We start from the raw sequence: 226397 nt of genomic DNA, 5'->3' as shown, positions 1-226397 counted from the left end.
ATCGCCACTGGCGCGACCAATTATGTGCATCCCTCTGGAGACGGAAATATGCACGTTCCCGCGACCGGCACGACGAACAGTGCCAAGGTTTTGAAGGCGGGGTCAACGGCGGGGAGTGCGGCATGGGGGAACGTTGCCTTCTCGGAGTTGACGAGCAAGCCGACGACGTTGGCCGGCTATGGCATTACGGATGCGATTCGTACGCGGGTAAATAACGGGGCGCTTGAATTTTGGGACGGAACGGGGTGGCAGGCAGTGGGCGGATTGCTATACAGAGCAAGCAGCACGGTACAAAGAACGGACGCGACCGAACGATTATCGACCGGCTCGGGACAACTCAAGCTAGTTTCTATTTTCTTCGCGGCCCATCCGGGTGAAATTCGAGTCGCCTTCGACATGAAACCAGTCGCGTCCGGGTCGTCTCCTACGACGAGCCTTTACGTTATCGCGGATTCGGGACAAATGTTGAAAGGCGGGTCGAGCACATTGGGCTATGCCGCGCCGAGCGTCAACACGTCCATTTCAAAGAATGGCTCAGGTAGCGTAATCCTGCCGTTGGACACTTTGACGCCTATCGGAACGGAAATGCCGGACAGCAACGTCATTGCGGATGGACTAGGGAATCAGAGCGACGGCGACATGGCAACGAATAATTACTCGGTATCGCAAGTCAATTTGGTCCAAACGGCAGGCAACGGGTATTCTTCCTATTCGTTCATCATGCGAGTGCTCAAGCCTGGGCCAATATATCTGGCGCTTCGAGCTCGGGCGAATGGTACGAACGGAAACGGCGTTGGGGTCGGTGCAGGAATTAAGAATATCTCATATCAATATGACATTGTAGGGGGCGGTTAATATGTTTGCGATTCTGATTGATAACGGTACGGTGGTGGGCGTCCTTCCTGATTACACAGAGGATATCGAGATTCTCAAAGAGTTCGTCGTCGTCGAGGAGCTACCGGCCGCTGTAATCGACCTGCCGAGCGGCTACGGCGTATTGTACGACGGAACGGATTTCTACCGGTTCGAATATCCGAAGCCGTCGAAGACGCCAGAGCAGATTCAAATCGAGCAGCTACAGGCAGATAATGCAGATTTGACCTCCCGGCTTTCAGACGTTGAGCTCGCGCTTGCCGACATCTTCGCGGGAGGAGGTGAGTAACCCATGGCGAAACCAATGTACCAGATCCGCATCATCGCGAATGCATGCATTACACGATTCACTGCGAGTGAAGGCGACATCGATTCGATCGTCAGCAGCTACAACTTGGCGGAAGCTGATCGCGAACTTGTTCTTGCAGAAGTCTACACGAAACGGCCGGACATCGCTCCGGCAGCTGAGGGCTCCGCGTAAGCGGGGCTTTTTTATTTGACCAAAGAAAGGATGATTGTCAGGATGATCAAAGAAACAGGATCGACGATCTTTACAGCAGCAATCGGAGCAACCGGAAAAGAAACGGCGCTCGGGACGACCGCAGCAGCTGTCGGATTGGTTTTGTCTCAGTGGCTTGGCGGCTGGGATATGGCGCTCAAAGTGCTGCTGGCCCTCATGCTCGCCGATTACGCAACGGGCGTCCTCGGAGCGGTAAAGACGAAAACGCTGAACAGCGATATCATGTTCTGGGGTGGAATCCGGAAGATCACCGTCCTCTTCGTCGTGGGCTTGGCTGCCATGCTGGACGACTGGATGCAGACCGGTGCGCCTATCTTCCGCACGGCGGCGATTTACTTTTACGGCGGACGCGAAGGTTTGTCCGTTGTCGAGAACCTGGGGACACTTGGCGTTCCGTTGCCGAGTCAAATCAAGAGCTTTTTGCAGCAACTCGCTGAAAAAGGCGACGGGAAGGATGTGACCGACAATGCAGGCAAAGGGTCCGACAAATCTTAAGGTCATCGACGTCTCGCATTACCAGAACGACCGCGGTAAGATCGATTGGCCCGCGGTCAAGGCTGACGGCGTCGCAGGGGCGTTTATCAAGGCGACGGAGGGAAAGACGGGCATTGACCTGAAATTCGCCGATAACGCGACAGGCGCCCCCGCCGCGGGCCTCGCGATGGGCTTCTACCACTACGCTCATCCGGAACTGAACAGCGCCTTGGCGGAGGCGGCGCACTTCGCCAAAACGGTCAAAGGTTTCGACGCCGACTTCCCGCATGCGTTGGACGTGGAGGGGCAGGCATCGAAGATTGGCGCGGAGGCGCTGACGACATGGTGCGTCGCGTGGCTGCAGGAGGTCGAGCGGCTTACGGGGCATCCGGCGATGATCTATTCCGGCGGTAGTTTCGCGCGCTCCTACCTGGGCAAGGCGCTCGGTAAATGGTCGCTCTGGATCGCGCATTACGGGGCGACGACGCCGATGGCGAATAGCACATGGTCGCAGTGGGCTGCGTTCCAGTATACATCGAGCGGGGCTATTGACGGCATCGTCGGGAATGTCGACGTCAATGCAATGGAGAAAGCCTTCTTCGACAAGTATGCCGGGGTGCCGGGGATCCCGCAGCCGACGGCCGAGGACACGATCAAGATCGTGGTCAACGATAAGTTGGTCGCGTATGGCCGGATGATTGACGGCCATGTCTATCTCCCGCTGCGGCAATTGGGCGACGCGCTCGGCGTCTCGGTCGAGTGGCGAGCAGCAGAGGCGACGCCATACGTCGACGGCAAGGTAGTTACGGCCTTCAAATTGATCGACGGCCGCACTTACGTCGGCATCCGGTCGGCGGCGGAGCTGCTGGGGGGCTTGGTTTCGTGGGATGGCCTCACGCAGAAGGTATACCTATACAAGTAAAACGAAACCCCGCGGGCGCTTTGTGCCTGGCGGGGTTTTTGTCGTTCTATGTGCTTATGCTTTCTTCTCCATATCAACACGGATTTTCTGCAGAACCAGCAATATTTCACCGAGTCCAAGTACGATCAAGCTGAAGAACACCGAGGGGTAAAGAGAGCGGTCGAAGAAGAAGGTCAGTAGAAGGCAGAGGATAAAGCTACAAAATCCAGCAATCGTTAAAAACTTTCCAGTGGGATGGGACATTGCAATTTCACGCCGCAATTCCAGATCTTCACGATCGTATTGTTCCTTCTTCGTTTCGGTATTCGTAACAGATTCCAATGACATATTACCCCTCCTACAAATGTCCTAATTTTCTCCAGTGTATCACGATCATACCTTACCGGGAATTGAAATTTCCAGTTTGACGTTTTTGTTTCCTGTATATTACAATTGGACCATCTTTATTACAGGGGGAGTAGGTTGGATGCCGAATATACAGGAAGAAGAAATTCCCGAAAAATATCGGGGGCGGGGCAAACTATTGGAAGACATTAACCCCAGAGTGTGCTACCACTGTCACGGTGTTAGATATGAAGAAATTGTGTTAGACGGCAAGTATTATTTCCATGCTTCTTGTTTAGAACAGATCTCAATTGATCCATTAAAGAAAGAGATTCTTTTTAAAGTCTTAGATGAACACTTTGATAATTGGGGCTGGACAGACAACATTTTCAAATATGTGAGTCAATGTATCGGCGATGCCCCGGTTCTGAAATACAAAGTAACAACACCTAAAGGGTGGCTATATATTTACACTCTCTTCTCGACGAGCGTAAAAATTATTAAGTTGCCTTATGAGGCTGACGACGACTATGAAATCGAGGTTATAAGTTTGAAATCGCTCGACGAAATCAATTCATTTTTGATGTCTGAGGATGTAAGTCGCGGGGGTTAACCCGCGACTTTTGTTTTGATACGGTACATAAGCGTCCGCACAACCTTCCGAAAGCTCCGCTTCTTCTCCTGCCGGAAGACCACTTCCACCTTCGTCGGCTTGCTGATCACGTACGGCTGCCCATTTTTCATACCGATCACAACTCGCTTCATGCTATCACCTCAGCGGTTTATTGCGGGGCTTCCCGCGACGAACGCACTCCCCGTGCGATCGTTTCTGCCAGTAGCTAGCTGGCTTCATCGGGCGGATTTTCTGAGATTTATCTTGGGAACACATTCCGCAAATATGATTATGCTTTTCGGCCGAATTATAGTTCTTATGGCAAATAACACAAGTCCTTTCATATAGCCACGGTTTGAGTGGCGGGTTGAACTTTAGCTTCATGGTTTTCCTCCGTTCGATACGGGACGCGGCAGCCGGGTAATGAACCGCGCATAGCCGTCCTTGTTCTTAATCAGGTTCAGACTGTGGTACCGCGGCAGCTTCAGCAGATCCTCTTCCTGATACGGATAAAGCTCGCTCTTGAGCTCGTCAAAATTCTTCTTGTCGCACCCGGCGATCAGCATATAGCTCGCATTAGCCGAACGCAGCTCGTCGCGGATGTGCTTGATCTGGTTCAGGTAATGCGCGGAGATGATCGGCTTGAGCCCGAACTTCGCGTACTGGCTCAGCTTGCTGCGCATGAACTGCTCCGTATGCTGGACCTGATAAAGCTCGTCGACGACCAGATTGACCTTGACGTATTTGGAGCGGTCGCCGGCCAGCCGCTTGCTGCGCATCTGGAGCGCGAGCCATATCTTTGTGCTCCAGTAGGTCGTATAGACGTCGCGCTCCCCATCGGTCCCGAACATGTCGGAAGGCATCCGGATACAGATCAACTGATTTTTCTGCATCTCTTTGACGAGGTCCACGTTGCCCGCGGTGCCCTTATCAAGCATGCGCTCCATATACGCGTTCTGCTCGAGCTGGTTGAGCCGATCGATGATCCCGACGACGTACGTGTCCTTGGTACCGACGATGGCGCCTGTTTTGTTGTCGCGTTCGTTGATCTCCCCGAGCCAGCGGATGTATTTCCGCAGGTTGTCAGCCTGCGGCCGCGGGACGGCGCTAATCAGGCGCGCGCGGACCTCATGGTCCTGCAGGCAGTCGAACACGTCCCGCACGCTGCCGCCGCTGATGAAGGCGACCAATGAGGCGCTGACAAGGTACCGCTGCATCTTGGCCGACAGCTTCGTTTCCTCCGCGTTAATCGAATTGACCAGCGTTAGCAGCTGCGTCGTCTGCTTTTTGGCATTGTCGTAGGCTTCGAACGGATCCGCGCTGACGCCAACCTCGTTATACCCGATCCCCTGAATCTTCCGGATATCGCCGCACTCAATAATCAGCGTCTGCTCCGGCGGGATCGCCGCGGCCACCTCGCGGCTCAACTCGCATTGTCCGACGAAATCGAAGATAATCACGCACTCGCCGGCGCCGATCCCATCGCGGCTCAGGTTGCCGATCAGCGTCGACTTGCCCGCCCGCGTTGGGCCGATCAGGACGGTCGTTAGGTTGCGGAACTCCCGGTCGTCGGATAGATATGCCATTTGTCCATTCCCCCTGTAAATATTTTCTCCGATGCACATGACGCCTTCCTTGAGATCGTCCGGCACTTCCGTCTCCTGCGTCTCGACCCGGTCCATGAAGCTGTACCGCTCGAGCAGATCCCGGCCTGCGAGCGCAATGAAGTTTTGCGCCTCCTGATCGCCGACCTTGTTCCGGCTCGCGCGGATGTCGCGGTCCGTGAATAGGAACTGCCGGCGGAAGGGGCGGTACTGCAGCTGATTGTCGTCGCTGATCGTATCGAACGACTGTGCCAGGCTGCGCGCCGCGTTCCGCTGCCGGAGTACGTCGGAGCTCTCGGCCATGACGACGATCTGCGTGTCGATGATGGTTGCCCGGGCCTTCTTGGCCGTGTTCTCGCTGACCCGGCTGGCGCCGTGCAGACGGTCGATTAATCCCTCGAGCACGTCGCTGCCGCCGGCGGCCGACTTCCGGCCGTTGCTGAGAGATTCGGCGATCTCGCGGAAGATGGCGTTCCCAGCGGCCAGCAGATACTTGGCGGCGTAGGCGAGGCCCATCTTGTTCCGCTCGACCGGCAGCCGGCGGTTCACCTTGTCGATCGTCGCCTTGTAGAGATGCCGCCAGCTGATCTGGCTGCCGGGGATGAAGTTATAGAAGATCCCCAGCCGGTCGCCTTCCTCCAGCAACTCGACAGCGTTTAGATTGCTGTTCAGCAGATCGTTGCTCCGCCGGTCGACGGCCAAGCTGAGCGGATCTTCTTTCTCATAAAGCAGCTCATAGCGCGCGGCCCGCGGCCCGAACTGCGGCAACTCCTGCACTTCCTCGATCGTCACCGCGCCCCATACATCCGACATCTTCTCCCGCAGAAAGCCGAGGTGCTGCCGCGGCACGATGAAATAGAATTCGACCTTGCGCTGCTCCATGTAGACGTAATAGGCGACCTTGGCCGGCAGCGTGTAGCGGTATCGGGTCCCGAGAATGAATTCCCGGCCGAATGCCCGGATCAGTTTGTGCTCCTCGATCTTGACGTTCGCGAGCGCCGTCTTGTAGAGCGCGGCAATCGCGCGGGCGATTTTGTCGGTTCCCTGGTTCCGGACGGCGTTGTTCGGCTTGATCCGAAGGAAAGCATATTCCGGCTGCGTCACCTGCAGCACTTTGGTCAATGGAATGCCTTTCATGATGCGCCGCCTCCCAGCAGCCGTATGAGCGAGTACACGCCGAACACAAGTCCAGACCAGCGGTACCCGCTGCGCAGCCCTAGCACGCCGAGAATGATAAGCACGCTGCAGCTGATCAGCCCGATGCCATAGCTCAGGTCGAGCAGGATCATGCCGGCATCGTGAAGCCAGTGGAGGACGTGATTCGTCATGCTGTGGGCGATGTACTTCGTGATCGGTCCGGCGGCCGTGTGCTGGAGGAACATCGTGGCCGGACCCTTGACGCCGAGAATAGAGGGGCCGGCGATCTCCCCGGAGAAATGCTGGACGGCATCGACTAGGGATGCCGGATCCGCGGCGTGGCCGTTGTGAATCAGTCCGAAGTGAAGGTGCGGGCCGGTACTATGCCCCGTGTTCCCGCTGAAGCCGAGCAGGTCGCCGGCCGCTACGTGGTCGCCCTGGTGGACGCTGACACTGTTCAGGTGACCGTATACATGGACATCACCATCAGCTGTCCGGACGTAGACGCCATTGCCAAGCCCGCCAGAGTGATGGACGACGCGTTCAATGGTGCCGCCTGCGATGCTATGCAGCTCCGTGCCGTTCGGCATCGCCAGGTCAACGCCGGTGTGCATCCGGCCGTCGCGGACCTCCTCGAATACGCCGTATTGTGATGAGATACGAAATTTCATCGGCATATTGATGCACTCCTCTCCGCGCCGCCTGTCATGTTGGCGACCCCATCTCCCGGAACAGTTTTTCGATTTCGCTAAATGCCCACGGAAGCCCCAGCAGAATGGCATACACAAGCATATAAGCAAGACCAGACTTCCGCGCAGCAACGAAGTCGCCTTGCACAGTGGAGCTGATCGTATCGAACGCGCCTTTTATGATGATGATCCATTTCCCGATGCCGATGACACGTTGGTATAGTTTTTGCGCGCTGGCATCAATCCCGCTCGTGGCGTGGACGGTTTCGAGACCAATTCCGCCGAGCAAGACGGTCAAGGTGATCGCGCCGATCCGGTAAATTAGCTTGTGCCGCTCGATATGCTCAACGACCACGATAGCGCCAGCTCGCAACCGGTCAATAATAGCCCGGCGAGTAGCTTCCGGAATAACGGCGGCAGCCGGCGCACGAAAGTTGACTCGGTATCCGGTTGGCATGACAGATAACGTCGCCAAAAATAAAACCTCCCCAATCCTGATGTACTTGCATTTTCCGGGGGGCGCCCGGCATAAGCTGAGGGTAAACCGCCTCTCAGCGTCCTAGGCCGACTATGCCTATCAGCAGAACAACCAGTCCTGTGACCATCCGGACAGCCGTTAATATGACTTCAAAATAGTGCTCCTCACGCCGCGCCATGGCTGCAACGTCTTTCCCGTTTACCGTTACCTTCATATAAATCCCTCCGCATTGAAGTCTTCAGTCGATGATTCCTGCCTGACTGGTGCCGCCGCTGCCATTGATCTGCTCAAGCCCGCGCCGTCCATATCCCTTTGAATCAGCCGTTTCAGGTACCCTGAACGGTTTTTTCTGCTGCCCACCCACTCGAACATCCGGACTTGATCCGGGTCGAGAATATTGAAACAGACCGGGACCTTCTTAATTTGCTTCATACAATTTCCTCGCGATCAGATAGAATGCCCGGACGTTTGCAAAAACAGGATCGCCGTCGATGGCACGAGCGCTGGGGAAGTAGGACCGCAGCGGCTCAAGCAGCGGTTCACAGCCGCCGCCGCAGACGTAGACAGCGTCTTGCCCCTTCCAGCCGCCCGCGAGCGCCTTGAGCGCAATCTGACGGGCAAATGCCGCCGGATCGACCGCGCGCAGCGTCTCAAGCCCACCCGCAAGCGTGAAGCTGCCACGATCATTGAACCGGCGATCAATCAGCGTTCCGAAGTTGACCGTGCCGCTGCCGATGTCAATGACGCGGACCGTGCCACTGCCGGTAACCAGTAGGCCGGCGGTGACCCCCTCGGCCGCCACCTCGCAACGTGTAATCCATACTGCCTTTTTGACTCCGTTGACCGTCAGCTCATGCCGGCCGTCGCCTCCTAAGAACATTTCCTTGATCAGCGCTTTTTCTTCCGGCTTATGCATGCCGATCGGCTGCCCGACGACGATCTTATGCTGAACACCGTCGGCGAATTGGTGAAGCGCAATGAGCGCGCGGAGTAGTGCGTCAGGGTGCGCCTTGCTTTCGCCTTTCCGCGCTTCCGGGCATTCACTCTCATAAAGCGCCAACGTGCCTGCAAAGCCGCGCTGCCCCCGGTATTCCCAATCGAAATCGAATGCGCCTTGTTGCTGCTGCAGGTTTCGCTCACGCCAATCGTATCCAAGAACGGATGGGAACCGTGTAAACCGCTGCCCGTCATAGATTTTGGTCTCATGACCACCGGCGTCGATTGCAATAATGCCCATAGAGTAAATCGCCTCCTGACGTCACTCGTGACGTCACTGGACCTTAGCAGATGCTGTCGTGACGTCACTGGTTATGTCACTAGCCTATGGGTACGGCTCGGTCATGTTTCCGAAATTTCTGCCAGAGCTAGTATAAATATTCATAGTCTTGGCCACTCTTGGACTAAAGGGGGCTGAGAGAGATATGTTCGGTGTAGGCAAGCAAAGGACGAGATTCGGGGCGTACTTAGACAAAAAGAAAATTCATCAAGAAAGAGTCCGCGAGGAAACTGGATTGAATAAGGACACCATCACAAGGGCATGCAACGATCAGGAATACATTCCTAAGCGCGGCGTAATGAAGTTGCTTTTAGATGCGGTCAATAAATTGGCCGGTGAGAGCTTTAACAAGGATGATTTTTGGGCATGAAAAAGCCAGTTGCACCTATGATGCAACTGGCTTTATATTTGCTATTTACGTCCCACTTGAGACGTGCTATTATGAATTCATAAGGTCACAAGTGAGACGTATTGCAGGAGGAGGGAGAGTTATTGAACCCCTTGGATGAAGTTTTAACTGCAGGAGAAGCCGCCGATCATCTCATGGTTTCAAGAAAACAAATATCAAGATTGTGCAAGCTAGGAAAACTCGAACATCGAGAAGCTTCAGGCGGTTATCTGTTAATTCTAAAAGCAAGCGTGCTTGATTATGAAGGGCATAGAAAGAGAAGAAAAAAACCAGTAACCTAAATATAATGGCAGAGGTGCGGGTCATGGAATTTATCCCATTTATGATTTTCTCAGGTTTCGAATCGCTTGCATTAATCGTTGTGGTATTGACATTGTACCGCTTCAAACTGTCAGACTGCTTCTGGCCGGCAATGTTTGTCATGGTAGCTATGGACCTGCAGAGCTTTGTCTTAAGAGAAGAGCTTTATCTTGCAAATCTCGTCCCATTTATTAATGCAGTTCTGGTTGCCCTGCTACTCACGTTATTCTTAGAGGTTCCTTTCCAATGGGCGTTATTCGCTGCATTAGGTGGGTATGGCTTATGTATTTTACTCCAGGCAGGAATCGTCGAAGTTTCATTTGGAGCATTCTCGGTATCGGAAATTCAGAACGATCCAATTAGGGGTTACATTTTTCAAAGTGTCTTTTCGGTAGTCGCTTTTGGGGTATGCAAGTTTCTGTATTCTCGAGGAATAGGATTTTCATTCGACTTTAACAAAAGACGTTTGAAGCACGAACGTTTAATTGTTAATTTGACGATTGCATTCAGTTTAGTTGGCTTCGGGATCGTGCTATACAAACAAGAAGTAATATTGGATATCCTCATACTTTCAATAGCTCTGCTATTCTTTTTGTACATCTCATTTAAGAAGGAGCGAAAACGATGATCGACGCCCTTTCCAGCAGCTTAGCACGCAAGATAAAAAAGGCTGTACCCAATCACCCTGCCTCAGAGAGTGTTCTGAAATTCTCCTTAGCTGCTATCCTCAATGGCGTATTCATCGTGTCGTTCTCACTGATCATCTCGATCTTCCTGGGCGAGACAATAAATGCATTAATCGTCCTGGTTGCTTTCGCGGTTCTTCGTCAGATGTCCGGTGGAATTCATCTGAAATCCGGGACTGCCTGTGTTATAGTCTCTACGACTGGAGTAACAATTTTGTCGTTAGTCGAAATGAACACTCAAGCCGTTTTCTTGTTAAATCTTTGCAATATGTTGTTAACAATAACGTTTGCGCCTTCAGGCATAGAAAAACAAACAAGAATTAAGCCCAAATACTTCCCCTTGCTAAAGATTTCATCTACAATCTTGGTAGGTACAAACTTCCTATTCGGATCACCGATACTAGCAGCAACTTTTTTTGTCCAATGCCTAACATTAATTAAAAATCCGGTTAGGGGAAGGAGGTAGTTACACAATGGCCAAAAAGATCCTCTACCGCTTTGCCACATTCTTGGCATTAGTAGCAGTAGTCCTCGTTTCGACGGCGAGCATCTGGTATGTTCACCAAGGCGAAACCCCCGAAGAATTATTGGGTTAAGGGCGGTGGCGAGATAAATGAAGCCGCGCACTCTCTCAGTATCGACGGATCATACGGGTACAAGCATTTTTGAATTTGTGCTTGAAGACCTCATTTTCCTTAAGAAGGATGCCTCAACGAAGGGTGTTTTTTTCCACACTCTCGAGACTGCAGGATACATGCCTGGATCTTTGGAGTATTGGCTGAGCTTCTTAGAGGCATCTGGCTTGAAGATGGGGAAGTATGATCGGCCAATGGCTATGAATCTTTCGAAGGTGGAATTGCTGGACAAGAAAATGAACACAGCCTTTTTTGATCCAGTTAACCGAAAAAAAGAGAAAGGCTGCTCCATTGCTTTTTCTAACTTCGATGATGTAGTTGAAGCCTTAACAGCCCTGAACCGATCCTTCAAAATTATCTAAAAAGACGCTATCCAGAAACCAAACTGGAAACGCGTCTTTTTTTTGGTTGTTTATAATAACACATCTAAAATGAAAAGTGTGTCAATATTTGTCGACGACCGCCTTGATTTCAAAATCCTCAATTTGGGGTCTGATGGGATTTACAAATAGTGCTGAATAACTAATAATAACTATACAAGCTATTTATAGCAACGCAATAACAATTCTACCAATAGAAATATTGTTGACAGTATCTAGTGAGTTGTGCTACTGAGAATGGAATCGAATTTCGGGGAATGTAATGAGGAAAATGAATTTATTTTTGGATTTTTCGGAACAAAATGTTCCGACATCCGGAGGAGGCGGCGGAAATGATCCGCTGCTTAAGCTATTCGTCTTCCAGCCATTCATAAAGCCATTCCATAGGTACATTGAGAATTCTTGATGCAACGTACATGGCTTCCGGGCTCATTCTTCGCTCATCGGTACAGTAGTACGACACAACTCGTTCCGACAATTTCGACTTCCGAGCAAAATCTGCTTGGGACATCGCGCGCTTATCGAGCCAATACTGGAGACGGCACCTCCCCCGGGAGATGTCCATCAACACATTCACCTTTGTCATTAGTATAGGGGGCCACACTCGTCATGGATACAACATCAAACGAAGAAAAAATCGATTTCAATAAGGTGTTGTTCAACTTGTGCAAAACGAAAGAGCGCGAAGCTCTTTTGGATCAGCTGCGCGCTATTGTTTTTCGTTCTCCTTATCCTGGGCTTGCTGAAGAGCACGAACAAAAGTAATTGCTGCGATGCTCTGTTCTCTGGTGAGTGTCTTGCCATCAAGAGTAAAGTTGTGTCCTTTTAACAATTCATCGAGGGGAATATCTAAACTGTTTAAGAACCTGTCTTCTACAGTTAGTGGCAAAGGATTGTTTGTTTTACCAAGTAGGTAGTCAGCAGATGTTTTTAATATGTCTGCCATTTTAGATAGAACATCACTAGGGGGAATGGTACGATCACCTTCGTAATTCGCGAAGTTGGGACGTTTCATTCCAAGTTGAAACGCAATATTTTCTTGCGTCAGATTCCTTTTTTCACGCAATAATTTAATGCGTTGCCCAAGCGTTTCCATTAATTTGACCTACCTTCTCAGAAAAATAAGCATAAAAGTTATTAAAAAAAACGTATTGCGTTGTTTAAAACAACGTGGTATATTCTTCACACAGACCCGAAAGGAGGTAACAATGCTAAGAAAAGCCAAAGCCGAACGTACCAGATTAAAGCAACTTCGAAAGGAGCGTGGTACGCAAGAAAACGTTGCTGAGCAATTAGGAGTATCTGCTGTTTACCTTAGGCATTTAGAGAATGGCTATGTTGATCCTAGTGCAAAATTCATGTTTAAACTTGGAAGTTTCTTTAAAGAAAGTGTGTACAATCTATTCCCTGATTTAGTGGATCAGGATATAGATACAAGTAGTACAAATCTACTACCAAAATTATAAAACGTTATTTATAATAACACAAGGGAATGCATGTTCGTAGGCGTTCATTTTTTATGCCTCAAAGGTTATTTTAAATAACCATTACCTGAATATATGTTACTCAAACCAACCTTAAAATATACCTGAGGAGTGTGATTATGAATGAAATCTACTGGTATCATCCGGCAAGTGGATCAGCTGGGCCGCTTTTCAGTTCCTGCAGAATTGCGACGGTCGCTGAACATTGAAGATAAAGATCACCTTGAAATATTCACGGACGTCGGCGGAAAAATCGTTTTGAAGAAGTATCAGCCCGGATGTACATTTTGTGACAGCTCGGATGTTGCTCGTGTCGTTCACGGCAAAAACGTCTGTAAAGCCTGCCTGAAAGAGATGCAGTAATGACCATCACCCACACCCTCGCCGCCCGCATGCAGGTGCTGCGCTTAAAAGCTGGCTTTACCCAGGATGACGAAGCTGGCCGCCTTGGAATCCGCCGCGCCGCGCTCTCGCATTATGAAGCTGGCCGCCGGCAGCCGGATTGCGAAACGCTTGTCGCCTTCGCCGACCTTCACAACGTCTCACTCGATTATTTGTTTGGAAGGAGCAATGACGAGATGCCTAAAAAGCAGACAAGCCCGGAACAGGTCAGCGAATGCTTCAACGACGATTGCGTAACGCCGATCTACGCGGGCCAGTCGATCTATAAGGTCGCCGGGGAAGATTGCTGCAGCCTCAGCTGCGCGGAGAAGGTCCGGAAGGAAATCAAGATCGAACGCTTCATCATTTAATCGGGAGGGAAACCCCATGGATAAGAAAACGCTGGATTGGATGAACGAGCGCGTGAAGAAGGGACTGGCGCTCGCAAAAGAGATTAGCCGACTTACCGACGCCTCAGATGATTTGGTTCGAAAGGAAGTCGAAAGAGTGGTGGTCATTAGAAGCGGATCCTCAATCTTCGCTTCTGAGAACAATCCTCGACTTCGTAAAGCTATTGTTTCCTCAGTCGTTGAGATCATTGCTCAGGAAGTTGCCCGGCTCGAAGCTGAGCTCGCGGAACTGTAAACCGAATTCATTCCTTGGGAGGGAATCCACATGTTCAAAGATAAGAAACAAGCGCTCAACTGCGCACGCCAAGCGGCTGTTGCCCGCGAATTCGCACAATTCAAGTCGCGCCGCCAGTTCCGCCGTCAAGCTTCTGAGAAGAAACCGTACAAGCCCGGCACGATCGGCGTTTCCGCGGTGTCGGCCGAGATCAAGGCGGTGTTCGGGGAGATTGTCTCTCGTCGAGAGCGTCGCTCAGGCGTTAGAACAGGCAAGGCGTTCGTCGCCTTCACCGCGGGGAGGTAGGCGGCCGCGATGAACAAAATAGCTGTGCTCCAACTCACCCTTCGATATTTCAAAGGAGTTCGCGGCTTCGCACTAGACACCGCCGGCGGCGCCGACGTCGACATCTACGGCGATAATGCTGCAGGCAAGACAACGATCTTCGACGCGTTTACCTGGTCCCTCTTCGATAAGGACAGCCAGAACAAGAAGGACTTCGACATCAAGACGCTGGACGCGGCAGGTAAAGTTCTCGAGAGCGGTATCGATCATGAAGTCGAAGTTGTGCTTCTAATCGACGGCAAACCTCGGAGAATCCGCAAGGTGTATGCGGAGAAGTGGACCAAGAAGCGCGGATCCGCGACAGCAGAATTCACCGGGCACACGACGGAGTATTTCATTGATACGGTCCCCGTTAAAAAGGCCGAATTCGATTCTTTCGTCTCGAGTATTGTCAAGGAAGACGTCTTTAAACTCCTGACCAACCCGGCCTATTTCAACGAGCAGCTCGATTGGAAGAAGCGCAGGCAGATCCTGCTAGAAGTGTGCGGGGATGTATCGGATGAAGAAGTCGTAAGCGGGAACGAAGGGCTCCATGACCTGCCAGCAATCCTGGGTGACAGATCGATCGATGATCATCGGAAAGTCCTGGCCGCCCGGCGGGCTGACATCAACAAGGAGCTCGAGAAGCTTCCGGTGCGCATTGATGAAGCCAAGCGCGGCATGCCGGACATCACAGCTTCGAGTGAGGAAATGCTTGCCGAGCAGATCGGTGCCTTGAAGGGCCGGATCAGCGGGAAGGAAGCGGAGCTGACGCGAATCCAGTCCGGCGGCGAGATCGCGGAGAAGACGGCGGCACTGCGGGCGATCGAAGGCGAGCTGCTTGACCTCAAAAATAATGCCCAGGCGGATTCAATGAAGGTGTTAGACGCCAAACGCAAAGAGGCATCTGCCCTTAAGCAGCGCGCCATCGACATCGGATATGAAATCGGAAACGTTGAGCGGCAGATCGAAACGAACAAGTCGATAATCGCTGACAAAATCAAAGAGGCGGATCGGCTGCGGGATCAATGGAAAGCCGTCAATGCTGAGGCTTTCGCCGACCATAACCATGCGGCCGATTGCCCGACGTGCGGACAGGCACTGCCTGAAGAGCAGATCGAGGCTGCCCATGCCAAGGCCCTGAACGCTTTTAACCTGAGCAAGTCGGAGCGAGCGGAGTCGATTCAAGTGAAAGGCAAGGCGGCGAAGGCAGAGAAAGAGCGGCTCGAAGCCCTGAACGCGGATCTTACAATTAAGGAATATCAGCTTCGACAGCAACAATACGAGGCAATGGAGATATCCAAAGCAGCCGCTGCCGAATTAGCAAGTCTGGAAGCCGGTCTCAAAGAATCCACGGCCAATCCGCTCTATGATTCGAAGCTGCAGGAGAAGGCTGCCGTCGAGCAGGCAATTACAGAACTCCGGTCCTCGTCCCTCAGCAGCGTGGAAGCCTGCCGGAAAGAGCTTTCCAATATGCGGCTGCAGGTCGATGTTCTTGAACGAGACAAAGCGAAATTCGACCAAGTAAGAGCGGCGCAGCAGCGGATCGAGCAGCTCAAAAGCCAAGAGAAGACGTTGGCTTCCGAATACGAGCGGCTCGAGCGCGAGGCGTTTCTGACGGAAGAATTCATCCGAACGAAGGTCCTGCTTCTTGAATCGAAGATCAATTCGAAATTCCGCTACGCCCGATTCAAACTGTTCGAGCCGCAGATCAATGGCGGCCTGACTGAGACGTGCGAAACAACATTCGGCGGCGTGCCGTATGGCAGCGGACTGAACCGGGCAGCGCAGACGAACGTCGGCCTCGATATCATTAACACCCTTTCCGAGCATTATGGCTTCGTGGCACCGATCTTCATTGACAACGCGGAGGCCGTCACGGAGCTGGCAGAAACGGGCGGGCAGCAGATCAGGCTGATCGTAAGCAAGCCGGACAAGCAACTGCGCGTAGAAATTGCAAATAAACAGGAGGCGTTGACATTTGAGTAAACAGGATCAGCAAGTTGCCCAGAGAGAACTGACACAATCGGAACGTTTCATGAACAAGGTCGTTTCCGAATTCAGCACTGGCGTGAGTGATGTAGCATTGACTACTTTCCAGAAACGCCTGGCGCAGAATTACTTCGTCGCGATCGACAGCGCCTTGAGAATGGCTGAAGAAAAGCGCCTGAAGAAGCGCCAGAACCAAGACCAACTCGCCGTTGTCTGGGGTAACGTCAACATGGAAAAACTCTCGCGGGACGTTGTAGCGATGGCGCGGATTGGTTTCGATCCCGCACAGAAGAATCACATCAATATGGTGCCGTTTAAAAACAACGCTCTCGGCAAATACGACATCACGTTCGTCGAAGGATACCGCGGCATGGAGCTGAAGGCTACAAAATACGGACTTGAAGTGCCCGATCACGTCACGATCGAGGTCGTATATTCCACGGACAAGTTCAAGTCATTCAAGAAGGACCGCAACAATAAGTACGAAGGCTATGAATTCGAAATCACGAATGAATTCGATCGCGGCCATGTCGTCGGCGGCTTCTATTACCACTACTACAGCAATGCCCCTGAGAAAAATAAGCTCGTCGTAATGAGCCTGAAGGACATCGAAAAGCGCAAGCCGCAGTATGCGAGCGCGGAGTTCTGGGGCGGAGAAAAGGATGTGTGGAAGGACGGGAAAAAGGTTGGTACCGAGCAGATCGAAGGCTGGTACGACAAAATGGTCTGGAAAACGATTTGCCGCGCTGCCTATGGCGACATCACGATCGATAGCCAGAAAATCGACGACGATTACATGCGGCTGAAAGAAATCGAATCGAATCGACTTGAAGCCGAGGCTACTCAAGAGATTCGCGATAATGCGAACGGCGACGTCATCGATGTCGAATATACCGTCGAGGACGAAGAGCGGCCGGCGGAGACGGAAGCCGAAGGCGGGCAAGCGGGGCCACCGGCAGACGGTCCGGGCTTCTGATGATCGAGATAAAGGCGCTCGGATCAAGCAGCGCGGGCAACGCCTACCATGTCACGGACGGGACGACGCCGCTGCTTCTGGAATGTGGCATCCGCTTTCGCGATATCCAACGCGGCGTCAGCTTCCGCACATCTGAGATAGCGGGCTGCCTATTGACCCACGAGCACGGGGACCATCGAAAGTCGGCGGCGGACGTAATGAAGGCGGGAATCGACATCTACGCATCCGCCGGCACGATCAAGGCGGCCAGCCTGGACGGGCACCGCGCCATCCCGATCGAAGCCCGTAAGCAATTCAGCATAGGCAGCTGGACGGTCCTGCCGTTCGAAGTCGAGCACGACGTCGAGGAGCCGCTTGGATTCCTTCTTGCGAATCAGGCCGGTGAGAAGCTCCTGTTCGCGACCGACACCTATTACATCCGCTACCGATTCTCCGGCATCACCCACATGATGATTGAATGCAATTACTCCCTTTCCATCTTAGAGGCCAACATCGCAGACGGCCGCATGCCGGTCAGCATGAAGAGGCGGTTGCTCCGCTCGCACTTCAGCCTGGAAAACGTCAAGGAGTTCTTCCGCGTCAACGACCTCAGCCGCCTCCAGGAGATATGGCTGCTTCATCTCAGCGATACAAATAGCGACGAGGCTTTGTTTAAACGATCAATTCAAGAAATTACGGGCGCCGCGGTATACGTGGCCCAACGATGAGGAGGAAGCGGTTTGTTGAACGACGTTACAGTTTTTGATTTTGAAACAAGCGGCCTGGAAGCAGAGCAAGAACGAGTTATCGAGATGGCCGCGGTTCGTGTGGTCGACGGGGAGATCGTCGGAGAATTCAGCACGCTGGTTCGTTTGGATCGCCAGCTTGAGCCAAAGATCACCGAACTCACCGGTATCCGTGCCGAGATGCTCGTCGGCGCAATGGAAGAGCAAACGGCCTTCAGGATCCTGCGGGCGATCATGGGAAGCAGCGTCCTGGTTGCACACAACGCCGCATTCGATCTTCAATTCCTTCATCATGCACTGCAGCGGCTGGCGGGAAAAACCTTCTCCAACAACTTCATCGATACCATGACCATCGCCCGCGATCGGCATCCATTCCCACATCGCCTCGAGCCGATGTGCGAGCGGTACGGAATCACGCTTGACGGTGCGCACCGCGCGCTGAATGACGTAATGGGCACCTGGAATCTGCTGAAGGCAATGCACGAGGAGCAGCCGGTCGATCCATGGTTAAATCGGCTCGGGTACCTAAGCAAATACGGCCCACCTAAATGGACGCCAGCCCATGCGGAAGTCTTTGGAACGTCGAATCGTTATGAATCAAAGAGAGGAGTGGGCTGAAAATGAAGAAGATGACCCCGGAGGTCCGGGAAGCCATGATCGTTTCGGTCAGCATGTCTTCTGTCCAGTCTTACGGACGCGACAAGGCAATCATGATGATGGACCATATCGCTGCGGTGGAATGGGAGAACGAATGTCTCGTAAAAGTGGCCAAACAGATTGAACGGGAACGTCGAGCACTCGCCGTGCGCCTGAGCGAGGGCGAAGAACTTGTCCGGCAAGGCGTTGAGATTGTCGAGGGACTTCATGTGGAGCGTGATAGCCGGAAGGTGCCGGTGCCGCGGGAAGTAGCCGAGGCGTTTGAAGCCATGATGTACAAGGGCGGCCGCGAAGAACTTGGTTGGGCAGCCCGTAATATCTTTGCAGCCCCTGCATCCAATCTTATCGAACCAGCGCGAATCATTAAGAAACACTTCAGCGCAAATCCCTTCGGTCTCATGGAATTCTTCGTCAACGGCTACGTCGTTGAGCAGACGCCGGACGATTACGTTTTTGAGCAGTACCTGGACTTTCTCGGTAATGGGCAGGACGCTGCTGCAGATGCAATTGAAATGGTGCTGGAGAGGCTTGGAGGGAAAACCGAACTGCTTCAAAAAATGCGTGCAGTCGAACGACCATTGCCGTTTTGAAACGAAGGTGAGGTGGGATGGCGAATCCGCAACCAGATCAGCACACCAGGATAGCCAACGAGCTGCTGGATCAACTCCCATTCTTCAAATTCAATGGCTCCCAGCTCAGGATCATCATGGTGGTCTGGCGCAATACCTACGGATGGAACCGGAAGGATCATGAATTTTCATTGACTTTCCTTCACAGCAATACGGGAATTCCGGAAGATGCAATCAAGAAGGTAGTTAACGCGTTGATACAATCTCGAGTGCTAATCGTGATCAAAGAGGCAACAAAAACGACGGCGCGCAGGTTATCTTTCAACAAAAACTATGAGGAATGGGACATTCCGAAAAGCGGTGAGACGATGAATGGTAAACCAGTCAATGAGGGGTCAAATTTTACCCCTCCCACCCAACAGGATGAGGGGTCATTTTTTACCCCTGATGAGGGGTCAAAATTTACCCCTCAAGTAACGATTCAGAGGGGTAAAAATTTACCCCCAGAGAAAGAAATAAGATCTTTAAAGAAATCTTTTAAATACAATGTTGATGCATTCGAATTCTTCTGGTCTGTATACCCAAGAAGAGTGTCCAAACAAGCAGCATTGAAAGCATGGACCAAACTTTGCAAAGAGCCGGACTTCGATGCTGATGTTGTGATCCTTCTGACGGATAATTTTGCAAAGACCCAAACGTTGCTGAAGACAGGGGTAAAGCACATCCCGCATGCGTCAACCTATTTGAACCAGAAGCGGTATGTGGATTACACCGTCGTGGATCCGGAAGGAATTGCAATAGAGCAGCAATCGAAGTTCGATTCAAACCTTGACTTCCTGCGAGATCAGATCGGCGGTGACGGCTATGGATCGGAGCCAAGTAGCATTGCTCCTGGGGAAGGCATCGGCAGCTTACCCGAACAAAGCTCCCAATTTGAAGAATAACCCTCAGATTTTTGAGGAATGGGCGGCGGCACTGGCGCCAGTTCAATGGGAACTTGCCTTTGAGAACTATCAGCGTCATGTAGCGTCGAGCAATTGGTTCCCAGACATCGCAGATATTGCCCGGCCGGAGCCAACGGACGTCAATCTTCCCCACGAGCAACTGCGGCTCCAGACGGAAGAACGATTCCTCTTGATGGACAAGTGGGGAAGCGCGACCGAGCCACCACCCGACGATTATTGGGAAAAGGTCCGCTCAAGGATCATGAACGGAGGCGCCGGCGAATGAATCAAAAGCTACTTGAAGCCGTTGGATTAGACGAGTTGCCCTCCGATCAGCTGGCCGAGCAAGCGGTTCTCGGCTCCATACTGAAGGACAACTCCGAATATGAAATCGTCAACGAACGGCTGCGCGTCGGGGAATTCAAGAATGACGGCCATAAACGGATTTATCGAGCAATGACGAAGCTTCATAACGCGGGGACGCCGATCGATTTCGTGTCACTAAGCTCCGCATTGGAAGACTCCGAGGAACTAAGCGACGTCGGCGGTGTTTCCTACCTAGTGAGTTTGGCGGGCGGGGTCCCGTCTTCGTCCAGCGCAGGCAATTACGCCGATCGCATTCATGAAATGTTCTTGCGCCGCCAGGCGATAGAAACTGCGGTGGAAATGCTGAAGCACGCTGCCGATGGGTCCGATGTTCAAAGCTTCGTCTCCGCAGCGGAGCAGGGTATTTCCCGTTTGGTCGATCAAGCGACACCGGCGAAGGAGTTTGCCATCCTAAAAGAGGTGCTCCTGGATGTTTGGGAGGAAACGGAGCAGAAGTACAACGCTAAGGACGTACAGCGCGGCGTTACAGGATTACCGACGGGGATGGACGATGTGGATCGGATGACGGCAGGCCTGCAGAAATCGGACTTGATCATTGTCGCGGCCCGACCATCGGTAGGGAAAACGGCATTTGCACTGAACATCGCCCAGAACATCGGAGTGAAGCTGAATGAAACGGTCGCGATTTTCTCTCTTGAAATGTCGGCGAAACAGCTTGTCTCCCGGATGATTTCCGCCGAAGGGCACATTTCAGCCAACAAAATGAAAACTGGTTATTTTGAGGGCGAAGATTGGGAGAAGATGAGCCACGCCGTCGGCGCGCTGGCCGGTGCGAATATCTTCATCGACGATACGCCGGGCATCTCCGTCTCGGAAATCAGATCGAAATGCCATCGCTTAAAGAAAGAGCGCGGGCTCGGCCTGATTGTCATTGATTACCTGCAGCTGATTCAAGGCCGCGGCAAACTTGGCGAAAACCGGCAGCAGGAAGTATCCGAAATTTCCCGTACGCTGAAGCAGATCGCTCGCGAACTGGAAGTGCCGGTCGTTGCGCTATCTCAGCTGAGTCGGGGAGTGGAACAGCGGAAGGACAAGCGGCCGATGATGTCCGATCTACGGGAGTCCGGTTCGATCGAGCAAGATGCAGACATTGTCGCGTTCCTTTACCGGGATGACTACTACGATAAGGAATCCGAGAAAAAGAACATCATCGAAGTGATTTTCGCAAAGCAGCGGAATGGCCCGGTGGGCGCGGTGGAGCTCGCGTTCATCAAGGAGTACGGCAGGTACGCGAACCTCGATCGGCAACAGGAACTGCACGAAGACGGCTATGTCGCATAAGCGAGGAGCTGATATCGATGAGGGAAGAGCTGATCGATCCGCCATTCGATCCGTTTTGCGAAATCCCTTGGGAGATCATCTACGATGAAAGCGGCCGGGCGATTGGGGAAATATTTCTGTTGACGTTCCCGCCGCCGGCCAAGAGGAGGAAAGCTGGTTGCAAGAAGAAGTGAAACTCAAACGCTTGTCATCTCGACAGGCTGATGCGCTCGCATTTATTAAATCATTCATCGAGAAGAACGGCTATGCTCCGTCGGTAAGAGAACTGGCAAATGGCATTGGCCTGAAAAGCTCGTCAACAGCACTTGGATTTTTTGAAAGGCTCGAGAAACACGGCTACATTGAGCGGGACTCTAAATCCCCTCGGGCGATGAAAGTCGTTGGCAAGGATGAGGTCCAGAAGCTCCGCGAAGAGAATGATCAGCTGCGCGCGGAGAATGCACGGTTGAAACGTCTCTTGGAAGAGGAGGCATCCGATGCGGTTCCTGGGGATTGATCCGGCGACCCGGACGGGGTTTGTGGCACTGGACGAGAACGGCAATGTCCTTGTTGAGCACGAGCTGAAGGGCGCCGGCAAGGCCGAGAAGGGCGGTATCTCAATTGAGCAGCTGGTCGATCTGGAGAACCAGTTTTACAAACTGCTGAAGCCGGGAGACATAATCTGCATCGAGGATACGCCTTTCGGAACGATGAATGCTATTACTACCGGGATGATACATGGCGGATTGCGGACGATGATGTTCCGTAAAAAGCTCGATTACGATGTGGTCAATCCAATGTGGACGAAGAAGTACGTTGATGTGAAGGTCGAAAAGGGGCAAACCGAAAAGAAGAAAAAGGATGCAATCGGAGCTGCTGTTCTTGCGCAATTCGGTTACACCCACAAGAGCCACAACGTCGTCGATGCCTACATCATCGCTCGGATCGCACTGAATCTTCATCGGATGCGGAATTATGAACCATTGCTCGACCAGCTACGATTACATCAAGAAGTGGTCATGAGCATCATGCAGAAAGCAGAATAGCCGCGCGCGCTCGGCAGAGGGCTTACCGCTGCCATCAAACCGAACATATGATCTGATTGGAGGATGGGAAATGGGTTTAACCTGGCCAGAAGCAGTTTTGTCATCGGTACTGGTAATCAGCTTCGCTCTCGTGGTGATTCGAGTTATTGCTGCAAATGAAAGGGTGAGAAAGGATGCCCTTCGAGCCGCGATGGAGAAACGCTACACAAAGTGAGCTTTACACGGTCGCCTATTACGACGACACGGCAACAACCCGGGAACGGATCGCGGCGGCCGATGAGTTGAAGCGCCGGAACCGACGGCAGCTGCGGAACGAGTTGCAATGCAAAGAGAAAGCGAGGTACCCGCGATGAATGAACATCTTGGCCGCGGCCCTCGCCGCCCCATCCCGCGGCCGGTGCGCGACGAGGAGCCGGCGAACAGCAAGTGTACCACCCGGCAAATGACGGCGGAAGAACGGCTGCTCTACGGCCCGGCGGTCCCGCGCGGCCAATCCCCTGCGGAGATCATTCACTTCGTTCCCAAGAGAGGAGTGCGAAAGACATGAAGCTGACGGCAAGAGGCGAAACGCGCCGTACTGAACCAGACGAAGATGATTTGAAGGACGGTATTTCATTCGACAAGCTTGGCCGTATGCAGTATCACCCTGATTTTCATCCTCATCATCGTAAGCCCATGACGATGGATGAACTCATATACATCGTCAGGTATTACAACATCGACGGGCCGCGTTCCATCGGTTTCGCACTCGGCCGGACTGAACATACGATCATGAACACGGTATGCAAGCTTCGTAAAGAAGGAGATTGGGAATTGTTGGCGTCGTTATCTGATGAAGAATGGGAGCGTCTGAGCGCAAGGCAGGTGGCGGCGGGATGACGGATGACGAGAGATTTAAGCGATTCTTCCAGAGGCTAAAATCCCTGCCGACCCAGCGAGCGAGAGATTCGCTGAACATTCTGCATACCCGAGCATACGCCAAAGCTCAAGAGCATTACGGCCAGGCTATGGATATTCTTCTGACTCCAAAGCAGAAGGCAGCCGTCGAGGCGAAAGCGGAGGAGATACGGACGCTTTGGGACGGCATGCATACCATCACGATCGAGGATACGGAGAATGCAGAATTCTTCCCGGGAGGTGGCCGCGATCGGAACGCCGATTCCCAGCAGTAAGAAGGAGTCCGCTTCGCGCGGGGCCAGCGATGTCAAGGAGTACAGGCTCGCCCCCGAAGAACTCGAGCGATACAGGTCCGAAACAGCCAAGCCACGCAACTCCGACGGCAAGGAGAGAAAGGCCCCGTCGACCGCTTATAGAAAAACGGAAAGTGAGGAACCGAATATGGGCAACCAGCCTTCGAAGCATGAATATCTCAAATTGCGAGCCGCAGGCAAAACGCATGCCGAAATCGAAAGCGTGCTGCAGCTAGGCAAAGGGAGTCTGCCTTACTGGTTAGGTAAGTGGAATCTGAAAGGCATAACGCAGGAGAAGGCCATGGAGATGATCGAGGAGCGCGAGGCGCCGCCGGCCGAACCGACGCCCCCAGCACCAGCAGCCATTCCGGAGACAGTTAGGAAGGACGATGTTCACCGCGAGCTCGCGGAAGCACGCGAGGCCATTGTCGCACTTGCTGGTGAGACTTCGTTGCTCCGGGCAGAGATCGACGAGCTCCGGAACGAAAGAGACGAGTGGCAGCGGACGGCGGCTCTTGAAGGTATGCGAAGCGATGTATTTATCCGCCAGCTCGAGACCGAACAAGCGTCGCCGCCTGCCGGCTTCATCACTCTTCGCTTCCCACTCGTGAACACTGGTGAGGCAGGTATCGCCGGAAGACTCAAATCACTCGAGATCATCGGGGACGTCCAAGGGAAGCCGCTCGATATTACCGGCATCGATTTCCCTCGCCTGGCTCGCGATGGTCTTGATCTTATGCAGGTCATTGCCGGCGTGGTTCACGCGGTCACCGTTGATCTTGTTGAGCCGGCAGAAGTTGAGCGCACTATGCAGCTGTTTTTTGAACGCCACAACGAGTGCCATGTCCGGAACATACAAGCGCTCGCCGCGACTCATGGCTGGGAAGTGGTTGGGGTATGAACGAAATCATCGTGGACAACTTCGCTGGCGGAGGCGGGGCGAGCACCGGAATTGAAATCGCCGTCGGCCGCAGCGTGGACGTCGCCATTAATCACGACCCGGATGCGATAGCCATGCACGAAGCTAATCATCCGGAAACGAAGCATTACTGCGAATCTGTTTGGGAAGTGGATCCGCGCGAGGTCGCCGCGGGGCGGCCGGTCGGATTGGTATGGCTCTCTCCGGACTGTAAACACTTCTCGAAGGCAAAGGGCGGCAAGCCGGTTGAGAAAAGCATTCGCGGCCTCGCGTGGGTGGCGGTCCGATGGGCGGCGACGGTGCAGCCCCGGGTCATCATGCTGGAGAACGTCGAGGAGTTCAAGACCTGGGGGCCAATAATCCCGAAACGCGATCCTGAGACTGGAAGACTGCTTAAACGAATTAGTGCAACAAAGGACGAAGACGATGACGAGGTAGTCGTTGCTGAACCCGGCGAGCATGTTCCCCACGAACAACGCTTGCATATCCCGGATCCGAAGCGCAAAGGAATTACCTTTCATTCCTTTGTGAATGCTCTCCGCCGGCTTGGGTACAAGGTCGAATGGCGGGAGCTGCGGGCCTGCGATTACGGCGCGCCAACGATCCGCAAGCGGCTGTTCCTGGTCGCTCGGCGGGATGGCCGCCAGATTGAATGGCCGGAGCCGACGCATGGAGACCCCGCGAGCGAGGGGGTCCGCGCCGGCAGACTGAAACCGTGGAGAACGGCTGCCGAGATCATCGACTGGTCGATCCCTTGCCCGAGCATCTTCGAGCGAGCGCGGCCGCTAGCTGAGAACACAATGCGGCGGATCGCCCGAGGGATTCAACGGTTTGTGCTGGAGAATCCCGAGCCATTCGTAATCAAGGTGAATCATCATGGCGAGGCATTCCGCGGGCAGGATCTTCGCGAGCCGCTGCAGACCGTCACAGCAAAAAATGGATGGGGAATTGTCACACCGGTTCTGGCAGTCAACACGACAGGCCACCCCGGAAGCTCGCCGGAGGAACCGCTCAGGACAATAACGACCGGCGGCCATCACATGGTCGTCAGCCCAACCTTAATCGAAATCGGATACGGCGAAGGGCCGGGACAGAACCCCCGAGCTCCAGGACTCGGTAAGCCCCTCGGCACAGTCGTTGCCGGCGGTCGGAAGCATGCCCTCGTTGCAGCTTTCATTGCCAAGCACTACGGCGGCATGACGGGCGTCGAGGCGGACACACCATTCCCGACGATCACGATGCGCGGGACGCAGAACCAAGTGGTCACAGCCCACATCGCTAGGCACTTCGGAGAATCAACCGGCAGCAGCGCGGAAGATCCGATCGGAACGGTAACGGCCGGAGGCGGCGGAAAGTCGGCGCTGGTCACGAGCCACATGATCAAGTTTCGCGGGCAGAATTACGGCAGCGCGACGGATGATCCAATTCCAACAATCACCGCCGGCGGGACGCATATCGGCGAGGTCCGGGCCTTCCTCCTGAAATATTATGGGACGGCCGACAACGGCCAGACGCTCGACGGCCCCCTGCACACGGTTACGACCAAGGATCGTTTCGGACTCGTCACGCTGCAAGGAGAGGAATATAAGATCGTCGACATCGGCATGCGGATGCTTGAGCCGCACGAGCTGTTCGCGGCGCAGGGCTTCCCGCCGGAATACATCATCGATCGGTACGCCGACGGCAAGCCGGTACCGAAGTCGGCGCAGGTCGCGCGCTGCGGAAACTCCGTATGCCCGCCGCTGGCGACAGCTCTGGTTCGGTCGAATCTCCCGGAGATGTGCGCTGGATCGGGCAATGCACTTACGTTCGAAAGGTATGCTAATCAAACGGGGCAACTCCAATTATCGGTGTGAGGTGAAGGCGTAATGCGAAAACAAGTTGATAGAAACCAGCTTCATCGATTGTTCACACGCGGATTGACGATATCTGCCATAGCAAATGAACTTGGTATTCCTGAGCAATCTTGTCAGACAATTATTTCACAAGAGCGGAAAAAAGATCCATACTTATGGCCACTTCGACGGGAGGTAAAAGATTCTCAAGTTGAATCCAAAGTACCTCCATTGATGATGCATCTTTATGAGTGTACCGATTGCTTTGTTCAATTTTCAGTTGAGGATTACGAGGCTATCGATCAATCTGCAGTGGCTTGCCCAATTTGCAAACTAGATGACTACTTGGAGGATGTTGGATACGGCTGCTTTGCAGTAACGATCAAAGCAGAACGCGCCGCGGAGGTGCCGGCCGATGTCGCAGCAGCTCAAGGATGATTTGAAGGTCATCATGCTCGAGCGACGCGCGGCATGCGCAGTCTGCGGGATCCGGATGCACGTCAAGCTGCTGAGGAAGTGGAACGGGAAGGACGTCTGCGGGAAGTGCATCCGCGAAGTGAACGAGGAGGCAGAGCGCTGCTCGGCGGAAGTATCTGAATGAATATTGAGGAACGTGAGGTGGTTGAAATGAGTGATGTGTCGAGAGTTAAGTACGAATATGAAACGCAACGTCTTAGCAAATTGTTGGCCGATAAGCAGATTGACCTCGATTACCATATACGCGAAAGCGCAGCGCTCCGGCAGGAGACCGACCAATTAAAGAAATCGCAAAAAGAATTCGCCAGAATTATCGCTCGAAATTTGGTCGCCTGGGACACATCGAAGGATAAGCGAGAAGGGCTGCTTCCGGAAGTGTATCTGACCAACAAGGTGCTTTATAAGCAATTGACTGGTGAGGAGTACTTCATGCTGAAAGCGATGGAGAAATTCCAAATCGGCGACGATTATTCGTGAATATTGAGAAACTTGGAGGGGTTAAGGTGCCTGAAACGAGAAACCTGACTGTATCTCGGCTGCCCGATTCCGTGCTGGACGAATTGGAGAATCAAGTCGCTCAGCATCTCGATTCGGATCAAATGCACGTTTTTAGAAAATTGCTGCTCGGATACGGAGCCGTGTGGAATGTCGTTGAAAAGTTGGATCAGGATGCGAGCAGAAATCAATCAACGGGCTGGTGGTAACCCCCGGTCGTCTCCGGCGCCCGGCGGCCAACTGCTGCCATAAAACCGAACATATGTGCTATTCGAGAGGATGAAAACGATGCGCAAAATTCTATTTCGCGGGAAGACGCTGAAAGAACAAGGCATGTTGCCGGCCGGAAGCTGGATTACTGGCGGCTATTATGTGGACTACTGCTACGGCGGTTGTCCGGAGGGTAAGCATTACATCATCGTTTGGAACAGCATGGGACCTGGCGGCTTCACGGATCTTGTACCTGTTGATCCGAAGACGGTCGGGCAGTTAACCGGCATTACCTCCTCCAATGGATCACCAATTTTCGAGGGGGATTTGGTGAAATCGGTAGTTTCCGAAGACATTTATATGGACGCCGTGGTTTGGAGTCCTGCAGACGCAGCATGGAGCTTTGAGAGCGTGACTGGCCTTTGTTCTGTGCTTGCTAACGATATTGATCTCAGACAAAGCGAGGTTGTCGGTAACATCCACGACAACCCGGAGCTGCTGGAGAGAGATCGATGAACGTCCGCGCCGAGCAGATCAAATCCGCGCTCGCGAAGAAGCACAATGATGACTTCTTCCTCACTGAGGTCAAGACCGGCCGAACATGGGACAACAAGGAGTTGCTGAAGTTCGACGCCTTCGCCATGAAGCGCAGCTGGGCAAATCCGTGCCTCTATGGTTACGAGGTCAAGGTCAGTCGGGGGGACTTTCTGAAGGACCAGAAATGGCCGGGCTATATGGCGTATTGTCACCGTTTCGCCTTTGTTTGCCCGAAGGGGCTGATCGCCGCTGATGAGCTGCCGGACGAAGTCGGTCTCATCTGGCTCTATCCGAGCGGCACACTGGTCAGCAAGCGGCCGGCAAAGCATCGAATCGTCGACATCCCGCCGGACTTGTACATGTACATCCTTATGTCACGAATTGAATCCGATCGTCACCCTTTCTTCAGCAGCCGGCGGGAGTATTTCGAAGCGTGGATTGCTGACAAGGCAAATCGTCGGGATCTCGGTTACCAGGTCGGCGAAAAGCTTGGCAAGGAAATTCGCGAGCTTCAGAAAGCTGCTGAACAGGTCGGCCGGGAAACGGATCGGTGGCGCGCCGACTCGGAGCTCCTGCAAAAGCTCAGATCGGTTCTTGCAGATCGAGGAGTGACGATCAATGGATGGAGCGACCGTTGGCAAGACGAGTTGCGCGCGGCGCTCGCCGGTGGACTGAACCCAGGCGCATTACGCGAACTGAACAAAATCACTTCCGGCGCGGCTGAGCTGCAGCGGATGCTAGAAACCCAAATTCGAGAGGAGCAATCATAAATGAAAACCAACGTAACGACCAAAATCAAGGATCTGAAATTCGGTGTCAAGGAAGACCAAATCACTCTCACGATCGACGGCAACATCACCGACGAGCAAGTCTCCATCCTGCGGAAGATCAAAAAGCAAGGCGTCGCATTCGTCAGCTTCAGCAGCTCGCAATTGGACATGGAAGACGTCGAGCCGGAAGCTCCGCGCGAAGGCATCCGCGGAATAATCCATCAAGACGGGACGGCTGACGTAGAGGGCAAGCAGTTGTCGCTCGAGGATGTTCCGCCAGCGGACGAGGTCGATGAAGACGATAAACTGCCCGGTCTGGAAGACGATGATGACGACGCGGATCCGGCTGATGACGCCGGCGAGGATGAAGCAGAGGCCGACGAGGCAGACAGCGATCCGGAAGACGCGGACGCGGATGAACCGGAGCAGGCCGAAGAGGCCGACACCGATAATGACGAATTGCCGGGCTTTTGATCATGCGCCGCTGGAACTGGGGAATGATCGTCGCGCTTGCCTTTTGCGCAGCCTGCTGGTACGGACTGACTGATCTGATTGTTCGGCTGTTCTTTTAGAATAACGGCCCCGGTTCGCTCCGGGGCACTCCAATGACGACAAGGGGCGGGACGCGTGAGCCGGGAGAAGAAAGCAAAGAAACCGAAGCTGCCGGAGTTGGATGATCGCGGGTTTATGGTCGATTTGCATGACCTCAAGCGCAAGTATCGCGAAACCTATTGGGATCTGCGGAGAGCCCTGAAGAAGGCCGAATCGGTGAGGGTAGACCAATACGGAAATCCGGCTGAACATGCCGATTTGAAGTTCTTGAAGGAAGCGATATCCGATGTAAACATGACCATCATGTGGATTCACACCGGACGGCAGCCAGGAGGAAGCAAGCGCGGGATAGAGCGGCGATCTGCGTACCAGCGTCACAGGTACAAAGATCCGCTAATCATGCAGGCATACTCGAACCAGTATAATTCGCGAAGCAGCTCAACACTTACACCGGGCCAGACATTTCAACTCGAAGAGGCGCTGCGGAGGTTGAGCAAGCGTGAACGAGAGTGCTACGAGCTCCAGCACGGCCAAGGGTTTTCGAGCTCCTACATTGCAAACATGCTCGGGATCGGCCAAGAGTCGGTCAAGGAATACGTCGAACGCGCGCAGCGGAAAGTCAGCGAGGACCTGGGGAATAACTTGTTCCTTACTGACTATTGGGAAGTGACTGACGAACATAAAGTACAAGCGGAAACGAATAGATCAATATCAAATGAAAATAAGGGAGGGTAAGGGGGATGACAAAAGCAACGATCCCGAAAAACAAAGAAGAACTTCCGCTTGTCCTCAATGCAGAACACATCATGGTGCTGCTTGATATGGGTAGGCGACAGACATACGAATTTCTAAAAGATCCACCATTTCACGTTGAACGAATGGGCGGCCGCGGTATCATCAAAGTGTCCAAAGATACATTTTTCGAGTGGCTCGAAGGAAGAAAGCAGGGATGAAAATCCTTGCTTTTTTTATTTTGCAGTGGTACTATTTCAATCAATATAATGGCAACGAACGCTTTGAGGTCCTGGTAGGTTGCGTGGTAGGATTTTGGTAGGGAATCATAAGAAACTTGCGGTACACCAAGGGAAACCACGGATAACGCATAAATCGAGAAACCCCAGTAAAATCGGCTCCAACGGGTACAATAAAGCCACTAGCGGTTATTATGGGTAACAAACATTTTAAATTATTTTCCTTCGGGGTAGGGTGAAATTCCCAACCGGCGGTGATCAGAGGCATGCTGTCCGCTTGAGCGTTATGCGGCGGCGATCCTTTGTCAGTCCGTGACCCGGCTCGCAATCGCGCGAATCCCACCAGGGACCGCTCGGCTGCTTGACGGTGGACCTGGTGCAAATCCGGGACCGACAGTACAGTCTGGATGGGAGAAGGAAAAGGCACGTGAATTCCATTTTTTCATGTCTCGCCAACCTTGTTCTTTTTTTCACAAGGAAGCCGAGTTTGTTTGAATGTGTCTTCGAACGCGACCTTTTAACCTGTTCATTCCGATCACCCCGTTGGCGATACGAGCCGAGGGGTGATTTTTGTTATGTCAACGGTTGATGTTTTGAACGACGAAACGTATATGCGCCTGGCGCTCGATATGGCTTCCAAGGCAAAGGGGCAGACCGATATCAACCCCGTGGTCGGCTGCGTCGTCGTCCGGGATGGCCGCATCGTCGGGCTAGGCGCGCATCTGCGCCGCGGCGAAGGCCATGCGGAGGTTCACGCGCTGAGGATGGCCGGCGACGAGGCGGAAGGAGCGACGGCATACGTCACGCTCGAGCCTTGCAGCCATCACGGGCGAACGCCGCCGTGCTGCGAGCGGCTGATCGAAGCGAAGGTCGCGCGCGTCGTGGTGGCCTGCACGGATCCGAATCCGCAGGTCGCCGGCCGCGGCATCGAACGTCTTCGCGAGGCGGGCATCGAAGTCGCTGTCGGCTTGCTGGAGCACGAATCGTTGCTTATGAACGAAATGTTCAACAAGTTCATCGTCACGCGGCTGCCGTTCGTCACGATGAAGTCGGCGATGACGCTGGACGGCAAGCTGGCCGCGAAGACGGGCGACAGCCGTTACGTCAGCGGGCCGCAGGCCAGAGAGATGGTGCACACGCTTCGGCACCGGCATATGGGCATCATGATCGGCGCCGAGACGGCGTTGATCGACGACCCGGAACTGACGACGCGCTTGTCCGTTCCGGCCGTTCATCCCGTGCGCATCGTCGTGGATTCGAGGCTTCGCCTGCCGCTCGAAGCGCGCATGCTGCAGGATCTCTCGGTGCCCGTCATCGTACTGACGGTGGAGGGCGCCGATCCCGGCAAGCGTGCCGCCTTGCAAGCCGCCGGCGCGGAAGTCGTCGATTGCGGCGACGGAAGCCGCGTGGATCTGGCGATCGCCATGCGCAAGCTCGGCGAGCGGGAGATCGGATCGATCCTGCTCGAAGGAGGCGGCAAGCTGAACGGCGCCATGCTGGAGCTCGGCCTGATCGACAAGCTGCTGCTGTTCGTTGCCCCCAAAGTCATCGGCGGCCAAGCCGCTCCCGGCGTATTCCAGTTCGAGGGCTTCGAGAAGATGGCGCATGCCATTCCGTTCCGGGACGTTCAAGTGGAACGGATCGGCGGCGATATCTTCCTGAGCGCTTACCCCGAGTACGGGGCAGGCGACCGCACAAGCGGAGCATAAAGGGGATGGCGGCAAGCCATTCATTCGGGAGGAGAGGAGGACCTACTCATGTTTACCGGTCTTATCGAAGAAATCGGAACGTTGAAGCGGTCGTTTAAACAAGGCGAAGCAATGCTGCTCGTCATCGGGGCCGATCGCGTCTTGAAGGACGTCGCCATCGGCGACAGCATTTCCGTGAACGGCGTTTGCTTGACCGTGACCGAATACGACAGCCGCTCGTTTACGGTCGACGTGATGCCGCAGACGTACCGTCATTCCACCCTGAAGGACGTTCGCGCCGGCGAACCGCTCAATCTGGAGCGGGCGATGCAGGCGGGCGGGCGCTTCGGCGGTCATATCGTGCAGGGGCATGTCGACGGCACCGCCGACATCGTCTCGCGCGGCAGCGACGCCAACGCCGTCGTCTTCACGATCCGGCCGCATGACGAGAAGCTGATGCGTTACGTCATCCCGCAAGGCTCCGTCACGCTGGACGGCATCAGCCTCACCGTGGCGTTGGCCGACCGGAACAGCTTCACCGTCTCCATCATCCCGCACACGTTGAAGGAGACGGCGCTGCAGCACAAAGGCGCGGGCGCGGTCATCAACGTGGAGTGCGACGTGCTCGGCAAATACGTCGATCACCTGCTCCATTTCAAAGGCGGCGGGGACGAAGGCGGCCGAACGGGCAAACCGGACGGCAGCAGCAAGATCACTGCGGCGTTTCTGGCGGACAACGGATTTTTCTGATGTTCGGGCAACGAGCAGGGTTCGCCTTGCCGCATGTTCGGCTATTACCGGATCCAAGCGCGGCTCGCTGCCGAAAAGCGGGGTAGCCTTGGCTTCGGAGATATAAAAGGCAGTCAAGCACGCCTACAAAAGGAGCGAAAAAGCGATGAGCAACCAACTTGGTGCCAGGAACTTGCAGGATGAACGGCCGGTATTCAATACCATCGAAGAAGCCATATACGATCTGATTCTCGGAAAGCCCATCATCGTCGTCGACGATGAAGACCGCGAGAACGAAGGCGACCTGATCGCGCTCGCGAGCAAGGCGACGCCGGAAGTCATCAATTTCATGATCACGCAAGCGCGCGGCCTCGTGTGCGTGCCGATTACGCAGGAGCGCGCGGAGGAGCTCGATCTCCCGCCGATGGTGCAGCGCAACACCGATTACCACGGCACCGCGTTCACCGTGTCGGTCGACCATGCATCGACCTCGACGGGCATCTCGGCTTACGAACGTTCGCTCAGCGTCAAGGCGCTGATCGATCCGAATACGAAGGCGGACGATTTCCGCCGGCCGGGCCATATTTTCCCGCTCATCGCGAAGAAGGGCGGCGTCCTTCGCCGGGCCGGCCATACGGAAGCGGCGATCGATCTCGCCCGCATGTGCGGCTCCGAACCCGCGGGCGTTATTTGCGAAATCATCAAGGAAGACGGCTCCATGGCACGCCTGCCGGATCTGATCGAGTTCAAGGCCAAGCATGATTTGAAGCTGATTTCCATCGAGGCGCTTATTCATTACCGCAACGAGAAAGAAAATCTGGTGGAGCGGGTCGTCGAAGTGAAGCTTCCGACTGACTTCGGCGTCTTCCGGGCGGTGGCCTACACGAACGAAGTCGACAACAAGGAACATGTGGCGCTCGTGAAGGGCGAGATCGATCCGGCGAAACCGACGCTCGTGCGCGTGCATTCCGAATGCTTGACCGGCGACGTGTTCCACTCCCACCGCTGCGATTGCGGTCCTCAGCTCGAAGCGGCGCTTCGCCAGATCGACGAGGCCGGCGGCGGCGTGCTGCTGTACATGCGCCAGGAAGGCCGGGGTATCGGTCTAATCAACAAATTGAAGGCTTATCAGCTGCAGGAGCAGGGTTTGGACACCGTGGACGCGAATATTAAACTTGGCTTTGCCCCGGATCTTCGCGATTACGGTATCGGCGCTCAGATCCTCAAAGACCTCGGCATCCGCCAAATGCGGCTGTTGACGAACAATCCCCGCAAAATCCGCGGATTGGAAGGCTACGGCCTCGAAGTGGTGGAGCGGGTGCCGATTCAAATGGACGCGAACGCAGACAACGACCTGTACCTGCACACGAAGAAAGACAAATTGGGCCATATGCTCAAATTTGACGATATCCAAAACAACATTTAACATTTTACTATCCCAGCATAGAGCGGGTTAAATCAGAGAGGATGACTGAACATGCCGAACGTATTCGAAGGACATTTAATTTCCGAAGGGTTTAAATACGGTGTCGTGGTAGGACGTTTCAACGAATTCATTTCCAGCAAACTGCTCGGAGGCGCGCTTGACGCCTTCAAGCGCCATGGCGCGGAAGACAACGAAGTGGACATCGCCTGGGTACCGGGCGCGTTCGAAATTCCGCTGATCGCGCAGAAAATGGCCGAGAGCGGCAAATACGACGCCGTGATCACGCTTGGCGCCGTTATCCGGGGATCCACGCCGCATTTCGACTACGTATGCAACGAGGCGGCCAAAGGCGTGGCGTCCGTCGGATTGAAAACCGGCGTGCCGACCGTGTTCGGCGTGCTGACGGTGGATTCGATCGAGCAGGCGATCGAGCGCGCGGGCACGAAAGCCGGCAACAAAGGCTGGGAAGCGGCCGTTACCGCCATCGAGATGGCCAACCTGACGAAAGTGCTGCAAGGCTAAACGAACGTAGGCAATTTCAATCACCTGTGTAGGAGTGGGCGTGCACCATGGCGGTGACCTATAAACTGGAATCGTTCGAAGGACCGCTCGATCTGCTGCTCCATCTCATCGACAAGGCCGAAATCGACATCCATGAAATATCCGTCAGCGAGATTACGGATCAATACATGGACTACTTGAATGCGATGCAGGAGCTGGAGCTGGACGTCACGAGCGAATTTCTCGTCATGGCGGCAACGCTGCTGGCGATGAAGAGCAAGCAATTGCTCCCGAAACCGCCGGTTATCGAGGACGATTACGAGGAATGGCCGGATGACGGCCTTGACCCGCGGGACGAGCTGATCGCGAAGCTCGTGGAATACCGCAAGTACAAGCAAATCGCGGAACAGCTGCGGGAGCAGGAATTCGAGCGCAGCCTCGTGTTCTCGAAGGAGCCGGAGGATATGACGCCGTACATGAAGGTCGTGCCGGCCAATCCCGTCAAGGGACTCGGCGTCGGCGACCTCATCGCGGCTTTCCAGAAGGCGCTCCGGAGAGCGACGCGGCGCAACGTGATCGCGACCATTCACCGGGACGAGATCTCCGTGAAGGACCGGATCCGCGACATCGTGGACGTGCTGCGGGAATTCGAAACCGTCCGCTTCTCGAAGCTCATCCGGGACGATATGAGCCGGCATGAAATCGTTGTGACGTTCCTGGCGCTGCTTGAACTTATGAAGATGAAGCATATTCGCTGTTTCCAGCACAGCCTATTTGATGATATCGTGGTGCATTGGAGGGGAGAAACGGCTGATGGCGGATTATTCGAAGTTGAAGTCGATTATTGAGGGACTGCTTTTCATGGCGGGGGACGAAGGGCTGACGGCGAAGCAGCTGTCGGACATTCTCCAGCTGGACGCGGCGGCGGCGGCGGATCTGGCCAAAGATTTGATGAAGGATTTGAAAAGCAAGAAGCGCGGCATCCAGATGTCGCTGATCGCGGGAGCCTACCGGTTGACGACGAATCCGGACCACGCGGCGTATTTCGAACGGATGGCGTACTCGCCGACCCGTTCCAGCTTGTCGCAGGCGGCGCTGGAAACCTTGTCGATCGTGGCGTACCGGCAGCCGATCACGCGCGTCGAGATCGAGGAGATCCGCGGCGTCAAGTGCGACCGGGCGCTTCAATCGCTGGTCAGCAAGGACCTGATCGAAGAAGTCGGCCGCGCGGAACAGATCGGGCGCCCGATTCTATACGGCACGACCAAATCGTTTCTCGATTACTTCGGCTTGTCCGGGCTCGACGCGCTCCCGGAGCCTTCGGCGATGACGAACGAGGATTTGGAAGACCAGACGCAGCTGCTCTTCGAACGGCTGGAAGGACGCCAAATGACGATCGAGGATATGTCGCTTGCCGACCTCGATAACGAGCTTGGCGAAGAGCCGATCGGCGCCCTGGAGCCGGAAACGGTCTCCGAGAATTAACTTGCACGAGCAATTGCCGAATGAGATTTGTCCGCAAGGTCATACTATATCCGACCAAAGTAGGGAAATGGGGGAAAACGCCATGCTCGGCTACCCGTTCGGATGGATGATCGCGGCAGGTCTCTTTTTTTTGCTGCTGCTCGTCATTGCGTGTTCTCCGGTCGTTATTCGCGGCCATATCAAGCGGGTCGGCGACGATGACGATGCCGAGCTGCGCATCCGGGCGCTTCTCGGCATCGTGAACTATCGCTGGAAGCTGCCCGAGATGAAAATGAAGGGCATCGGCATGGAGCTGAAGCGGGAGCTGACGGCAGAGAACATCGGCGGAAGCGAGTCGAAGGTCAACACGTCGAACGTGAACGCGAAAAGCATCATGCAATCGATCGAGTGGTCCCATGCGCTGCTGCGGCATGCGGACGATCTGCTTGGCTGGGTCCGCCGCACGCTCGGCCATATCCGCATCACGGAATGGAAATGGACGAGCGCGATCGGCACGGACGATGCGATGTGGACGGCCATGCTGACGGGAATGGCTTGGTCGGTGAAAACGACGGCGGTCGGCGTGCTGTCCCAGCTGATCCGGTTGGAGACGGATCCTGCCATGGCGGTACAGCCGGTTTATCAGGCGCCGCATTTCTCGACGGAAGGCAAATTCACCGCCAAGATCAATTTCGCGTATGCCATCTATGCCGGCTTCCGCATTTCGGTCAAGCTCAAGCGCGCGGCGAAAGGAATGGAGCGCGGCGTTGTCGGCTGGCAGCGCATATTGCTGCGCGGATGATTACATAATGCGCTTTGGGCGGGGGAACGCTAGAAACGGCAAGAGCAGTTTCTGATTTTGATCCGAGGAGGACTTTATTTGATGACAGACCATCCGATTCAAGGGTTAATGCAAACGGCAATGGAGAATATTAAGGAAATGGTGGATGTTAATACCATAGTTGGAGATCCTGTCCAAACCCCGGACGGCAGCGTCATTATGCCGATCTCCAAAGTCGGCTTCGGCTTCGTGGCCGGCGGCAGCGATATCCGCATGGGCGAGCATGGCAAGACCGGTGCCGACATGCATAACGCCGATGTCCAGATGCCCTTCGGCGGCGGCAGCGGCGGCGGCGTCTCCATTACGCCGATCGCGTTTCTCGTCGTCGGCACGCACGGCGTTCGTATCGTGCCGCTGGATAACCAAACGCATCTGATGGAGCGCGTGATCGATTCCGCGCCGCAGGTGTTCGACAAAATTCAAAACATGTTCAAAAAAGACCACGCTGATATGGGCGCCGAAGTCGATTCCGTGCTCATCGACAGCATGGACGTACGTTAGCGCCGACGGTGGGCTTCGGCTTCACCGACTGACCGTCCACTCCGGGGCGGTTCTTTTTTTTAGGACGGGTTGGGATATATCCCGAACCGCTTCATATACTTGTACAAGACGAGTACCGACATCAAGGAGGACAGGACATCTATGAGGCTCGCTTGCATCACGAACAGACTGATCGTTATTGCCGCTGCCGCGCTGATTCTGCTTCCGGGGTTGCCCGGAACGGCGGACGCGGCGCCGGGAACCATAAGGACGGGAGCCAGGGGCGCCGCGCTGATCGACGTGGAGTCCGGCCGGATTTTGTACAGCCACAACGGGGACAAGCCGATGCTGATCGCAAGCTTGACGAAGATCATGACGGCCATCGTCGCCATCGAGCACGGAAAACTTTCCGATATGGTCGAGACGAGCGTCCGTGCGGCCGGGAAAGAAGGATCGTCGATTTATTTGCGGCGCGGGGAGAAGATGAGCCTGCATAACATGCTCTACGGGCTCATGCTGAGATCCGGCAATGACGCGGCAACCGCGATCGCCGAGCATGTCGGCGGCTCCGAGGAAGGGTTCGTCCATCTCATGAACGACAAGGCCGAGATGCTGGGACTCGCGAATTCGCAGTTCATGAATCCGAGCGGATTGGACGCCGAAGGGCATTACGCGTCCGCGAACGATTTGGCCAAGCTGACCGCTTACGCGCTCAAGAACCCGGTGTTCAAGGAAATCGTCAAGACAAAGAGCAAGTCGGCTCCGAACCCCAACGACAATTGGAATTACCTATGGAAAAATAAAAACAAATTGCTGGCGATGTACGAAGGCGCGGACGGCGTGAAAACCGGTTACACCAAGAAATCGCTGCGCTGCCTGGTCAGCTCGGCCACTCGCGGGGGCCAGCAGCTTGTTGCCGTTACCCTGAACGACAGCGATGACTGGAACGACCATCAGCGGCTGCTGAGCTACGGCTTCGACCATTATCCGCTCAGCGAGGTGACGCATAAAGGGCAGCCTGTCAGCGGTTATCCGCTGGCGGTCGGACGCACGCTTCGCTATCCGTTCGCCGAAGGCGAAAAGGCGCAGCTCCGCAACAAACTGACGTTGGTGGACGCGCGTTCCTCCGCGTACCTGCTCGGCGAACGCGGAACGATGGAATGGTTCGTCGGCGACGAACGAATCGGCGCGACGCCGGTTTACGACCCGAATGGCACGCGGATCGGGCTGCCGGACAAACCGGCGTGGACGACGGGCGAGCGCGGGCGGCTGCCGCGGGAATGAGCCTTCGGGGTTCGTTCCGGTAAGCAGCGGGGACCCGCAGCACGCATCTTTTAGGAAGGAGGCAGCGGAATGGTGAATTTCATTTGGCTCTTCTTCATCGCGGTCAGCTTCGTTGCCGCTATATTGAACGGCCGCATGGACGCGCTCACGGAAGCCGCGTTCGAAGGCGCCAAAAGCGGCGTGACCGTCAGCTTCGGTTTGATCAGCGTCATGGTGTTCTGGCTGGGCTTGATGCGCATCGGCGAGGATGCGGGACTGCTCCGCAAAATCGCCATTCTTCTGCAGCCCGCCGTAAGGTTCCTTTTTCCCGACGTACCCAAGGGACATCCCGCGCTCGGCTACATCATGAGCAACATGAGCGCGAATATATTGGGACTCGGAAACGCGGCGACGCCGATGGGCATCAAGGCGATGCAGGAACTGCAGAAGCTGAACCCGCATAAAGAAACGGCGTCCGCGGCGATGTGCACGCTGCTTGCGCTGAATACGTCGAGCATTACGCTCGTGCCGACGACGTTGATCGCGATCCGAATGACGTACGGCTCGGTGAATCCGGCCGAGATCGTCGGCACGACGCTGGCTGCGACGCTGGTCGCGACCGCGGCCGCCATCGCGGCGGACCGCTGGTACCGGCACCGGTATAACCGCAAGCCGCCGAGAGATATAGGCCGGGACGGGCCGATAGGGGCAGAGCATGACCGCGAGCTGCCCGGCGCGCCGCCGGGAGCGGCGTCCGGCGGCTTCGACCAGGGAAAGGGTGAGGCCATTGTATGAGTGGGTAACGATGATATCCGCTTGGCTCATTCCGCTCATGATCGTGTTTATCCCGCTCTATGCCGCCTTCAAGCGCGTCCCCGTCTACGAGACGTTCATCGACGGCGCGAAGGACGGGTTCGGAACGGCGATCAACATCATTCCGCATCTCGTCGGCATGATGGTGGCCATCAGCATGTTCCGGGCCTCCGGGGCGATGGACATGCTTGCGAGCCTGATCCGCCCCTTGTTCGACGGACTCGGCATCCCGAGCGAGGTGCTGCCGTTAGGGCTGCTTCGGCCGCTCACGGGCGCCGGTTCGCTCGCGTTCACGACGGAGCTAATTAAGACGTACGGACCGGATTCGTTGATCGGCCGCATTTCTTCCACCATTCAAGGCAGCACCGATACGACGCTGTACGTGCTTACGGTATACTTCGGCGCGGTCGGCATCCGCAAGAGCAAGTATGCGCTGAAGGTCGGCCTCTTTTCCGACTTGGTCGGGTTTTTCGCGGCAATCATCATTTGTTTATTCGTTTTCGGCGAGTAGCTTACATATTCCCGAAGCCCTATCGGGCGCGATGCCTTGCCGGCGGATGCGCGCAGTAGGGCTTTTTGCGTATTCGACGAAACGGCAAGCCCGATGCCGGACTTTCTTTCGCATGTCGATTTAGGGTATGATGGGGGGTGAGGTGAAAACATTGGAACGTTTACAAAAGATTTTAGCGCAGGCCGGCGTTGCATCGCGCCGCAAATGCGAGGAGCTTATTCTGTCCGGGAAGGTCCAGGTCAACGAAGAGACCGTGACGACCTTGGGCGTCAAAGCCGATCCCGCCGTGGACGTCATTACCGTGAACGGGCGCAGAATCCGAAGCGAAAGCAAGCTTTACTTGATGTTGCATAAACCGAAGGGCGTCATTACGAGCGCGAGCGACCCGCAAGGGCGCAAGATCGTCTCCGACTACTTGCCCGGCATCAAAGAACGGGTATACCCCGTCGGCCGGTTGGATTATGATACCGAAGGACTGCTGCTCCTGACGAACGACGGGGAGTTCGCCAATCTGCTCACGCATCCCAGCCATCACGTGCCGAAGACCTATTGGGCAACCGTGAAAGGCGTCCCGCACGGCTCGGCGCTGGAGCGGCTGCAGCAGGGCATTTTGCTCGAGGACGGCATGACGGCTCCCGCCGAAGTGGAGTATCACGACGTCGACACGGAGAAGAATCAGGCCACGATCACGATCACGATTTACGAGGGCCGCAACCGGCAAGTTCGACGAATGTTCGACGCCATCAATCATCCCGTTATTCTGCTCCGAAGAATTCGCTTCGGCGAGCTGGGCCTTCACGGGCTGGCCCGCGGCAAGTTCCGCCATTTGACGCCGAAAGAGATTCAAGAGCTTCGCGCCGCGGCCGTCAAGACACATAAAATTCAAAAATAACGAGCGGCGGCAATCTCTATTGCCGTCCGATTTTCGTTATAATGGAAATACGCAAAACAGCAGCAATGCAGCTCACGAACAGGCGGTGAACCAGCATGAAATCAAACCGCAGACTCATTCAAGTGCTGATCTTCCTCGGCGTTCTCATACTGGGCGGATATGCCATCGGCCACTCGCTGTTTGCGAGCGGCGGCGGACTGCCGGGCAAAGGCAAGACGCCGCCTTCTTTCGCGCTTCTCGACATGGACGGCAAGACGCACCGGCTCGAGGACTATAAGGGAAAAGCGCTCGTCATCAATTTTTGGGGCACGTTCTGCCCGGGCTGCGTGACGGAGACGCCGGATTTGGAAGAACAGTACAAGAAGCACGGGGACAAGCCGTTTGAGATCGTCGGAATTAACCTGAGCGAGGATAATTTGGCGATTAGCAATTTTATTAAGCAGTACGGCGTCAGTTACACGATGCTGCAGGACAACAATCGGCAAGTCGAACGCGCATATGGGCTTAAGTCGTATCCCACCACCTTCTTCGTGAAGCCAGACGGGACGATAATGGACGTCTTTATCGGAGCGATGGGGAAACAAGACATGGACGAGCGCATCACGAAACTACTGGCGTCCTAGTCGGAGGAGGTTATTTGCATTGTCAGCTTTTGAAAATACGAAATGCAGATGCGGCCACCAGAATCCTACCGGTACCGTATTATGCGAAAGCTGCGGTTACCCGCTCGATCCGGAGGAAGAGAGCAGCGGCGCTCCGCTCGAGATGCGGTACGATGGCATCGCCCGGCGCTCGCAGAAGAGCAATCCGTCCCCGATCGACCGGGTTTGGAACTTCTTCTCCTCGGTGAAGGTCGCGGTACGCTTGATCGTGATCACGCTGATCGCGGCGATGATCGGCACGATCTTCACGCAGGAAAACGCTTTTATCTCGTTCGATCCGTCCACTTATTATGAAGGCAAGTACGGGTGGATCGGCAAATGGTATTATAAGCTGGGATTTTCCAACACGTATGAATCCTGGTGGTTCATCGGTCTGCTCGTCATGATCGGCACATCCCTCGTCATCTGCAGCCTGGACCGGGTTCTCCCGCTGTACCGGGCGCTGAACAAGCAGCAGATCCGCAAGCACGAGCAATTCCTGACCCGCCAGAGAACGGTGTATACCGGCTCGGCCGAAGGACCGGAGGACGCATGGACGGAACGGTTGGCTGCTCAATTGAAGCGAAAGCGCTACAAGGTTCACATGGAGAACGGCGCGCTGCTGGCGGAGAAAAACCGGTTCAGCCGCTGGGGACCTTACGTCAATCACATCGGACTCATCATCTTCCTGCTCGCCGTCCTGCTCCGTACGCTGCCCGGGTGGTCGATCGACAACTACGTGACCGTTCCGGAAGGGCAGACGGTGAAGGTTCCGGAGACGAAGTATTACATCAAGAACGAGAAGTTCACGATCGATTACTACACCGACGCCGAGCTTCCGACGGAATTGAAGGGCACCGCCCGCGCGAAGCTGTACGAGACGCAAGCCATTCTGTACTCCTGCTCCGCCGATTGCGACGACCCCTCGAAGACGCCGAAGCTGACGGAAGCCACGCGTCATAATATCATCGTGAACGACCCGTTGTCGTACGACGGTATCAAAGCCTATCAATTCGGATTCGACGACACGCCGAAATTGAAAGCGGTCAATCCGGTTCTGATCGACAAGGAAACGGGTAAAACGTATGGACCGTTCAAGCTGGACATGCGCAATCCGCAGCTCGATTACGCGCTCGGCCCGTATACGTTGGAGCTCCGTCAATCGTACATGGATTTCGCGCTCAATTCGGACGGCCAGCCGACGACCAAGTCGCGCGAACCGAACGCGCCCGCGTTCGTCTTCGTTTTGAAGGGACCCGGCTTGGACGAGAAGGGCGAACCCTACATGTACTTTCCGAAGCAAACGGACAAGGAGCGCTTCAGCCAGGACGTTATTAACGGAAAACTGGCCGAACGTTTCGATTTGAAGGTGCCTTCGATGGGCGGCGTCGAATTCGCGCCGGTGGAGACTTCGCTCAACATCCGTTACGACCGCGCCATGCCTTACATATGGGTAGGAGCAGGCATCTCCATGTTCGGCCTTCTGCTCGGTTCCTACTGGCAGCACCGCCGGATTTGGCTGCGACTCGATAACGGCCGCGTGACGCTCGGCGCCCATACGAACAAGAACAATTACGGCATGCGTGCCGAGGTCGCGTCCGCCCTGCGCGGAATAGGCATCGTCGTAGAGCCGAAGTCGCTCGATAACGGGAGGAACAAATCGTGAGTTTGCTTGATTTCAGCAGCGACGCGTTTATCGTCGCATTCTTTCTTTACTGCTTCGGGTTTTTATTTTACGGGGTGGCCGCGCTCGGCAAGAAATGGAGCAAACGCAGTCCCGAGGAGCATACCAAACGCTGGGGCCGCATCGCTTATTTCGTGGCTTTGCTCGGGTTTATCGCGCACCTGACGTTCTTCTTCACCCGGTGGGCGGGCGGCGGCCACATTCCGACGAGCAACATGTACGAGTTCATGTCGTTCCTTGCGATGGCGATCATGGCGGCGTTCATCATCGTCGACGCGATCTACCGCAAGCCGCTGCTCGGACTGTTCACGCTTCCGCTCGTGGTCATCATCGTCGCGTACGCGGCGGTGTTTCCGCAGGAAGTGCAGCCGCTCATTCCGGCGCTGCAGTCCTACTGGCTGAAGATTCACGTTACGACCGCCGCATCGGGAGAGGCGTTCTTCGCGGTCGGTTTCGCCGCCGGGCTCATGTACTTGCTGCGGACGGTCGATTTCACGAAGAAGGACGATAAGTCCAGACGCGAGCAGCGTTGGGTGGAATTCACGCTCTATGTTATCATTGTCATCATCGCGTTCATCAGCTCCGTGTTCGCTTTCCGCGGCGCGGGCTATGAAGCGAACTTCAAGCAGGAGACGGTGACGATCGACGATAGCGGCGTCGAAAATTCGACGGTCAATACGGTGGAATACACGTTGCCGCCGATCTTCAAACCTTATAACAGCCAAGTCGTGTCGATCGATTCGTTCCTCGGCATCGACAAGCCGCTGTTCGAGACGCCGCACTGGATGCATGGCGTCGATGCGGCGCGCAAGCTCAACACGATCACGTGGTCGATCATCAACGGTTCGATTCTTTACGGTCTGCTGCGTTTGATCCTGCGCAGACGGATCGGCGCGGCCATCCATCCGCTGATGGACGGCATCGACGAAGACGATATCGACGAGATCAGCTATCGGGCCATCGCGATCGGCTATCCGATCTTCATGCTCGGCGCTTTGATTTTCGCCATGATCTGGGCGTACATCGCCTGGTCGCGTTTCTGGGGCTGGGATCCGAAGGAAGTCTGGGCGCTCATCACCTGGCTGTATTACACGGCTTACCTGCATCTTCGCTTGTCCCGCGGCTGGCACGGTTCCAAGTCCGCATGGCTCGCAGTCATCGGTTTCGTGGTGGTTATGTTCACGCTGATCGGGGTCAATCTCGTACTCGTCGGCTTGCACTCGTACGCGGGTGTCTAAATTGCACGCTTAAACAGGCGCGCGTCTCTCGGGGCGCGCGCCTGCGGCACGGTTAGGGAAGTGGAAGTCCAATCCGATTGAGAGGAGACATGACGCATGTCCGAAGAACGTCATCGCATTCTCGTCGTCGACGACGAAGAACGAATCCGCAGGCTGCTCAAAATGTACCTGGAGAAGGAAGGCTATGTGATCGAGGAAGCGGAGGATGGCGAATCCGCGCTGCGCATGGCGACGATCGGCGAGTTCGATCTCATCCTGCTCGACGTGATGCTGCCCGGCATGGACGGTATCGAGGTGTGTACGCGCCTGCGTCAAGTGAAGGCGACGCCGGTGATCATGCTCACCGCCAAAGGCGAGGAAATGAACCGCGTGCAGGGCTTCGAGGTCGGCGCGGACGATTATGTCGTGAAGCCGTTCAGCCCGCGCGAAGTCATCTATCGCGTCAAGGCGATTCTCCGCCGTTCGTCCGCCACGGCATTCTTGACGAAGGAAGCGCTGACGAGCAACAATATCGTATTCCCGCATCTCATTATCGAGCATGACGCGCACCGCGTCATGGCCGGCGGACAGGAAGTCAGCCTCACGCCGAAGGAGTACGAACTGCTGCATTACCTCGCGATCTCGCCGGACAAAGTATTTTCCCGCGAAGAGCTGCTCAAGGACGTATGGAACTATGAATTTTTCGGCGACCTGCGCACCGTCGATACGCATGTCAAACGGCTGCGCGAGAAACTGAACAAGGTTTCGCCGGAAGCGGCGATGATGATCACGACGGTGTGGGGCGTTGGCTACAAGCTCGAGGTATCCAAATAAGTGGTGATCTGGCGCAGCGTAGTCGGCAAACTTTGGCTAACCATCATTGCACTCGTGGCGGCGGTGCTGTTGATCCTCGGCATGTTCCTGCTGCAGTATATCGATATCGCGTTCAATAATTCGCATGCCGTCAAGGTGCTCTTCGTCTATACGGCGGTTATCGGGTTCTTGCTTTCCACGTTTTTCGCGTTTTTCCTGTCCACGAAGATTACGCAGCCGCTGCTCCAGATGAAGAAGGCGGCCGATCTTATTTCGCAGGGCGAATACCGGACAAGGGTGCCGATCCGTTCCACGGACGAGATCGGCGATCTGGCGAATACGTTCAACAATATGGCATCCGAGCTCGACACGCTGATCCGCGACTTGAACCATGAGAAGGAGCACTTGGCGAGCGTTCACCGCAGCATGGCGGACGCCGTTGTCACCTTCGACGCGGCGGGTCAAGTCATTCTGGCGAATCCGCACGGACAGCGGCTGATCGACAGTTGGAACGAGCTGGAGTGGACGGAAGAGTCGAGGATCCGTTCGCAGGTGCCGGAGCCGTTATTCGATCTCTACCGCAAAGTGCTGCGGGAAGGGCGCGATTTGACGGACAAGGTGCATGTGCAGAGCGGCGTCTGGTCCGTCGTCATGGCGCCGCTCAAGTCAAACGATACGGTTCGCGGAGCGGTGGCCGTCATGCGCAACGTAACGGAAGAAACGAAGCTCGAGAAGCTGCGCCGCGACTTCGTCGCGAATGTCTCGCACGAGCTCCGCACGCCGTTATCGATGCTGCAGGGCTACAGCGAAGCGCTGCTCGACGACATCGCGGCTTCGCCGGAAGAGCGGAAAGAGCTCGCCCATGTCATCTACGAAGAATCGCTTCGAATGGGTCGCTTGGTGAAGGATCTTCTGGATCTGGCAAGAATGGAAGCGGGCCATATGGAGATGAAACTCGAGACGACGGATTTGACCGTGCTGCTGAAGCGCGTGCACCGAAAATTCCAAGGGCTGGCGAAGGAACAGAACATTCAGCTGGACATCGAGTTGCCCTCGGAGCCGCTCGTGATCGCGGAAGCGGACGAGGACCGGTTGGAACAGGTGCTGACCAATCTGCTCAGCAATGCGATCCGGCATACGCCGCAGGAAGCGCATATTGCCGTGAGCGCGCGGCAAGCCGTCGTCGATCGCAAGCTTTTCGTTGAAATCAAGGTAAGAGACGAGGGCGAAGGGATACCGAACGAGGACCTGCCCTTCATTTTCGAACGTTTCTACAAGGCCGATAAGGCGCGCACGCGCGGCGCGTCCAGCGGCGGTACGGGCCTAGGCCTGGCTATTGTGAAAAACATCATCGAATCGCATCAAGGGCGGATTCGCGCGGAAAGCACGGTCGGCGTCGGCACGACATTCACGTTGCTGCTTCCCGTCGATCCATCGCGATGAATGCCATCGGATCGGTGAAGGGCGTTCCGCAGAGCGGAGCGCCTTTTTGCATGCCAAACGTGGTCATGGCTACCAGGTCTAAGACGAGAATTAAAGTCGCATCTTGTTGAAGGAAGTAGACTAATCTTGTTGGTCGTGAAACATTTTCTTTGCGTAAACGCCGAAAAGAGATAAAAAAAGCGCTGCCCCCTGGAGGACAGCGCTTTTTGATCGTATTGGCCGGACTGCAAGCCTTGATTCTAGTACAGGTTGATCTCTTTGGCTTTGTTCAGATCCGGAAGCTCGACCAGCTTTGCAACGACGTCTTTGGAGGCGCCTTTGTCGACGGTGAGCACCATGATGGCCGCGCCGCCTTGCAATTCCCGCCCTACCTGCATTGCCGCGATATTCACGCCGTTATTGCCGAGCAGCGTACCGACGCTTCCGATAATGCCCGGTTTGTCGTTGTGCGAGATCAGGATCAGGTTGCCTTCCGGCGCGACGTCCACCGTGAAGCGGTCGATCTGAACGATCCGCGGTCCGTATCCGGTCAGCATCGTGCCCGTCACGAGACGCGTCGCAACTTTGGAGCGCAGCTGAACCGTAATCGAATTGGTGAAGTCGCGTGCCGTATGCGACTTGTTCACGACGATGTTGACATGGCGTTCTTTCGCCAGGTGCATCGAGTTGACGACATTGACTTGATCCGCGCCCAAGTGATGGGAAAGCACGCCGCGGACGATATAACGGGTCAGCGGCTGCGTATCGACTTCAGCCAGCTCGCCGGCATAGCTGACCGTGATTTCTTCCACGGCGCCTTCCGTAAGCTGCGAGACGAAGCTGCCCAGCTTCTCGCCGAGGTTGAAGTACGGCTGCAGTTTATTCAGCACATCGGCTGGAATAGGAGGCATGTTCACGGCGTTCAAGAACGGCTTGTCGCGCAAAATGTTCAGTACTTGCTCGGAAACGTCGATCGCGACGTTCTCCTGCGCTTCCACGGTAGAGGCACCGAGATGCGGCGTCACGATGATCTTCGGATGCTTCAGGAACGGGTGATCCGCTTCGGGAGGCTCGACCTCGAAGACGTCGAACGCGGCTCCGGCGACGATGCCTTGATCTGCTGCTTCCACGAGAGCCAGTTCGTCGATGATACCGCCGCGCGCGCAATTGACGATCCGCATGCCCTTCTTCATGATTTCGAATTGCGGACGGGAAATCATGTGGCGCGTTTCAGGCGTAAGCGGCGTATGAACCGTCATGAAGTCCGCATTGCGCACGATATCGTCCACGCTCGACAACCGAATGCCGAGTTTCTCCGCGCGCTCTTCCGTCAAGAACGGGTCGTAGCCCCAGATGACCATGCCGAACGCTTTGGCGCGTTTGGCAACTTCGCTTCCGATCCGTCCCATGCCGAGCACGCCCAAGATTTTGCCGCGGAGCTCGACGCCGAGGAACGACTTGCGGTCCCATTCGCCGCCGACCGTTTTCAGGTAGGCTTGCGGGATATGGCGGGCAACCGCCATCATCATGGCGAAGGTATGCTCGCAAGTCGTAATGGTATTGCCGTCCGGCGCATTAATAACGATAATGCCGCGTCCCGTAGCTGCTTCCAAATCAATGTTGTCGACGCCGACGCCCGCGCGTCCGACGACTTTAAGCGATTTCCCGGCGTCCATGATGCGGGCGGTCACGCGGGTTTGGCTGCGCACGAGCAGGGCATCGTATTCGCCGATGATGGCCACGAGCTCGTCTTCGCTAAGTCCCGGCTTCTTGTCGACCGTGACATCCTCCGCATCCGCGAGCTTCTGAATGCCTAAATCGCTGATTGGATCTGAGACCAATACTTTAAACATGTTGGATTGCCTCCTGAGCGTTTGTATGATGGGTTGTATAGTATAGAAGTGAAAGACCCTCGTCCATCCCGCCGCACAGCGCGGCGCCGAAGGCGAGAGTCCGTTCACACGATCACACATCGAGCTATGATTGAATCCTGTGGAACCAGCAATTTAGGGCTTCGTTAATGTTTCTCCTATTATAGCAAGATGAACTATAAATGCAATGCTTAAAACTTGCTCAAATGTGAAAATTTCGTTATGATCGACCGTAAACGGGAGGCGAAAACAATGGAATCATGGAGTCAAATACAACCGGACGCTTTCTGGCGATTAGTGCAGGAAGGCAAGCTTGCGCCGGAGCAAATCATAGATGTGCGGGAACAGGAAGAATGGGACTATTACCATTTGGAAAGCAGCACGCTGATGCCCTTATCGTCCTTCCAAGAAACATGGGATCGGATTCCGGCGGATAAACCGGTGTACATCATCTGCGCGCACGGCGTGCGCAGTCAAGCGGCATGCCGCTACCTGAACGAAAAAGGATACGGCAGCCTCGCCAACGTGGTCGGCGGAATGGCTGCCGTATCCCGGCATGACGGATTCCAGTATGATTAATCGGTGCCCGGTTATTCCTTTTCCGGGAAGAAGAAGGGGAGCTGCGGGAGCAGTTCCTTCGGATAAAGCTGGGCTTTGCTGGTTCCGAAGTCGCCGGCGCGGACGGCTTCGGTCTTGACGAGCAGATCGATGACGGAATCGACGGTGCGCATTTTCATGGAGCCGGCCTGGCCGGAACGGATGAATTCGTCGACGCGGGAAGTCAGATCCTGCGGATAGAACGGCGCGAGTGATTTGCGCGCGTTCAGCTGATCGGCCGCGACCTTGTTTTTGACGGTGAGCGGGAGCGTCTTCCATTGCGCGATATTCAATCCGGCGGATGCCTCGTATTCGCCCGGGATATCGGGATTTACGGATGCGCTCCATTTCAGCATGGCCCCGTAATAGTCCTGCTGTCCGCCGAGCGCGTATTTTACGCCGTCCGTGTAATAGGCGTCTTTCATGAGCGCCTTGATCAGATCGGCTTCGGCCATCTCTTTCGCGGAGCCGGCGGCTCGCTGCGCGGCTTCCGACAACATGCGCAGGCTCTTGAGCAGTTGGAGCTGCGCGGATTCCAAGAGAGGCGAGCTCGCCGGGACCGATGCGTGTTCGGCTTCATTATAAGTTTGGTTCGCGGAACCCGATAGTCCCTTCAACGCCGAGCCGGCATCGTTCAGCTGGCCGGACGACAATTTGCGGATCGTGTCGAACCATTCGTTTTGAAATTCACGGTAAGGCAAAAATACGGTATGATAGAATGATACAAGATCTTGCTGCTGGTAAGCGCTTGGGCTGCCTTTGCCGCTGCTGCTGAGGTGCTTGGCGTTTTCCACCAGCTTCGCTTCTGTCTTCTCGGAACCAATTTTGACGCCATAGAAAAACGCGCCGACCGCGAAAACGAGCATGAAAAGGAATCCAAGACTAAAGAGCATTTCAGTACGTGTTAGTCGTTTCTCCATGTTAATCCCCTTCGTACTATTTTTCGACAAATTTTTCCCGATTGTCCTCCTAGTATAGGATAAAACCTATGAAAAGGAAATATAAACCTACCATGGCAGGAGCAGGACATGAAAAAATTCGACATCCGCAAAATCAGGCTGAAAACGATGGACATCGACCAAATCGATGACCGGATGCTGCTCATCAATTTGTACGCCACGCAGGCGATTACCTTCATTATCGGCTTCGTCTGGCTATTATTTCAGCGTCGGAATCCATTTCGTTTGTTCGAACCCGGGATCGATTGGAATTTTGTTTATTGGGGGATCGGGCTGGCCGCCGCGGTCATCGCCCTCGACATGCTCGCGGCCCGCTTCGTGCCCGATGAAGCCAGCGACGACGGAGGCGTCAACGATCGGATTTTTCGCCACCGCCCGATCTGGCATATCGCGGTTTTGTCGCTCGTCGTGGCCGTCTGCGAGGAGACGTTGTTCCGCGGAGCCGTCCAATATCATATCGGTCCCTACTGGACGAGTATTATATTCGCGACCATCCATGTCCGATATTTAAAGCATTGGATTCCGACCGGACTCGTGTTCGCGATCAGCTACGCGCTCGGTTGGATTTACATCAAGACCGGTACCTTGCTCGCGCCTATTATCGCGCACTTCGTCATTGATTTGGTTATGGGGTTGGTCATTCGTTTTCGGAGGGAAGCATGAGCAGAGTTCAAAAATTCGGCAAAAGGAAAGGGGCGCCGTCCGAGGATTTCATGGACGAAACCGCGGCGGCACTGGAAGCGGAATGGGGCTTGGAGACGAATGGACAGGAGAAACTGCCGCTGCCGCCGAGAAGGCAGTCCCATCCTTCAAGCAAACAGCAGCTGACGCGCTGGTTTTACCGGCTGCTGATCGTTTTGTTTCTTCTGCTGCTGGCAGGCATGCTGTGGTGGGGGAGGCAGTTCGATTAAGACAGGCGAAATTACGCGACGAACCGGGAGGTGCGAAACGAATAAATGGCAGTCATGTGGATCGTTATCGCCATTGCGGCATTTGGTGTTCTCGCGCTGGCCTATATGGTGCGCCTTTCCTATCAATATCGACTGGATCAACAAGTCGCGGCGTTCGATAGGCTGCCGCAAGCATTCGACGGAACGGCGCTGTTGTTCATCAGCGATATACATAGGCGGGCCATCCCGCTCGATTTGATCGATGCTTTCATAGCTGCAGGCGGCGCTGACTTGGTATTAATCGGAGGGGATTTGCGCGAAAAGTCGGTTCCGGCCGCGCGCATCCGCGAGAATATCAAGCGCCTTTCGCGGATCGCGCCGATCTATATGGTACACGGGAACCATGATTACGATGAAGAAATGCGTCCGTACGAAGTGCTGCTGGCCGAAGAACGGGTGCGGTTGCTCGTGAACGAGTCCGTCATCCTGGAGAAGAAAGACGGGACCCGAATCCGCCTCGCGGGCGTGGACGATCCGCGTACCGATCATGAAGATCCGGAACTCGCGCTTGCCGATATGGAAGACGGGCGCGGCAAATTGTTTACGATTCTGTTGGCGCATGATCCCATTATCGCGAAGCGGTTGAAAGGCGATGAATGCATCGACCTTATCTTGTCCGGCCATACGCACGGCGGGCAGGTCGCGCTGCCGATCGCGGGACCGTTATGGCGGGGGAGCGACGACTCCGGTTATTGGCGGGGCTGGTTTGATTTGCCGGTGCGAGGCAAAGGGATTCCGAAGACGAGAATGTTCGTCAGCTGCGGCTTCGGAACCTCGAGGCTGCCGATCCGCTTGATGACGGAACCGCAGCTGCACCGTATTATTTTGCGGACTTCGACGGCGGCTCCAGACCAAGCTCGATCGTAGACGGATCGATGAAGCCGTAACCTTTCGCTTCGAGCTTCGTCAGCAGCGAATCCAGCGCCTCCGTTGTCCAAGGCAGCTCGTGCATGAGGATATTGACGCCTGGATGAAGCTGATCCAAGACGTTGGCGATGACTTTATCCGGCTTGTTCTTAGTGCTGCTGTCCCAGTCCAGCGAACCATTGGACCACGTCATGTACAGCATGCCGTCGGCGCGTACGATTCCCTTCACCGCATCATTGCCCGATCCGAAAGGGGGGCGGAAAAATTGCGGATACTTGCCGGTGATCTTCTTGACGGCAGCTTGGACATCCCCGATTTGCTTCTTCACGGTTGCTTCCTTTTCTTTCTTCAGATCGATATGGTCCCAGGAATGATTGCCGATCGTTTGACCGCGGTCGGCTATTTTTTTGAGCAGCTCCGGATGGGATTTCACGCGGTAGCCGTTGACGAAGAAGATCGCCTTCGCATGGTGCTTATCGAGCGTATCGAGAAGGGAGCCGAGCGTTTTATCGGCTTTCGGGCCGTCGTCGAACGTCAGCAGCACGACCTTGCCGGTCGTTGCTTCCTTATTAATAGGAACGAAACTGTAGACGCTGTTCATGCGGTACAATTTCTTCGGCACGACTTGAACGGAGGCCGCCGGCGCGTTCGTTTGTTTGTCGTCTTCGTTCGCGTCGCTCGGAGCGGCAGTTTCCGCATTCGGCTTAGGTGCGGTCGATTCGTTCATTCGGGGAGAATTCGGCACGTTCGGAATTGCCGAAGATTGCGCCTGGTTAGCCGTTTGATCCGGTTCGGCCGAGTCCGGTGAAGCGGAGTTGCCGCCGGATGCGCATCCGGACGCGATCGTCAAGCTCGCGATGACCGTGAATGTCGTTAGATAGGCTTGAAGCAGTTTCATGTCAATCCACCTCCAGTAATCGCGGCAACCGCGCGGCGCTAAGAACGCCCTCATTGTATCATATTATAAACAACCGGCCGAACTTTCCCCTTTCCTTAATTTGTGCTGGGATGACCTCGCCCCGGCCAGGCAAAACTATATTCGAATCCGAGTGCATCCGCATTTTTGAGGAGGGCTTTACCGATGAAATGGTCTGTATTTCTGCTTGGGGGTCTGGCCGGCGCCGCGACGGCGGCTTACGTGGCCAAGAAAAGACCCGGGATGTTTGCTTGGGCGACCAGCGCGGCGGGCCAAGCCATGACAGGAGTTTCGAGAAAAGCGATGGGAGCGGTGGTGAGCCGCAAGTTCGGCGGCGAGATGGTGCATTCGTCCCCAAAGCATTCCGGCGTTTCCGCTAGAGATTCCGCAGGCGCTTGGGGACAAATCGAAATGATGCTGAACAACGATCCCGGCGTCAAGGAACAGGTCGACGAAATAAAAGCCGATGCGAAAACGCACTAATAAGGACAAAAAAAGAATCGTTTCGCCCCCTCCTGCGTATATACAGTTGCGGGGCGCAACCGATTCTTTTTTTTGTGCATCTAGTGCATTCCGATCCCAGACATGCTAACATAGCAATAAGAACATTTTATTCACCAAACCACAGCAGTTACATACGCTGTGTATAACAAATGTTACCCGCGTTCAACGCGCTTTCGAAGACGGTTTTTGCTTTGATTCACGAAGCAGATGCTTTTCGAGAAGGAGGATCCTATCATGAAAATCGAACGGCTCAATCAAGACAAAATCCGAATCTTCCTGACGTTCGACGACTTGCTGGAGCGTGGGATCCAGAAGGAAGACATGTGGCGCGAAATTCCGAAGGTGCACGAGCTATTCAGTGAAATGATGGATCAAGCCTACAGCGAGCTGGGTTTCGATGCCAGCGGTCCGCTGGCCGTAGAAGTGTTCGCGCTTCCCGCCCAGGGCATGGTCGTCATCGTCACGCGTGGCAAAGTAAACGGCAAATCGGACGAACAGCTGCACGAAGAAGAGAATGATGAAGACGTCTACGAGATGGAAGTCACGTTGGAACAAAGCGATATCGTGCTTTATGCGTTCCGCGACATCGAGGATGTCATTTCCGTCTGCAAACAGCTTAAGGCAGTGGATTTGATTGAAGACGGACGTCTATACGCCTACAACGGCAAATATATGCTAGCCTTCGAACCGGTCGGCATCGAGTTGCCCCGTTACCATGCCATCATCGCCCTGCTGGCAGAATACGGCGAAGCAACCTCCATTACGACGGCCGTTCTCGAAGAATACGGCAAAGTGGTCATGCCTGCGAACGCAGTGCTTGAAATTTGCACTCATTTCTAAGAACGAACTGTTTCTGAAAGCATCAGCAGCGGAATTCCGCGCGCCTGGTGCTTTTTGTTTATTTTCTGAATCCGCCGATACGAACCGATCGCATAGTTGGCGTTTCACCCGTTCATACTGATAGAAAAGGCGGTGAACATTCCTTTGACTGGAATGGAAGACAACAATGTATTGACTTCGACGCAAATCGTCATCGAGGAAGCGCTCCGGAAATTAGGCTACGGCGATGATATGGTCGAATTTCTGAAAGAGCCCATGAGATTGCTGACCGTGCGTATTCCGGTGCGCATGGATGACGGTAAAACCCGCGTGTTCATCGGATTCCGCGCCCAGCATAACGATGCCGTCGGGCCGACGAAGGGCGGCGTCCGGTTTCACCCGGACGTGAACGAGATCGAAGTAAAAGCGTTGTCGATCTGGATGAGCTTGAAATGCGGCATCGCCAATCTGCCATACGGCGGAGGGAAGGGCGGAATCATCTGCGATCCGCGTAAAATGTCGTTCCGCGAGCTGGAACGATTGAGCCGCGGCTACGTCAGGGCTATATCGCAAATCGTCGGACCGACCAAAGACATCCCGGCGCCGGACGTCATGACGAACGCGCAGATCATGGCCTGGATGATGGACGAATACAGCCGTATTCGGGAATTCGATTCCCCCGGCTTCATAACGGGGAAACCGCTCGTGCTCGGCGGGTCGATGGGTCGCGAAAGCGCAACCGCGAAAGGCGTCGCCATCATGATCGACGAAGCGATGGCGAAAAAAAACATCTCCGTGAACGGCGCGCGCGTCGTCATCCAAGGCTTCGGAAACGCCGGGAGCTTCCTGGCCAAATTCATGCATGACGCCGGGGCGCGCGTAATCGCTATTTCCGATGTGAACGGCGCATTGTATAATGAACAAGGACTGGATATCGAAGATTTGATGGACCGGCGCGATTCGTTCGGCACGGTAACCAATTTATTCAAAGATACGATCTCCAACGACGAGCTGCTCTCGCTGGAATGCGACGTGCTCGTGCCGGCCGCGATCGAGAACCAAATAACGGCAAGCAACGCGGACCGGATTCGTGCTAAAATCATTGTGGAGGCCGCTAACGGCCCGACGACGCTGGAAGCGACGCGCATCGTAACGGACCGCGGCATTTTGCTTATTCCGGACGTGCTTGCGAGCGCGGGCGGCGTCATCGTCTCGTATTTTGAGTGGGTGCAGAATAATCAAGGCTATTATTGGTCGGAAGCCGAAGTGGATCTCAAGCTGCGGGAAATGATGGTCCGCGGGTTTAACAGCGTGTATGAGCTGCATGCGATGAAGAAAGTCGACATGCGCCTTGCCGCTTATATGGTTGGCGTTCGCAAAATGGCGGAGGCGGTACGATTGCGGGGGTGGATATAAAGGAAACGCCATGTTTCCTTTCGCGCGTACCTGCCTTCTCTCTGGAAGGTGACTCTAAACGATGCTGCTTTTTTCGATTTTGACGGCTGCGGTTGCTCCGGGCATCGCGCTGTTGACTTACTTTTATTTGAAGGACCGTTACGAAGCGGAGCCGATCTCGATGGTGCTTCGGGTATTTCTGATGGGCGTGTTGATCGTGCTGCCCATCATGGTGATCCAGCGAGGACTGGAGCTCGGCATCGGAAACGGGCCGGTCGTCTTCTCGTTCGCCGTTTCGGCGGGCGTCGAGGAACTGATGAAATGGTTCGTGCTCTACCATATCATTTTCAAGCATAAGGAATTCGACGAGCCTTATGACGGCATCGTGTACGCGGTGGCGATATCGCTCGGCTTTGCGACCGTCGAGAACGTGCTGTACGCCATTTACCAGCCGATGACGGTGGGTTCGCTGCTGATCCGGGCATTGCTTCCGGTTTCCGGTCATGCTTTGTTCGGCGTTACGATGGGATATTATCTGGGCAAAGCCAAATTCGCTTCCGACCGGAGACCGAAATGGCGGTTCTTGGTTCTGGCGGCTGCCGTTCCGTTGCTGGAACACGGCTTGTACGATTACATCATGGGGTCGGGCTCGACGTATTGGGCGTGGTTCATCGTGCCGCTGATGGTGTTTTTGTGGATTAGAGGCGTTCGGCGGATCAACCGGGCGAATGCGCGATCGCCGTTCAGGCTGCTTGGCCGCGAAGAAGAGATTAAGCTGTGACATTTTCGTCCATAATAGGTAGAAAACGCCGAGCGTATGCCTTCCGAAGCGGATCGCTTCGCGCGCCGCGAATGTCGGCGCCGGCTTCGCTCGCAACCATTATAGGAGGAAACGATGGAAACGGCGCGTATTAAAGTGGCCATCCGCTGCAATCGCTGCGGAGAGAAGTTCGTGCTGCGCGGACGCAGGGAGAAGGACCGGATCGATACCGGCTTCAAGCAGTGCCTGTGCAATAACATCCAAGATTTCGATATCGAAGAACTGGCGCTCTGACAAACGGCGGCGGTAGCAAATCTTACCCAAACATGCATAAAGCTCCTTTCGGCAAACCAAACTAACACCAGGTTTTGCATACGAAAGGAGCTTTTGCTATATGTATCGTCGCCTAAGCGCCGTGCTTTTTCCGGTCATGACATTGTTCTTCATCGGCTCCATTTACTGGGGCTATCAGGAGCATCAAGAAAAAAATTCGATTCTGATCAAGGCGGAGAACCAGTACCAGCGCGCCTTTCACGATTTATCGTACCATGTCGACCAGCTGCATCATCAGCTTGGCAACACGCTGGCCGTCAATAGCGCGTCGCAAGGCTTCCAGCGCAAGGGGCTGGTCAATACCTGGCGCTTGACGAGCGAAGCGCAGAATGAAATCAATCAACTGCCGCTTACCCTGCTGCCGTTCAGCAAGACGGAAGAGTTTCTCTCGAAGATCGCCAATTTTTCGTACAAGACCTCGGTCCGCGATTTGACCAAGCAGCCGCTCAGTCCGGACGAGTTCAAGACGTTAAAAACGCTGTACGCGGATTCGGCCGACATTTCCAAATCGCTGACCGGCGTGCAGGAAAAAGTCCTATCCAACAATTTGCGCTGGATGGACGTCGAAACCGCGCTGGCGACCGAGAAGTCGACGCTCGACAATACGATCATCGACGGCTTCAAGACGGTCGACAAGAAAGTAAGCGAGTATCCCGAGATCAACTGGGGGCCGTCGGTCGCGAGCATGTATCAAAAACGGACAATCAAGATGCTCGGCGGCCATATGAGCACGCCGGACGAAGTGAGGAGCCTGGCCGCGAAATTCATGGGGCTGGACGCCGCGCAGGCCAAGAACATTCGGGTCGTGGAGAACGGGAAAGGCACCGAGTATTCATCGTTCTCGGCAACCTACAAGGCGAATAAATCCGACAATCAGGTCCAGCTTGATTACACGCAAAAAGGAGCTCAGCTCATTTGGTACGACAATTCGCGGGATATCGGCAAGCCGACCGTCAGCATCCGCGATGCGAAGCGAAAAGCGGGAGATTTCCTGGCTCATCACGGTTATGCGGGCATGAAACCCGTCGCGTACGATGACGGCAGCCGCGCGGCAGTGTTCACGTTTGTCGCAAGCCAGAACGGGGTGCTGATCTATCCCGCCAAATTGACGGTCAAGATCGCGCTGGATAATGGCGACGCCGTCGCGATTCAAGCCGCAGACTACGTCTACGAGCACCGTAAACGGAAGCTGCCGAAGGCGAAGCTGACGAGCGCCGAGGCCAGAAAAGTGCTGAATCCCGACTTCAAAGTGAACCGGGAGCAGATGGCGCTGATCGACAACGATGCGGACCAAGAAGTGCTGTGCTACGAATTCGTCGGGAAAATTAACAGCTCGACGTACAAAATTTATGTAAACGCGGAGAACGGCGCCGAGGAATCCATCGAGCAGCTGCCGGAATAACCGCCTTGACGTGCGCCTTTGGGCGCACGTTTTTTTGTGCCCATTTCCCTCTCTCCCCATATTTCGACATGCTGTGCTATAATCGAAAAATGGGAGGGAAACCGATGCTGCCAATGATAAACCAAGTGTTGTTCTTGCAAGTTGCTTCATCCGACGAAGAAGAGGCCGCGTTGGAATATAAGGCCAGGATCGCGGACAGCACCGATGACGAGCTGCTCATCGAAATTCCGATTTTAGAAGGGGCCGGCCGATACAAACGCCTGTTTCTGGGCGATGAACTCTCCGCGTATTTCATTACGCAAGAGGGCGTCAAGCATTATTTCAATACGCATGTAATCGGGTTCAAAGAAGACACGCTGAAGCTGATTCGCGTCCGCAAACCCGATATCGAATCCATCACCAAAATCCAGCGCCGCCATTTCCTGCGAGTCGCCGCCGAGCTTGAAATCGCCATCACCTTCTCGGGTAACGTCCGATTTATCGGGGTGACCGACGACGTGGGAGGCGGAGGCATTTCCTTCGTGGCCGACGCCAAATGGCCGATCAAGCAAGGAACGGAATTGGAATGCTGGCTGCTCGTCCCCTACCGGAACGGTTCCGTCGACCACTCCCAATTCGTTGCCGAGGTCGTCAGGGTCAAGACGCTCGAGAACGGCAAGCATCAGGTAATGGCGAAATTCGCGAAAATCTCGGACGGCGAACGCCAGCGCATCATTCGATTCTGCTTCGAAAGGCAGCTCGATTTCCGAAAACGATAAATCCGGCCATGGCATGAATAAGGATTCCATTCGTGGAAAAACTAGCCTTATCCGAGATTCCCTCGGCGGGCGGCCGATTGCCGAAAAAGAGCCGACGGTTCGGATAAGGAGGTCATCGCCTTGCTACATAAGTCGCAAAAAGAATACTTAGCGCTTGCCGACAACGTGACGAAAGCATTGAAAATCATCGTCATTGCGTTGCTTGTCGCAATCGCGGCCAGTCAACTGGCGCTGCAAATCCCGCAGGTCCGGATGTGGGTGACGGGCGTGGACCGTTTGGAAGGAACGCCTTTTTAGACCGATAAGCTAATGCGATCGCGCCGCGCATTCGGCTGTTTTCCCGAAGCCGGGAGCAGCTTCGCGGCCCGGCGGGACGGCGCCGGCTGTTTCTTCTTGCGCGTCTTGCGTTCTTTGCACTTCCCGAGCGGCTGTGGTATAATTTTTACTATCGCAGGCAAAGCCTGCTTTTTTAATGACGATTAGAGCATGGTGGCAGCCGCTGCCCGACTTTCAAGGAGGTCAAACACCGCTTGGGCATGAATGGGGGAAGCATCAGCGGCCGAATAAATGTGGCAATCGACGGCCCGGCAGGCGCCGGGAAAAGTACCGTCGCCCGAAAAGTCGCTGAACAACTTGGTTACATTTACATTGATACAGGTGCGATGTACAGGGCCGTTGCTTATGCGGCAATCGGTGCAGGCATCACCCCTGACGATTCGGACAGGCTGGGTCAGCTCGTTCAAACGTTGAATATCACGCTGGAGCCCGGCGGTGCAGGACAGACGGTTTGGCTGAACGGGGAGAACATCACCTCGGCCATTCGCACGCGCGAAGTGACGCTGATCGTTTCGCAAATCGCTTCCCACGAAGCCATTCGGCTGAGATTGGTCGAATTGCAAAGAGGGCTGGCGGAATCCAAAGGAATCGTCATGGACGGACGCGACATCGGCACGCATGTGCTGCCGGACGCGGAAGTAAAGGTTTTCCTCATGGCCAGCGTTCACGTGCGCGCGCTGAGACGGTTTCAGGAACTCAGCGGCAATGAGGCCGTACCGCTTCAACAACTGGAACAGGAGATCGCGGAACGCGACCGGAGCGATGAGCGCAGGGAAATTTCGCCATTGATTTGTGCGAAAGACGCGGAAGTAATCGACAGCACGGAGCTGACGATCGACCAAGTCGTCGCACTTATTCTAGACTTATGCCGAACCAAAACGGTGGAGGCGAAGTAAACTATGCTATATAGCGTTTGCCGCAGCCTGTTGCGCATCATTTATGCCGTCTTATTCCGGTTCGAAGCAAGCGGTTTGGAGAATATTCCTACTTCGGGTCCCGTCGTGCTCTGCTGCAACCATATCAGCAATTTGGATCCGACGACCGTCGGCACGAAAGTTAACCGTACCGTCCATTACATGGCGAAAGCGGAGCTGTTCAAAGTTCCGCTGCTCGGCCCCTTGATCCGTTCCCTTGGCGCTTTTCCGGTCAAACGCGGAGGCGTGAGCAAGGAAGCCATCCGCACGGCGATCGGCTTGCTGAAGGAAGGCAAGGTGATGGGCATCTTCCCGGAAGGTTCCAGATCCGCCGGAGACAGCGCGGGCAAGAAGGGCGCCGCCATGATTGCACTGCGAAGCGGAGCGACGGTCATTCCCGTCGCGATCATCGGAAAGTACAAAGTTTTCCGTAAAATGCGCATCAAGTATGGCAAGCCCATCGATATGTCGGACTTCATTCAAGATTCTTCTTCCGATGTGCTGGAGCGAGTGACGGAAGCCATCATGCTTAATATTCGCAGGATGGTGAAGGAAGGGTAATTATTTCACGTTATTCATGTTTTAAACGGTGGGCCAGTTGCGTTTCAAACTGCGGCTTCACGTTTAAATAAAGTTGGGGTATGAATTGAGGAGGTTATTTCAAATGTCAGAAGAAACAAAAGTTCAAGAAGAGTCCGCAGCCGCGGAAGCAATCAACCAGGATGCTGCAGAAGCAATCAGCCAGGATGCTTTGGATAATTTCGTGTCCTTGAAAAAAGGGGACATCGTGAACGGTACGATCGTCAAAATCGAAGATAACCAAGTGACTGTTAGCCTTGGATATAAATATGACGGCGTTATTCCACTTCGTGAACTTTCCTCCGTTCAGCTCGACAGCGCGGCGGATGCCGTGCAAGTGGGTCAAGAAGTGCAATTGAAAGTCGTTAGCATCGATGACGAGAAAGAAAAGCTCGTTCTTTCGAAAAAAGCGATCGACAGCGAAAAGGCTTGGGATGTACTGCAAGCGCAATTCGATGCGGGCGAAGTACTCGAAGTCACGATCGCGGACGTCGTCAAAGGCGGTTTGGTCGTGGACATCGGCGTTCGCGGTTTCATTCCGGCATCGATGGTCGAGCGTCATTTCGTTGAAGATTTCAGCGATTACAAAGGCCGCAAGATCCGCGTAAAAGTGAAAGAAATCGACCGCGAGAACAACAAAGTGATCCTCTCCGCGAAAGAAGTGCTGGATCAAGAGTTCGAGCAAAACAAAGTAACGATCATGAACGGACTGCAAGTCGGTCAAGAAATCGACGGCACGGTTCAACGCCTGACGCCATTCGGCGCATTCGTGGACATCGGCGGTATCGACGGACTGGTTCACGTATCCGAATTGTCCTGGCAGCACGTAGCGCATCCGAAGGATGTCGTAGCCGAAGGCCAATCCGTTCGCGTAAAAGTACTTAAAGTCGATCCGGCTGCAGGCAAAATCAGCCTTAGCATCAAAGCGGCTCAACCAGGTCCTTGGGAATCCGCGAACGGCCAATTCAACATCGGCGACATCGTGACGGGTACGGTTCGCCGCATCGTAAGCTTCGGCGTATTCGTTGAAATCGCGCCGGGCGTCGAAGGCCTTGTGCATATCTCCCAACTCGCGCATCGCCACGTGGCTACGCCGAACGAAGTCGTACAAGAAGGCCAAGAAGTGAAAGCCAAAATCCTGGACTTCAACCCTTCGGAGAAACGCGTCAGCCTCAGCATCAAAGAAACGGAAGAAGCGCCTGAACAACCGGCACGTCCGGAGAGAGAGCGCGGAGAGCGTCACGATCGCGGAGATCGCGGTTCGCGCGGTCCTAAAGTCGAGCTGAACAATCCGAACGTCAGCCTCAGCAACGAAAGCATGAGCTTCACGCTGGCTGAGCGTTTCGGCGACAAGCTGAGCAAATTGAAATAATCGGTTCCGATTAAATTCGAACCCTTACTTGGAAGCCGTTTATTCCGCTGCGTCATTGCGGAATGAACGGCTTTTTTGCGTTGGCGGATAAAGGGATAAGAGGAACGGACGGAAGCGCATAATAAGGGAATACAGGAGGGATGGCGCGTGAATGATGGCTTTATCGTGTTTTGGCTCTTATCGATGGCGGCGATCCTTTATTTTACCGGCTGGGAAGAGCAGGTAGCGGACGGCATTCCCCTTCGGTCGATCGGCGCTTTCATCGGCGCTTCGTGCGTACTCCATCTGATGTCGATCAACATTCGCGGCGAAGCCGTCGTGACGGGCAGCGCCGTCCTGGCGATCGTTACGGCCGTCACGCTGCTGTTCACGATCCGCAGGCTGGGCACCATGCTGTTCGTCTTGTTTTCGTCGCTGCTCACCGGCTTCATGTGGACGTGGATGCGCTATATTTACAGCATGGATCCCGTATTCGTCATAATCCATCCGCATTGGGACGGCCCCGTGCTTGCGGGACTGTTCGCGGGACTGTTGGCCGACCGGTTCAAATCGCATTTCACGATCGTCGTCTTGAGCGGGGTACTCGCGCTTGGGTATCATTTCATAGGTACCGCCGCGCATGATTTGCCGCTGGAGATCGGATCGTTGGCTTGGTGGGACGGCCTTGCGATCGCGTTGACAGCCGCTAGAGTCGTCGGCAGCTTAAAAGCATGGATCAAGGAGTTAACGTTAAGCATGCTCGACAACCAATCCGGCGAAAGAGGGGGAAATTCGTAACGATGTGGGAACATCTATGGACGCATTTGAAGTCCGGACAGCCTCACCATGTGGTGTATGGCATCATGCTCGGCGTAGCTTTCGGAGTAGGTTCCCGATTGCTTATGCTTCGAACGGACTACCGTCAATATCCGACATACCCCCATGGACGCATCATCCACATTTCGTTGGGGGTTATCGCCGCCGCGCTTGGGGCGGTTGCGGTCCCGGCGTTGTATAAGAAGGATTTCACCGCGATCACGTTCCTGACGCTGGCGGCGCAGCAATTTCGCGACGTGCGCAACATGGAACGCCAGACGTTGTCCAAGATCGACAGCATGGAGTTGGTATCGCGAGGTTCGACCTACATCGAGGGCATTGCGATGGTGTTCGAAGGGCGCAATTACCTGGTCATTCTATCGTCGCTGCTGACGAGTCTCGCATCGCTCTCGCTTGGCTTGCCGTTCGGCCTGATCATGGGCGTGCTGACGCTGTTTTTCGTCAATGCCCTAAAGTCGGGCAAATCCATTTCGCATATCGCGAAAGCGGAGGTCGCGGAGGTGGTCATCAACGGTCCGGATCTGTACGTCGGCGATATTTATATCATGAATGTGGGATTGTCAGCGAATCAGAAGATTATCGCGGAGCGCGGTCTCGGTATTATTCTTTCGCCTTATAATCCGAACGGGAAAGCCACGCTCAGCAATTTGGGACAGCGGCAGGCAATCCTGTTCGATCTGTCCACGATCCTCGGCGTATATCGGGACGACGGCGAGCCCGCGCTCGTTCCGATGGCCAAGCTGGACATCAAGGACGGCAGGCTGGCGATTTTCCTGCTTCCTCAGGAGAAAGATGCCGAGAAGGCGCGGGTCGTCGTGCAGAAGGTGCCGATCCTGGAATCCGCGGTGCGCATGCCGACCGAAGCCAGCGTCAATCAAGGGGAGGGCAAGCAGCATGGCTAAAATCGTCGCGATCGTGACGGCGGATCAAGACCGGGTAGGCGGCGGCGCGCCGATTTTCGTCGAACCCGACAAGGAGAAACGGGAATCGACAGCATTCCTCCTGGAAAAAATTTTGGATGCCATCGCGCATGACATGAAGGACGGGAACTTTATTTTGGTGGATCACCGAACGGAATGAAATGTTAGCCAATCCCGTAGTTTTTTGCTATGATGGTAGGCGTGAGTGTGGAGAAAGCCCCTTCATGGACTCATGGAAGCTTCATAGGGATTGACGGAGTCCCGCTCATTACAACGGTGTGAAACCGTTTCTATATTAAGGAGTGAAACTATGTCTAAACCCATTATCGCCATAGTTGGGCGGCCTAACGTGGGTAAGTCTACGATATTCAACCGCGTCATCGGTGACCGGTTGGCGATCGTAGAAGACAAGCCTGGAGTGACGAGGGACCGCCTGTATGGTTCCGGCGAATGGAACGGCCGAGCGTTCAGCATCGTGGATACCGGAGGCATCGAGATCGACGGCGAGGACGAGATCATGAAGTCCGTCCGTATGCAGGCGGAGCTGGCCGTCGAAGAGGCGGATGTCATTATCTTCATGGTGGATGCCAAGGCCGGTCTGACCCATGCGGACGACGAAGTGGCGCAAATGCTGCTGCGCTCCCGCAAACCGATCGTCGTCGCCGTAAACAAGGTGGACAACCTGAATCGAAGAGACGATATCTACGAATTCTATAATCTCGGCTTTGGAGATCCGATCGCGATCTCCGGTTCGCACGGCATGGGTATCGGCGATTTGCTCGATGCGGCCGTCGAAAAGCTGCCCGAGATCGAAGAGGAGCATTACGACGACGACGTGATTCGCGTCGCGCTTATCGGGCGGCCGAACGTCGGCAAGTCGTCTCTCGTCAACGCGCTGCTCGGAGAAGAGCGCGTCATCGTCAGCAACGTGGCCGGAACGACTCGCGACGCCATCGATACGCCTTTTGAACGGGACGGTCAGAAGTACGTGCTAATCGATACCGCCGGCATGCGCAAGCGCGGCAAAGTGTACGAAACGACGGAGAAATACAGCGTCATGCGCGCGCTGAAGGCGATCGAGCGCGCGGATGTCGTGCTCGTGCTCATCAATGGCGAGGAAGGCATCATCGAGCAGGACAAGCACATTGCCGGCTACGCGCACGAAGCGGGCAAAGCGGCGATCTTCGTCGTCAACAAATGGGATATCGTCGAGAAGGACGACAAGACGATGAATCAGTTCGAGCAGAAGATCAGGGATCATTTCCTGTTCATGACGTACGCGCCGATCATTTTCCTCTCGGCGCTGACGAAGCAGCGGCTTCATAAGCTGCTGCCTGTCGTCGTGCATGTGTCCGAACAGCACGCGCTCCGGATTCCGACGCATCTGCTGAACGACGTCGTAGCCGACGCCATCGCCATTAACCCGCCGCCGTCGGACAAAGGCAAGCGCCTCCGCATCAATTACGCGACGCAGGTTGCGGTCAAACCGCCGACGATCGTCCTGTTCGCCAACGACCCGGAGATGATGCATTTCTCGTACGAACGGTACCTGGAAAACAAAATCAGGGCCGCGTTCCACTTTGAAGGAACGCCCGTACGCATCTTTTCCCGTAAAAAATCAGACGAAGATTGAGTCCGCCGCGCTCCGCGCGAAAGGCAGGATGCTTCGACAAAAACGCTGGTGCCCTTGTCTTGAGGGCACCAGTTTCCCTGTCATAACCTGCGGACAGGCCGCCGTCTCCCAAAGGCAGGTCGCCCAGGACATCTTTGAAAGAGGCGTGATAAATCGTGGTCACCGTAATTACAGTTCTCATCAGTTATTTATTAGGCTCGGTATCCTTCAGCATTTTGATCGCCAAATGGGTAAAAGGCATCGACATCCGCAATTTCGGCAGCGGCAACGCCGGCGCGACGAATACGCTGCGGGTGCTGGGCAAAGGCCCGGGCATCGCGGTATTCCTGCTCGATATCGCCAAGGGCGTCGTTGCCGTCATCATCGGCCTCAACGTCGCAGGCGGCGACTGGGGCCCGGTACTGTGCGGCCTTGCGGCGATCGCCGGCCATAATTGGCCGGTCTGGTTCGGCTTCAAGGGCGGGAAAGGCATCGCGACGACGGTAGGCGTCATGGCTACCCTTGCCATCGTGCCGGCGCTCATCGCCGGAGCGGTTGCGATCATTTGCATCGCCATCACCCGTTTCGTCTCGTTGGGGTCCCTCGTGTTCGCGCTGCTGATGCCCATTTTCATCTGGAACATCGGGGATAAGCCCCATACGTACGTATGGGCAAGCCTTGTCGTCTGCCTGCTGGCCTTCGTGCGCCATCGCACGAATATCGTAAAGCTGGTGCAAGGCAAGGAAAACAAGCTGGGCGCTAGAAAAGGCTAAGGAGGCACGCTTATGAAGAGCCGCAAAGCGGCTGTGCTCGTGGCCGGCAGCTGGGGAACCGCCCTTGCCGCCGTGCTTGCGGACAACGGCTTCGACGTTGCCCTATGGTCGCGGAACGAGGCGCAAGTCGTTGAAATCAATGCGCACCACCGGAACAGCCGGTATTTGAAGGATGCGGAGCTGCCCGAGCAGATCGTCGCGACCGCGGATATGGAGCAGGCGGTGAGCGGAGCGGAGCTGGTGCTGTTCGTCGCGCCGTCTGCGGCTATGCGCGACGTGGCGAAGCAGGCCGCGCCTTTCATCCGTGCGGATGCGCTTATCGTCCATGCCACCAAAGGGTTTGAATCGGGCACTTATAAACGGATGACGACGGTATTGGCGGAGGAGCTGGCCGTCGATGCGGAACGGCTCGTCGTCTTGTCGGGTCCGAGCCATGCCGAGGAGGTCGTCCGCAGGCTTCCGACGACCGTCGTCGTGGCTTCGTCCAGCCTTGAGGCTGCCGAGCAGGTTCAGGATGCGTTCATTACGCAGCATTTTCGCGTCTACACCAACAAGGATGTCGTCGGGGTGGAAGTCGCCGGCGCGATCAAGAACATCATTGCGCTCGGAGCCGGACTGTCCGACGGACTGGGCTTCGGCGACAATGCCAAAGCTGCGCTGTTGACGCGCGGCTTGGCGGAAATCAGCCGTCTCGGCACGGCCATGGGCGCCAATCCGCTGACATTCGCCGGCTTGGCGGGGGTCGGGGATCTCGTGGTGACCTGCACGAGCCAACTGAGCCGGAACTGGCGCGCGGGTTCCATGCTGGCGGAAGGATTGTCGCTCGACGAAGTGCTGAGCCGGATGGGCATGGTCGTCGAAGGCGTGCGGACGACGAACGCGGCGCGGGAAATTTCCCGGCAATACGGCGTGGAGATGCCGATCACCGATCAGCTCTATCAGGTGCTGTTCCGGCAGAAGACGCCGCGCAGCGCGGTCGAATCGCTGATGGGCAGAGGCCGCACGCACGAGACGGAAGAAACAGCGGGCATATAGGCTGGTCGTATACAGGTGCGGGTGCTTTTTTGCATCGAAAGTACTGCTCGCCCATGCATCATAGCCTGCACCAACATTGGCCCTCCTTCATAAGATGCTAGCAGCCCCCCGAAGCGCGGGTGGCTGACCTAGATTTCTTGCGCTTTATAAGCGTGGAGGAGGGAAACGATGACCGGCAAGAAGGATTTATCCAAGGACGTACTGAGCGCCGTGAACAAAAAAACCGGCAAGCCGGTAACCGAGAACGCGGTTAAGAAGCTTGCGAGCGGCGTGAATGAAAATACGATGCAGGACGAAGACGAGCTGCGCAAATTGATCTTGTCCGTCTCCGCGATGGCGAAGGTCCCCGTATCGGAGAAGACGATCAGCGACATCGTAGGCGCCGTCAAAAAAAGCGGCATGAGCTCCACCAACATGGAAATGTTGCTGCGGCTGATGTTGAAGAAGTAACCGTTCCGACTTCCGCATATCGCGTCCGGCCTGCAGCTTCGGAGCCGCTGCCGCGCCTTGGCGGGGGTCTTTTCTTGTTATCCGCCGTTCGTACGTTCCAGAAGTAGCCCATTAATCGACACTAGTGTATAATGAAACGAATATCGGATGTACAAGGTGGTAGAAGTTGGCATGGATCCAATGATGAAAATGTGGGTGTCCTTCGTGGGCATCGGGTTGATGGCGCTGGCGGCCGTCATGATCTCGCTGGCACGGTTCAAGACCAAAGGCTTCTTGCGGATGGCATTGTCGCTGACCGCGTTTCTGTTTCTGGTAATCGGCGGATTTCTTGGACTTATCTCCATTGCATGACGCAGCTTGAACGGAACGATGGAGAAATGAAAGGATGATCTGCCGATGCTGGAATTGAAAAGCCGTACGAAAAGCATAACGGTCGAGGCGGAAGCGGGGTTATCCCTGCTCGATGCGGCCATCAAGCATAATTTGGACTGGGCCTTCTCCTGCACGCGCGGAACCTGCGCCAGATGCCGCTGCCTGATCGAAGAAGGCGCGGAGTTTCTGGAGGAGGCGACGGACGAGGAGTGGGACCGTTTGGAGCCCCATGAATTTGAAGAAGGCTACCGTTTGGGCTGCCAAGCTGTCGTCAAATCCGGGGCAGGCTTCATCAAAGCGGCGAACCGGCCGTATTTCTGATGAAGGGGCTTGCAGCGACAGGCATCGGCGAACCGCTCGGCCGAGCGCTCGAGGTCATCGCCGGCGCGGTTCCGCGAGCGGAAGCGAAATGGTTGATCGGCGGCAGTACGGGACTGCTCCTGCGCGGGCTGGCGTTGCCTTCGCCGCCCAGGGACCTGGATCTGTATGCGGACGACGAAGCCGCCAGGACCCTTCACGCAGCCCTGCGTCCTTTCTCCGTCGACGAGCAGCAGCTGAGCGTGAGCCCGATATATCGTTCGGTACTCAGCCATTATGACATTCACGGCGTACAAGTCGAGCTTGTCGGGGGCTTTGTCGTCGCCGCCGGACGGGACCGTTATACCGTTGAAGTAGAAGAAGTGCTGGAGCCGTTGCGGCTGCCGGTCGCGATCGGCCCTTTCGAGGCCGGCGTCGTGCCGCTTGCGCACGAGCTTTGGTTTAACATGCTTCGGGCAAGGGAAGACCGGGTGAGTTTGATCACCACGCACATGCGGAAGGAACCAGGCCTTCATCAGGAAGCCCTCTGGCTGATCGCTGCCCGGAACGACTTGTCCGCGGCTTTACAGGAACAAGTTGCGCAGCTATTGCGTATCGACTAGAAGTATGAGGGAAGCAGGGGATCCCGATGAATGTGGAAATTACGTTCCTTCCTTCCGGACGCAGCGTCATCGTGCGGGCCGGAACGACCGTGCTCGACGCCGCGCGAAAAGCCGGCGTGCCGATCCGAACGCGCTGCGACGGCAAGGCGGCATGTCTCATGTGCAAGGTGACGATGCCTCATAGCTCTTCGGGGCTGACGCCGCTGAACGATAACGAGCGCCGCAAGCTGGCCGGGCTTGACCGGTCGGGGACAAGGCTCGCTTGTCAGGCGAGAGTGTTCGGCCGCGCCGTCGTCGAGGTGCCGGAAGATCCGTTTCGCGCGGCTGTTCGCAAACAGATGATGCGCCAAGCGGAAGACGATGAATTATGGTAGGCTGGTCGTTCCGCTGACGCGGAACTGCTCGCCTATGCAACCTAGGAGGATAATCGGATCATGAAAGGCTTTAGAAACGCGGCGGCAGCCCTCGTGCTCGCATGCATGACTGCCTTGTTGTCCGGATGTCTGTATCCGAAGGATCAGATGGGACAATTCCAGAAGCCGCCGAAAGACGCGATTCTGAACGTACAAACGGTCGTCGACCAATACCAGAAGGATACCGGTCTGCTTCCGATCGAGAACAGCGACGAGAATACGCCGGTTTACGAGAAATTCAAGCTCGATTTTGCCAAACTGCAGCGGACGAATTACCTGTCCTCCATACCGGAATCGGCCTACGAGAAGGGCGGAAGCTACTATTATCTCGTAATCGACGAAGAGAAGGATCCTACAGTCAAGCTGATGAATCTCGTTCTCTATCAGAAGGTCAACGATCTTGAATCAGCCGTAAAAGCTTATTCCGATTCCCATGGAGGCAAATTGCCGGCCGCGCAGCAGCTGTACCCGTCGTTCGCGGCCATTGATTTCGATGCGCTGGACGCGAAGGAACCGGAGCTGCGAAGCGTTTTCACCGGCAGCGTGCTGACGACGATGATGGACCCTTCCGGCCATGTTTACCTGGACTACGGTCCCGACGTCATGCAGCAGCTTTCCAAGCTCGGCGAAGGCTCGAAGCCTGCCGCGGACGCGGATCTCCGGACGCTGCTGGTCGACGGCTCGGACTTCGTTCCGGTCAAATCGACGATATACCGACTCGTAAACGGCGATCCGCAGGCTGTTCTGAAATAGCCCAAGCAATCGCTTCGCCGCTACTTTCTCCCGCCCCTTATGGCGGGAGTTTTTTTGTCGTTCAGGCATAGCGGGCGCTTTTCTCTCATATATCTCAATCTTGGAAGGTCAATCCGAACGAAGCTCGTGGAAATCGAAAGATTTCATCCGCCCGGTCGTCATAAACATGAGACATTCGCAATAAGCTATTACTAGTCCAAAATCATGTACGAGTTGCGTCGCTTGCATTGCTCTCTCGGCAGGCGGGTAGCGGCGAACCCTGACGACAAACAGCAGGAGGAAAGCAGCAGTTACGGTACGTCCATGTACAGGCGAAATACGATTGGGAGGGGATATTCAGTGGAGAAAGTGGACATTTTCAAGGACATTGCCGAACGAACCGGCGGGGATATTTACCTCGGCGTCGTTGGTGCGGTCCGCACAGGCAAATCAACCTTCATCAAGCGGTTCATGGAGACGGTTGTGCTGCCGAACATCACGAACGATGCCGATCGGGTGAGAGCTATCGACGAGCTGCCGCAAAGCGCGGCGGGCAAAACCATCATGACGACAGAACCGAAATTCGTGCCGAATCAAGCGGTCCAGCTTCGCGTGGCCGAAGGGCTTGACGTCAATATCCGGCTGGTCGATTGCGTCGGCTACGCCGTCGTCGGGGCGAAGGGCTACGAGGACGAGAACGGCCCCCGCATGATCACGACGCCGTGGTTCGAGGAACCGATTCCGTTCCAGGAAGCGGCCGAGATCGGCACGCGCAAAGTCATACAAGAGCATTCCACGCTCGGCGTCGTCGTTACGACGGACGGCACGATCGCTGAAATACCGCGCAGCTCGTATATCGAAGCCGAAGAGCGCGTCGTGAACGAGCTGAAAGAAGTCGGCAAGCCGTTCGTGCTGATCGTCAACTCGACGCGTCCGAAGAGCGATGAGGCGCTTCAGCTGCGCAGCGAGCTGCAGGCCAAATACGATATTCCCGTCATCACGCTCAGCGTGGCCTCCATGGGCGAAGAGGAAGTCATGTCCGTGCTGCGCGAGGTGCTCTACGAGTTCCCGGTGCACGAAGTGAACGTCAATCTTCCGAGCTGGGTCATGGTGCTGAACGACAACCACTGGCTGCGCAGCAACTACGAGAACTCCGTGCGCGACACGGTCAAGGACATCCGCCGCCTCCGCGACGTAGACCGGGTCGTCTCGCAGTTCATGGAATACGAGTTCATCGCAAGGGCAGGCCTCAGCGGCATGAACATGGGGCAAGGCGTCGCGGAGATCGATCTCTATGCGCCGGATGAACTGTACGACCAAATTTTAATGGAAGTAGTCGGCGTCGAGATCCGCGGCAAGGATCATCTCCTCCAGCTGATGCAGGACTTCTCCCACGCGAAACGGGAATACGACCGGTTCGCGGAAGCGCTCGAGATGGTCAAGACGACCGGTTACGGCATCGCGGCTCCGACGCTGGCGGAGATGGCGCTTGACGAACCCGAACTCATCCGTCAAGGCTCGCGCTTCGGCGTCCGCTTGAAGGCGACGGCGCCGTCCATTCACATGATCCGCGTCGACGTGGAATCCGAGTTCGCGCCGATCATCGGCACGGAGAAGCAGAGCGAGGAACTCGTCCGCTACCTCATGCAGGACTTCGAGAACGACCCGATCAAGATCTGGGAGTCCGATATTTTCGGCCGTTCGCTCCATTCCATCGTGAGAGAAGGCATCCAAGGCAAGATCGCCATGATGCCGGACAACGCCCGCTACAAGCTGCAAGAGACGCTGGGCAGGATCATTAACGAGGGCTCCGGCGGCTTGATTGCCATCATTCTATAGCTGCTGCTCAGAGGCGCGCCGCCGGCGCGCCTTTTTGCGTTGGCTTGCGGAATGGAGGGAGAGGCTCCCAATCTCTGTATATCGGTGGAAGAAACGCGTCGGAAAATCAAAAAAGAGCGCGAAATCGGCGAATCTTAGCCGGAAATCGCATCGTGCCTCTTGAAATCGTATAGGCAACTGTATTACTATAAATCTGTTCTAGGTTCAGTATGCAGGAATTGCACATACCGGAATTTCTTCTCACCGGAGCCGGCAGGTATAAATTCCGGGGTTTCGGTAACACAGAATGATAATGATGTGCCTTTTAACTGCCGTCAGGGGAGGTGAAAGAAATGAACAAAACGGAACTGATTGCGAAAGTAGCCGAATTGACTGACCTTTCCAAGAAAGATGCTTCCAAAGCGGTTGATGCCGTATTCGATGCCATCTCCGACTCGCTGCAAGGCGGCGATAAAGTACAATTGGTGGGCTTCGGCAACTTCGAGGTGAAAAGCCGCGAAGCGCGTAAAGGCCGCAACCCGCAAACGGGTGAAGAGATCGATATCCCGGCCAGCAAGATCCCGTCTTTCAAAGCAGGCAAATCTCTTAAAGATCTGGTTTCCAAATAAGAAGCGGCCCTGCCGTTCGAGACGCCCGGATGCATCGCGCATTCGGGCGTTTTGCGTCTTGCCGGGAGAACCGATACCGGGATTTACCGTCTATTGACAAGTACAAGCAATTCCAGTAGACTGTTGTTTGCGGTTCTTGGGTCTTCGGAGTCGCACATCGCATGGCGGGTGTTAGCTCAGCTTGGTAGAGCGCTACCTTGGGGTGGTAGAGGTCGCCAGTTCAAATCCGGTACACCCGACCAGTTCTCTCATAATCAATGCAACGGCTGCTATCTCGATGAGGACGTTCGGGGGCAGTTTTTTAAATATCGGGGCGCATGGATGATAGGTGGTCCTGATCGGATACGCAACAGCTTACTAGGAGGTCAGCGCAAATGACGGAACGGAATGACGAATACATCGTGGTGAAAGCAAAGGCGCAGGGCGTGCAGGTCATCGGCCTGACGCGCGGGCAGGATACGAAATTTCACCACACCGAGAAGCTGGACAAGGGCGAAGTGCTCATTTGCCAATTCACGGACCATACGTCGGCCATTAAAATCCGGGGCAAAGCGACCGTGATGACCAAATACGGCACCATCGATACGGACGTTGAGTGAAAAGCAGGCATAGCCTGCTTTTTTAGTTTGTACACTAAGAGAAGCAGGATATTCTTGGCGCGAAGGACGGATGCTTCATGCCGCATTGGAAAGGGCTTCTCATTGCATGTGCCGCGACGCTTGCCGTTACGTTGGCGTTGTCCGTGCTGCCGATGGCCGGCAGCCGGATGAAGGATGGGGCGGGGTACGTGTCCGTATTTCGGCCGGTGCCCGTCAAACGCCTCAGCTCCGACACCATCGTCGATACCATGCTCGGTTTGAATTTGTCGCTGAAGGTGAAGAAGGTAGCATGGAACGGTTCGGTGCTGTCCGTGGATTTATCGAACGAGGAATATGGGAATGATGTGGACAGATGGATGGACGATCTGCGGCGGCTGCTCGAATTGGCTTTCAACCGCACGGAGAACGTCAGCCGGGTGCTCGTTCGCTTCGTGGCGCCGCTTGGGCCAGAGGCTGACGGGGGACGGAGCGACTTGAGGCTGCTGGCTGCCGTGGACGTGAGGAGAACGGACGCATGGTTGTCCACAGAACTGTCAAACTTAAGCGCCGCCAAGCCGTTTCAGGATGAAATCTGGCGTCAGCGCTTGCGTTTGTCCGCGTCGCAGTTGTAGCGAAACGGCAAACATAGTGCTATAATTATTTAGATTATAAAGCAGCTAACCTTGTGCTGTTTGTCCGGAGGCTAGGCCATGAAACCATACAAAATTCCCGAGATCGCCAAAAAGTACGTCGAATACGATATGATTCAGGCCCACACGGAGCTGCCGGCGTTTCCCGATTCGCGGGCCAGGCTGCTCTTTGCGTTTCTTTCGAATCAGCGTACGCCGCTGCTGCACAGCGAGCTCTACACCTTGGTCGCATCGCTCGTGCAGCTCGGCATGGATACCCATGACATGATCGACGAATCGGGACGCGTCGCGGAGAAGGAAATGCGCTCGCGGCAGTTGAAGGTGCTCGCGGGCGACTATTACAGCAGCCGCTTCTATCAACTGCTCGCGCAAGCCGGACAAGTCGGCATGATTCGCCGGATCAGCGACGGCGTGTGCGAAGTGAATAAGCTCAAGGTCAATTTTTACATGAAGATGAAGCAGCTGAAGCTGAGCGCCGAAGAATACCTGAATCAATGCGTGCAGCTGAAAACGGAACTTTTTTCGGTTTTCACGGAAATACTGGACGAGAAGATGGCACGGGTCTGGACGGAGCTGCTTCAAGGGCTGGGCCGCTGCGAGGTCGTCCTGGACGAGTGGAACCGCAGCGATAAGCCGGATCGCTTCAGCGGCAGCTGGGGGTACTGGCATATCCTGAACGTCGGAACGGAAGAAGAGAAGCGCAAGCTGGCCGACAAGCATGACGAGCCGTCGTTTATCTCCTCGCTGCTCGCGACGTACGAGATTCGCGGACAATTGGCCGAGAAGCTGAAACAGTCCGTGGCTCAGGTGCAAGCGATCGTAGGGCGCTTGGATTCCGACAAGCTCATGCGCGAACTTCAACAGATCGGAGAGACGTTCCTGCGTCCTCTCCTTCCGGCGGCTTCCGCCCTCAACGAGAGAAGGTAAGGTGACAGAGACAGTGCAATCCAAATCGAAGGAACAACACGTGCATGCCGTGTTTGAAAGCATTGCGCCGAAGTACGATTTGATGAACGACCTGCTAAGCTTCCGCAGGCATAAGGCTTGGCGCGCGTTCACGATGCGCAAGATGAACGTGCAACCGGGACAGTCGGCCGTCGATCTGTGCTGCGGGACATGCGACTGGACCATCGCGCTCGCCCGCGCGAGCGGCAGCGGCGACATCGCGGGGCTGGACTTCAGCCATAATATGCTGGAGGTAGGCAAGCAAAAGGTACGCCGGGAGGGGCTTGACCATCAGATTTCCCTTCATCAGGGCAATGCGATGGAACTGCCGTTCGAGGACAACCGTTTCGATTTCGCCACCATCGGCTTCGGGCTTCGGAACGTGCCGGACCTGGAACAGGTGCTCCGCGAAATGATGCGCGTCGTCAAACCGGGCGGGCAAGTCGTATGCCTGGAGTTATCCAAGCCGCTCTGGCAACCATTCAAATCGATCTATTATTTTTATTTCGAGCGTATTTTGCCGGCGCTTGGCAAGCTGTTCGCCAAACGGTACGAGCAGTACAAATGGCTTCCGGAGTCGCTCAAGGCATTCCCGGATTCCAATCAGCTGGCGGATAAATTCCGTGACATCGGTCTCCGAAACGTGCATGCTTATCCGCTGACGGGCGGCATCGCGGCTTTACACACGGGGACGAAGGGAACGGACAAAGGATGATACGCAAAACTCGCATCATATTGGAAATGATCAAGGTTGAACATACGGTTTTCGCGCTGCCGTTCGCTTTTATGGGCGCGCTGATCGGCGCGGTCATGATGGAACATCGGCTGCCGAGCTGGCCGGAGATCGGCTGGATCCTGCTGGCGATGATCGGAGCCCGCAGCGCGGCGATGGGCCTCAACCGGGTCGTCGACCGCGTCATGGACGCCAAAAATCCTCGCACCGCGAAACGGGCGATACCGGCAGGGCTGCTGAAAGCCGGCGAGGTCGTCGTGTTCATCGCGGTGTCCTTTGTCGTGCTGTTTATTGCGGCTTCGCAGCTGGATCCCGTCTGCGTCATGCTGATGCCGATCGCCGTCTTTTTTCTCGTCTTGTATTCCTACACCAAACGCTTTACATGGCTCTGCCACGTCGTGCTCGGCATTACGATCGGTCTCGCGCCGCTGGGCGGCTGGATTGCGGTTACGGGTCATGTGAACCCCGCGGCCTGGGTGCTGTACGGTTCGGTCGTCTGCTGGCTGGCCGGCTTCGATACCATCTACGCGTGCCAGGATATTGAATTCGACCGCCGCGAAGGCGTCTATTCCATCCCGGCGCGTTTCGGCCTTGCCGGCGGACTCCGCATTGCCCGCGGCTTTCATTTTCTGACCGCGGCCGGATTCATCTCTTTATATTGGTTAACGGATTTAGGCTGGATTTATTTGATCGGGGCGATCGCTTCGGTCGGTTTTCTCTGGTACGAGCATATGCTTGTGAAACCGAACGATATCAGCCGGGTGCAAACCGCGTTCTTCACGATGAACGGCGCGCTCAGCATCACCTTGTTCGCGTTTACGCTGCTTGATTTGGTGGTGCTGCATCCATGGTAGAAACGAATGGCGGTACCGCGCGCAAACGGTGGGTCGTCGGAATAACGGGCGCAAGCGGATCCGTTTATGGCATTCGGTTGATCCGCTCCCTGCTGGACGGCGGGGTCGACGTGCATCTCGTCGTCACGGAAGCGGGTTGGCGGGTATTGAAGGAAGAGCAGCGATGGGATACGACCAAACGCCCGGCTGCGCTGGCGGCGCATTTCCCCGAAGCGATCGAGGAAGGCCGGCTGACGCTCCACCCAAACGCCGATATCGGGGCATCCATCGCAAGCGGTTCCTATCGGGTGGAAGGCATGATCATTATGCCGTGTTCCATGGGCACGTTGGCGTCAATATCCCACGGCATCTCCGACGATTTGATGACGCGCGCCGCGGATGTTATGCTGAAGGAAGGACGCAAGCTGCTGATCGTTCCGCGCGAGACGCCGCTGCATGCCATACATTTGGAGAACATGCTGACGCTGGCCAGGCTGGGCGTCAAAATCGTTCCGGCGATGCCGGCCTTCTATTACGGACCGCAGAGCATGGGCGATATGGTCGATTTCATGGTCGGGAAAGTGCTTGATCAGCTTCCGCTCGAGCATGCGTTGTACAGAAGATGGGGAGATGATCAGCATGGGAGCTAATCGCCCGATTACGGTCGGCCGCATAGACTATGCGAATGTGTGGCCGATTTTTCATTATGCGGAGCAGCAGCTGCCGTTGGAGCGTTTCCGTATCGAGAAGCGGGTTCCGGCTGCGCTGAACCGGGCGCTTAAGCTGGGCGAGATCGATATCACGTCGATGTCCTCCTTCGCGTATGCCGAGAACGCCGACAATTATTTGCTGCTTCCGGACTTGTCCGTGAGCGCGAAGGGCCGCGTAAACTCCATCCTGTTGTTTCTGAAGAAACCGCTTGAGGACGTGCTGCAAGGCCGGATCGCGATGACGGCGACCTCCGCTACCTCGGTGAATTTGCTGAAGATCTTGATGAAGCTTTATTATCATGCCGAGCCTTCCTTCGTAACGATGGAGCCTTCGCTGGACGATATGCTTGCCGAAGCGGATGCCGCGCTGTTGATCGGCGATACGGCCATTCAGGCTTCTTGGGCCAACAAGGACAGAGGTCTTGCCGTGATCGACTTGGGAGAGCTGTGGCGCAGCTGGACCGGATACGGGATGACGTTCGCCCTAGTCGCCGTCCGCAAGGAAATCGCCGAGCGCGAACCTGGCGCGGTAGCCGATGTGCTGCATGCCTTGACGACGAGCAAAGAACGAAGCCTGCGCAACCTGAAGCCGCTGGTGGATAAAGCCTGCGCGCAGTTGGGCGGGGAATCGGCCTATTGGAATCGTTATTTTCACGAGCTACACTACAATTTCGGATCGGACGAGCAGGCGGGCTTGAAGCTCTACTTCGAATACGCGCATCGGCTGGGTTTGCTGCCGCACGAGGTACGGATGCGATTTTTCGAGGACCATGCCGCTCTTAAGGTGAAGAACGAATGAAACTACTTGATATTTACGCCAAAATGAAAGGCGATTTGGATGCGATCGAAGGAAAATTGGCGCGCAGCGTTACGTCGGACCATGTGCTGCTAAGCGATACCTCCACGCATCTGCTTAAAGCGGGCGGGAAGCGCATCCGTCCCGTGTTCGTGCTGCTTTCCGGCAAGTTCGGCAGCTACGAGCTGAACGTGCTCGAGAGAGTAGCGGTGCCGCTCGAGCTCATCCATATGGCCTCGCTCGTGCACGACGACGTCATCGACAACGCCGAGACAAGGCGCGGACAGCTGACCGTCAAGTCCAAGTGGGACAACCGGATCGCGATGTACACGGGAGATTACATATACGGCAAAGCCCTTGCCATCGTCACGGAGCTCGAGAATCCGCAGATCCATCAAATCTTGTCCAAGGCCATGGTGCAGATGTGCATCGGGGAAATGGAGCAGATCCGCGATTTCTTCAATACGAAGCAATCCATCCGCAACTACCTGCTTCGCATCCGCCGCAAGACCGCGCTCTTGATCGCGATCAGCTGCCAGCTCGGCGCGATCGCTTCGGGAGCGGACCGGCGAACGGCGAACAGTCTGTATCGTTTCGGCTATAACGTCGGCATGGCATTCCAGATTCGCGACGATCTGTTGGATCTGCTCGGCACCGAGAAGCAGATCGGCAAACCGCCGGGATCGGATATCCGCCAAGGGAATATCACGCTGCCCATTCTGCTCGCGATGCAGGAGCCCGCGAAGGCGGGCGAGCTGCAGGACGAAATTAACAAAATCCAAGCATCGAACGGAGCAGGGGAAACGAAGCGTGCGTTGAACATAATACGTAAGAGCGCCGGCATCGGCATCGCGGAGGAAATGGCCACGCGCTATATGAACAAAGCGATCGATGCCCTGAGCGGTCTGCCGAACATCACGGCGAAGAAGAACTTAACCGATATCGCGTATTTCGTAGCGAAACGAAACTACTAAACGCGCCTAGGAGGGATCTCGAATGGAACAAACTTTTCTAATGGTCAAGCCAGACGGCGTGCAGCGCGGCTTAATCGGCGAAATCGTTTCGCGCTTCGAACGTAAAGGACTAAAACTCGTCGCCGCGAAATTCATGCGCATTACGCCTGAAATCGCCGAACGCCACTATGCGGAACATGTCGGGAAGCCCTTTTATCCGCCGCTCGTAGCCTTTGTCACGTCCAGTCCGGTGTTTGCCATGGTGTGGCAGGGAGATAACGTAATCGGTCTGACGCGCGCGATGATCGGCAAGACGAATGCCCTGGAGGCAGCGCCGGGAACGATTCGATCCGATTATGCCGTCCATACGAATTTCAATCTGATTCACGGCTCCGATTCGGCGGAAAGCGCGGCAAGGGAAATCGGCATTTTCTTCGCGCCGCACGAGCTGCTGTCATACACGCAGACGATGGGGCAATGGATATAAACTAATTCGCGGCCTTAAGTCTGCTGCAGCGGGGGAAAACAGCTTGGAGGACAAGGATTTTTCGTTCTTTATCGAGCGGATCAAGCACAAGACGGCGATCGACTTGTCGCAGTACAAGGAAGCGCAGATGAAGCGCCGGCTGACGACGCTCAGGCAGAAATACGGCTATGAGACGTTCGAAGCCTATTATCGCGATCTGGATCGGGATAGTAAGCTGATGACCGAATTTCTTGACCGGATGACGATCAACGTGTCCGAGTTTTGGCGCAATCCGGGCCGTTGGGAGGCCATGGAGAAGAAGTTTCTTCCGGATTTGCTGAAGAACGGCGGACGGGTGAAGATTTGGAGCGCCGCTTGCTCCACCGGCGAAGAGCCGTATACGCTCTCCATGATCGTGCATGCGCTGGGCGCCCAGGACCGGGTATCGATCCTGGCAACGGATTTGGACGAGCTGGTGCTGCAGAAAGCGATTCAAGGCGTCTACCAGGATCGTTCCATCCGCGACGTGCCTCGCGATTATATGACCGATTATTTCGTGCAGCATGGCCGCGACGAGGTCGCCGTGACGGATTCGTTGAAGAAAATCATTACGTTCAAGCAGCAAAATCTGCTTCACGATACATTCGAGAGCGGATTCGATATCATCGTCTGCCGCAACGTCATGATTTATTTCACCGAAGACGCGAAGCATATGCTGTACCATAAGTTTTCCAATGCGCTCAAACCCGGCGGGCTGCTGTTCGTCGGCAGCACGGAGCAGATCTTCTCGCCGAGCCAGTACGATTTCGAATCGGCCGAGACGTTCTTCTACCGGCGACGGGCATAGCGGAGGCAGGTATAGGAATTTCGGGCTTCACCGATACTAGGCGTATGGAAACTTTTACGCATAGGAGGTGCAGCATGGACAAACGAAAAGTGATCGCGGCATATAAACGCGGGTTTATCAGCGTCCAAGAATGCGCCCAAATTCTTGGCATCGATACCGGTCAAATGAAAGGGTTAATGAACGACCCCCATTTGAACGCCGACCCGCAAACATTACGAGGACAACAATCCGTCAACGGATAAGGGGTTCTTCACCGGCTGCCCGAAACGCCTTCGCACAAGGCGTTTCGGGCAGTTTTTTCGTTGGGCTGCGGCGATTCGACAGGTTTGCATTTTCTTGTCAAAGCGTTGACGCTGTACTATAATGAGCAAAGATATTTGAGGCCGACATGCCTAGCCGAAATCATACTTCGCGTTGTTCGGAAATGAAGGAGGAGCTTTACTGTGAGTTTACGCTATTTGACGGCAGGAGAGACGCACGGTCCGCAGTTGACGGCGATTATCGAAGGATTGCCGAGCAACCTGCAGCTTGATTTCGAGGAATTGAATTTCCAACTGCATCGCAGGCAGAAGGGGCATGGCCGCGGCCGACGGATGCAGATCGAGAAGGACACGGCGAATATCGTCGGCGGCGTCCGTCATGGCAAGACGACGGGAGCGCCGGTCGCGCTCGTCGTGGCGAATAACGACTGGAAGCATTGGACGAGCGTCATGAATATCGAACCGATCGAGGGCGGCGACGAAGAGAAACGGCGCGTCAATCGGCCGCGTCCCGGTCATGCCGACTTAAACGGCGGGTTGAAATACAACTTGAAGGATCTTCGCAACGTACTGGAGCGGTCGAGCGCGCGAGAGACGGCGGCGCGCGTCGCCGTCGGCGCGGTGGCCCGCCAATTTCTTGCGGCGTTCGGCATCAAGGTCGGCGGACAAGTCATTCGCATCGGCGAGATCGAAGCCCCGGCCAACGATCTCCCGCTCGACGAGTTGATCGCGTTGACGGAAGAATCGCCGGTACGCGTCGTGGATAAGGACACGGAAGCGAAAATGACCGCCTATATCGATCAGATCAAGGCAGAGGGCGATTCCATCGGCGGCATCGTGGAATGCATCGTGGAAGGCGTGCCGATCGGACTTGGCAGCCACGTGCAGTACGACCGTAAACTGGATGGCCGCATCGCGCAGGCCGTCGTGTCGATCAATGCGTTCAAAGGCGTCGAGATCGGCATCGGCTTCGAAGCGGGCACGATTCGCGGCTCGCAGGTTCACGACGAGATTCTATACGACGAAGAACGCGGTTACCACCGCCGCACGAACCGCTTGGGCGGGTTCGAAGGCGGCATGACCAACGGCGAGCAAATCGTCGTTCGCGGCGTCATGAAACCGATCCCTACGCTGTATAAGCCGCTCCAAAGCGTGGACATCGACACGAAGGAGCCGTTTACGGCGCAGGTCGAACGTTCGGACAGCTGCGCGGTTCCCGCGGCAAGCGTCGTGATGGAGCATGTCGTGGCTTGGGAAGTCGCCAAGGCGTTCCTGGAGAAGTTCGGCGGCGATTCCATGGAAGAAATCCGCGCGAACTACGACAATTACCTTGCGCAAGTGAGGAGCTACTAATGAGCGGCGTTCGCGAGTTGACCGTCGATCTCGGCGACCGTTCGTATCCGATCTATATCGGCGAAGGGCTGCTGGACGAGGCGGGCAAGCTGCTGGCTAACCATGGGATCAGCAAGAAGTCGCCGCTGCTGATCATTACGGACGCCAATGTCGCCGAGCGGCATTTGGCGCATCTGGAGACCGTTCTGCGCGAAAGCGGATTTGGCGTGACGAGCGCCGTCATTCCGGCGGGCGAGGGTTCGAAGTCGCTGAGCCAGTTGGAGAAACTGATCGGCATCGCGCTCGAGAACGGACTCGATCGCAAGTCCGCGATCGTTGCGCTCGGGGGAGGCGTCGTCGGCGATCTGGCCGGCTTCGTAGCCGCCTCGTACATGAGGGGCATCAAATTCGTTCAAATCCCGACGACGATTCTCGCGCACGACAGCAGCGTCGGCGGCAAAGTAGCGGTCAATCATCCGCTGGCGAAAAACATCATCGGCGCGTTCCACCAGCCGGAGCTAGTGCTGTATGATCTGAGCACGCTCCAAACGCTCCCGGAACGCGACGTGAAAGCAGGCCTTTCCGAGGTCGTCAAGCATGGGCTGATCTGGGACGCGGAATTTGTCTCGTGGTGCGACGACAATGCTGAGAAGCTGCTGGCGCTCGATCCGGAGGCACTCGGATACGCGCTGTATAAAGGCTGCAGCGTGAAAGCGGCGGTCGTATCGCGGGACGAACGGGAGAACGATCTCCGCGCCATTCTCAACCTTGGCCACACGATCGGCCATGCGCTGGAAGCGGTCGCGGGCTACGGCGAACTGCTTCACGGCGAAGCGATATCGATCGGCATGGTCGGGTCGGCCCGCCTTGCGGTAAAGCTTGGCGCGCCGGAGGAAGTATACGGCGTCACGAAGCGCGTGCTTTCGCGCGTCGGCCTGCCGGTCAGGCTGCCTGCGCATCTGGATACGGACGAAATCATGCGCGCGATGATGCACGACAAGAAATTTCAAGAAGGCGCGATTACGTTCATCGTGCCCGTCGCGATCGGCAAAGTAGAGATCAATAAGTCAGTTTCCACCGCGCTTATAAGGGAAATCGTGGAACAATTGAAACAGGAGGCCGTTTAGAATGAATGTACGGGGAATACGCGGCGCCATTACGGTAGCGGTTAACGAGGAACAACCGATTTTGCAAGCGACCGTCGAATTGTTGAACAGCATCGTCAAAGTGAACGGCATCGTGCCGACCGACATCGCGAGCGTATTCGTGACGGTAACCGGCGATTTGGATGCGACGTTTCCGGCAAGAGCGATTCGCGCGATGGGAGGCTGGGACCTGGTTCCGCTTATGTGCGCGCTGGAAGTGCCTGTCAAAGGCAGCCTTGAGAAATGCATCCGCTTAATGGTATTAGTCAATACGGAGAAAACGCAGGAGCAGGTCGAGCATGTTTATTTAGGCGGCGCGAAGGCGCTTCGTCCGGATCTGGCGAAGGCCTGATAGCCCGGGAGCGGATAGGACCATCGTCCGAGATCGGGATTGACGGATGCAATTACGCTATTGTATAGTAAGTTCATACTAGATGCAGTAACAGAGATGAGCCGAGCAGCAGTACAGTGAGCAGAGATGAGTAGAGCCGAGATGAGTGAAAGCAATTCCAGCAACGATAATCGAACTTAGCGGTATGCAGCGGCGAGACGCTGCGCACTGTTATTTTCCCTATTTCGTTCATCCTCATTTACCATCTTCTAACCCACGATACTCCTGCTGCGGCAGGAGTTTTTTATTTTGATTAGAGAAGGGGAGATTGAGTATGAACCAGGAGCTGCAAAGCGTCATCCGGCAAGCCGGCACGTACAACCTCATACCGATCGTGAGGCATGTGATGGCGGACACGGAGACGCCGATTCGGATATTTCAGCATTTTTACCGCGAGCGCCGCGCGTTTCTTTTGGAAAGCGTGGAGGGCGGAGTCAAGTGGGCGAGATATTCCTTTATCGGCACGGATCCATTCATGCTCATTCGAGGCAAGAACGGCGAGATGGTCATCGAAAAGAACGGAGAAGAGACGATCTTGCGCGAGAAGCCGATCGAGCTGCTGAAGGCGCATCTGCGCGCGTACCGCAGTCCGGCGGTTGCGGACCTGCCGCCGTTCACCGGGGGCGCGATCGGATTTTTCGGTTATGACCTGCTTCAATATTACGAGAAGCTGCCGGCTCACCGGATCGACGATTTGCAGATGAACGACCTGCAGTTCATGTTCTGCGACCAGGTCATCGTGTTCGATCATTTCAAGCAGCAGATGCAGGTAATCGGCAATATTCATATTCCGGAGGGCGCGACGGACAGCGTCATCGAAGCGCAGTACGAGGGAACGCTCAAGCGGATCGAAGCGACGATCGAGCGCCTGCAGCAGCCGACGCCGACGACGCTGATGACGGGCGGAAGCATTCCGGCCGATCCGGAGCTGGGGGAAATCGCCTCGAACCTGACGAAGGAACAATTCCTGGCGAACGTCGAGCAATCGAAAGAATACATTCGCGCCGGCGACATCTTCCAGGTGGTGCTGTCGCAGCGCTTCAGCATCGAGACGGAGGTCGATCCGCTTCATGTCTACCGCGTGCTGCGCACGATGAATCCGTCTCCATACATGTACTATTTGAAAATGGACGACGAGGTCATCGTCGGCACCTCGCCGGAAGCGCTCGTCAAGGTAGACGGCGAACGCGTCGAGACGCGGCCGATCGCCGGAACGCGTCCGCGCGGCAAGACGCCCGAGCAGGATCTGGCGTTGGAGAAGGAGCTGCTCGCCGACGAGAAAGAACGCGCCGAGCATCTCATGCTGGTCGATCTGGGGCGCAACGATATCGGTCGCGTCTCCGAATTCGGCACCGTCCGCTGCGATGCGTACATGGAAATCGAACGCTATTCCCATGTCATGCATATCGTGTCCAACGTTTCCGGCAAATTAAGAGAAGACCGGGATTTCTTCGATGCCTTCGTATCCTGCATGCCGGCGGGCACCGTATCGGGAGCGCCCAAGCTGCGCGCGATGGAAATCATCGCGGAGCTCGAGAACGAGGCGCGCGGCGCATATGCCGGCGCGATCGGGTACCTCGGCTTTAACGGCAATTTGAACACCTGCATTACGATTCGGACGATGATCTTCAAGAACGGCAAAGCCTACGTCCAATCGGGCGCCGGCATCGTATGGGACTCTATTCCTGAGAACGAGTACACGGAGACGGTGAACAAAGCGATGGCGCTGTTGAAAGCGGTCCGCGTGGCGGAGGCGGCCTTCGCGCCGCAAGAGCGCACGGCGAGCATGATCAATATGGACTATTACGCGGACGCGAAGGGGTGAGCGGACAGATGACGGTGACAAACGAGATCATGACGATGCAGCGCGCCCTGAATCTGTTGATCGGCGGCTCCAGCCTATCCCGCGAGGAAGCTCGCGGCGTAATGGACATCATTATGAGCGGCGAAGCGACCGGCGCCCAAATCGGCGCCGTGGCGACCGCGCTCCGAATCAAAGGCGAAACGAGAGACGAGATCACGGGTTTCGCGGAAGCGATGCGCTCGCATTCCAACCATGTCGTCACGGAACGCAACGGCCTGCTGGATACTTGCGGTACCGGCGGCTCCGGCATTCATAAGTTCAATATTTCCACCGCATCCGCCATTATCGCCGCCGCCGCCGGGGTCAGGGTCGCGAAGCACGGAAATCGCGCCATGTCCGGCAAATCCGGAAGCGCGGACACGCTGGAGGCGCTCGGCGTGAACATTACGCTGACCGCGGAGCAAGCGTCGCGCTGCCTGGATGCGATCGGCATCTGCTTCATGTTCGCCCAGCTGTACCACCCTTCGCTGAAGCATGCCGCGGGCCCGCGCCGGGAACTCGGCATTCGCACCATCTTCAACATGCTCGGCCCGTTGACGAACCCGGCGGGTGCCGACAGGCAGCTGCTCGGCATTTACGACCGCTCCAAGACGGAGACGATCGCCTCCGTGTTGAGCGATCTTGGCTTGAAGCGGGCGATGGTCGTGAGCAGCTTCGACGGCTTGGACGAGATCAGCATATCGTCGCCGACGCAAATATCCGAGCTGCTCGGCGGCTCGGTTCGCACCTATACCTTGACGCCGGAAGATATCGGCCTTCGCAGCCATGCGCTGTCCGATATCATCGGCGGCGATTCCGCGGAGAACGCCCGCATTATCCGTTCGGTCTTCGACGGGACGGAGCGGGGCGCGTACCGGGATATCGTGCTCGCCAACGCCGGCGCCTGCATTTTTGTCGGCGGTGCGGCAAGCTCCTTGGGCGAAGGCGTCGAGACGGCCAAGACGGTCATCGATTCGGGTCTCGCAGCGTCCAAGCTGCGGCAATTGATTGAAACGACAGGAGAGTTGAGCCATGTTTCTTGATAAAATCGTAGCTTCCAAGAACAAAGAAGTGGATAGTCTCGCCGAGCGGTTTTCGCTGACCGAAGCCGAGCGCCGGATCGCGGAGCTTCCGGGCTGCCGCGGGTTCGAACGGGCGCTCGCGGGACGGACGAACCGTCCGCTCGGCCTCATCGCCGAGGTGAAGAAAGCTTCGCCGTCCAAAGGGCTGATCCGTCCGGATTTCGATCCGGTTACCTTGGCCAAGACCTATGAGCAAGCGGGAGCGGACTGCATTTCCGTGTTGACGGACGAGGATTATTTTCAAGGCAAGAACGAATACCTGACAGCGGTATCCGAGGCGGTGAAGCTGCCGCTGCTGCGCAAGGATTTCATCGTAGACTATCGCCAAATCTACGAAGCGCGCTTGATCGGAGCGGATGCGATTTTACTGATCGCGGCGATCCTCCGCCCCTCCAAGCTCGCGGAATTTTACGATATCGCCAAATCCGTCGGGCTGGACGTATTGGTGGAAGTCCACGACGAAGAGGAAATGTCGGACGTGCTCGGTCTCGGCAAAGCGACGCTCGTCGGAATCAACAACCGGAATCTTCATACGTTCGTGACGGACTTGAAGACGACGGAGCGGCTGATCGGCCTTGTTCCTCCGGGCGTGACGGTCATCAGCGAGAGCGCGCTCGCGACGCCGGATGATATCGCGTACGTGCAGGCTGCGGGTGCCAAGGGCGTGCTCATCGGCGAGTCCTTTATGCGCCAGGCGGATGTCGGCGCGGCAGTCGATCGATTGATGGGACCGGTGACGGTCTGATGATGACACCTACCGGACAAGCGGCAGCGGGCACGCGCAAAACGCGAGTGAAAATTTGCGGTTTGCGCGATGCGGCGACGATCCGAACCATGGACGGCCTGCCGATCGACGAGGTCGGCTTCGTGTTCGCGAAGAGCCGCCGGCAAGTGACGCCTTCCTTGGCGGGCGAATTGATCGCGGAAGTTCGCGCGCTGCGCAACCGCGATGGAAGCATTCCGCGTACGGCCGGCGTCTTCGTCGATCCGACGATGGACGAGCTTCGCGACACGCTGGCCAAAGCGCCGCTTGATGTCGTCCAACTGCATGGTGACGAATCGCCGCAATTTTGCTTGGAAGTCAAGCAGGCGTTCGGCATCGACGTGTGGAAGGTATTCTCGGTGACGGAACGCGACGCCGTCGATCCATCCTCGGACGGACCTGACAGGCTGGAGCCGTACCGCGGCAGCGTGGACGCGTTTCTGGTCGATACGGCGGGCGGCGGGACGGGCAGGACGTTTGCTTGGCAGGTCATCGACCGCTATGCGGCGGCGGGGGCCGGCATTCCGCTCTATGTCGCGGGAGGACTGCATCCCGATAACGTGCAAGAGCTGTTGTCCCGGTATTCGCCCGACGGCGTGGACGTATCCAGCGGCGTAGAGACGGACGGCATGAAGGATAGTACGAAAATCAGACTTTTCGCGGAAAGGGTGCAAGGGTTATGACGCAAGTCCCGGACGAGAACGGGCGCTTCGGCAAATTCGGCGGACGTTACGTTCCCGAGACGCTGATGAACGCGCTGATCGAGCTGGAGGAGGCTTATCAGCATTATTCGAAGGATCCCGATTTCATCGCGGAGGTCCGCTACTTATTGACGAAATATTCGGGACGCCCGACGTCGTTATACCATGCGCAGCGGCTGTCCGAGCATCTCGGAGGCGCGCAAATCTATTTGAAGCGCGAGGATTTGAACCATACCGGCGCGCACAAAATTAACAATACGATCGGCCAAGGCGTGCTCGCCAAGCGAATGGGCAAGACCAAGATCATTGCCGAAACCGGAGCCGGCCAGCACGGCGTGGCTTCCGCGACGGTCGCGGCGCTGCTCGGCATGGAATGCAAAGTGTTCATGGGCGAAGAGGACACGAAGCGCCAGGAGCTGAACGTGTTCCGCATGAAGCTGCTCGGCGCCGAAGTCGTGCCGGTGACGTCCGGCACGCGCACGCTGAAGGATGCATGCAACGAGACGCTCCGCTATTGGGTCAGCCATGTCGACGATACGTATTACATCCTCGGTTCGGTGACGGGGCCGCATCCTTATCCGATGATGGTTCGCGACTTCCAGCGGATCATCGGCGACGAATCGCGCGAACAGATCCAGAAGGAAGCCGGACGCTTGCCGGATTACGTCGTGGCGGCGGTAGGCGGCGGCAGCAATGCCATCGGCATGTTTTATCCGTTCATCGGCGACGCGTCCGTCAAGCTGATCGGCGTGGAGGCGGCGGGCCGCGGCGTGGAGACCGAAGAGCACGCGGCAACGATGACCAAAGGGCGGCACGGCGTGTTCCAAGGCTCGCTGAGCTACGTCCTGCAGGACGAATACGGACAAGTGCAGCCGGCGCATTCGATATCCGCGGGCCTGGATTATCCGGGCATCGGGCCGGAGCATGCTTACCTGAAAGACACGGAGCGCGCTACGTACCTGCCGATCACGGACGCCGAGGCGCTCGAAGCGCTGCAGCTGCTGTCGCGCACGGAAGGCATCATCCCTGCGCTGGAGTCGGCGCATGCGATCGCGCAGGTCATGAAGCTGGCGCCGACGCTGGGAAGCGACCAGATCATCGTCGTCAGCCTGTCGGGCCGCGGCGACAAAGACGTCCAAGCGATCATGGGTTATCTCGAAGGAGGCTTGTAAGCGCATGGACATCCAAGTCAACGCAATCGATGCCGCGTTCGCGCGGCTTCGCGAAGAAGGGCGCACCGCGCTTATCCCGTTTCTGACCATCGGCGACCCTGATTTGAGCACGTCGGTCGAGATCATCGAAGCCTTGGAGCAGGCCGGCGCGGATATGATCGAACTCGGGGTGCCGTATTCGGACCCGCTGGCGGACGGGCCGGTCATTCAGCGCGCTTCGGAGCGCGCGCTCGGCAACGGGCGCGTTACGCTCGAGGACTGCATCCAGGTCGCCGAGCATGCGCGCGGCGCGGGCGTCAAGCTTCCGTTCATACTGTTCTCCTACTATAATCGCGTGCTGCAATTCGGGCTTGAACGGTTTTTCGAGCTCGTGACGGCCAAAGGCATCAGCGGCCTCATCATCCCCGATCTGCCGATCGAAGAAGATGCCGAGCTTCGCGCCATGGCGGAAGCGGCCAATATTCACCTGATTCCGCTCGTCGCGCCGACATCGAACGATCGCGTCGTGCGCATCGCCGCGAAAGCGCGCGGTTTCGTATACTGCGTGTCCTCGCTCGGCGTGACCGGCGTGCGGGCCGATTTTCACCAAGGCATCGACGAGTTCCTGGCTACGGTGCGCAGCGCGACGAACACGCCGATCGCCGTAGGCTTCGGCATCTCGAGCCGCGAGCAAGTGGTTCGGTTCGGCAAGCAAGCGGACGGGGTCATCGTCGGCAGCGCGATCGTGCGCAAGATCGAGGAAGTCGTGCCGCTGCTGCAATCGCCGGCTACGAAGCAGGAAGGACTAGCGCAGATCCGCGCGTTTGTCAGCGAGCTGAAGGGCTGACCGCGCTGCCTGGGCTTAACCTTCGAACGGTCATCGGCCGCTCGAAGGTTTTTTACTTTGTCGGCAAGGATCCCAAGCGTACGAATCGAATGATGGCGCGATGAGCGAAATCCGTTCGTTCTCTTGTGTGCTTCTATGCATAAAAGCTTAAAAGCGCGAAAGAAAAATCTGCCTGACTCTTTTAAATGCGCGCAACTTGTGAGACAATGTTGAAATAACCATTGAGCTATGAAACACTTTTACGAGGTGATAAGGATGCAACCAAAACAAAGTATCGTCAGTCTTCCGGTGTACCAGCCGGGCAAGCCGATCGAAGAAGTCAAACGCGAATTGGGCCTTAAAGAAGTCATCAAGCTGGCCTCGAACGAGAATCCGTTCGGCAGCTCTGAACACGCGAAAGCGGCCATTATCAAAGAACTTGAGAACATCAGCATATATCCGGACAGCTTCAGCACGGAGCTGACGGCGGCGGTAGCCGAGTACTTGGGCATCGAACGCAATCAAATCATTTTCGGCGCCGGCTCCGACGAAGTCATTCTGATGCTCGCGCGCGCGTTCCTCTCTCCGGGCGACGAGACGATCACGGCGGACGAGACGTTCTCGCAATATCGCCATAACGCGGTCATCGAAGGCGCGACGATCATCGAAGTGCCGCTACGAGACGGTACGCACGACCTGCCTGCCATGCTTGCGAAAGTGACGGAGCGCACCAAAATCATCTGGGTGTGCAATCCCAACAACCCGACCGGCACGATCGTCCGGCACGCCGAACTGGACGCCTTTATCCGCCAAGTGCCATCGAATGTCATCGTGGTACTGGATGAGGCGTACATCGAATACGTCATGGACGAGGATTTCCCGGACAGCCTTGCACTCATGCGCGAATTCAATAACGTGATCCTGCTTCGGACCTTCTCCAAAATCTACGGCCTGGCTTCGCTTCGCATCGGATACGGCGCCGGACATGCCGATTTGATCCGGATGATCAATCAAGTCCGCGAACCGTTCAATACGACGCGGATGGCGCAGGCCGCGGCGGCGGCTTCGCTCGCCGACGACGAATTCCTGCAGTCGTGCAGGGCGCGCAATGCCGAGGGCAAAGCCTACATGTACCGCGAATTCGACCGTCTCGGACTTCATTATTTCGAAGCGCACGGCAATTTCATCATGGTCGACGTGAAGATCCCGTCGGGTCAAGCATTTGACGGCCTGCTTCGCCGAGGCGTCATTTCCCGCGCGCGGTGGACGCATTACCCGACGTATATCCGCATTACGATCGGCAGCCAAGAGCAGAACGAAGCGTTCATCGCGGCGCTGGAGTCCGTACTCGCAGAAGCGGCGGTGCTAGGTTAACGCCATGACGAAAATAGCGATATTCGGCGTCGGATTGATCGGCGGCTCGCTGGCGCTTTGCTTTAAGGGCAAGCCCGGCATCACCGTCGTCGGTCACTCCGTACGCGAATCATCCGCTGCCAAATACCTCGAGCGGGGCGTCGTCGATCATGCGACGACGTCTCTTCGCGAGGCCGCGGAAGGCGCGGATTTTATTTTTCTATGCGTGCCGGTAGGTTCGCTTGAGCAATACGTGCAGGATTTGAGCCGGCTCGCGTTGAAGCCGGGCTGCATCATTACGGACGTGGGCAGCACCAAGGCGTCCGTCGCGGCATGCGCCAGGCAGGCCAGCCTTGGCGAAGCGGTATTCATCGGGGGCCATCCGATGGCCGGTTCCGAGCGCTCCGGCGTCGAAGCGGCATCCCTGTATTTGTTCGAGAACGCGTTCTACGTGCTTACCCCGGAAGCGTCGACGCCTCAGCGCGACGTCGATCGGCTGACGCAGCTGCTTGCCTACACCAAAGCGAACATCGTTCACGTGCATCCCGAAGAGCATGACGAAATCGTCGGGGCGATCAGCCATCTGCCACACATCATCGCGGTCGCGCTCGTCAATCTCGTTCGCGGCTACAATGAGGACAACTCTCTTTACAGCCAGCTTGCCGCAGGCGGATTCCGGGATATCACCCGCATCGCCTCGAGCGATCCCGTCGTCTGGCGCGATATTCTGGTCAACAACCGGGAAGTGCTGCTGCGGCTCTTGCGGGAATGGCAGTCAGGCATGGAATCGTTCCTGGGCATGCTGGAGGCCGAGAACGGGGAAGCGGTGGAAACGGCCTTCAAGGACGCCGGACAATTCCGGAGCCAGCTGCCGGAACGCCGCAAGGGCATGCTTCATGCCATCTACGAATGCTACATCGACGTGCCCGATCATCCGGGCATCATCGGGAAGGTCGCGACGGAGCTCGGCAACAGCGCGATCAACCTGAGCAATATCCAAATCATCGAGAGCAGGGAAGACGTGCCCGGCGTGCTCAGGCTCAGCTTCCGAAAGCAGGAGGATTTGGACTGCGCGGTCGAACGGCTAGGCGAAATCGGCTACGCCGTGCATTTTTAAAAATAATTGTAGCGCTTTTGAAAACGCTTATTGACAAAATGAAAACGTATACATATAATAAAGGTACAGTATGGTTTCTCTCCACTCCTATCCAAATCCATCGCAGAGTTTTGCGGGGCCGCCCCCTATAAGGGCGGTCTTTTTTTTGCCGTTTATGAAACAATCCGGGTCTTTCGCTCGTCGAAATACATTGCAGGCTCTTCTACGAACGGAACTTTGAGAAATATTTACCCAAGGTCTTAACCGGCCGTGTTACAATCGATGTAGTTTATGTAAAAATGTGGGGATTGGAATCATGTCGAAAGAAGCAGGATTTTGGGCGGATATCTCGAAATGATTAGAGAACATGCCGGAGTATGCATTTTTTTTATGATCGCGCAACTTTTTACTTTCGTTTCGGTACAATGTATAACCGATTCGAGAGCACTCCTCAGGCCAAGGAGGGTCGCCCGCGATGACGGATTCCCAGCTTATCCGTGAAATCAAAGATGGTAATATACAGCTGTATTCGGAGTTGATGCGGCGCTACCAGCGTAAAATCCTTGCCTTTATCTTCCATATGCTGAAGAGCGCCAAGCTCGAGCTGTTGGCTGAGGATCTGTGCTCGGAAACTTTTTACAAAGCGTACCGCAGCCTTCACTCGTTCAGGGAAGTGGATGCTTCCTTTTCTACCTGGCTGTACACCATTGCAAGAAATACGGTACTCAGCGAATTGCGCAAGCAAAAGGCGGGCAACGTCTCCTTTGAAGAAGTCGGCTTCACGCCGATCGCGCCGCCGGAAGCCGTTCCCGAACAGCGTCTGCTGCAGAACGAGCGCATGACGATGGTACGCGAAGCGATTAACAGCCTGCCGGAGAAACAGCGTTCGGCGCTTATTTTACGAGAGTACGAGCAATTGGATTATCAAGAAATCGCCAATATCCTCGGTCAGACCGTAAGCTCCGTAAAATCGCTTTTGTTTCGTGCGCGCAGCAGCGTGAAGATTCAGCTGGAGCCGTATTTTGGCGAATCGCCTATGCTGGAAGAGTACGAGGGGATGAAAATGCGATGAACTGCCACGACGTGCAGCAATCGTTCGGTGTTTATTGGGATTTAAACGAAGACGACAGCGAACGCCTACTAGTAGATGAACATCTCCGCACCTGCGAAGCCTGCAGCGAGGAGTTTCGAATTTGGGAAGAAAGCGAGCAGCTCATTCGCTTCTTCTCCGAGGAGTCCGACGCGATCGGACCGATTGATCACGTGAACCACGGCGTGATGGACCGCATATATGCGGAGCAGTCCTGGTTCATGCCGGTCGCAAGCAAAAGCTATCATTTCACGAAAACGTTTCGCCGCAACGTGACCGCCATTATCGCTTGCTGCCTGGCGATGTTCGTGGTAGGCTTGTTTTACGTTGCGATCGGCAGCCATGACGCTTCCTCCGTGGAAGTGGCCAAGCTGACCGGATTGATCGAAACGGCCGACGCGGCAAGCGGCGACAATATCATTCCCGTCTCATTTTACGCCGACGTGCCCGTAGCCAGCATCAGCGATCCCATCGTCCTGAATATCGTGCCGACGGTTCCGCAATACTATGTTGCGTTATCGTTGCTCGGAATCATCATGACGCTGCTTATCCTGAACTGGTTTTCACGAACGCGAAGCTGATGCATACATAAACGAGAAGACCGTTTGAACGACTCCGGCCCCGGGCCAGGAGATTTTTCGTTGAAAGAAGGGAATTGGATTGCGAATCGGACTCATTCGCCACGGCCAGACGGAATGGAACGAACTTGGGAAAATCCAAGGTCAAACCGACATTCCGCTCAATCAAGAGGGTTTCCGTCAAGCGCAGGCGCTGGCGCGCCGGCTTGCCCGCGAGCCGATGAAATGGGATGCGGTCGTGTCGAGCGACTTGCGGCGCGCGAAGCAAACCGCCGAGATCATCGCCGAGGCGCTCTCCATTCCGCTCTTGGATCCGGACACGCGGCTGCGCGAACGGTTCTATGGCGAAGTGGAGGGTACGACGGAACAGGAACGGCTGGCGCGTTGGGGTTCGGATTGGAAAAAACGCGACAACGGGCAAGAAAACGACGAGCAGGTTCGGACGCGGGCGCTTTCGTACGTCGAAGAAGCGGCGGCGATCGATCCGGACCGCCATCTGCTTGTCGTCACCCACGGCAGCCTGCTTGCGCAGCTGCTGCAGGCGATGTGCGCGGATTTGACCGACAAACCGATTCACAATCTTTCATTCTCGATCATGGAGCGGGAAGGCGCCGGTTGGACGCCGCTGCTTCACAATTGCACGCTGCATCTCGAACAGCTTCAAAATTGATTTTGTATTCTGACGATCAGCCGTCATTCTTGCATTCATGCGAGAATGACGGCTTTTTTTCTACCAGCAGTTTTAAAAAACGCCAATGTTCCCATAATGATAGTAAACCTTCAAGAGGGATCGGGAACGGAGGGCGGCAGATGAAATTAGCGGACATGCTCAGTTATGCGGATATCGGGCAGCTGAGCCGCATCGCGACAACCTATCAATGCGAGTGCAACGGCAATTCCAAAAACGAGCTGATCCAGTCGATATTATCGACGGTGAATCGCAGAGATGTGTTCGAAGCTCAAATCGGCGCCTTGAAACTCGAAGATTTGCGGTTCATGATTTCCTTGCTGTTCGATGCAAGAGACGCCTTTAGCCTGGAGGAGCTTGTCGCGAGGGTGCAGCAAAGCAGGTTCGGCCTGCCTGCCGCATTGGCGCAAGTGCCAGCAGCTGTCGAAAGAGCGCCGGCAAAGAAAGCTGCGGCCAAATCATCGGCCGCCGGCAGCGCAAGCAAACGCGTCGCCAAATCAAAACCGCCGGCCAAAGAACCGGCGGAGCCGGAGAGCGGGCCGCGCGAAACGATATCCCGGTTCAAGCAGTACGGCTGGCTGTTCAACGGATACGCGGGGCCGGAGCGATATTTGTTTCAGGTGCCAAGCGATCTGAAGGAACGGTTCAAGCAAACGATGGAGCGGAGGCTGGCTTCCGAGGTCGTGTACGCGGACGATGAGCCGCATGCTTACCGGGACGAACAGATGTTGATGGGCGAAGACGTGACGCACCTGCTCACGTACATTCATCTGAACGAAGTGGCCCTGACGAGCGAAGGAACGATGTACAAACGCAGTATCGTGCAGCTGTTGGAGTCGTTCGGCGTGAAAGAGCCGCTGCCGGCCAAAGGGGAATGGCGCTTCGGCTACGGTCGCAAGATCAAGGATTATCCCAACCGACTGTCCCTCTTGTACGATTATTGTTACTACCAGGGCTGGATCGTCGAGAATAACGAGCTGCTGGAGCTTTCTGCCGCGGGCAAAGAACGTCAAGCACTGCGGTCGGCGGAGCCGCCGGACAAGCTGTATCAGTTTTGGCTTCGGTTGTATAAAGGACCGGTACCGAATATCCGCTCGCTCGTACATTGGATCGATAAGCTCGGCAGCCGCTGGGTGAAGGCGGATACGATCATGGCTACGTTGACGCCTTACGTGAAACCTTTCTATTATGACCAGCCGGAGACGATACTGGAACAGCGCTTGATCGGGACGATGCTGCACTTGGGGCTGCTCCGCATCGGCGAGCATGCCGAGCATGGACAAGTCATCCGGATGACGCCGCTTGGAAAGACGATCGTCGCGGGAAGAAGCATCGATGACGAGGCTATCGTCCTAAACGGTTGACCCGTTCCAGCAAGTCATAGGCGCGCGCACATTCGGCAAGGCATAGGGCCAACGTCCTTAGCTTCTTTTAATTGAATGAATATAATTTAGTAGAGCCGGTTCTCTCCTACGGGGATGAACACACCGACATGGAAACCACCTATATGCTTTCACTTATTCGCCTGCGGGAGTCGTCGGCAAGGACAGAATAGACGATTGGCTTGGAGAAACGAAGACGATCAGGAAGCGAGTGGCGTAAGGAAAGGAATATAGGATCTCTTAAACGCTCAGGTGGAGGTGTATCCTATGGACAAAATGAAAGTATCTTACGAAGTGATGCTCGGACTTGCCGCGGAAATGCTCCTGGATGAAGCCGTACTCAAATTTCGAACGGATAAGCTGTATGCCGCGATCGATACGGCGCTTGCTTCCGGAGACAAGGATACCTTTCAGCGGTTGACGGACGAACTGAAGTCCCTGCACGTTTAATGAAGGCAAGCGAATCGTCGCGGCGGCGGCGATCGGGCGGATGCCGATCACTTACTGGATGCCAAGATGCACGGGCGAAAGCCCGCCGTCTTGGCATTTTTGCTGCCGGACCGAACGCGGTCGGATTTTTTCTTTCAATAAATAGGCGATTCCTGTGGTATATTAATAGAATGGATTTTTCTGAAATGACATATGCTAAGGACCGGAGGAGAGAGGACAAGAATGAAATTCAGCGAATTAAGCGCGGAGCAGTGGGCGGAACTCCAGCCCTACCTCGACACGGCGGTGCTGCCGGTGACCGGACTGACGGGAGCCGAGATGCCGCACGAAGCAACGCTGCGGCTGGAACGCTTGCGGGAGGTGCTGAACATGATCGAGCAGCCCTTTAAAGGAAGAACCGTTACATATCCGTCTGTGCAATACGGCGAATGGTCGCCCGAACTCGTCCGGCAATTGAACGGAATATGCGCCAATCTGCGGTCGTCCGGATTCAAATTCGTCGTGCTCGCTTCGGCGATAGTGCTGCCGGCAGCCGAAGGGACCGGAGCGGATCTTGTCGTATGCGCCGGCGAGGATCAGCAAGCGCCGATTCCCGGCGAAGTAAGCGAGGCGATTCGCAAACTTTGGCTCGGACGGGCCTGATTTCAGCGGAAGAGCTTGCATCGATTTGCATAAGGTGACAACGGAATGGGAAAAACAAATGCCAGACAAGGTCAATTGTGACAAAATGATAACAAATGTCAAATCCCATTTTGAACTGTCCAGCAAATTGTTTGCCATATTCTTGACGCTCCAAATCACCTAGGCTATTATAAGTAATGTCCTAGTTCATCGTATGTTTTGCCTTCTCCGGCAGAACACAAGATATGGCTCAGCAAAGGGGGTAGAACAGAAGATGAGTAACCATGAACACGAAAAAACGCACGGTCCTGTGAAACGAAACGGCATGTCCCGGCGTCAATTTTTGTCGTATACGCTCGGAGGCGCCGGCGCATTCATGGCAGCGGGCATGACACTACCGATGATCCGGTTTGCCGTTGATCCGATTTTGCAAAAGAAAGAAGCCGGCACATGGATTAAAGTCGTCGAGGAAACGAAACTTACTACTGAACCGCAAGAATTCAAATTCAAAATCCACCAGATTGATGGTTGGTACGTAAGCGACCCCGAGTTGACGGCATGGATCTCCAAAGACGACCAGGGTAAAGCGTTTGCACTTTCACCGGTTTGTAAGCATCTGGGATGCACGATCGGCTGGAACACCGAAAAGAATGAGGAATATGTTTGTCCGTGCCACGGCGCCCACTACACCAAGGACGGTAAAAACTTGGTCGTCGCGCCGAAGCCGTTGGACGAATACGATCTGAAGATCGAAAAAGGTTGGGTCTATCTCGGACCGATCAAAGCAAATACACGGGTATAAGGAGGCGTAAATCGGATGATGAAAGGTATTTATAACTGGATTGACGAACGTCTTGATATTACGCCGATGTGGAGGGACGTTGCCGATCACGAAGTGCCGGAACACGTTAACCCTGCGCATCACTTCTCCGCTTTCGTGTACTGCTTTGGCGGACTGACGTTTTTCATCACGGTTATCCAAATTTTGTCGGGGATGTTCCTGACGATGTACTTCGTGCCGGATATCATCAATGCCTACAAGAGCGTTGACTTCCTGCAGCACAAAGTCGCTTTCGGCGGCATCGTGCGCGGCATGCATCACTGGGGCGCGAGTCTCGTTATCGTCATGATGTTCCTTCACACACTTCGCGTCTTTTTCACCGGTTCCTACAAGGCGCCGCGCGAGATGAACTGGGTTGTCGGCATGTTGATTTTCTTCATCATGCTCGGTCTCGGATTCACGGGCTACCTGCTTCCTTGGGATAACAAAGCCTACTTCGCGACGAAGGTCGGTATTCAAATCGCTGAATCGGTGCCGTACATCGGTACATACATTAAAGAACTGATGCAAGGCGGAGAGATCGTAGGCGCCGAGACGTTGACGCGTTTCTTCGCAATTCACGTCTTCTTCCTGCCGGGCGCTCTGCTTGCGCTTCTCGCGGCTCACTTCTTTATGATCCGGAAACAAGGTATTTCGGGCCCACTATAAGCCGAAAGGAGGCATTTTGCGAATGGCACACGGTCACAAATCGAACGAGAAAGTCGTATTCGTCGGTGACTCCCGGGTTCGTAAAAAAGCGGTTACCGGTCCAATCACGCCGCCGGATTACTCCGCTTATCCAGGCAAATCGGAAGCGTTCATTCCGAACTTCCTGCTTAAAGAATGGATGGTTGGCGTCGTCGTTCTCGTCGGGTTCCTCGTACTGACGATTTCGGAAGCGGCTCCGCTCGGATACCCGGCCGACCCTACGAACGCTTCGTTTATTCCGATGCCGGACTGGTACTTCCTGTTCCTGTATCAATTCCTGAAATTGCAATACGTGTCGAAGGATTACGTCGTACTCGGTACGGTCGCAATTCCGGGCATCGCGTTCGGTTCGCTTTTGCTTGCTCCGTTTTTGGACACTGGCAAAGAGCGCCGATTCTACAGACGCCCGATCACGTCGATTCTGATGTTCATGTCGCTAATCTCCGTATTCTATCTGACGAAGCAGTCCTGGGATCACTACCAGCACGAGCTGAAGATCACGAATACGATTCCGGAGCAAATTCTTCGGGAAGAGAAAGCGCGCGAAGCCGCGGAAGAAGCTGCGAAATCAGGCATTCCGGCAGGGCAACCCGCACCGGAAATCCCGCTTGTCGACGCGAAGGATCCCGCTGTCGCGATTACGCAAAAGGCACAGTGCGTTGCCTGTCACGGCGCGGATTTGAAAGGCAACGAAAGCTCGGGCATTCCGTCGTTCCACGGCATCGGCGACAAGTTCAGCAAAGAAGAGCTCGTCGATATCGTCACGAACGGCAAGAACAACATGCCTTCCTTCAAGGACAAGTTGTCCGCGGAGGAGATCGATCAATTGACGACTTGGCTTTCGAAACAAAAAGCGCCAGCCAAATAAGCGTACAGTTCAAGACAAAACCTGATCGTAACCGACGATCAGGTTTTTTTGCAACGTATCCTCAGTTCTACTCTAAGGGAGGTTTAAAGTGAAAGCAGCCGTTCTTCCGTGGAGCCGCGATTGGCTGACGAATCGCACGATGTTGTGGCTTCTGTTTATCGTCAATGCGTTGGGCACTGTATACGGTTACATCTGGTATGGCCAGCAGATGGAATATACCATCGAGACGCAAGCGCTCTGGCAAATCGTATTTGTGCCCGATAGTCCGACGGCCAGCTTGTTTTTCACGCTGTCGCTGCCGTTTTTGCTGTTCCCGCGCTTGGCAAAGTCCGGTCCGATCGGCATTGCCGTTCGATCCTTGATTGAAGCGCTTGGCGTCGTGACGTCCATCAAGTACGGCATATGGGCGGTAACGATGATTTTGGCGGGCGGGGCGCAAGGCGACCATCTCGAATGGGAGCATTATATGCTGATCGTCTCGCATCTAGGGATGGCGATCGAGGCGGTCTTGTTCGTACGTTATATGGTCTTCGGGCGTTTCATGGCATTCATGGCGCTGCTGTGGCTCCTGCTGAACGATACGATCGATTATACGTACTACGTGTTTCCATGGCTTCCGGACGTGCTGGATGATGATTTGTCAGCGATTCAGCTCTTTACGATCGGGCTGTCGGCGTTCAGTTTGCTCTTGACTTGGTTGTTAATCTCTTTTCGTAAGGTCTAAGTTGGGACATCCCTCCATACGATGTAGTAGGGGGGATGAGCATGAAGGCATTATCATCGATCATCGCGCTCGTTTGCGCCGGCTTCGTGCTGGTTCTCGCTTCGGGCTGCAGCTTGAATTCGAAGCCGTTTTCCGTCTTGAATGCTCAAACGGAGCCAGCCGGAGTCGACGGCGCAAAGGCCGACGCGTCGCTGGAACAGCTCAGTACGTGGTCGGATGCGCTCTATTCGGCCGCCAATCAATCCCATCGGCAGGAAGCCTACCTCCTGCTGCAGCGGATCGAAGGACTTGCCGCGATGCCGAACGTGCGCAAGACGGGGACGCCGGTCGGTTGGCAGGCTTTCGACCTCAGCGTGAAGGCAGCCAAGAAGGCGATGCCGCAAAAGGGGACGACGACGGTGTGGTATACGGAAACCGCCCGGCTCAAATTAGCGAGCGATGCCGTATTTCGGCCGGAAGCCCCGCTGTGGCTCCAATATGAAGGCGTGTTGAAGGATGATGCGCAGCGAATACGCGCAACGTGGCAATCCCAATCCGAGGACCGGGCAATGGCCGCGGAAGCCTCGATCGGCATTTATAGCGAGCATCTTGCCCGATTGGAAGTGGCGGCGCTGATGCAGCGCGACGCTGGCCGAATCGAGGCCGTGCAAGAACGGATCGCGTACGTGAAAGGTGCCGTGCAGGGTGCGGAGACCGGGCAGCTGCGCGCCGAAGCCGTTACGGCCGCGCTCGAAAGCCTGGATGCGGCTGCGAACGATTTGTTCCGCGATCCGGATCATGTCGGGGAAGCGGCGGTCGCGGAAGCGATTCCGCCAGGCGTGACGGTCGGCCAACAACGGGAAGGCGCGATGCTGATCGGGGAGATGTTCATCGCCGCTTTCGTGATGGCCGTGCTCGGCTTTGCCGGTTGGCGCAAGTATCGGGGACAAGATAAGGTCGTTCCGTTCTCGCGCAACAAATTCCATTGAACGGGCAGGGTAGTGCAAGTCGGTGCTCTTTGTAGCAGGACATGCAGGTTCTTCCATGCCAGCTTCATAATAAGCAGTCATGATAGCGGTTACCTCTTAAGCGAATAAAAAATAACCGGCCTTTGGGCCGGTTATTTTTTATTCCGCTTTGAAGCCTTCTCCGAGCACGTCGTGCACGTCGTTGATCACGATGAACGCGCGCGGGTCGATGCCGTTGATGATCGCTTTCAACATGCGTACTTCATGCCGCGCGACGACGCAGTAGACGACCTGCTTCGGCTTGCCGGAATAAGCGCCTTTCGCCGGAAACAGCGTGACGCCGCGGTCCATGTCCTGCGTGATCTTGAGTCCCAATTCGTCGCCGCGTTCCGTTATGACGGAAAACTCTTTGGCTGCATAGGCGCCCTCTTGAATGAAGTCGATCAGCTTGGACGCGATGAAAACGGCGACGAGCGTGTAAAGCACCTTTTCCTTCGGTATGTACAGCAGCGATAAGCCGATAATGATGACGTCCAAGGTCAGGATGACTTGACCCATGCTCCAACCCTTCAGCTTGGTGGCGATCCGGGCGATAATGTCGACCCCGCCGGTCGTGCCGCCGAACCGGAACACGATGCCTAGACCGATGCCGAGCGTTACGCCCGCATAAAGCACGGCCAATATGTAATCGTTTGACGTCCGAAACGGGACAATCCAACCGAGTGCGATCATTTTCTCCATTAGCGCGAGAAACACGGACAGCGATACGGCGCCGAAAATCGTATATCCCGTATGGGATCGGCCCAGGATGCGCCAACCGATGAAGAAGAGCGGAATATTCAACACGAACGTCGAGATCGATAACGGCCAGCCGAGCGCGTAATTGAGCAAGATCGCGATGCCGGTCACGCCGCCTTCCATCAACTGGTTGGGGAGCAGAAAATAATGAAGGCCAAACGCGTAAATCGCAGTTCCCAGCATGACGGGGAGAAGTGTGCGGAGTACCTGGGCGGTGTTCGTTTTCAAAGGAAACTCGGCTCCTTTCGGAAAAGTGGTTGGAACATGGAGGCACTAATCATAGTATGTCTCTTTTACTGGAAAGTCAAAAGCATTGTTTTCAGATACGGTTTGATATAACATATGAAGGAAACCTCATGCACAGAGAGGAGCTTGGACGGTGTCTCAAAAGTCGCTGGCGGACATACAAAAAGAGGTAGACGCATACATATCGCAGTTCAAGGAAGGCTACTTCAGCCCGCTCTCCATGCTTGCGCGGATGAGCGAAGAAGTGGGAGAACTGGCGCGCGAGGTCAACCATCGTTTCGGCGAGAAGCCTAAAAAATCGGACGAGGCGGACAACTCCATCGAGATGGAGCTCGGCGACGTCTTGTTCATCGTCGTCTGCTTCGCGAATTCGCTCGGCATCGACTTGGCCGAGGCGCACGACCGCGTTATGCATAAGTTCAATACGCGCGACGCGAACCGCTGGACGCGAAAAAACGTCGAACCGTAATACGGGTTTCTACATATGCTGTACCATCAACCTGTGTACAAGGAGGATGGGCGGATGGACGTAGACAACAGCGTAAAGAAAGCTTACGAAGCCATCCTGAGCGGCGATTACGAACAGGCGATCCAGCGCTTCGAGGAAGCGATCGCGTTGGAGCCGGAAAATGGAGCTTTATATCATAAATGCTCGATTACCTGCGCCCGCAGCGGGAAATGGCAAAAGGCGCTCCACTACGCGGAACAGGCCGTTCTGCTGGATTCGGAGCACGAGGAATACGGCTATCATCTGCAAACGGTGAAAGCAAAGGCGATCGTCAGCGACGCGGAACAGCAGCTGTCGCAATCGCCCGCGGATATCGAGCAAGCGTTGTCGATGCTGATCGAAGCGTCGCGGATGGATCCGCTGAATATGGAAGCACTGTTGCTCCTCGGCTCGGTCTATTCGTCGTTGCGGAGATACGACGAAGGCGCGGCCTATGCGCGGGAAGCCGTCCGGCTCGATCCGGAACACGCGGCGGCGCGGCGACTGTATACCGAGCTGAAACGGAAAAGCAGGGCGCTGCGCGCGTATGGCCAGCGCAGCAAACGAAAAAGGAACAGGTGATCAGAGATGTCGACAGAACTAATTCGAGTTGCCGTAACAGGGGCAAGCGGGCGCATGGGGCGCGAAGTCGTCAAAATGGTGCTTCAAGACGAAGGGCTGACGCTGGCCGCGGCGATTAGCCCATCCACAGGTCCGGTCGACGCGGGGACGCTCGTCGGACTTTCGCCTTGCGGGATGTTGGTACAAGCCGATCTTGAAACCGCTCTAAAGGACGCCGGCGCGGACGTATTGGTCGACTTCACGGTGCCGCATGCCGCATACGGCAATGCCAGCCTGTCCATCGCCTACGGCGTGCGTCCGATTATCGGAACGACGGGTCTGAAGCCGGAACAGATGACGGAGCTCGACGAGCTTTGCAAGGAGAAAGGCATAGGGGCTTTGGTTGCGCCGAACTTTTCGATCGGAGCGATCCTGATGATGAAATTTGCGGCTCAGGCCGCCAAGTATATGCCGCATGTGGAAATTATCGAATATCATGGCGATCAGAAGATGGACGCGCCGTCCGGAACGTCCATCAAGACGGCCGAGCTGATCTCGGAGGCGCGGCAGGAGCTGCGTCAAGGGAATCCCAGCGAGAAAGAAGTTATCGAAGGCGCGCGCGGCGGGTATTACAACGGTTTTCGCATACATAGCGTTCGGCTGCCGGGCGTGTTCGCCCAGCAGGAAGTCGTTTTCGGCGGCCACGGCCAAACCTTGAAAATCCGTCATGATTCGTACGAGCGCGCGGGTTACATGCCAGGCGTTAGCGTAGCCTGCAAGAAAGTAATGTCTTACAGCGGACTTATTTACGGTTTTGAACATCTGATGGACTAGCTGTCCCGACAGTCGGCAGGCCAAGGGTTTGCGGACAACCAGGAGAGGAGTGCGGCGAGGTTGAACATCGCGTTTATTGCACATGATCGAAAGAAAGATGAAATGGTTAACTTTGTCATCGCATACGAGCATGTTTTCAAGGGGCATGCCCTTTATTCCACGGGTACGACCGGTACGAGGATCATGGAGCAGACCCAATTGAACATTCATCGCTTCATGTCCGGACCGCTCGGAGGCGACCAACAGATCGGCGCGCTCGTGGCGCAGAATGAAATGGATTTGATCATTTTCCTGCGTGACCCGCTCATGGCCCAGCCGCACGAGCCGGATATTATCGCCCTGCTGCGCTTATGCGACGTTCAGGGCATTCCCGTGGCGACGAACGTGGCGACCGGCGAACTGCTCGTCCGGGCGCTGCAGCGCGGCGATTTTGCCTGGCGGGAGCTCGTACATAAATATAAGCCGGGTGAAGAACAATGACGGCATCCGTCGATATCTTGGCATTCGGCGCCCATCCCGACGACGTCGAGATCGGCATGGGCGGCACGATCGCCAAGCATGTATCGCAGGGGTACAAAGTCGCGGTCTGCGATTTGACCGAGGCGGAAATGTCCTCGAACGGCACCGTGGAGACGAGGCGGCAGGAAGCCGCCGAAGCTTCCGCGGTGCTTGGTTTATCGCACCGTTCCGTGCTTGGCTTGCCGGACCGGGGGTTGGACGGCTCGGCCGACCAGCTGCAGGCCATCGTGAGCGAGATCCGGCGGCTGCGGCCGCGCCTCGTATTCGCGCCTTATTGGAGCGACCGCCATCCGGATCACGTCAGCTGCAGCCGGCTGATCGAGGAAGCGGTCTTTAACGCGAAGCTTCGCAACTATATGCCCGAGCTTCCGCCGGTACAGGTGGAGCAGCTGTACTTCTATTACATAAACGACAGCGGCGACGTAAGCCTCGTTACCGACATCAGCGAACACATCGGGACGAAGCTGGCGGCGCTGCAAGCGTACCGCTCCCAATTCGCGCCGCCGGCCCCGGGCGAGGACCGGGTACGGACTCCGCTGACCGACCGCTACGTTCAGCGCGTCGAAGCGCGAGACATGCTGCTCGGCCAAACGCGGGGTTGGTCGCATGCCGAAGGATTTGCAATTCGCCGGCCTCATGCGGTAACGTTGTTTTAACGGCAGCCCGGCTGTCGCGTCATTTATATTTCCGAATTCATGAAAAGCCCAATTGTCGCCGGCATAGGCATAGAGAGTGAACGAACTGGAGGTGCACCATGGCTAGACGGTTGAAGATCGGAATCACGTGCTACCCGACGCTCGGAGGCTCCGGCGTCGTGGCGACGGAGCTAGGCAAGCTGCTCGCGGAGAAAGGGCACGAGATTCATTTTATTACCCACAGCGTGCCGTTCAGGCTGGGACAGTTTCAGAAAAACATTTTTTATCACGAAGTCGAAGTAAACGATTATTACGTCTTCCGTTATCCGCCCTACGATTTATCGCTGGCGAGCAAGATGGCGCAAGTCGTGAAAATGCAGCAGCTGGACGTGCTGCACGTGCATTATGCGGTACCTCACGCGGTGTGCGCCTACCTGGCCAAAGAAATGGTCGGCGGCAATCTCCGCACGGTGACGACTCTCCACGGGACGGACATCACCGTGTTGGCGCAGGACGAGTCGCTCAAGGATCTGATTCGGATGGGCATCAACAAGAGCGATGCCGTCACCGCGGTCTCCAAAGATCTTATTCGGGAGACGCGCGAGCTGCTCGACATCGACAAGCATATCGAACTGACGTATAATTTCGTCGACAAACGCGTCTATTATCCGCGGGAGTGCAGCTCGCTGCGCAGCGATTACGCTTCCCCAGGCGAGAAGATATTGATGCATATCTCCAATTTCCGGCCGGTCAAGCGCCTGCAGGACGTCGTCGACGTATTCGCCAAAGTCGCGAAGGAAGTCCCGAGCCGTCTCCTGCTTGTCGGCGAAGGACCGGATTTGCCGAAAGTACAGGCGCGTATCCGACAGCTGGGTCTGGAGGACCGTGTGCATTTCCTGGGGAAGCAAGACGATGTCGCACAAGTAATATCGATCGCGGACGTCATGCTGCTTCCTTCGGAAAAGGAAAGTTTCGGGTTGGTCGCGCTGGAGGCCATGGCATGCGGCGTGCCGACGATCGGATCCGTCGCGGGCGGCATTCCGGAGCTGGTTACGCACGGGGAGACCGGATTCCTTTCGCAGATCGGCGATACGGACGACATGGCCTACAACGCGATCAAGCTGTTGCGCAACGACGACTTGTATCGCCAGGTCCGTCAAGCTTGCCTGCACCGGGCGACGAACCAATTCTGCAATGACCTCATTACGTCCGAATACGAACGGATCTATTACAAAACGCTCGGAATCGAAGCGGATATTCCGGAACCGGTTTGCGAGTAAACCTATAGAAGGAGGGAGGGCCATGTCGAGGAGCGAAGCGCTGACGAAGGCGCTCCCTTTGCTTTATGTTCTGGAGGAACGCGGCTTCGAGACCGTGTTCGTGGGGGGCTGCGTCCGCGATACGCTGCTAGGGAAGCCGCTGAAGGACGTGGATATCGCGACCGCCGCTTCGCCGGAGCAGGTGATCGAGGCGTTTCCGCATACCATTCCGACCGGCCTGCAGCACGGAACGGTGACTGTCGTGCATGAGGGCGAGACGTACGAGGTGACAACGTTCCGCACGGAATCGGAATACGAGCGGTTTCGCAGGCCCGCGCATGTCGAGTTCGTCACAAGCCTGCACGAGGATTTGCTGCGCAGGGATTTCACGATCAACAGCATGGCGATGCGCGCCGACGGCACGCTGGTCGATCCATTCGGCGGACGGCGTGATATCGAACGGGGCGTCCTGCGCTGCGTCGGCGACGCCGATGCCCGACTCCAGGAAGACGCGCTGCGCATCGTGCGCGCGCTGCGTTTCGCCGCCGCATACGAGCTGCGCATCGCGCATGGCACGTGGCGTGCGATCCGCCGCCACAAGGCGCTGCTGGCGCATATCGCGATGGAGCGGATCGGGCTGGAATTCGACAAAATGATCGCGGGCAGCGGTCCGCATCGGGCAGCCGCGCTGCTTGCCGCGAGCGGACTGCTTGCTTGCACGAAGGACATGCTCCCAGCGGAGATCGTAACCGCAGCGTCCTCGTACGCCTCGGTTAATCCTAAATGGCGCGGAGTACCGCAATTGCGCGGCTCCGCAGCACCCGGGTTGGATGCCGCAAGTCCCCTATCGCGGAAACGGATTGCTTCGAGCATTCGCGCCTTGCATGAGGTTGGGGAGGCCGAGGATCGATGGGCGGCTCTATGTGCCGCGTTGTCGCTGAACGCCGAACAAGCTTCGGAGCTGTTCGGACTGCTCCGATACGCGGCAGTCCGCTCGTCGCGCCTTGCCGCGATTATTCGCATTCACGCCGCGATGGCGGAAACGATCCGTCGATTGTCGAATGGTCCTTCCGGGAAGCAAGTGGAGCTCCTGCCGGCGGCAGTGAACAAGGCGTGGATGATGTCCGTGTTGGACGATGGACAAGCCGCCGCGCAGAGCTGGCTTGCCATCATCGGCCGCGTTCCCTCGCTAGTCCTGACCGAAGATACGGATTCCGCCGAACGACGCAAAGCATTGGATACCCTCGTGAACGTGCTGGAGGCATCCCTTCAAGCGATGCCGGCAGCCGCGATTCGCGATCTTGCCGTCAAGGGCAAGGATTTGCTGGGATTGACCGGAAGACCGTCCGGCCCTTGGCTCGGCCGTCTGCTCCAGCAGCTGCTGCAAACGGCGGCGCTCGGCGAAGTGCCGAACGAGAAGGACCATTTATTGACGGAAGCGAAGAAATTGCTTAACGGTAATGATCGTTGGTACGATCGTTGAATACTAGCATTGCATTGAACAATAACGAAGTCATGCCGTATAAGAATCGAGGAGTCGAACCATGAACAATCGCATTCTCGAGCTGCTGCAAGAGAAGGAGAACGAAGGCTACGTCTCCGGAGAATGGCTCAGCCAAGAACTTCAAATCAGCCGGACGGCAATTTGGAAGCAGATCAAGAAGCTGGAAGCGGCCGGTTACCGGATCGAAGCTTCGCGTCGTCTCGGCTATCGTCTGACCGGGCGTCCGTCCAAGCTGACGGCACAAGAGCTCGGCATCAAGTTCCAAGAGAAGAACGTAACGATGATCGGAGGCATCAGGCTGTTCGACGAGGTCGATTCGACCCAAAACATCGCGCAGCGCCTTGCCGAAGACGGAGCCCCGGAAGGCACGCTGGTCGTCGCCGAGCAGCAGACGAACGGCCGCGGCCGCATGGGGCGCAAGTGGGTATCGCCATCCGGCAAAGGGATCTGGATGAGCTTCATCCTGCGTCCCGGCATGCCGATTCATTTCGCGCCCCAGTTGACGCTGCTAACGGCAGTCGCTTTGTGCCGCGCCCTGCGAGCGGCCGCGGCGCCGCTCGATATCGGCATAAAATGGCCGAACGATCTGCTTATCGGCGGCAAAAAAATCAGCGGCATCCTGCTGGAATCGACGGCCGAGGAAGAACGGCTGCGCTACGTGATCGCCGGCGTCGGCATCAGCGTCAATTTGACGGATGGCGATTACCCGCCGGAACTGCTCGAGATCGCCACGTCCCTGCAGATCCAGCTGGGTCGGCCGCTGGACCGGGCCGAGATCATCGCGGGCTTCTTCTCGCAATTTCAGCAGCTCTACGCAGTCTACCAGCGGGAGGGATTCGCCCCGATACAGACGTTATGGGAGGCATTGTCCGTCACGCTGCACAAACCGGCGCGCCTCATTATCGGCGGACTGGAAACGACCGGGACGCCGATTGGATTGAACGAACAAGGCGCGCTGCTCGTGCGCCAGAACGACGGTGCAATCGTTCCGTTGTTCTCGGCCGAACAGGTACCTCCCTCGGGATAACGGTTCATAGACGGGGGGCCGTTTTTTTGATATACTCGCCTTACCAGCCATGCTCGTTATTGGGGCGGTATCGCCGATCGCGAACCGCACCCTTGACCGACGCGGCATGCGGGAATGACATCATAAACGTCATTAGCAAGGCAGTGCGTATTCTGCTCTGAGCCGTCAGGGACCGAGACAGAAGGAAGCCCGCTTTAGCCAGGATGTTCCTTTTTCGGATCGGAACCTTTTTAGCGGCGGCTAGAAGGTTTTTTTGTGTTGATCACATAGGACGAACGCCGATCGTGAAAGCTTAGACTAGGCATGACGAACTTCGCGGACGCCCATCCAATTCTGAGGAGGACGAAGCCCATGAAACAACCCGTTACGATCACGAAGCTGAAGAAAATGAAACAGAGCGGCGAGCCGATCTCGATGCTGACCGCTTACGATTATCCTTCCGCCAAATTAGCGGAGGAAGCCGAACTCGATATGATTCTCGTCGGGGACTCGCTTGGCAATGTCGTGCTTGGATACGATACGACGATTCCCGTGACGCTAGACGATATGGTGTACCATGCCCGGGCAGTCGCTCGGGGAGCAAGAAATACGTTCATCGTGGCGGACCTGCCGTTCATGACCTATCACCTCGGCAAGGAAACGACGCTGCGGAATGCGGCAAGATTGCTTCAAGAAGGACATGCGCATGCCGTCAAGCTCGAGGGCGGAGCGGAGGTGGCGGAGGAAGTGGCTGCGCTCGTGAGGGCGGGCATTCCCGTTATGGGCCATATCGGCCTCACGCCGCAGTCGGTCCATCAGCTCGGCGGTTACAAGGTGCAGGGCAAGCTGGAGAAGGAAGCGCAGCGGTTGATCGACGACGCGAAGGCGCTCGAAGCGGCCGGCGCGTTCAGCATCGTGCTGGAGCTCGTGACGGAGCCGCTGGCGGAAGCCATCTCCTCGGCGCTGTCGATTCCGACGATCGGCATCGGCGCGGGCCGGGGCTGCGACGGTCAAGTGCTCGTCTACCATGATATCTTGCAATATGCTTCTCCGTATTATGAGAAAAGGTTCGTGAAAACTTACGCGGATATCGGGTCGACGATCCGCAGCGCCATCGGCGCGTACGTGGCCGACGTAAAATCCCGGGCGTTTCCGGAGCAGGCGCATGCGTTCCCGATGGAGCAGGAAGTACTGCGGAGATTGTACGGCGGCGGCAGCGGTCCGGAGCATGAAGAAGCGGAAGCCGGACAGCCGGGCAAGCAGCCGCGCATGAAGAAGAATCAGGAGAGCGCCGCTTCGCCGGACTCCGTCAAAGGGGGCAGCCAATCATGATGATCGTCGATTCAATAAGCGAGCTGAAGGCCGCGCTGGCCCGCCAGCGGAGCAAGTCGCCGAACGGCTTCATCGGCCTGGTGCCGACCATGGGATACCTGCATGAGGGCCATGCCAGCTTGATAAGGCGCGCGAGCAGCGAGTGCGAATTCACGGTCGTGTCCGTTTTCGTCAATCCGCTGCAATTCGGACCCAGCGAAGACTTCGAACGTTATCCCCGCGACTTGGAGCGGGATGCGGCGCTGGCCGAGCAAAACGGGGCGGCGCTTCTGTTCGCGCCTTCCGTGCCAGAGATGTATCCGGCGAAGCCGCTGACGCGGGTGCTGATCAGCGAAGTGACGGAATCGCTTTGCGGCGCTTCCAGACCCGGCCATTTCGACGGCGTCGGTACGGTCGTAAGCAAGCTGTTCAACCTGGTTCAACCGAATCGCGCGTATTTCGGCATGAAAGACGCGCAGCAAGTGGCCGTCGTCCAACAAATGGTCGACGACCTCAATATACCGGTGGACATCATCCCGTGCGAAACGGTGCGCGAACCGGACGGACTGGCGATGAGCTCCCGCAACGTCTACCTGGATGCCGAGCAGCGCAAACAAGCGCTTGTCCTGTCGAAGACGCTTGACGAGGCGGGGAAGCGGCTGCGCGAGCCTGAGATGACGGCAGACCGGTTGGCCGCCGAAGCAGCCGAGCTGATCCGCACGGCGCCGCTGGCGGAGATCGATTACGTGGAAGTGCTGAAGTATCCTTCTCTAAAGCCGCTCGATGCCGATCAACGACTTGCCGAAATTGACGCGCAGCTGATTTTGGCGTTAGCCGTCAAATTCGGCGGCACGCGCCTGATCGATAACCGATTATTTCAACTGGTTGGAGGTGAACCCCATGTTCAGAACGATGATGAAGTCAAAGCTTCACCGAGCTACAGTCACTGAGGCGAACTTGAATTACGTCGGCAGCATCACCATCGATGAAGACTTGATGGAACTCGCCGATATCTGGCCGAACGAGAAGGTTCAAATCGTTAACAATTATAACGGCGCAAGGCTGGAAACGTACGTGATTACCGGTCCGCGCGGCTCTGGCGTCATCTGCTTGAACGGCGCGGCGGCCAGATTGGTGCAGCCGGGCGATAATGTCATTATTATTTCATACGGCACGATGACGGAAGAAGAAGCGCGAAGCTACAAACCGAAGGTCGTGTTTTTGGATGCGGCCAACAAACCCGTGCAATTGGCAAACGAGGAACGGCACGCGACGATTTCGTGATCGTTGGCGCCGATCCGCGCTGCCAGCGCTGTGAAACGGTTGGGATGGAGTATGAAAAGCGATGCCCGCGCAAAGAATGAGCATAACAAATCGCTTCATTCTCTACAACTACGGCGTGAAGGTGGGTGCGTACCATGTTCAAGCATGTATTTGCAACGATGCAGGACATTCTTCAAGACATCATAATCCATTATCCGCATGCCGACGACACCGAACGCAAACGACTGGATGATCAGTTAGCCAAGCTAAAGGAATTCAGCGATCGATTTATCGAGGAGTGGCTGCAGTTCGAGGAAAATATGGCTGATTTTCGCGACATGCAGCAGCAATGCATCAAGCCGAGCACCGATCCTTCGATGGCGGCAGAACCGAAGCAGCCTTCGAAGCAGGCCGTTTATCCGAAAATCGTTTCCGCCGTTCCGCTTGCCGCCGCGGCCGTAACGCCTTCAGCCGAAGCCTCGGCAAGCGCGCTCGTACCGGAGAGCGAAAACGACGACTGGGAAGCCGCGGAACTGCAGCATATGAGCAAGGGGCAGGGGTATTTCAAGCTTCTGATGTTCCGCGACGCGGCGAAGCATTTCGAAGAAGCGGTCACCCGTTCGCCCGAGAACAACCAAGCGCGGCTCTTTCTGGGCATGACGTTCATGCATCTGCAGGAATGGCACGAAGCGCAGCGGCATTTCCAACTTCTGGTGGAAGTGACGGAGCATCCGAAGTGGCGGGCACTCGGCCTCAACGCGCTGGGCTGCATCCAGGCGGTAAGGATGAACCTGGAGCAGGCGGCGAAGTATTTCGAGCAGGCGCATGAGGCCGATCCCGAATTTACCGATCCGCTTGCCAACATGAGATCCTGCGAGCAGCATGCGGGACAATTATCGCTTTATTTCGGAAGCGGTCAGTTATAGAATGAAACGGGCAAGCGAGTAGCATGGGGATAGTTAGGGATCCTCGCTGAACGTTCTAAGAAGGAAACGCGCTTGCACCTTGGCGGCGCAAGCCGGAAATCGCGAAGCTTGCACCGCCTAATTCGGGTTGCGGCCCGTTTCTCGTTTGGGGAGGATACGTACCGGATGAAGTATGCCGTATTGGATTTGGAAACGACCGGCCATGGCGCCGGCGATGATATTATACAGGTCGGCCTCGTGCTGCTGGATGAGGATTTGAAGGTGGCGCGGACGTACAGTTCGTTCGTCAAGCCGACGATTCCGATCCCGGCGTTCATCACGGGGCTGACAGGAATCGACGAGGCGATGGTCGCGGACGCGCCGGAGCTCGAAGAAGTGCTGCTCGAAGTCGTTCCGATGCTCGGCGATGCCGTGCTTGTTGCGCATAACGTCGGCTTCGACGCGGGCTTTTTGAACGCGGCGCTCGACCGCTGCGGCTACGTGGCGTTCGACGGCAGACGGCTCGACACGATCGATCTGCTCCGGATCCTGTATCCGGCGTTGACGACCTACCAGTTGGGCGCGGTAACGGAGCACTTCGGCATCGAACACGATCGGCATCACCGCGCGGATAGCGACGCCATGGCAACGGCGGAGCTGTTCGTCGCGTGCTGCCGAAAGCTTGACAGCCTGCCCCTGCTTACAGTCCAGCGCTTGACGCAGCTGCTCGGCGACGAGATCGACGATCTGGGCTGGTTTACCTCGCAATTCGCGCTCAAGAAAGAAATGCAAACCGCGATCGATCTGGATGCTTACACCTACTTCCGCCAATTCGCGATGAAAGCCGGCGACTGGACGGAGGAACAGCATCCGCGAAGCGAAGAAGAGCAAGCCGCTTCGGCGGCGGATTGGACGTTTCCGGCGTTCCTCGCGCATATCAAGGCGGGCATAGCCGCGATCGTTCCGGGGTACGAAGAGCGCGAACCGCAGAACATGATGTTCCAGGAAGTCATCGACGCGTTGGACGAGGAACGGCACTTGCTGATCGAGGCGGGCACGGGCACGGGGAAATCGCTCGGCTATCTCATTCCGGCTCTCTACTATGGTGTCCAGCATAATAAAAAGATAGTCGTCAGCACGCATACGATCAATCTGCAGGAGCAGTTGCGTTCGAGAGATTTGCCCCTGTTGCTCGCCGTGATGCCGTATCCGTTCAAGGCCGCCGTGTTCAAAGGACGCGGCAATTATTTATGCCTGCGCAAATTCGAGGGAAAAGTAAACCTGAGGGACTTCGGCGCGCCGGCCGAAGACCGCATCACGGCTTCCCAGATGGTCGTATGGCTGAGCGAGACCGAGCACGGCGACCAAGAGGAATTGAACTTCGGCAACCGCGGAGCCGACTTCTGGAGCGTCGTGGCAAGCGACGCCGATTCCTGCCTGAATCGCGCGTGTCCATGGTTCAAGCGCTGCTACTATCATCGTGCCAAGCAGGAAGCCAATCTTGCCGATGTCGTGATCACGAACCATTCCATGTTGTTCACCGACATCCGCGCGGATCATCGCCTGCTGCCTGGCTACGAGCACTTGATTCTGGACGAAGCGCATCATCTGGAAGAAGTCGCGGGCAAGCATCTCGGCACGCAGCTGTCGTATTATTCCGTTCAGCAGCCGGTCTTCCGGCTGTGCAAGGACGCGCGTAGCGGGCAGCTGATCGTGCTGAACAGCAGGCTGGCGAACGAGAACGTCGAGAACACGCAGAAATGGCGGGAAGAAATCGACGAAGTCGTGCCCGTATTCGGCGAGCTGCGGGACGAATGGGACCGCCTGTTCGAGCTCCTGTACGCCATCATGAGCACGGGTAGCGGGTCGAGAAACGCCGCCCAGGACGGTCCGGGCGGCGGGGAAGCGGGACAGTTCGTGCTGCGTCTGCGCGGCGGCAAGCTGCCGGATCCCTGGAAGGAAGCGCAGTTGGTGGAAGAGGCGATACACGGCTACTTGAGCCAAATCATCCGGCCGCTCGAGAAAGTGTTCGCCGCCGTCAAAGAGGACGTCGACGATCCCGGCATCGCCGCGCTCGTCACCGATTTGAGCGGGACGGTGAAGGATCTGGCCCGCGCCCGCGACGATTTGCGCCAATTCATCAAGGCGGACCGGACGGATACGGTGTACTGGCTGGAGGCCAACAGCAATTCCCGGGCGAAGTCGGTACAAATGTATGCGGTCCCGGCGGACGTCAGTAATCAACTCAGAACCTATTTCTTCGAGACGAAGCGCAGCGTGGTGCTGACTTCCGCCACGCTGTCGGTGCAGAAATCCTTTCAGTACGCCTGCGAGCAGCTCGGCCTGAGCGGCGAAGAAGAAGCGGGCAGATTGAAGACCGTTCAGCTGCCGTCGCCATTCAATTACCGGGATCAGGCGCTCGTCATCATACCGCGCAACTTTCCGGTGCTCAAAGGAGCGGCGGGCGACCCGATGTTCAACGAGATGCTGGTCCAGTCGTTGACCGAAGCGGCGATCGGCACGCATGGGCGAATGCTGGTCTTGTTTACCTCGTACAAGATGCTTAAGCAGGTTTACGAGCCGCTGAAAGAGGCGCTTTCGCAGAAAGGCATCCAAGTGCTCGGGCAAGGCATCGATAGCAGCAACCGCAGCAAGCTGACCCGAAGGTTTCAGCAGCAGGCCGCTTCCGTGCTGCTCGGCACGAGCAGCTTCTGGGAAGGCGTCGATATACCGGGCGACGCCTTGACCTGCCTCGCGATCGTGAGACTGCCGTTTCAGCCGCCGAACCATCCGCTCGTGGAAGCCAAGTCGGAATTGCTGCAGGAACAGAAGCAGAACCCGTTCATGAAGCTCTCTATCCCGCAGGCCGTCATTCGGTTCAAGCAGGGCTTCGGGCGTCTCGTTCGCACGGCGAAAGACCGCGGCGTCGTCCTCATCTACGATACCCGCGTGATCGATACGTATTACGGCAAATATTTTCTGTACTCGCTTCCGGGTCCGAAGATCGAAACGATGCATTTGGACCAAATCGTGCCGCGGATGCATGAATGGCTGACACCAAGCGAAGAAGGAGTGGAATCATGAAACCGATGAAAATTTCCGAAGCGGTCGTTCGCAGGCTTCCCGTGTATTTGCAAGTATTGAACGACTTGAACGCGCGGGATGTCCAGACGGTTTCATCACAGGAGCTTGGCAACAGGCTGGATCTGAATCCCGCCCAAATCCGCAAGGACCTCGCGTATTTCGGGGACTTCGGGCGAAAAGGAATCGGGTACGACGTCACGTATTTAATCGAGAAAATCAGGCAAATCCTCAAGCTCGACCAGCCGCTTAACGTCGCGCTCGTCGGCGCGGGGAATCTCGGCCGCGCGCTGTGCAACTATAACACCTACCTGAAGGACAACATGAAAATCACGGCGGTGTTCGACGTGCATCCGTCGATGATCGGCAGCGCGATCAACGGCTTGACCGTGCTGCCGATGGATAAGCTGAAGGAAACGATCGTCGCGCGCAATATCCGGATCGGGATCATTACGGTACCGGCCGTCGAAGCGCAGCATGTCGCGGACCAATTCGTCGACGCCGGCGTCGACGGCATCCTGAACTTCGCGCCGACGATCCTTCGGGTGCAGGACCAGGTACGGATTCATTACGCGAATTTCACGACCGAATTGATGAGTCTCGCGTATTATTTGGACGAAGAAGGAGAAGAGGATCACAATGAAACGGATCTGGATTAAAGAAGGCACCTTCGTCACGATGGACGATGCGCGTCCCGTGCTCCAAGGGCATATGGTCATCGAGGGCGATACGATTCTGTATCTGAGCGAAGAGATGCCCGACCCGGCTCCGGAAGGCGCCGAGATCATCGACGGACGCGGGCTCGTGTTCATGCCCGGACTGATCAATACGCACGGCCATGCGGCCATGTCGCTGCTGCGCGGTTATTCGGACGACGAGGCGCTGCAAGTATGGCTGGAGCAGAAGATGTGGCCGATGGAAGGCAAATACACGGATGAAGACGCCCGCTGGGGAACGGCGCTCGCGGTGAGCGAGATGCTGCGGTCCGGCACGACGACGTTCGTCGATATGTACGACCGGATGCACATCGTGGCGGACGTGGTGGAGCAGTCCAGCATGCGCGGCATGCTGACGCGCGGCGTTATCGGCTTGTGTCCGCCGGAGATTCAAACCGCGAAGCTGAACGAAGCGAAGCAGTTCGCGAAAGATTGGAACGGCCGCGCGAACGGACGCATTCGGACGATGCTGTCTCCCCACGCGCCGTATACTTGCCCGCCGGATTACATTGCCCGCATCGTGGAAGCGGCGCATGAGCTGGATCTCCCGCTGCATACGCATATGTCGGAATCCGCCGCGGAAGTGCAGCAGAACGTTAACGACTATGGCGTGCGGCCGGTCGAGCACTTGGATAAGCTCGGTTTCTTCTCGCGTCCCGCGCTGGTGGCGCATGCCGTCCATTTGACGGACGACGAGATCGCCCTGCTTGCCGAGCGCGGCGTCGGCGTCTCGCATAACCCGGCCAGCAACCTGAAGCTCGCAAGCGGCATCGCGCGCGTGACGGATATGCTCGCGGCAGGCGTTACCGTCGGACTCGGGACGGACAGCGCGGCCAGCAACAACAACTTGGATCTGTTCGACGAGATCCGTTTGGCGGCTCTGATACATAAAGGCGTCTCCGGCGATCCGACGGCGGTGCCGGCTTGGGAAGCGCTCAAGCTCGGAACGGTGTACGGCGCGCGCGCGATCTGGCAGGAGGAGCGCATCGGGAAGCTGAAGGAAGGCATGAAAGCCGATTTCATCGCCTTGAACGCCGAACAGCCGCATTTCTATCCGCGGACGGAAATCGTGTCCCATCTCGTCTATTCCGGTTCCGGCCGGGACGTGCTGCATGTCTGGGTCGACGGCGTTCAAGTCGTAAGGGACGGCGAGTGCGTATTTCTGGACGATGCGCGCATTCGTCAGGAAGCGCAGCGCTGCTTTGAAAGGCTGTTATCCAGCTGATGCGCGCGATTCGGTACAAAAGAGCCCCGATCATGTCGACGGGCAGATGGATCCTGCTGGTCGCGATCGTCGTGGCGGCGCTGCTCGTTGCGTTCAACTTCTATTACCGTTACGTCCAATCGCCGGTTTGGGCGGCGCAAGCGACGGCCGAAGCGGATGCCGAACAGAAGAGCGGGTTGAAGAAGATAACGGATTCGTATTCTTACGTGTGGGACGAGCCGGTCTGGGTCGTGAAGGGAAAAGACGACCAAGACGCGGATACCTACGTCTGGCTCAAGAAAGATTCCTCCATTACGCTGAAGGCGAGCGACGGACGAACGAAAGATGAGATCAAATCGCAGTTCCTGCAGCAGAAGCCGGATGCCGTCATCGCCCATATGCGGCTTGGCATCTTTGGAGGCGAACCGGTCTGGGAAGTTTTCTACTCGCGCAAGCAAGCCGGCGACAACAATCATTTCTACGATTTCTACCGCTTTCGCGACGGCTCGCTTATCGTGATGTACAAGCTGCCTTCACAATAACGGCGGCGTCCGACGCGATGCACAGGTTCATCCAGCCTTCCCTGTAATTGCACGCTCCTGGAATCAACAGTCTATGATATACTTTCGTATAGCGTAATAGCTAGATGAGAGTGCAGCGTACTCTGTGGATGAAGGGAGCTTTTTGTCATGAAAATACGTCCTTTGCCGATTGTGCTGACAGCCGTTATTTCGGCGGGTTTATTGGTGGGCGGCTGGTTCATGTACCGCAACGAAGCCGACCTGAAGCCGCTTGATCGCATCGCGACAGGCGTACCCGGCGTCGTGAACGCCCAGCCCGTGATCGGCCGCAGCTCCGTTACCGTGAATTTGACTCTTGACCGGGATGCGAATCTCCGGACGATATATGATACGATCGCGACGAAAGGCAACGACATCATCGGCTCGCGGGAGTTGAAGCTGAATATCGAGAAAGCCGATTCGTCCGTCAAGCTGGACGATGCTTGGGCATCCATGCTGTTCCAGGTCGCGCAGGCGATGGACCACCGCAAGTACGCGGAAATTCCGGCGGCGCTAAAGCAGGCGCAGAACGGAAACGCCGGCATTCAGGCCGATTCGGAGATGGACGATACCAACGTTTACATTACGTTGAAGGACGACAAAGCCGTCAAATACATCGTCCTGCCTCGTACGGCCAATACGATGGGGGCGTGGCCAAATGCTTAAATACGGAAAAGAAATGCTGATCGGTTTCGTGCCGGTATTGATTTTGTTTCTGCAGTTCGCCGTGGGCGTGAACGTCATTCCGTTCGTGCTGCTGGCTGTCATCGTCGGCGGGCTGATCTATATGGCGCGCGCCCGGGGCCATTTGGCAACGGTAGGCGGCGGGCATAAAGGCAAGCCGCGTCCGCTGAAGCCGATGTCGTTCGAGGAGATCGGCGGGCAGGACAGAGCGAAGCAGGAGTTGATCGAGGCGCTTGATTTCCTCGTACACGTCGATCAGATCTCGAAATTCGGCATACGCCCGTTAAAGGGGATTCTGTTGACCGGACCTCCGGGAACGGGGAAAACGCTGCTGGCGAAAGCCGCCGCCAATTATACGGATTCCGTCTATCTGGGCGCCTCGGGCTCGGAATTCGTGGAGATGTACGTGGGGGTCGGCGCGAGCCGGATCCGGGATTTGTTCAAGGAAGCGCGACAGAAAGCCGCCAAGCAGGCCAAGAGCAGCGCCGTCATCTTCATCGACGAGATCGACGTCATCGGCGGCAAGCGCGACGGCGGGCAGCAGCGCGAATACGATCAGACGCTGAACCAATTGTTGACGGAGCTCGACGGCATCCATACCACGGATACCCCGCGGATTCTTCTGATCGGCGCGACGAACCGCAAGGAAGTGCTGGACGCCGCGCTGCTTCGCCCGGGCCGTTTCGACCGGCATATCGCCGTCGATCTGCCGGACAAGAAGGGCCGCGAACATATCCTGAACCTGCATGCGCGCAATAAACCGATCGACGAAAGCGACGTCAGCCTGGAGAAAATCGCGGAAGAGTCGTTCGGCTTCTCCGGGGCGCAGCTCGAGAGCGTCATGAACGAAGCGGCGATCTACGCGATGCGGGAAGACGGCGAGTCGATCAGCCAGCGGCATCTGTCCATGGCCATCGACAAAGTGATGATGGGCGAGCGCACGGACCGAGAGGCGACGAACGAGGAGCGCGAGCGCGTCGCGCTGCATGAGCTGGGCCATGCGATCTCTGCCGAGCTCGTGCGGCCGGGGAGCGTGTCCCAGGTGGCGCTGCTCCCGCGCGGCGGAGCGCTCGGCTACGTGCGGCATAATCCGCAGCAGGACAAATACTTGTACACGAAGCAGTTTCTCGAAGGACAAATCATGATCGCGCTGGGGGGCGCCGCCGCGGAGGAAATGTTCTACGGCGAACGGAGCACGGGCTCCCGCGGCGACTTCGAGCAAGCGATGAACATCGTCCGTTCCATGGTGGAATCGGGACTCACGGAGCTTGGCATCGTCGACGGCTCCATGATGACGCCGGACAAATGGGCGGCGGTGACGGGCGGCATCCTGAACGGGTTGATGCACGGCGTCAAGGAACTCCTGGAGGCGCACCGCGCGGTGTTCTTGTCCGCGCTCGACGTGCTGATCCGGGAAGAGACGTTAAGCGGCGACCGGTTCCGCCAGCTGCTGCGGCAGTTGACGGACGGGCAGCGCGAAGCGATCGCGCACTGATCGCGCATGGAAGGCGGAGCAGCTGTCCGCCTTCTTATTTTTGCGGAAAAACGGTATAATAAAAGATGAAATTCGGAGGTGTGAAAGTTGACGGGAGTACGTAAAGTCGGCGTCGTAGGCGCCGGAACGATGGGGCAGAGCATTTGCGAAATGCTTGCCGCAAACGGACTTGATGTATATATGGCGGAGCAAGGCGAGGACCGTCTTGCCCATGCCATGAGCATGATCGAACAAAGCTTGGACAAACAAATGGAACGGTGGGCGCTGACGTCCGCCGAGAAGAAACTCATCATGGGGCGCATTCATCCGAAGTCCTCCTTGAACGAGCTGCAAGCCTGCGAGCTGGTCATCGAGACGATTACGGAAGAGTTGGACAGCAAGCTGGCGATCTTCAAGGAACTCGACGCCGTATGCCTGCCGGACGTCATCCTGGCCAGCAACACGTCGACGCTCAGCTTGACGGAACTCGCCAGCGTGACGTCCAATCCGGACCGGGTCATCGGCATGCATTTCGTGTACCCCGTTCATAAAACGAATCTCGTGGAAATCGTGCGCGGGCTCAAAACGAGCGACGCGGTGTTCGAACGGACGAAGCAGTTCGTGGAGACGACGATACATAAGAAGGGCGTCATGGTATTCGAATCCCCCGGATTCGTCACGACGCGGCTGATCTGCCTCTTCATCAACGAGGCGCTGCATGTGCTGGAAGAGGGCGTCGCTTCGGCGGAAGATATCGACAGCGCGATGCGAATCGGGTATGCGTTCCAGCACGGCCCCTTCGAGATGGCGGACCGTTTCGGGCTCGATGCCGTGCTGGCCGCGCTCGATCGGATGTTCCGCGATTACGGGGAGCTCAAATACCGGCCGTCGTTCATCCTGAAGAAGATGGTGCGCGGCGGCCAGCTTGGCGTCAAAAGCGGCAGAGGGTTCTTCGAATACGACAAGGAAGGCGGAAGGGTATGATCATTCTTGTCCTGAACGCGGGCAGCTCTTCGCTGAAATACCAGCTGTACAACATGGAAGAGGAATCCGTGCTGGCGCAAGGCCGCGTGGAACGGATCGGCATGGACGCTTCGATCGTGGTGCACGAGCCGACGGGGAAGCCGGAGGTTAGCGAAGTCAGCGAGATCTTGGACCATAACACGGCGGTTCGCCGCTTGATCGAGCTGCTGACGAACAAGGAGCACGGCGTGCTGATGTCCATGAAGGAAATCGACGCCGTCGGCCACCGGGTCGTTCACGGCGGCGAGAGCTTCAAGCAATCGACGCTCGTCACGGAAGACGTGAAGAGGGAGATCCGCAGGCTGTTCGACCTGGCCCCGCTGCACAATCCGCCGGCGATGATGGGCATCACGGCCGTGGAAAACAATTTGCCGAACGTGCCGCAGATCGTCGTGTTCGATACGGCGTTTCATCAATCGATGCCCCAGGAATCCTTCCTGTATCCGATTCCGATGGTGCTGTACCGCCGCCACAAAATCAGGCGTTACGGCTTTCACGGCACGTCGCATGACTATGTCAGCAAGCAGGCTGCCGAGACGCTCGGCCGGCCGCTGGAGTCGCTCAAGATGGTCACCTGCCATATCGGCAACGGCGCGAGCTGCGCGGCGATTATGAACGGCAAGTCATTCGACACGAGCATGGGCCTCACGCCGCTGGAAGGCCTCATGATGGGCACGCGGAGCGGAGACCTCGATCCGGCGATCGTTCCGTTCACGATGAACAAGGAAGAGCTCACGCTGAACGAGGTCAATTCCATGCTGAACAAGCACAGCGGACTGCTGGCCATCAGCGGCATCGGCAGCGACATGCGCGAGATCGTGGAAGCGATGGACGCAGGCGACAAGCAGGCGAAACTGGCATTCGACATGTACACGTACCGCTTGCGCAAATACATCGGCGCTTACGCCGCAGGGATGAACGGTTTGGACGCCGTCGTCTTCACGGCGGGCGTGGGCGAGAATTCCGTCGCGGTGCGCAAGGCGGTCTGCGAGAATCTGTCGTTCCTCGGCATCGAGCTCGACGCGCAGCGCAATGAAGTCCGATCCAAGCAACCGCGTTTCATCACGACCGACGAATCCCGCGTCAAGGCGCTCGTCGTGCCGACGAACGAGGAACTGCTGATCGCCAGGGACGCGTATCAGATCGTAAAGGCCGAAGCGGCCGAGATTACAGAATAGGGGACGATAACGATGAAAACATTGACGACGATCGGACAATTGAAGGCAGCCGTCGGACAATCCGTATGGATCGGCTGCTGGCTGAACGGCAAGCGCTCCAGCGGGAAGATTCAGTTCCTCCAGCTTCGCGACGGCACGGGCTACGTGCAAGGCGTCGTGGTGAAGAGCGAGGTAGCGGAAGCGGCATGGAACGCCGCCAAGGAACTGACGCAGGAAAGCTCGCTCTACGTGAAAGGCATCGTAAGGGAAGAGCCGCGGAGCCAATCCGGTTATGAACTGACGGTCGAAGAGGTCGAGATCATCCAGATCGCGCAGGATTATCCCATCACGCCGAAAGAGCACGGCGTCGATTTCCTGATGGACCGCCGCCATCTGTGGCTGCGTTCTTCGAAGCAGCGCGCGATTCTGGTCGTTCGCGCGGAGATCATTCGTTCGATCCAGCAGTTCTTCGACGATCGGGACTTCACGCTGGTGGACCCGCCGATCCTGACGCCGTCCTCGAGCGAAGGCACGACGAACCTGTTCCATACGAAGTACTTCGAAGAAGACGCGTATTTGACGCAGAGCGGCCAGCTGTACATGGAAGCCGCGGCGATGGCGCTCGGGAAGGTTTACTCGTTCGGCCCGACGTTCCGCGCGGAGAAATCGAAGACGCGGCGCCATCTCATCGAGTTCTGGATGATCGAGCCGGAGATGGCGTTCGTCGACCATGAAGAAAATTTGCGCGTGCAGGAGCAGTTCATCGCGTTCGTCGTGCAGAACGTACTGGCGAACTGCCGCAAAGAACTGGAAACGATCGGCCGCGACGTGAGCAAGCTGGAAGCGATTCAGGCTCCGTTCCCGCGCATCACGTACGACGAAGCGATCGCTTTCCTGCAGGAGCAGGGGCAAGAGATCCAGTGGGGCGAGGATTTCGGCGCGCCGCACGAGACGGCCATCGCCGAGAAATACGACCGGCCGGTATTCATCACGCATTATCCGGCGTCGTTCAAAGCCTTCTACATGAAGCCGGATCCGAACCGTCCGGAGGTCGTGCTGTGCGCGGACATGATCGCGCCGGAAGGCTACGGGGAAATCATCGGCGGTTCGCAGCGGATCGACGATCCGGAGCTGCTCGCGGAGCGGTTCCGGGAGCATGAGCTCTCGACCGAGGTGTACCAGTGGTACCTCGACCTGCGCAAGTACGGAACGGTGCCGCATTCCGGTTTCGGACTCGGCTTGGAGCGCACGGTTGCCTGGATTTGCGGCCTCGACCATGTTCGCGAGACGATTCCGTTCCCGCGGATGCTGTATCGGCTGTATCCGTAAGCCGGCTGCGGCCGGGGTTTTGGCAAGCGCAAGGGGGAGGACCGACCGGTGAAAAACGAAATGTGGAAGTCTTACGCGCGCGGGATGGCGGCCGCGATGAACGGCGGCAGCGTCGCCGTGCCCGCCGGTCTGCTGCGCGCGTACCGCGGCATCGGCATGTCCGATACGGAGATGCTCCTGCTGCTGCAGCTGATGCTGTTCAGGCAGGTGGAAGGCGTCGATTTTCCGACGCCGGAGCAGTTGGCCGAACGGCTCGGCATCGTGCCGAAGACGGCGCACGGCTTGCTCGGGCGCCTGATGAAGGAAGGGCTGCTCGCGATCGACGAGGAGGTCGATCCCGTCAGCGGCATCGGCCTCGAACGCTATAACTGGACGGGCTTCATGATCCGCAGCGCCGAGTGGCAGGCGGACGAAGCCAAACGCGCCATCGAGAACGAACGCGAGCCGCAGCCGGAGCGATCCGCGGCGCCGGCGCAGCAGGCCGGCAGCGAACGGCCGAGGCCGGGGGACCTGTTCACCGCGTTCGAGCAGGAGTTCGGCCGGCCGTTGTCGCCGATGGAATGCGAGACGATCAGCGCCTGGGTCGACCAGGACCGGTATCCGGACGAATTGATCCGCTTCGCGCTCAAGGAAGCGGTCTTTGCAGGCAAGCTGCATTTCCGGTATATCGACCGCATCTTGATCGAATGGAGCCGCAACCGGGTGACGAACACCGACGAGGCAAAGGCGCATACGCAGAAATTCAGGAACGGCCGGGGGTCTTAGCCCCCGGTTTTTTTGTGCGTCGCGGCGAGTGGCGCGGGGCATTCGCCCAGATTGAGGCGGGACAAAAACGGCGGAGGCGGAGGGTGCATAAGCTGATAGGACGAAGAGCGGCTTTCGGCTCTGAAGCTTCGCATTCGAAGCGGGGAGGATGTAGACGACCGCAATGACGGAATCATCGTTTTGGCCAGGAAAACGAATATTCATTACGGGACAGACCGGCTTCATGGGGAGCTGGCTGACGCTGTGGCTGCAGCGTCTCGGCGGCGCCGTGACGGGATTCAGCGACGATCTGCCGAACGGTTCGTCGATGTACCGGCTCTGCGGACTCGAGCCGCATCTGCCATGGATTCGCGGGGACATCCGCGATACGCGTCAGCTGATGGCTGCCCTTCAGCAGACAAAGCCCGATCTGATCTTTCATCTGGCGGGTGCCGCTGCGCCAGAATCGACCGACGAACCGACCCTCGCGGCGTTGTTCGACGTCGAGGTCGTCGGCGTCGCCGCATTGCTGGACGCGGTGCGGCTCGTCGGCCGCGACGTGCCCATTCGCGCCGTCGTCGCGGTGACGTCGGATGATTGTTACGCGCCCCGCGCAGGGGAGGCCGGCTTGCGCGAGACCGACCCGCTCGGCGGCGAATCGCCGGCCGAGGCGAGCAAGGCCGGCGCGGAGCTGGCCGCGGCCGCGTTCCGCCGCGCGTTCTTCGCCGGCGCTGCCGGCGGGCCCGCGGTCGCGACCGTGCGCGCGGGCCATCTGCTCGGCGGCGGCGATTTCGCGGCCGGCCGCCTCGCGGCAGAGTGCGCGCGCGCCGCCTCGCGGGGGCGCGCGGCGACGCCGCCCGCAGGGCCGGAGAATGCCCGGCCCTGGCTGCACGTGCTCGACGCGCTCGCGGGCTGCCTCGCGCTCGCGCAGCGTTTGTTCCCGCCCGGCGGCGAAGCCTTCGCCGAGGCGTGGAACCTCGGTCCGCGCGCATCGGAGGCGCGGACCCCGGCCTGGCTGGCCGAGGCGCTGTGCGCCGGCCTCGGCAGCCCTTGGGCTGCGCCGGCGGGCGACGCGGCCGCCGGCGAGGGCGAGCGGGGGCGCCAGCCGTCCGCGGCGCCCCTGCTCGATACCGCCAAGGCCGCGGCGCGCCTTGGCTGGCAGCCGCGCCTCGGCGCGGAGGCGGCGGTCGCTTGGACCGCCGAGTGGTACGCGGCGTGGTTGAAAGGGCTGCCGCTGCGCGAAGCGAGCTTGCGGCAGATCGCGCGCTACGAGCGCCTCCTGAACGGCGAAAGCATGTACTAAGCAGTGGTTAAGCTTCGCAGCTTCGCTCGTGTACTACACTGCTTCCTGTCGCCTCTACACTGCATTCACTAACGTTCTACGCAGCTTCTACTCTCGGTTCTAAGCAGCTTCTACTCTCGTCCTAAGCTGCATCCACCCGCATTCTGCGCTGTTTTTTTTCCCGTATTACGCAGTTACCAGGCCCATTCTACGCTGCATTCACGTTTACTTCCGTTTTCCGCCGCTCTCGTTCCCATTCTCGCCGCCCATCTCCAGTCCAACTCGCGCATTCCGCCCCCTGCCGGGCGTTTTCCGCTTTAAGGGGTGCCATTTTACGGAATGTCTGCTATAATAGGCACGTTGCGACCGAATTGAATACATGACGGGGAGCTGGAATTGGCCGGCTGAGAGGAGATCCCTAACGATCTCGACCCTTGACCTGATCTGGATAATGCCAGCGTAGGAATTGCGTACAGCTATGCGCGCGCCTTTTTGAAAGGTGTTGCCGCATGCCGTTAGCTGCTGATTAAGGCATCCTCCGACCGGAGGATGCCTTTTGTTCGTTAACGGGGAGGAGGCGGTTGGCATGCCGGCGCCGCAGCTGCTGATTCAATCAGGAACGCGGGGGAAACATAGGGGATATCAGGTCACGGTATGGGACGGTTGACGGCTCGCAAACTATCCGCAGCCCGGCAAGGAGCATGCGAGGGGAGAGAACGGAAGTGGGAAGTAGATTAAGGCAGGCGGGGTTGAGATCCGCGCTGGCGGCGCTGCTGATTCTGGCGGTGGCATTGGCAGGCTGCGGGGCGAAGAACGATAACGGCAATGCCGCGAACGAAACCAAGAACGGAGCCGCTAACGGCGACAGCAACGGCGCGAATACGGCGGCAGGCGATAACGGCGGAACGGCTTCCGACGCGGACAAGCTGCAGGAAATCAAGGTCGTGCTGGACTGGACGCCGAACACGAACCATACGGGCCTCTACGTGGCCCGCGATAAAGGCTTTTTCGAGCAGCACGGCCTGAAGGTCGACATCATCCAGCCGGGCGAGGCCGGCGCGGACACGATGATCGCGACGGGCGCCGCCGATTTCGGGGTCAGCTATCAGGAAGGCGTCACGCAGGCGCGCATTCAAGGGGTGCCGCTCGTCTCGATCGCCGCGGTCATTCAGCACAACACGTCCGGCTTCGCTTCGCCGGTCGAGAAGAACATCGCGTCGCCGAAAGCGTTCGAAGGCAAAACATACGGCGGCTGGGGCTCGCCCGCGGAACCGGCCGTCATTGATTCGCTGATGCAGGAAGACGGCGGCGACGCCAAGAAAGTCAAAATCGTCAATATCGGCGACTCCGACTTCTTCACCGCGACGAAGAAGAACATCGATTTCGCCTGGATCTACTACGGTTGGGACGGGATCGAAGCGGAGCTGCGCGGCGAGAAGATCAACATGGTCTACTTGACCGACTACAGCAAGAAGCTCGACTACTACACGCCGGTTCTGGCGACTAACGAGAAAATGATCGCGGATCACAAGGATACGGTGGAAGCGTTCATGGCGGCGGCATCCGAAGGCTACCGGTTCGCGATCGACCATCCGGACGAAGCGGCGGACGTTCTGATCAAGGCCGTGCCGGATTTGAACGCCGACCTCGTTCGCGCCAGCCAGAAATGGCTCAGTCCCCAATACCAAGCGGACGCGCCGCGATGGGGCGAGCAGAAGCTCGAAGTATGGACCAACTACGCCGGCTGGATGTACGACCATAAGCTGCTCGACAAGCAGCTCGACGCCGAGAAGGCGTTCACCAACGACTTCCTGCCGAAAAAGGAGAACTGATCGACCATGGCCAACGCACTCGTAAGCATTCAAATATTGCCGCGCACGCCGAACGGGGAGAGCGTCATTCCGTTCGTCGACCGCGCGATCGAGATCATCAAGGCGGCCGGCGTGCCTTACCGCGTAGCGCCGCTCGAGACGACGATGGAGGGCGATCTCGGCAAGCTTTTCGGGGTCGTGCAGGAGATGAACGACGCGATGGCCGAGATGGGCTGTCCGTCCGTTATCTCGCAGATTAAGGTGTACTACGTGCCGGCAGGCACCGCGTCGATGGACGTGCTGCTGGAGAAATATCCGGATGGGCAGTAAACGCGCCCGCCTGCTGCCGCCGTTGATCGTGACGGCGGCTTTTCTGCTGCTCTGGCAGGCTGCGGTCTGGCTGTTCGGAACCGACGCTTACATCCTGCCGTCGCCGTCCGCCATCGCGAAGCAAGCGTACGATTCCGCGCCGCAGCTGGCGCATCATATGTGGGGCACGCTCCGCATCACGCTGATCGGCTTCGGTGCCGGCGCGCTGCTCGGGTTTTTGATCGCCGCGCTGCTGCACGTCATTCCCTGGGTGAAATCGGGTTTTTATCCGCTGCTCGTGCTGAGCCAAAACGTCCCGATCATGGCAATCGGTCCGCTGCTCGTGCTCTGGTTCGGCTTCGGCATGCTGCCGCGCGTCATCTTGATCGCGCTCGTGACGTTCTTTCCCGTGGCGGTTGCCATGATGACGGGGCTCTCGAAGAGCGACGGACGGCTGTTCGAGTATATGCGGATGATCGGCGCGTCGCAAAGCCAGCTGTTCTGGCGGCTGGAACTGCCGGGGGCGGTGCCTCATCTGTTCTCGGGCCTCAAGATCGCGGCTTCCTACAGCGTCATCAGCGCCATCTACGCGGAGGCGATCGGCTCCGACAGCGGACTCGGCTACTTCATTCTGATCGCCCAACACGGCTTCGAGACCGTGAAAGTGTTCGCGGCCATCGCGGTCATCGTCCTGCTCAGCCTGGCGTTGTTCGGCGTCATCGCGCTCGCGGAGCGGCTGATCGTCCGCGGATCGTCTCCCCGCGGGAAGGAGGGAAGCCGCACATGAGCAATGTGCTGGAAGTTCGACACCTGTCCAAACGCTTCGCCGGCTCGCGCAAGACGCCCGGCAAAGAAGTGCTTGCGGACGTCACGTTCCAGGTGGGCGAAGGCGAGTTCGTGACGCTGATCGGCCCGTCGGGCAGCGGCAAGACGACCTTGTTTCGCTTGATCGGGGGGCTGGAGCTGCCGACGGAAGGCGATATCGCCATCCACGGATCGAGCACCGTCGGTAGCCGCGGCCATATCGCCTACATGCCGCAGCAGGCTTCGCTGATGCCGTGGCTGACGGTGACGGCGAACATCGAGCTGTCGTTGACGATCGCCGGCATCGGCAAACGCGAGGCGCGCGCGCTGGCGCGCGACTGGCTGGCGCGGGTCGGTTTGGAAGCGACGGCGCACCAGTATCCGGACGTGCTTTCGGGCGGCATGCAGCAGCGGGTATCCTTCCTGCGGGCGCTGCTGTCCCCGCAGAAGCTGATGTGCCTGGACGAGCCGTTCAGCGCTCTGGACGCGCTGACGCGGCAGCATATGCAAGCCTGGTTGTTGTCGCTGTGGGAAAGCAACCGCCGTTCCGTGCTGTTCGTCACGCACAGCATCGAGGAGGCGCTGTTGTTGTCCGACCGGATTCTGGTGCTGTCCGCGGCGCCGGCCTCCATTATCCGGGAGGTCAAGGTTCCGTTCCCGCGGCCGCGTTCCGAGGCGCTGTGGGGCGATGCCGAATTCATCCGCCTTAAGCAGGAACTGTACGACATGCTGAGACCCGATCCAACGCTCTAACCCGACCTTCAAGGAGGCAGTACGATGAATCGCGACGATAGGCAACGCCGTTGGATCGATGCGCATATCCATCTGGATTTGTACGGGGAGCCGGAGCGGCTTCCGCTCCTTCGGCAGGCTTTTGAGGAAGACGGCATCTCGGCCGTCGTGGCCGTATCGATGCACCTGGCGTCCTGCAAGGCGAATTACGAGCTGTCCCGGCGCTTTCCGGGGCTCGTCCATCCGGCTTACGGCTTTCATCCCGAACAGGAGCTGCCATCCGATTCTGAGCTGGAAGCGTTGATCGGCTGGATCGTCGCGCGTGCGGCGGCCGGCGAAGCGTTCGCGATCGGGGAAGTCGGACTTCCGTATTACACGCGAACGGAGGCCGCCGCGGCAGGCAAGCCTTTCGATGAAGCGCCTTATCTTGCCTTGCTCGAGCGCTTCGTGCGGTTAGCCGCGGAGTTGGATCTGCCGATCGTGCTGCATGCGGTATACGAGGATGCCGACAAGGCTTGCGAACTGTTGGAACGGCACGGCGTAAAGCGAGCCCATTTTCACTGGTTCAAAGGATCGGAGCGTACGGTCCGCCGCTTGGTCGCGAACGGATATTTCGTTTCCGTCACGCCCGACGTGCTCTACGAGGCGGAAATCCGCGAGCTCGTCCGGCTGTATCCCCTCGAGCTGACGATGACCGAGACGGACGGGCCGTGGCCGTTCGAAGGACCTTTCGCCGGCTTGCCGACGGTACCGGGCATGGTGCGCGGCGTGGCCGAAGCCATCGCGGAACTTAAAGGGCTCCCGGTTCCGGAAACGGAATCGCGGCTGCTGGATAACGCGAGAACGTTCTACGGGCTGCGATAGCGGACGCCGGCATACGACTCTTCTCCTTGCGGGAAGGGTCTATTTCGGCTTCCAAACGGTCTGTCAAAAGAGGATGAATATTCGACGAAATATGCTAAACTAGATTCATAACAGCTCCGATGACGAGCTGCATTTACGGATGATGTCGCTGGGTTGTCGCGTTTTCGGGCAACGGAGAGCGTCTTTGTATATGAATGCGAGCATGCGGCGATCGTGCCGCGACTGACGATAAGCAGAGAAAGGGCGAGGAACGATGGCAGATGCGCATAACCATGATTCCGTGAAGCAAATGATCGGGGTCATGACCGCGAACGGATGGCGGATTACGGAACAACGCCGGGAGATGGCCGTGATTTTCTCGCGGTCGGAAGGATATTTGTCGCCGAAGGACGTGTACGATCAGATGGCGGTCGCCTATCCCGGCGTGAGCTTCGATACGGTCTACCGCAATTTGCGGCTGCTGAGCGAGATGGGGGCGCTCGAACAGTTTTATTTCATGGAGGGCGGCTTGAAGTTCAGGGCCAGCTGCCTGGATCATCACCATCATCACTTGATATGCATCAACTGCGAGAAGACGCTGACGTTCGAATATTGTCCGATGGAACAGAAGCTGGACCTGCCGGGCAATTTCAAGATCATGAACCACCGGTTCGAAGTGTTCGGCGTATGCGAATCGTGCCAGAAGGAATAGGTTTTGTCGGTGCGGAGAAGAGCGTCGCGACCGTTCGCATGCGAATGGCAGGGCGCTCTTTTTGATGCCTGCTTCGGCGAAGAGGGCGGTAACCGGGAAGTCGAAACGAATGCCGTTCGCTTGAATTGCCGGACCGAGCGGACGAATGCCGGCTGCGCTTATGCCAGCAGCTCGCGGAGCTGCGTCCGGACGTCGCCTCGGAAGCAGTCGCCGTGATAGCAGATGACGGCATCGATCTCCATCGCCTCCAGCTGCTCCAGCGATCGCGAAGCCTGCGCGTCGTCGCTGTTCAAAGCGGCGCCCGGGAGCTGCAGCCGTCCGTCCGCCAGGACGAGCGCGTCGCCGGCGATCAACGTTTTGCTGGCGCGATGATAGAGGCTGATATGCCCCGGGGTATGTCCGGGCGTGTCCAGCACGGCGATGCCGGCGATCGGCGCTTCTGCGTGCCCGAAGCCGATGAGTCGGTCGACGGGACCCTTCGGCGGGTTCAGCAGCGCGTTCCGGAATGCGCTGCGCCGCTCTTTCGGCCATTCGCTCGGCAGCGCCGCGAGCGCTTTTTCGACGGCGTCCGGCGTTATTTTGACGAGCATCCGATCGCCTTGAATGTAGGGCCGCTCGATTTCGGAAGCCCAGGTGACGGGTCGCGGACCTGCACTCTCGTTCCAAGCCGGCAATCCTCCGATATGGTCGATGTCTTGATGCGTGAGGATGAGGTCGGTGACGGTTTCTAGCGGTTTGCCCGCGGCCGCCAAAGCCTCGCGGAACAGCGGAAGCTGCCCCGGATATCCGGTGTCGACCAAGACGACGCGCTTCTCGTCCCAAAGCAGCGACGGATGAATGACGGTGGTTTGTCCCAAGACGGCGGCGCTGATATCCAACATGCCGATGCCGTTCGCGATGATCATCGAATCCCTCCATGATAACGTCTTGATAAGGCTCGATGACCATCTTAAATGATCAAAAGGTCGTAGTCAAACGAAAAATTTATAATTATATCACAAAAAAATTATTTTGTCAATGAATATATCATGTTTTCCGGAAATGCAAATCCGCTTCAGTCCGTCCGCGGATTCGGCTCTCGCTTGCGCTCCCGGCGCGTAAAAAAAACCCGCTTCAGCTATGCTGTCGGCGGGTTTTTTGGTTAGATCCGCGGCGTGCGAGGAGGGAGAGAAGAGGCCGTCGCCGACCGCCGAATCGGCTCTGCGATTACACGATGAACATCGCGAACACCGTCGTGACGGCGAGGCCGATCAGTACGGGCTTCAAATTGCGGCGCGCCAGCTCGAACGGGCTGACGCCGCAAATCGCGGCGGCCGGGATCAGCGCCCACGGAATGAGCGTGCCGCCGCCGACCCAGATCGCGGCGATTTGGCCCAAGGCCGTGAGGGTCGCGGCTCCGGAACCGATCGCGGACGCGAACAAGTGAGCAATGGAGCCCGCGAGCGAGATCCCGGAGAAACCGGAACCGTCGAGGCCCGTAATGGCGCCCGTGACGGTCAACGTCACGGAAGCGACCGCCTGGTTGAGCGGCACGTGGTTGGCGAGCGCGACGCCGAGATCGTTGACGATGCCCTGCGAGCCTTCCGGCAGCGCGTTGCCGAACAGCGTCGTGAAGGCGGAATCGCCCAAGTAGAAGAAGGCGGCGATCGGGATGACCGGGCCGAACACCTTGAAACCGAATTGGAAGCCTTCGATCAGGTACTCGGTCGTCTGCTCGAGGCCTTTATTGCGGTGCGCGAGCATCGTCACGAGCAGCAGGATGAAGATCGCCGTGCCGCCGACGAGCGCGGTCGCGTCGCCGCCTTGCAGATCGAGCACGAACATGCCGACGACGTCGAGGACGAAGAGCAGGGGAATCAACACGGCAAGCGTTTGTTTCCAGCGCGTCGGCAGCGGAATTTTCTCTTCGTCGGCGGATGCCGCGAGCGTCTTGCCCTCGACGAGTCCGTCGCGCCATTTTCCTTTGGCGATGTCCCTCCGCATCATCCAGAAGGCGGCAACGGTCGTGACGACGCCCATGACGATCACGAGCGGGATGCTCGCTTCCATGACGCTGGTCACCGGAAGTCCGGCGGCGTCGGCGGTCAGCTTGGGCGCGCCTTGGATGATGTAGTCGCCGGAGAGCGCGATGCCATGTCCGAACAGGTTCATCGCCATGGCCGCGCCGAGCGCCGGCAGCCCGACGCGGACCGCGACGGGCAGCAGCACGGCGCCGATGAGCGCGACGCCGGGCGACGGCCAGAAGAACCAGGAGGTCACCATCATGATCAGGCCGATGCCCCAGAACGCAAGCGACGGCGTCCGCATGAAGCGGGTCAGCGGCTCGACCATGATTTCGTTAATGCCCGTTCGAATGAGGATGCGGCTCATCGCCACGATGATGGAAATGATGAAAATCGTGCCGAGCAGCTGCTGCGTCGCATAGATAAAGCTGTTGAATATGCCGCTGACCGAGCCGCTCAGGCTGTCGGTCGCGATGAGCCCGAGGGCGAAAATGCCGACGACGCACACGAGCGTCGTATCCCGGCGCTTGATCAGCACGCCGAGGATCAGCACGATAAAAGCGAGGTAAACCCAATGCAGCGGAACCAGATGTAATTCCACCAGAATCCTTCCTTTCGCAGACGAACAAATATGTGGCCCTACAGCATATGCAAGGCTCGATATAGGCGTTCGTCCCTTCCGGGCGTAGCCGGGCAACGACGGTTTCGCGTACGCTTTCTGCATTTTAGCGATCACATGGGCGTTCGTCCCTTTCAGGGCAAGCCGGGCACCGGCGGTTTCGCCGCGCGCGCTTCCGGCATATACATAGGACAGAGGGAGCTTGTTTACATCGGGGAGGCGGCGGGTGAAGATGGACAAACAATCGTTTTTCGGGCTGATTCGGCCGTTAGCCCGGCTGCTCTATGCCGAGGGCTCGCCGGTTTTCCCTTCCGTTCGCATGGCCCAGAGCTGGCTGGAAACCGGCGGAACCATACCCGGGTGGAATAACCTCGGCGGGTATAAAGCGGGCGGCGGCGTGCCGAACGGCTATTGGAAAGGAGCGGTCGTGAGCAAAAGCACGTGGGAAGTGATCGATGGAAAACGGGTAAACGTCGTCGCTTCTTTTCGGGCCTACGACAGTATTTACGACTTCTATAAGGATCAGGATCTATTGTTCGCGAGGAGCCGCTATCTCTCCGTCAGGAACGCGGTCAGCCCGTTGGAGCAGGCGCGGATGCTGCAAGCAAGCGGATATGCGACCGATCCGGATTACGCGAATAAACTCATCGCCATCATAGATGCCAACGGGCTGATCGCCGACGACGAGGTTGGAGGAGAGGAGGGGGAGCCCATGACCACGGAGGAGAAAGCGGCATTCGCCGCGCTGCAGGCGGCGGTCGCCAAGCTGAGCTCGGATAACGCGGCATTGAAACTCGAGCTCGACAATCGAAACAAAGCCCTGGAATCGCTGCGTAAGCGGGCCGACGCGCTGGAATTGCTTCACCGGATGGCGGCTATTCCGGCTTGGGCCAAGGAAGCCGTAGCCGCCGCGGCGCAGGCGCATGTCATCGATACGCCGGAAGGCGGAAGCTACGACTTTTATCGGATTTTGGCCGTGCTGCATCGCGCCAAGCTGCTCTGAATATTGGTCAGGTAAGGGCGACTGGTCCAAGGCGGCCCTGCGGGTTCAGGCGGGGAAAGAGGACGCAAATGGCGAAGCTCGATGATGCGCCTGCCGGTTTATTGGCCTCGGCCCTTGCTGATTCCTGAGGCGGTTGCAGGAGCGCCAAACCGGGATCGCGCGCTTTATATGAAACGAAAAAGCAACCCGTCCCGGCACAAGACCGGAACGGATTGCTTTTTGTTTTGAAACAGGCCGTTTTATTGTTCGATATATCTATCGATCGTGTTCAAGATTTCGAGCAGCTGCGAATGATCGAATACGACTTCGTTTTCATTTTCTTCCGATTTGTTGATGATCGCATTGTAGTTGTTCATGTGCTGCGAGACTCTGAAGCCTCTGTAATTTTCGTAAATCGTACGCATGATTCCAGCTCCCTTGTGTCATGAAAATTATCGTGTGCACGTGCGGCTTCTTCTAATGCTATGCGAGCTTGCTTATGGGGGTCACACCTATGAACTGGGCTGCTTCCCAGTTCAATTCCTGCCGCAGCACGGTCAGAAAAAAGTGATCCAATCCTTCCGAGATAACCAAGACGGGCTTGTCGTACAGCGATGTCCGAGGTAACGAATACAAGCTGCGCGCCGCATCGAGATGATCGATTGCACCTTCCGCGGTGCAGATGGATAAGCGGATCCGGCCGAATGCCTTGAATTGATGCGTGGAATCCGTTGCTTCCGCGTCGTACCAATCAAGTCTCTCCGCCTGGAGGACGGAAAACACCTTCGACTCGCCGAGTTCGTTCCTTAGCGTGATCCGATCCAGCGAGAAGTTGGAGGCATTCAATTCATGTGCAGCCTTCTCGATCGCTTGCTTCTTCGTTCTCGTGATTACCATACGCGATACATGTGCTTCAAACGTCGCCCGAGAATAAGCATCTCTTTTTTTCATCTGGAAAGTTGAATTCTCCTTTTGACTATAGAGTAATAGAGTTTTGTTGTCGCAATATTAGAATATTATCGCGATCTTGATAAAAAGTACGTCGAACTGCAGGGGCGAGTTAACGTTTCTTTTGTCGAACGGGTTGAAAAGACTGTTATTTTGGTTTTTTTTCCAAATCCAGTCATGAATTAACTATTGCATCGAAAGTCTGCCGTTTCTTGCGAACGGTCAACTTTTTTATAAGCGGCGCAAACGGTTGTTCGATTCACGGATAACCGAGTTGGCAAAAACCTCCTGTAAGGATAAGTTGGATTCCGCTTGATAAGAACAAGTGTTCCGGTATATAATAAATTCACCGAACACTTCAGCTTTCCGAAGGAGGAGCTTCAGATGAATGCCAAACATGTAGGCAGCGTCGTTACGATCGTTTATTTGGACCGGCGGGGCAGCTTTACCCAGCGGCGCATCCGTGTCATTGCGATTCAGCACGGTCAGGTCAAGGCTTACGATATGGAGAAGCGGGGTCCCCGGATTTTTCGGGCCGATCGGATTCTGGCATGCTTCCCGGACAAACGACCGGCGTAAGCGGCATTCGTTTACGCACGAGTTTATTTTGATAATATATGGAATTGAATCCCTTATATGATTTGAAACTGTTTTAAATGGTTTAAATAAAAAAGAACCGCTCGTTTCGGAGCAGCCCTTGCATTATTGACTATGGATCTTTACGCCGCGAATCGGCATAAAAAAATCCGGGGCCCTTCTTTCGAAGGGCCCCTTTCATGGGAGAGGAGAAACCGGACGAAGAGCTTATGGGGAAACGTAAGTCTTCTCCGCGGTTGTCTACGGCATCTCGCGACGCCGATATCTTCAGAATGCCCATAATGCGTCGTTCTATACGTCGATGCCAATTTTCTTCCGATTTCATTACATCGCGGCTTTCTTGTTGTATGATCTTCTTAAGCAGACCAAGCATGGGGGCCGAAAGGAGAAGCATCGACATGAAAATCGTTGTGTTGGACGGTTATACCCTTAATCCGGGCGATCTGGATTGGGAGGCGATCGGCGAATTGGGCGAGCTGACGGTGTACGACCGCACGCCGAAGGAAGAAATTGCGACCCGCGCGGCGGGAGCCGAAATCCTGCTTACGAACAAGACGCCGTTATCGGCGGAGCTCATCGAAGGACTGACCGAGCTCAAATACATAGGCGTTTTGGCAACAGGCTATAACATCGTGGACGTCGAAGCCGCGGCGAAGCGGGATATCGTCGTGACGAACGTTCCGAACTACGGCAATAATTCCGTTGCGCAGCTGGTGTTTGCGTTTATTCTGCAGTATGCCAGCCGCGTGGATGCGCATAGCGAGGCAGCTCGGGGCGGACGTTGGGCGGCAGGTCCGGATTTCATGTTTGCTTTGTCCCCGCTGCACGAGCTCGCCGGCATGACGCTCGGCATCGTGGGTTTCGGCAGCATCGGGCAGCAAGTCGCGCGGATCGCGCTGGCTTTCGGAATGCGGATCATCGTGCATTCCAGATCGGCCAAGAACGTGCCGGGCTTGGAGGAGATTCGTTTCGTCTCGAGGGAGGAATTGTTCCGGGAAGCCGACGCCGTGACGCTGCATTGTCCGTTGACGACGAATACGCAAGGACTTATCAATGCCGCAACGCTGGCCATGATGAAGAAGAGCGCGCTGCTGATCAACACGGCGCGCGGCGGCCATGTCGTGGAACAGGATTTGGCGGATGCCTTGAACGCGGGCGTCATCGCGGCGGCGGGACTGGACGTATTGAGCGCCGAACCGCCTTCTCCCAATAATCCGCTGCTGTCAGCCGCAAAATGCCTGATTACGCCGCATATCGGTTGGGCGACGGTCGAGGCAAGGGGTCGCCTGATGGGTATCGCGTCGGGCAACTTAGGGGCCTACCTGCAGGGTAGGCCCGTCAACCGGGTTAATTGAACCGATGCGCGGATTTTGCATCATCATGGGCTTCGACGGGGCCGGTTATTTGCTTCATCGAGCCATCGGCGTGCCGCTCCCGTCTCATGTGCTGGGACTTCTGCTACTGACGGCTGCGTTGTTTCTTCGCGTCGTCAAACTGGAATGGGTAGAGAACAGTGCTACGTTTCTGACGAAGCATATGATGCTCTTTTTCGTCCCACTGCTCGCGGGAGCGGCCGCGATTCTGCCCGCGCTCGGCGAATCCTGGTTAGCCGCCGCCGTCGGCCTTACCGTCGGAACGTCGATGATCATGGTCGCGACCGGTCTTGTAACGAAGTATCTCGCGAAGCGGCGAAGAGAGAAGGCTGCCGATGAAGGATAGTCTCCTTGCCGATCCGCTGCTGGGCACGACGTTGACCTTAGCGGCTTATGCGGTTGCGGTGCTCGTTTACCGAAAGTATTCGTGGCTGCATCCGCTGATCGGCGCGCCGATCATCGTCTACATCAGTCTTCGAATAAGCGGGATCTCGTTGGAAACGTACAATATCGGCGGCGACTTGGTTTCGTTTTTTCTGGGTCCTGCGACGGTCGCGATGGCGGTGCCGTTGTACAAGCATGCGATGCGGCTGAGAAAGATGCTGCCGTCGTTGCTGCTGGGCGCATTGGCGGGCAGCGCATTGGGACTGCTCGTGAACGGAGCTTGCGTCATGCTGTTCGGCGGGACCTCCGAGTTCCTGCGCTCGGCGCTTCCGAAGTCCGTTACGGCGGCGGTAGCGGTCGATTTATCCGGCTGGCTTGGCGGATCCCCGGGCTTGACAGCGGCATTGACGGTGCTTACCGGATTGTTCGGCAGCGTAACGGGACCGCCGCTGCTCCGATTATGCGGCGTCTCGGATCGGATCGCTTCCTCGATCGCGATCGGCGCCGCGGCGCACGGGATCGGATCCGCGCGGCTGATCGCCGAGTCGGAGGAACAGGGCGGGCTAAGCGGATTTTCGATGGCGGCTTGCGCTGTTTTCACGCCGATCTTGCTGCTTCCGGTTCATGCCTGGCTGCTTTGACGTCATTAAGGTTCGGACAGAACGACAGGCTCGAACAGCATTGCATTTCTTTCTCGAAACGTCCTCCAATCAGGCGGGTTTAAACGGTTTCGACCCGTTTCAACATGATTTTCAACTTTTATCTTTTCTTAAGGTTTGTCGATATTTTTTCTGCTATAGTGACACAGTAGAGGAAAGACGACTGCTAAAGCCGGAAGGGAGATTTCAAGTTGAACGACAAAGAGAAAGAATTCAAGCAAGGCAACGATGAATCGTTGGAGCACGAAAACCAAGCGGGTGCCGATACAGAAGAAACGACTCACGAGCTTGCGAACGGCCAAGAAGAACCGGTAACCGAGAACGAAAATACGGTTGCGGAAGATCGCGATCAAGACGAACCGGAGCAACACTTACGCGATCGAGAAGAACTTGAAACCTCAGGCGCGGCTCCCATATCGCAGCCGGCCAGAAGCGGCGGAGGCGGAGGCGGCAAAGCCTGGATGTATATCTCGCTTGCTCTGGCGCTGATTCTGATCGTCGTGCTGGTCAAGCCTCCGTTCGGCGGGACTTCGGACAAGAAGGCGATCGGATCCGTCAACGGTACGGCCATCACGAAAGATCAGCTCTACGATGCGATGGTGGAGCTCGGCGGCGCGCAAACGATGGACAACCTTATCCAAGACGAGCTCATCAAGCAAGAAGCGGATAAAGCCAACATCGTGATCAGCGATGCGGATGTCGATACGGAAGTGGCGAATATCAAGAAACGGTTCCCGACGGAAGCGGATTTCGAGAGCGCGCTGCAACAAAGCGGCATGACGCTGGACGATCTGAAGAAACAAACGCCGATGCAGCTTCGCATCCGTAAAATCCTTGAGCCGCAAGCCAAAGTAACGGACAAGGATGTCGAGGATTACTTCAACCAAAACAAAGCGCAATACGATACGCCGGAAGAAGTCAAGGCATCCCACATTCTCGTCGCGACGAAAGAAGAAGCCGATGCGATCATAAAGCAGCTTAACGAAGGCGCTGACTTCGCGGCGCTGGCGAAAGAAAAATCGACGGATACGGGCAGCAAAGACAATGGCGGCGACCTCGGTTTCTTCGGCAAAGGCGCCATGGATCCGGCTTTCGAGAAAGCGGCGTTCGCGCTTAAAGTCGGCGAAACGACGAAAACGCCGGTGCAATCCCAATACGGCTATCACATCATCAAAGTGACGGACCGTCACGAAGCCAAAGCGGCAACGTTGGCCGAGAAGAAGGACGAGATCAAAGAACAGCTGATCCAGTCCAAAGTATCGGAGTTGTCGACCGCGTGGCTGGATGATCTGAAGAAGAAAGCGAAAATCACGAACACGCTTGCTGACGATGCAGCGGCCACAGATCCGGCAGCCGCAGATCCAGCGGCACCGCCGGCTACGAATAACGCGGCAACAGGTCAGTAATCGAACGCTTTGATCGAAACAATGAACACTGCAGCCATAATTTGGCTGCGGTGTTTTTCTGTTCGGCGGACATACTAATATAGAAATCTCGAGTTGCGGCGCGGATGAATGCGCTACCAGTTACATAAATGTGAACTAATGTGACATAGGGGGATAGTAAATCTTTACAAGTGTTCAAATTATGTTTTACAAATTGTAAAAATGGATGTATGATAATCATCAGGTTTAAAAAATTACACTTTTTGAAACATGGAGGCGGGCTCTGAAGAATGAAGAAAAAAATGCTGCTTTTGGTTTCTCTTACGCTGGTCTTGACAGGTATTTTGTCAGCCTGCGGTAAGAGCGGATCGGGCTCCGATCAAACGTTTCGGATGAACCTTACATCCGAACCGCCTAGTCTTGACGTGGCTCAAGCACAGGACCAAGTGTCCTTTACGGTGCTTTCGGGTCTGTTCGAAGGTCTGACGCGCATGGATGCAAAAGGGGAAATCGTGCCGGGCGTCGCAGAGAAATGGGATGTTTCCGCTGATGGCAAGAAATATACCTTCCATCTGCGAGACAATGCAAAATGGTCCAACGGGGACCCGGTAACGGCGCAAGATTTCGAATACTCGTGGAAACGCACGCTTGATCCGAAACTGAATCCGCCGGCGCCTTACGCTTACCAGCTCTATTACATCAAAAATGGTCAAAACTATAATATCGCTACGGACAATCCGGATCATGTCTCGGATCCTAGCCAAGTCGGCGTTAAAGCGCTTGACGAAAAAACGCTCGAAGTGGATCTTGAAAACCCAACGCCTTACTTCTTGAACATCGCGGCTTTCTTCACGGCTTATCCGGTTAAGAAAGATGCGAAATTCGGCGAAGCGGAAGGCTATATCGGCAACGGACCTTTCAAACTGAAATCGTGGAAACACGGCGATTCCATCGAGCTCGTTCCGAACGAAAACTACTGGGACAAGGATTCCATCAAGCTGAAAGACGTAAAATTCTTGATGGTCAAAGATGCGAACACCGAATTCAGCATGTATAAAACAGGTCAACTTGACTGGTCGGGCTTGCCTACAGGGAGCATCCCGCCGGCACAACTTGACAAATTGCGTCAAGAAAACAACAAAGAGTTGTCTATCAAAGGTATTGCAAGCACGTACTTCTATAACTTCAATAACACGAAGAAACCTTTCGACAACGCGAAGGTCCGCGAAGCGCTCTCGATGGCGATCAACCGTCAAGACATCGTCGACAAAGTCACGAAAGCTGGTCAAACTCCGGCATACGGCTTCGTTTCGACCGGTATCCACGGCGTGAACGGCGAATACCGTTCCGAAGTGAAAGACGATTACTTCAAAGAAGACGTCGCGAAAGCAAAAGAACTGCTCGCCGAAGGCTTGAAGGAAGAAGGCATGACGAAAATGCCTGAGTTCTCGCTTTCGTTCAACGAAGGCCCGCATAAAACGATTGCGGAAGCGATCGCGAACATGTGGAAAGAAAACCTCGGCGTTGACGTGAAGCTTGAGCTGCAAGAATGGAAAGTCTTCCTGAAAAACCGTCAAAGCTTGAACTACGACGTCGCTCGCGCTGGATGGGGCGCGGACTATAACGATCCGATGACGTTCATCGATTTGTATACGTCCAAGAGCGGCAATAACGACATCGGCTTCAAGAATCCTGAATACGATGCGCTCGTTAAAGAAGCTTACAGCACGGCCGATCAACAAAAACGCGTAGACGCGATGGCGAAAGCGGAGAAAATCCTGATCCAGGACAACATGGCCGTCATGCCGATTTACTACTACTCGTCCACGCAGCTGGTTAAACCATACGTGAAAAACTACGTCGTGGATTACAGCGGCAACCTTGACTACACGCGAATCTCGATCGAAAAATAATACGCAATACGAATACAGGGGACATAGGGATATATGTGGTACACCCATATATATCCCTTCTCTATGATTGGAGAGTGCTTAGGATGGTTCGGTACTTGGGTGGTAAACTTATCAACATCGTGTTTTCCCTTCTTATTCTAGCCACCGCAACCTTCTTCTTGATGAAAGCAGTCCCTGGGGACCCTTTCACCCAAGAGAAGGCTATTCCACCGGAAATTAAAGCGAACATCATGGCGCATTACGGCTTGGATAAACCGATTGGCGAGCAATATTTGATTTATATGAAAAAACTGGTTCAATTCGATTTGGGCTTATCCATGAAGAGCCAGGACCGTACGGTAACGAGCATTATTTCGCAGTCCTTCGGCACATCGGCGAAGATCGGCGCGTTCGCGATCGTGATCTCGGTCATTATCGGCGTTTATCTGGGGATGATGGCCGCGCTCCGGCATCGAAAGCTGGTCGATAATTCAGCCATGTTTCTTGCCGTAATCGGCATATCGGTACCGAACTTCGTTATTGGGTCGATGATCCAGTATTTTTTGTCGGTTAAACTGCAGATTTTTCACGTTGCGGGACTGGAAAGCCCGATTGATTACGTACTTCCTACGATCGCGTTGTCGACGCTTCCGATTGCCTTTATTGCCCGTCTTACCCGATCCACCATGTTGGAAGTATTGACTTCCGATTATATCCGCACCGCTAAAGCGAAAGGTCTGACTCCGCGCGCGATTTTGTGGCAGCATGGCTTGCGAAACGGCATTTTGCCGGTCGTCACGTATTTGGGACCGATGACGGCGAACATCATTACCGGTTCCGTTGTCGTTGAACAAATTTTCGGTCTTCCTGGTCTCGGCGCGTATTTCGTGGATAGCGTCATGAACCGGGATTACACGCTTATCATGGGGATTACCATTTTCTATGCCGTGATTCTGATGGCAGCGCGTTTCGTTACGGACGTCCTGTACATTTTCGTGGATCCGCGTATTAAATTGAGCGGAGGTGTAGTTAAATCATGAGTCAAACTGCTCCGTCTCCATTTGAGAAGTTGGAACACAAGCATCAAGAGGCCGAGGTTATCGCAACCGAGAGCCGATCAACTTGGCAAATTACTTGGGCACGGCTTCGCAGCAATCGTTGGGCCATGACCAGTTTGTATATTTTGATTGCGATTACGCTGCTGTCCATCTTTTGTCCGATCTTTTCGCCCTATACTTCGTATACCAACAACCTTGACAATACGTTTGCGTCTCCTTCGGCCAAGCACTGGTTCGGAACGGACAACCTGGGTCGCGATTTGTTTACGCGCACGTGGTTGGGCGTACGAATTTCGTTGATCGTCGGCGTCGCGGCCGCCTTGTTCGATTTGATCATCGGGATCATCTACGGCGGTATCATGGGTTATGCAGGCCCGCGCGTAGGCGGGGCGATGAACAAGATCGCGGAGATGCTCTATGCCATTCCGCATCTGCTTGTCGTCATCCTGCTTAGCGTCGTCATGGGCTCGTCCCTGACGACCATCATCATCGCCTTGTCGATCACGGGCTGGATCACGATGTCGTGGATCGTCCGCGGTCAAATTCTGCAGTTGAAAAATCAGGAGTACGTGCTCGCGGCCCAGTCGATGGGCGCAAGCAGCTCGCGCATTTTGTTTAAGCACTTGATCCCGAATACGCTTGGTCCGATTATCGTCACGGTTACGCTTTCGGTGCCATCGGCGATTTTTGCCGAAGCGTTCCTCAGTTTCTTGGGTCTAGGCGTGCAGTCGCCGGCGTCCTCCCTTGGTACGTTGATCGGCGAAGCGTTGTCTTCGTGGACGATATACCCATGGATGATGTTTATTCCGGCTTCGCTGCTCAGTATCACGATGCTTGCCTTTAATATTTTCGGGGACGGACTGCAGGACGCATTCGATCCGAAAATGAAAAAATAACAGCGCTGGGAGTGAGCTCTATGAACGATCCGATCTTACGCATTTCCGATTTGCATATCTCGTTTCATGTGCGCGGTGGAGAAGTACAAGCCGTGCGCGGCGTCAATTTGGATGTCAAACGCGGCGAATCCGTAGCGATCGTCGGTGAATCGGGCAGCGGCAAAAGCGTTACGGCGCAATCGATTCTTCGTTTGATTCCTACGCCTCCGGGCGAATATAAGCAAGGTTCCATCGAATTCATGGGTCAGAATTTGTTGGCGAAGACCGAGAAAGAGATGGAAGCCATCCGCGGACATGAGATCGGCATGATCTTCCAAGATCCGATGACGTCCTTAAATCCGACCCTGACCGTGGGCCGCCAGATCTCCGAAGTACTGATCAAGCATCAGAAGCTGACGAAATCGCAGGCGACGGCACGGGCGGCGGAGCTGTTGACGCTGGTCGGCATTCCGAACGCCAGTGACCGGGTGCGTCAATACCCGCATCAATTTTCCGGCGGCATGCGTCAACGGGTTATGATCGCGATCGCGCTGGCCTGCAATCCGGCGCTGCTGATTGCCGATGAGCCGACGACGGCGCTCGACGTAACGATTCAAGCGCAAATCATGAAGCTTATGAAGGAACTGCAGGAGAAAACGGGGACTTCCATCATTCTGATCACGCATGACCTCGGCATCGTCGCCGAGATGTGCGACCGCGTCGTCGTCATGTACGCCGGCAAAGTGGTGGAAACCGGCACGAAGCAGGAAATCTTCAGAAACCCGCAGCATCCGTATACGAGAGGTCTGCTGCGTTCCCTGCCGCGTCTCGATCATAAGAAGGACGAGCCGCTCGTGCCGATTTTCGGTACGCCGCCGGACATGTCCGCTCCTCCGAAGGGCTGCGCGTTCTGCGCGCGCTGCGACGAGGCGATGCGGATCTGCGTCGACAACGATCCGGTGAATTACACGATCAGCGAGACGCAAACCGCGAGATGTTGGCTGCATGATCCCGCCAGCAAGGAGGGAGCAAGCGCATGATTAGCAAAAACAGCGACGTGTTGATCGAAGTCGATCACTTAAAGAAATATTTTCAGGTTGGCGGTAATCAAACGCTCAAAGCCGTGAACGATCTGAGCTTCGGCATCCGCCAAGGCGAGACGCTTGGGATGGTCGGAGAATCCGGCTGCGGCAAATCCACGGCAGGTCGGACGATTCTTCGGTTATACGAGCCGACTGCGGGAGCCGTAAACTTCCAAGGCGAAAACATCATGAAAGCCAAAGGCTCGAAACTAAAGGCGCTGCGACGCGAAATGCAAATGGTGTTCCAAGATCCCTACGCTTCGCTGAATCCGCGCTGGACGGTCGAGAATATCATCGCCGAGCCGCTGGATATTCACGGTTTGGCGAGCGGCGGCAAAGACCGCAGACTGCAAGTCGAGCGGCTGCTCGACCGCGTCGGTCTTCGATCGGAGCATGCTTCGCGCTACCCGCATGAATTTTCCGGCGGTCAGCGTCAGCGGATCGGGATTGCCCGCGCGCTTGCGGTGAATCCGAAGTTCATCGTCTGCGACGAGCCGATTTCCGCGCTGGACGTTTCCATTCAAGCGCAGGTCGTCAACCTGCTTCAGGATTTGCAGCGCGATTTCGGTTTGACTTACCTGTTCATCGCGCATGACCTGGCCATGGTCAAACACATCAGCGACCGCGTGGCCGTGATGTATCTGGGTAAAATGGTGGAGCTTGCCGAGAGCGAAGAGCTTTATTCCAACCCGAAGCATCCGTATACCAAAGCGTTGATGTCGGCGATTCCGGTGCCGGATCCCGATCTCGTGGACGATAAGGAACGCATCGTATTGTCCGGCGATCTGCCTAGCCCGGTCAACCCGCCGAGCGGCTGTCCTTTCCGCACGCGTTGTCCGTTCGCGACGGAGAAATGCGCGGCGGAAGTGCCGGCATTCCGTGAAGTGGAGCCGAACCACTGGGCTGCCTGCCACTACGCCTAATATAATAGAAGACAAGCGTTTCGCCCGCGGGCGAAACGCTTTTTTTGTCCGGTAACCGTCGGGACGATCCGCAGGGTTTCGAAGCTAATATCGATAAGCTAAGAAGCACGGGGTTATGCTAATCCTTCTGTTTTGCAAAGGGACGGACCGACGCCTAAGCACAGGCGCATCTTTAAATTGCCGGGAGAATTGTGTTACGATATTCAAGGTGTGGGCAATGGGGAAAGCGAAAGGGGCAACTGAAGCATTGAGAGTGATCGCAGGCACGGCGAAAGGCCGGTCTTTAAAAGCGGTGCCGGGCAAAAACACGCGTCCGACGACCGATAAAGTGAAAGAAGCGATTTTCAGCATGATCGGTCCTTATTTCGATGGCGGGCTTGCGCTTGATCTGTTCGCCGGGACGGGCGGACTCGGCATCGAGGCCTTGAGCCGCGGAGCGGAGAGCGCCGTATTTGTCGATCTGGAAGGGACCAGCATCGAAGTGATCAAACAGAACGTGCAGGCAGCAGGCCTGACGGAGCGCGCGGAGATCTATCGCACGGATGCGGCCCGGGCAGTCAAAGCGTTAGCGAAACGAAACCTGAAATTCGCGCTTGTCTTCCTGGACCCGCCCTATCGGATGAAGGATATGGACGAGCTCATGATGGGGCTTGCGGAGCGCGGGCTGCTTGAGGAAGCGGCAACGATCGTGGTCGAGCATGACGCGGAGCACCGGTATTCCGAAACGATCGCGAATTATAGGCAGGTAAAACATACGCATTACGGCGATACGGCAGTCACGATTTACCGCTACGAAGCGGAGAACGAGCAAGATATAACGGAGGACTGAATATGGCATCATCATCCACATCCACATCCGGATTGGCGCGTCGGCGCGTCGCCGTGTATCCCGGCAGTTTCGATCCTGTGACCTGCGGCCATCTAGACATTATCCGCCGCGCGGCGAAGCAGTTCGATCACTTGATCGTGGCGGTACTGAACAACACGAGCAAAAAACCGCTGTTCAGCGTGGAAGAGCGCAAAGCGCTGCTTGCCGACGTGACGAAGGATTTGCAGAACGTGACGATCGACAGCTTCAGGGATCTGCTCGTGCATTTCATGAAATCGCGGGAAGCGCATGTGATCGTTCGGGGCATCCGCTCCGTCACGGATTTCGAGTACGAGATTCAGATGGCATCGACCAATCATCAACTGGACGACGACATCGAAACGATCTTCATGATGACGAATCCGAAATATTCGTATTTAAGCTCCAGCATCGTCAAGGAAATCGCCATGTTTCATGGCAACGTACAGGATTTGGTTCCACCGGAGGTACAGACGGCGCTGATCGCGAAATTTTCGGAATAGGGGACCTTAAATAATCAGGGCAGACGCAGCTTGGCCGTAAGCACCGAGACGACGGTCAGGAGCAGCAGCGCGCCGACGAACGCAACCAGCAGGGCGGGCGCGTAAGGCCAAAGCGAGTGCAGGTCGCCGACTCGAATGACGGCGGACTGGCCGTAGCCGGTCTCTTCATGCTGTCCGGCAAAGGTCTCGATAGCGGGCGCGATCCCGCTCATGAACGCGGTAAGCGGCTTCCAGGCCAGAAGCGTGAGAAGAAAGGCAATGGTGCTTTGAAGGAGGCGGGCAGCGGCGAGCGAACGCAAGGTGAGTCCCGTACCCGCGATCGCCGTACCTGCCTGCAGCAGGGCGCTCAAGCCGCCCCAGCTGAGCACGGCGCAGACCGCGGCGGCTTTCCATGGCACGCCGCCCGCGAATGCGGAGGCCGCGGCCGCGTACGCGCCGATATGGCTTTCGATCAGACCGGGAAGCACGAAGGACGGGACGTTATCGGGGATTAACGGATCGACCAGCCGAACGAGCACGGCGCAGAACATCATGAAGCCTCCGATGGCCATCAGTTTATAGACGGAGACCGTGACGGCGTCGCCCAGCAGCTTGCCGAACGTGCGGCCGTCGCGCGCCCGGGCTTCGCGCATCGCGGCGGCTGCGCGGCGCATCAATCCGGATGAAGAGCCGGCCGTCGCGCCGACCGGTTCATGCTTGGCGAATCTCGCGGCGATCAAGGCCGGCAGGAGAGCGGCGAGCCACACGACGACCACGATGGCCGCGCCTAGCTCCGGGCGGTGAAGAAAGCCGGAGCCGACGACGAGGAGCATGAAGATCGGGCTCGGCATATGCGATAAAGCAAGCAATCGCTTGCCTTGCGGGACGGTCAAGGCGCTGCTTTTGCGCAACGCGGCCGCCGCTTCGGCTCCGCAAGGGAACCCGCCTGTCCAACCAAGCGCCAGCGCGATGCCGGCTTCGCCCGGCAGGCGGAACAGCTTTGCCATCAGCGGATGCAGCAGCGCGCCGAGCGCATGAACGGCACCGAAGGCCAGCATAAGCTCAAGCAAGGTCAAGAAGGGAAGCAGGCCGGGGAACACGATATTCCACCATACGGTCAAGCCTTGCAGCGAAGCCTGGAAGGCTTCGTCGGGCTTTATGATGATGGAAGCGACGAGCAGGATGGATAAACAGGCAAGCGCAAGGGTGCGAATCATCGTACCACGCTCCAAGTACAAGGTAGGGCCTGGACGAACCGGGGCCACTACATGTTTACGCTTGTCTGATCGCGGATAGACCAGGGATGATCGGCTATCGCTATTCGATCGTGACCGGTTTCTCGTAATAATCGCGGAACAGATCCCGCGGCGTCGCGTTCGGCCAGCCGAGGGCATAGGCCGACGTGGCTTGGACGTCCAGCATGAGGTACGGATAAGCATCGGCCGCTCCAGCCGCGCTATTGACAATCGGAAGAGCGGCGGATGTCCGCATGCGCTTCAGCAGTTCGCGGCCCCGGGAACTATAGCCGAGGACGCGGATGTATTGAACGCCGGCGCGCAGACGTTCGGACGAAAACAATTCTTTGTCATGCCCGAGAAGAATGGCCAGCAGGGCGCGTTGCAGCTTCGTGCGCGTGTAACGTTTGGTTTTCAAGCGTTCCAGCAACGGCTCGAACCGGGCGGTCTCCAATTCCGGAAGCATACGCTTGATCCGGTGTTCGAGCCCTTCGTTGATCTCGTGATAGCGTCCGAGCGCGCTCGCGTGCTCGGTGACTAGCTTGTGGAACAACTGCTGCGCATACTGTTCCCAGCCGTTGCGCCCGCGGCCGAGCGCGTGGTCCCGCATGAGCAGCTCCATAGTCGAAGCGGGGACGAAAGGCGAGGCGCTGGCCGGAGAAGCCGATTCCGCCACGAGCTTGCGAATGGCCGTCGCGCTCGCGATCTGCGCGTCGGTAATGCTCGTCTGCGCGTAGCCGGCTTTCTCGCGGCGCAGCGAGAACGGTTCGATCGCGCTGCCGAGCCGTTCCAGCGCCAGCAGATAATGCAGCCCGAGCGTATTGTTGGGCTGCCCGAAGGGGAAGGCCGCGGCCTCCGGATCGCCCGCCTCGGCCATGAAGCGCCGGACGGCGGCGCTGTAGGCTGCCGGATAGCTGACGCCCGTCCGAAGCTCATCCGCCATGAGCCCCGCGAACGCATCCGGTTCATGCGCGAGCAGCCGCGCAACCCGGCGCAGCGGCGCGATATCGCCCGCCTCGCTGCCGAAGCAGAGGGCGTCCACGACGCCGGTCGCCTCGAGCAAGGCCGCGGCGCCATAGGCAAACCACTCCGCCGCCTGCGCGGAGTAGGCGACGGGCAGCTCGATGACCACGTCGCAGCCGCCCCGCAGCGCCATCTCGGCGCGCGTCCATTTGTTCAGCAGCGCCGGCTCGCCGCGCTGCAGGAAGTGCCCGCTCATTACCGCGACGACGGCGTCGCTGTTCGTTATTTTAAGCGATTCCTGCAAATGATAGTGATGTCCGTTGTGAAACGGGTTATACTCGACAATGATCCCTACAGTGCGCATGGGCTGACCTCCGTACGTCAATGCTTACGTTTTCACTATATCACGACGTGAAAATGTTGACAAAACGATTCAATAATCGATATAATAAACTTTGTTTGTTTGGAGTGATACCATGGAGATTCATGTACGAGAAGTAGCGGCCAAAGGTACGACGACGACGACGTTCAAGTCCAGCTTGAATACCGATTGGCTGAAGCAAGTGCGCAAGGATGTCCTGAACGCGAGTCCGATGGACGTGAACATGACGGCTTGGGGCGAAGACGGCGTTGCCCATGTGGAGGGTCAACTGTCCATCGACGTGGAGCTGGCTTGCTCCCGCTGCTTGGATCCGACGACCGAGCATGTCGTATTGCCGTTTCATGAGCAGTTCAAGCTTGCCTCGACAATGGACGGTTCGGAGCCGGAAGAGATCATCGCGGTCGACGAGGACAAGCTGGAGCTCGAGCCGATGCTGGAAGAAATGCTGATGCTTGCGCTGCCATTCGTGCCGCTGTGCAGCGAAGACTGCAAGGGACTTTGCCACACATGCGGAACCAACCTAAATGAGCAAAGTTGCGGGTGCTCGAACGATCGGATCGATCCAAGGCTAGCCGCATTGAAAGACTTGTTTAAAGATTCGCAGCAATAAGAAGGGCCGCTGCCGAAGCGCCCTTCGAGCAATTCTGTTAAGGAGGTGGGAAACATGGCAGTACCACAACGTAGAACATCCAAGACGCGTCGTGACAAACGCCGCACGCATTTCAAACTGGCGGTGCCGGGCATGGTGAAGTGCGATCAATGCGGAGAATTGAAATTGGCTCACCGCGTATGCAAGGTTTGCGGAACTTACAAATCGAGAGAGATCATCAAACAATAGTTTGCATGAACGCATAGCACTTCATCTCGGATGATATGCTCTTTCTTGAATGGCGCGAATAGCACTTCATCCCTGGATGAAGTGCTATTTTTATGCCGAAACGGGCGCCCGACATTGCGCCGGGCGGCGTTCTTCTATATACTGTTAGTACCTGGTTATAATAGCTGATTTTAAGATAGCTGTCATGTCGGGGAGCAGAAGGCGGGCATTGCCGCGTATGAATGGCTGCCTGAGCATATACTTAGAACACTAGGCAAAGGTGGTGCGGACCATCGAACGGCTTCCAAAACGAGAACGTCATCAGCTTCTAACTTCGCTGATTGAAGATAATCCTTTTATTACGGATCAAGAGCTGACGCGTCAGCTGAAAGTCAGCATCCAGACGGTGCGGCTCGACAGGCTGGAGCTGGGCATTCCCGAACTGCGGGAACGCATGAAATTGATGGCCGAGCGTTCGTACGATCCGGTCCGTTCATTGCCGCTGCACGAGATTATCGGCGATATCGTGGATATGCAGCTGGACCACAGCGGCATTTCCATTTTTGAAATCAAAGAAGAACATGTATTTTCCAGAACCGGCATCGCCCGCGGCCATCATGTGTTCGCGCAGGCGAACTCGCTCGCGGTAGCGGTCATCAACGATGAAATCGCCTTGACGGCCACGGCGGACATTCGCTTCGTCCGGCAAGTGAAGCTGGGCGAGAAATGCATTGCCAAAGCGTATGTAAGGTCAATCTCCGGCGGGCGCAGCAAGGCGAAGGTCGAAGTGTTTTCTTATGTAAGCGATGAAATGGTGTTTCAAGGCAGCTTTGTCATTTATCGTTCCGCTGGCGAGTCGGTCATCGAAGGAGGTATGGATGGTGCGGATCGCAATTGATGCGATGGGGGGCGACCATGCTCCTTCGCTCATCGTAAAAGGCGCATATGAAGCAGCGATCGATATGCCCGAGGTAACAATCGTCCTGGTCGGGGACACGGAGCAGATCAAGACGCATTTGGGCGCGAACGTTCCGCCGAACATCGAGATCGTCCACGCGGACGACGTCATCGGTCCGGACGACGAGCCGGTGAAGGCGGTTCGCCGCAAGAAAGGCTCGTCGATGGTCATGGCGGGCCAATTGGTTCGCGACGGTCAGGCAGAGGCCATGCTGTCGGCAGGCAATACCGGCGCACTGATGACGACGGGACTTCTCGTCGTGGGACGGCTGGAAGGCATCGAGCGCCCGGCGCTCGTGTCGATGCTGCCGACGATGGATGACGTAGGGGTGCTTGCGCTCGATCTGGGCGCGAACATGGATGCGAAGCCGGAACATTTGCTGCAGTACGCCATCATGGGAAGCATTTACCGGACCCGGATGAACGGTCAGAACAATCCGCGCGTCGGCCTGCTTAACGTAGGCACGGAAGCGATGAAAGGAAACGAGCTGACGAAGGCGGCCTACGATCTGCTGGAGACGGCTCCGATCCATTTCATCGGCAACGTGGAGGCGCGGGACGTCTTGCTGCGCAATTGCGACGTGCTCGTATGCGACGGTTTCGCGGGCAACATCATGCTGAAGGCGATGGAAGGAACGGCGGGTACGCTGTTCAAAACGATTCGCGACGTATTTACGAGCTCGCTGCTTTCAAAGCTGGCCGCGGCGGTCGTAATGCCGAAGCTGCGGCTGCTCCGCAAGAAAATGGATTACAACGAGCATGGCGGCGCTCCGCTGCTGGGCATTAAAGGGCTTGTGTTCAAATGCCACGGATCCTCCGACGTAAAAGCCATCAAAAGCACGGTGCGGCAAGCCAAATTGGCCATTGAGAGCAATTTGGTCTCTTCGATCGCAGCGGAAATTAGCAGGAAGTGAGTGGGCGCATGAGCATGAAGCTACATCCCGTAGGTATAATCGGATCTGGCAAATACGTGCCGGAACGGATATTGACGAATAAAGACCTCGAGCAAATGGTGGAAACGAACGACGAGTGGATCGTGACGCGGACCGGCATGCGGGAACGCCGGATCGCCGCCCCGGAGCAAGCGACCTCCGATTTGGCCTACGAGGCGTCGCTGAAAGCGTTGGCCGCGGCCGGACTGGCAGCGGAGGATCTCGATCTGATCATCGTGGCCACGATTACGCCGGATATGTTTTTCCCGTCGACGGCCTGCCTGGTGCAGGATAAGCTCGGCGCGAAGCGCGCGGCGGCGTTCGATTTGTCGGCGGCCTGCTCGGGCTTCATCTACGGGCTCGCGACGGCATCCAATATGATCGCGACAGGCATGTATAAGCATGTTCTGGTGGTGGGGGCGGAATGCCTCTCCCGGATTACGGATTATACGGACCGCAACACTTGCATTCTCTTCGGGGACGGCGCCGGCGCGGTTGTCCTTGGCCAAGTGCCCGAAGGCCGCGGTTTCCGCTCTTTCGAGCTCGGGGCCGACGGGTCGGGCGGCGAGTTGCTCCGCATTCAGGGAGGCGGCTCGCGGAAGCCGTCTTCGGCGGACACCGTCGACGGCAAGGATCATTTCATCTACATGGCCGGCAACGAAGTATACAAGTTCGCCGTGCGCATCATGGGCAACGCCGCGGAAGAAGCGCTTCGCAAAGCGGGCATGGACAAGAAGGACATCGATTTGCTCGTCCCGCATCAAGCGAATATCCGGATCATTCAATCCGCGCTGAACCGCTTGGATCTGCCGCAGGAGAAATGCATGATCAATCTGGACAAGTACGGCAACGTGTCGGCGGCGTCCATTCCGATCGCCCTGGCCGAAGCCGTAGAGCAGGACCGCGTGAACGAAGGGGATTGCATCGTATTGGTCGGTTTCGGCGGCGGCTTGACTTGGGGCGCTTCCGTCTTGGTGTGGTAATCATCCTTCCTTTCTAATTTCAAGGTACAGTAATCGTGTCGGAGGTGCAGTTTCAAATGGGCAAAACCGCATTCGTTTTCCCCGGCCAAGGCGCGCAGGCGGTTGGCGTGGGCCGAGATATTTACGAGGCGTTCCCTTCTTCGCGCGCCATCATCGACGCCGCGGACGAAGCGCTCGGTTTTAAATTGAGCGACATTATTTTTCAAGGGCCGGAAGAGCTGCTGAAGCAAACGGTCAACACGCAGCCGGCGCTGCTTGCCGTCAGCATCGCGTTTCTTGAAGCGCTGAAGACGAGCGGCCTGAAGCCGGACTTCGTGGCCGGACACTCGCTCGGCGAGTACAGCGCGCTCGTCGCAGCCGGAACGCTTTCCTTCGCGGATGCCGTGCGCACGGTCCGAGCGCGCGGCGAATTCATGGAACAAGCCGTTCCGAGCGGCCAAGGCGCGATGGCGGCGGTATTGGGCGCGGAACGCGAAGCATTGGCAGCGCTTTGCGCCTCGGCCTCCGCAGAAGCCGGCGCCGTCGAGCTCGCGAACGTCAACTGTCCGGGCCAAATCGTCGTTTCCGGCACGGCGTCCGGTGTACAAGCCATTGTCGAACGCGGCAAAGAAGCCGGCGCGAAACGGGTGATCCCGCTCGAGGTCAGCGGTCCGTTCCACTCCTCGCTCATGAAGCCGGCGGCCGATCGCCTGAAAGACGTCTTGGCCGGCGTCGAAATGCAGGACGCGGCCGTCGCGGTGATCGCCAACGTAACGGCCCAGCCGGTCACGGACAGCGGAGAAATTCGCAAATTGCTCGCGGAACAGGTATACTCGCCAGTGTTGTGGGAAGACAGCGTACGCTATCTGATCGAACAAGGCGTCGACACGTTCGTCGAGATCGGATCGGGTACGGTTCTGGCCGGCCTCATCAAGAAAATCGACAAATCGGTCAACATCATCCCGATCAACAGCGTGGAAGCGCTGAAAGCGGCCGCGCTTTAAAAGTTATTAAAAGGTACTTGAATAGGGTATTAATCTTTAAGAAGTGGATGCCGCAGGCATCCATAAACCAACTTCAGCGGCGAGCGCCTGCCGCTCTAGGCAAGCCAGCCGCAGGCGCCGGCTTGCGGCGCAAACCTGCCGCTCCAGGCAAGCCAGCCGAAGGCGTAGGCTTGCAACCGCCGTAAAGCGTGTCCCGCTAGGGACGGAAGCGAGGACCAGCACGACCACTCGCCAAACGCGCCTCTGTCTCGCGCCACGTTACCATGGTCCCGCAAGGGACAGCAGGTAACTCGCGAGCGCCGATCGTAAAGTGTGTCCCGCAAGGGACGAAAACGAGGCCCGGCACGCAGCAGCCCAAGCGCGCTTCTCAGCGGCCCAAACGTTATACCATTCAGGTGTCCAGAGGACGGAGTCCTTGGGGTCCCCCTTGGAGAAGGGGGATTTAGGGGGAAGGAGAGATTACTTTGTTCGCAGATCTTACAGGCAAAGTCGCGCTGGTAACCGGCGCATCCCGCGGCATCGGCCGCGCGATCGCGTTGGAGCTGGCCGAGGCGGGTGCGGATGTCGCCATTAACTACAGCGGCAGCGAAGCGGCTGCGGCCGAGACGGCCGAGGCGGTTCAAGCGCTCGGACGCCGCTCCCTCGTGCTGAAAGCCAACGTCGGGAAAGCCGAAGAATTCGACGGGATGGTCAAGCAAGTCATTGAGACGTTCGGCGTCATTGATATTTTGGTGAATAACGCAGGCATCACGCGTGACAATCTAATCATGCGCATGAAGGAAGAAGAATTCGACCAAGTCATCGAAACGAACTTGAAAGGCGTGTTCAACGGCATCAAAGCCGTCACCCGCCAAATGATGAAGCAGCGTTCCGGCCGCATCGTCAACATCTCGTCCGTCGTTGGCGTGCTGGGCAATCCGGGGCAGGCTAATTATGTCGCGGCCAAAGCCGGCGTCATCGGTTTGACGAAAGCGTCCGCCCGCGAGCTGGCTTCGCGCGGCATTACGGTCAACTGCGTCGCGCCCGGCTTTATCCAGACGGACATGACGGACAAGCTGCCGCAGGAGATGCGCGAGAAGCTGACGGGTGACATTCCGCTGGCCCGTCTCGGGGATCCGCGGGACATCGCGTCCGCGGTTCGTTTCCTGGCTTCCGGCGCAGCAGGTTACATGACGGGCCAAACGATTCATGTCGACGGCGGCATGTACATGTAGCCATTTCGCACATGTCCTGTCAGACGGCAACCGTTTGATGTATGGCATTTTGTCCGTAATTCTCGTATAATACCATGGAGGAGGTGAACCGGATGTCCGATGTATATGATCGTGTAAAGCGCATCGTTGTCGACCGCCTTGGCGTTGACGAGTCGGAAGTGACGCTAGAAGCTTCGTTTAAAGAAGATCTTGGAGCGGACTCTCTTGATGTCGTTGAATTGGTCATGGAACTGGAAGATGAATTCGATATGGAAATCTCTGATGAAGATGCAGAGAAAATTACGAGTGTAGGAGAAGTCGTAAATTACATAGCTTCTCTGGCGAAGTAATAAAAAATGACAAGTCCCGTTGCAATAGCGGGACTTCTCTCCATCTATAGAGCGATTCGGCCCTGCTTTGGCAGCGGCTGTAAGCGCATTAGCGTTCTTATAGATAAAGCAAGGATTTGAGTTCCCATTTGAGGTGAATAGAGATGAAGCAGAGAGTAGTCGTTACGGGCATGGGGGTTATGACTTCGCTCGGTTCCGAATTGGAGACGTTCTGGGGTAATTTATTGGAAGGCAAATCCGGCGTTTCCTTGATAGAAGCATTTGATGTTTCCGAATATCCGACCCGCATTGCGGCTGAAATAAAGAATTTCAATCCGGAAGAGTACGGCATCGACAAGAAAGAAGCGCGCCGCATGGATCGCTTCGTGCAGTTCGCGGTTGTGGCCAGCCAGCTCGCCGTCAAGGATGCAGGCATCAATATCGGTGCCGAAGTGGATGCCGAGCGCGTAGGCGTAATGATCGGTTCCGGCATTGGCGGTTTGGGCACGTGGGAAGACCAGCATAACATTTTGCTGGAGAAAGGTCCGAAGCGCGTAAGTCCGTTCTTCATTCCGATGATGATCGCGAACATGGCGTCCGGACAAGTATCGATGGCCACCGGCGCGAAAGGTCCGAACAGTACAGCGGTCACGGCTTGCGCCACGGGAACGCATTCCATCGGGGATTCGTTCAAGTTGATTCAACGCGGCGATGCCGATCTGATGATCTGCGGCGGCGCGGAAGCGACGATCAGACCGACGGGCTTGGCTGGCTTCTGTTCCATGCGCGCGATGTCTACGCGCAACGACGATCCGGCAAAAGCTTCCCGTCCGTTCGACGTGGACCGCGACGGCTTCGTCATGGGCGAAGGCTCGGGCGTGCTGGTGTTGGAATCGCTGGAGCACGCGCAGAAGCGCGGCGCGCATATTTATGCGGAAGTGATCGGTTACGGCATGAGCGGCGACGCGTACCACATGACGGAACCGGATCCGGACGGCGCGGCTCGCTGCATGGCGAAGGCGCTCCGGGACGGCGGTTTGGAGCCGGCTCAAATCGATTATATCAACGCGCACGGCACGTCGACTTCGATCGGCGACAAGTCGGAGACGACAGCGATCAAGAAAACGTTCGGCGATCATGCGTTCAAGCTGGCGGTCAGCTCCACGAAATCGATGACGGGCCATTTGCTCGGCGCGGCAGGCGGCGTTGAAGCGGTTATTCTAGGGTTGACGCTTCAGAACGGCATCATTCCGCCGACGATCAACCTGGATAATCCAGATCCCGAATGCGATCTCGATTATGTCCCGAACGTGCCGCGCAACGCGGACGTGCAATACGCGTTGTCGAACTCGTTCGGCTTCGGCGGACATAACGCGACGATCGTGATGAAGAAATATGAAGCATGACCAGTTTGACGAGCTGCAGCAGCGTCTGCAGCTCCGATTTCGTGCGAATAAGCTGCTCAGACAGGCGTTCACGCATACTTCATACGTCAACGAGCATCGTCAAAGCGGTACGGAGCACAATGAACGGCTTGAATTTCTCGGCGATGCCATCCTGCAATTGACGGTATCCGAATTTCTGTACCGGACCTTTCCGGAGCGTCCGGAAGGACAGCTGACCCGGATGCGGGCCTCGATCGTTTGCGAAGCTTCGCTCGCGCGGTTTGCGGAAATGTTGGACCTCGGGAAGCATATCCTGCTCGGCCGCGGAGAAGAACAGCTTGGGGGCCGGCAGCGTCCGGCCTTGCTCGCTGATTTGTTCGAAGCCTTTGTCGGGGCGATTTATTTGGATCAAGGACTGGAAGTCGTCAGAACGTTCCTGGCGTCGCATATGTTCCCGCATATCGACAACGACGGCGTGATGGTCGGCAAGGATTTCAAGTCGACGCTGCAGGAGAAAGCGCAGCAGGCCGGCATGGGACCGATCGAGTATCGGATCGTCGAAGAACGCGGGCCCGCGCATGACCGCGAGTTCGTCGTGGAAGTGTTCATCGGGGAGACGTCCTACGGCTCCGGCAGCGGACGAACCAAGAAAGAAGCGGAACAGCAGGCGGCGGCTGAAGCATGGCGGAAGCTGTCGAAGTAACGGAATAAGCAGCATGTCTAAAATTCTGGCACCCCTGGTACCGGGATTTTTTCATTTCTTGGATTCGAATTAGATGTGGGTTAATATTCCAATTATGGGTGTCTAATTGAGTGGACGCATGTGCTTTCCCAGTGGGTTTCGACGTATTTCGACCTGTGCTTTTTTAGCAATTATGGTACAATAGTCGTTGAGGTGAAGGTAAGCGATGTTCCTGAAAAGGATTGAGTTAGCTGGATTTAAATCGTTTGCCGACAAGACGGAACTGGAATTCGTCCGCGGCATTACGGCGGTCGTCGGCCCGAACGGCAGCGGCAAAAGCAACATCAGCGACAGCATCCGCTGGGTATTGGGCGAGCAAAGCGCGAAGAGCCTTCGCGGCGGCAAAATGGAAGATATCATCTTCGCGGGAAGCGACGCGCGCAAGGCGGTCAATTTCGGCGAGGTTTCTTTGACGCTGGATAACGCGGACGGTGCGCTGCCGCTGGATTACAACGAAGTGACCGTGACCCGTCGCGTGCACCGCAGCGGGGACAGCGAATATTTGATTAATAAACAGTCGTGCAGACTGAAGGATATAACGGAATTGTTCATGGATACGGGGATCGGCAAGGAAGCGTATTCCATCATCGGACAAGGCCGAATAGAGGAGATTTTAAGCACGCGTTCCGAGGACCGCCGCGGGATATTCGAAGAGGCTTCGGGGATCGTCAAATACAAATCGCGCAAGCGCGAGGCGCAGAAGAAGCTGGAGGACACGGAGTCCAACCTGCTGCGCATTCATGATTTGGTGACGGAGCTCGAGGATCAGGTAGAGCCGCTCCGCGTCCAATCGGAGAAAGCGATTCAGTACAAACAGCTGCGCGATCAATTGAAAACCGCGGAAATCTCCATGTACGTACATAATATCGAGACGGTCCATACGTCTTGGACGGAATCGAACGCCCGTATGGCGAAGCTGCAGGAAGAACAGCTCTCGCTATCCACGGTCGTAAGCAAGCACGATGCGACGTTGGAGAAGGACCGCTTGAAGCTCCGGGAGCTGGAGGAAGCGCTGGACCGCCTTCACGAAGCGATGCTGCAGTACAGCGAAGAGTACGAGAAATGCGAAGGATACGGGGAAGTGCTCAAGGAGCGCAAGCGCAACCTGGAACAGAACCGGGCACAGCTGGATGCGTCGTTGACCGCGCAAAACGAGCGAATCGGGGCGCTAACCAAAGAAGAAGCGGAGTTCCGCAGCAAAGCCGCGCTGCTCGAAAACGAGCTCGAAACGCTGCGGATGAAGCTTTCGGAGGAAGAATCGCGGCTGCTCGGCACGACCGCTTCGGCATCCGGCGACGCGGAAGAATCGCTGAAGGGCGAGCTGCTGGACGTGCTGAGCACGATGGCGCAGCTGCGCAACGAGATTCGTTATGCCTTGCAGCAGGAAGAAGCGCTTCAGCGCCGGATGGAGCGGCTCGGCGACGAGCATGCCAAATGGCAGGAGCAGCATGAGCGGCTCACGGCGCGAAGAACGGAGCTGCAGCAGAAGCTGGAGACGACGCTCGCTGAGATCAACAAAATGCGCAACCGGTATATCGGCGAATCCGAAGGTCTGCAAAGCGGCCAGAAGCTGCTGGAAGAAGCGCAATCAGCGATTCGGAAATGGGAACAAAAGCTGGAGGCGCTCACGTCCCGGCGTGACACGATGAAGGAGATGCAAGACGATCTCGACGGCTTCATGCACGGCGTCCGCGAGATTCTCAAGGCCTCGCGCCGTACGACGGGCGGCGTAGAGGGCGTGCACGGCGCGGTCGCGGAGCTTGTCCGCGTGCCGGAGAAAGTCGAGCTGGCCATCGAAACCGCGCTCGGCGGGGCGCTGCAGCATGTCGTCATGAACGATGAGCGCAGCGCCCGGGCGGCGATCGCTTACCTGAAGTCGCGTCAATTGGGACGCGCGACGTTTTTGCCGCTCGATGTCATCCGCGGCCGGAACATACCCGAGCATGACCGCAGAACGATCGCCGGGCTGGAAGGCTTCGTCGGCATCGCCTCCGAGCTCGTATCCTGCGACGCGAAGTATGCGCATATCGTGGAGAATTTGCTCGGCAACGTCCTGATCTCCGAAACGCTGGAGCAGGCGAACCGGATTGCGTCCAGAATCCAGTATCGCTTCCGGGTCGTCACGCTGGAAGGCGACGTGGTGAATGCCGGGGGCTCGATGACCGGGGGAAGCATGCAGAAGAAAGGCGCGAACCTGCTCGGCCGCCAACGCCAAATCGAACAGCTGGACGAAGAGATCAAGTCCGCGGATATCCAGCTCTCGAAGCTGCGCGACAAAATCAGCGACCTTCGCAAAGAGCAGTCGATCCGCAACCAGAAAGTCGACGAGCTGCGGGAGCTCGGAGAAAAGCTGCGCATCGACGAACAGCATTTGCGCGCCGAACTGCAGTCGCTCGATAACGAGAAACGGCATTTGGACGATCAGGCGCAGCTATTCCAGGCGGACAGCGCCGGCCATAAGTCGGAGCAGCGGCAGATCAGCAGCTCCGCCAAGGAAGCGGAAGAACGGCTCGCCGCGCTGACGCAGGAAGAAGCCCGGCTGCAGGAAGCGATCCGCGCGGCGGAGGAACGGCGCAAGGCCGGAGAATCAGCCAAAGAGCAGCTTCAGGATCAACTGACGGATTTGAAGATCGCGCTCGCGAAGACCGACCAGGAGAAAATGTCGTTCGAGGACCAAGCGGCTCGGGTTCGCTCCGATATCGGACGGGCTAAGCAGGAGTTGGCGGGCATACGCGACATGCTTCAGCGCCAGGACGAAGATGCGCGGCTGCATGGCGAAGAGAGCGCGAAGCAGATCGAGCAGTTGAATGCTTTGAAGCTCAAGAAGGAAGGCTGCTCCGAGCAGACGGACTTGAAGCGTTCGGCACGCGCGGAGCTCACGCGCGAGCTGGAGCAAGGCGAGAGCGAGACGAAGGAACAGCGTGCGCAGCTGCGCAGCGTGGAAGATCAGCTGCGCCAGATCGAAATCGCGGTCAACCGGCTCGACGTCGAGCTGGATAACCTGCTTCGCAAGCTAAGCGAGGAATACGAGCTGAGCTACGAGCTGGCCAAGGAGCGTTACCCCGTTCCGGAAGATGTCCTCGCGCTCCAGAACGAAGTGCGCGACCTGAAACGCCGCATCTCGAGTCTCGGCGAAGTCAACCTGGGCGCGATCGACGAGTACGAGCGCGTCAAGGAGCGGTATACGTTCCTGAACGACCAGAAGAACGATCTGATCGAGGCCAAGACGACGCTCTACCAGGTCATTCGCGAGATGGACGACGAGATGAGCCGCAGGTTCCGGACGACGTTCGAAGCGATTCGCGGCCATTTCGTGGTCGTGTTCTCCAAGCTGTTCGGCGGCGGCCGCGCGGATCTGATCATGGTGGAGCCGGACCGCGTGCTCGACAGCGGCATCGATATCGTGGCGCAGCCTCCGGGCAAGAAGCTGCAGAACCTGCAGCTGCTCTCGGGAGGCGAACGCGCGCTGACGGCGATCGCGCTGCTCTTCGCGATCTTGCAGGTCAAACCGGTTCCTTTCTGCGTATTGGACGAAGTGGAAGCGGCGCTCGACGAAGCGAACGTGGCCCGTTTTGCCCAATATTTGCGGGAATTTTCGGAGCTTACGCAATTCATCGTCGTGACCCATCGCAAAGGCACCATGGAAGAGGCCGACGTGCTCTACGGGGTTACGATGGAAGAAGGCGGCGTGTCCAAGCTCGTCTCCGTTCGCCTGGAGGATGAAGAAGCGGTATCCGCATAATCGTTGCATCGAAACAACCGCAGTCAACGTATACAAGAAGCCGGAGCCTGGCCCTCGCAGCCGGGCTCGGCTTTTGCGAGTAAAGGGATGGAGGTCCAATCATGAGTTTCTTTAAACGGTTGAAAGAAAGCATCGCCCAGAAGACCGAGGCGGTCACGTCCATATTCAAGGAAGGCTTGTCCAAGACGCGCACTGCGTTCGTCGGGAAGATCGAGGATCTGATCTCGCGCCGCAAGAAGATCGACGAGGCGTTTTATGAAGAACTGGAAGAAATCTTGATCGGCGCCGACGTCGGCGTCAATACGGTCATGCAGCTAATCGACGACCTGAGGGCGGAAGTGAAGAAGCGAAAGATCGAGGAAGCCGCCGAGCTGCAACCGATCCTGTCCGAGCGGCTGGTGGAGCTGTTGAAAGGCAACGTCAAAACCGAGCTGCGCATGGCGGAGCAAGGGATGACCGTCATCCTGTTCGTCGGCGTCAACGGCGTCGGCAAAACGACGACGATCGGCAAGCTTGCGCATAAATTCAAGCGCGAGGGCAAGTCCGTCCTGCTTGCGGCCGGAGATACGTTCCGTGCCGGAGCCATCGAGCAGCTGGAAGTATGGGGCAAGCGCGTCGGCGTGGACGTCATCAAGCAGGAATCCGGCGCGGATCCGGCGGCAGTCATGTACGACGCGGTCCATGCGGCGAAACAGCGGGGCGTCGACGTGCTGCTCTGCGACACGGCCGGACGGCTGCAAAACAAGCATAATCTCATGGAAGAGTTGAATAAAATCTTCCGCGTCATCCAGCGCGAGGTTCCGAGCGCTCCTCATGAAGTGCTGCTCGTCCTCGATGCGGCGACGGGCCAGAACGCGCTGAGCCAAGCGAAGCTGTTCGGGGAGAAGAGCGGCGTTACGGGTCTCGTGCTGACGAAGCTGGACGGCACGGCAAAGGGCGGCATCGTGATCGCGATCCGCAATGAGCTCGATCTGCCGGTGAAACTGGTCGGGCTTGGCGAGAAAATGGAGGATCTGCAGGAATTCGATTCCGAGCAATTCGTCCATGCGCTGTTCGGCGGCTTGCTTCAATCCGTGGAAGACGAGAAGGAACCGGGTCAATAACGGGTGACAAGCAAAACTACTTGACAGGGCATAGGCCGCTGCGCTATGATAATCGTCGTGGAATTGGTGTAAAGGTAATTGCCTTGACGTAAAGGAGCGGATAGCATGACGGTCCATGAAACCGATGCCCTGGCGAAGACGAACCGGGTAAATATGCTGTTCGATTTCTACGCGCAATTGCTGACGGAGAAACAACAGACGTTTTTAAAATATTATTTTCATGACGATTACTCGCTCGGCGAAATCGCCGCCGAATTCGATATTAGCAGGCAAGCGGTCTATGAGCATGTCAAGCGCGCGGAAGCGGTGCTCGAGAACTGCGAAAGCAAGCTGAACCTCCTTGCCAAGCACGAGTCGGCCGAACGTTGGCTGAACCGGTTGGACGAAATGGCGGAGCGGCTTGCGGCTCACGGTGACTTTGGTGCCGAACTTCAAGCAATCGCACGTGGTTTGCGCGGAGAAGGATTGGACGGTACATAAGTCGCGTCCGATTCCAGACGGGGTTAAGCGTACATAACTTCGGTTATGCTTACGAAGTAGTTTTGTTCTTCTTGCCGTATACCCGGCAAGGCTCCACCAACAAAACTTTTAGGAGGTGACGATCATGGCATTTGAAGGTTTGTCCAGCAGGCTGCAGAACGTTTTCGGCAAATTGCGCGGCAAGGGTAAAGTGACGGAGGATGATGTTAACGAGGCGATGCGCGAAGTGCGCTTGGCACTGCTCGAAGCCGACGTTAACTTCAAGGTCGTCAAAGATTTCATCGCGAAGGTGAAAGAACGGGCGATCGGGCTTGAATTGACGAAGAGCTTCACGCCCGGCATGGTCGTCGTCGATATCGTAAACAAAGAATTGACGGAGCTGATGGGCGGCACGAACACCAAGCTCGCCAAGTCGAACAAACCGCCGACGGTCATCTTGATGGCCGGCTTGCAAGGGGCCGGTAAAACGACCTCCTCCGCGAAGCTCGCTAAATTGCTGCTCAAGGACAAGCATAAACCGCTCATGATCGCCGGCGATATTTACCGGCCAGCCGCAATCAAGCAGCTGCAGGTGCTTGGAGAGCAAATCGGCGTTCCGGTATTTACGCTCGGCGATCAAACCTCGCCGGTCGACATTGCCCGCCAAGGACTTCAGCTTGCCAAAGACAACGGACACGATTACGTCATTATCGATACGGCCGGCCGGCTGCACATCGACGAGGCGCTGATGACCGAGCTGCGCGATATTCACGAAGCGACGAAGCCCGACGAAGTGCTGCTCGTCGTCGACGCGATGACTGGGCAAGAAGCGGTTAACGTGGCGCAAAGCTTCCACAGCCAGCTGGAGCTCACGGGCGTCGTGTTGACGAAGCTCGACGGCGATACCCGCGGCGGCGCGGCGCTCTCGGTCAAAGCGGTCACGGGCTGCCCGATCAAATTCGCGGCGACGGGCGAGAAGATCGAGCCGCTCGAGCCGTTTCATCCGGAACGGATGGCATCCCGGATTCTCGGCATGGGCGACATGCTGTCGCTGATCGAGAAAGCGCAGTCCAGCATCGACGCCGAGAAAGCCGCCGAGATGGAACGCAAGATGCGGACGGCCGAATTTACGTTCGAGGATTTCCTCGAGCAGATGGAGCAGGTTCGCAAGCTCGGTCCGCTGGATCAGTTGCTCGACATGATGCCGGGCATGGGCAAGATGAAGGATATGAAGAACCTCAAGGTGGACGAGAAACAAATCGGACGCGTCGAAGCGATCGTCAAGTCGATGACGAAAGAAGAGAAGCGCAAACCCGAAATTCTCAATCACAGCAGGCGTAAGCGCATTGCGATCGGCAGCGGGACTTCCGTCGCGGAGGTCAACCGGCTGATCAAGCAATTCGACGATATGAAGAAAATGATGAAGCAGTTCTCGTCCATGATGGGTCCGAAAGGACCGAAGGGCGGCATGAAAGGTCTCAAAGGCATGCTGCCGAAGGGCATGAAATTCCCGTTCTAAGCAGTTGCCGCCTGGGCGGCTTACCTGCGCAAGAGCAGGATCGATATTTATTGAAGGAGGTGAATTCTCATGGCAGTACGTATTCGTTTGAAACGTATCGGTGCGCATAAAGCGCCTTTCTACCGTGTGGTAGTTTCCGATTCCCGTTCCCCGCGCGACGGCCGCTTCATTGAAGAAATCGGTACTTATAACCCGGTTGCTCAACCGGCTCAAGTTAACATCGATGAAGAAAAAGCTCTTAAATGGCTTCAAAACGGAGCGCAAGCTTCCGACACGGTCCGCAACCTGCTTTCCAAAGCAGGCGTAATGACGAAGCTTCACGAGCTGAAACTTCAAAAATAATCGACTCGGTGCGGGGGGCCTATTGTGATGAAAGAATTGATTCTTGTCATAGCGAAGGCTTTAGTGGATAACCCGGAGGATGTACGCGTCGACGTGAAAGAAGACGATCGCGGCACCGTCTACCTGCTGTCGGTCAACCCCGACGATGTCGGCAAGGTAATCGGCAAGCAGGGACGGATCGCCAAAGCGCTGAGAACGGTCGTCGCATCGGCAGCCGTCAAGTCGCAGAAGCGCGTCATGGTCGATATTATTTCGTAGCGATCGTACATCGAGACAGGGCTAGGATGAATATCCTAGCTCTTTTTCGATGGCAAATACGAAAAAAGGCAGGGACAGGGCATGGATCAACAGTGGTTATCCGTCGGTAAGCTCGTGAATACGCACGGTATTCGCGGCGAAGTGAAGGTCATTTCGCAGACCGATTTTCCCGAGGAGCGATTCGCGCCGAATTCGGTGCTAAAGCTCATCAACGAAGAGAACGGCCAGCATCTGGACGTGGAAATAGTGAGCGCAAGAGAACATAAGGGCATGTTTTTCTTGAAGCTTAAAGGATATGACAACATCAACGAGGTCGAGAAATACAAGGGATGGTCGTTGAAGGTGTCCAAGGAAGACCTCGTCGAGCTGGATGAGGGCGAATATTACCACCACCAGATTATCGGCTGCAAGGTCGTGACGGACGAAGGCGCGGAGCTTGGCGTTATCACGGAAATTCTCGTGCCGGGCGCCAACGACGTGTGGGTCGTCCAGCCGGCTAAAGGCAAGCAGGTGCTCATTCCCGTCATCGACGATGTCGTCCTCGATGTGGACATTCCGAACAAAACGGTGAAGGTTCATCTGATGGAAGGGCTGATCTAGCTCATGCGCATCGATATATTGACGCTGTTCCCCGAAATGTTCCAAGGCGTGTTCGGCGCCAGCATACTAGGCAAAGCCCGCGAAAAAGGCATCGTCGGCCTGAATGCGGTTAACTTCCGGGATTATGCGAATAATAAACATAATACGGTAGACGACTATCCTTACGGCGGAGGCGGAGGCATGGTGCTCAAGCCCGAGCCTTTGTTCGCCGCGGTGGAGGATCTCATGCCGGAGAGCGGGAATAAACCGCGCGTGATCCTGCTTTGCCCGCAGGGGGAGCCCTATACGCAGAAGAAGGCGGAGGAACTGTCGGCGCAGGAGCATTTGGTCTTTGTATGCGGGCATTACGAGGGGTATGACGAACGGATTCGCCAGCATCTCGTGACCGACGAGATTTCCCTGGGCGATTACGTACTTACGGGAGGCGAGCTGCCGGCGATGGTAATCATCGACAGCATCGTCCGCTTGCTGCCGGGCGTGCTTGGCAACGAAACGTCGGCCGTGACGGATTCCTTCAGCACCGGTCTGCTGGAGCATCCGCATTATACGCGCCCTCCCGTATTCCGCGGCTGGGAAGTACCCGAAGTGCTCATGTCCGGCCATCATGCGAACGTGGAGATTTGGAGGCGTCAGCAATCGATCCTGCGAACGCTGGAGCGCCGCCCCGAGCTGTTGGACAACGCCGAATTGACGAAGAAAGAGCGATTATGGCTGACTGAACAAATCCGCGCCCGCAGCGAAGAGAAGCCTTCGTAGGCCTTCCGAAAACAATCGGGCGATGCTGATTCCCGTTGTTGTATTCTGGGCTGGATTATGTTAGAATGGCAGAGTTGCTTTGTTAACTCGGACGGTCCGCTATATAGCGATAATCCGGATTCTAACGTGATTCCGGTAGCTTATAAGAACGTCTATGGTGGAAGGAGTTGAATCAAATGAATCTTTTGCAAACCATTGCGCAAGAAAATCTTCGTACTGACCTTCCAAGCTTTCGCCCGGGCGACACGCTTAAGGTACACGTAAAAGTTATCGAGGGATCGCGCGAACGTATCCAGCTGTTCGAAGGCGTCGTTATCAAACGTCGCGGCGGCGGCATTAGCGCTACTTTTACAGTGCGTAAAATTTCGTACGGCGTTGGCGTTGAAAGAACGTTCCCTGTGAACTCGCCGAAAATTGAGAAGATCGAAGTTGCACGCCGCGGTAAAGTCCGTCGCGCGAAACTGTACTACCTTCGCAATCTTCGCGGTAAAGCTGCGAGAATCAAAGAAATTCGCTAATGAACGTCAAGAGGGGGACTTGCGCAAACAAGTCCCTTTTCGCTTTTTTACATATAAAAAAGCAGTTTTCAGCGTAATCGGCTTATATTCACGCGGGTGAAACTTGCCTGGCCGAAAATACGTTTATCTCTTACATAGCCGATTTTTCGATCGCGTCGGTAAAATAAATTATTCCTGCTTAGAAGAGGTGGAATCGTGGATCAACAGCACCGCAATGACGAGCAACAATTGGAGCAGGATGACGTAAAGCCCGAGGAGCATCAAGCGCGCGTCGACGGCACGGATACCCCTGATACGCCAAACAAGCCGCCCGCCAAAGGACGCGCGCAGAAAGAAGTGTTCGAATGGGTCAAAGCGCTTGCGATCGCGGCGATACTCGTTCTGGTGATCCGCTACTTCCTGTTCGCGCCGTTTATCGTGGACGGACCTTCGATGGAGCCGAACTTTTATACGGGAGAGCGATTGATCGTCGACAAAGCGATCTTCGAGATTCGCAAGCCGAAGCGCGGAGAAGTCATCGTCTTCCATGTGCCTGAGGAAGGCCGCGATTTTATCAAGCGCGTTATCGGCGTGCCCGGCGACAAGATCAAATACGAGGACGACAATCTTTACGTCAACGGCAAGCTGGTGGACGAACCCTATCTGAAGGAATCCATCGCGGCCGCCAAGGCGAACGGCGAAATCTTCAACAACAACGGCGGCGAGGAACGGAACTTCCCGAACTCGAATTTCGATACGGACGTCGTACCGGCGGGCCATGTGCTTGCGTTCGGGGACAATCGCCGCAACAGCAAGGACAGCCGGATTATCGGCTTTGTCGATGACAAAGAAATCGTCGGACGGGCGGATGTCATCTTCTGGCCGATGAACAAAATGGCTTTCGTGAAACAAGGATGAGGAGAATGACAGCATGACGATTCAGTGGTTTCCCGGCCATATGACGAGAGCGAGAAGGGAAATTCAGGAGAAGCTCAAATTGATCGACATTGCCATCGAGCTTCTGGATTCCCGCGTACCGCTTTCGAGCCGGAACCCGATGGTAGATGAAATCCTGCAAGGCAAGCCGAGGCTGATCCTGCTGAACAAAGCGGATTTGGCCGATGCGCGAACGACGGAGAAATGGCGGACGTATTTTACCGGGCTGGGCTATGCCAGCCTTGCGATCGACGCTTCGACCGGCAGCCACGTGAATGAAATACCGGTGAAGGTGAGGGAACTGCTGCACGAGAAAATCGCGCGGCAAATCGCCAAAGGCATGACGCCCCGTCCCGTGCGCGGTCTGATCGTCGGCATTCCGAACGTCGGCAAATCGACGCTGATCAACCGCCTTGCGGGCCGAAACATCGCGGCAACCGGAGATCGTCCCGGCGTTACGAAAGGCCAGCAGTGGATCAAGATCGGCACGGAGATGGAGTTGCTCGATACGCCCGGGATCCTGTGGCCGAAGTTCGAGGATCAAATCGTCGGCTTCAAGCTTGCGATGACCGGAGCGATCCGTGAGCAGGTACTGAACGTGGAAGAGGTTGCGTTCTTTGCCATCAAAGAGCTGGCGACCCGGTATTGGGATGCGCTAGCGGAACGTTTCGGCTTGACCGAACCGCCGCGGGACGCGGAAGACAACAACGAGCTTGTACGCGTGATGGAAGATATCGGCCGCAAGCGGGGTTGCCTTGTAAGTGGCGGACGCGTGGACTTGGAAAAAGCGTCCGGCATTATTCTCAGAGAGCTGCGTGCGGGGAACCTGGGACGCATCACGCTGGAAACGCCGCAAGACGCGAAATGACCGAACGGCTGCCTTGATCGATGGGCGGTCGTTTTTTTTATTGGAAAGACATGGTCGTTACGAAAGTCGCGGAATGGTTGAAAGAAGAGCGCTTGAGCACATGAAGTCGTCGAATCGAACGGCGCCGTGCCTCTCGGAAGCTTTGCTGACAGGCGACGCAAAAATTGCGATAATGGCAATGGCGTATTCTGTGAGGCTGGAGCATTGCATGGCATATACATAACCGGTAGGGCGAGACTGGCGCGTGCGAGTTTGAGGGGAACAAGGGGGAGAACCGAATGTTGGACGAATTCGAGAAACCGTTGTGGGAGCAAGGATACCGGAGCTTAGCCGGCATCGACGAGGTTGGCCGCGGCTGCTTGTTCGGCGACGTCGTCGCGGCAGCGGTGATTTTGCCGGAGGGGTTGGTATTGGACGGCATCAACGATTCCAAAAAGCTGTCGGAGAAGAAGCGGGAGGAATTATACTGGCAGATCGTCGACTGCGCCGAAGCTTGGGCAGTGTCGCGCGTGGATTCGTCCGTCGTGGACGACATCAACATCAAGCAGGCGGCGAGGCTCGCGATGAAACAGGCAGTCGAGACGTTGGGGGTTCAGCCGGCGTATTTGCTGGTGGATGCCGAGAAGGTAGACATCGAGCTGCCTCAGCTGGCCATCATTAAAGGGGATGCGCGGAGCCAGTCCATCGCGGCGGCATCCATACTCGCGAAAGTCACGCGGGACCGGTTATGTCGCGACGAATGGGACAAGCTCTATCCCGCTTACGGCATCGCCATACATAAAGGCTACGCAACCAAGCTGCACCGGGAAAAGCTTCTGGAGCACGGTCCGAGTCCGATGCACCGGCGAAGTTTTCTGGGGAAGCTGTTCGCGGAGCAGCAGGTGTTGTTCTAGAGGTTGACTGCGTGGTTTGCGGTTGGAATCAATTGGCGGCCGCAGCTGCTGTACATGATGAATCCGAAGAAATGCAAACGAGGCGCTCTCCGAAGCTCCTTGTTTTGTTGCGCGTCCCGCTAACCTTGTTGGCTAGGGGTTCAGGCGAGAACCGGTTTGGCCGATAAAAGAGCTATAGGTATCGCGCGAGTGGAAGGATGTGCGTCGAATGTCGATGTCGATCGGACAATTAATGAAAGGCCTTATCGGCGATGCTCAGCCCGGCGACGGCAAAGCGCTGGAGCTTAAGGTCGGGCAAACGGTCCGCGGCGTCCTGGTGAAAATGACCGGCGATCGGGAGGGCATCGTGCAAATCAACGGCACGCCTGTTCAAGCGAAGCTTGAAACCCCGCTGGAGCCGGGGAAGGCTGTCATGCTTGAAGTGCAGCCCGAGTCGGCCGACGGCGCGCTGGTCTTGAAGGCGGCGGATCCGAAAACGGCGGCTATACCGGAAGCGAGCGTAAAGGAATGGATCAAAGCGCTCGGATTGCCCGATACGAAAGCGTCCGCGGATCTAGTCGGGGAGCTGCGCAAGGATGGCGTCGTTTTGACCCGCGAGACGGCAGGTCAATTCAGATCCGCGCTTGCCGCCATGCCTGACGGCGGCGATGCGCAGTCTTGGATGCGGGCGGCCGCGCTGGCTTTCAAGCGGGGGCTGCCGATGACGGGCGCGACGATAGGCGCGCTTCAGCAGGTTCTTGCCGGTCCGCCGGCGCATGCGCTTCTGGAGGCGCTGGAGGCGGGTCTTGCCGCTTGGAGCGGTCCTGCCGCGGGGCAAGGCGCGGCGGGGTCCGCGCAGTCGCCTGGGGCGGCGCAAGCGGCCGCAGCGAAGCTGCAGGCGCTGCTGGCCGAAGGCGCGGCGCTGATGCGCGAAGCGCAGCAGGCGGGCGGGGCGAAGCCGCCCGCGGGTTTTGGGGGCGCCGGGGCGGAGCCGGCGCCCGGGGGAGCGGCCGGCGAAGCTGCCGCTCCGGCCGCGCGCAGCGCGGCGGCGCAGCCGGCAGCCTTTGGCGCCGGCAAAGGCGTGCCGGAGGGAATAGATATCGGCAAGCTGCCTGTCGAAGGTTCGGCTTCGATAACTGCAGGTAGACAGCAGGTCAGTTTAGATCATGTGATATTGCCGCAACTTAGTGGGGCTGCTGACCAGGCTGGTTATACAAAGCAAGCAGGAACGCCAGCAAGCTTAAACAGCGCGCAGCAACAAGTTTTGGGGGAAACGTTGTCGGATGAGGTACATGCATCAGCAGGCCGTGCTCTGCAACAGTCTAACGCACTGCTGGAAAGTGCGTCGTCGCGGCAGAAAAGCAATTCGGCTGTTGCAATCAACCAGAGGATCGACGACGGGACGGCGGCGCAAGCATCGAATCCTGGGCAACCTGCAGGTTCAAACGCAGCGCAGACAAGACCTCTGGCCGGCAGCGGCACCAGCTGGGTAGGACAAATGATGAAATGGATCGGCGTCGATCATGAGCGAATGCTGGCGACGGCGACCATTCAGCAAGAAGCGCTTGCTTTGGCGAACGCCTCCGTTACAGGACCGCCTGCAGCAGCCGATGGGCAGACAGCGCAAGCCATGAAAGCTCCGAACGACGCTCGGATGCCTGCGTCAGTCGGTCAGGAACGCGCCGCATCGCTGCTGTTCGATCGGAGCCAACAGCAATTGGCCGCATTGGCGTCCATCATCCAAGACAGCGCCGCTCCGAACGGCGAAGGGGCTAAATCCAACACGGCCGACACGCTGAAGAGCGCGTTATTGACTATTGCGGCGAGCGATGACGTACCTCAACAGCTTCGAGATACGGCACAGCAGCTCGTCTCGCATATTACCGGGCAGCAACTGCTGCTATCGCCGGAAAAAAACGGTTCATTGTTTTCCCATGTGACCCTGTTCATCCCGATGAAGGGACCGGACGGCAGCCAAACGGCATCCGTTCATATCCAGACAAGGAGAGGACGCAAAGGGGAGCTGGATGGCGATAACTGCCGGCTGCTGTTCGATTTGCGAATGAAGACGTTGGGGGAAACGGTCGTTGACGTACAGGTCGTCAATAAAATCGTCAATCTGCATATCTGGAACGACCACCCCGCTTCGGAACAGCTGATTGATTCCTCGCGATCCGAGTTGACCGCGGCGCTTGGCAACGCGGGCTATCAATTGTTGACGCTGCGGGCCGAACCGATGCCGGAACGGTTCATGGACCGATTCCATGCCGAACGAACGGTCGCCACGGCGGATAGCCAGGATTGGTTCGCGAAACCGTACAAAGGAGTGGATGTTCGCGTATGAGCGCGCCGAAGAGACGCAGCCAAACGGCGAAGATCGAAACGTACGAGCCCTCCAAAAAGGCGGTCGCGTTAAAATACGAGCCGGGCGAGAATACCGCGCCGGTCATCGTAGCGAAAGGCAAAGGCAAACTGGCTGAAGCTATATTGGAGAAGGCCGCGGAGAACGGGGTTCCCGTTCAACAAGATTCTTCGCTTGTCGAGGTGTTGTCGAAGCTGGATCTCGATCAGGAAATTCCTCCTGAATTGTACACGCTCGTCGCCGAGATCCTATCCTTCGTCTATCGTTCAGATCAACGCGCGGGAGGTAGCTTGCTTTGAGTAAATTGGAGCGGACCGGGAAGCCGGACGCCAGGCGAACGATCGGCATTCATGGCGAATCGGAAGCTGCCGAGTATTTGATGGATAAAGGTTATTTGCTGTTGGACAGGAATTGGCGCTGCCGTTCGGGAGAATTGGATATCGTGGCGAAGCAGGACTCGATGATCGTCTTTGTCGAAGTTCGCACGCGCAGGGCCGGCGGAAGATTCGGAACCGCCGTGGAATCGGTCGATGCCAGGAAGCAACTGCAGGTTCGTTCGACGGCGGAGGTTTACCTGTCGATGCACAAGCTCCATGGCATTCGTATTCGATTCGACGTCATCGCCATTACGCTTGCGCAGAGCGGGCGGGTTCCCGTTGCTTATGAAGTAGCAGAGCTGCGTCATTTGGAAGCGGCGTTCTGAGGCGAGGGAATCCGGATAGCAAATAAAAGGAGATGCCGGTTGATGGCATCTCCTTTTATTTGCTGTGTAATGCTGTTATAGGCAGTCGGATGAATGGGATGGATGAGATGTGCGGGCATAAGAGAGCAAGCGTAGGCGCGATCCTAGAACTTTCGAAGCTGACTATAGCGATTGAAGCTTACGGTCCAAGCTTCTGTAGCCGATCGCTTCGGCAACGTGTTGGCTGTCCACGCGGTCAACATTCTCGAGATCGGCTATGGTTCTGGCGAGTTTCAGAATACGGTCGTGCGCGCGCAGGCTTACGCCCAAGGAGTCGAATGCCTTTCGGAGCAATTCATCGGCTTCTTTCGTCATTTCGACCGCCTTGCGAAGCGAAGCGCCGGCAAGCTGGCTTAGCTCCGTCTGTCCGCCGCGCCGTTCTTGCCTGCGATTGACGGCTTGAAGCACCATTTCGCGCATTTGGGCCGTGGTCATTCCAACCGTCAGACCTTCGGAAGAGAGCGGTCTCGGAACCTCGATATGCATATCGATTCGGTCCAGCAGCGGCCCGGAAATCTTGGTACGGTAGCGGGCGATTTGAATCTCGGAACAGACGCAGCGCTGCTCGTCCGTGTCATGACCGTAGTAACCGCACGGGCATGGATTCATGGACGCCGCCAGCAAAAAAGAAGCGGGGAATCGAAACACGGCGCGCGATCGCGCGATCGTCACCTCCCGGTCCTCGAGCGGCTGCCGCAGCACTTCGAGCGCGGTTCTGGAGAATTCGGGCAGTTCATCCAGAAATAAAACGCCGCGGTGGGCAAGCGTCACTTCGCCCGGTCTTGGAATGGAACCGCCGCCGATTAATCCCGCTGCCGAAATCGTATGATGCGGGCTTCTGAATTGCCGTTCGTGCATGAGTGATGGAATGCCGCCCGGCAGTTTTCCCGCCGCGCTGTATATCTTGGTCACTTGCAGCGCCTCTTCTTCCAGGAGCGGGGGCATGATGCCTGGAATTCGTTTGGCCAGCATCGTCTTTCCTGTTCCCGGAGGCCCTGTGAGCAAGACGTTATGACTGCCGGCCGCCGCAATCAACAATGCGCGCTTTGCATGATGCTGACCTAATACATCGCCATAATCGCCGTGAAAGAAGGAACCGCCGTTTCCGAAGCTATTTACCGTGATTCGTTCTCGTTCGCCGGCTGCATCGTAGCGAAGGGATTCCCACGATTGGTTGTCGGACTTCGGGTCTCCCAGCTCGCGCAAGCGGGAGGCGGCATACAGCTCCATGCCTTCAATGCAGGCCGCTTCGGCCGCGTTGCCGCGCGGCAAGAGGACCTTCGACATGCCGCGCAGCTTGGCTTGCTCGACCATGGCGAGCACGCCGGGGACCGCTCTTAATTCACCGTTCAAAGCAAGCTCGCCGAGCACGAGGAAATCTTGAAACAACCCGCTGCGAAGCTGATTGCTGGCTGCCAATATTCCCGCGGCGATGGCCAAATCGAAGGCCGTTCCTTCTTTTCTTAAATCCGCCGGCGCCAGGTTGACGGTGATTCTCTCCATCGGAAACGCAAAACCGCAGTTTTTCACCGCGGCTCTGACTCGCTCGACCGATTCCCTCACTGCCGGATCCGGCAAGCCGACCACGTTCACTTGGGGAAGACCGCTTGAAATGTCGACTTCTACGGCAATCATTCGCCCTTCGACGCCATACACGCTCCCGCTGCAAATTTGCGTATACATAACAAAAAACACCTCACCGTTATCGGCCGAAGGTGCTTCCTCACAGGTCCGTCGCTAAACATATTATGTCCATCATAGATGACATGCGAAAAAGCTGTCAACAGTTCAGGCCGACCCGCAGACTTAAATTTTTTATGATTGCAATGGTGCTTGCTCCGTTTGGCTAATCATGCTAAACTCGTTTTGATGAGAACAAATGTTCCGTGTCAATATTTCGATCCGTTTTGGTAATACTAGGGTCTATATCAATACATCTCCATGTGACGCGGATATTGTCCGCTTTCATATCGATATGAGATGAAACTGATATCAAAAAAGCTGTATTTTTGTCGTAAAAAATTAGGAAAGCCATGACGAATCGTGTTACAATACTTATTGGTTTTGTGTACATACGTAGGATTTGACTGCGGATAGGAGGATTTTCGTAAATGAATATCCATGAGTATCAGGGTAAACAATTGCTGAAGCAATATGGGGTTGCCGTACCGGATGGTAAAGTGGCATTCTCCGTGGACGAGGCCGTAGAGGCGGCGAAATCGCTGGGTACGCCCGTTGTCGTTGTGAAAGCGCAGATTCATGCGGGTGGACGCGGGAAAGCGGGCGGCGTTAAAGTCGCCAAAAATTTGGACGAGGTACGGGAGTACGCAAGCCAAATTCTCGGCAAAGTGCTGGTGACGCACCAAACGGGTCCAGAAGGCAAAGAAGTCAAACGTTTGCTTATCGAGCAAGGCTGCGACATTAAGAAAGAGTACTACATCGGTCTCGTCGTAGACCGGGTAACCGGCCGAATCGTCATGATGGCTTCCGAAGAAGGCGGCACGGAGATCGAAGAGGTCGCTGCCCACACGCCAGAGAAAATTTTCAAAGAAGTGATCGACCCTGCCGTCGGTCTTCAAGTTTTCCAAGCGCGCAAACTCGCATACGCCATCAACATCCCGAACGAGCTCGTGAACAAAGCGGCTAAATTCATGCTTTCCCTGTACACGGCGTTCGTTGATAAAGACTGCTCCATTGCGGAGATCAATCCGCTCGTCGTAACCGGCGACGGCAATGTCATGGCACTCGACGCCAAGCTGAACTTCGATTCCAATGCGCTGTACCGTCATAAAGACGTCGTAGAGCTGCGGGATTTGGAGGAAGAAGACGAAAAGGAAATCCAAGCGTCCAAATTCGATTTGAGCTACATCGCGCTGGATGGCAACATCGGCTGCATGGTTAACGGCGCAGGTCTTGCGATGGCGACGATGGATATCATCAAATATTACGGCGGCGACCCGGCCAACTTCCTGGACGTAGGGGGCGGCGCTACCAAAGAGAAAGTGACCGAAGCCTTTAAAATTATTCTCTCCGACGAGAAGGTTAAGGGCATCTTCGTCAACATTTTCGGCGGAATCATGAAATGCGACATTATCGCCGACGGCGTCATTTCCGCAGCGAAAGAGCTTGGTCTGGACCGTCCGCTCGTCGTTCGCCTGGAAGGCACCAACGTGGAGCTCGGCAAGAAAATGTTGAACGAATCCGGACTAAACATCGTTGCCGCCGACTCCATGGCCGACGGTGCGCAAAAGATCGTCGCGCTTGTGAAATAAGACTGATTTTGTCGCAATACGGCGGCATACGAATTCTTTTAGGGGATGTGAGTTTCGATGAGCATTTTGGTAGGCAAAGATACTAAAGTCATTACGCAAGGCATTACAGGTGCCACAGGGTTGTTTCATGCGAAGGGCGCCCTGGAATACGGTACCCAAATGGTTGGCGGCGTAACGCCGGGCAAAGGCGGAACCAACGTCGATATTACGCTTGAGAACGGCACGGTCGTCTCGTTGCCGGTCTTCAATACGGTTGTGGACGCAGTCGCAAAAACCGGCGCAACTGCATCGGTCATTTACGTACCGCCGGCATTCGCGGCCGATTCCATCATGGAAGCCGTCGATGCGGAGCTTGATCTTGTCATCTGTATCACGGAAGGCATCCCGGTCATCGACATGATTAAAGTAACCCGGTACATGGAAGGCCGCAAAACGCGCCTGATCGGACCGAACTGCCCGGGCGTCATTACGCCAGGCGAATGCAAAATCGGCATCATGCCGGGCTATATTCACACGAAAGGCCATGTAGGCGTCGTTTCCCGCAGCGGAACGCTTACCTACGAGGCCGTGCATCAATTGACGACTCGCGGCATCGGACAATCCTCCGCTGTCGGTATCGGCGGCGACCCTGTCAAAGGCTCGGAGTTCATCGACATTTTAAGCATGTTCAATGACGATCCGGACACGTACGCGGTCATCATGATCGGCGAAATCGGCGGTTCGGCGGAAGAAGAAGCGGCGGAATGGGTCAAAGCGAACATGACGAAGCCGGTTGTCGGCTTTATCGGCGGCGCAACGGCACCTCCCGGAAAACGCATGGGACATGCAGGCGCGATTATTTCCGGCGGCAAAGGCACGGCAGCCGAGAAAATCGAAACGCTGGAGAAATGCGGCATCCGCGTAGCTCCAACGCCTTCCGAGATGGGTTCCACGCTTGTCAGCGTTCTTGAAGAGCGCGGCATGCTGGACAAATGCAAAACGCACTAACGCTTATTGCCAATAGCATATCGTAACACTAAAGGTAAGCAACCTTTCCATGACCCGATTCGGGCAGGAGAGGTTGCTTTTTTTATTGCGATCCTAAAATCGGCTTGCATTCTCCTTGCTGCTCAAGCACAATAGAATGCAAGCCTACGAGAGGCTGGGTTATTCGATGAACGAGTTGAATAAACGGAAAGAAGCACTGATCACGATGCATGAAACCTCCGGCGTAGGCTGGCAATCCGTTAGAAAAGCCGTTGAGTGCGGCCAGTGGGCAAATTACGGGCGATTCACGCCGGAAGCTTGGATCTCAGCTGTCGGATTGAAGCCGGAGCAGGCGAATGCGTTATCGAATGCGTTTACATCGGCAGATCCCGCGGTCAGGCGGCAAGAGGCAAGCATCAGAGGAATAACCATCCTTACTTATTACGACGAAGCTTACCCGGAGCTGCTCAGGCAATCGCCTCAGCCGCCCTGGGTGTTATATGCGATCGGTCGATTGGAATTGCTCCAACGGCATTCGATTGCCATCGTAGGAACGAGAGGACCGACCTCTTATGGAAGAAAAACGGCTTCTTCGTTGGGAGAGAAGCTATCGCAAAAAGGGATCACCGTCGTTAGCGGGCTTGCGCGCGGCGTAGACGCGATGGCGCATGAAGGCGCACTGAATGGAGCCGGAAGCACGATTGCCGTCTTAGGCACGCCGGTAGATCGCGTATACCCGGCCGAGAACCGGTTCCTGTACGGGAGAATCGCCGAACGGGGATTGGTCGTCTCCGAAGTTCCGCCCGGAACGCCGTTTCATCCGGGACTGTTCCCGCTTAGAAACCGCATTATCGCCGGGCTGTCCTTAGGCACCGTCGTCGTGGAGGCGGCGGAACGCAGCGGATCGCTCATTACGGCCGATCAGGCGCTCGAAATGTCTCGCGACGTGTTCGCCGTGCCGGGGCCGATCTCCTCTCCGAAAAGCGCGGGAACGAACGGGTTGATCCGGCAGGGAGCCAAGCTTGTTGCCACGTTTCAGGATATCATGGAAGAATACGAAGGCGTGCTCGATTTTCAAAATCGGCCCTTGTCCGAGGAGACGGGGGAAGCAGCGGAATCAGATGATTCGCTTACCGAAAATGAAGCGATTATTTACCGTATTTTGAAGGAAGAGGCGCGCACGACGGATGAGCTTCACGAGCTTTCGTCCTTTCCGTTTGGACTTTTGCACTCAGTTCTGATAAATTTAACTATAAAACGGAAGATTGAACAGCATCCCGGTTCCATATATAGTGTATTGTAGCAAAAAGCAGTGGAGAGGAGGGCATAGCCATGGCGGATTCACTTGTCATTGTAGAATCACCGGCAAAAGCGAAGACGATCGGTAAGTATCTTGGCAGCAAATTCATCGTCAAAGCATCGATGGGTCATATCCGCGATTTGCCCAAAAGTCAGATCGGCGTGGAAGTGGATAATGATTTTCATCCCAAATATATAACGATTCGCGGAAAAGGCAGTATCCTTAAAGAGCTGAAGGACGCCAGCAAAAAAGTGAAAAAAGTTTATCTCGCGGCTGACCCGGATCGCGAGGGAGAAGCGATTGCTTGGCATTTGGCGCATTATCTCGAAATTGACGAAAGCGACACCTGTCGCGTCGTTTTTAACGAAATCACGAAGCAAGCGGTCAAAGACGCGTTCAAAACGCCGCGGCCGATCAATATGGATCTGGTCAACGCCCAGCAGGCGCGCCGGATCCTAGATCGGCTCGTCGGTTACAAAATCAGCCCATTATTATGGAAGAAAGTCAAAAAAGGATTGTCGGCCGGGCGCGTGCAATCCGTAGCGGTCAAGCTCATCATCGACAGGGAGAACGAGATCGATGCGTTCGTTCCCGAAGAATATTGGAGCATTACCGCCCAACTGAAGAAAGGCGCGACGACGTTCGAAGCCAAGTTCCATTCGCTGAACGGCGATAAGAAAGACCTCGGCAACGAGGCTGAAATGCAGACGGTGCTGGACGCGATGGGATCTTCCGCCTTCACCGTCAGCGAGGTAAAAGAGAAAGAGCGGTTGCGTAATCCCGCCGCTCCGTTCACGACCAGCTCCCTGCAGCAAGAAGCCGCTAGAAAGCTTGGCTACCGGGCGTCCAAGACGATGTCGGTCGCGCAGCAGCTGTACGAAGGCGTCGACTTGGGCAAGGAAGGCACGGTCGGTCTCATTACGTATATGAGAACGGATTCGACGCGCGTCTCTCCGGTTGCGCAGGAGGAGACGAAAGCCTATATCGAAGAAAAATATGGGCCAACGTTCGCCCCTGAACAACCCCGCGTCTATGCGAAGAAGAACAGCAATGCCCAGGACGCGCATGAAGCGGTTCGCCCGACGTCCATTCTGCGCGATCCCGATTCCATGAAGGAGTTTCTGAGCCGGGACCAATTCAGACTGTATAAGCTTGTTTGGGAGCGCTTCTTAGCGAGCCAAATGTCTTCAGCGGTATTGGATACGATGACGGTCGACTTTACGGTCGGCAACGGTGCCGTTTTCAGAGCCGTTGGTTCGAAAGTGAAGTTCCAGGGCTTCATGAAGATCTATGTCGAAGGCAACGATGACGGAACGACCGACGAAGAGAAGTTTCTCCCGCCGCTTGTCGCTGAAGAGTCGATTCCGGCAGAAACCGTGGAGCCGAAGCAGCACTTCACGCAGCCGCCGCCGAGGTATTCCGAGGCGCGTCTTGTACGCATGATGGAAGAGATTGGCATCGGCAGGCCGAGCACGTACGCGCCGACATTGGAAACGATCCAGAAGCGCGGTTACGTCGCAATGGAAGAGAAGAAGTTTATCCCGACGGAACTCGGCGATCTCGTCATCCAAATGATGGAAGAATTTTTTCCGGAAATATTGGATGCGGAATTCACCGCGCATATGGAAGAAGATCTCGACCATGTGGAAGACGGCAAGGAAGACTGGGTCCGCGTGCTCGGCAATTTCTACGAGTCGTTCGAGAAACGGCTGGAAGTCGCGGAAGAGGAAATGAAGGAAGTCGAATTGCAGGATGAAATCTCCGATGAGATTTGCGAGAAATGCGGCCGGCACATGGTGTTTAAAATGGGCCGCTTCGGCAAGTTTCTCGCCTGCTCCGGTTTCCCGGACTGCCGGAACACGAAGCCGATCGTCAAGGATATCGGAGTGACCTGCCCGAAATGCAAGGTAGGCAAAATCATCGAACGTCGCAGCAAAAAAGGCCGTTACTTCTATGGCTGCGATCAATATCCGGGCTGCGATTACGTGTCATGGGATAAGCCGGTCAGCAAGCCTTGTCCGAATTGCAGCGGTTTGATGGTCGAGAAACGCAATCGCAGCGGCGCGAAGCTGATCTGCACGCAATGCGAATATAACGAAGAAGTGGTTGAAGAGCCGGATTCCGCTGAATTGTAGACCGAGGCTCGGGATTGAAAGGAAGGTAAGCGCAGTGTCAGAAATACAAAGAGTTACCGTTATAGGGGCAGGTCTCGCGGGCAGCGAGGCAGCTTGGCAAATCGCCTCGCAAGGCGTCCCGGTTACGTTATACGAAATGCGGCCGGCTACGAAAACGCCGGCTCACCATACGAATCAATTCGCCGAGTTAGTCTGCAGCAACAGCCTCCGCGCGAACGGATTGACCAACGCGGTAGGCGTACTCAAGGAAGAAATGCGCCGCATGAATTCCTTGATCATGGACAGCGCCGATCGCAATGCCGTTCCGGCAGGCGGCGCGCTCGCGGTGGACCGCGACGGGTTTTCCGGGGATATTACCCGGACGCTGAAAGAGCATCCGCTCATCGATGTGCGGATGGAGGAAATGACGCAAATTCCGGACGAGGGCATCGTGCTGATTGCTACGGGTCCGTTAACGGCTCCTAGTCTGTCCGCTCAGATCCAAGGGCTGCTGGGAGAAGAATATTTTTATTTCTACGATGCGGCTGCACCGATCGTCGAGAAAGATTCGATCGACATGTCGAAGGTTTACTTGGCTTCCCGCTACGACAAGGGAGAAGCAGCTTACTTGAACTGTCCCATGACGGAAGAAGAGTTCGAACGCTTCCATGAAGCGCTCATTACGGCGGAAACGGCCGAAGTGAAGGATTTCGAGAAGGAACAGTATTTCGAAGGCTGCATGCCGATCGAAGTGATGGCCAGCCGCGGCAAGCAAACCGTGTTATTCGGGCCGATGAAGCCCGTCGGTCTCGTTAATCCGCATACCGGCAAACTGCCGCATGCCGTCGTTCAGCTGCGTCAGGATAATGCCGCAGGAACGCTGTACAATCTGGTAGGTTTCCAGACGCATCTCAAGTGGGGCGAACAGAAGCGGGTGTTGGGACTTATCCCGGGTCTTGAAAACGCGGAATTCGTTCGTTATGGGGTTATGCACCGGAATACGTTCATTAATTCGCCGAGGCTGCTTCGGCCTACCTATCAAACGATCAAACGCGAAAACTTGTTTTTTGCAGGTCAAATGACCGGCGTGGAAGGTTACGTAGAATCGGCCGCCTCCGGAATGATCGCCGGTATTAATGCCGGACGGGTTGCCAAAGGGTTGGAGCCGGTCGTCTTCCCTGCCGATACCACGCTGGGCAGCATGGCGCAATACATCACGACGGCGGACTTCAAGCACTTCCAGCCGATGAACGCTAATTTCGGGCTTTTCCCGCCGCTGGAAAAACGCATGCGCAGCAAGAAAGACAAAAATGATGCGATTGCCTCCAGGGCATTGGAACAGCTGGCTCGCTTTAAAGAAACGCAGTTGAATGATCAAGCCGCGGAACAAGCGGCACTGCAGGATTAACCGCAAGCCGGCCTAGAACAAGTCAACAGCGGCAGCAACGAGCATACGGCGGCCGCTGTTGACTTTGTTTGAAGTTTTTTCAATAATCAAGCTATTCTAACGAATGATGAACATGGGCTGCATTGACATAATCCAGCTGTCGGCGCATGAACGAAGGGGGCATTCACATGAACATGGAATTTCACGCAACGACGATTTGCGCGGTTAGGCATAACGGGAAAGGCGCAATCGCCGGCGATGGACAGGTGACATTCGGCAACAGCATGGTAATGAAGCATCACGCCAAGAAGGTTCGACGCTTATACCGCGGCCAGGTCATTGCCGGTTTTGCGGGATCGGTAGCGGATGCGATTTCGTTATTCGAGAAATTCGAAGGGAAGCTAGAGGAGCACCATGGCAATTTGCAGCGTGCTGCCGTGGAGCTTGCCAAAGACTGGCGGTTCGATCGCGTTTTACGCAAATTGGAAGCGATGATGATCGTAATGGATACGAACGGCCTGCTTCTTATATCGGGCGGCGGCGAAATCATCGAGCCGGATGACGGCATTCTTGCCATCGGCTCCGGAGGCAGCTTCGCTCTCGCGGCTGCTCGGGCCGTCCGTCAGCATGCCCCTCATATGGAAGCAAAGGATATGGTCAAGTCGGCTCTGGAAATCGCTGCCGATATTTGCGTGTTCACGAATCGGAATATTGTTGTCGAAGAAATCGAATAGGTTGGTAGCGAAAGGCTAATTGGAGGGATATAGGATGCTAAACCAAGCATTGACACCGAAACAAATCGTCACGGAGCTCGATAAATATATCGTCGGCCAGAAGCCTGCAAAGCGGTCCGTGGCCGTTGCCCTTCGCAACCGCTACCGGAGAAGCCGCCTGGATGAGGCGATCCGCGATGAAATCGTGCCGAAAAACATCCTCATGATCGGACCGACCGGCGTGGGCAAAACCGAGATTGCCAGACGGCTGGCTAAGCTGGTTAACGCTCCTTTCGTCAAGGTGGAAGCAACGAAATTCACGGAAGTAGGCTATGTCGGCCGCGACGTCGAGTCCATGGTCCGGGATCTCGTCGAAACCGCGATTCGCATGGTAAAACTGGAGAAAACGGAAAAAGTGAAGGATAAGGCGGAAGCCATGGCTAATGACCGCATTGTCACTTTGCTGGTGCCGTCTTCGGTGAAGGCGAAGTCGTCCAAGAATCCGCTTGAAATGCTGTTCGGCAACTCCTCCGGAGCGAAGGAAGCCGAAGCAGAGCCTGAAGAGAGCGCGTCGGTCGTCGAGCGGCGCAAGCAAGCGAAAGAACAGCTTGCGGCTGGCAAGCTGGAGAATGAAATGATCGAGATCGAAGTGGAAGACAATTCGCCGAACATGCTTGATATGTTGGCAGGGCAGGGAAACGAAGGCATGGGCATGGGAGCGAACATGCAGGAACTGTTCGGCCAGCTGATGCCGAAAAAATCGAAGAAACGCAAGCTGCCGGTCAAGGAAGCCCGCAAAGCGCTTACGCTGGAAGAAGCGAACAAACTGATAGACATGGACGATGTGATTGCCGAATCCGTCTCCAGGGCAGAGCAATCGGGCATTATCTTCATCGACGAGATCGACAAGATCGCCAGTTCGTCGCGCGGCTCCGGACCCGACGTATCCCGGGAAGGGGTTCAGCGGGATATTTTGCCGATCGTGGAAGGTTCGACGGTTATGACCAAGTACGGACCGGTTAAAACGGATTACGTGTTGTTTATCGCGGCTGGCGCATTTCATATGGCGAAGCCGTCCGATTTGATTCCGGAGCTGCAGGGTCGGTTTCCGATTCGTGTCGAATTAACGAACTTAAGCCTTGAAGATTTTGTGAAGATCCTTACGGAACCGAAAAACGCGCTCACGAAACAATACACGGCGCTTCTGGAAACCGAGGGTATCACGATTTCGTTCTCCGACGAAGCCGTTCATGAATTGGCTTTGATCGCGGCGGAAGTCAACAAAAACACGGAAAATATCGGGGCAAGACGTCTTCACACGATTTTGGAGAAGCTGCTGGAGGACCTATCGTTCGAGGCGCCGGAGCTTTCGCTTGAGCATTTAACCATTACGCCGGAATATGTGCGCGAGAAGCTGGGCAATATTGCGAAAAATCGTGATCTGAGTCAATATATACTGTAAGGGACGGACAGGGAAAGTAGGAGGCAAACAGCAATGATTTTATTGGCAAAAACCAGAACGCTTAACCGGCTGCTGCAGCGTGCGGCCGGAGGAGCGCTCAATTTCCGAGAGATGGCGGAAGTCTTGTGTACGACCATACAGGCTGACGTATTCGTCGTCAGCCGCAGGGGGAAAGTACTGGGATGCGCTGCGGCCGGGCCTTATCAGCACGAGCAGTTGCGCGCTCTGCCGGCAGCCGAACTTCGGTTTTCTCTTGAGAGCAACGAACGGTTCATGAACATGCAGGAAACGGCGACGAACGTTACGTCGGACATCGGCATTGCGGAGTCGTTTCCGATGATGGCGGCGCAGGATATCATGACCGTGGTCCCGATCGTGGGAGGACGCGACCGACTCGGGACATTGATCCTGCTGCGGAGCTCAGAGCAGTTCGGCGACGACGAGTTGATACTGGCGGAGTACGGCAGCACGATCGTCGGAATGGAAATTTTGCGCGAACGCGCGGAAGAAATCGAGCAGGAAGCCAGGAGCAGAACCGTCGTTGCGGTTGCGGTAGGCTCGTTGTCATTCAGCGAACTTGAAGCGGTGGAACATATCTTCGATGAGCTCGATGGCAAAGAAGGCTTGCTCGTCGCATCCAAAATCGCGGACCGCGTCGGCATTACCCGTTCGGTAATCGTCAATGCTTTGCGCAAGCTGGAGAGCGCCGGCGTGATCGAAACCAGGTCCTTAGGAATGAAAGGGACCTATATCCGTATCTTGAATACCCAGCTTCTTCATGAGCTAAAAAAAAATAAAAGCTAAAAATTTCAATTTAATTACAATTTCATTCAAAAACTAGTACAAATAGCCTGGATTAAAGCCTCGTCTTCGACAAAGATGGGGCTTTTTTCTTATTGTAATAATTTAGGAAGTTGAGGAAGATTAGTTTGTTGGAAATGTTCGACAAGACTCTCTCATTTATTTAATAATTCTTTGTCGAACAAAGAAGGATTGCAGGGGAATCTGTTGAATATTAACATCACAAGAATTCGAAAGTGGGGTTTTTTGGTGAATTTGTTGAATGGCCCGGAATTTAGTCGCTTACAGGGCGCCTTGAATGCTGCGGAGATGCGCCAACGTGTCATTTCCAACAATATCGCAAATGTAGATACGCCAAAATTCAAGCGTTCCGACGTTGTTTTCGAACAGCTGCTCGAACAGAACATGGGCACGGGTACCCCCCAGCTGGCCGGAAAGCGCACGGATCCTAGACATATACCGATCGGTTCATCGGTTTCTGCGCCGCAAGCCCGGATCGTTACGGACGAGTCGAGCGTGATGAACAACGACGTAAACAATGTCGATATTGATCGGGAAATGTCGCTAATGGCCAAGAATCAATTGAATTACAACTTCTACGTTCAACAAATCACCCATGATGTGAAAATGATGCGCATCGGGATCGAAGGGAGAAGCTGATTATGAGACTAACGAACGGGTTTGACGCCAGCGCTTCAGCATTGACGGCCCAGCGCCTTCGGATGGACGTCATTTCTTCGAATATCGCGAATGCAGAAACGACAAGAGCCTCTTACGTAAACGGACGCTACGAACCTTACAAACGAAAGATGGTCGTGTTAGAACCGACTTCCCAGTCGTTTGCCGACACGTTGAATAGTCAAATGAACGGCTCGGATTCCGCTCCCGGCGTAAAAGCAACGCGCATCATGGAGGACTCGACGCCTTCGAAGCTGGTATACAATCCGACGCATCCCGACGCGGACGAGAATGGATATGTAAAGATGCCGAACGTCGACGTATTGAAGGAAATGGTGGATATGATCTCTGCATCGCGATCGTACGAGGCGAACGTCACGGCTTTAAATGCATCGAAGGGCATGTTTGTCAAAGCGCTTGAAATCGGTAAATAAACAGAGATAACGCGGAGGGATACCCTTGATTAACCCCATGACACTCAATCCGGTGCAAATCCAGACCGTTAAACCGGTCGATTCTACCAACCTCAGCTCTTCTTCTTCACCGGCAGACATTACAAAAACCTTCAGCGATTTCCTTCAAAACGCGCTCGACGGCGTCGGCGCACAGGAACAAAACGTACATACGATGAACGATCAATATTTGCTTGGAAACGTGGATGTCTCGCAGGTCATGGTGGCCACCGAACAAGCAGAGCTCGGATTGCAGCTTACCTCACAAATCCGCAATAAGGTGATTGAGGCTTACCAGGAGATCATGCGGATGCAAATCTAATGACAGCTAGACCAGCATTAGAAGCCAACAGTGAGGTGGAATCGTGAACGAGAAATTTGCCCAATATCGAGCTAAGGTTGCTCAGTATTGGAACGTATTGGAGAAAAGACAGAAGATTTGGCTAGGCGCTTCAGCCGCGATCCTCATTTTGTCGATTATTCTGCTGACGGTCCTGTTTTCGAAAACGAATTATGAGGTCGCTTTTCGCGATTTGGATAGCACGGATGCAGCCGCGGTCATGGAGTATTTGGATTCGAGTAAAATTCCTTACAAGCTTTCCGATGCGGGTCAGACCATATCGGTTCCGACCGCCGAAGCTGCAAAAGTGAAAGTCGAGGCCGGATCGCAGGGGATCGTGCGTAACGGGTCGATCGGATTTGAATCGTTCAACGACAGTTCCTCGATGTTCGGTTCGACGGACCGGGAGTTCGATGTCAAATACCGGAGCGCGTTGAACGGGGAAATACAGCGATTGTTGAACGACATGCAAGGGGTTCAGAAGTCGAACGTATTGGTAAACTTGCCGGAGTCGACGCCGTTTATGACGACGGAGGAGAAAGAACAAGCCTCGGCATCGATCATGCTTACGTTCCGCCCGGGTTATCGACCGGCGCAGAAAGAAGTCGACGGTTATTACAATCTCGTGAACACGTCGATTCCGAATATTAAACCGGAAAACATTACGATCTCGAGTCCCGAGGGCGAACTGCTAGCTTCAAGCGAAGTCGGGGGCAGCGGCATCGGCGGCGATTTGCTTGAGACGCATTATCAGATCCAACATAAATACGAGAACGATTTGAAACAAAAAATCCAATCGTTCCTCGGTCCTATGGTCGGAATGGACAACCTGGTCGTGAACGTGTCCAGTGCGATCAACTTCGACAAGAAAAAGTCGGATCAGCAATTGGTATCGCCGCTCGAGAACAACAACAATAACGGCATCGTACTGAGCGAGTCGACATCGTCCAAATCCGCAACCGACGGCGCGGGTTCCGCTGGAGGCGTTGCGGGAACGGGCGCAACCGACGTTCCGGGCTATACGGCCAGCGACAGCAGCGGCGGCACTTCCGAAGAGAACAGCCGTACCACCAACTACGATTATAACAAAAGCAATATTCAAATCGAGTCCGGCCCGTACGTAATCAAAGATCTATCTATTAGTATCGGCGTGGAGAAGACAAAGTTGAGTGCCGAAGCCAAAACGGAGACGACAAATTTTCTAACGTCGCTCATTCGCTCGCAATTGATCGAGTCCGGACAGGATGTTACTAATGACGCGCTCATCAATAAAAAAGTTTCGATCATGGCCCAAAGTTTTATCGACAACGGGGGCGCAACTTCTTCATCCGGGCTTTCGACCGGCTGGTTGGTCGGAATCGGCCTTGCAGCTCTTGCCTTGATCGGCGGACTCGGCTACGTAGTCGTTCGCCGGAGAAAACAAGCAGCGCTCGTCGAAGAAATGGCAGCACCGGGGAAAGTAGAGTATCCGACGATCGATCTGGAAACGGTTCAGAACGAAAGTCAAGTTCGCAAGCAGCTTGAAACATTGGCCAAGCGTAAACCAGAGGAATTCGTTAATTTGCTCCGGACTTGGCTCGTTGAAGAATAGAGGTGGCTGGTGTGGCAAAGTTACAAGGTTTCAGCGGTCGACAGAAAGCAGCCATTTTGTTAATTTCGCTAGGTCCTGAAGTTTCCGCTCAGATTTTCAAGCATTTACGGGATGAAGAGATCGAACAGCTGACGCTCGAAATTGCGAATGTGCGCAAGGTGGATACGATCGATAAAGAGACGATATTGAATGAGTTTCATCAAATCTGCGTAGCGCAGGAATACATCTCGCAAGGAGGCATCACCTATGCGCGCGAAATTCTCGAGAAGGCGCTCGGCGAGCAGAAAGCGCTGGAAGTGATCGGCCGCTTGACGGCGACATTGCAGGTTCGCCCGTTCGATTTCGCGCGTAAAGCCGATGCCGGTCAAATTCTGAATTTCATTCAGAACGAGAATTCGCAGACGATCGCCCTGGTCCTGTCTTATCTTCAAGCCGAACAGGCGTCCCAAATTCTATCGTCCCTGCCGCAAGATAAGCAGGCCGAAGTGGCGCGCCGCGTTGCCCTGATGGACAGCACGTCGCCGGACGTCATTTCGTATGTAGAACGCGTATTGGAACAGAAGTTGTCCGCTACCGTTACTCAAGATTACACCAGTGCGGGCGGTATTGAATCAATCGTGCAAATATTGAATGGCGTCGACCGCGGCACGGAGCGCACGATCCTGGATGCGCTGGAAATTCAAGATCCCGAATTGGCGGAAGAAATCAAGAAACGGATGTTCGTCTTCGAAGATATCGTCAACATCGACAATCGTTCCATCCAGCGCATTATTCGCGATATCGAGAACGCCGACTTGCAGCTTGCCCTAAAAGTGGCCAGCGAAGAAGTGCGCGAAGCGATATTCCGCAACATGTCCAAACGGATGGCCGAGACGTTCAAGGAAGAAATGGAATACATGGGTCCCGTCCGGCTGCGTGACGTCGAAGAGGCGCAAACGCGCATCGTAGCGACGATCCGTCGTCTGGAAGAGTCCGGCGAGATCATCATCGCCCGCGGCGGAGGGGATGATATCATTGTCTAAGTTGTATAAATCTTCCAACGTTATCTCGGTTGAAGATTTAAAACGGCTGGAATGGTACAACCGCTACGTGAAGCCGGCAGCCGAGCAGGACGAGCCTTCCGGGCCGAGCGCCGAAACGGTCTCGCTTCGCGATCAAATCCTGAATGACGCCGAACAATTCGCCAATCAGCGAATCCAGGAAACCGGCGAGCACATCGAAGCGATGTATGCCGACGCGACGTCGCAAATCGACCAATGGTGGCTTGAGCGCCGCCTGCAGGACGAAGAAACGATGGAGTCGATTCGCCGCGAGGGTTATGAGCTCGGATTCCAGGAGGGCAAGGCGCAAGCCGAAGCGGAAGTGCGCGCCCAATGGGAGGCGATGCTGACGGAAGCGAAATCGATACTTGATTCTTCGTATGAAACGAAGGAGCAGATCATTCAGGAGTCCGAACCGTTCGTCGTCGCGCTCAGCGCGGCTATCGCCGAGAAAGTCATTCAGAAGCAATTGACCGTCGAGCCGGCTTGGTCGCTCGATATTATCCGCAAAGCATTGGAGCGCCGACGCGAGCAAGGGGTAATAACGCTTTGCGTGTCGCCTCAGCAGCTGGCCTATGTGCAGGCTGCGCGCGAGGAGCTGTCGCTCGTTATCGATTCGCAGGCCGAACTCCAGATCGTACCGGATGTCTCGGTCAAAGCTTACGGATGCGTCATTCGTTCTTCCTTTGGCAGCATCGACGCCCGAATCGACACGCAGTTGTCCGAGATCAAGCGCGAGCTGATCCAGTTGGCCGTCCAGGCCGAAGAACGTGGGGCTGCCGATGAAAGCTAACCGATTGGATCCCGAACGCTATATCGAGCACTTAAGACCGATCGATCCCGTTCGCGTCAACGGCAAGGTGACGCAAGTCATCGGATTGACCGTCGAGTCGGAAGGGCCGGATGCCAGTATCGGCGATGTGTGCTTGATTTATCCGGCCAAGTCGTCCAAACCGTTGAAGGCCGAGGTCGTCGGGTTCCGCGACAACAAAGTCATTCTGATGCCGCTTGGCGAGCTGCAAGCGATCGGTCCGGGCTGCGACGTGGTCGGGACGGGCAAGCCGCTTAGCGTGCAAGTAGGCTCCGAGCTGCTCGGCAAGGTGCTGGACGGGCTCGGTCAGCCGCTCGACGGGTCTTACATATCCAGCCGGATGCCGCATCATTCCACGCATAATCAGCCGAGCAATCCGCTCATGCGGCCGAGGGTCAAAGAACCGCTGAGCATCGGCGTTCGCGCCATCGATGGATTGTTGACGGTCGGTCGGGGGCAGCGCGTCGGGATATTCGCCGGATCTGGCGTCGGCAAGAGCACGCTGCTCGGCATGGTTGCCCGAAACACGTCCGCGGACGTGAATGTCATCGCGCTGATCGGGGAGCGGGGGCGCGAGGTGCTCGAATTCATCGAGAAGGATCTCGGTCCGGAAGGACTGGCGCGTTCCGTCGTCATCGTGGCAACGTCCGATCAACCGGCTTTGATCCGCATCAAAGGCGCGCTGATCGCCACGACGATCGCGGAATACTTTCGCGACCGGGGCTTGAACGTCATGCTCATGATGGATTCCGTAACCCGGTACGCGATGGCGCTGCGGGAAGTCGGACTTGCCATAGGCGAGCCGCCGGCAACCCGGGGATATACGCCGTCCGTGTTCGCCAACTTGCCGAAGCTGCTCGAACGGGCGGGAACGGCCCAGAAAGGAACGATCACGGCGTTCTACACCGTGCTCGTCGACGGCGACGACATGAACGAGCCGATCGCGGATGCGGTCCGCGGCATATTGGACGGACATATCGTGCTTAGCCGCGATTTGGCGCATAAAGGACATTTCCCGGCCATCGATATTCTGGCTTCCATAAGCCGGGTCATGAAGGAAATCGTGCCGGAGGAGCAGCAGGAAGCCGCTAACGAATTAAAGCGGCTGCTCGCTATTTATAAAGATTCGGAAGACCTCATCAATATCGGGGCGTACCAGCGGGGTTCGAACGAAAAAATCGATGAAGCGATCGAGGCCGACGAAAGCATTCGGACGTTTACCCGCCAGAAGACGGATGAAAAGATCGGATACGAGGCGTCTCGGGATCGGCTGGTCCACGATTTTCACCACAACCACGGGAGTTGAAACTGATTCATGACTCGATTTCAATATGCCTACCAAAAAATCGTCGACTTGAAGACGAGCGAGAAATCGCAGGCGGAATGGCAGTTGTCCGTTGTCGTCGGCAAGCTTACGCAGGAGGAGCTAAGTCTTCGGAAACTGCGCGAGGATCGCAGCGCTTGGAGCGAGAAGCTGCAGAACGCGTCGGTGCACGCGGTTCCTTTGACGGAAATCTTGACGATTCAGACGTATATCGATTTTTTGGACGACGGCATACTGCGCAAGCTTCGCGACGTGAAGAAGGCGGAATCGGCCGTGGAAGCGGGCAGGCGATTCTTATCCGATCGGATGGTAGACGAGAAAGTATGGCTGAAATCGAAAGAGCATGCGCTGCATCGTTTCAAATCCGAAATGTCGGTGAAGGAACAAAACGCGTTGGATGAGCTTGCGACCGTTCGGTTCTTGCACGCCGCACATTAACGAGAACAGAAGCTTTGCGAATCGGGAGCCAATGCCCGAGGGAGGGAATTATTTTGGCAGACTTGGAAATGGAAAAGCAGGGCTACAGCGGATTTGAACGATTCATGTTTTTCTTTACGCCGATATTATTCACGCTCATTCTGCTTGGGGTACTTGTTACGTTGTTCAATTTTGATTTGCGCAACAAAGCGCTGGAGATCGGGAACGACATTCCGTTCTTGAGCCGCATTCTTCCTGCGCCGGCGGTGAAGGACGGACAAGCCGACAATGAGGACGCGATCAAATCCGCCAATACGACAGCAAAGATCGCCGAGCTTCAATCCCAGCTAACGGCTAAGGAAGCCGAGCTTAGCAAAGCGCTCGGCGACAAAAACCAGCTGACCGGATCCGTTAAAGATCTCAAGCAGCAGGTCGAGGAACTCAAGCAGGCGAACGCGGATAAGCTGCTTGACGATGCGGCGTATCAGAGCAAGATCGGCGAATTGGCATCGATGTATGCCACGATGACGCCAAGCAAGGCGGCACCGATCTTGGAAAGCATGGAGACGGCAGAAGCCGTGCTGGTGCTGGATGCCATGAGGCCGGAGGACCGGGCGAACGTGCTCGCGAAAATGACGCCGAAGAAAGCCGCGGACGCGACGATCATGCTGAAAGACGTCAAGACGGTGAAGGATCGCGAGATCGCGGCGCTGCAGGCCAGAATCAAGAGGCAGGATTCCACGGCGACGCAGGACCAAGCCGCATCGGTATTGAGCACGGCGCAATTGAACTCCACGTTCTCGCAGATGGATCCGAAGAGCGCGGCCGACTTGCTGCTGAAAATGGCGGATCTCAGCCCTAGCAAAGTGCTTCGCATCCTGAATGCCGTGGACGATGCGCCCCGCTCCAAGATCGTCGCGGAGATGTCGACCGCGAACAAGGCGATCACGGCGCAGCTGGTTTCCAAGCTAATGATCGGAAAGTAATGCACGCAGCAGCGCTCAACCTTCATCGAAAGGAGGTGAGATATATATGCAAATGCCAATAACAAGCACTTCTCCTGCTCCTAGTCCTGGCGGTGCAAGCACTGCTTCGGCGAAAGGGACGGATGGCGGGAATTTCAATCAAACGCTCGTTCAGACGGTAGCCGGTACGCAAGGGAAGGAAGCGAATGCGCAATCGGGAAGCGAGACTGCGGTTCCTGCAGGTGCGGCTTCGACTTCCGCGGCGCTGGCTTCGCTGGTTGGCGGGAAGCTGAGTGCCAAGGACTTGATCGCCGCGATTGAAGCGCTCCTGCAGCAGCTGGATGACGCCGATGCCGGCGACTCATCGGAGACGACGACGGAGAGCAATCTGGCCGATGCGCTGCAGCAGCTTGACAATCTGCTTAGCGTCTTAACCGGCGTGCCGCTCCTGCAGCAGCCGATTGCGAATGCGCAAGCAGGAGCAATACCGGATGGCGATTCCTCCGCCGATAATGGGACGGACGCGGGAAACGCGCTGCTTGCCATGCTGTCCAACATGAATACGGCCGCATCGCAAGCCGCATCCGTGCAAGCAGCGGAAACCGCCGTGCCGAATCAGGCGCAAGCGGTCGTGGCGAATTTGGAAGAGCTGAACGCGTTGAAGGCGGGCTTGCAGGAAGCGCTGACCGATTTGCGAGCCATGCTGCAAGATCCGAAAGGACCGTCGGCGAATAAAGACCAGGTTGCCCTTATCGGCAAGGAGCTGGCTGCGATTGAACGGCTTATTCAGGGGAAACCGGCATCCGCCTCTGACCCAATCGCCGCTGCGAGCAACGCGAATGCAGCAGAGGTTATCGATTCCGTCCGTTCGCTGCAAACGCCGAACCAAGGTAACGCCCATCTTCAGCGCATGTCCCATCAGATTCTTCATGTCGGTCTGCTGAACGTGGTGCGGAAGCCGGAGGAACCGGGAACCGGGGCCGCATCGACGAAGCTGGCCGCGGAAGCGAACGAGATCAATCCGCAGCTCGCGGGAGCCAACCTGGATCTTCAACGCCAGCTGGCGTCGGTTTCCAAGCCGATCATCGCGCAGCCCGTACCCGTTCAACAGTTTGCCTCGACGATTCAAGGCCTTGTCGTGAAGCAATTTAACGTTTCGACGGGCAACGGCATTTCCCAAGCGCAGTTAACGCTCTATCCGGAGCATCTGGGCCAAGTCAACGTCAACATTTCCGTTCATAACGGCACGCTGACCGCGCAGTTCGTCACGGATACCGTCACGGCGAAGGATATGCTGGAGAATCAAATGGCGCAGCTGCGCTCCGCGCTGCAATCCCAGGGCTTGCAGGTCGATAAGCTGGTCGTTTCCCAAACGGCGGTCCAGCCTAACCTGTTCCAGGACAGACAGGGCCAACAAGGACAAAACCAGGGAACCTCGAAACGCAATAAATCGCAGGACGATGTCATCGACGAGATCGATTTCACGGCTGATTTGGAAGAGCTGTCCACGCAGCAGGCCGTCGATCGTGATTTGGGACTGGGCAGGGGAATTCATACCATCGCTTAGCCGTTGGCCGCGACAGCAGTTTAAGGGAACGGAGGTGACGAGAACAGATGCCGGATCGCGTTTCAACCCAGAATGTATGGCCGTATTACAGCTCCAGCAACGTCCAGGCCGCGGCGAACAAGCCGGAGGATACTTCCTTGGGCAAGGACGATTTCCTGAAGATCCTCGTAACGCAGCTGCAAAATCAAGACCCGATGCAGCCGCTCGAGGACAAAGATTTTATCGCGCAGATGGCGCAGTTCACCTCGGTTGAACAATTGGTGAACATGTCGGATCAACTAACGGCGCTTCGTCAGAATTTGGGCATGGCGTCTACGATGATCGGCAAAAACGTGCAATGGTACGACTATTCGGATACGGGGGAAATGATTCCTCAGAAGGGCGTAGTGGATTCCATTGTCATCAAGGATAACGTGCAGTATGCGAGAGTCGGCGATAAAGACATCGATCTGAGCGCCATCGTGGCCATCGGAAGCGATGACGCGGGCAGCGAAGGCGGCGATACCGACGAAGGCGGTGATGCGGCTAATGGATGACGTGATGAAAGTAGGTCATTTGCATCTCGCGGCGAACGCGCAGTTTCGTAAGCCGGCGCAAGCGGACAACGCGGCAGGCAATGCTTCCTTTAAAGAAGTGCTGGACCGCAACGTGCTCAAATTCAGCCATCATGCCGAACAGCGCATCGCGCAGCGGGGCATCACGCTGAAGCCGGAAACCTTGACGAAGATCGGCAACGCCATCGACCAGGCTGCCGCCAAAGGGGCGAAGGATTCGCTGGTCGTTTACCGCGACATCGCCATGATCGTCAACGTGCCAAGCCGGACCGTCGTGACCGCGATGGACGGAAGCGCCATGCAAGGCAATGTATTCACAAAGATCGACAGTGCGGTCATCGTCTCGTAAATCCGGCTGGACCTGCTGCTAGGAAGCCGAGGGCCGTGGATCGACAGAAGCGGCTCAGCACGGGCGTTGACGCACCAATTCGCAAATCCGACTTATACCCGTAGGAGGTTATCAATCGAATGTTAAGATCAATGTACTCCGGTGTTTCCGGCATGCGCGGTTTTCAAACGAAGCTGGACGTGATCGGCAACAACATCGCGAACGTGAATACGGTAGGTTTTAAAGCGGGACGCGTCATGTTCAAGGATATTTTGAGCCAAACCGTATCAGGCGTTACGCGTCCGGAAGAAGGAACGACGGGCGGCGTGAACGCGAAGCAAGTGGGGCTCGGCGTCGCGATCGCCTCGATCGATACGATCCATACCCCGGGCAGCGCGATGACGACCAACGTGCCGACCGACGTTCGGATCGACGGAGACGGATTCTTCGCGGTAGCGCCCAACGGGGACGGCGCCGAAGCGCCCTACCTGACGCGCGCGGGCAATTTTACCGTCGACGCGGCCGGACAGATGGTTAACGGCGACGGCATGTTCGTCCTCGATTCCAACGGAGCCCCGATCGTCTTGGATCCGGCGGAGGTCAAATCATTCTCGATCGCGCAGGACGGCTCGATCATTGCCGTGAATGCCGACGGCACGACCGCGGCAACCGGCATTCAGTTGGGGATCGTGAAGGTCACGAACCCGAACGGTTTAGAGAAAATCGGCGGCAACCTGTACCGCATGACGCCGAACGCGAACGTGGACGGCGAAGTTACGCTGACGACCGCCAACGATCCGGAAGCCGGAACGGGCGCCATCATCGCCGGCCAACTGGAAATGTCCAACGTGGACCTGACTTCCGAGTTTACGGAAATGATCGTCGCGCAGCGCGGTTTCCAAGCGAACTCCCGAATCATCACGACATCGGACGAGATTTTGCAAGAGGTAGTCAATCTTAAGCGATAGGTAAATAGCCGAAGGGAGGCGTTAGTCCGCCTCCCTGCCTGGTTAAGGAGGAAGCCCATGATTGCTGTGACGCGTTTGAACGGAAAAACTGTGCATCTCAACGCGCTGCTTATCGAGTTGGTTGAAGAAACGCCTGACACATTGATTACGCTGACTACAGGTAAAAAAATACTGGTGTTGGAGAAAGCAAACGACGTGATTTCCTCCATACAGTCCTATCTTCGCTCGATCGGCGTGTATGCGGCGACCATTAAGAGTGATCAAACGGAGGGAACATCCCAATGAAGAAAATGCTGCCTTGGCTAATAACCATTTTGTTCGCCATCACATTGATTGCGATCGTAGCCGTCATCCTCATGAAAACCGTTATGGGCGGCGACGATGCCAACGACGCGGCAACGAAAGCGGCGAACAACGCGGCTACCGTCAAAACGGAGAAGCTCACAGCGGACAAACGCGTGGAATTGACAAGCACGATCGAGAAGATTCAAACGAATTTATTGGACTCTGATTATGTTGCAGTTCTTGGCTTTGCCTTTCAACTGGATGAAAAATCGACGAAGAAAGATTTCGATAAAATCAAAGACATCCAGATCAAGCCGATTATTATTCGGACGCTTTCCGACATGACGCCGGAAGAAATCAACGGCTCGCAGGGGAAAGACAAGCTATGCGCAGAACTGCTTAATTTGATAAATCCCGAGCTGCCGGACGGCAAGCTCATCAACGTCGAAATCACGGACTACATCGTAACGAAGCTGTAATCATCGTAAGCTAATGCCGCATTCCTTTGAAGGGGGTGAGAAAAATGGTTGATGTTTTGTCGCAGAACGAGATTGACGCGCTGCTTGCTGCTCTATCATCCGGCGAAATGGATGCGGAAGAACTGAAGAAGGAAGAGACGCAGAAGAAAATTCGTGTGTACGAATTCAAACGTGCGGTTCGTTTCTCGAAGGATCACATCCGCAGCTTGACGCGGATCCATGAAAACTTCGCGCGATATTTGACCACTTATTTCTCAGCGCAGCTTCGCACATTTGTTCAAATAAATGTCGTTCAGGTCGAACAGCTGCCGTATGACGAATTTATCCGGTCCATTCCGAAAATGACCATCCTGAACATTTTCGAAGCCGAGCCGCTCGAAGGCCGGATGGTGCTGGAAGTGCATCCGAACGTCGCCTATGCGATGCTGGACCGCATGCTCGGCGGACAGGGGCTCGCGCCGTCCAAAATCAACGCGCTGACGGAAATCGAAACGACGATCATGGAACGGATATTCAGCCGCGCCTTCGAAAGTCTGCAGGAAGCATGGAAGACGATCATCGATATTCAGCCGCGGCTCGAAGCGCTGGAGACGAATCCGCAGTTCATGCAGATCGTGTCCCCGAACGAAACGATCGCGCTCATCTCGCTGAGCACCAAAATCGGCGATACGACCGGCATGATCAATTTATGTATCCCGCATGTCGTCATCGAGCCGATCATGCCGCGCCTATCCGTTCACCATTGGTTCGTTTCGCAGAAGAAGACGAGAGCGCCGGAAGAGATCGAGGTGCTCAAGCAGCGGGTCAGCAAAGCCAAGCTGCCGATCGTATGCGAGCTTGGCAACTCCAGCATTTCGATTCGAGAGTTTCTGGGTCTTGCGGTAGGCGACGTCATTTCGCTGAATAAGTCGATCGATCAAGGACTTGACATCAAAGTCGGGGACAAGCTGAAATTCATAGGCAGCCCGGGGTCGGTCAAGGATCGCATGGCCGTTCAAATCAACGAGGTTCTCACCGAAGGAGTGGAAGAAGAGTATGACGAGTAAAGATTACTTATCGCAAGAAGAAATCGATGCCTTGCTGCGTCAATCCTCCGATGAGCCCGATATGCCCGAGCCGCTTAGCCGGGAACAGGAATTGAATACTTACTTGAGCTCGATCGAACAGGATGCGCTGGGGGAAATCGGCAACATTACGTTCGGAAGCGCCGCAACGGCGTTGTCGACGCTGCTGGGCCGGAAAGTCGATATTACGACGCCCGAAGTATCGCTGATCAGGCGCAGCGAGTTGGATCAAGAGTTTCCGAGACCGCATGTAGCGGTGTCCGTCAGTTATGTCGACGGTTTTCAGGGCATTAACTCGCTGGTCATTAAAACGAAGGACGCCCAAACGATCGCGGACCTTATGCTTGGCGGCGAAGGCAAATTGCTGGGCTCCGAGTTGAACGAAATTCATATCAGCGCCGTTCAAGAGGCCATGAATCAAATGATGGGCTCCTCCGCGACGTCGATGTCGACGATTTTTAACCGTTTCGTCAACATCTCGCCTCCGGGGATCGACATCCTTGACGTGGCAAAGGGAGAAGGCGTGGATAACCTGCCGCCGGACGAGCGTTTCATTAAAGTCTCGTTCCGTTTGACGATCGGGGATTTGATCGATTCGACCATCATGCAGCTGCTGCCGATCGCATTCGCCAAAGAAATGGTGGATACGCTGATGGGCGGCACCTCGGACGATGCGCCGGCGCCGTCATCGCCTCCGGCTTCATCGCCTGTGGCGGCGAGTACGCCGATCCCGGCCGCCGCCGCATACGTCGAACCGGTCGCGTCCGCGCCCGTACATATGCCTCCCGCTCCGGCCGCGCCTCCCGATGCCTATACGCAGCCGCCGATGCCGCAATATGTCGCCGCAGCCCAGGCAGGGCCGCAAACTTACGGCGGGATGCCGAACCGGAACGTGAACGTGCAGCCCGTTCAATTCGCCAATTTCCAGGGCGCGCCTTACGTTCAACCGGACGAATCGAACTTGAATTTATTGCTCGACATACCGTTGAAGGTGACGGTAGAATTAGGAAGGACTCAGAAACAAATCAAAGATATTCTTGAATTGTCGCAAGGTTCCATTATCGAGTTGGACAAGCTGGCAGGCGAACCGGTCGATATTTTAGTCAATAATAAACTGATCGCCAAAGGCGAAGTTGTCGTTATCGACGAGAATTTCGGGGTTCGCGTGACCGACATTGTAAGCCAATGGGATCGCATCCAAAAGTTACAATAACACCATAGGGGGAAGAAGCAATGGCAAACCGAATTTTGATCGTTGACGATGCAGCTTTTATGAGAATGATGATCCGCGATATCTTGACGAAGAACGGATATGAAGTCGTGGGGGAAGCACAGGACGGCGCGCAAGCGATCGAGCGATTCAAAGAATTGAAGCCGGATCTGATCACGATGGATATTACGATGCCGGAAATGGACGGAATCGTTGCCCTTAAAGAAATCAAGAAAATCGACGGCAACGCCAAAGTCATCATGTGTTCCGCAATGGGGCAGCAAGCGATGGTCATCGACGCGATCCAAGCCGGAGCGAAAGACTTCATCGTGAAGCCTTTTCAAGCTGACCGCGTTATCGAAGCGATCAAGAAAACGCTAGGTTAGTAGGATGAAGGTTTTGAAAGGATTCCGACTTGCTGGACTAGCCGTCTTCGGCTGGCTAACGACAGCAAGTCTCGCATCCGCGGCGGTCGGCGCGGCGGATGAAGGCAAGCCCGAGATCGGTACGGGCATCGGCTATTTGATCTGGGTGATCGTCGCGCTCTTGATCGTCATCGGATTGATCGTGCTCCTCATCAAGTACCTCGCCAGCCGCAACCGCGGCTGGGGCACCAACAAAGCGCTTCGTTCGCTCGGCGGCATACCGCTCGGGCAAAACAAATCGCTTCAAGTCGTAGAGTTGTCGGGACGCTTGTACGTTGTCGGGGTCGGCGAAGACATCACGATGCTGGACAAGATCGAGGATCCGGACGCCGTCGCGGCCATTTTGGACGCGATCGAACAGCAAAACAGCCGTACCTGGAACTCGCCGACAATTGCCGATTTTCTGGGCAGGCTCCGGAATAAGCAGCAGCCGTCCAGGCTATCCGAGGACGATTGGCAGCCGTCCGTGTCCTTCAAGGAGCTGCTGGACAACGGAATGAAGCGCCAAGCGGATCAGAAACAGAAAGTCGAAGAGCTGCTTAAAGAGCAAAATCATAATGATCGGTAGTTGGACGAATGAATAAAAAAATCGTACTGGCGATATTGGCTTTTCAACTTATTGGGCTCATGCTCCATGCGCATGCTTTTGCAGAACCGCTTCCGAACGTCAGCGTCAGCATCGGCGACCAGGGAAGCGATCAACCGGGAACGAGCGCGCTATCGCTGCTATTGATCATCACGGTGCTCAGCGTCGCGCCGGGAATTCTGGTCTTGATGACAAGCTTCACGCGAATCGTCATCGTGCTCGGGTTCGTGCGGACCTCGCTAGGCACGCAATCCATGCCGCCAAACCAAGTCATGATCGGATTGGCCATGTTTTTGACGTTCTTCATCATGTCGCCGACGATCGGCGCGATTAACGACGTTGCCTTGCAGCCTTATCTGAAGGGCGAACTCACGCAGACGCAGGCACTTGCCAAAGCGGCTGAACCGATGAAGAAATTCATGTTTAACCAAACGCGCGAGAAGGATCTTCAATTGTTCATGAAATATACCAAGACGGACGATCCGACGACGTACAACGACATTCCGATTACCGTCATGGTGCCGGCCTACGCGCTCAGCGAGCTTCGAACTTCTTTTCAAATGGGCTTTATGATCTTTATCCCGTTCCTGATCATCGACATGGTCGTCGCAAGCACCTTGATGGCGATGGGGATGATGATGCTTCCCCCGGTGATGATTTCGCTGCCGTTCAAAATCTTGCTCTTCGTTCTCGTAGACGGCTGGTATCTCGTAGTCAAGTCGTTATTGTTAAGCTTTAACACGACATAGCCCCTGCTGGGAAGGAGTGCAATCATGAGTTCGGACTTCATCATCGCCTTGGCTGCGCAGGCGGTCTATACGGTGTTAAAGGCCAGCGCTCCCATGCTGTTGATCGGTTTGATCGTGGGGTTGATCGTCAGTATTTTTCAAGCGACGACGCAAATTCAGGAGCAAACGCTGGCATTCGTTCCGAAAGTGGCGGCAGTCTTGCTGTCCATCTTGTTATTTGGTCCATGGATATTGAACACGCTGGTCGATTTCACTTACAACCTGCTGAATAACTTGTATAAATACATCGGATAGGGCTGTGGATCGATGGAGTTGTTTCTTCAAGGGTTCCCTATTTTTTTGCTTATTTTTTGTCGAATTACAGCATTTTTCGTCGTGGCGCCTATCTTTTCGACTCGAAACGTGCCGAATACGTTTAAGCTGGGATTCTCCTTTTTTATCTCGGTTCTCGTTTTTCTGACCTACGGCATGAAGCAAACCATCGTGCCGGATGCGGAATACATATTGGCCATCATTCGCGAGATCTTGGCGGGAGCGCTGCTCGGCTTCGTCGCCTATCTGTTCTTCACGATCATCAACACCGCCGGCAGCTTCATCGATTTGCAAATGGGCTTCGGGATGGCGAATATCATCGACCCGATGACTGGAGCATCGGCACCGCTGCTCGGCAACTTCAAAGGCATGATCGCGACGCTGGTCTTTCTATCGATTAACGGGCATCACTACCTGCTTTCGGCGCTGCTGCAAAGCTACGACTGGATCCCGATATCGAACTCGCTGTTCTTGCATCTTAAGACCGGGAACATAACGAGCTTTCTCACCGGGATGCTGGCACAGACCTTCATGCTGGCGCTTCAGATGTCCGCGCCGCTTGTCGTGGCGATGTTCCTAACGGATGTCGGTCTCGGATTCCTCGCCCGGACCGCGCCGCAATACAACGTGTTTGTCATCGGGATACCGATCAAGATTCTCGTCGGCTTTCTGATGCTGGCCATCTTGATGCCGACGCTCGTCACGCTATACGAGCATATTTTCGAACAAATGTTTAGCGCCATACAGAAGCTGATGTCGATCTTGCAGGGTCCTGCATCTTAAGTGGGAGGCTCTCGTGATGAAGAATTACCGTTGGACGCTCGATCTACAGATGTTCTCGCAGGAAAAGACGGAGCGTGCAACCCCGAAGAAACGGCAAGAGGCGCGCAAGAAAGGGCAAATCGCGAAGAGTCAGGAATTGCCGGCCGCGTTCATTCTCTTGTTCGTTTTCCTCAGCTTCATAATGCTGGGCAGTTACTACAAAGTGCGTCTGCTGCATATTTTTGGTTTGCTGCTGGAACAGAAGCTGCTGATGGAGGTGACGACGGGCAACGTCGTGACGCTGTTCTCCGATCTGATGATGCAAGGCCTCATGCTTCTGGCGCCCATATTCATCATCGCGATCCTGATCGCCTTGCTCGGCAACTATGCGCAGGTCAACATTCTCTTTACGGGCGAGCCGCTCAAAATGAAGCTCGACAAAATCAATCCGATCAAGGGCTTCAAAAATATTTTTTCCATGCACTCGGTCGTAGAGTTCATCAAAAACATCTTGAAGCTGATATTGATCGGTTTAATCGTGTACTTCACGCTTTGGAGCGAACGGAACCGCATCATGGGGCTCGCCACCGTTTCGATCGGGAATATATTCAGCTTTATCGCCAGCATTACCATCAGGCTCGGCCTGGAAATCGGCGCGATTCTCGTCGTGCTCGCGGTTTTCGATTATTTCTACAAGCGCTACGAACACGAGAAAAGCTTGAAAATGTCCAAACAAGACATCAAGGACGAATATAAAAAATCCGAAGGCGACCCGCTCATCAAAGGCAAGATTCGCGAACGGCAGCGCCGGATGGCGCTTCAGCGGATGATGCAGCAGGTGCCGAAAGCGGACGTGGTCATCACGAACCCGACTCACTTCGCGATCGCGCTCCAGTACGACGGAACGAAAATGGAAGCTCCGACGATCATCGCGAAGGGAATGGACTTCGTGGCACTTCGAATGAAAGACATCGCGAAGGAACACGGAGTCATAATGATGGAAAACAGGCCGCTTGCCAGAGCGTTGTACGATCGGACGGAAATCGGCGATACGGTTCCGGCCGACCTGTTCCAAGCTGTGGCCGAAGTATTGGCATACGTATATAAGCTCAAAAACCGAGTGAACTAACGAAAGCATGATCGATGGAGGAGGGAACGACTTGAAGGCCAGAGATTTAACCATACTCATCGGAATTATCGGCATCGTGCTGATGATGGTGATTCCGATTCCGACTCCGCTGCTCGACGTCTTGCTGATCGTGAACATCTCCGCGGCGTTAATGATTTTGCTGATCTCCATGAATACGCAGGACGCGCTCCAATTTTCGATTTTTCCGTCGCTCCTGCTCATTACGACGCTGTTCCGGCTTGCGCTGAACATCTCTACGACCCGGAATATCCTGCAGCATGCGCACGCCGGCAAAGTCGTGAGCACCTTCGGGAACTGGGTCGCCGGCGGACAGATCGCAATCGGCTTCGTCGTGTTCCTCATCCTCGTCGTCGTGCAATTCATCGTCATTACGAAAGGCTCCGAGCGCGTCGCCGAGGTTGCCGCGCGCTTTACCCTCGACGCGATGCCCGGCAAGCAGATGAGCATCGACGCCGATTTGAACGCAGGCATGATCAACGAGCAGCAGGCGAGGGAACGCCGGCAGAAGATCGAACGGGAAGCGGACTTCTACGGCTCGATGGACGGCGCCAGCAAATTCGTCAAAGGCGATGCCATCGCCTCGATCATCATCCTGATCATTAACTTGATCGGCGGTTTCATTATCGGGATGTCCGTGCATGGGATGTCATTCTCCGACTCGTTGAATACCTTCTCCGTCCTGACCATCGGGGATGGCTTGGTCAGCCAAATTCCGGCCTTGCTCATATCGACCGCAACCGGTTTGATCGTGACCCGAGCCGCTTCCGACGGCAACCTGGCGCATGATGTGACGGCCCAACTGTTCCGGTATCCCAAGCTGCTTTATATCGTAGCCGGGACGGTGACGCTGCTCGGCCTGGGCACGCCGATCGGTCCGATTGCCACGCTTCCGTTCGCGGCCGTAATTGCTTTCGCGGGTTATCGGATGCAACAGAACCTGACGAAGCAGCAGCAGGCGGAAGATCAATTGGTCGAGGAACAGGAAATCGAGGAAGTCCGCAGTCCGGAGAGCGTCATCAGCCTGCTGCAGGTGGACCCGATCGAATTCGAATTCGGCTATGGTCTAATCCCCCTCGCCGATACGCAGCAAGGCGGCGATCTGCTCGACCGGATCATCATGATTCGCAGGCAATGCGCGCTCGAGCTTGGGCTCGTCGTGCCGGTCATCCGCATCCGGGACAACATACAGCTGAAACCGAACGAATACGTGATCAAGATCAAAGGAAACACCGTCGCGCGCGGCGAGCTGCTGCTCAATCACTACTTGGCGATGAGTCCGGGTTTCGACGACGACGGCATTATCGGTATCGAAACGGTAGAGCCGGCTTTCGGCCTGCCAGCCATATGGATCGACGAAGCGATGAAAGAGCGCGCGGAATTGACGGGGTACACGGTCGTCGATCCGCCGTCGGTCGTCGCCACGCACTTGACGGAGCTGATCAAGCGCCATGCGCACGAGCTGATCGGCCGCCAGGAGACAAAGGCGCTTATCGACAATGTCAGAGAGTCGTATCCCGCGCTGGTGGACGAGCTCATTCCTTCTATTCTGAACGTCGGCGACGTGCAGAAGGTATTGTCTAAGCTCCTGCGCGAGAAAATATCGATCCGCGATATGGTGACGATATTCGAAGCGCTTGCCGATCACGGCACTTATACCAAAGATCCCGATATTTTAACGGAATACGTAAGGCAGGCGCTATCAAGGCAAATCACGCAGCAATTCTCCAATCAGGGCGACACGCTTCGCGTCATCACCGTCGGCCCTTCCCTGGAGAAGAAAATCGCGGAATCCGTGCAAAGCTCGGATCAGGGCAGTTATTTGGCGCTTGATCCGGTCGCGACGCAAACCATTTATCAGAAGCTGAACGAGCAGGTGAACAAGCAGATTCAATCCGGCAATCAGCCGATCGTGCTGGCTTCTCCGACGATCCGCATGTACCTCCGCCAAATCGTGGAGCGAACGATGCAGGATATTCCCGTCCTATCGTACAGCGAATTGGAACCAAGCATTGAAGTTCAAAGCATTGGGGTGGTGAATCTATGAAGGTAAAGCGCTACGTCGTCAATGCATTACCTGAAGCACTGCCCATGATTCGCAGCGAGCTGGGATTGGACGCCGTAATCTTGAATACGAAAGAAATTCGCGTCGGCGGATTTCTCGGCATGTTCGGCAAGAAAAAGACGGAAGTGATCGCGGCAGTCGAAACGAACGGCGCCGAGAACGCCAAACCGGTTGCCAGGCCGCCGGCGTCATCGGCGAAGCCGTCGCTCTCGCCGGAAGCTGCCGCTACGATGGCGGCGACGTTATCGGCGGCGGTCGCCAGCCGCGAGAAGCAGCCTGCGGCGACATCTAGGCAGACGGGCACGGCCGTGCTCATGCCGGAAACGGCCGCGTCGGAGTCGATTACGGCGATTGCGCCGGGCGCAATCTACACGGCACGCACGACGGCCGCGCAGCCCGCTTCAAACATGCTTCTTGCTCAGGAACCATCCTCCCGAACGGCAACCCCGGTCGGATCCGCAACGACGGAGCCGCGTAAAGCGCGCGTATCCGACGACACGCTGATGGAAGAAATTCGCGACATGAAGCAGTGGATCATGCGCATGTCGAAACAGCAGCAGCTCAAAGCGCGGCCCGAATCCATACAGGCGCTCTACGATCGCTTGCAGGAGCAGGAAGTCGGCCCGCAGTGGATCGACCGGCTCCTCGAATCCGTGGAAGAGCAGCTCGAGCTTGCGACGGATGACCAAGAACACGCGGCTCCGGCTCGCGCCGAAGTTTGGAACATCGCGGAGCGTACGCTGCTTGAGTGGTTGAGCGAATTTGAAGACGGAGAGATCGGCAAGGAGACGAAGGTCATCCACTTCGTAGGTCCGACCGGTGTCGGCAAGACGACGTCGATCGCGAAGCTGGCCGCCGAACAAACGTTGAAAGCCGGCCGCCGGGTCGGATTCATTACGTCGGACACGTACCGCATCGCCGCGGTGGATCAGCTTCGAACCTACGCGACGATTCTGAACGTTCCCCTGGAGGTCGTGTTCTCGCCATCCGAAGTGACGCGAGCGTTCCGGGCGCTGGAGGAGCGCGAATTGATCTTCATGGACACGGCGGGGCGCAATTTCCGCAACGAGCTCTACGTGTCGGAAGTCAACAGCCTGCTGCAGCCCGGAAGCCATTCGGAGACGTACCTGGTACTCAGCTTGACGGGCAAGTTCAGCGATATGTCCACGGTGGCCGGCAATTTCGCGAAGTACGGCGTCAAGCGCGTCCTCTTCACGAAGCAGGACGAGACGAACGCTGTCGGATCGATTTTGAACCTTGCGATGGAGCATGGACTGAAGCCGACTTTTATCGCCAACGGCCAGACGGTTCCCGACGATATCGCCGCTTTCCGGGCTTCAACGTACGTCGCGCAATTATTGGGGGCTTCGCATGAATGACCAGGCGGAAGCGCTTCGGCATATGGTCCGCAATCAGGAATTAAGGAGCGAAGGCCGCACGACGCGCATCCTTACGGTTACGAGCGGGAAGGGCGGCGTCGGCAAATCGAATTTCAGCTTGAACTTCGCGCTTGCCCTGTCGCGGATCGGCAAAAAAGTGTTGATTTTCGATGCCGACATCGGCATGGCGAACATCGACGTGCTGATGGGCATTTCGTCCTCGTACAATCTCTATCATCTCTTGAAGCAAGAGAAGACGATCTGGGAGATTATCCAGGAAGGACCGCAGGGCGTTCATTTCATAGCCGGCGGTTCCGGCTTTAAGGATTTGCTCGATTTGTCGTCATCCCAGCTCGATTATTTCGCGGAGCAGATCGGCAGGCTCCATGGGCAGTACGACGTCATCCTGTTCGATACGGGCGCGGGATTGTCCAAAGAAACCGTGAAGTTCATTGCGGCCGCGCAGGAAACCATCGTCGTGACGACGCCGGAGCCGACGTCCATCACGGATGCGTACGCGCTCATCAAAATGGTCACGGCAATGGAGCATGACGTGAACTTCAAGCTCATCGTCAACCGGGCCGTGGATGCAAGGGAAGGCCGGGCGACCGCCGACAAAATCGGACTCGTCGCCAGACGGTTTCTGGAACTCGACATTCCGGTGCTCGGCATCATGCCGGACGATCCCAATGTCATTAAAGCCGTTAAAAAGCAGGTTCCGTTCGCCATTGCATACCCGGGGACGGACGCAACGCGGTCCATTAACGAAATCGCCCACCGGTTCGTGGAAATTCCCGGCTCTCCCGTTTCCGTAAACCATGGCGTCAAAGGGTTCCTACAACGCATGTTCAAACGATCATAATCAACCTTTGATAACGGGGAGGCTGGCCAATGAGCGCGACTTCTCGCGTACTCGTCGTAGACGATTCCGCCTTTATGAGAAAAATAATCTGTGATCTGATCGCGGGAGATTCGCAGTTTGCGATAATCGGCACGGCAAAAGACGGACGCGAGGCGATTGAAGCCGTCCGCGAGCATAAGCCGGATGTCGTCACGATGGATTTGGAAATGCCGGAAATGAACGGCCTTGAAGCGGTCGAACGCATCATGCGCATCTATCCCGTGCCGATCATCATGATGTCCAGCATCAGCGATGACGGGACGAGAGAAACGATCAAGGCGCTGCAGAACGGCGCCTTCGACTTCATTCGAAAGCCGTCCGGGCCGCAATCGCCCGATATCCGCAGCGTTGGCGAGCAGCTGTTGGAGAAGCTGCGCGTCGCGGCGATGACGAAACGGCATTCGAAGTTTTACGTCTCGGGCATCGCGCCGCCGCGAATCGCGGGAGTTCTCGCGAAGCCGTTCGCGAATCCCGAGCTTCCGAAGCAGAAGCCCGATAAACGATCAGCCGGTAAAGCCGAGCACAAGGAAAAACCGGTCATTTTCGAACCGTTGACGGAACCGTCGGACACGAACGTCATGCATCCTGCCGCCGAAGAGAAACCAGCCGTCGGCAAGGAGCTTGCGCGATTGCAAACCGCCGTCTCGAACGAGTCGGAGCCGCCGCATCAACCGATGGACAAGCCGAAGCCTTCGAAGACGTTCCAGCATCTCGTCGCCATCGGCACGTCGACAGGCGGTCCGCGGGCGCTGCACGAAGTCATCTCGTCGCTTCCCAAGGATTTTCCGGCTCCCGTGCTCGTCGTGCAGCATATGCCGCCGAAGTTTACGCGCTCGCTGGCTCAGCGGCTGGATTCGTTCAGCGCGCTGCACGTGCGGGAAGCGGAACAGGGCGAGCGCGTCTTCGCCGGCGTGGTCTACGTAGCTCCCGGAGGCTATCACATGGAGTTGGCCAAGGCTGGCGGCAGTTACAGCATCAAGCTGACGGAAGACGCGCCGCGGAGCGGACACCGCCCCTCCGTGGACACCATGTTCGAATCCTGCGCGGCCTTCCCGGAGCTGAGACGCCACGCCGTGCTGATGACCGGCATGGGCAACGACGGCGCGAAAGGCATGCTGCGCTTGAACGATTGCGGCGGAGAAAGCGCGATCGCGGAATCCGAGGAAACTTGCGTCGTTTACGGCATGCCGCGCTCCGCCGTCGAAGCGGGCGCCGCGAAGGCCGTGCTGCCGCTGAAAGAGATTGCGCCTGCGCTCGTGCAAGCCGTGAGCAAGTAAAGCGAATGTATCGTATGGCAACCACTCATACAGGAGGTGCATGGAAATGGATATGAACGCCTATCTATCGATGTTTATAGACGAATCAAACGATCACCTGCAGTCGCTGAACGAAAATTTGCTGAAGCTCGAAAGTGCGCCCGACGATATCAGCATCGTTCAAATCATTTTCCGTTCCGCGCACACGCTCAAAGGCATGTCGGCGACGATGGGGTTCGAAGACTTGGCTTCGCTGACGCATGAAATGGAAAACGTGCTGGATCTCGTGCGCAATCATAAACTCGGCATGGACAATTTTATTTTCGATACGTTGTTTAAAGGGTTGGACGCGTTGGAATCGATGGTGCAGGACATTACCGGCGGAGGAACGGGCAAAGCGGATGTGACCGCGATCGTAACCTCGCTGAAGGCCATCGTGAAAGGCGACTACAAGAAAGAAGCCGCCTCGGAATCTTCGGCTGCCGGGGCTGCCAGCCCGGAAGACGGCAACAAGCTGGATCAGTTCCAAAGCTCGATCCTGCTGCAGTCCATCGAGGCGGGCATGTCGGTCTTCCATATCGTGGTAACGGTCCGCGAAGACTGCGTGCTCAAAGCAGCCCGCGCTTACATGGTATTCGACTTCTTGGAGCGCAGCGGTGAAATCGTGAAGTCGTCTCCGAGCGCCCAGGACATCGAGCAAGAGAAATTCGACCGTTCCTTCACGGTCTACACGATCGCCAGCATCTCGGGCGACGAGCTGCGCAAAGGCATCGAATCGGTATCGGAGATCGAGAGCGCCGCTATTACGCAGCTGGACAAAGAATCGCTGCTTCAGCTCGGCGCGGCATCCGCGCTGGGGGCGCCGACGGCATCGGCCTCCATCGCGCAGGAAACGGTCGCGGCTGCCAAAGCTCAAACCGCAGCAGCGGCGGCGGCACCTCCCGCGGCACCTGCCGCAACGGCGGCGGCATCGTCTGCGGGAGGCAACGCGTCGCGCACGATCCGCGTCGATATCGAACGCCTGGATTCGCTGATGAACTTGTTCAGCGAGCTGTTGATCGACAGGGTGCGCTTGGAGCAGTTGGCGAGCGAGATTCGCCGCAACGACTTGACCGAAACCGTCGAGCATATGTCCCGCGTCAGCAGCGATCTGCAGAACATCGTGCTGAAGCTTCGGATGGTGCCGGTAGAATCCGTGTTCAACCGGTTTCCTCGGATGGTCCGCGATTTGGCCAAATCGCTCGACAAGAAGGTCGAGTTGGTCATAGCCGGCGCGGATACGGAGCTGGACCGGACGGTCATCGACGAGATCGGCGATCCCCTCGTCCATTTGCTTCGCAACTCGTTGGATCACGGGATCGAGTCGATCGCCGACCGCGTCGCCGCCGGCAAATCCGAGACGGGAACCGTGCATCTGCGCGCGTTCCACAGCGGCAACCACGTATTCATCGAAGTCGAGGAAGACGGGCGAGGCATTAATGCGGAGCGAGTCAAACAGACCGCGATCAAAAACGGCGTGCTCGATGCCGAATCAGCGAACCGATTGACAAACAACGAGATCAACATGCTGATCTTCGCCGCCGGCTTCAGCACCGCGGACAAGATCTCGGATATTTCCGGCCGCGGCGTAGGACTCGACGTCGTTCGCTCGAAGATCGAATCGCTCGGCGGTCACGTCAGCGTGGAATCCACGCCGGGCAAGGGCACGAAATTCTCCATTCAGCTTCCGCTTACGCTGTCGATTATTTCCGCGATGCTCGTGAAGCTGGGAGCCGAGAAGTACGCCATCCCGCTTTCGTCGATCGTCGAGACGGCTATCGTGCCTCGGGAGCAGATTCGCAAGATCCACGGCAACCGCATGATCGATTACCGCGGTTCCGTCATCCCGCTCATCTCGCTCGCCCAGGTGCTGGACTGCCGGTCGTTCCCTGAAGAAGACGAGCAGGAGACCGAGATCGTCGTGATCCGCAAAGGAAACAAGCTCGGCGCGGTGACGGTGGACGAATTCCTCGGCCAAAGCGAGATCGTCCTGAAGACGCTCGGCAAATATTTGACGAATATCGAAGCAATCTCCGGTGCAACGATTCTAGGCGACGGCCAAGTTGCGCTGATCGTGGATCCGAACGCGCTTATTAAATAAAGGAGGGATTACGTATGGGTGAGGAAATGAAAGTGATCGTGTTTGGATTGGCGAATGAGGAATACGGGATCGAAGTGGAAAAAGTGCGCACGATCGAGCGAATGATGCCGATTACGCGCGTGCCGAAAACGTTCGCCTTCGTCAAAGGCGTTATTAACCTGCGCGGCGTCGTCATTCCCGTCATCGATTTGCGTGGCCGATTCGGGCTGCCGGAATCCGAGGCGACCGAGAGCTCGCGGATCATCATCGTCGCGGTGAACGATTTGGAAGTCGGCTTTATCGTGGATTCCGCGAACGACGTCATCGATATCGATTCCGATACCATTGATACGCCTCCGGAAGTCGTCGGCGGCGTCAAAGCGAAATATTTGCGCGGCGTGGCCAAGGTCGGAGACAGCCGGCTCCTGATTATGCTCAACTTGTCCGAAGTGCTGAACAAGAGCGAAATCATCCAGCTTGAACAGCAAGAGGCATAAGGCGTGAATCCGTTGAACGAGTTGGCGGCATTCAAGCTTGATGTTCTGAAGGAAGTCGGCAATATCGGAGCGGGCAATGCCGCCACCGCGCTGTCCCGGCTGCTGGACAAGCCTGTCGATATGAACGTGCCGACCGTCAGTCTTATTCCGTTCGAGAAGGTCGCCGATAAGGTCGGCGGCTTCGAACAGGTCGTCATCGCCGTTTTCCTGCGCGTCGAAGGCGATGCGCCGGGCAATATGTTTTTCATCATCGACGAAGATTCGGCGAAGCGATTGCTGCGCAACTTGCTGTCCATGGATGTGCAGGATGAAGGATATTCCGAGATGGAATATTCGGCATTGGGAGAAATCGGAAATATTTTGGCGGGATCGTATTTATCGTCGTTGGCGGATTTTACGCATTTGTATTTATCGCCCACGGTGCCGGCGATTGCGGTGGACATGGCCGGGGCGATTCTGAGTTACGGCCTTGTGCATTACGGAGAGATGGGGGATTCCGCGTTGTTGATCGACACGACGTTCCTGGAAGGTCAGGAAGAGCTGGCAGGCCATTTCTTCCTTATTCCGGACCCGGAATCGTTCGATAAAATTTTCAGCGCTTTGGGAGTGCCTAACGAATGATCCAAGAGAATGTTGTGAAGGTGGGTATGGCGGACCTTAAGATTGCGGCAGGCGGAGCCATTCTGAAGACGACCGGACTCGGTTCCTGCGTCGGATTAACCTTGTTTGACGACAGCACCAAGGTAGCCGGAATGATACACGTGATGCTGCCGTCTTCCGAGATCGCCAGGGAAGCATCGATCAACATCGCTAAATACGCGGATACGTCCGTTCCCCATCTGATCGAATTGATGAGAACGGAAGGAGCCGAGCCTAGACGGTTCGTGGCGAAAATGGCCGGCGGCGCTCAAATGTTCGCTTTCAATACGAGCAGCGAAACCATGCGCATCGGTCCGCGAAACGTGGAAGCCTGCAAACTGATGCTCCAGCGGTTCAATATTCCGCTGCTGGCGGAAGATACGGGCTTGAATTACGGCCGGACGGTCGAGTTTAACAGCATGAACGGCATATTGACCATTCGCAGTGTTCAGCAAGGAGTAAAGGAGATTTAACATGATCGGTTCATGGCGCTGGAATGTATCGCTTGGAATAGGCGGAAGCTTGCTGACGTTGCTTTTCTCGCTCGGCAGCAATGGGTTGGCGATCACCAGCCTCCGGTGTTTATACGCATTTATCGCTTTTTTCGCAATGACGTTCCTTTTTCGGGCTTTGCTTGCCATGATCTTGAAGCCAAGCCCGTCGGCAGCCATGCACCAGACCGCGGCCGGCGAGGAGCAAACCGTTGGTCACGCAATCGATTACTCCACGCCCGAAGAAGGCGACGAACTGCATGAATTGCTTAAAAATCAAATGGACGGAAACGTAATGCTTGAGCCAGGCCAACAATCGACTTTTAAACCGCTGACGCCTCCCAAACTAGTATCTACGCAGAACAAAGAGCCTGAAGAATTGGCAAAAGCGATACGTCACCTAACAGGAGGGTGAGACGATGATTGAGCCGAAAGCGCCTCATTTGTCGAACATCGAGATTTGGCGGAAGTGGAAAGAAGACGGGGACATCGAAGCCAAGAAACGGCTGATCGAGTATTACTTGACTTTGGTCGATTACGTTAGCAACCGGATGGCCATCGGCTTGCCGAAAAACGTCTCCAAGGACGATTTGGCGAGCAACGGCGTCATGGGACTGATCGATGCCATCGAAAAATTCGATTACAGAAGAGGTCTTCAATTTGAAACGTATGCTTCCTGGCGTATCCGGGGCGCGATCATCGACGGCCTCCGCCAAGGGGATTGGGTGCCGCGCTCCGTTCGCGAGAAGGCGAAACGAATTGAAGAAGCTTATCAAATATTAGAACAGCAGTACATGCGTTCCGTCTCCGATTCCGAAATCAGCCGGCATCTGGACGTTACGGAAAAGGAATTCGGCGTCATGCTCCAGGAAATCGCCGTTACGACGGTATGCTCGCTGGAAGATCCGATACGCGATGAAGAATCGGAGACCAGACTGTCGCTCCTCGTGGACGAGAAGGCCAAAAATCCGGATTACAAAGTGCACGAGTTTTACTTGAAGGAGTCTCTCGTTCGCGGAATCGACCGTTTGACCGAGAAAGAACGAACCGTGATATCGCTCTTTTATTACGAGGAGCTTTCGCTCAGCGAAATTGCCGAAGTCATGTCGCTTTCGCCTTCTCGGATCTCGCAGCTTCATTCCAAGGCGATTTTGCGGCTCCGGGGTGCCCTGGAGAAGCAAAAGGATCAGTTGATGCAGCAGTAATGCAATAAGGGGGGGCGGATTTGACAACGAACGAACAGTTACAGCATTACCTTGTTGTCCAACAGTCACCGGACAAATTGACCGCATCCGTGCAATTCAACATCGCGGACGATAGTTTCTCCTGCACGCTCGCGCAGCTCGAGGAATTTTTGAGAAGCCACGGCGTGAAATACGGGCTGCAGCGGGAGATTTTAGAACAGATCGTCAAGCTTCCGAGCCGGTTTTTTCACGGTCAAACGGTCGTGGCGTTAGGCGAAGCGTCGGTTCAGGGAGAAGACGGCTTCATTCGTTTCGCGTATGACATGAACGAAGACGACTATCGGCCCGTCGAGCTCGAAGGCGGCAAAATCGATTTCAAAGAAGTGACGCAGCTCAAGAACGTGAAACGGGGTCAGCTTATCGCGGAGAAGGTCAAAGGAACCCCGGGCCAGGACGGCATGGCCGTAACGGGCGATCCCATCCCGTGCCGCAACGGGAAAGAAGCTTACTTCAAGCTGGGCAAGAACGTGGTGCTCAATCCCGAGCAAACCGCGATTTATGCCGCCATCGACGGATTGATCTCGATCACGGATAAGTCCAAGATCAACGTTTTCCCGGTCTATGAAGTAAACGGAGACGTCGATTACAAGACCGGGAATATCGATTTCGTCGGAACGGTCGTCATCCGGGGCAACGTTTTGACCGGGTTCAAGGTCAAAGCATCCGGCGATATCAGGGTCGTCGGCGGCGTAGAAGGCGCCATTCTGGAAACGGACGGCTCCGTTGAAATTTCCGGCGGCGTGCTCGGGAGCGGAAAAGGATACATAAAAGCAGGCAAAAACGTGAAATGTTCCTTTATCCAAGAAGGCAACGTATCGGCCGCGGAGGATGTCCTGGTTTCGCAAAGCATCATGCATTCTCAAGTGCGCGCGGGCCGGCATGTCGTATGTACCGGAGCGAAAGGGCTCGTAGTCGGGGGGAATATTCAGGCGGGCGACCGCGTGGTCGCGCGGGTAATCGGCAATTCGATGTCCACCGCGACCGCGATCGAAGTCGGCGTTCGTCCGGAGCTGCGAAGCGAATTAATGGAAAAGAGAGCGATGCTGAAGCAGTTGAACGACAATTTGGATAAGACGGAAAAGGCACTTGCGCTTCTGGATCAGCTTGCCGCAGCCGGGCAATTATCGAACGATAAGATGGCCATGCGCATCAAGCTGAGTTCGACGAAACGCGCTTCGCTAGAAGAGATTGCCGTGAACAAGGACCGGGTGCTCGAGATCGAGAAATCGTTGGAAGATACCGAAAGCGCCAAAGTCGATGCGGTCAATGTCATCTATGGCGGAACCAAGATTGTCATCGGGCGTTACACGCGCTTCATTAAAGACACGACGCAGCGCGTATCCTTCCATTATTCCGAAGGCGATATTATAATGGCTCCTTATTTGTAACTGGCGCAGTCAAGCGAGAGAACGATTTGTCGGAATGGGAGGGATCATGAATGCCGTACAGGCCGATTGATTTTCAAATTTCCGTGCCGCGCGCACCCGAAAACGCATCGCAGCAGAGCCAGCTGAACCATCGTCCGGCCATCGAACAATCGATGTTGGCACAGGACGCGGTCAAACGGGCCGAGCTGCAGCGCACTCGAAATGCGGCAGTCGAGCAAAGCGGCAATCCTGGCATAAACGCGAACCGCAATCGCGACTCCCGCTCGACGTCCAAACGAAAACGGCCAAGCGAGCGGGAGCAGGACGTTTCGGGCGAGCATGACGGTTCAAGTCAAACGCCGCATCCCTTCAAAGGCAAGCATATCGATTATTCGCTTTAAAGCACTTTAAACATAATTGCAGGTGAAGATAATGGAACCATGGCAAACCATCATGATTATCGGCGGCATCGCCGTCGTCTGTTCCGCCGTGCTTCCCCGCAGAGCGGCAGCCGCAAACGGAAAAGGCGGCGAAAACCAAACCGTCCGCAACATGGAAACCGCCTTGGAGCAATTCATGGAGAACATGGAGGCGGACAACCGGGAAATCGCCGGCTTGGTCAGCAAATCGAATCAAGACGCGCAAGCGCAGGCGGTCAAACGCGACGAACGGATCGAGCAACTCGAAAAGCGCTGCGCCGCTCTCGAGTTCGCGCTTGCCGAGCAAGCGAAACAAACCGCTTTAACGAGCGCTCTTCAGAAGCCCGTATTGATCGAAGAGGCAAAGCCCTCCGTTTCGAGACAGGATCATATGCTAATCGCCTTGCAGGAAGAAGAGTTGGCGGAACTCGACGAACCGGATTCATCTCCCCCGTCGATCCGCGCCCGTTATGCGGAATTGTTCGACATGCATCAAGCCGGCAAGTCAATTGATGCGATCGCGAAGAAGCTTGGCCGCAATAAAGGCGAAGTTCAGCTGATTCTCCAGTTATCCAAACAGGAGGAGGCGGCTCGTCATGAATAAAAGGATATTTCTTTTCGGTCTTGGCATCGGCATTATTTTGGGAGCCGGGTTGCTTCAATTAATGTTGATCGGCGAGAAACAGGCCGAAGCGCTGAATGACGGAAATCCGGTTGCGGGGACCTACACGCAAGCCGAACTCGACGAAGCCGTCTCCGATGAGCGCGGCCGGATCGAAGCCGAGCGGAACGCGAATCCGGCAACTGCGGTCAAGGCGGACAAGCCTGTGCAACAAGCCGATAAGCCGGCATCCGAGCCGGCAGGCAAGACGGACATCAAGCCCGATACGAGCGAAAAGGATCCGAACGTTTCGAAACCGTCCCGCGTCATCGTTCGCATACTGCCGAATGCCAGCGTAGCGGAGACGGCAGCGTTGCTTGCCGAACGCGGCGTCATCCCCGATACGAAGGCGTTTATAGACCTGATGCGTGCGAAGACAATACGTGCAGGCTATTTTGCTTTTCAAGGGAAGCTGACGCTGAAACAAGTGGGCGGCATCATCACGAGCCAGCCGCTGGATCCGGAAAAGGCCAAAAGCGAAATGGCCGCGAGCGCCGGGTAAACGGACAGCAAACGAGCTTTGAAAAGCCGTCAATGGCGGTTGCATGGCCGCATATAGTTGTGGTATAGTAATTGATGGTGTTAAAAACACACGCCGATTAATTTCGTCATTGGTGCTTCGACCCGGTCGGAGTGATGTCGAAAAATGAGATTGGCGGAGGCAAACACAAAACCATTTAACAGGAGGTGTTGAAGAGATGGCGGTTATTTCCATGAAGCAGCTTCTTGAAGCTGGGGTACACTTCGGTCACCAGACGCGTCGTTGGAACCCAAAGATGGATCGTTATATCTTCACAGAACGTAACGGGATTTACATTATCGATTTGCAGAAAACGGTTAAGAAAGTCGAAGAGGCTTACAACTTCGTTCGTTCGATCGGCGAAGAAGGCGGCACGATTCTCTTCGTAGGCACGAAAAAACAAGCGCAGGATTCGGTGAAAGAAGAAGCAGAACGTTGCGGCAACTTCTACATCAACCAACGTTGGCTCGGCGGTACGCTGACGAACTTCGCTACGATCCAAAAACGTATCGATCGCCTGAAAACAATTGATAAATGGGAAGAAGACGGTACGTTCAACGTGCTTCCTAAAAAAGAAGTCATCATTCTCCGCAAAGAGAGAGATCGACTTGAGAAATTCCTCGGCGGTATCAAAGGCATGAGATCCCTGCCAAGCGCGCTGTTCATCATTGACCCGCGCAAAGAGCGTATCGCGGTTGCGGAAGCTCGCAAACTTGGTATTCCAATCGTGGGTATCGTTGATACGAACTGCGATCCGGACGAGATCGACTACGTTATCCCTGGTAACGATGATGCAATCCGCGCAGTAAAATTGCTGACGGCGAAAATGGCCGACGCAATCGTTGAATCGCGTCAAGGCGAGCAAACAACTGCTTAATAAGCATTAACGAACGACTGGAAAGGGTGGTCAGAAGGTGTATAACCTCTCACCGCCCTTTTTTTAAAGTCTAACCTTATCTAATTTCAGGAGGTCACGAACGATGGCAGTTAGTGCAAGTGCAGTGAAAGAATTGCGTGAAAGAACAGGCGCAGGCATGCTGGATTGCAAAAAAGCGCTTGACGAAACGAACGGCGACATCGCGAAAGCGGTCGACGTGCTGCGCGAGAGAGGTCTTTCCGCGGCGGCGAACAAAGCGGGCCGCGTAGCTACGGAAGGCACGGTGGAGTCCTACATCCACGCTAACGGCCGTATCGGCGTATTGGTAGAAATCAACTGCGAGACGGACTTCGTCGGCAAAACCGATCAATTCCGTGAATTCGCGCGCGACATCGCGATGCAAATCGCTGCCGCAAACCCTAAATTCGTCAGCCGCGAAGAAGTGCCTAACGACGAGCTTGACAAAGAGCGCGAGATTTTGAGAGCGCAAGCGTTGAACGAAGGCAAGCCTGAAAAAATCGTCGATAAAATGGTTGAAGGCCGCATCAGCAAATATTACGAAGAATTCTGTTTGCTTGAGCAACCGTTCATTAAAGACCCGGATAAAACGGTTCACACGCTGCTGAAAGAAAAAATCAGCACGATCGGCGAGAACATCTCGATCCGTCGCTTCGTTCGTTACGAGCTTGGCGAAGGCCTTGAGAAAAAAGAAGACAACTTCGTCGCCGAAGTTATGTCCCAAGCAAAATTGTAATCCGAACGCACAGGCGGGGCGGGGCGTTCGCCCCGCCATTTTTTCTACCTATAGACGGTTATAGGGTAAGCAATATCTTTTAAAGTATGCGGCCTTTAAACAAGGTCCAAGATGGAGGTAAACCACGTTGCAAAGTCCCGTGTACAAACGTATAGTGCTGAAGGTGAGCGGGGAATCGCTCTCGGGTAACAATGGATATGGAATAGATTCCGCCGTTATTTCTTCGATCGCCGAGCAAGTCAAAGAAGTGGTGGAATTGAACGTCGAGGTGGCTATCGTCGTTGGCGGCGGTAACATCTGGCGCGGCATCGCCGGTTCGGCTAAAGGCATCGACCGCGCAACGGCCGATTACATGGGAATGCTTGCGACGGTCATGAACTCTTTGGCGCTGCAGGATGCCCTCGAGCAAATCGAAGTGCCGACACGCGTGCAAACTTCGATCGCGATGCAGCAAATCGCGGAACCTTATATTCGCCGCCGCGCGATTCGCCATTTGGAAAAAGGGCGCGTCGTTATTTTCGCCGCGGGTACGGGGAACCCATTCTTCTCTACGGATACTACTGCCGCTTTGCGCGCAGCTGAAATAGAAGCCGAAGTCATTTTGATGGCGAAAAACAAAGTGGATGGCGTATATTCCGCCGATCCGTTCAAAGACGCTACGGCGGAGAAGTTCGAAACGTTGACCTTCATGGAAGTGCTGAACCGCAACCTGGGCGTAATGGATTCCACCGCATCCTCGCTTTGCATGGACAATAACATTCCGCTGGTCGTATTCTCCATTACGGAATCAGGGAATATTAAGCGAGTCGTGCTCGGCGAGAAAATCGGAACAATCGTGATGAAAGGAAGTGCCACTTAATGCCACAATCCATTAAGAAAAACGCCGAAGAACGGATGGACAAAGCGATCGCGGCTCTGAAACGCGACTTGTCCACGCTTCGCGCGGGCCGCGCCACGCCGGCGCTGCTGGACCGGCTTCAAGTCGAATACTACGGGGCGATGACGCCCGTGAATCAACTGGCGAACATCAACACGCCGGATTCCCGCACGCTGTTGATTCAGCCTTGGGATAAATCTTCGTTGTCTGCCATCGAGAAAGCGATATTGAAATCCGATCTCGGCTTAACGCCTTCGAACGACGGCATCACGATCCGGATCGGCATTCCGATGCTGACGGAAGAGCGCCGTTCCGACCTCGTCAAAATGACGAAGAAGTTCGGCGAAGAAGCGAAGGTCGCGATTCGCAACATCCGCCGCGACGCTAACGACGATATCAAGAAGCTGGAGAAATCGGACCTATCCGAAGATGAATCCCGCCGCCATCAAGAAGACATTCAGAAGACGACGGATAAATTCGTCGCCGAAGTCGATAAAGTGCTTTCCGCCAAAGAGAAAGAAATCATGGAAGTTTAATAGTGCTCACCGGCCCCTCCGAATGGTGGGGTTTGTTGCATAAATCGACGCTAGCGGCGGGAGGACGAACATGTTACAGCGATTAAGAGCCTTGTTTGGCAAAGCGCCCGCGAAACCGTTGCTGTCGCTTGAACCTGATAACATTCCGCAGCATATCGCGATCATCATGGATGGCAACGGCAGATGGGCGAAGAGCCGAGGCTTGCCGCGCATGGCCGGTCACCATTCCGGGATGAAGGCGGTCAAGCGGATCACGATGGCTGCAGATCGGCTGGGTGTTAAATACTTAACGCTCTATGCGTTTTCGACGGAAAATTGGAAGCGGCCTAAAGCGGAAGTCGAGTTTTTGATGAAGCTGCCGCAAGAGTTCCTTACGATGGAAATCAAAGATTTGATGGAGAAGAACGTCCAAATTCGCATGATGGGGCACAAGGAGGAATTGCCCTCCCATACCTTGAAGGCGGTCGAAGACGCGGTCGTTCAAACCTCGGGCAATACTGGACTTGTTCTTACGTTTGCCTTGAATTACGGAAGCCGGAAAGAAATGATCGAAGCCGTGCGGAGCATCGGACAGGATGTCAAGGAAGGGAAGCTTATTCCCGAGGACATCGATATGTCCCATATGGAAAGCCGTTTGCTTTCGGCGGGGGTTCCCGATCCGGATCTGCTCATTCGCACGAGCGGAGAACTTCGTCTCAGCAATTTCATGCTCTGGCAGCTGGCCTACAGCGAGATGTGGTTTACGGACGTGTACTGGCCCGAATTTACGGATGAGCATTTCTATGAGGCGGTACGAGAGTACCAACGAAGGGCTCGCCGATATGGCGGATTGTAACGAGCTGAACTGGAGAGTGTCGTACGCGTGAAACAACGCATAATATCGGGCGTGATTGCTGGCGCTGCCTTTGTGGTTTTAACCGTGCTCGGCGGGTGGTTTTTCTTTGCGCTGCTGCTCTTCTTGACGGTCGTGGGGATGACGGAATTTATCCGAATGAACGGCGTGTCGATGAAGCATCCGTTTGCCTGGATCGGAATGGCGGGCGCGCTGCTGCTATTCTTGCCATGGCATGATTTGGGAATGCCTCAGCCGGCTGCATTACATATGATTTGGATTCTAATGTTTATCCTGCTTAGCGTTACGGTGCTGACGAAGAACGAAGTGACGATCGACGGGTCGGCGTTGATGCTGCTCGGCGCGCTCTACATCGGCTACGGGTTTCATGCGATGTACGAGATACGCGGCGGCGATACGCACGGTCTGATGACGACGATCATGGCGTTTTTCGCCATTTGGGCTTCGGATGCCGGTGCGTATTTTACGGGAAAAGCGATCGGGAAAAACAAACTCTGGCCGGCGATCAGTCCGAATAAAACGATCGAGGGCTCGCTTGGCGGCGTGGTTATCGCGCTGCTCATCGCGCTCGTGTTCGCGTTCATGTACCCGGATGTCATCGGCATCGGCCGTGCGGTCATGATCGGCCTCATCGCGGCCGTTGCTGGCCAGCTCGGGGATTTGATCCAGTCCGCTTACAAGCGGGTTCGCGGAATCAAAGATTCGGGTTCCCTCTTGCCCGGGCATGGCGGGGTATTGGACCGTTGCGACAGCTGGCTGATCGTATTCCCGCTTCTCATTATGACGAATTTACTGCCGCTGTAGAGCTTGGTTAGGGGGCATTCGAAGTGAAGAAAATTACGATTCTCGGCTCCACGGGCTCGATTGGGACGCAAACGCTGGATATTATCAGCCGCGATCCGGACCGCTACGCAGTCGAAGGGCTCGCGGCGGGGAACAACCTGAACCTGCTGATCGAGCAAGCCAAGCAGTTCAGACCCAAGACGGTATGTTTGTCGAATAAATCGCTGGCGGACGAAGCGATACCGCATCTGCCTGCCGGCACGAAAGCGGTATACGGCGATGAAGGGCTCGTCGAGATCGCGGCCGGAACGGAAGCGGATACCGTCGTGACGGCGATCGTAGGCAGCAGAGGCTTGCCTGCGACGCTGGCGGCCATCGATGCCGGCAAATCCATCGCGCTCGCCAATAAAGAGACGCTGGTGACGGCGGGGCATTTGGTCATGCGGCGGGCAGCCGAACGCGGCGTGTCGATTCTGCCGGTCGACAGCGAGCATTCCGCGATCTTCCAATGCTTGAACGGCGAACGCCGGGAAGCAATCAAACGCATAACGCTAACGGCTTCCGGCGGTTCGTTCCGCGACCGCACTCGAGAAGAGCTGCACGGCGTAACCGTTGCGCAAGCGCTCAATCACCCGAACTGGTCGATGGGGGCGAAAGTGACCATCGATTCCGCCACGATGGCGAATAAAGGTTTGGAAGTCATCGAAGCCCACTGGTTGTTCGGGTTGCCTTACGATCAAATTCATGTGCTGATCCATCCGGAGAGCATCATTCACTCTTACGTCGAATTCGTCGACCACAGCGTGATCGCGCAGCTCGGTCTGCCGGACATGCGCGTACCGATCCAATACGCCCTGACCTATCCGGAGCGCAGGGTGACGCCGACGGATTCGCTTGATTTCGCGAAGCTGTCCGCTTTGCATTTTCGTGAGATGGATTTTGACCGTTACCCTTGCTTGCGTTATGCATACGAGAGCGGGAGAACCGGGAAATCCGCGCCGACGGTATTCAATGCGGCAAATGAAACGGCGGTTGCCCGGTTCCTTAACGGCGAGATCGCGTTCCTTGATATCGAGTCCGTTATCGCATCCGTGTTGGATCGGCATGAAATCGTCGAAGTGCCCGATGTAGCGGCGATCGTCGACGTCGATGCTTGGGCCCGCCGAATGGCGGCAAGCGTCTGACCGACGGTTCTCTTGTATCGAACGGGAGAATAATGATAATCTAAGTACAGGCCGTTACGAACAGGAGGCTCGAGAGCGATGCATACGATTCAAGTCGTCTTTATGACGGTAATGGTCTTCTTCGTCATCGTGACCATACACGAATGGGGTCACTTTTACTTTGCGAAGCGTGCCGGGATTTTGGTTAGGGAGTTTGCGATCGGGTTTGGACCGAAGCTGTTTTCCATTAAACGCGGGGAGACCCGTTATACGCTGCGGCTCGTTCCGGCGGGCGGATTCGTCCGGATGGCCGGCGAGGATCCGGAACTGGTTGAAGTTCAGCCGGGCCAGACGGTTGCGGTCCGCGTGAAGGACGGCAAGGTCACCCGGATTTATTTGGATCGGCTCGACGATCGGAGTAACGTCGTGCGAGGCGAAGTCGAAACGATCGACATCGAGAATAAACTGAAGATCGCCTTGAACGCCGACGGCGTGATCGAAAAGTTCGATATTGTTCCGCAAGCGCTGATGATCGCGAAAGGAAGAGAGACGCAAATCGCGCCGCTTGACCGCCAGTTCGGCAGCAAAACCGTCGGGCAGCGGGCACTGGCCATCGTGGCTGGTCCCGTCATGAATTTCGTGCTTGCTTTCGTGCTGTTCTTCGCGTATTTCCAGATGTCGGGCGTACCGATGGAAAATCCGGACCGCTTGCTGATCGGCGACATCGTGGACGGGATGCCGGCTTCGAAGGCCGATATCAAAGTCGGCGATACGATCGATTCCGTGAACGGCGTCAAAATCGGCGGAGATTCCACGAAAATGATCGAATTGATCAGCAAATCGGTCAACGTGCCGCTGACGTTTACCGTCATCCGCGACGGAAAGACGATCACGTCCAAAATCACGCCGAAGCCCGATGACGCCGGCGTGGGCAAGCTCGGCATCTCCGCCGCCGTGCCGTCGCGCTCCGTCAAGTTTGGCGAAACGTTCAAATACGCGGGCCTGGCGATGAAGAACATGACGGTGACGATTTTCGAAGGCTTCAAAAATTTGATCATCGGCAACTTCAAGCTCGACGATCTCGGCGGTCCCGTAAGAACGGCTCAAGTGACGAGCCAAATCGCGGAACAAGGGTTCGTGCAGCTGACATCATGGGTTGCCATATTAAGTTTGTATTTGGGGATATTCAACTTGCTGCCGATCCCGGCGCTGGACGGAAGCCGGCTGCTCTTCCTTGGCCTGGAAGCGGTGCGCGGACGCCCGGTCGATCCGAATCGGGAAAGCATGGTGCATTTCGTCGGCTTCGCGATGCTCATGCTGCTGATGCTGGCCGTCACGTACAATGATATTTTGCGTTTGGTAAGAGGGGAGAACTAGTCGGTCATGTCGAAAGAAAAGCAATTCGTAACGGAAATAACGCCCCAAAGCGAAGATTTTTCCCGCTGGTATATCGATGTCATCAAGAAAGCGGAACTGATGGATTATTCGCCGGTCCGCGGCTGCATCGTGTTTCGCCCCGAAGGGTTTGAGATTTGGGAGCATATGCGCGACGAACTCGATCGCCGGTTCAAGGAAACGGGACACCGCAACGCATACTTCCCGATGTTTATTCCGGAGAGCTTTTTCCTGAAGGAAAAAGAGCATGTCGAAGGCTTCAATCCGGAGCTGCCATGGGTGACGGAGGCGGGAGGCGAGAAGCTCGAAGAGCGGCTTGCCATCCGTCCGACCTCGGAGACGATCATCGGCCATATGTATTCGAAATGGATCCAATCCTATCGCGATCTGCCGGTTTTGATCAACCAGTGGGCGAACGTCGTCCGTTGGGAGAAACGCACGCTGCCTTTCCTGCGCACGACGGAATTTCTGTGGCAGGAAGGGCATACGGCGCATGAATTGGAATCGGAGGCGCGCGAAGAAACGAGCCGGATGCTCGATATTTACCGCGACTTCTGCGAGAATTACCTCGCCATTCCGGTCATCATGGGACAGAAGACGCCTTCCGAGCGGTTTGCGGGCGCCGTGGACACGTACTCCATCGAAGCGATGATGAAGGACGGCCGTGCCGTTCAGGCGGGAACCTCTCATTATCTCGGTACGAAGTTCGCGGTTGCGTTCGATATCAAATATTTGGACCGGGAGAACACGCAGCAGTTCGTACATACCACGTCATGGGGCGTATCGACGCGGCTGATGGGCGCGATGATCATGGTGCACGGCGACGATCGCGGCTTGGTACTTCCGCCGAAGGTGGCTCCTACGCAAGTCGTCATGATTCCGATCGGTCCGCCGAAGACGCGCGAACAAGTAGTCGGCCGCGTGGACGAGCTTTATGCGGAGCTCAAGAAAGCCGGCATTCGCGTAAAGGTCGACGACCGCACGGATATGAGTCCGGGCTGGAAGTTCAACGAGTACGAGATGCGCGGCGTGCCGGTACGGCTTGAGCTTGGACCGCGCGACATGGAGAATGGACAAGTCGTTCTCGTATCGCGTATTTCCGGCGAGAAACGCATCGTGCAGCAGAGCGTGCTTCAGGATGAGATCGAACGCATGCTGGCCGACATTCAGGCCGATATGTTCGAGCGCGCGAAGCAATTCAGGGCGGAACACTCGTATTCGGTCGAAACGCTGGACGAAATGAAAGCTTTGCTCGAAGAGAAGCGCGGTTTCGCGCTCGCGGGCTGGTGCGGTTCGGAAGCTTGCGAGCGTCAGGTGAAGGAAGAAACGGGCGCTACGAGCCGTAACATTCCTTTCGAACCGGCCGAACACAAGACGACCTGCTTGGTATGCGGCGAGAAGGCGGAGCATTCCGTCGTATTTGCTCGGGCGTATTGATTTTTGGGGGAGGGCGACATGAACCAAACCGGGGAAAAGCGGCAGCGGTTCGAGCTTCTGATGAAGCAAGCGGAGCTGCCGCAGCAATTGAAGGATGAACATTTTGGCGACGGATATATAGACAAAGTGATCGTAAGCCGGAGTAACCGGGAATGGACGTTTTGCATCAGCAAAGCGTCCTTGGTTCCTTTACCGGCTTTTGGTGTTTTTTGCAGGGCGATTCAAGGGAAATTCGCGCATATCGCAAAAATATCGTTTCAATTTCAGTACGGCGAAGACGTTCCGCGAGAAGACCTGGTCGCCGAATATTGGCCGGCTTGCGTCGAATGGCTGAAGCACAGCAATGCGTCCGTTAACGGTTGGATCAGCAAAGCGAAGCTGGAAACGGACGGGGAGCTCATCACGCTCCATATGATGGACGAGATGGGCCTCGAGATGGCCAAGAAGAAACGGATCGACGAGCTGGCGGTCGGTTTTTTCAAAGACCAGTTCGCGGTCGCATGCCGCGTCAAGCTGAAGGTCGCGGAATCGAAGCAGGAAATGTACGAGGAATTTGCGCAGAAGCTCGAACAGGAAGAACGCGACGTCATACAACAAATGATGACCAGCACCTTGTCGGAAGCGCCGCCGGCAGAAGAAGGCGATGTCCGCCTCGTCGTCGGTTACGACATCCGCGAGGAAGCCGTGCCGATCATGAACGTCGTGGAAGAAGAGAAGAAGATTACCGTCCAAGGCGCGGTCTTCGGACTCGACGAGAAGGAGCTGCGCAACGGCAGCACGCTCTTCACGTTCAACGTCACCGATTTCACCGATTCCATCGCCATGAAAATGTTCGCGAAGACGAAGGACGACGTTAAAGTCCTCAAGCAGCTGGCGAACGGCAAATGGGTCAAGGCGCGCGGCCGCGTGGAATACGACCGGTTCATGATGGAGCCGGAGCTTGTCATGATGCCTTCGGACCTTCATGAAGTGGTGGCGCCGAAGGAACAGAAAGATGAGGCGGAAGAAAAACGCGTCGAGTTTCATTTGCACACGACGATGAGTACGATGGATG

At 56.0% G+C, this 226397-nt stretch carries 260 protein-coding genes, 1 tRNA gene and 2 riboswitches (2 of these 263 only partly in view); of the genes, 242 read left to right on the top strand and 19 right to left on the bottom strand.

Translation table 11 applies throughout. From position 1 onward, the window contains the following. The 5 genes in view from AC50YL_RS02075 to AC50YL_RS02055 are tightly spaced (at most 42 nt apart) and all read left to right on the top strand, a layout consistent with a single transcriptional unit that may run on beyond the window. A protein-coding gene (locus tag AC50YL_RS02075; protein WP_494828918.1) for a phage tail-collar fiber domain-containing protein crosses the window boundary here: on the top strand, positions 1–855 show its 3' portion. It extends 837 nt beyond the left edge of the window; the window shows 855 of its 1692 coding nt (coding positions 838–1692); its start codon lies off the left edge, out of view; it ends in the stop codon at positions 853–855. A 1-nt stretch (position 856) separates the two neighbouring features. Then, positions 857–1162: a hypothetical protein gene (locus tag AC50YL_RS02070; RefSeq protein WP_494828916.1), complete on the top strand. Its 306-nt coding sequence runs from the start codon at positions 857–859 to the stop codon at positions 1160–1162. Between the two features lie 3 nt (positions 1163–1165). Then, a complete protein-coding gene (locus AC50YL_RS02065) occupies positions 1166–1354 on the top strand; it encodes a hypothetical protein (protein ID WP_494828915.1) in 189 nt (62 codons plus the stop codon). Positions 1355–1396: 42 nt separating this feature from the next. Beyond that, a complete protein-coding gene (locus tag AC50YL_RS02060) occupies positions 1397–1888 on the top strand; it encodes a phage holin family protein (protein WP_494828913.1) in 492 nt (163 codons plus the stop codon). Next, a complete protein-coding gene (locus tag AC50YL_RS02055) occupies positions 1860–2789 on the top strand; it encodes a GH25 family lysozyme (RefSeq protein WP_494828911.1) in 930 nt (309 codons plus the stop codon). Before AC50YL_RS02060 ends, AC50YL_RS02055 begins: the two co-directional genes overlap by 29 nt. Positions 2790–2843: 54 nt before the next feature. Here the strand turns inward: AC50YL_RS02055 and AC50YL_RS02050 are convergent, their stop codons facing one another. Then, complete coding sequence (locus AC50YL_RS02050) at positions 2844–3116, bottom strand: hypothetical protein (protein WP_494828909.1); 273 nt, start codon at positions 3114–3116, stop codon at positions 2844–2846. Positions 3117–3255: 139 nt separating this feature from the next. Here AC50YL_RS02050 and AC50YL_RS02045 point away from each other — a divergent pair, with 139 nt between their 5' ends. Then, a complete protein-coding gene (locus AC50YL_RS02045) occupies positions 3256–3726 on the top strand; it encodes a hypothetical protein (protein WP_494828907.1) in 471 nt (156 codons plus the stop codon). A 380-nt stretch (positions 3727–4106) separates the two neighbouring features. On the opposite strand, the gene AC50YL_RS02040 is transcribed toward AC50YL_RS02045, so the two are convergent. From AC50YL_RS02040 to AC50YL_RS02020, 5 genes are all read right to left on the bottom strand, one after another. Next, on the bottom strand, positions 4107–6467 hold the full coding sequence (locus AC50YL_RS02040; protein ID WP_494828905.1) for a hypothetical protein: 2361 nt from the start codon (positions 6465–6467) through the stop codon (positions 4107–4109). Next, complete coding sequence (locus tag AC50YL_RS02035) at positions 6464–7138, bottom strand: M23 family metallopeptidase (protein ID WP_494828904.1); 675 nt, start codon at positions 7136–7138, stop codon at positions 6464–6466. Before AC50YL_RS02035 ends, AC50YL_RS02040 begins: the two co-directional genes overlap by 4 nt. A gap of 34 nt (positions 7139–7172) precedes the next feature. Further along, positions 7173–7631 carry a hypothetical protein gene (locus tag AC50YL_RS02030; RefSeq protein WP_494828902.1) on the bottom strand — a complete coding sequence of 153 codons (459 nt, stop codon included), beginning with the start codon at positions 7629–7631 and terminating at the stop codon, positions 7173–7175. 213 nt (positions 7632–7844) lie between these two features. Next, positions 7845–8066, bottom strand: a complete 222-nt coding sequence (locus tag AC50YL_RS02025; protein ID WP_494828901.1) for a hypothetical protein — start codon at positions 8064–8066, stop codon at positions 7845–7847. Next, the gene (locus tag AC50YL_RS02020) at positions 8053–8871 is read right to left on the bottom strand and encodes a ParM/StbA family protein (RefSeq protein ID WP_494828899.1); all 819 of its coding nucleotides are present in this window, start codon (positions 8869–8871) and stop codon (positions 8053–8055) included. Before AC50YL_RS02020 ends, AC50YL_RS02025 begins: the two co-directional genes overlap by 14 nt. A 184-nt stretch (positions 8872–9055) precedes the next feature. Between AC50YL_RS02020 and AC50YL_RS02015 the strand changes: the two genes are divergently transcribed. From AC50YL_RS02015 to AC50YL_RS01990, 6 genes are all read left to right on the top strand, one after another. Beyond that, positions 9056–9280, top strand: coding sequence for a hypothetical protein (locus AC50YL_RS02015; RefSeq protein ID WP_494828897.1), 225 nt, complete (start codon positions 9056–9058; stop codon positions 9278–9280). 122 nt (positions 9281–9402) lie between these two features. Continuing rightward, positions 9403–9600, top strand: coding sequence for a helix-turn-helix domain-containing protein (locus AC50YL_RS02010; protein ID WP_494828895.1), 198 nt, complete (start codon positions 9403–9405; stop codon positions 9598–9600). Between the two features lie 23 nt (positions 9601–9623). Further along, positions 9624–10247 (top strand): hypothetical protein, encoded by a 624-nt coding sequence (locus AC50YL_RS02005; protein WP_494828893.1) that lies wholly within the window; start codon positions 9624–9626, stop codon positions 10245–10247. Further along, entirely contained in the window at positions 10244–10771 is a 528-nt protein-coding gene (locus AC50YL_RS02000; RefSeq protein WP_494828892.1) for an accessory gene regulator ArgB-like protein, read from the top strand. Before AC50YL_RS02005 ends, AC50YL_RS02000 begins: the two co-directional genes overlap by 4 nt. A 7-nt stretch (positions 10772–10778) precedes the next feature. Beyond that, entirely contained in the window at positions 10779–10901 is a 123-nt protein-coding gene (locus AC50YL_RS01995) for a cyclic lactone autoinducer peptide (protein ID WP_494828891.1), read from the top strand. A gap of 17 nt (positions 10902–10918) precedes the next feature. Then, a complete protein-coding gene (locus AC50YL_RS01990) occupies positions 10919–11302 on the top strand; it encodes a hypothetical protein (protein ID WP_494828890.1) in 384 nt (127 codons plus the stop codon). A 367-nt stretch (positions 11303–11669) separates the two neighbouring features. Here AC50YL_RS01990 and AC50YL_RS01985 read toward each other — a convergent pair whose 3' ends face one another. Further along, complete coding sequence (locus AC50YL_RS01985; RefSeq protein ID WP_494828888.1) at positions 11670–11885, bottom strand: helix-turn-helix domain-containing protein; 216 nt, start codon at positions 11883–11885, stop codon at positions 11670–11672. 144 nt (positions 11886–12029) lie between these two features. Beyond that, the gene (locus AC50YL_RS01980) at positions 12030–12416 is read right to left on the bottom strand and encodes a helix-turn-helix domain-containing protein (protein WP_494828887.1); all 387 of its coding nucleotides are present in this window, start codon (positions 12414–12416) and stop codon (positions 12030–12032) included. Positions 12417–12528: 112 nt separating this feature from the next. On the opposite strand from AC50YL_RS01980, the gene AC50YL_RS01975 reads away from it, so the two are divergent. From AC50YL_RS01975 to AC50YL_RS01755, 45 genes are all read left to right on the top strand, one after another. Further along, positions 12529–12786 carry a helix-turn-helix transcriptional regulator gene (locus AC50YL_RS01975; RefSeq protein ID WP_494828886.1) on the top strand — a complete coding sequence of 86 codons (258 nt, stop codon included), beginning with the start codon at positions 12529–12531 and terminating at the stop codon, positions 12784–12786. 141 nt (positions 12787–12927) lie between these two features. Continuing rightward, a complete protein-coding gene (locus AC50YL_RS01970; protein ID WP_494828885.1) occupies positions 12928–13167 on the top strand; it encodes an AbrB/MazE/SpoVT family DNA-binding domain-containing protein in 240 nt (79 codons plus the stop codon). Then, complete coding sequence (locus tag AC50YL_RS01965; protein ID WP_494828883.1) at positions 13167–13556, top strand: helix-turn-helix domain-containing protein; 390 nt, start codon at positions 13167–13169, stop codon at positions 13554–13556. Before AC50YL_RS01970 ends, AC50YL_RS01965 begins: the two co-directional genes overlap by 1 nt. A 16-nt stretch (positions 13557–13572) precedes the next feature. After that, positions 13573–13830, top strand: a complete 258-nt coding sequence (locus tag AC50YL_RS01960; RefSeq protein ID WP_494828882.1) for a hypothetical protein — start codon at positions 13573–13575, stop codon at positions 13828–13830. A 30-nt stretch (positions 13831–13860) separates the two neighbouring features. Then, complete coding sequence (locus AC50YL_RS01955; protein ID WP_494828880.1) at positions 13861–14115, top strand: hypothetical protein; 255 nt, start codon at positions 13861–13863, stop codon at positions 14113–14115. A 9-nt stretch (positions 14116–14124) separates the two neighbouring features. Next, complete coding sequence (locus AC50YL_RS01950; RefSeq protein WP_494828878.1) at positions 14125–16122, top strand: ATP-binding protein; 1998 nt, start codon at positions 14125–14127, stop codon at positions 16120–16122. Beyond that, positions 16115–17101, top strand: coding sequence for a recombinase RecT (locus AC50YL_RS01945; protein ID WP_494828876.1), 987 nt, complete (start codon positions 16115–16117; stop codon positions 17099–17101). Before AC50YL_RS01950 ends, AC50YL_RS01945 begins: the two co-directional genes overlap by 8 nt. Beyond that, entirely contained in the window at positions 17101–17808 is a 708-nt protein-coding gene (locus tag AC50YL_RS01940; RefSeq protein WP_494828874.1) for an MBL fold metallo-hydrolase, read from the top strand. The genes AC50YL_RS01945 and AC50YL_RS01940 overlap by 1 nt, the downstream gene beginning before the upstream one ends. A gap of 15 nt (positions 17809–17823) precedes the next feature. Next, on the top strand, positions 17824–18444 hold the full coding sequence (locus AC50YL_RS01935) for a 3'-5' exonuclease (RefSeq protein WP_494828873.1): 621 nt from the start codon (positions 17824–17826) through the stop codon (positions 18442–18444). A 2-nt stretch (positions 18445–18446) separates the two neighbouring features. Further along, a complete protein-coding gene (locus AC50YL_RS01930; RefSeq protein WP_494828872.1) occupies positions 18447–19073 on the top strand; it encodes a hypothetical protein in 627 nt (208 codons plus the stop codon). A gap of 17 nt (positions 19074–19090) precedes the next feature. Further along, positions 19091–19996 (top strand): replication protein, encoded by a 906-nt coding sequence (locus tag AC50YL_RS01925; protein ID WP_494828870.1) that lies wholly within the window; start codon positions 19091–19093, stop codon positions 19994–19996. Continuing rightward, a complete protein-coding gene (locus AC50YL_RS01920) occupies positions 19917–20282 on the top strand; it encodes a replicative helicase loader/inhibitor (protein ID WP_494828869.1) in 366 nt (121 codons plus the stop codon). Before AC50YL_RS01925 ends, AC50YL_RS01920 begins: the two co-directional genes overlap by 80 nt. After that, positions 20279–21664 (top strand): replicative DNA helicase, encoded by a 1386-nt coding sequence (gene dnaB, locus AC50YL_RS01915; protein ID WP_494828868.1) that lies wholly within the window; start codon positions 20279–20281, stop codon positions 21662–21664. The genes AC50YL_RS01920 and dnaB overlap by 4 nt, the downstream gene beginning before the upstream one ends. 157 nt (positions 21665–21821) lie before the next feature. Further along, complete coding sequence (locus AC50YL_RS01910) at positions 21822–22160, top strand: LexA family protein (protein ID WP_494828866.1); 339 nt, start codon at positions 21822–21824, stop codon at positions 22158–22160. After that, positions 22141–22689, top strand: coding sequence for a hypothetical protein (locus AC50YL_RS01905; protein ID WP_494828864.1), 549 nt, complete (start codon positions 22141–22143; stop codon positions 22687–22689). Before AC50YL_RS01910 ends, AC50YL_RS01905 begins: the two co-directional genes overlap by 20 nt. A 543-nt stretch (positions 22690–23232) precedes the next feature. Beyond that, the gene (locus tag AC50YL_RS01900) at positions 23233–23568 is read left to right on the top strand and encodes a hypothetical protein (protein ID WP_494828862.1); all 336 of its coding nucleotides are present in this window, start codon (positions 23233–23235) and stop codon (positions 23566–23568) included. Then, on the top strand, positions 23565–23861 hold the full coding sequence (locus tag AC50YL_RS01895; RefSeq protein ID WP_494828861.1) for a hypothetical protein: 297 nt from the start codon (positions 23565–23567) through the stop codon (positions 23859–23861). The genes AC50YL_RS01900 and AC50YL_RS01895 overlap by 4 nt, the downstream gene beginning before the upstream one ends. Continuing rightward, the gene (locus tag AC50YL_RS01890) at positions 23806–24780 is read left to right on the top strand and encodes a hypothetical protein (RefSeq protein ID WP_494828859.1); all 975 of its coding nucleotides are present in this window, start codon (positions 23806–23808) and stop codon (positions 24778–24780) included. The genes AC50YL_RS01895 and AC50YL_RS01890 overlap by 56 nt, the downstream gene beginning before the upstream one ends. Next, complete coding sequence (locus AC50YL_RS01885; protein WP_494828858.1) at positions 24777–26654, top strand: DNA cytosine methyltransferase; 1878 nt, start codon at positions 24777–24779, stop codon at positions 26652–26654. Before AC50YL_RS01890 ends, AC50YL_RS01885 begins: the two co-directional genes overlap by 4 nt. A gap of 12 nt (positions 26655–26666) precedes the next feature. Further along, positions 26667–27071 carry a hypothetical protein gene (locus tag AC50YL_RS01880; RefSeq protein WP_494828856.1) on the top strand — a complete coding sequence of 135 codons (405 nt, stop codon included), beginning with the start codon at positions 26667–26669 and terminating at the stop codon, positions 27069–27071. Then, the gene (locus AC50YL_RS01875; RefSeq protein ID WP_494828855.1) at positions 27049–27234 is read left to right on the top strand and encodes a hypothetical protein; all 186 of its coding nucleotides are present in this window, start codon (positions 27049–27051) and stop codon (positions 27232–27234) included. The genes AC50YL_RS01880 and AC50YL_RS01875 overlap by 23 nt, the downstream gene beginning before the upstream one ends. Continuing rightward, complete coding sequence (locus AC50YL_RS01870) at positions 27231–27587, top strand: hypothetical protein (RefSeq protein WP_494828853.1); 357 nt, start codon at positions 27231–27233, stop codon at positions 27585–27587. Before AC50YL_RS01875 ends, AC50YL_RS01870 begins: the two co-directional genes overlap by 4 nt. 26 nt (positions 27588–27613) lie before the next feature. Next, a complete protein-coding gene (locus AC50YL_RS01865; protein ID WP_494828852.1) occupies positions 27614–27814 on the top strand; it encodes a hypothetical protein in 201 nt (66 codons plus the stop codon). A 79-nt stretch (positions 27815–27893) separates the two neighbouring features. Then, positions 27894–28331: a YopX family protein gene (locus tag AC50YL_RS01860; protein WP_494828851.1), complete on the top strand. Its 438-nt coding sequence runs from the start codon at positions 27894–27896 to the stop codon at positions 28329–28331. Further along, positions 28328–29122 carry an MmcB family DNA repair protein gene (locus tag AC50YL_RS01855; RefSeq protein ID WP_494828850.1) on the top strand — a complete coding sequence of 265 codons (795 nt, stop codon included), beginning with the start codon at positions 28328–28330 and terminating at the stop codon, positions 29120–29122. The genes AC50YL_RS01860 and AC50YL_RS01855 overlap by 4 nt, the downstream gene beginning before the upstream one ends. After that, positions 29123–29596 (top strand): hypothetical protein, encoded by a 474-nt coding sequence (locus tag AC50YL_RS01850; protein WP_494828849.1) that lies wholly within the window; start codon positions 29123–29125, stop codon positions 29594–29596. It begins immediately after the preceding gene. Between the two features lie 153 nt (positions 29597–29749). Continuing rightward, positions 29750–30409, top strand: a complete 660-nt coding sequence (locus tag AC50YL_RS01845; protein ID WP_494828848.1) for a sigma factor-like helix-turn-helix DNA-binding protein — start codon at positions 29750–29752, stop codon at positions 30407–30409. Positions 30410–30414: 5 nt separating this feature from the next. Next, positions 30415–30627, top strand: a complete 213-nt coding sequence (locus AC50YL_RS01840) for a helix-turn-helix domain-containing protein (RefSeq protein ID WP_494828847.1) — start codon at positions 30415–30417, stop codon at positions 30625–30627. Between the two features lie 235 nt (positions 30628–30862). Continuing rightward, positions 30863–31068: riboswitch (FMN riboswitch) on the top strand. Between the two features lie 152 nt (positions 31069–31220). Next, entirely contained in the window at positions 31221–32354 is a 1134-nt protein-coding gene (ribD, locus tag AC50YL_RS01835) for a bifunctional diaminohydroxyphosphoribosylaminopyrimidine deaminase/5-amino-6-(5-phosphoribosylamino)uracil reductase RibD (protein WP_494828846.1), read from the top strand. Between the two features lie 48 nt (positions 32355–32402). Further along, positions 32403–33083 (top strand): riboflavin synthase, encoded by a 681-nt coding sequence (gene ribE, locus AC50YL_RS01830; protein ID WP_494828845.1) that lies wholly within the window; start codon positions 32403–32405, stop codon positions 33081–33083. A 145-nt stretch (positions 33084–33228) separates the two neighbouring features. Further along, positions 33229–34488, top strand: coding sequence for a bifunctional 3,4-dihydroxy-2-butanone-4-phosphate synthase/GTP cyclohydrolase II (locus AC50YL_RS01825; protein WP_494828843.1), 1260 nt, complete (start codon positions 33229–33231; stop codon positions 34486–34488). Between the two features lie 51 nt (positions 34489–34539). After that, on the top strand, positions 34540–35010 hold the full coding sequence (gene ribH / locus AC50YL_RS01820) for a 6,7-dimethyl-8-ribityllumazine synthase (RefSeq protein ID WP_161740648.1): 471 nt from the start codon (positions 34540–34542) through the stop codon (positions 35008–35010). Positions 35011–35057: 47 nt separating this feature from the next. After that, complete coding sequence (locus AC50YL_RS01815; protein ID WP_494828841.1) at positions 35058–35837, top strand: segregation and condensation protein A; 780 nt, start codon at positions 35058–35060, stop codon at positions 35835–35837. After that, entirely contained in the window at positions 35803–36474 is a 672-nt protein-coding gene (scpB, locus tag AC50YL_RS01810) for an SMC-Scp complex subunit ScpB (protein ID WP_494828839.1), read from the top strand. Before AC50YL_RS01815 ends, scpB begins: the two co-directional genes overlap by 35 nt. 82 nt (positions 36475–36556) lie before the next feature. Beyond that, on the top strand, positions 36557–37255 hold the full coding sequence (locus tag AC50YL_RS01805; protein ID WP_494828837.1) for a DUF2953 domain-containing protein: 699 nt from the start codon (positions 36557–36559) through the stop codon (positions 37253–37255). An 81-nt stretch (positions 37256–37336) separates the two neighbouring features. Further along, a complete protein-coding gene (ytfJ, locus tag AC50YL_RS01800) occupies positions 37337–37795 on the top strand; it encodes a GerW family sporulation protein (protein WP_494828835.1) in 459 nt (152 codons plus the stop codon). Positions 37796–37936: 141 nt separating this feature from the next. Then, positions 37937–39058 (top strand): D-alanyl-D-alanine carboxypeptidase family protein, encoded by a 1122-nt coding sequence (locus AC50YL_RS01795; protein WP_494828832.1) that lies wholly within the window; start codon positions 37937–37939, stop codon positions 39056–39058. Positions 39059–39127: 69 nt separating this feature from the next. Next, positions 39128–39832, top strand: a complete 705-nt coding sequence (locus AC50YL_RS01790) for a nucleoside recognition domain-containing protein (RefSeq protein ID WP_494828830.1) — start codon at positions 39128–39130, stop codon at positions 39830–39832. Between the two features lie 10 nt (positions 39833–39842). Further along, positions 39843–40361: a spore maturation protein gene (locus tag AC50YL_RS01785; RefSeq protein ID WP_494829772.1), complete on the top strand. Its 519-nt coding sequence runs from the start codon at positions 39843–39845 to the stop codon at positions 40359–40361. Positions 40362–40512: 151 nt separating this feature from the next. Further along, the gene (locus AC50YL_RS01780; protein WP_161740633.1) at positions 40513–41253 is read left to right on the top strand and encodes a pseudouridine synthase; all 741 of its coding nucleotides are present in this window, start codon (positions 40513–40515) and stop codon (positions 41251–41253) included. A gap of 95 nt (positions 41254–41348) precedes the next feature. After that, complete coding sequence (locus AC50YL_RS01775; RefSeq protein ID WP_494828828.1) at positions 41349–41876, top strand: redoxin domain-containing protein; 528 nt, start codon at positions 41349–41351, stop codon at positions 41874–41876. A gap of 19 nt (positions 41877–41895) precedes the next feature. Further along, positions 41896–43560: a cytochrome c biogenesis protein ResB gene (resB, locus tag AC50YL_RS01770; RefSeq protein WP_494828826.1), complete on the top strand. Its 1665-nt coding sequence runs from the start codon at positions 41896–41898 to the stop codon at positions 43558–43560. Beyond that, positions 43557–44816: a cytochrome c biogenesis protein CcsA gene (ccsA, locus tag AC50YL_RS01765; protein WP_494828824.1), complete on the top strand. Its 1260-nt coding sequence runs from the start codon at positions 43557–43559 to the stop codon at positions 44814–44816. The genes resB and ccsA overlap by 4 nt, the downstream gene beginning before the upstream one ends. A gap of 96 nt (positions 44817–44912) precedes the next feature. Then, on the top strand, positions 44913–45629 hold the full coding sequence (locus AC50YL_RS01760; RefSeq protein ID WP_494828822.1) for a response regulator transcription factor: 717 nt from the start codon (positions 44913–44915) through the stop codon (positions 45627–45629). After that, on the top strand, positions 45630–47051 hold the full coding sequence (locus tag AC50YL_RS01755; protein ID WP_494828820.1) for a HAMP domain-containing sensor histidine kinase: 1422 nt from the start codon (positions 45630–45632) through the stop codon (positions 47049–47051). Between the two features lie 239 nt (positions 47052–47290). Here the strand turns inward: AC50YL_RS01755 and serA are convergent, their stop codons facing one another. Beyond that, positions 47291–48883 (bottom strand): phosphoglycerate dehydrogenase, encoded by a 1593-nt coding sequence (serA, locus tag AC50YL_RS01750; RefSeq protein WP_494828818.1) that lies wholly within the window; start codon positions 48881–48883, stop codon positions 47291–47293. Between the two features lie 270 nt (positions 48884–49153). Here serA and AC50YL_RS01745 point away from each other — a divergent pair, with 270 nt between their 5' ends. After that, positions 49154–49480 (top strand): rhodanese-like domain-containing protein, encoded by a 327-nt coding sequence (locus tag AC50YL_RS01745; protein ID WP_494828817.1) that lies wholly within the window; start codon positions 49154–49156, stop codon positions 49478–49480. An 11-nt stretch (positions 49481–49491) separates the two neighbouring features. Here AC50YL_RS01745 and AC50YL_RS01740 read toward each other — a convergent pair whose 3' ends face one another. Then, positions 49492–50364 (bottom strand): hypothetical protein, encoded by an 873-nt coding sequence (locus AC50YL_RS01740; RefSeq protein WP_494828816.1) that lies wholly within the window; start codon positions 50362–50364, stop codon positions 49492–49494. 162 nt (positions 50365–50526) lie between these two features. Between AC50YL_RS01740 and AC50YL_RS01735 the strand changes: the two genes are divergently transcribed. The 3 genes from AC50YL_RS01735 to AC50YL_RS01725 are packed head-to-tail and all read left to right on the top strand — an operon-like array spanning position 50527 to position 52274. Beyond that, complete coding sequence (locus tag AC50YL_RS01735) at positions 50527–51120, top strand: CPBP family intramembrane glutamic endopeptidase (protein ID WP_494828815.1); 594 nt, start codon at positions 50527–50529, stop codon at positions 51118–51120. Continuing rightward, positions 51117–51368, top strand: coding sequence for a hypothetical protein (locus AC50YL_RS01730; protein ID WP_494828814.1), 252 nt, complete (start codon positions 51117–51119; stop codon positions 51366–51368). Before AC50YL_RS01735 ends, AC50YL_RS01730 begins: the two co-directional genes overlap by 4 nt. 45 nt (positions 51369–51413) lie before the next feature. After that, positions 51414–52274 (top strand): metallophosphoesterase, encoded by an 861-nt coding sequence (locus AC50YL_RS01725; RefSeq protein WP_494828813.1) that lies wholly within the window; start codon positions 51414–51416, stop codon positions 52272–52274. Here the strand turns inward: AC50YL_RS01725 and AC50YL_RS01720 are convergent. Continuing rightward, positions 52228–53172 carry a polysaccharide deacetylase family protein gene (locus tag AC50YL_RS01720; RefSeq protein ID WP_494828811.1) on the bottom strand — a complete coding sequence of 315 codons (945 nt, stop codon included), beginning with the start codon at positions 53170–53172 and terminating at the stop codon, positions 52228–52230. The two genes, AC50YL_RS01725 and AC50YL_RS01720, sit on opposite strands and share 47 nt — an antisense overlap. 183 nt (positions 53173–53355) lie before the next feature. Between AC50YL_RS01720 and AC50YL_RS01715 the strand changes: the two genes are divergently transcribed. The 59 genes from AC50YL_RS01715 to AC50YL_RS01425 all read left to right on the top strand — a co-directional run bounded on the left by AC50YL_RS01715 (position 53356) and on the right by AC50YL_RS01425 (position 101203). Continuing rightward, positions 53356–53673, top strand: a complete 318-nt coding sequence (locus tag AC50YL_RS01715) for a hypothetical protein (protein ID WP_494828809.1) — start codon at positions 53356–53358, stop codon at positions 53671–53673. 255 nt (positions 53674–53928) lie between these two features. Continuing rightward, positions 53929–54534 carry a genetic competence negative regulator gene (locus AC50YL_RS01710; protein ID WP_161740606.1) on the top strand — a complete coding sequence of 202 codons (606 nt, stop codon included), beginning with the start codon at positions 53929–53931 and terminating at the stop codon, positions 54532–54534. Positions 54535–54687: 153 nt separating this feature from the next. Beyond that, positions 54688–55929 (top strand): Glu/Leu/Phe/Val family dehydrogenase, encoded by a 1242-nt coding sequence (locus AC50YL_RS01705; RefSeq protein WP_494829771.1) that lies wholly within the window; start codon positions 54688–54690, stop codon positions 55927–55929. Between the two features lie 61 nt (positions 55930–55990). Beyond that, positions 55991–56689, top strand: coding sequence for a glutamic-type intramembrane protease PrsW (prsW, locus tag AC50YL_RS01700; protein WP_494828807.1), 699 nt, complete (start codon positions 55991–55993; stop codon positions 56687–56689). Between the two features lie 114 nt (positions 56690–56803). Next, positions 56804–56962 carry a hypothetical protein gene (locus tag AC50YL_RS01695; RefSeq protein WP_201755187.1) on the top strand — a complete coding sequence of 53 codons (159 nt, stop codon included), beginning with the start codon at positions 56804–56806 and terminating at the stop codon, positions 56960–56962. A 100-nt stretch (positions 56963–57062) separates the two neighbouring features. Beyond that, a complete protein-coding gene (gene ypeB / locus AC50YL_RS01690; RefSeq protein ID WP_494828804.1) occupies positions 57063–58403 on the top strand; it encodes a germination protein YpeB in 1341 nt (446 codons plus the stop codon). Between the two features lie 104 nt (positions 58404–58507). Then, on the top strand, positions 58508–59161 hold the full coding sequence (locus AC50YL_RS01685; protein ID WP_494828802.1) for a flagellar brake protein: 654 nt from the start codon (positions 58508–58510) through the stop codon (positions 59159–59161). Positions 59162–59281: 120 nt separating this feature from the next. Continuing rightward, positions 59282–59458, top strand: a complete 177-nt coding sequence (locus AC50YL_RS01680) for a hypothetical protein (protein ID WP_494828800.1) — start codon at positions 59282–59284, stop codon at positions 59456–59458. Positions 59459–59697: 239 nt separating this feature from the next. Further along, the gene (cmk, locus tag AC50YL_RS01675) at positions 59698–60393 is read left to right on the top strand and encodes a (d)CMP kinase (protein ID WP_494829770.1); all 696 of its coding nucleotides are present in this window, start codon (positions 59698–59700) and stop codon (positions 60391–60393) included. A gap of 3 nt (positions 60394–60396) precedes the next feature. Further along, a complete protein-coding gene (locus tag AC50YL_RS01670; RefSeq protein ID WP_494828798.1) occupies positions 60397–60972 on the top strand; it encodes a lysophospholipid acyltransferase family protein in 576 nt (191 codons plus the stop codon). A 103-nt stretch (positions 60973–61075) separates the two neighbouring features. After that, on the top strand, positions 61076–62362 hold the full coding sequence (gene rpsA / locus AC50YL_RS01665; RefSeq protein ID WP_494828796.1) for a 30S ribosomal protein S1: 1287 nt from the start codon (positions 61076–61078) through the stop codon (positions 62360–62362). 147 nt (positions 62363–62509) lie between these two features. Then, positions 62510–63139: a YphA family membrane protein gene (locus AC50YL_RS01660; RefSeq protein WP_494828794.1), complete on the top strand. Its 630-nt coding sequence runs from the start codon at positions 62510–62512 to the stop codon at positions 63137–63139. 2 nt (positions 63140–63141) lie between these two features. Continuing rightward, a complete protein-coding gene (locus AC50YL_RS01655) occupies positions 63142–64080 on the top strand; it encodes a YIEGIA family protein (RefSeq protein WP_494828792.1) in 939 nt (312 codons plus the stop codon). Continuing rightward, the gene (locus tag AC50YL_RS01650) at positions 64073–64258 is read left to right on the top strand and encodes a capping complex subunit for YIEGIA (RefSeq protein ID WP_494828791.1); all 186 of its coding nucleotides are present in this window, start codon (positions 64073–64075) and stop codon (positions 64256–64258) included. Before AC50YL_RS01655 ends, AC50YL_RS01650 begins: the two co-directional genes overlap by 8 nt. Positions 64259–64408: 150 nt before the next feature. Then, complete coding sequence (gene der / locus AC50YL_RS01645; protein WP_494828789.1) at positions 64409–65731, top strand: ribosome biogenesis GTPase Der; 1323 nt, start codon at positions 64409–64411, stop codon at positions 65729–65731. Between the two features lie 152 nt (positions 65732–65883). Further along, the gene (gene plsY, locus AC50YL_RS01640; protein WP_494829769.1) at positions 65884–66483 is read left to right on the top strand and encodes a glycerol-3-phosphate 1-O-acyltransferase PlsY; all 600 of its coding nucleotides are present in this window, start codon (positions 65884–65886) and stop codon (positions 66481–66483) included. A gap of 12 nt (positions 66484–66495) precedes the next feature. Further along, the gene (locus AC50YL_RS01635) at positions 66496–67518 is read left to right on the top strand and encodes an NAD(P)H-dependent glycerol-3-phosphate dehydrogenase (protein ID WP_494828788.1); all 1023 of its coding nucleotides are present in this window, start codon (positions 66496–66498) and stop codon (positions 67516–67518) included. A gap of 168 nt (positions 67519–67686) precedes the next feature. After that, a complete protein-coding gene (locus AC50YL_RS01630) occupies positions 67687–67968 on the top strand; it encodes a stage VI sporulation protein F (protein WP_494828786.1) in 282 nt (93 codons plus the stop codon). 171 nt (positions 67969–68139) lie between these two features. Then, positions 68140–68319 (top strand): DUF2768 family protein, encoded by a 180-nt coding sequence (locus AC50YL_RS01625; RefSeq protein ID WP_494828785.1) that lies wholly within the window; start codon positions 68140–68142, stop codon positions 68317–68319. 45 nt (positions 68320–68364) lie between these two features. Beyond that, entirely contained in the window at positions 68365–68661 is a 297-nt protein-coding gene (locus AC50YL_RS01620; RefSeq protein ID WP_161740579.1) for a 2Fe-2S iron-sulfur cluster-binding protein, read from the top strand. Then, complete coding sequence (locus tag AC50YL_RS01615; protein WP_494828784.1) at positions 68661–69260, top strand: nucleotidyltransferase family protein; 600 nt, start codon at positions 68661–68663, stop codon at positions 69258–69260. Before AC50YL_RS01620 ends, AC50YL_RS01615 begins: the two co-directional genes overlap by 1 nt. A gap of 26 nt (positions 69261–69286) precedes the next feature. Then, positions 69287–69634, top strand: a complete 348-nt coding sequence (locus tag AC50YL_RS01610) for a 2Fe-2S iron-sulfur cluster-binding protein (RefSeq protein WP_161740575.1) — start codon at positions 69287–69289, stop codon at positions 69632–69634. Between the two features lie 60 nt (positions 69635–69694). Beyond that, positions 69695–70426, top strand: a complete 732-nt coding sequence (locus AC50YL_RS01605) for a YphF family lipoprotein (protein WP_494828782.1) — start codon at positions 69695–69697, stop codon at positions 70424–70426. Between the two features lie 339 nt (positions 70427–70765). Further along, positions 70766–72244 (top strand): stage IV sporulation protein A, encoded by a 1479-nt coding sequence (gene spoIVA, locus AC50YL_RS01600; RefSeq protein ID WP_161740570.1) that lies wholly within the window; start codon positions 70766–70768, stop codon positions 72242–72244. 332 nt (positions 72245–72576) lie between these two features. Further along, positions 72577–72852: an HU family DNA-binding protein gene (locus tag AC50YL_RS01595; RefSeq protein WP_090976740.1), complete on the top strand. Its 276-nt coding sequence runs from the start codon at positions 72577–72579 to the stop codon at positions 72850–72852. A gap of 165 nt (positions 72853–73017) precedes the next feature. Continuing rightward, positions 73018–73094 (top strand) — tRNA-Pro (locus AC50YL_RS01590). A gap of 132 nt (positions 73095–73226) precedes the next feature. Beyond that, positions 73227–73451 (top strand): trp RNA-binding attenuation protein MtrB, encoded by a 225-nt coding sequence (gene mtrB, locus AC50YL_RS01585; RefSeq protein ID WP_161740568.1) that lies wholly within the window; start codon positions 73227–73229, stop codon positions 73449–73451. Between the two features lie 77 nt (positions 73452–73528). Beyond that, positions 73529–74062, top strand: coding sequence for a hypothetical protein (locus AC50YL_RS01580; protein WP_494828781.1), 534 nt, complete (start codon positions 73529–73531; stop codon positions 74060–74062). Between the two features lie 78 nt (positions 74063–74140). Beyond that, positions 74141–75007 carry a heptaprenyl diphosphate synthase component 1 gene (locus AC50YL_RS01575; RefSeq protein WP_494828780.1) on the top strand — a complete coding sequence of 289 codons (867 nt, stop codon included), beginning with the start codon at positions 74141–74143 and terminating at the stop codon, positions 75005–75007. Between the two features lies 1 nt (position 75008). Further along, on the top strand, positions 75009–75740 hold the full coding sequence (locus AC50YL_RS01570) for a demethylmenaquinone methyltransferase (RefSeq protein ID WP_494828778.1): 732 nt from the start codon (positions 75009–75011) through the stop codon (positions 75738–75740). Continuing rightward, a complete protein-coding gene (locus AC50YL_RS01565; RefSeq protein ID WP_494828776.1) occupies positions 75737–76612 on the top strand; it encodes a UbiA-like polyprenyltransferase in 876 nt (291 codons plus the stop codon). The genes AC50YL_RS01570 and AC50YL_RS01565 overlap by 4 nt, the downstream gene beginning before the upstream one ends. After that, positions 76606–77241, top strand: a complete 636-nt coding sequence (locus AC50YL_RS01560) for a UbiX family flavin prenyltransferase (protein WP_494828774.1) — start codon at positions 76606–76608, stop codon at positions 77239–77241. The genes AC50YL_RS01565 and AC50YL_RS01560 overlap by 7 nt, the downstream gene beginning before the upstream one ends. Further along, complete coding sequence (locus tag AC50YL_RS01555; protein WP_494828772.1) at positions 77231–78100, top strand: menaquinone biosynthetic enzyme MqnA/MqnD family protein; 870 nt, start codon at positions 77231–77233, stop codon at positions 78098–78100. The genes AC50YL_RS01560 and AC50YL_RS01555 overlap by 11 nt, the downstream gene beginning before the upstream one ends. Beyond that, a complete protein-coding gene (locus AC50YL_RS01550) occupies positions 78097–79071 on the top strand; it encodes a polyprenyl synthetase family protein (protein ID WP_494828770.1) in 975 nt (324 codons plus the stop codon). The genes AC50YL_RS01555 and AC50YL_RS01550 overlap by 4 nt, the downstream gene beginning before the upstream one ends. 22 nt (positions 79072–79093) lie before the next feature. Beyond that, positions 79094–79537, top strand: a complete 444-nt coding sequence (gene ndk, locus AC50YL_RS01545) for a nucleoside-diphosphate kinase (RefSeq protein ID WP_494828768.1) — start codon at positions 79094–79096, stop codon at positions 79535–79537. 43 nt (positions 79538–79580) lie between these two features. Beyond that, positions 79581–80363: a CheR family methyltransferase gene (locus AC50YL_RS01540; protein ID WP_494828766.1), complete on the top strand. Its 783-nt coding sequence runs from the start codon at positions 79581–79583 to the stop codon at positions 80361–80363. Between the two features lie 74 nt (positions 80364–80437). Beyond that, entirely contained in the window at positions 80438–80605 is a 168-nt protein-coding gene (locus AC50YL_RS01535) for a hypothetical protein (protein ID WP_494828764.1), read from the top strand. Between the two features lie 201 nt (positions 80606–80806). After that, entirely contained in the window at positions 80807–81976 is a 1170-nt protein-coding gene (gene aroC, locus AC50YL_RS01530; RefSeq protein ID WP_494828762.1) for a chorismate synthase, read from the top strand. Next, positions 81976–83082, top strand: coding sequence for a 3-dehydroquinate synthase (gene aroB / locus AC50YL_RS01525; protein ID WP_494828760.1), 1107 nt, complete (start codon positions 81976–81978; stop codon positions 83080–83082). The genes aroC and aroB overlap by 1 nt, the downstream gene beginning before the upstream one ends. A 1-nt stretch (position 83083) precedes the next feature. Then, entirely contained in the window at positions 83084–83452 is a 369-nt protein-coding gene (gene aroH, locus AC50YL_RS01520) for a chorismate mutase (protein ID WP_494828758.1), read from the top strand. A 313-nt stretch (positions 83453–83765) separates the two neighbouring features. Next, positions 83766–85316: an anthranilate synthase component I gene (trpE, locus tag AC50YL_RS01515; RefSeq protein ID WP_494828756.1), complete on the top strand. Its 1551-nt coding sequence runs from the start codon at positions 83766–83768 to the stop codon at positions 85314–85316. An 8-nt stretch (positions 85317–85324) separates the two neighbouring features. Continuing rightward, positions 85325–86377 carry an anthranilate phosphoribosyltransferase gene (gene trpD, locus AC50YL_RS01510; RefSeq protein ID WP_494828754.1) on the top strand — a complete coding sequence of 351 codons (1053 nt, stop codon included), beginning with the start codon at positions 85325–85327 and terminating at the stop codon, positions 86375–86377. Continuing rightward, complete coding sequence (trpC, locus tag AC50YL_RS01505; protein ID WP_494828752.1) at positions 86367–87161, top strand: indole-3-glycerol phosphate synthase TrpC; 795 nt, start codon at positions 86367–86369, stop codon at positions 87159–87161. The genes trpD and trpC overlap by 11 nt, the downstream gene beginning before the upstream one ends. Next, on the top strand, positions 87161–87862 hold the full coding sequence (locus tag AC50YL_RS01500) for a phosphoribosylanthranilate isomerase (RefSeq protein ID WP_494828750.1): 702 nt from the start codon (positions 87161–87163) through the stop codon (positions 87860–87862). The genes trpC and AC50YL_RS01500 overlap by 1 nt, the downstream gene beginning before the upstream one ends. Beyond that, positions 87859–89052 (top strand): tryptophan synthase subunit beta, encoded by a 1194-nt coding sequence (trpB, locus tag AC50YL_RS01495; RefSeq protein ID WP_494828748.1) that lies wholly within the window; start codon positions 87859–87861, stop codon positions 89050–89052. Before AC50YL_RS01500 ends, trpB begins: the two co-directional genes overlap by 4 nt. 4 nt (positions 89053–89056) lie before the next feature. Continuing rightward, positions 89057–89878, top strand: coding sequence for a tryptophan synthase subunit alpha (gene trpA, locus AC50YL_RS01490; protein ID WP_494828746.1), 822 nt, complete (start codon positions 89057–89059; stop codon positions 89876–89878). Positions 89879–90133: 255 nt separating this feature from the next. Further along, positions 90134–91231, top strand: coding sequence for a histidinol-phosphate transaminase (gene hisC, locus AC50YL_RS01485; protein ID WP_494828744.1), 1098 nt, complete (start codon positions 90134–90136; stop codon positions 91229–91231). Between the two features lie 4 nt (positions 91232–91235). Continuing rightward, positions 91236–92327: a prephenate dehydrogenase gene (locus AC50YL_RS01480; RefSeq protein ID WP_494828742.1), complete on the top strand. Its 1092-nt coding sequence runs from the start codon at positions 91236–91238 to the stop codon at positions 92325–92327. A gap of 454 nt (positions 92328–92781) precedes the next feature. Further along, positions 92782–93378, top strand: a complete 597-nt coding sequence (locus AC50YL_RS01475) for an RNA polymerase sigma factor (protein WP_161740530.1) — start codon at positions 92782–92784, stop codon at positions 93376–93378. Continuing rightward, positions 93375–93977: an anti-sigma factor family protein gene (locus AC50YL_RS01470; RefSeq protein ID WP_494828739.1), complete on the top strand. Its 603-nt coding sequence runs from the start codon at positions 93375–93377 to the stop codon at positions 93975–93977. The genes AC50YL_RS01475 and AC50YL_RS01470 overlap by 4 nt, the downstream gene beginning before the upstream one ends. 79 nt (positions 93978–94056) lie before the next feature. Continuing rightward, positions 94057–94644, top strand: a complete 588-nt coding sequence (locus tag AC50YL_RS01465; RefSeq protein ID WP_494828737.1) for a histidine phosphatase family protein — start codon at positions 94057–94059, stop codon at positions 94642–94644. 140 nt (positions 94645–94784) lie between these two features. Continuing rightward, positions 94785–96026: a hypothetical protein gene (locus tag AC50YL_RS01460; protein WP_494828735.1), complete on the top strand. Its 1242-nt coding sequence runs from the start codon at positions 94785–94787 to the stop codon at positions 96024–96026. Positions 96027–96311: 285 nt separating this feature from the next. Then, the gene (locus tag AC50YL_RS01455; protein WP_161740522.1) at positions 96312–96494 is read left to right on the top strand and encodes an IDEAL domain-containing protein; all 183 of its coding nucleotides are present in this window, start codon (positions 96312–96314) and stop codon (positions 96492–96494) included. Positions 96495–96716: 222 nt separating this feature from the next. Next, on the top strand, positions 96717–97136 hold the full coding sequence (locus tag AC50YL_RS01450) for a DUF2487 family protein (RefSeq protein WP_494828733.1): 420 nt from the start codon (positions 96717–96719) through the stop codon (positions 97134–97136). 253 nt (positions 97137–97389) lie between these two features. Next, complete coding sequence (locus AC50YL_RS01445; protein WP_494828731.1) at positions 97390–97917, top strand: Rieske (2Fe-2S) protein; 528 nt, start codon at positions 97390–97392, stop codon at positions 97915–97917. Between the two features lie 15 nt (positions 97918–97932). Beyond that, on the top strand, positions 97933–98604 hold the full coding sequence (qcrB, locus tag AC50YL_RS01440) for a menaquinol-cytochrome c reductase cytochrome b subunit (RefSeq protein ID WP_161740516.1): 672 nt from the start codon (positions 97933–97935) through the stop codon (positions 98602–98604). A 22-nt stretch (positions 98605–98626) separates the two neighbouring features. Continuing rightward, a complete protein-coding gene (locus AC50YL_RS01435) occupies positions 98627–99511 on the top strand; it encodes a c-type cytochrome (protein ID WP_494828729.1) in 885 nt (294 codons plus the stop codon). A gap of 139 nt (positions 99512–99650) precedes the next feature. Continuing rightward, entirely contained in the window at positions 99651–100235 is a 585-nt protein-coding gene (locus AC50YL_RS01430; RefSeq protein WP_494829767.1) for a DUF1405 domain-containing protein, read from the top strand. A 41-nt stretch (positions 100236–100276) separates the two neighbouring features. Then, positions 100277–101203, top strand: a complete 927-nt coding sequence (locus AC50YL_RS01425; RefSeq protein WP_494828727.1) for a sporulation protein YpjB — start codon at positions 100277–100279, stop codon at positions 101201–101203. A gap of 138 nt (positions 101204–101341) precedes the next feature. Here AC50YL_RS01425 and AC50YL_RS01420 read toward each other — a convergent pair whose 3' ends face one another. Next, the gene (locus AC50YL_RS01420) at positions 101342–102163 is read right to left on the bottom strand and encodes a YitT family protein (RefSeq protein ID WP_494829765.1); all 822 of its coding nucleotides are present in this window, start codon (positions 102161–102163) and stop codon (positions 101342–101344) included. Positions 102164–102359: 196 nt separating this feature from the next. On the opposite strand from AC50YL_RS01420, the gene AC50YL_RS01415 reads away from it, so the two are divergent. From AC50YL_RS01415 to AC50YL_RS01275, 29 genes are all read left to right on the top strand, one after another. Beyond that, complete coding sequence (locus AC50YL_RS01415; RefSeq protein ID WP_161740508.1) at positions 102360–102695, top strand: nucleotide pyrophosphohydrolase; 336 nt, start codon at positions 102360–102362, stop codon at positions 102693–102695. Positions 102696–102749: 54 nt separating this feature from the next. After that, a complete protein-coding gene (locus AC50YL_RS01410) occupies positions 102750–103295 on the top strand; it encodes a tetratricopeptide repeat protein (protein WP_494828725.1) in 546 nt (181 codons plus the stop codon). Between the two features lie 6 nt (positions 103296–103301). Next, positions 103302–104108, top strand: a complete 807-nt coding sequence (gene dapB, locus AC50YL_RS01405) for a 4-hydroxy-tetrahydrodipicolinate reductase (protein ID WP_494828723.1) — start codon at positions 103302–103304, stop codon at positions 104106–104108. A 60-nt stretch (positions 104109–104168) separates the two neighbouring features. After that, entirely contained in the window at positions 104169–104588 is a 420-nt protein-coding gene (locus tag AC50YL_RS01400) for a methylglyoxal synthase (protein WP_494828721.1), read from the top strand. Beyond that, complete coding sequence (gene bshB1, locus AC50YL_RS01395) at positions 104585–105283, top strand: bacillithiol biosynthesis deacetylase BshB1 (RefSeq protein WP_494828719.1); 699 nt, start codon at positions 104585–104587, stop codon at positions 105281–105283. Before AC50YL_RS01400 ends, bshB1 begins: the two co-directional genes overlap by 4 nt. Before the next feature lie 98 nt (positions 105284–105381). Then, entirely contained in the window at positions 105382–106542 is a 1161-nt protein-coding gene (gene bshA, locus AC50YL_RS01390; RefSeq protein ID WP_494828717.1) for an N-acetyl-alpha-D-glucosaminyl L-malate synthase BshA, read from the top strand. Positions 106543–106564: 22 nt separating this feature from the next. Beyond that, a complete protein-coding gene (locus tag AC50YL_RS01385; protein ID WP_494828715.1) occupies positions 106565–108004 on the top strand; it encodes a CCA tRNA nucleotidyltransferase in 1440 nt (479 codons plus the stop codon). Positions 108005–108065: 61 nt separating this feature from the next. Continuing rightward, positions 108066–109052, top strand: a complete 987-nt coding sequence (locus tag AC50YL_RS01380; RefSeq protein ID WP_494828713.1) for a biotin--[acetyl-CoA-carboxylase] ligase — start codon at positions 108066–108068, stop codon at positions 109050–109052. A 351-nt stretch (positions 109053–109403) separates the two neighbouring features. Continuing rightward, positions 109404–110363 carry a 3-methyl-2-oxobutanoate hydroxymethyltransferase gene (gene panB, locus AC50YL_RS01375; protein ID WP_494828711.1) on the top strand — a complete coding sequence of 320 codons (960 nt, stop codon included), beginning with the start codon at positions 109404–109406 and terminating at the stop codon, positions 110361–110363. Next, positions 110360–111292: a pantoate--beta-alanine ligase gene (gene panC / locus AC50YL_RS01370; protein ID WP_494828709.1), complete on the top strand. Its 933-nt coding sequence runs from the start codon at positions 110360–110362 to the stop codon at positions 111290–111292. The genes panB and panC overlap by 4 nt, the downstream gene beginning before the upstream one ends. Then, positions 111243–111626 carry an aspartate 1-decarboxylase gene (gene panD / locus AC50YL_RS01365; protein WP_161740487.1) on the top strand — a complete coding sequence of 128 codons (384 nt, stop codon included), beginning with the start codon at positions 111243–111245 and terminating at the stop codon, positions 111624–111626. The genes panC and panD overlap by 50 nt, the downstream gene beginning before the upstream one ends. 134 nt (positions 111627–111760) lie before the next feature. Beyond that, entirely contained in the window at positions 111761–112531 is a 771-nt protein-coding gene (locus AC50YL_RS01360) for a tetratricopeptide repeat protein (RefSeq protein WP_494828707.1), read from the top strand. 165 nt (positions 112532–112696) lie between these two features. Continuing rightward, a complete protein-coding gene (dinG, locus tag AC50YL_RS01355) occupies positions 112697–115594 on the top strand; it encodes an ATP-dependent DNA helicase DinG (RefSeq protein WP_494828705.1) in 2898 nt (965 codons plus the stop codon). After that, positions 115591–116250 (top strand): redox-sensing transcriptional repressor Rex, encoded by a 660-nt coding sequence (locus AC50YL_RS01350; protein ID WP_494828703.1) that lies wholly within the window; start codon positions 115591–115593, stop codon positions 116248–116250. Before dinG ends, AC50YL_RS01350 begins: the two co-directional genes overlap by 4 nt. Continuing rightward, positions 116231–117532 carry an amidohydrolase gene (locus tag AC50YL_RS01345; RefSeq protein ID WP_494828701.1) on the top strand — a complete coding sequence of 434 codons (1302 nt, stop codon included), beginning with the start codon at positions 116231–116233 and terminating at the stop codon, positions 117530–117532. The genes AC50YL_RS01350 and AC50YL_RS01345 overlap by 20 nt, the downstream gene beginning before the upstream one ends. 32 nt (positions 117533–117564) lie before the next feature. Then, on the top strand, positions 117565–118053 hold the full coding sequence (locus tag AC50YL_RS01340) for a cell wall elongation regulator TseB-like domain-containing protein (RefSeq protein WP_494828699.1): 489 nt from the start codon (positions 117565–117567) through the stop codon (positions 118051–118053). A gap of 147 nt (positions 118054–118200) precedes the next feature. Next, positions 118201–118737, top strand: coding sequence for a hypothetical protein (locus tag AC50YL_RS01335; RefSeq protein WP_494828697.1), 537 nt, complete (start codon positions 118201–118203; stop codon positions 118735–118737). After that, entirely contained in the window at positions 118730–120250 is a 1521-nt protein-coding gene (locus AC50YL_RS01330) for an AAA family ATPase (RefSeq protein WP_494828695.1), read from the top strand. The genes AC50YL_RS01335 and AC50YL_RS01330 overlap by 8 nt, the downstream gene beginning before the upstream one ends. An 87-nt stretch (positions 120251–120337) precedes the next feature. Then, the gene (locus AC50YL_RS01325) at positions 120338–121213 is read left to right on the top strand and encodes a 3-hydroxyacyl-CoA dehydrogenase family protein (protein WP_494828693.1); all 876 of its coding nucleotides are present in this window, start codon (positions 120338–120340) and stop codon (positions 121211–121213) included. After that, positions 121210–122430 (top strand): acetate kinase, encoded by a 1221-nt coding sequence (locus AC50YL_RS01320; RefSeq protein ID WP_494828691.1) that lies wholly within the window; start codon positions 121210–121212, stop codon positions 122428–122430. Before AC50YL_RS01325 ends, AC50YL_RS01320 begins: the two co-directional genes overlap by 4 nt. A gap of 12 nt (positions 122431–122442) precedes the next feature. Beyond that, the gene (gene asnS / locus AC50YL_RS01315; protein ID WP_494828689.1) at positions 122443–123738 is read left to right on the top strand and encodes an asparagine--tRNA ligase; all 1296 of its coding nucleotides are present in this window, start codon (positions 122443–122445) and stop codon (positions 123736–123738) included. Between the two features lie 48 nt (positions 123739–123786). Then, complete coding sequence (locus tag AC50YL_RS01310) at positions 123787–124503, top strand: DnaD domain protein (RefSeq protein WP_494828688.1); 717 nt, start codon at positions 123787–123789, stop codon at positions 124501–124503. 163 nt (positions 124504–124666) lie between these two features. Next, positions 124667–125785 carry a GDP-mannose 4,6-dehydratase gene (locus AC50YL_RS01305; RefSeq protein WP_494828686.1) on the top strand — a complete coding sequence of 373 codons (1119 nt, stop codon included), beginning with the start codon at positions 124667–124669 and terminating at the stop codon, positions 125783–125785. Between the two features lie 352 nt (positions 125786–126137). Then, positions 126138–126247: riboswitch (TPP riboswitch) on the top strand. Between the two features lie 239 nt (positions 126248–126486). Then, positions 126487–127596, top strand: coding sequence for an ABC transporter substrate-binding protein (locus AC50YL_RS01300; protein WP_494828685.1), 1110 nt, complete (start codon positions 126487–126489; stop codon positions 127594–127596). Positions 127597–127602: 6 nt separating this feature from the next. After that, positions 127603–127905, top strand: coding sequence for a thiamine-binding protein (locus tag AC50YL_RS01295; RefSeq protein ID WP_161740462.1), 303 nt, complete (start codon positions 127603–127605; stop codon positions 127903–127905). Then, positions 127895–128671, top strand: a complete 777-nt coding sequence (locus AC50YL_RS01290; protein ID WP_494828684.1) for an ABC transporter permease — start codon at positions 127895–127897, stop codon at positions 128669–128671. Before AC50YL_RS01295 ends, AC50YL_RS01290 begins: the two co-directional genes overlap by 11 nt. Further along, the gene (locus AC50YL_RS01285; RefSeq protein WP_494828683.1) at positions 128668–129441 is read left to right on the top strand and encodes an ABC transporter ATP-binding protein; all 774 of its coding nucleotides are present in this window, start codon (positions 128668–128670) and stop codon (positions 129439–129441) included. Before AC50YL_RS01290 ends, AC50YL_RS01285 begins: the two co-directional genes overlap by 4 nt. A gap of 24 nt (positions 129442–129465) precedes the next feature. After that, positions 129466–130284, top strand: a complete 819-nt coding sequence (locus tag AC50YL_RS01280; protein ID WP_494828682.1) for a TatD family hydrolase — start codon at positions 129466–129468, stop codon at positions 130282–130284. A 253-nt stretch (positions 130285–130537) separates the two neighbouring features. Further along, a complete protein-coding gene (locus AC50YL_RS01275) occupies positions 130538–130975 on the top strand; it encodes a Fur family transcriptional regulator (RefSeq protein ID WP_494828680.1) in 438 nt (145 codons plus the stop codon). A 158-nt stretch (positions 130976–131133) separates the two neighbouring features. Here the strand turns inward: AC50YL_RS01275 and AC50YL_RS01270 are convergent, their stop codons facing one another. Beyond that, entirely contained in the window at positions 131134–131880 is a 747-nt protein-coding gene (locus AC50YL_RS01270; RefSeq protein ID WP_494828678.1) for an MBL fold metallo-hydrolase, read from the bottom strand. Positions 131881–132181: 301 nt separating this feature from the next. Further along, positions 132182–133579 (bottom strand): hypothetical protein, encoded by a 1398-nt coding sequence (locus AC50YL_RS01265; RefSeq protein WP_494828676.1) that lies wholly within the window; start codon positions 133577–133579, stop codon positions 132182–132184. A gap of 250 nt (positions 133580–133829) precedes the next feature. On the opposite strand from AC50YL_RS01265, the gene AC50YL_RS01260 reads away from it, so the two are divergent. After that, positions 133830–134600 (top strand): glycoside hydrolase family 73 protein, encoded by a 771-nt coding sequence (locus AC50YL_RS01260; protein WP_494829763.1) that lies wholly within the window; start codon positions 133830–133832, stop codon positions 134598–134600. A 239-nt stretch (positions 134601–134839) separates the two neighbouring features. Here AC50YL_RS01260 and AC50YL_RS01255 read toward each other — a convergent pair whose 3' ends face one another. Continuing rightward, positions 134840–135004, bottom strand: a complete 165-nt coding sequence (locus AC50YL_RS01255; protein WP_494828674.1) for a hypothetical protein — start codon at positions 135002–135004, stop codon at positions 134840–134842. 58 nt (positions 135005–135062) lie between these two features. Beyond that, positions 135063–135476: a hypothetical protein gene (locus AC50YL_RS01250; RefSeq protein ID WP_494828672.1), complete on the bottom strand. Its 414-nt coding sequence runs from the start codon at positions 135474–135476 to the stop codon at positions 135063–135065. Positions 135477–135911: 435 nt separating this feature from the next. Between AC50YL_RS01250 and AC50YL_RS01245 the strand changes: the two genes are divergently transcribed. From AC50YL_RS01245 to coaD, 12 genes are all read left to right on the top strand, one after another. Continuing rightward, the gene (locus tag AC50YL_RS01245) at positions 135912–136106 is read left to right on the top strand and encodes a hypothetical protein (RefSeq protein WP_494828670.1); all 195 of its coding nucleotides are present in this window, start codon (positions 135912–135914) and stop codon (positions 136104–136106) included. Positions 136107–136522: 416 nt separating this feature from the next. Continuing rightward, positions 136523–137479, top strand: coding sequence for a D-2-hydroxyacid dehydrogenase (locus AC50YL_RS01240; protein WP_494828668.1), 957 nt, complete (start codon positions 136523–136525; stop codon positions 137477–137479). Positions 137480–137483: 4 nt separating this feature from the next. Further along, entirely contained in the window at positions 137484–137843 is a 360-nt protein-coding gene (locus AC50YL_RS01235) for a CidA/LrgA family protein (RefSeq protein ID WP_494828666.1), read from the top strand. Continuing rightward, positions 137833–138522 carry an LrgB family protein gene (locus tag AC50YL_RS01230; protein WP_494828664.1) on the top strand — a complete coding sequence of 230 codons (690 nt, stop codon included), beginning with the start codon at positions 137833–137835 and terminating at the stop codon, positions 138520–138522. Before AC50YL_RS01235 ends, AC50YL_RS01230 begins: the two co-directional genes overlap by 11 nt. Positions 138523–138731: 209 nt before the next feature. After that, positions 138732–139946, top strand: coding sequence for a peptidylprolyl isomerase (locus tag AC50YL_RS01225; protein WP_494828662.1), 1215 nt, complete (start codon positions 138732–138734; stop codon positions 139944–139946). A gap of 269 nt (positions 139947–140215) precedes the next feature. After that, positions 140216–141838 (top strand): peptide ABC transporter substrate-binding protein, encoded by a 1623-nt coding sequence (locus tag AC50YL_RS01220; protein WP_494828661.1) that lies wholly within the window; start codon positions 140216–140218, stop codon positions 141836–141838. 83 nt (positions 141839–141921) lie between these two features. Further along, positions 141922–142857, top strand: coding sequence for an ABC transporter permease (locus AC50YL_RS01215; RefSeq protein WP_494828660.1), 936 nt, complete (start codon positions 141922–141924; stop codon positions 142855–142857). After that, positions 142854–143771 (top strand): ABC transporter permease, encoded by a 918-nt coding sequence (locus AC50YL_RS01210; RefSeq protein WP_494828658.1) that lies wholly within the window; start codon positions 142854–142856, stop codon positions 143769–143771. Before AC50YL_RS01215 ends, AC50YL_RS01210 begins: the two co-directional genes overlap by 4 nt. Before the next feature lie 20 nt (positions 143772–143791). Continuing rightward, positions 143792–144790, top strand: coding sequence for an ABC transporter ATP-binding protein (locus AC50YL_RS01205; protein ID WP_494828657.1), 999 nt, complete (start codon positions 143792–143794; stop codon positions 144788–144790). Next, positions 144787–145755, top strand: coding sequence for an ABC transporter ATP-binding protein (locus AC50YL_RS01200; RefSeq protein ID WP_494828656.1), 969 nt, complete (start codon positions 144787–144789; stop codon positions 145753–145755). The genes AC50YL_RS01205 and AC50YL_RS01200 overlap by 4 nt, the downstream gene beginning before the upstream one ends. Before the next feature lie 247 nt (positions 145756–146002). Next, entirely contained in the window at positions 146003–146584 is a 582-nt protein-coding gene (rsmD, locus tag AC50YL_RS01195; protein WP_494828654.1) for a 16S rRNA (guanine(966)-N(2))-methyltransferase RsmD, read from the top strand. A gap of 2 nt (positions 146585–146586) precedes the next feature. Beyond that, positions 146587–147105, top strand: coding sequence for a pantetheine-phosphate adenylyltransferase (gene coaD, locus AC50YL_RS01190; protein WP_494828652.1), 519 nt, complete (start codon positions 146587–146589; stop codon positions 147103–147105). 14 nt (positions 147106–147119) lie between these two features. Here the strand turns inward: coaD and AC50YL_RS01185 are convergent, their stop codons facing one another. Both AC50YL_RS01185 and AC50YL_RS01180 read right to left on the bottom strand, forming a co-directional pair. After that, the gene (locus AC50YL_RS01185) at positions 147120–148301 is read right to left on the bottom strand and encodes a nucleoside recognition domain-containing protein (protein WP_494828650.1); all 1182 of its coding nucleotides are present in this window, start codon (positions 148299–148301) and stop codon (positions 147120–147122) included. Positions 148302–148401: 100 nt separating this feature from the next. Beyond that, positions 148402–149646 carry a nucleotidyltransferase gene (locus AC50YL_RS01180; protein WP_494828648.1) on the bottom strand — a complete coding sequence of 415 codons (1245 nt, stop codon included), beginning with the start codon at positions 149644–149646 and terminating at the stop codon, positions 148402–148404. Between the two features lie 112 nt (positions 149647–149758). On the opposite strand from AC50YL_RS01180, the gene AC50YL_RS01175 reads away from it, so the two are divergent. From AC50YL_RS01175 to AC50YL_RS01055, 25 genes are all read left to right on the top strand, one after another. Further along, on the top strand, positions 149759–150274 hold the full coding sequence (locus AC50YL_RS01175) for a YceD family protein (protein ID WP_494828646.1): 516 nt from the start codon (positions 149759–149761) through the stop codon (positions 150272–150274). Between the two features lie 54 nt (positions 150275–150328). Next, positions 150329–150502, top strand: a complete 174-nt coding sequence (rpmF, locus tag AC50YL_RS01170; protein ID WP_090637702.1) for a 50S ribosomal protein L32 — start codon at positions 150329–150331, stop codon at positions 150500–150502. Between the two features lie 259 nt (positions 150503–150761). After that, positions 150762–151379: a transcription factor FapR gene (gene fapR, locus AC50YL_RS01165; RefSeq protein ID WP_494828644.1), complete on the top strand. Its 618-nt coding sequence runs from the start codon at positions 150762–150764 to the stop codon at positions 151377–151379. Beyond that, a complete protein-coding gene (gene plsX, locus AC50YL_RS01160) occupies positions 151363–152352 on the top strand; it encodes a phosphate acyltransferase PlsX (RefSeq protein ID WP_494829761.1) in 990 nt (329 codons plus the stop codon). The genes fapR and plsX overlap by 17 nt, the downstream gene beginning before the upstream one ends. 14 nt (positions 152353–152366) lie before the next feature. Beyond that, the gene (locus AC50YL_RS01155) at positions 152367–153353 is read left to right on the top strand and encodes a beta-ketoacyl-ACP synthase III (protein WP_494829759.1); all 987 of its coding nucleotides are present in this window, start codon (positions 152367–152369) and stop codon (positions 153351–153353) included. A 56-nt stretch (positions 153354–153409) separates the two neighbouring features. After that, on the top strand, positions 153410–154336 hold the full coding sequence (fabD, locus tag AC50YL_RS01150) for an ACP S-malonyltransferase (protein WP_494828642.1): 927 nt from the start codon (positions 153410–153412) through the stop codon (positions 154334–154336). Positions 154337–154800: 464 nt separating this feature from the next. Continuing rightward, positions 154801–155550: a 3-oxoacyl-[acyl-carrier-protein] reductase gene (fabG, locus tag AC50YL_RS01145; RefSeq protein WP_494828640.1), complete on the top strand. Its 750-nt coding sequence runs from the start codon at positions 154801–154803 to the stop codon at positions 155548–155550. Positions 155551–155642: 92 nt separating this feature from the next. Next, positions 155643–155879, top strand: a complete 237-nt coding sequence (gene acpP / locus AC50YL_RS01140) for an acyl carrier protein (RefSeq protein WP_161696667.1) — start codon at positions 155643–155645, stop codon at positions 155877–155879. Positions 155880–156022: 143 nt separating this feature from the next. Next, positions 156023–157264: a beta-ketoacyl-ACP synthase II gene (gene fabF, locus AC50YL_RS01135; RefSeq protein WP_494828638.1), complete on the top strand. Its 1242-nt coding sequence runs from the start codon at positions 156023–156025 to the stop codon at positions 157262–157264. Continuing rightward, entirely contained in the window at positions 157254–157946 is a 693-nt protein-coding gene (rnc, locus tag AC50YL_RS01130; RefSeq protein ID WP_494828636.1) for a ribonuclease III, read from the top strand. Before fabF ends, rnc begins: the two co-directional genes overlap by 11 nt. A 205-nt stretch (positions 157947–158151) precedes the next feature. Further along, the gene (gene smc / locus AC50YL_RS01125) at positions 158152–161727 is read left to right on the top strand and encodes a chromosome segregation protein SMC (RefSeq protein ID WP_494828634.1); all 3576 of its coding nucleotides are present in this window, start codon (positions 158152–158154) and stop codon (positions 161725–161727) included. Between the two features lie 101 nt (positions 161728–161828). Beyond that, positions 161829–162830: a signal recognition particle-docking protein FtsY gene (ftsY, locus tag AC50YL_RS01120; RefSeq protein WP_494828632.1), complete on the top strand. Its 1002-nt coding sequence runs from the start codon at positions 161829–161831 to the stop codon at positions 162828–162830. A 105-nt stretch (positions 162831–162935) separates the two neighbouring features. Continuing rightward, positions 162936–163310: a YlxM family DNA-binding protein gene (gene ylxM / locus AC50YL_RS01115; RefSeq protein ID WP_494828630.1), complete on the top strand. Its 375-nt coding sequence runs from the start codon at positions 162936–162938 to the stop codon at positions 163308–163310. Between the two features lie 124 nt (positions 163311–163434). Next, on the top strand, positions 163435–164808 hold the full coding sequence (gene ffh / locus AC50YL_RS01110) for a signal recognition particle protein (protein WP_161740398.1): 1374 nt from the start codon (positions 163435–163437) through the stop codon (positions 164806–164808). Positions 164809–164877: 69 nt separating this feature from the next. Further along, the gene (gene rpsP, locus AC50YL_RS01105; protein WP_090637683.1) at positions 164878–165150 is read left to right on the top strand and encodes a 30S ribosomal protein S16; all 273 of its coding nucleotides are present in this window, start codon (positions 164878–164880) and stop codon (positions 165148–165150) included. Positions 165151–165177: 27 nt separating this feature from the next. Continuing rightward, positions 165178–165408: a KH domain-containing protein gene (locus tag AC50YL_RS01100; protein ID WP_161740395.1), complete on the top strand. Its 231-nt coding sequence runs from the start codon at positions 165178–165180 to the stop codon at positions 165406–165408. Positions 165409–165489: 81 nt separating this feature from the next. Continuing rightward, a complete protein-coding gene (gene rimM, locus AC50YL_RS01095) occupies positions 165490–166008 on the top strand; it encodes a ribosome maturation factor RimM (RefSeq protein WP_494828627.1) in 519 nt (172 codons plus the stop codon). A gap of 3 nt (positions 166009–166011) precedes the next feature. Next, positions 166012–166764, top strand: a complete 753-nt coding sequence (trmD, locus tag AC50YL_RS01090; RefSeq protein WP_494828625.1) for a tRNA (guanosine(37)-N1)-methyltransferase TrmD — start codon at positions 166012–166014, stop codon at positions 166762–166764. 176 nt (positions 166765–166940) lie between these two features. Continuing rightward, positions 166941–167282, top strand: coding sequence for a 50S ribosomal protein L19 (gene rplS / locus AC50YL_RS01085; RefSeq protein ID WP_090637675.1), 342 nt, complete (start codon positions 166941–166943; stop codon positions 167280–167282). 228 nt (positions 167283–167510) lie between these two features. Then, the gene (gene lepB, locus AC50YL_RS01080) at positions 167511–168179 is read left to right on the top strand and encodes a signal peptidase I (protein WP_494829757.1); all 669 of its coding nucleotides are present in this window, start codon (positions 167511–167513) and stop codon (positions 168177–168179) included. A 13-nt stretch (positions 168180–168192) separates the two neighbouring features. Beyond that, complete coding sequence (ylqF, locus tag AC50YL_RS01075) at positions 168193–169065, top strand: ribosome biogenesis GTPase YlqF (protein ID WP_494828622.1); 873 nt, start codon at positions 168193–168195, stop codon at positions 169063–169065. Between the two features lie 278 nt (positions 169066–169343). After that, a complete protein-coding gene (gene rnhB / locus AC50YL_RS01070) occupies positions 169344–169958 on the top strand; it encodes a ribonuclease HII (RefSeq protein ID WP_494828620.1) in 615 nt (204 codons plus the stop codon). 208 nt (positions 169959–170166) lie between these two features. After that, complete coding sequence (locus AC50YL_RS01065) at positions 170167–172281, top strand: TP0910 N-terminal domain-containing protein (RefSeq protein WP_494828618.1); 2115 nt, start codon at positions 170167–170169, stop codon at positions 172279–172281. Beyond that, entirely contained in the window at positions 172278–172598 is a 321-nt protein-coding gene (locus tag AC50YL_RS01060; RefSeq protein WP_494828616.1) for an EscU/YscU/HrcU family type III secretion system export apparatus switch protein, read from the top strand. The genes AC50YL_RS01065 and AC50YL_RS01060 overlap by 4 nt, the downstream gene beginning before the upstream one ends. Then, a complete protein-coding gene (locus tag AC50YL_RS01055; protein WP_494828614.1) occupies positions 172595–173002 on the top strand; it encodes a YraN family protein in 408 nt (135 codons plus the stop codon). Before AC50YL_RS01060 ends, AC50YL_RS01055 begins: the two co-directional genes overlap by 4 nt. 162 nt (positions 173003–173164) lie before the next feature. Here AC50YL_RS01055 and AC50YL_RS01050 read toward each other — a convergent pair whose 3' ends face one another. Then, positions 173165–174724, bottom strand: coding sequence for a YifB family Mg chelatase-like AAA ATPase (locus AC50YL_RS01050; RefSeq protein ID WP_494828612.1), 1560 nt, complete (start codon positions 174722–174724; stop codon positions 173165–173167). A 428-nt stretch (positions 174725–175152) separates the two neighbouring features. On the opposite strand from AC50YL_RS01050, the gene sucC reads away from it, so the two are divergent. The 55 genes from sucC to AC50YL_RS00775 all read left to right on the top strand — a co-directional run. Then, positions 175153–176313 carry an ADP-forming succinate--CoA ligase subunit beta gene (sucC, locus tag AC50YL_RS01045; protein ID WP_494828611.1) on the top strand — a complete coding sequence of 387 codons (1161 nt, stop codon included), beginning with the start codon at positions 175153–175155 and terminating at the stop codon, positions 176311–176313. Positions 176314–176370: 57 nt separating this feature from the next. Next, positions 176371–177300 carry a succinate--CoA ligase subunit alpha gene (gene sucD / locus AC50YL_RS01040; protein ID WP_494828609.1) on the top strand — a complete coding sequence of 310 codons (930 nt, stop codon included), beginning with the start codon at positions 176371–176373 and terminating at the stop codon, positions 177298–177300. 166 nt (positions 177301–177466) lie between these two features. Beyond that, positions 177467–178582 carry a DNA-processing protein DprA gene (gene dprA / locus AC50YL_RS01035; RefSeq protein WP_494828607.1) on the top strand — a complete coding sequence of 372 codons (1116 nt, stop codon included), beginning with the start codon at positions 177467–177469 and terminating at the stop codon, positions 178580–178582. 29 nt (positions 178583–178611) lie between these two features. Continuing rightward, positions 178612–180714, top strand: a complete 2103-nt coding sequence (topA, locus tag AC50YL_RS01030) for a type I DNA topoisomerase (RefSeq protein WP_494828605.1) — start codon at positions 178612–178614, stop codon at positions 180712–180714. A gap of 34 nt (positions 180715–180748) precedes the next feature. Beyond that, complete coding sequence (trmFO, locus tag AC50YL_RS01025) at positions 180749–182101, top strand: FADH(2)-oxidizing methylenetetrahydrofolate--tRNA-(uracil(54)-C(5))-methyltransferase TrmFO (RefSeq protein ID WP_494828603.1); 1353 nt, start codon at positions 180749–180751, stop codon at positions 182099–182101. A 167-nt stretch (positions 182102–182268) separates the two neighbouring features. Further along, positions 182269–182814 (top strand): ATP-dependent protease subunit HslV, encoded by a 546-nt coding sequence (gene hslV, locus AC50YL_RS01020; protein WP_494828601.1) that lies wholly within the window; start codon positions 182269–182271, stop codon positions 182812–182814. Positions 182815–182848: 34 nt separating this feature from the next. Continuing rightward, on the top strand, positions 182849–184255 hold the full coding sequence (gene hslU, locus AC50YL_RS01015; RefSeq protein WP_494828599.1) for an ATP-dependent protease ATPase subunit HslU: 1407 nt from the start codon (positions 182849–182851) through the stop codon (positions 184253–184255). A gap of 33 nt (positions 184256–184288) precedes the next feature. Further along, complete coding sequence (gene codY / locus AC50YL_RS01010; RefSeq protein ID WP_494828597.1) at positions 184289–185059, top strand: GTP-sensing pleiotropic transcriptional regulator CodY; 771 nt, start codon at positions 184289–184291, stop codon at positions 185057–185059. 246 nt (positions 185060–185305) lie between these two features. After that, positions 185306–185716 carry a flagellar basal body rod protein FlgB gene (flgB, locus tag AC50YL_RS01005; RefSeq protein WP_494829755.1) on the top strand — a complete coding sequence of 137 codons (411 nt, stop codon included), beginning with the start codon at positions 185306–185308 and terminating at the stop codon, positions 185714–185716. A gap of 2 nt (positions 185717–185718) precedes the next feature. Beyond that, positions 185719–186168, top strand: coding sequence for a flagellar basal body rod protein FlgC (flgC, locus tag AC50YL_RS01000; RefSeq protein WP_161740363.1), 450 nt, complete (start codon positions 185719–185721; stop codon positions 186166–186168). 37 nt (positions 186169–186205) lie between these two features. After that, on the top strand, positions 186206–186508 hold the full coding sequence (gene fliE / locus AC50YL_RS00995) for a flagellar hook-basal body complex protein FliE (protein ID WP_494829753.1): 303 nt from the start codon (positions 186206–186208) through the stop codon (positions 186506–186508). Between the two features lie 43 nt (positions 186509–186551). Continuing rightward, the gene (gene fliF, locus AC50YL_RS00990; RefSeq protein ID WP_494828594.1) at positions 186552–188117 is read left to right on the top strand and encodes a flagellar basal-body MS-ring/collar protein FliF; all 1566 of its coding nucleotides are present in this window, start codon (positions 186552–186554) and stop codon (positions 188115–188117) included. Between the two features lie 11 nt (positions 188118–188128). Continuing rightward, complete coding sequence (gene fliG / locus AC50YL_RS00985; protein WP_161740359.1) at positions 188129–189139, top strand: flagellar motor switch protein FliG; 1011 nt, start codon at positions 188129–188131, stop codon at positions 189137–189139. Continuing rightward, positions 189132–189950 carry a FliH/SctL family protein gene (locus AC50YL_RS00980; RefSeq protein ID WP_494828592.1) on the top strand — a complete coding sequence of 273 codons (819 nt, stop codon included), beginning with the start codon at positions 189132–189134 and terminating at the stop codon, positions 189948–189950. Before fliG ends, AC50YL_RS00980 begins: the two co-directional genes overlap by 8 nt. Next, a complete protein-coding gene (fliI, locus tag AC50YL_RS00975) occupies positions 189940–191274 on the top strand; it encodes a flagellar protein export ATPase FliI (RefSeq protein WP_494828590.1) in 1335 nt (444 codons plus the stop codon). Before AC50YL_RS00980 ends, fliI begins: the two co-directional genes overlap by 11 nt. A gap of 9 nt (positions 191275–191283) precedes the next feature. Then, complete coding sequence (gene fliJ / locus AC50YL_RS00970) at positions 191284–191730, top strand: flagellar export protein FliJ (RefSeq protein ID WP_494828588.1); 447 nt, start codon at positions 191284–191286, stop codon at positions 191728–191730. A 53-nt stretch (positions 191731–191783) separates the two neighbouring features. After that, positions 191784–192695 carry a magnesium transporter MgtE N-terminal domain-containing protein gene (locus AC50YL_RS00965; protein ID WP_494828586.1) on the top strand — a complete coding sequence of 304 codons (912 nt, stop codon included), beginning with the start codon at positions 191784–191786 and terminating at the stop codon, positions 192693–192695. A gap of 46 nt (positions 192696–192741) precedes the next feature. After that, positions 192742–194241 (top strand): flagellar hook-length control protein FliK, encoded by a 1500-nt coding sequence (locus AC50YL_RS00960; protein ID WP_494828584.1) that lies wholly within the window; start codon positions 192742–192744, stop codon positions 194239–194241. A gap of 47 nt (positions 194242–194288) precedes the next feature. After that, positions 194289–194777 carry a flagellar hook capping FlgD N-terminal domain-containing protein gene (locus AC50YL_RS00955; protein ID WP_494828582.1) on the top strand — a complete coding sequence of 163 codons (489 nt, stop codon included), beginning with the start codon at positions 194289–194291 and terminating at the stop codon, positions 194775–194777. Continuing rightward, the gene (locus AC50YL_RS00950) at positions 194770–195144 is read left to right on the top strand and encodes a TIGR02530 family flagellar biosynthesis protein (RefSeq protein ID WP_494828580.1); all 375 of its coding nucleotides are present in this window, start codon (positions 194770–194772) and stop codon (positions 195142–195144) included. The genes AC50YL_RS00955 and AC50YL_RS00950 overlap by 8 nt, the downstream gene beginning before the upstream one ends. A gap of 119 nt (positions 195145–195263) precedes the next feature. Then, positions 195264–196091: a flagellar basal body rod protein FlgG gene (gene flgG, locus AC50YL_RS00945; protein ID WP_494828578.1), complete on the top strand. Its 828-nt coding sequence runs from the start codon at positions 195264–195266 to the stop codon at positions 196089–196091. Positions 196092–196148: 57 nt separating this feature from the next. Continuing rightward, on the top strand, positions 196149–196376 hold the full coding sequence (locus AC50YL_RS00940) for a flagellar FlbD family protein (protein WP_161740340.1): 228 nt from the start codon (positions 196149–196151) through the stop codon (positions 196374–196376). Continuing rightward, positions 196373–196855 (top strand): flagellar basal body-associated FliL family protein, encoded by a 483-nt coding sequence (locus AC50YL_RS00935; protein ID WP_494828576.1) that lies wholly within the window; start codon positions 196373–196375, stop codon positions 196853–196855. Before AC50YL_RS00940 ends, AC50YL_RS00935 begins: the two co-directional genes overlap by 4 nt. Before the next feature lie 44 nt (positions 196856–196899). Continuing rightward, the gene (fliM, locus tag AC50YL_RS00930; RefSeq protein WP_494828574.1) at positions 196900–197901 is read left to right on the top strand and encodes a flagellar motor switch protein FliM; all 1002 of its coding nucleotides are present in this window, start codon (positions 196900–196902) and stop codon (positions 197899–197901) included. Further along, positions 197891–199132, top strand: coding sequence for a flagellar motor switch phosphatase FliY (fliY, locus tag AC50YL_RS00925; RefSeq protein ID WP_494828572.1), 1242 nt, complete (start codon positions 197891–197893; stop codon positions 199130–199132). The genes fliM and fliY overlap by 11 nt, the downstream gene beginning before the upstream one ends. 20 nt (positions 199133–199152) lie before the next feature. Next, positions 199153–199515 carry a response regulator gene (locus AC50YL_RS00920; protein ID WP_494828570.1) on the top strand — a complete coding sequence of 121 codons (363 nt, stop codon included), beginning with the start codon at positions 199153–199155 and terminating at the stop codon, positions 199513–199515. A 13-nt stretch (positions 199516–199528) separates the two neighbouring features. Continuing rightward, positions 199529–200122 carry a flagellar biosynthetic protein FliO gene (locus AC50YL_RS00915; protein WP_494828568.1) on the top strand — a complete coding sequence of 198 codons (594 nt, stop codon included), beginning with the start codon at positions 199529–199531 and terminating at the stop codon, positions 200120–200122. Between the two features lie 8 nt (positions 200123–200130). Continuing rightward, positions 200131–200889: a flagellar type III secretion system pore protein FliP gene (gene fliP, locus AC50YL_RS00910; protein WP_494828567.1), complete on the top strand. Its 759-nt coding sequence runs from the start codon at positions 200131–200133 to the stop codon at positions 200887–200889. A gap of 24 nt (positions 200890–200913) precedes the next feature. Then, on the top strand, positions 200914–201183 hold the full coding sequence (gene fliQ, locus AC50YL_RS00905) for a flagellar biosynthesis protein FliQ (protein WP_161740326.1): 270 nt from the start codon (positions 200914–200916) through the stop codon (positions 201181–201183). A 12-nt stretch (positions 201184–201195) separates the two neighbouring features. Beyond that, the gene (fliR, locus tag AC50YL_RS00900) at positions 201196–201984 is read left to right on the top strand and encodes a flagellar biosynthetic protein FliR (protein ID WP_494828566.1); all 789 of its coding nucleotides are present in this window, start codon (positions 201196–201198) and stop codon (positions 201982–201984) included. A 16-nt stretch (positions 201985–202000) separates the two neighbouring features. After that, positions 202001–203092, top strand: coding sequence for a flagellar biosynthesis protein FlhB (flhB, locus tag AC50YL_RS00895; RefSeq protein ID WP_494828565.1), 1092 nt, complete (start codon positions 202001–202003; stop codon positions 203090–203092). Between the two features lie 31 nt (positions 203093–203123). Continuing rightward, positions 203124–205157 carry a flagellar biosynthesis protein FlhA gene (flhA, locus tag AC50YL_RS00890; protein ID WP_494828564.1) on the top strand — a complete coding sequence of 678 codons (2034 nt, stop codon included), beginning with the start codon at positions 203124–203126 and terminating at the stop codon, positions 205155–205157. Next, complete coding sequence (flhF, locus tag AC50YL_RS00885) at positions 205154–206554, top strand: flagellar biosynthesis GTPase FlhF (RefSeq protein WP_494828563.1); 1401 nt, start codon at positions 205154–205156, stop codon at positions 206552–206554. The genes flhA and flhF overlap by 4 nt, the downstream gene beginning before the upstream one ends. Further along, complete coding sequence (locus AC50YL_RS00880; RefSeq protein WP_494828562.1) at positions 206547–207416, top strand: MinD/ParA family protein; 870 nt, start codon at positions 206547–206549, stop codon at positions 207414–207416. Before flhF ends, AC50YL_RS00880 begins: the two co-directional genes overlap by 8 nt. Before the next feature lie 29 nt (positions 207417–207445). Beyond that, positions 207446–208732 carry a protein-glutamate methylesterase/protein-glutamine glutaminase gene (locus tag AC50YL_RS00875; protein WP_494828561.1) on the top strand — a complete coding sequence of 429 codons (1287 nt, stop codon included), beginning with the start codon at positions 207446–207448 and terminating at the stop codon, positions 208730–208732. Positions 208733–208778: 46 nt separating this feature from the next. Next, positions 208779–210851, top strand: a complete 2073-nt coding sequence (locus AC50YL_RS00870) for a chemotaxis protein CheW (RefSeq protein ID WP_494828559.1) — start codon at positions 208779–208781, stop codon at positions 210849–210851. Positions 210852–210865: 14 nt separating this feature from the next. After that, positions 210866–211327, top strand: coding sequence for a chemotaxis protein CheW (locus AC50YL_RS00865; RefSeq protein WP_494828558.1), 462 nt, complete (start codon positions 210866–210868; stop codon positions 211325–211327). Between the two features lie 3 nt (positions 211328–211330). Then, on the top strand, positions 211331–211948 hold the full coding sequence (locus AC50YL_RS00860; protein WP_494828556.1) for a chemotaxis protein CheC: 618 nt from the start codon (positions 211331–211333) through the stop codon (positions 211946–211948). Further along, positions 211945–212439, top strand: coding sequence for a chemotaxis protein CheD (locus AC50YL_RS00855; RefSeq protein WP_494828554.1), 495 nt, complete (start codon positions 211945–211947; stop codon positions 212437–212439). The genes AC50YL_RS00860 and AC50YL_RS00855 overlap by 4 nt, the downstream gene beginning before the upstream one ends. Position 212440: 1 nt before the next feature. Beyond that, positions 212441–212872 (top strand): hypothetical protein, encoded by a 432-nt coding sequence (locus AC50YL_RS00850; protein ID WP_494828552.1) that lies wholly within the window; start codon positions 212441–212443, stop codon positions 212870–212872. Positions 212873–212876: 4 nt separating this feature from the next. After that, the gene (locus AC50YL_RS00845) at positions 212877–213662 is read left to right on the top strand and encodes a FliA/WhiG family RNA polymerase sigma factor (protein WP_494828550.1); all 786 of its coding nucleotides are present in this window, start codon (positions 212877–212879) and stop codon (positions 213660–213662) included. A 20-nt stretch (positions 213663–213682) separates the two neighbouring features. Further along, a complete protein-coding gene (locus AC50YL_RS00840) occupies positions 213683–215089 on the top strand; it encodes a flagellar assembly protein A (RefSeq protein ID WP_494828548.1) in 1407 nt (468 codons plus the stop codon). Between the two features lie 50 nt (positions 215090–215139). Next, positions 215140–215469, top strand: a complete 330-nt coding sequence (locus AC50YL_RS00835) for a hypothetical protein (RefSeq protein WP_494828546.1) — start codon at positions 215140–215142, stop codon at positions 215467–215469. Between the two features lie 31 nt (positions 215470–215500). Beyond that, positions 215501–216091, top strand: coding sequence for a hypothetical protein (locus AC50YL_RS00830; protein WP_494828544.1), 591 nt, complete (start codon positions 215501–215503; stop codon positions 216089–216091). Further along, positions 216084–216650 carry a hypothetical protein gene (locus tag AC50YL_RS00825; RefSeq protein ID WP_494828543.1) on the top strand — a complete coding sequence of 189 codons (567 nt, stop codon included), beginning with the start codon at positions 216084–216086 and terminating at the stop codon, positions 216648–216650. The genes AC50YL_RS00830 and AC50YL_RS00825 overlap by 8 nt, the downstream gene beginning before the upstream one ends. 196 nt (positions 216651–216846) lie before the next feature. Then, a complete protein-coding gene (rpsB, locus tag AC50YL_RS00820) occupies positions 216847–217545 on the top strand; it encodes a 30S ribosomal protein S2 (RefSeq protein WP_494828541.1) in 699 nt (232 codons plus the stop codon). A gap of 103 nt (positions 217546–217648) precedes the next feature. Then, the gene (gene tsf, locus AC50YL_RS00815; RefSeq protein ID WP_494828539.1) at positions 217649–218299 is read left to right on the top strand and encodes a translation elongation factor Ts; all 651 of its coding nucleotides are present in this window, start codon (positions 217649–217651) and stop codon (positions 218297–218299) included. A gap of 127 nt (positions 218300–218426) precedes the next feature. Next, positions 218427–219158, top strand: a complete 732-nt coding sequence (pyrH, locus tag AC50YL_RS00810; protein ID WP_161740290.1) for a UMP kinase — start codon at positions 218427–218429, stop codon at positions 219156–219158. Beyond that, positions 219158–219712, top strand: coding sequence for a ribosome recycling factor (gene frr / locus AC50YL_RS00805; RefSeq protein WP_494828537.1), 555 nt, complete (start codon positions 219158–219160; stop codon positions 219710–219712). The genes pyrH and frr overlap by 1 nt, the downstream gene beginning before the upstream one ends. Positions 219713–219782: 70 nt before the next feature. Beyond that, positions 219783–220547, top strand: a complete 765-nt coding sequence (uppS, locus tag AC50YL_RS00800) for an undecaprenyl pyrophosphate synthase (protein WP_494828536.1) — start codon at positions 219783–219785, stop codon at positions 220545–220547. Positions 220548–220574: 27 nt separating this feature from the next. Continuing rightward, positions 220575–221369, top strand: coding sequence for a phosphatidate cytidylyltransferase (locus tag AC50YL_RS00795; protein ID WP_494828535.1), 795 nt, complete (start codon positions 220575–220577; stop codon positions 221367–221369). Positions 221370–221392: 23 nt separating this feature from the next. After that, entirely contained in the window at positions 221393–222532 is a 1140-nt protein-coding gene (locus tag AC50YL_RS00790; protein ID WP_494828534.1) for a 1-deoxy-D-xylulose-5-phosphate reductoisomerase, read from the top strand. Between the two features lie 78 nt (positions 222533–222610). Next, a complete protein-coding gene (gene rseP / locus AC50YL_RS00785; RefSeq protein WP_494828532.1) occupies positions 222611–223888 on the top strand; it encodes an RIP metalloprotease RseP in 1278 nt (425 codons plus the stop codon). Positions 223889–223894: 6 nt separating this feature from the next. Beyond that, positions 223895–225343, top strand: a complete 1449-nt coding sequence (proS, locus tag AC50YL_RS00780) for a proline--tRNA ligase (protein ID WP_494828530.1) — start codon at positions 223895–223897, stop codon at positions 225341–225343. Positions 225344–225361: 18 nt separating this feature from the next. Further along, positions 225362–226397: the beginning of a PolC-type DNA polymerase III gene (locus AC50YL_RS00775; RefSeq protein WP_494828529.1), read on the top strand. 3272 nt of this gene lie beyond the right edge of the window; only the first 1036 of its 4308 coding nucleotides appear in the window; it begins with the start codon at positions 225362–225364; its stop codon lies off the right edge, out of view.

Source organism: Paenibacillus sp. J22P277 (assembly GCF_059383675.1).
Note: the sequence above shows the minus strand (reverse complement) of the source record. Positions and strands in the feature narration are given on the sequence as shown.

Coding starts and splice junctions, on each gene's coding strand:
- AC50YL_RS01555 (WP_494828772.1), top strand. CDS start 77,231: ATGGGAGCTAATCGCCCGATTACGGTCGGCCGCATAGACTATGCGAAT.
- AC50YL_RS00880 (WP_494828562.1), top strand. CDS start 206,547: ATGAATGACCAGGCGGAAGCGCTTCGGCATATGGTCCGCAATCAGGAA.
- AC50YL_RS01625 (WP_494828785.1), top strand. CDS start 68,140: ATGGATCCAATGATGAAAATGTGGGTGTCCTTCGTGGGCATCGGGTTG.
- AC50YL_RS01975 (WP_494828886.1), top strand. CDS start 12,529: ATGCTAAGAAAAGCCAAAGCCGAACGTACCAGATTAAAGCAACTTCGA.
- AC50YL_RS01230 (WP_494828664.1), top strand. CDS start 137,833: ATGAAGGATAGTCTCCTTGCCGATCCGCTGCTGGGCACGACGTTGACC.
- ribH (WP_161740648.1), top strand. CDS start 34,540: ATGCCGAACGTATTCGAAGGACATTTAATTTCCGAAGGGTTTAAATAC.
- ribE (WP_494828845.1), top strand. CDS start 32,403: ATGTTTACCGGTCTTATCGAAGAAATCGGAACGTTGAAGCGGTCGTTT.
- topA (WP_494828605.1), top strand. CDS start 178,612: ATGGCGGATTCACTTGTCATTGTAGAATCACCGGCAAAAGCGAAGACG.
- AC50YL_RS01435 (WP_494828729.1), top strand. CDS start 98,627: ATGGCACACGGTCACAAATCGAACGAGAAAGTCGTATTCGTCGGTGAC.
- AC50YL_RS01955 (WP_494828880.1), top strand. CDS start 13,861: ATGTTCAAAGATAAGAAACAAGCGCTCAACTGCGCACGCCAAGCGGCT.
- AC50YL_RS01155 (WP_494829759.1), top strand. CDS start 152,367: ATGAAGCTACATCCCGTAGGTATAATCGGATCTGGCAAATACGTGCCG.
- AC50YL_RS01250 (WP_494828672.1), bottom strand. CDS start 135,476: ATGGTAATCACGAGAACGAAGAAGCAAGCGATCGAGAAGGCTGCACAT.
- AC50YL_RS01065 (WP_494828618.1), top strand. CDS start 170,167: ATGTCGATGTCGATCGGACAATTAATGAAAGGCCTTATCGGCGATGCT.
- AC50YL_RS01450 (WP_494828733.1), top strand. CDS start 96,717: ATGAAATTCAGCGAATTAAGCGCGGAGCAGTGGGCGGAACTCCAGCCC.
- AC50YL_RS01670 (WP_494828798.1), top strand. CDS start 60,397: ATGCTATATAGCGTTTGCCGCAGCCTGTTGCGCATCATTTATGCCGTC.
- AC50YL_RS01100 (WP_161740395.1), top strand. CDS start 165,178: ATGAAAGAATTGATTCTTGTCATAGCGAAGGCTTTAGTGGATAACCCG.
- AC50YL_RS01815 (WP_494828841.1), top strand. CDS start 35,058: ATGGCGGTGACCTATAAACTGGAATCGTTCGAAGGACCGCTCGATCTG.
- AC50YL_RS01650 (WP_494828791.1), top strand. CDS start 64,073: ATGGCTAAAATCGTCGCGATCGTGACGGCGGATCAAGACCGGGTAGGC.
- AC50YL_RS01725 (WP_494828813.1), top strand. CDS start 51,414: ATGGCAGTCATGTGGATCGTTATCGCCATTGCGGCATTTGGTGTTCTC.
- AC50YL_RS01535 (WP_494828764.1), top strand. CDS start 80,438: ATGGACAAACGAAAAGTGATCGCGGCATATAAACGCGGGTTTATCAGC.
- trpB (WP_494828748.1), top strand. CDS start 87,859: ATGACGCAAGTCCCGGACGAGAACGGGCGCTTCGGCAAATTCGGCGGA.
- AC50YL_RS01595 (WP_090976740.1), top strand. CDS start 72,577: ATGAACAAAACGGAACTGATTGCGAAAGTAGCCGAATTGACTGACCTT.
- AC50YL_RS01715 (WP_494828809.1), top strand. CDS start 53,356: ATGAAATGGTCTGTATTTCTGCTTGGGGGTCTGGCCGGCGCCGCGACG.
- AC50YL_RS00935 (WP_494828576.1), top strand. CDS start 196,373: ATGAAGAAAATGCTGCCTTGGCTAATAACCATTTTGTTCGCCATCACA.
- AC50YL_RS00845 (WP_494828550.1), top strand. CDS start 212,877: ATGATTGAGCCGAAAGCGCCTCATTTGTCGAACATCGAGATTTGGCGG.
- AC50YL_RS00960 (WP_494828584.1), top strand. CDS start 192,742: ATGCAAATGCCAATAACAAGCACTTCTCCTGCTCCTAGTCCTGGCGGT.
- rplS (WP_090637675.1), top strand. CDS start 166,941: ATGAATCTTTTGCAAACCATTGCGCAAGAAAATCTTCGTACTGACCTT.
- AC50YL_RS02040 (WP_494828905.1), bottom strand. CDS start 6,467: ATGAAAGGCATTCCATTGACCAAAGTGCTGCAGGTGACGCAGCCGGAA.
- AC50YL_RS01220 (WP_494828661.1), top strand. CDS start 140,216: ATGAAGAAAAAAATGCTGCTTTTGGTTTCTCTTACGCTGGTCTTGACA.
- AC50YL_RS02035 (WP_494828904.1), bottom strand. CDS start 7,138: ATGAAATTTCGTATCTCATCACAATACGGCGTATTCGAGGAGGTCCGC.
- fliY (WP_494828572.1), top strand. CDS start 197,891: ATGACGAGTAAAGATTACTTATCGCAAGAAGAAATCGATGCCTTGCTG.
- AC50YL_RS01775 (WP_494828828.1), top strand. CDS start 41,349: ATGAAATCAAACCGCAGACTCATTCAAGTGCTGATCTTCCTCGGCGTT.
- AC50YL_RS01980 (WP_494828887.1), bottom strand. CDS start 12,416: ATGGAAACGCTTGGGCAACGCATTAAATTATTGCGTGAAAAAAGGAAT.
- AC50YL_RS01610 (WP_161740575.1), top strand. CDS start 69,287: ATGAATGTGGAAATTACGTTCCTTCCTTCCGGACGCAGCGTCATCGTG.
- AC50YL_RS01745 (WP_494828817.1), top strand. CDS start 49,154: ATGGAATCATGGAGTCAAATACAACCGGACGCTTTCTGGCGATTAGTG.
- fliE (WP_494829753.1), top strand. CDS start 186,206: ATGACACTCAATCCGGTGCAAATCCAGACCGTTAAACCGGTCGATTCT.
- AC50YL_RS01735 (WP_494828815.1), top strand. CDS start 50,527: ATGAAAAAATTCGACATCCGCAAAATCAGGCTGAAAACGATGGACATC.
- AC50YL_RS02005 (WP_494828893.1), top strand. CDS start 9,624: ATGGAATTTATCCCATTTATGATTTTCTCAGGTTTCGAATCGCTTGCA.
- bshA (WP_494828717.1), top strand. CDS start 105,382: ATGGCTAGACGGTTGAAGATCGGAATCACGTGCTACCCGACGCTCGGA.
- serA (WP_494828818.1), bottom strand. CDS start 48,883: ATGTTTAAAGTATTGGTCTCAGATCCAATCAGCGATTTAGGCATTCAG.
- AC50YL_RS01840 (WP_494828847.1), top strand. CDS start 30,415: ATGACAAAAGCAACGATCCCGAAAAACAAAGAAGAACTTCCGCTTGTC.
- AC50YL_RS01345 (WP_494828701.1), top strand. CDS start 116,231: ATGAAACGGATCTGGATTAAAGAAGGCACCTTCGTCACGATGGACGAT.
- AC50YL_RS01480 (WP_494828742.1), top strand. CDS start 91,236: ATGACGAAAATAGCGATATTCGGCGTCGGATTGATCGGCGGCTCGCTG.
- AC50YL_RS02050 (WP_494828909.1), bottom strand. CDS start 3,116: ATGTCATTGGAATCTGTTACGAATACCGAAACGAAGAAGGAACAATAC.
- AC50YL_RS01930 (WP_494828872.1), top strand. CDS start 18,447: ATGAAGAAGATGACCCCGGAGGTCCGGGAAGCCATGATCGTTTCGGTC.
- fliR (WP_494828566.1), top strand. CDS start 201,196: ATGGAGTTGTTTCTTCAAGGGTTCCCTATTTTTTTGCTTATTTTTTGT.
- AC50YL_RS01410 (WP_494828725.1), top strand. CDS start 102,750: ATGGACGTAGACAACAGCGTAAAGAAAGCTTACGAAGCCATCCTGAGC.
- AC50YL_RS01560 (WP_494828774.1), top strand. CDS start 76,606: ATGGTAGAAACGAATGGCGGTACCGCGCGCAAACGGTGGGTCGTCGGA.
- AC50YL_RS01180 (WP_494828648.1), bottom strand. CDS start 149,646: ATGCGCACTGTAGGGATCATTGTCGAGTATAACCCGTTTCACAACGGA.
- rpsB (WP_494828541.1), top strand. CDS start 216,847: ATGGCGGTTATTTCCATGAAGCAGCTTCTTGAAGCTGGGGTACACTTC.
- ytfJ (WP_494828835.1), top strand. CDS start 37,337: ATGACAGACCATCCGATTCAAGGGTTAATGCAAACGGCAATGGAGAAT.
- trpC (WP_494828752.1), top strand. CDS start 86,367: ATGTTTCTTGATAAAATCGTAGCTTCCAAGAACAAAGAAGTGGATAGT.
- AC50YL_RS02060 (WP_494828913.1), top strand. CDS start 1,397: ATGATCAAAGAAACAGGATCGACGATCTTTACAGCAGCAATCGGAGCA.
- fliM (WP_494828574.1), top strand. CDS start 196,900: ATGGTTGATGTTTTGTCGCAGAACGAGATTGACGCGCTGCTTGCTGCT.
- AC50YL_RS01235 (WP_494828666.1), top strand. CDS start 137,484: ATGCGCGGATTTTGCATCATCATGGGCTTCGACGGGGCCGGTTATTTG.
- cmk (WP_494829770.1), top strand. CDS start 59,698: ATGAATGGGGGAAGCATCAGCGGCCGAATAAATGTGGCAATCGACGGC.
- AC50YL_RS02070 (WP_494828916.1), top strand. CDS start 857: ATGTTTGCGATTCTGATTGATAACGGTACGGTGGTGGGCGTCCTTCCT.
- sucC (WP_494828611.1), top strand. CDS start 175,153: ATGAATATCCATGAGTATCAGGGTAAACAATTGCTGAAGCAATATGGG.
- rpsA (WP_494828796.1), top strand. CDS start 61,076: ATGTCAGAAGAAACAAAAGTTCAAGAAGAGTCCGCAGCCGCGGAAGCA.
- ypeB (WP_494828804.1), top strand. CDS start 57,063: ATGTATCGTCGCCTAAGCGCCGTGCTTTTTCCGGTCATGACATTGTTC.
- aroB (WP_494828760.1), top strand. CDS start 81,976: ATGAGCGGCGTTCGCGAGTTGACCGTCGATCTCGGCGACCGTTCGTAT.
- AC50YL_RS01760 (WP_494828822.1), top strand. CDS start 44,913: ATGTCCGAAGAACGTCATCGCATTCTCGTCGTCGACGACGAAGAACGA.
- rnhB (WP_494828620.1), top strand. CDS start 169,344: ATGTTGGACGAATTCGAGAAACCGTTGTGGGAGCAAGGATACCGGAGC.
- AC50YL_RS01445 (WP_494828731.1), top strand. CDS start 97,390: ATGAGTAACCATGAACACGAAAAAACGCACGGTCCTGTGAAACGAAAC.
- AC50YL_RS01205 (WP_494828657.1), top strand. CDS start 143,792: ATGAACGATCCGATCTTACGCATTTCCGATTTGCATATCTCGTTTCAT.
- AC50YL_RS01990 (WP_494828890.1), top strand. CDS start 10,919: ATGAAGCCGCGCACTCTCTCAGTATCGACGGATCATACGGGTACAAGC.
- AC50YL_RS01215 (WP_494828660.1), top strand. CDS start 141,922: ATGGTTCGGTACTTGGGTGGTAAACTTATCAACATCGTGTTTTCCCTT.
- AC50YL_RS01905 (WP_494828864.1), top strand. CDS start 22,141: ATGCGGTTCCTGGGGATTGATCCGGCGACCCGGACGGGGTTTGTGGCA.
- AC50YL_RS01460 (WP_494828735.1), top strand. CDS start 94,785: ATGAAATTAGCGGACATGCTCAGTTATGCGGATATCGGGCAGCTGAGC.
- prsW (WP_494828807.1), top strand. CDS start 55,991: ATGCTGCTTTTTTCGATTTTGACGGCTGCGGTTGCTCCGGGCATCGCG.
- AC50YL_RS01260 (WP_494829763.1), top strand. CDS start 133,830: ATGGACAAACAATCGTTTTTCGGGCTGATTCGGCCGTTAGCCCGGCTG.
- AC50YL_RS01790 (WP_494828830.1), top strand. CDS start 39,128: ATGGTGAATTTCATTTGGCTCTTCTTCATCGCGGTCAGCTTCGTTGCC.
- qcrB (WP_161740516.1), top strand. CDS start 97,933: ATGATGAAAGGTATTTATAACTGGATTGACGAACGTCTTGATATTACG.
- AC50YL_RS01920 (WP_494828869.1), top strand. CDS start 19,917: ATGGATCGGAGCCAAGTAGCATTGCTCCTGGGGAAGGCATCGGCAGCT.
- AC50YL_RS00855 (WP_494828554.1), top strand. CDS start 211,945: ATGATCCAAGAGAATGTTGTGAAGGTGGGTATGGCGGACCTTAAGATT.
- AC50YL_RS02025 (WP_494828901.1), bottom strand. CDS start 8,066: ATGAAGCAAATTAAGAAGGTCCCGGTCTGTTTCAATATTCTCGACCCG.
- AC50YL_RS00830 (WP_494828544.1), top strand. CDS start 215,501: ATGGAACCATGGCAAACCATCATGATTATCGGCGGCATCGCCGTCGTC.
- AC50YL_RS01565 (WP_494828776.1), top strand. CDS start 75,737: ATGATACGCAAAACTCGCATCATATTGGAAATGATCAAGGTTGAACAT.
- ndk (WP_494828768.1), top strand. CDS start 79,094: ATGGAACAAACTTTTCTAATGGTCAAGCCAGACGGCGTGCAGCGCGGC.
- rpmF (WP_090637702.1), top strand. CDS start 150,329: ATGGCAGTACCACAACGTAGAACATCCAAGACGCGTCGTGACAAACGC.
- dapB (WP_494828723.1), top strand. CDS start 103,302: ATGTCGACAGAACTAATTCGAGTTGCCGTAACAGGGGCAAGCGGGCGC.
- AC50YL_RS00865 (WP_494828558.1), top strand. CDS start 210,866: ATGGGTGAGGAAATGAAAGTGATCGTGTTTGGATTGGCGAATGAGGAA.
- fliI (WP_494828590.1), top strand. CDS start 189,940: ATGAAAGCTAACCGATTGGATCCCGAACGCTATATCGAGCACTTAAGA.
- AC50YL_RS01420 (WP_494829765.1), bottom strand. CDS start 102,163: ATGCTGGGAACTGCGATTTACGCGTTTGGCCTTCATTATTTTCTGCTC.
- AC50YL_RS01825 (WP_494828843.1), top strand. CDS start 33,229: ATGAGCAACCAACTTGGTGCCAGGAACTTGCAGGATGAACGGCCGGTA.
- der (WP_494828789.1), top strand. CDS start 64,409: ATGTCTAAACCCATTATCGCCATAGTTGGGCGGCCTAACGTGGGTAAG.
- AC50YL_RS01050 (WP_494828612.1), bottom strand. CDS start 174,724: ATGTATACGCAAATTTGCAGCGGGAGCGTGTATGGCGTCGAAGGGCGA.
- AC50YL_RS01330 (WP_494828695.1), top strand. CDS start 118,730: ATGCTTAAATACGGAAAAGAAATGCTGATCGGTTTCGTGCCGGTATTG.
- AC50YL_RS01705 (WP_494829771.1), top strand. CDS start 54,688: ATGGAAGACAACAATGTATTGACTTCGACGCAAATCGTCATCGAGGAA.
- rseP (WP_494828532.1), top strand. CDS start 222,611: ATGCATACGATTCAAGTCGTCTTTATGACGGTAATGGTCTTCTTCGTC.
- AC50YL_RS01210 (WP_494828658.1), top strand. CDS start 142,854: ATGAGTCAAACTGCTCCGTCTCCATTTGAGAAGTTGGAACACAAGCAT.
- AC50YL_RS01290 (WP_494828684.1), top strand. CDS start 127,895: ATGGGCAGTAAACGCGCCCGCCTGCTGCCGCCGTTGATCGTGACGGCG.
- AC50YL_RS01940 (WP_494828874.1), top strand. CDS start 17,101: ATGATCGAGATAAAGGCGCTCGGATCAAGCAGCGCGGGCAACGCCTAC.
- AC50YL_RS00950 (WP_494828580.1), top strand. CDS start 194,770: ATGGATGACGTGATGAAAGTAGGTCATTTGCATCTCGCGGCGAACGCG.
- panB (WP_494828711.1), top strand. CDS start 109,404: ATGAAACAACCCGTTACGATCACGAAGCTGAAGAAAATGAAACAGAGC.
- acpP (WP_161696667.1), top strand. CDS start 155,643: ATGTCCGATGTATATGATCGTGTAAAGCGCATCGTTGTCGACCGCCTT.
- fliQ (WP_161740326.1), top strand. CDS start 200,914: ATGAGTTCGGACTTCATCATCGCCTTGGCTGCGCAGGCGGTCTATACG.
- fliP (WP_494828567.1), top strand. CDS start 200,131: ATGAATAAAAAAATCGTACTGGCGATATTGGCTTTTCAACTTATTGGG.
- rnc (WP_494828636.1), top strand. CDS start 157,254: ATGAAGCATGACCAGTTTGACGAGCTGCAGCAGCGTCTGCAGCTCCGA.
- ffh (WP_161740398.1), top strand. CDS start 163,435: ATGGCATTTGAAGGTTTGTCCAGCAGGCTGCAGAACGTTTTCGGCAAA.
- AC50YL_RS01740 (WP_494828816.1), bottom strand. CDS start 50,364: ATGCTCGTTTTCGCGGTCGGCGCGTTTTTCTATGGCGTCAAAATTGGT.
- AC50YL_RS01340 (WP_494828699.1), top strand. CDS start 117,565: ATGTCGACGGGCAGATGGATCCTGCTGGTCGCGATCGTCGTGGCGGCG.
- AC50YL_RS02065 (WP_494828915.1), top strand. CDS start 1,166: ATGGCGAAACCAATGTACCAGATCCGCATCATCGCGAATGCATGCATT.
- AC50YL_RS01200 (WP_494828656.1), top strand. CDS start 144,787: ATGATTAGCAAAAACAGCGACGTGTTGATCGAAGTCGATCACTTAAAG.
- AC50YL_RS01575 (WP_494828780.1), top strand. CDS start 74,141: ATGAAACCATACAAAATTCCCGAGATCGCCAAAAAGTACGTCGAATAC.
- AC50YL_RS00920 (WP_494828570.1), top strand. CDS start 199,153: ATGGCAAACCGAATTTTGATCGTTGACGATGCAGCTTTTATGAGAATG.
- AC50YL_RS01965 (WP_494828883.1), top strand. CDS start 13,167: ATGACCATCACCCACACCCTCGCCGCCCGCATGCAGGTGCTGCGCTTA.
- AC50YL_RS01795 (WP_494828832.1), top strand. CDS start 37,937: ATGAGGCTCGCTTGCATCACGAACAGACTGATCGTTATTGCCGCTGCC.
- tsf (WP_494828539.1), top strand. CDS start 217,649: ATGGCAGTTAGTGCAAGTGCAGTGAAAGAATTGCGTGAAAGAACAGGC.
- AC50YL_RS02000 (WP_494828892.1), top strand. CDS start 10,244: ATGATCGACGCCCTTTCCAGCAGCTTAGCACGCAAGATAAAAAAGGCT.
- mtrB (WP_161740568.1), top strand. CDS start 73,227: ATGACGGAACGGAATGACGAATACATCGTGGTGAAAGCAAAGGCGCAG.
- ftsY (WP_494828632.1), top strand. CDS start 161,829: ATGAGTTTCTTTAAACGGTTGAAAGAAAGCATCGCCCAGAAGACCGAG.
- rpsP (WP_090637683.1), top strand. CDS start 164,878: ATGGCAGTACGTATTCGTTTGAAACGTATCGGTGCGCATAAAGCGCCT.
- AC50YL_RS01620 (WP_161740579.1), top strand. CDS start 68,365: ATGCTGGAATTGAAAAGCCGTACGAAAAGCATAACGGTCGAGGCGGAA.
- AC50YL_RS00835 (WP_494828546.1), top strand. CDS start 215,140: ATGCCGTACAGGCCGATTGATTTTCAAATTTCCGTGCCGCGCGCACCC.
- codY (WP_494828597.1), top strand. CDS start 184,289: ATGATTTTATTGGCAAAAACCAGAACGCTTAACCGGCTGCTGCAGCGT.
- AC50YL_RS01185 (WP_494828650.1), bottom strand. CDS start 148,301: ATGATTCGCACCCTTGCGCTTGCCTGTTTATCCATCCTGCTCGTCGCT.
- AC50YL_RS01995 (WP_494828891.1), top strand. CDS start 10,779: ATGGCCAAAAAGATCCTCTACCGCTTTGCCACATTCTTGGCATTAGTA.
- AC50YL_RS01885 (WP_494828858.1), top strand. CDS start 24,777: ATGAACGAAATCATCGTGGACAACTTCGCTGGCGGAGGCGGGGCGAGC.
- ylqF (WP_494828622.1), top strand. CDS start 168,193: ATGACGATTCAGTGGTTTCCCGGCCATATGACGAGAGCGAGAAGGGAA.
- trpA (WP_494828746.1), top strand. CDS start 89,057: ATGGACATCCAAGTCAACGCAATCGATGCCGCGTTCGCGCGGCTTCGC.
- AC50YL_RS01960 (WP_494828882.1), top strand. CDS start 13,573: ATGGATAAGAAAACGCTGGATTGGATGAACGAGCGCGTGAAGAAGGGA.
- flhF (WP_494828563.1), top strand. CDS start 205,154: ATGAAGGTAAAGCGCTACGTCGTCAATGCATTACCTGAAGCACTGCCC.
- AC50YL_RS01175 (WP_494828646.1), top strand. CDS start 149,759: ATGGAGATTCATGTACGAGAAGTAGCGGCCAAAGGTACGACGACGACG.
- trmD (WP_494828625.1), top strand. CDS start 166,012: ATGCGCATCGATATATTGACGCTGTTCCCCGAAATGTTCCAAGGCGTG.
- AC50YL_RS02015 (WP_494828897.1), top strand. CDS start 9,056: ATGTTCGGTGTAGGCAAGCAAAGGACGAGATTCGGGGCGTACTTAGAC.
- AC50YL_RS01430 (WP_494829767.1), top strand. CDS start 99,651: ATGTTGTGGCTTCTGTTTATCGTCAATGCGTTGGGCACTGTATACGGT.
- AC50YL_RS02055 (WP_494828911.1), top strand. CDS start 1,860: ATGCAGGCAAAGGGTCCGACAAATCTTAAGGTCATCGACGTCTCGCAT.
- AC50YL_RS01950 (WP_494828878.1), top strand. CDS start 14,125: ATGAACAAAATAGCTGTGCTCCAACTCACCCTTCGATATTTCAAAGGA.
- AC50YL_RS01870 (WP_494828853.1), top strand. CDS start 27,231: ATGAATATTGAGGAACGTGAGGTGGTTGAAATGAGTGATGTGTCGAGA.
- AC50YL_RS01655 (WP_494828792.1), top strand. CDS start 63,142: ATGTGGGAACATCTATGGACGCATTTGAAGTCCGGACAGCCTCACCAT.
- frr (WP_494828537.1), top strand. CDS start 219,158: ATGCCACAATCCATTAAGAAAAACGCCGAAGAACGGATGGACAAAGCG.
- AC50YL_RS00850 (WP_494828552.1), top strand. CDS start 212,441: ATGATCGGTTCATGGCGCTGGAATGTATCGCTTGGAATAGGCGGAAGC.
- AC50YL_RS01060 (WP_494828616.1), top strand. CDS start 172,278: ATGAGCGCGCCGAAGAGACGCAGCCAAACGGCGAAGATCGAAACGTAC.
- AC50YL_RS01635 (WP_494828788.1), top strand. CDS start 66,496: ATGAAGAGCCGCAAAGCGGCTGTGCTCGTGGCCGGCAGCTGGGGAACC.
- fabD (WP_494828642.1), top strand. CDS start 153,410: ATGGGCAAAACCGCATTCGTTTTCCCCGGCCAAGGCGCGCAGGCGGTT.
- AC50YL_RS01305 (WP_494828686.1), top strand. CDS start 124,667: ATGACGGAATCATCGTTTTGGCCAGGAAAACGAATATTCATTACGGGA.
- AC50YL_RS01350 (WP_494828703.1), top strand. CDS start 115,591: ATGAAACCGATGAAAATTTCCGAAGCGGTCGTTCGCAGGCTTCCCGTG.
- AC50YL_RS01875 (WP_494828855.1), top strand. CDS start 27,049: ATGTCGCAGCAGCTCAAGGATGATTTGAAGGTCATCATGCTCGAGCGA.
- AC50YL_RS01455 (WP_161740522.1), top strand. CDS start 96,312: ATGGACAAAATGAAAGTATCTTACGAAGTGATGCTCGGACTTGCCGCG.
- AC50YL_RS01240 (WP_494828668.1), top strand. CDS start 136,523: ATGAAAATCGTTGTGTTGGACGGTTATACCCTTAATCCGGGCGATCTG.
- AC50YL_RS01615 (WP_494828784.1), top strand. CDS start 68,661: ATGAAGGGGCTTGCAGCGACAGGCATCGGCGAACCGCTCGGCCGAGCG.
- AC50YL_RS01860 (WP_494828851.1), top strand. CDS start 27,894: ATGCGCAAAATTCTATTTCGCGGGAAGACGCTGAAAGAACAAGGCATG.
- dnaB (WP_494828868.1), top strand. CDS start 20,279: ATGAATCAAAAGCTACTTGAAGCCGTTGGATTAGACGAGTTGCCCTCC.
- AC50YL_RS01685 (WP_494828802.1), top strand. CDS start 58,508: ATGCTGCCAATGATAAACCAAGTGTTGTTCTTGCAAGTTGCTTCATCC.
- AC50YL_RS01255 (WP_494828674.1), bottom strand. CDS start 135,004: ATGCGTACGATTTACGAAAATTACAGAGGCTTCAGAGTCTCGCAGCAC.
- smc (WP_494828634.1), top strand. CDS start 158,152: ATGTTCCTGAAAAGGATTGAGTTAGCTGGATTTAAATCGTTTGCCGAC.
- rimM (WP_494828627.1), top strand. CDS start 165,490: ATGGATCAACAGTGGTTATCCGTCGGTAAGCTCGTGAATACGCACGGT.
- AC50YL_RS00940 (WP_161740340.1), top strand. CDS start 196,149: ATGATTGCTGTGACGCGTTTGAACGGAAAAACTGTGCATCTCAACGCG.
- AC50YL_RS01335 (WP_494828697.1), top strand. CDS start 118,201: ATGAAAATACGTCCTTTGCCGATTGTGCTGACAGCCGTTATTTCGGCG.
- AC50YL_RS01470 (WP_494828739.1), top strand. CDS start 93,375: ATGAACTGCCACGACGTGCAGCAATCGTTCGGTGTTTATTGGGATTTA.
- hisC (WP_494828744.1), top strand. CDS start 90,134: ATGCAACCAAAACAAAGTATCGTCAGTCTTCCGGTGTACCAGCCGGGC.
- AC50YL_RS01475 (WP_161740530.1), top strand. CDS start 92,782: ATGACGGATTCCCAGCTTATCCGTGAAATCAAAGATGGTAATATACAG.
- coaD (WP_494828652.1), top strand. CDS start 146,587: ATGGCATCATCATCCACATCCACATCCGGATTGGCGCGTCGGCGCGTC.
- AC50YL_RS01500 (WP_494828750.1), top strand. CDS start 87,161: ATGATGACACCTACCGGACAAGCGGCAGCGGGCACGCGCAAAACGCGA.
- flhB (WP_494828565.1), top strand. CDS start 202,001: ATGAAGAATTACCGTTGGACGCTCGATCTACAGATGTTCTCGCAGGAA.
- flgG (WP_494828578.1), top strand. CDS start 195,264: ATGTTAAGATCAATGTACTCCGGTGTTTCCGGCATGCGCGGTTTTCAA.
- AC50YL_RS00870 (WP_494828559.1), top strand. CDS start 208,779: ATGGATATGAACGCCTATCTATCGATGTTTATAGACGAATCAAACGAT.
- AC50YL_RS01275 (WP_494828680.1), top strand. CDS start 130,538: ATGGCAGATGCGCATAACCATGATTCCGTGAAGCAAATGATCGGGGTC.
- AC50YL_RS01320 (WP_494828691.1), top strand. CDS start 121,210: ATGATCATTCTTGTCCTGAACGCGGGCAGCTCTTCGCTGAAATACCAG.
- scpB (WP_494828839.1), top strand. CDS start 35,803: ATGGCGGATTATTCGAAGTTGAAGTCGATTATTGAGGGACTGCTTTTC.
- AC50YL_RS01360 (WP_494828707.1), top strand. CDS start 111,761: ATGTTCAAGCATGTATTTGCAACGATGCAGGACATTCTTCAAGACATC.
- fabF (WP_494828638.1), top strand. CDS start 156,023: ATGAAGCAGAGAGTAGTCGTTACGGGCATGGGGGTTATGACTTCGCTC.
- AC50YL_RS01850 (WP_494828849.1), top strand. CDS start 29,123: ATGAAAACCAACGTAACGACCAAAATCAAGGATCTGAAATTCGGTGTC.
- AC50YL_RS01285 (WP_494828683.1), top strand. CDS start 128,668: ATGAGCAATGTGCTGGAAGTTCGACACCTGTCCAAACGCTTCGCCGGC.
- AC50YL_RS01385 (WP_494828715.1), top strand. CDS start 106,565: ATGTCGAGGAGCGAAGCGCTGACGAAGGCGCTCCCTTTGCTTTATGTT.
- AC50YL_RS01605 (WP_494828782.1), top strand. CDS start 69,695: ATGAAAGGCTTTAGAAACGCGGCGGCAGCCCTCGTGCTCGCATGCATG.
- AC50YL_RS01245 (WP_494828670.1), top strand. CDS start 135,912: ATGAATGCCAAACATGTAGGCAGCGTCGTTACGATCGTTTATTTGGAC.
- AC50YL_RS01380 (WP_494828713.1), top strand. CDS start 108,066: ATGAACAATCGCATTCTCGAGCTGCTGCAAGAGAAGGAGAACGAAGGC.
- bshB1 (WP_494828719.1), top strand. CDS start 104,585: ATGACGGCATCCGTCGATATCTTGGCATTCGGCGCCCATCCCGACGAC.
- AC50YL_RS01890 (WP_494828859.1), top strand. CDS start 23,806: ATGCAGAATTCTTCCCGGGAGGTGGCCGCGATCGGAACGCCGATTCCC.
- AC50YL_RS01270 (WP_494828678.1), bottom strand. CDS start 131,880: ATGATCATCGCGAACGGCATCGGCATGTTGGATATCAGCGCCGCCGTC.
- AC50YL_RS01425 (WP_494828727.1), top strand. CDS start 100,277: ATGAAGGCATTATCATCGATCATCGCGCTCGTTTGCGCCGGCTTCGTG.
- AC50YL_RS00825 (WP_494828543.1), top strand. CDS start 216,084: ATGAATAAAAGGATATTTCTTTTCGGTCTTGGCATCGGCATTATTTTG.
- AC50YL_RS01880 (WP_494828856.1), top strand. CDS start 26,667: ATGCGAAAACAAGTTGATAGAAACCAGCTTCATCGATTGTTCACACGC.
- AC50YL_RS01630 (WP_494828786.1), top strand. CDS start 67,687: ATGACCGGCAAGAAGGATTTATCCAAGGACGTACTGAGCGCCGTGAAC.
- AC50YL_RS01695 (WP_201755187.1), top strand. CDS start 56,804: ATGGAAACGGCGCGTATTAAAGTGGCCATCCGCTGCAATCGCTGCGGA.
- hslV (WP_494828601.1), top strand. CDS start 182,269: ATGAACATGGAATTTCACGCAACGACGATTTGCGCGGTTAGGCATAAC.
- trpD (WP_494828754.1), top strand. CDS start 85,325: ATGACGGTGACAAACGAGATCATGACGATGCAGCGCGCCCTGAATCTG.
- hslU (WP_494828599.1), top strand. CDS start 182,849: ATGCTAAACCAAGCATTGACACCGAAACAAATCGTCACGGAGCTCGAT.
- AC50YL_RS01970 (WP_494828885.1), top strand. CDS start 12,928: ATGAAATCTACTGGTATCATCCGGCAAGTGGATCAGCTGGGCCGCTTT.
- AC50YL_RS01710 (WP_161740606.1), top strand. CDS start 53,929: ATGAAAATCGAACGGCTCAATCAAGACAAAATCCGAATCTTCCTGACG.
- AC50YL_RS01730 (WP_494828814.1), top strand. CDS start 51,117: ATGAGCAGAGTTCAAAAATTCGGCAAAAGGAAAGGGGCGCCGTCCGAG.
- panC (WP_494828709.1), top strand. CDS start 110,360: ATGATGATCGTCGATTCAATAAGCGAGCTGAAGGCCGCGCTGGCCCGC.
- AC50YL_RS01900 (WP_494828862.1), top strand. CDS start 23,233: ATGAAGCTGACGGCAAGAGGCGAAACGCGCCGTACTGAACCAGACGAA.
- AC50YL_RS01295 (WP_161740462.1), top strand. CDS start 127,603: ATGGCCAACGCACTCGTAAGCATTCAAATATTGCCGCGCACGCCGAAC.
- ylxM (WP_494828630.1), top strand. CDS start 162,936: ATGACGGTCCATGAAACCGATGCCCTGGCGAAGACGAACCGGGTAAAT.
- proS (WP_494828530.1), top strand. CDS start 223,895: ATGTCGAAAGAAAAGCAATTCGTAACGGAAATAACGCCCCAAAGCGAA.
- AC50YL_RS00955 (WP_494828582.1), top strand. CDS start 194,289: ATGCCGGATCGCGTTTCAACCCAGAATGTATGGCCGTATTACAGCTCC.
- AC50YL_RS02020 (WP_494828899.1), bottom strand. CDS start 8,871: ATGGGCATTATTGCAATCGACGCCGGTGGTCATGAGACCAAAATCTAT.
- AC50YL_RS01280 (WP_494828682.1), top strand. CDS start 129,466: ATGAATCGCGACGATAGGCAACGCCGTTGGATCGATGCGCATATCCAT.
- dprA (WP_494828607.1), top strand. CDS start 177,467: ATGAACGAGTTGAATAAACGGAAAGAAGCACTGATCACGATGCATGAA.
- AC50YL_RS00875 (WP_494828561.1), top strand. CDS start 207,446: ATGAGCGCGACTTCTCGCGTACTCGTCGTAGACGATTCCGCCTTTATG.
- trpE (WP_494828756.1), top strand. CDS start 83,766: ATGAACCAGGAGCTGCAAAGCGTCATCCGGCAAGCCGGCACGTACAAC.
- sucD (WP_494828609.1), top strand. CDS start 176,371: ATGAGCATTTTGGTAGGCAAAGATACTAAAGTCATTACGCAAGGCATT.
- AC50YL_RS01855 (WP_494828850.1), top strand. CDS start 28,328: ATGAACGTCCGCGCCGAGCAGATCAAATCCGCGCTCGCGAAGAAGCAC.
- panD (WP_161740487.1), top strand. CDS start 111,243: ATGTTCAGAACGATGATGAAGTCAAAGCTTCACCGAGCTACAGTCACT.
- AC50YL_RS01805 (WP_494828837.1), top strand. CDS start 36,557: ATGCTCGGCTACCCGTTCGGATGGATGATCGCGGCAGGTCTCTTTTTT.
- AC50YL_RS01785 (WP_494829772.1), top strand. CDS start 39,843: ATGATATCCGCTTGGCTCATTCCGCTCATGATCGTGTTTATCCCGCTC.
- ribD (WP_494828846.1), top strand. CDS start 31,221: ATGTCAACGGTTGATGTTTTGAACGACGAAACGTATATGCGCCTGGCG.
- flgC (WP_161740363.1), top strand. CDS start 185,719: ATGAGACTAACGAACGGGTTTGACGCCAGCGCTTCAGCATTGACGGCC.
- fliJ (WP_494828588.1), top strand. CDS start 191,284: ATGACTCGATTTCAATATGCCTACCAAAAAATCGTCGACTTGAAGACG.
- AC50YL_RS01580 (WP_494828781.1), top strand. CDS start 73,529: ATGCCGCATTGGAAAGGGCTTCTCATTGCATGTGCCGCGACGCTTGCC.
- dinG (WP_494828705.1), top strand. CDS start 112,697: ATGAAGTATGCCGTATTGGATTTGGAAACGACCGGCCATGGCGCCGGC.
- AC50YL_RS01895 (WP_494828861.1), top strand. CDS start 23,565: ATGACGGATGACGAGAGATTTAAGCGATTCTTCCAGAGGCTAAAATCC.
- asnS (WP_494828689.1), top strand. CDS start 122,443: ATGAAAACATTGACGACGATCGGACAATTGAAGGCAGCCGTCGGACAA.
- AC50YL_RS01925 (WP_494828870.1), top strand. CDS start 19,091: ATGGCGAATCCGCAACCAGATCAGCACACCAGGATAGCCAACGAGCTG.
- AC50YL_RS02045 (WP_494828907.1), top strand. CDS start 3,256: ATGCCGAATATACAGGAAGAAGAAATTCCCGAAAAATATCGGGGGCGG.
- AC50YL_RS01550 (WP_494828770.1), top strand. CDS start 78,097: ATGAAACTACTTGATATTTACGCCAAAATGAAAGGCGATTTGGATGCG.
- aroH (WP_494828758.1), top strand. CDS start 83,084: ATGAATGTACGGGGAATACGCGGCGCCATTACGGTAGCGGTTAACGAG.
- uppS (WP_494828536.1), top strand. CDS start 219,783: ATGTTACAGCGATTAAGAGCCTTGTTTGGCAAAGCGCCCGCGAAACCG.
- AC50YL_RS01720 (WP_494828811.1), bottom strand. CDS start 53,172: ATGAAACTGCTTCAAGCCTATCTAACGACATTCACGGTCATCGCGAGC.
- AC50YL_RS01985 (WP_494828888.1), bottom strand. CDS start 11,885: ATGGACATCTCCCGGGGGAGGTGCCGTCTCCAGTATTGGCTCGATAAG.